Consider the following 230,686-nt stretch of genomic DNA (forward strand, 5'->3'; position numbering starts at 1 on the left):
AGGGCACCTTTCTCTCCTTTTCGTACCCTTATACACGTGTTTCCCTTCCCATAAGGGCACCTTTCTCTCCTTTTCGTACCCTTATACACGTGTTTCCCTTCCCATAAGGGCACCTTTCTCTCCTTTTCGTGCGCTTATACTGGAGTTTCCCTTCTCATAAGGGCACCTTTATGAACTAATCGCACCCACAAGCAGCACTTTCCCGTTATTATTCATTATGAATTCTGCACCAGATGGTCTTTCAATTGGTCCCTCAATGCCCGCTTCAGGAATTTTCCGACGGAGGTTTTCGGGATTTCTTCCATAAACACTACATCATCTGGCAGCCACCACTTGGCGAACTGGGGTGCAATGAATTCTAGCAGCTCATCCTTGTCGACCTGACCTTTGTATTGCTCATTAAGGACGACACAGGCAATCGGGCGTTCCTGCCATTGTTCATGTGGAACGGCTACGACACTTGCTTCGAACACGGCATCATGCGCCATAAGGGCGTTTTCAAGGTCAACGGATGAGATCCATTCGCCCCCGCTCTTGATTAAGTCCTTTGTCCGGTCAACAAGCTTGATGACGCCTTCTTCATCCACTGTGGCGACATCGCCTGTATAAAGCCAGCCATCACGGAATGCATCTGCTGATCGTTCATCTTTATAATATTCGTCCGCAATCCATGGCCCCCGCAGCAGCAGTTCTCCCATTTCTTCTCCATCCCACTTTACTTCACCATTTCCTCCGATGACTTTCATCTCCAGGCCAGGAACGAGCAGCCCCTGCTTTGAACGGATGTCGAGGATTTCATCTTCCTCTAGCCCAACCTGATAGCTCTTCAAACGGGAAACTGTTGCCAGGGGAGTGGTTTCAGTCATGCCATATGCGTGCAGGAACGGGATTTTGTACTTCGTTTCGAATGCTTTGATCATGCCGCGCGGTGCAGCAGAACCTCCGCAAACAATCGATCTGAGCGATGATGTATCATAGCTTCCTTTTTCAAGTTCATTCAGCAGGCCTAGCCAGATTGTCGGTACTCCTGCGGTGAAGGTGACCTTCTCCTGTTCAATCAAATCTGCCAGCAGCTTCGGGGTGAACAGCGGGCCGGGAAGCACCTGGGTCGAACCGAACCATGTCGCGGCGAAAGGCAGACCCCAGGCATTGGCATGAAACATCGGGACAACCGGCAGGACGACATCTGTTTCCGATAATGCAGCAGTATCAGCCAGACCAAACGCGAAACTGTGGAGTACGATACCTCTATGGGAGTAAACAACCCCCTTTGGGTTGCCGGTTGTGGCTGAAGTGTAGCACATTCCCGCCGGATCATTTTCATCTAAATCTTTTAGGAATTCAAACTCTGGACTTGATTCCCGCAATAATTCTTCATATGAATAGACAGGTTCCAATGTTGTTTCCGGCAGCTCGTCTTTGTCGGTCATGATGATATATGCTTCCACCGTTTTAAATTGATCCTTGCTCCGCTCAATCAACGGCACAAGATCCTCATCGACAAGCAAAACCTTGTCCTCAGCATGATTGATAATATATGAGACATGCTCGGGAGATAGTCGGATATTGATCGTATGGAGCACAGCTCCCATCCCAGGTGCAGCAAAATAAACTTCCAGGTGACGATGGTGGTTCCAGGCAAAAGTGCCGACACGGTCACCTTTTTCGATACCAAGCTTTTCAAGCGCGCTGGCAAGTCTGCGGGTCCGCTCGCCAATTTCCTTGTAGGTGAATTGGTGAATACCTGATAGTGTCCTCGACACTACCTGCTTTTTCGGGAAAAACTTTTCTGCTCTTTCCAAAAGAGATCCTACTGTCAATGGAACATTCATCATAACCGTCCATTCCCCTTCCGCTCACTAAGAATTCTTATTTAACCTGATTTCTGCACCTAGCCACTCTTTTATAATTTCTTCTGTCTGTTCTCCTTTTTCAGGAGAGGACGTACTCTCCCGCGCTGGCAAATCGCCATGCATTTTAATTTGGCCTTCTGGCAGGATGAAGCTCTTTTCCTTCCAATATGGATAGTCCGACAACTCGCCTGCCTCAAGGACAGGGGTCAGGCAGCAGTCAACTTCCATGCCGAATCCCGCCCACTCTGACAACGATTTGCTTTTAAACAACTGAACAAGCTCCAGGTAGACAGGATTGGATTCTTCCGGTTTGGAATAATGCGCAGGCTGCCAATCCGGATGGCCAACAGCATGGCAAAAATTACTCCAAAATTTTGGTTCTAGAGCCCCAAGGCTGACATAGCGCCCGTCCTTGGTTTCGTAAATCCCATAGCCGATGACAGTACCGTTCAGGACTGAAACGCCATGCTGGTATCCCGTCTCTTTTTCGATCAGCACATGATTCGCCATCAGGGAAGCCATACTGTCGGCAATCGCGATACAGTGATAGCTTCCCTCTCCAGTTCTCCCCCTTGCTACCAGCGCTGCGAGAATCCGTTCACTCGCAGCCAATCCCCCGATATAGTCGGAAAAAGTATGGGTTGGATGAACCGGCCTTCCTGTACTGTCCTTCAACTGGGCCAAAGCCCCGCTCAAGCTCATGTAATTCAGGTCATGGCTGCCGAGTCCGCTCATTTCTCCACCTGAACCGTAGCCGGTCACCGAGCAATAGATGATGGCCGGGTTGTGCTTTTTTACGTCCCCATAGCCAAGACCCAGCTTTTCCATCACTCCTGGTCTGAAGCTTTCAACTATGACATCCGCCTCCGCAAGCAAATCAAGGGCAAGCATTTTTCCTTCCGTCTGCTTCAAATCGATTACGATGCTTTTTTTACCGCGGTTATGGGCGTTGAAGACATATCCTTGTCCAGTGTTCCTTGCCGGGTCTCCGCCGGGTGCTTCAACCTTGACAATCTCCGCCCCAAGTTCCGCCAGCCTCAGGGTTGCAAAAGGGCCCGGGATATAATTCGTGAAGTCGACGATTTTAATACCATTCAACATGATTGAAAATCCTTTCCACTAAGTCGGCTGTCCTTTTGAAAACAATTCCTCCATTTGCTTGCGCAGCATGAATTTCTGGATTTTCCCGCTCGCATTCCGTGGCAGTGCCTCAACGAACAGATACTTGCGCGGGCGTTTGTAATTTGCCAGGCTGTCACTGTTTTTGCACCATTCATCCAACGCTTCTTCCGTTACCTGCAGATCTTTTTTCACGACAAAGGCTGTTACAGATTCACCCCAGCGGTCATCCGGCTGCCCGACAATCGCCACATCAAGCACACCTTCATGGGCATGGAGAACATCCTCGACCTCGCGAGGATAAATATTTTCACCGCCGCTGATGATCATGTCATCCACCCTGTCCTTCACCCACAGATAACCCTCTTCATCGAGGTAGCCAATATCACCTGAATGGTACCAGCCCTTGTACATCGCTTTTTCTGTTGCTTCTTCACGATTGAAATAGCCTGACATCATGCATGGACCATGGACGATGATTTCACCGCTTTCGCCAGGCGGAAGGACGTCTTCGGGATCGGACGGTCCATCCTCATTCGGGCGGACAATCCGGATTTCGTGGTTCAGGCATGCCTGGCCAGCAGCACCTGCTTTTGTCAGCTGGTCTTCCTCAGAAAGAAAGGTGATGGCCGGTCCCATTTCCGTCATCCCATACGCCTGGACAAGCTTGATGCCAAGCTGATCATGGCAGGCATGGACAAGGGACGGTGCCATCGGGGCGGCTCCATACAATCCCAGCTTCAGGCTTTCGATATTATAGTCTGATAGCTTCTCCTGTAGAAGCATATTCCACATTGTTGGAGCGGCAAAGAACTTCGTGATTTTCTCCGAATCAATCAGCTCGAGTACTTTCTTTGGAGCGAATTGATGGAGGATGACATTGCTGCCGCCGACATGGATTCTAGGCAGGAAGGCGCAATGCAGTTCAGCGCAGTGAAACATTGGCGCAGTCACCAATCCTTTATCATTCGCACCCAGTTTAGTTGAACCGACAACAATCATACTCTGCTCAACCATATTGCGATGCTTGTGCATGACTCCTTTTGGCCTCCCAGTCGTACCGCTTGTGTACATAATTGCGTATAGGTCATTTTCATTCACTTCAACTTGAACCTGCTTCGTATCTGCCGCATTTACTTTTTCATGGTAGCTCTGGGCATAATCAGGCGTATCTTCGTCGATATACCAGAAAGAGATATGCGGGAACCTGTTTTCAATCGAAGCAATGACCGGTTCCACCGCTTTCTCAAAAAGGACAACCTTCGGCGCAGCGTCTCCCAGGATGAACGCAACCTCTTCCCCCAGCAGCCTGAAATTGATAGGATTGAAGACTGCGCCAATCTTAGCACATGCAAAAAACGCTGTGCCCAGCTCCTCAGTATTGAAAGTGAATGTTGATACACGGTCCCCCTTCTTCACTCCTTCAGCAAGAAGCGCATTGGCGAGCCTGTTCACCTCGTCATTCCATTCACTGTACGTAAAGCGGACATTCTTGCGGACATCATAGAGGGCTTCCTTGTTCGGGAACTTCATTACGGTCAGGTCAAAAATCTTGCCGATCGTTGTGCTCATTTGCATTCCTCCTAATAAAATGTCGTTTTATGCTTTTCAGAGTAGCTGTATATGGAAGTTCCATTGGTGACCTATTCTTTCTCTTTTCTGCTGTTTTCAGGCGCCAATGGACCTCATTGGTGACCTGTCTTTCCTTTTTCTGCTGTTTTCGGGCACCAATGGACCTTATTGGTGACCTCTTTTTCCTTTTTCTGCTGTTTTCGGGCGCCAATAGACCTCATTGGTGACCCTTTTCCCTTTTTCCGCTGTTTTCAGGCGCCAATAGACCTTATTGGTGACCTGTTTTTCTATTTTCTGTGAACTTCGAGCATCAATGAGTATTTAGGAATCTATTAATCTAACCGCTCAATTATGGTGGCGTTCGCCATGCCATGTCCTTCGCACATTGTTTGCAGGCCATATCGGCCGCCGGTACGCTCCAGTTCGTGCATCATCGAAATCATCAGGCGGGCGCCGCTTGCTCCAAGAGGGTGACCGAGCGCAATTGCCCCTCCATTCGGATTCAGCTTCGCTGGGTCTGCGCCTGTTTCCTTCAGCCATGCCATCGGGACAGGTGCGAACGCTTCATTGACTTCGAATACATCGATGTCCTCAAGCTTTAGCCCGGCTTTTTTGAGGACCTTTTCTGTGGCAGGAATCGGGCCTGTCAGCATCAGTGTCGGGTCTGAACCTACCACTACCCTGGTGTGGACCTTGAAGCGCGGTTTCAAGCCAAGCTCTTCTGCTTTTTCACGGCTCATCAACAGCAGCGCTCCTGCTCCGTCACTGATCTGGCTCGAGTTCCCTGCATGGATGACACCATCCTCTTTAAACACCGTTTTCAGCCCGGCCAACACTTCAGGTGTCGTTCCTTCACGCGGCCCTGAGTCCTCCGTCATCGAAATCGTTTCACCATTTTCTAGTGTGACCTCCATCGGCATGATTTCTTTTTCAAAATAACCTTCAGCCTGCGCCTTCAAAGCCCGGCGGTGGCTTTCCGCAGAGAATTCATCAAGCTCCCGGCGGGTAAAACCGTATTTCTCCGCAATCCGTTCTGCTGATAGTCCTTGATGGATCATCTCGTATTGTTCTCTTAATTTAGGACTGAAAGGGTTGGCGTCCTGGTAATTCGACCCCATTGGAACACGGGTCATATTTTCAACGCCGCCGGCAATGACGACATCCATGTCCCCCGAAAGAATCGCCTGGGCAGCAAAATGGACTGCCTGCTGACTGGATCCGCATTGGCGGTCAATGGTCGTTCCTGGAACTTCAATCGGGAAACCAGCAGTCAAAGCGGCTACCCTGGCAATATCTCCGGCCTGTTCTCCTGACTGTGTCACACAGCCAAAGATGACATCTTCCACCAGTCCCGCATCAATCCCAGCCCGCTTCACAACCTCTTTCAAAACTCCTGCAGCCAGTTCATCCGGCCTGATATCCTTTAACAACCCTTTTCTCCTGCCGACAGGTGTCCTGACGGCTTCGACGATTACCACTTCACGCATGCTTCATCTTCCTTTCTGATTTTCTGTTAGTCTATAATCCAAGGTTTTTAGCAATGATAGTTTTCATGATTTCGTTTGTCCCGGCATAGATGCTGGCAACTGGAATATCACGGAATCTTCTCGCGATCTCGTATTCTTCCATATATCCATAACCGCCATGCAGCTGCATGCAGTCCGCGGCAATTTTCCTCGCGCTGTCTGTCAGCTTCCACTTCGCCATCGATACCTTTGTGACCACATCCTTGCCCTCGATATGCTCGGCAATCAGCTGGTCAAGGAAAGCTCTGCCCATTTCGATTTCTGTCGCCATCTCAACAATCTTGAATTGCGTGTTTTGAAATTTGCTGACAGGTTTGCCAAAGGCTTCACGGCTTTTGACATACTCTATCGTCTGCTTGAGCATGACCTCAGACGCTGTCTGTGCCGCAATCGCAACCAGAAGGCGTTCCTGCTGAAGCTTTTCCATTAAATAGAGGAATCCCTTACCTTCCTCACCCAACAGATTCTCCTTAGGTACCCGGCAATCCTCGAATATGAGCTCTGCCGTATCCTGGCAGTGAAGCCCAACCTTATTCAGTTTCCTCCCTCGTGAAAAACCTGGTGTGTCACGCTCAACGACAAGCAAGCTGACTCCTTTATGCTTCGGGTTCGCTTTAGGATCGGTTTTACAGGCAACGACAATCAAATCAGATTGGATGCCGTTGGTGATGAAGGTTTTTTGCCCATTTAGAATATAGTGGTCACCATCAAGGATTGCTGTCGTCTGGATATTCGCCAGATCCGAACCGGTACCCGGCTCTGTCATCGCAATCGCGGTAATGATCTCGCCAGTCGTACATTTTGGCAGCCAGCGTTTTTTCTGTTCATCTGTTCCATATGCGGTGATATACGGAACAACAATGTCATTATGCAGCCCTACGCCAACAAGGCCTGAGCCTACCCGCTCGAGCTCTTCATTGATGACAACCGCGAAGCCCCAGTCTACTTCACTGCCGCCGTATTCCTCATCAATATCGGGGCATAGATAGCCCTGTTCGCCCATCTTCTCCCAGAACGAGCGCGGAATCATCCGCTCCTCCTCCCACTGGCCGTAGAAAGGATAGGCTTCCTTCTCTAAAAACTTCCTAAGCGACCTGCGGAAAATTTCATGGTCATTCGTTAAATAAGGGTGTTTCATTTTTTTATCTCCCTCTTTCTATCAAACTATTAAAGTTTCACTTCATTCAGTTTCTGGCGAAGCTGATATTTCAGGATTTTACCTGAAGCATTCCTCGGCAATGCTTCTTCGATGAATATATTTCTCGGAACTTTATAGCCTGCAAGTTTTAGGCGGCAAAAGCTCTTAAGCTCTTGCTCATCAACAATTGCACCCTTCTTAGGCACAATGACCGCACAAACAGCTTCGCCCCAAACTTCATCCGGGAGTCCGATGATTGCTGCCTCAAGTACAGCAGGATGTTCATAAAGGACTTCTTCGACTTCAATTGAATAGACATTTTCCCCGCCGGAAATGATCATGTCTTTTTTCCGGTCAACGAGTGTGATATATCCGTTTTCATCGACTGTTGCCAGATCACCGGTATAAAGCCAGCCGTCTTTGATTGTTTTTGCCGTCTCTTCGGGCTTTTTATAGTATTCTTTCATAATCGATTCGCCTTTGATGATGAACTCACCGACAGCACCAGGCTTGATATCCTTTCCTTCTTCATCCACCACCCTGGCTTCGGTGAGGAAAGCAGCTTTCCCTCCCTTTCCCAGATGGTGTTTATGTCCCTCAGGACCAAGCAGGATGCCGCCAGGACCCGCTTCGGTCAGGCCGCACAAATTGTAAAATTGATCAGTCCTGAATAATTCCATGCTTTTCCGGACGAGTTCCGGGGCCATCGGTGCAGCACCATAGCCGCATCTTTTAATCGATGATAGATCGTAATCCGCAGCATTTGGGACCTGCAGCATAAAGTTGTACATGGCAGGGACCCCAAAGAAGTGGGTGATTTTATGCTGTTGAATCGCCTGCAGGGTTGTGACCGGGTGGAATTCGCGATGGATGATATGGGTTGCTCCCAGTACGACACCTGAAATCAGGAATAAATTAAGCTGTGCCGAGTGGAACAGCGGGGCGATGTGGAGGATACGTTCCTCCTGGTTAATGGCCATGCTGATCATCATTGTCAGGCCAACATTGAATACTCGTTTATGGTCAAACAGTGCTCCTTTTGGCCTGCCGGTCGTCCCTGATGTATACAGGATTTCAAGGTCATCATCATCGCTAACATCAATTTGTGGATCAGTGATAGTTTTTGAAAGGACATTTTCGAATGAATGATGTCCAACTGCTTTTGGGGTTCCAGTCGTGATGACATGGGCTGCATTTGTTCCTTCACCTGCTGAAGTGATGATCTCCTCGAACTCATCATCGCAAATTACCAGCACAGTCCCGGACTGTTCCAGTATGTAATGAACCTCTGAGGCTGTCAGGCGGAAATTCACCGGCACAATGACCGCCCCGATTTTAGCACCTGCAAAAAATGCAAACACAAACTGATCAGAGTTCTTCATCATTAAAGCAATTCTATCGCCTTTGTGAATCCCCAGACTGAGCAGCCCATGGGCAAGCTTGTTCACTTCCTCATTAAACTGCTGGTACGTAAAGCTCCTTCCCTCACACACGATCGCAAGCTTCTCTGGTGTTTTCCTGGCATTTTGCGCTAAATATGACCCAATATCCATATAAAGCTTCCCCCCTGGTTATATTAGAAAACGCATTCATATTTTTATATGCAATAATTATGCCAATTTTCTAAAAATGATAAATACGGTATTTCAAGGCAGGAATCGATATGAATGTAAATCATAGTGTCCGGAAATTGGACACCATGGTTGGACATATAACGAGAAGGTTAATTCGACGGAATATCGCTTATAAAATTCAGCCTGACAACTTATCGAGTAGAAAATCCTGCCTTTTGGCTCATTTAATTATAAGGAGTCAACATAATTGGTGTTAAATCAGTTTTATAATTGATCCGTTATGGATATATTAGCGATTTTTTATTTTTATTGGCGGAGTTCACAACTTTATTGGCGATTTCCAAGATTTATTTGCGAACTGGAAAAAAACACGTGTTTTTTCCAGTTCGCAAATGACATGCTATACGCTCAGCTGGTATTTCTTTATTTTTTCATATAATCCTGAACGGCTGATCCCCAAAAGTTTTGCTGCCTTTGCCTTGTTTCCGTTTGTCTGGGAGAGGGCCTTTCTGATCGCGCCAAGCTCGGCATCTTCTGCAAGGCTGATTTGTTCGATAAGTGGGCTGGATAGTTGCGACAGTAAGTAATCCGGCAGATCCTCTGACTGTATTTTCCCATGCTCGGCAAAGGTCATTGCGCGCTCCAGGACATTCCGCAATTCACGCACATTGCCCGGCCATTCATAGCGAAGGAGTGCTGTTTTTGCCTGTGATGAGATGCCGGTGATGCTCGTACCCAGCATGGAGTTCAATTCTTTCATTAATTCAGTAATCAAATACTCAACATCCTGAACGCGGTCCCTCAGCGGCGGAATATTCAAGGAAATGACATTCAGTCGGTAGTAAAGGTCTTCCCTGAACTCCCCCTGCCTTACCATCTCTTCCAGGTTACGGTTTGTCGCAGCGATAATACGGACATCGACCTTCACGCGCACATTTCCGCCTACCCTGTAAAACTCTCGCTCCTGCAGGACTCTTAGCAGTTTGGCCTGAAGGGACAGAGACATATCGCCTATTTCATCGAGGAAAAGCGTGCCTCCATTGGCAAGGTCGAACTTCCCAATCTTGCCGCGCTGTTTCGCCCCCGTAAAGGCACCTTCTTCATAACCGAAGAACTCGGATTCTAGCAGGTCTTCAGGGATGGCTGCGCAATTGACGACAACGAATTTCCCTTCACTTCGGGCACTGCTGTTATGGATGGCATGTGCGAACAATTCTTTCCCTGTACCACTTTCACCTCTAATCAATACAGTGGATCTGCCTTTCGCTGCTTTGGCTGCACTTTTCTTTAATTTTTCCATGTAAGAATCCTTGCTGAAAATATGGTCCCATGTGAACCTGGCCGACTCGGATTTCTGCAGCTGCTGGTGGTAAAAGCTTGCCTTGTTCTCGGCTTTTTGAAGTCGCTTGAACAACTCGCTGACCTCATTCAACTGGCGGAACATCACTTTGCCAATCGCTCCGATCACCTTGCCATCCTTCTTGATGGGAATTCGATGGACAATATATCGGATACCGTTCAACTCGTTAAAGTCGCTGACTTCCGCCATTTCCGACCGGAACACATTGCCAAGCTTCAGTTGCGGAAGGACTTGCTCGACTGGTTTATATAAAACTTCTGTTTTCTCCAGGTTGAACAGTTCGAGCAATGGCGGGCTGACCATGGTGATGATGTTTTTTTCGTCCGTCATCAGGATTCCATCATATGCATTCTCGAGTGTCGTCTCGATTGTCAGCTTAAGCTTTTTAACCGTCTCGAGTTCTTCTGCCATTTTTTCAAATTCAGAAATATCCTGGAATAACAGGATTTTCCCTTCTTCATGGTTCACTGTTTCATAGGAAGAGATATGAAGAATCGATTTAAATTTTTCATAATGATGAGGAGTGTCATCTCCATTCAGCAACCCAGGAAAAATATCGCCGAGCTTCCTGGATATAATTGAATCAAGAGTCCGTCCGCTGATTTTCGTAAAAGCTTCATTTGCATAAATCATCTGCATCCTGCCGTCAGTCATGAGCACACCGATATTGGAGTGCTGAAGGATTGTTTCAAGTTGGTCCTTGAGGGTATTCGCAGATTTTAGCAAAGCGACCACCATTTCGGTCTTGGTCAGTAAACCGATGACTTTATCCTGTTCATCCAGCACCACGCCGGTACCAACCTTGCTTGTTTTTACAATCTGCTCGATCTCGCGATAAGGAGTGTCGATTCGAATGGATCTAGCTTCCTTCTTTATGTATGGAAGTATTGCCGTTTCAAGGGGACTGCCTTCAAGGATCATTTGATACAAGCCGCTGCGGGTAAAAACTCCCAGAAGGTTCTTTTCAGTATCAGTAACGGGCAGGAGATTCCATTTCTTCTCCCTGAAGATTTCCACTGCCTCCTGCAAAGTTGTTGTCTCTGTGACCAGACAGTCAACAGGGGTGACGATATCCCTGAATTCAAGCATTAACTTCCCCCCTCCAGTTAAAAATTTCTGAATATTATAACTTTAATTATATAACACTGTTGGGGAAAGTACACTTATTAGCCATGAAAAAACCTGCCCCCAGGTGAGGAGCAGGTGATGATTTTTAGCGTGGAATGGTGAGTTTCTGGCCAATATACAGGTATTTTGCCGGATCTAGATTATTTGCTTTCACAACCGCATCGATGGTTGTGCCATATTTAACACTGATTTTCCACAGTGTATCTCCACTTACAACTGTATGGATGACTTGCTGGGCAGCCGGCGGTTCCGGAGCAGTTGTCGATGGTATAGTAAGTTTCTGTCCGATATACAAATACTTGGCCGGATCCAGATTATTCGCTTTCACGATGGCATCAATTGTTGTGCCATATTTTTGGGCAATCTTCCAGAGAGTGTCTCCTGATTGGACCGTATATACCACTGGCTGTGGTGTCGGTTCAGGTGTAGCCGGAGCTGGCACCTTCAGTTTTTGCCCAACATATAAATACTGATTTGGATCAAGATCATTCAGTGTGACGATATCGGAAATGCTGCTGTTGAACTTAGCAGCAATCTTCCATAGTGTGTCGCCGCTCGCCACGGTGTAATCAATCGTGTTAGGAACTGCCGGCGGAGTGGATTCAGCCACAAGCTCCACATCACTTACATTGATCGTACCGGTTACACCTTCTTTGACCAGCACCTCGTACCGGCCATTTTCAACTGTTTCGGACATTAACGGGAAAGTATCGCCTTTTACAGCCGTATATCCCTGACTCATTGGATAGATCGAAAGCTTCGCGGTCTCAGAGGTTACCCTCACTCGCTTTTCAGGCTGAAGGGCCTTGAACTCATAGCCGCCTTCAAACCTGACTGAATCTGTAAAAGAGATATAGCCGGTGTTACTGCCTTCAATTACCATGACTTTTATAAAATAGTTTCCGTTTACGGCTTTTCCGCCATTAAAGTCGGTTCCATCCCATGTGAAAGAATGTGTTCCCGCCGGGAATGACTGACCGGCAACAACATTTTTCATATGCGCGCCAGCAGCGTTCGCAATATAGACGGATACTTTTGCCGGCTCTGCCAATGTGAATTTCCCTGTGACCGTGCCGTTCACACCATCACCGTCCGGGCTGATGATATCAGAGGTGAAGACAGCGTCCGTAACAACTTCTTTCAATCTCCATTGAGGTATATTGTAGTCGCCGTCCTTAATGGAGACCGTTCCTGCTTTTTGTGCTGACTGTTTCGTTGCAGGGTAGTTAAATGCAGTCTCGATGTAGTTAAAGTAGACATCATAGGTTCCGTCCGCAACAACTCGTCCTGCCTTATCCGTTCCGTTCCAGTTTACGGAATTGCTGCCAGGCAAAAGCTTCATTTTGCTGCCAGCGTAAACTTCGGCACCATTTTGCCAGATGCTCAGTTGTACTTCAGCCGGTCGGTTCAAGTTGAAAGGAATTTGCACATTTTCCGCTCCTCCGTATTTCGGAGAAAACATGGAAGGATTAATCGAAACCTGATCGAATAATGGCTTTGGATTCATCTCCGCCACAACGGTCAGTTTTCCGAGCGGATAACCTTGCATCTGGTTATAGCCCTGGTCTGATAAATACGCCTTTAGCTGGTATTCACCCGGAGGCAATGGAGCTTTCTTCGTATCATCCCATGGCACCCAATCTATTCTATGTACTGTTTTAAAATCTGTACTTGATAGGTTGATTTGAGTCTGGACACCATTGCCTACCGCTAAAATATGCCCGCGAGTCGGTTCACTCGTTTTCAGCTCAAACGTAACATATCCAGGTACACTGTTTCCCTGGTACGCAACAGTTCCGGTAGATTGACTGAAAGATATGACCTCAGCCATTGCAGAAGCGAATTGCGGGAAAGAAACTGCCGCTGTTAAGAATAAAAGCATGAAAATTCTAAAAAAATTCGTTGTCACTCTAATTGTCCCCTGCTCTCTGATGAAATGTTATATTACAAAAATATCATATTTGTTTTCTGCATTTTCAACAACGCGAAATTTTTACCATAAGAAAAAGCCCTCTCCTTTGACAGGAAAGGGCTTTTCATCATTTCGGCTGCATCCTGATTGCTCCATCAAGACGGATTGTTTCACCGTTAAGCATTGGATTCATAATAATACTTTCAGCAAGCTGAGCGTATTCCTCCGGGTAACCAAGCCGCTGCGGGAATGGCACCATTTCTCCAAGCGAGTCCCTTGCTTCTGCCGGAAGCGAGTCGAACATTGGCGTATGGAATAGGCCGGGAGCTATCGTCATCACCCTGATGCCGTATGCAGCAAGTTCCCTTGCGATTGGCAGCGTCATGCCGACCACCCCGCCTTTTGAGGCACTGTATGCCGCCTGGCCGATCTGGCCGTCGAACGCGGCAACGGAGGCCGTATTGATGATGATTCCCCTCTCGCCGAGTTCATTGGGATCATTCTGGGACATCTGCTCGGAAGCAAGCCTGATGACATTGAAGGTTCCAATCAAGTTGATGGAAATGACTTTTGAAAACATGTCCAGCGAATGGACACCTTTTCTTGATAGCAGCTTTCCTGCAACCCCAATCCCGGCACAGTTTACCACCGTGTTAATCGAACCGAATGACTCGATTGCTTTATTGATAGCATTTCTTACTTCTTCTTCACTCGTTACGTCTGTTTTTACGAAAACTGCCTGTTCCCCAAGTTCCTTTACAAGAGTTTCACCGCGTTCCACTGATAAATCCAGAATCGCAGCCTTTCCCCCCTGCCCGATGATTTTCCTGACAGTCGCTTCCCCTAACCCGGATGCTCCTCCGGTAACAATCGCTTTTGTCTCGATCATTTTCATTTTCGCCTGACCTCCACTTTTATAAAGTTATATTGTTATAGAAAGCAAGAATCGTGCCAATGCTAGTTCATTGAAAATAAAGATACTTCGAGGAACAGCTGTCCAAAATCAGGACAGTTTTTTCTGAAGAATGGACACTTTTATACTTTTGTTAGAAGGAAATTGAAATTTGAAGGTGTTTTTTTGTTTTACTATGATATTCGGCATTAAACCCGGTTGAAACAAAATATATTCCCGGTTGGGGCAGATTTATTTCCGGTTGGAACAAATGTTGTCTGCAAAACTAGTTATAAATAACAGTACCCCATGCAAAAAAAAGCAGAGCCGAAGCCCTGCCTCCTCAACACTATTAAGCTGCATTTCGTTTCGCTCTGTTCCTGAGCATCAGTTCCTCCAGTGCTCCTGATCCGAATATGACGCCTGAGACGATGAAGATTAGGCCGAGCAAATGGGATGATGTGATTCTTTCCCCAAGGAAGATGGCAGCGAACAGGATGGATAGGAATGTATTCAAGTTCAGGAAGATTGACGCCTCGGCCGGTCCGGTTTGGCCAATGGCATAATTGTAAAGCATATGCCCTACTGCCGTAGCGAAAATCGCTGACGCAAAAAATACTCCCCATATTCCTGCTGAAGCATTTCCAAGGCTCGCCAATCCACCTGGCTCCTTCCATAACCCGATTAGGAACAATAAGAGTGAGCCGAAGACAAGCATATATCCGGTCAATAGACGAGGATCTAGTGTTTTCGCTGCTTTGGAAATTATGATGAAGCTTATCGCCTGCGAAACAATGGAAATAAACACATAGAAATCACCAATTGACATGCCCGAAAGCCCTTTCTCACCTGCCAGCACAGTCAGCGCGACGCCAATACCACCGAAAATAAATCCAAGAGTCCGGACAAATGTCAGCTTTTTTCCCAGGAATAAGATAGCCATTAAAGCGGTTAATAATGGCCCCAGTCCAAGAATTAAGCCACCGTTAACAGCCGAAGTCACTTTTAATCCAATTCCCAGGAATAAATGGTGTCCAGTTACATTCAGGATGCCGCCGCCAATAATATAACTCCACTCTTTCCTTGAAGGCAGCCGGACTTTTTTAAAGAAAAAGAGAATGATAAATACCGAGACTCCCGCAGTGAATACACGAAGTGAGGTAATCGTAATCGGCGGGAAATTCCCCACGATTACTTTAAGTCCCGTTACATTGAGTCCCCACAGAAACATGACACCGGTAAGAATCATATATATTTTTAAATTTTTCATGATGTATCCTTCTTTCATTTAAACGATTAAAGCATAATTTCCATTCTACTCCTTTTTTTAAAAAGGGCAAGAGAAAGTAATGCCAATTATTTACCACCTGAATAATAAGTACCAAAAAGAAAGGAAATTTGAATCATCCCCTCGAGTAGACTGCTAGGTTAAAAGAACGGTTTCTTTTAAAATGCAGCAAAAACCGACAAAAACAGGTTTGAATACCGGAATGGTATTCCTGAGACAGATTTTTGCTTTGAAAGGAGGTGAAAGGATGCACTTCCGACATTTAATCATTACTGGCTTTATTACTGGTATTGCTTTGTTGGTGCCAGACATGGTTTTTGCTGAAAAAGGGCCAAATGCCGGAAAAGGACAACAGCCTGCGGCGGCTGAGCAGGCTTCTGTGCCAGACAAGGCAGAGATTGCCAAGAACTCCGGAAAATCTCCTGCACAACCTGCGGTCAAAAACCAGCCGATTAAGAAAGAAATCGTCCAGAAACCTTTCCAGGCCAAGCCTAAAGAAAATCCGGCCGAGGCAGTGAAAATGAATGGGAATGCTTCATCATTTAAGAAAAATGAGAAAGCAACACAGCCCAAAAACACCAATGCATCGAGGACCGGAAAAACTAATCAGGCGAAACATAAACAAAAGCCCAGCAATAATCAAAACAAAAAAGGTGCGTTAAAATCCATACATAATGAAGATCAGTACGTGAAAGAAACAAAGCGTAAATCACCTGGTTTGGAGGAAAAGCTTGATCCTTCTAAGGAGTCTGCAGAGAAACCGTCCATAGTCAAAGTACCAGTAAAGACGGAAAGCAGAAAAATACCTCATGTGAAAAAGGATGAAAAGGATTCATCCCAAAACGAGAGGTATCCTAAAGGAGACAACCTGCCTAACCCTCCATCACGCACGAAGGCTTCAGGGGGGCCATCCGGCGACAGGACAAGTTATGGAAATTCGAACACCTTTTTAAGCGATAAATGGTTCATTTGGGATGAAACATTCCATTTAAGCCTCTTGCAGCCGTTTACGTCAAGGGTCGCTGTTTTTCAGAGCCAGTGGGTAAATGCCCCACCTTCCCCACCACCGTTAAAAGCTCCTGCTTTTTTACCGTATACCGACGCGATTGTCACGGATAACGTTAATTAAAAGGGAGCGAATAATGAAAATGAATAATTATATTAATGGAACTAAAGTTGTGAAGTCTTTTATGCTAGCTGGAGTATTGTCAATCGGAGTACTGACTGGAGGCCACTTCACTCAGGCTGCCGGACCGGAAAAGGTAAAAGTTGAACAATCTCATAACAAACCAGCAAAGGTTCAGGTTGTTAATAAAAAGGCTAATGTAAAAGCAACTCCTGCTAAGCCTGCAGTTAAGACTCAGCCAAAAGCTGCTACAAACGGCGAAGCGAAGGAAAAAGCATCAAAGTCACAGGCTGGCATTCATGCAAGCGAAACTGCCAAAAAGCATGCGGCTCCAAATGCAGCTGTACACACAACAACTCAACAAGCGCCTGTCGAAGATGTGAAAACTGAGGAAGTTCCAACAGAAGAAGCTGTTACTCAGGAACCTGTAGTGGAAGAAGTTGTAGAACTTGAGCCAATCATTACTGATGAAACAGAAGTTGACTCTGAATCTGAAGAAACTTCAGACACTGATGCAGCTAAAGAAGACGAAGAGGAAATAAAGCCTAAAGCTGACACAGAAATGAAAAAGGAAGATGATGAGGATTCAGATGAAGATTCAGATGAAAATTCTGAAGAAGAGTCTAAAGACATCGACCTTGAGGCAAAAGCTACTGTAAAAACAGAAGATGATGAGGATAATGACTCCGATTCTGAAAATATCGATCTTGATACAGATGCAACTGTAAAGACTGAAGATGAAGATGAAGACGAAAATGACAACGAAGACAAAGATACGGAAGATAAGGTATCTCCATCTGTTGCCAACAAAATGAAGTCTAAGGCTTTCAACGCAAGCGATGTCGCTAAAGAGAAAGCAAACGAAAATTCAGCTGTCGCGTTATCTGTTGAAGTGACTGAAGATGAGGTTACTGAAGAAGTACCTACTGAAGAAGTTGTTACTGAAGATGAAGTGACTGAAGATGAAGTGACTGAAGATGAAGTGACTGAAGATGAAGTGACTGAAGACGAAGTGACTGAAGATGAAGTGACTGAAGATGAAGTGACTGAAGACGAAGTGACTGAAGACGAAGTGACTGAAGACGAAGTGACTGAAGACGAAGTGACTGAAGACGAAGTTACTGAAGATGAAGTTACTGAAGAAGATGCTACTGAAGAAGATGTTACTGATGAAGTTGTTACTGATGAAGTTGTTACTGATGAAGTTGTTACTGATGAAGAAGCTACTGAAGAAGATGCTACTGAAGATGATGCTACTGAAGAAGTAGTTACTGAAGAAGTAGTTACTGAAGAAGTAGTTACTGAAGAAGTAGTTACTGATGAAGAAGCAAAAGTATCTCCTTCTATTGCCAACAAAATGAAGTCTAAGGCTTTCAATGCCAGCGATGTTGCTAAAGAGAACGCTGACGAAAACTCAGCTGTTGCTTTGTCTGTTGAAGTAACTGAAGATGAGGTTGCTGAAGACGAAGCTACTGAAGAAGTTGTTACTGAAGAAGTTGTTACTGAAGAAGCTGTTACTGAAGAAGTTGCTACTGAAGAAGTAGTTACTGATGAAGTTGTTACTGAAGAAGAAGCTGTTGATGAAGAAGCTACTGATGAAGAAGCTACTGATGAAGAAGCTACTGAAGAAGTTGCTACTGAAGAAGTTGCTACTGAAGAAGTAGTTACTGATGAAGTTGTTACTGAAGAAGAAGCTGTTGATGAAGAAGCTACTGATGAAGAAGCTACTGATGAAGAAGCTACTGAAGAAGATGCTACTGAAGAATATGCAAAAGTATCTCCTTCTATTGCCAACAAAATGAAGTCTAAGGCTTTCAACGCTAGCGATGTTGCTAAAGAGAAAGCTAACGAAAATTCAGCTGTTGCTTTGTCCGTTGAAGTAGCTGAAGAAGTTGTTACTGACGAAACTGCTACTGAAGAAGTGACTGAGGAAGCTGTAACTGACGAAACTGCTACTGAAGAGGTAACTGAGGAAGTTGTTACTGATGAAACTGCTACTGAAGAAGTGACTGAGGAAGCTGTAACTGACGAAACTGCTACTGAAGAAGTGACTGAAGAAGTTGTTACTGACGAAACTGCTACTGAAGAGGTAACTGAGGAAGTAACTGAAGAGGCAAAAGTAAACCCATCTGCTGACAAAAAAGCTGAGTCAAAAGCTAGCTTATATGCAAGTGAAATCGCAAAGAAATTTGCTGCAATGCTTTCTGCTGTACTTGCTGTTTTTGAGAAGTAGACTGAAGAGAAAGCTGAAACTGTGACTGAATAAGTCATAGTTGAGTTGAAACCAATAATCATAGAAAGAGACTTCCAGGCAGCTGGAAGTCTCTTTTTCTATTAGTGGATCAGATTCCCCTTCGTTTGCGGGTTGTCCATCAGCCAGTTATTTTCCTCATTGGCGACAATCAGCTCGTTGATATCATATGTATGGTAGTACTTTTCTGTGATGAAGGGGTCTTTTTCTGTTAGTGCGATTGCTTCATCAATATCATCGCAATTCAGGATGATCATGGCGTGATCATTATTTTTGAATGGGCCGGCAATCATCAGTTGTCCTGCCTGGTTTAACTGCCTGAGATGGTCAATATGCCTTCCCAGCAATTTTGAATCCAGTTCTCCATTTCGTTTATCCTTCAGGATCACAACAAATTTACTCATCTAATAAGTACTCCTTTTATAAAATCTTCCAGTCCATTATATCATTTCCAATATATCCCGACAGCTGTAGTGCATTTCTTTGTTAAAACGGAACATAAATGGGTAAATAAAAAATAAAGGATTTGAATAAAAGGAGGCATCATCCATGATCATCGTCTACATCAGCATCGCTGTCATCGTGGCTGCACTTGCTTATCTCGGATATGTTGCTTATAAAACATTTAAAGATGCTAAGCCAACCATTGACAGTCTTCAAGAGACAGCAACCCGTGTCCAGAATAAAACCAATGCGATCAAAGAAGAAACCGATTCACTTAAATTTAAACAGCAAAAGCTGATGACTGATTTTGAAAAGAAAAAGAAAGCTGTCAATACGGTTGTTTTTTCTGTAAAACAGACACCTGTTGAATTCAAGAACGCACTTGTTGCAAAACCTGTCGCCGAACTTGAACAGAAATATAAGGCAAGACAATGGAACCGGAAGCGACGTAATCGGACCATGCAGCCACAATAAAACAGGGCACCCGCCCTGTTTTTTTATTTCGCCTCTTCTTCGTGACTATCTTCCTAGATATTCCTCTCGAATAATTTCCCAACCACTCTAGATTCCTGTAAATTCAAGCGTTAGGACATCTGGACAAACATTTAGGAGTTTTGTACGATTGTCGAAATAATTTTTACTAACTATTATGTATAAATATACAAAGTAATTTTGGAGGAATACATAGATGAAGTATAAAAAAATGATTTCGGGTGTTGTAGCTGCAAGTTTGCTAGCATCCTCCCCATGGACTCCGGCACTAGCTGAGTCTTTGAAGTGGAATTATGTAAATGCATATGAAGAAAGGGACGGAAGCTTATTCAACAGCGAAAACTATGACTTTATGAAATTCTCGGAAATCGGAAATAAACTTGAACAAATCGAGAAGCAATCCAATCGTGTGAAGGTGGAAGTAAAAGGACAATCATCAACCGGACAGCCTCTTTATGTCGTTACGATTGCTGCACCTGATTCCCAGGGCAAGTTTGGCAAGATCCAGGCTTTAAGAAAACAAATGTTCAAAAACCCTGGCAAAGCACAGGACTGGATTGAAAACAATCCAGACTTCAAGGTGCCAGTCATGATCAATGGCTCTATCCATGGTACCGAATTTGTCGGCAGTGACGCGGTCATGCAGCTGATTGAGCGCTTTGCACTTGAAAATGACGAGACAACGACTGAAATCCTCGAAAACAATATTCTGATTTTCAATGTTGTCCAGAATCCCGATGGCCGGGTCGATGCTACCCGCTTCAATGGAGAAGGAATCGATTTGAACCGTGACTTCATCACCCAGTCACAGCCCGAAACCCAGGAAACCGTTTCACTGATCAAAGAATGGAACCCAATGGTCTTCCTTGATACACATGGCTATGTAAAAGGTTACGCGCCAAATAAGCAGGGTCTCATTGAGCCTTGTACCGTTCCGCACAATCCAAATTACGAATATGACCTTTACCAAAAATGGGCAATGGATCAGGCGGAAGCGATGGAAAATGAAATCATGTCCGACAAGGAAAGCTTCACCGGCAGCCTGTATCAATCGATGGTGGGAACCTATATCCCTCAACGTGATGACGCAGAAGGCTGGGATGATTATCCTCCAATCTTTACGCCAATGTATGCGATGTACCATGGTGCATATGGCCACACGCTTGAAGCGCCAACAAATGATCTTGACGGTGTCCGCTGGATGTATGATGCCATCATGGGAGCATTGAAAAATGCCACAGAGAACAAGCAGGAAATGATCAAAGACCAGATTGAAATGTTCAAGCGAGGCATCAATTTTGATCATCCGTTCCATGACGAAGGCTTCTTCCCTACTGCCTATGTTCTGCCTGTTGATCCGGAAGATCCAACTGTAACACATAAGGCTGTTAAGCATCTGCAGAAAAACGACATCGAAGTCGTCCAAGCTTCAAAGACTTTTACGGCAGACGGAAAAGCTTATCCAAAAGGCACATACATTGTCAAAATGGACCAGGCAAAGGCGGGGCTGGCCAATACGATGTTATGGGATGGCGAGGATATCACTGAAGATGTCGACTCCATGTACGATATTTCAGCTTGGAGCCTGCCGGAGCTATGGGGCTTTGAGGCAGTAGCTGTTCAAGATGAACTCGATGTGACCGCAACGAAAGTGAACCAGATCCAGGAACAAGGGTCAGTTACCGGCAAAGGGCCATTCCTGATTCCAAACAGTTCTGTAAAAGCGGTTCAACTTGCCAATACGCTCATGCAACAAGGCGTCTCCGTAAAACGCGATAAAGCAGGCAATTTTTACACAGAAGCTCCCGCGAACACCATTGACTCAGCTGTAAAACAATCCGGACTGCATATCGAATCGGTAAAGGTACCTGCAGACGCAGTAGAAGTTACAAACCTTAAAGTAGCAATCCTTAAGGACGGAGGCATGAATAAGGCCCAATCCCATTCAGGAACAAAACTTGCACTGAAACGCCTGGGTTTTGAGGTTACAGAGGTCACCCCTGCTGAAGTTGCGGAACAGGGATTGAAGGGCTTCGACGTATTCGTATACAGCGGTACCGAAGGTCTGATCGCCAAAACTCAATCACGTGCAGGAAATCAAGAATTTGGCTTCCAGAACCCAGCACAGTATGATCTCTTCAAAACGAATGTCGAAGAATTTTTAAATAATGGCGGAAAGTATATCGCCGTCGGTGCAGGCGCCTCACTGGCGACAAAGACATTAGGCCTCACAGATAACACGGTTGTCGTTGCAGGTTACAACAGCAACGGAATCGCGAAAGTTGATTATAGCGGCGAAGGTATGACCGGCGGATATAGCGAGGATGACCTCGGCTTCGTCTACCGTCCTGTCTGGTATGAAAATACAGGAAATGATGAAGTTGCTGCAACATTTGACGATAACTCAGACTTCTTTGTTGCCGGGCACTGGAAAAACAATCGCGCAGCTCAAGGAAAGGCAGTAATCGTTAAAGAACAGGATAAAGATGTAACGCTGATCGGACTTGAAGCTGGCTTCCGCGATCATACAGACTACCTGTTCCGTCTCCTTTCCAACAGCATTTTTGAAAAATAAGCAGGCAAAAAAAGCATCGGGCGACCGATGCTTTTTAGCTGTTTGTATAGTATTTTTCCAAAAGCAGAAAATCCCTCGTCTTTTGAATTTCAATATGGTTAGCAAGGGCGAAATCTTCAAGCTCAGCAATCAACTGACCGCTGTAAAAGTAGGCAACACCAATATTGAAGCCTCTCCTTACCTTTACCACTGCATTTTTCGTCGTCCAGCCGATCCGGCCGAACTTTACTTTTTTGATTTTCTCAGATGTAAGTATTTTTTTGTATATCATAATATTAGCGATGGTTATTTTATATTCAATCTGATGGGATGATAATGTTAAATGAAATCTCAGCAGACTAATCATAACTAAAGTAATCGGAATCAGAAATTGAAAGAACTTGTTGAAATTTGAAGAAAAAGGCATAACAACTAACAGAGAATACATTATGTATATTGGTGGCCTGCCTGAATAAGTCATCTGACTCCCCCCTTGCACAAAACAATTTTACCAGATAAATCCAAATAGAGATACAGAAAGGGACCACCTTTTCAGGTGATCCACTTTATTAAAGGTATAAACCTGCCAGGAAGATTCCCAGGGCTTCTTCATAAATCTCATCGAACTGAGACAGTGGCAGAGGGTTGATACCGAACCCAAGCTCCACTGTGAAGCCAGGCCGGCGCCAGTCCTGGATGAACCAGTCCTTGTATCCGGCATAGCTTTCAATGGTTTTTACTGGCTGGTAGCCGCTTACCCTGGCGAATTCATTAACCATTGCCTCCGATTCAGGCGGCTCGAGGTTTTCAAAGCCCCAGTAGATGACTTCGCCCTGGGTATGGAAGGCGAGAACCCTTGAGAAATCGCGCTTGCGTGTAAGTTCTGCCATGGCGATTGCTTCCGGCTCCGATAACGGCTTTTCGCCAACATAATCCCTTGGACCAGGCTGGCTTGGATTCCTGGCTTTTTCTTTTTCCCATTCTGCTGGGAATTGATCATTCAGGTCCACTCCTCTTATATTCGCCTTCCAGCCGCTGAAGTCCATGCTGCCTTTATTCCATTCTATTACTCTTTCATTCCATGGCTCCTCTTCAGGTGGTCCGTTGAGTACGAGGTCGACACCATCAGGGTTGACCATAGGGACAATCGACAAAGCCGTCTGGTTGTATAAGTTCAGCATTGACAGCCCTCGTATCGAGGATTGGTTTGTCAGCGCCAGAAGGTAGTCATTTAGAAACGTCATTAGGACGGGAGTAGTGATCCATTCATTCGCATGAAATGCCCCATTGTAATGGACCTTTTTATTGCCATCCCCGACCAAAGCTTCAGGAATCCTTTTTCCTAATACAGAATTTCCGATCGATGGCACTCTCATAAATGGGTATACACTTTCCAATCGTCTTAAATCATTCATCAAAGAGCTATAATCGTAATTTTTTTTACCCTGGACAATCCGCCAGGTAATCCTTGTTGGAACTTTGATCATCTGGCCAATGTACAATCCCTTTGGATTGATATTCCGATTGGCCAGCAGCAGAGCATCCACCTGGATATTTCGGCTCCGGGCGATTTGCCAGAGAGTATCTCCTGCACGGATTCGGTAATCCACAGCGGCATAACCGGGAATCTTCACAGTCCGGCCCACAGTCAGTGCGTTCGGATCCAAATCGCGGTTGGAATCTATGATCAACTGGAGCGGGATGTTGAAAAGGTTGCTGAAATACCAAAATGAATCTCCTCTTCTCACATATATATCCATAGTGCGCCTCCTGTTCTTTCAAAAGTTGCATCTATACATATGTATGTGAGTACCCATTGAAACTATTTCAGAAGATGAAAATTAACCTGATATTTTCATGCCCCGGAGGAAGGTCTTTACTGCAAGCCTATAGCTTTCATCCAGGTCAAGGGGCATTCCAAAGCCGCCTTTCTGTTCGAGAGAAGCGAAACCGTGCATGAGGCTCCTTAAACCGCGCACTGCATGAATGGCTCCCTCGTCTGACAAACTAGAGGGCTGGATTGTGGATATGACAAGCCTGACAATTCTCTCGCCAGCATGATTGACTTTTTCATCTGAATGATCGGGAGCCGACAATGCAAATTCATAAAGGCCGGGATTTTCCCTGGCAAAAGATAAATAGGCATCTGTTATCGCCAAAACTGATTCCTCACCTGGAGACTTTTCCAATGCTTCAGCCTCAAGTCCGTTATACAGTTTTTCAAGTGAAAACAGAGCGAGTTCCCTTTTGATTCCTGGAAGACCATCAAAATGGTTATATAACGATGGTGGTTTGATATTAAGTTTCTTTGCCAGCAATGCAAGCGTTACTTGATCACTTCCCTGCTCATTCGCAAGCTGAGCTGCTGCCATTACAATGGTCTTTTTATCGAGTGCGATTTTCGGTCTTGGTGACATTTCCTAAACTCCTTTGTTCCGTAAAAATTCTTCTGCCTTTTGGATAGCTTTTTCAATGAGAGCCACAGGTCCACGAAGCAATTCCCCATGGCCTACAGCCAGAATTGCTGGTTTTAGCTCGAGAACTTTTTCCGCGCTTTGCAATGCCAGTTTCCTGTTCCATGTAGCCATCGCCGGAAAAGGAAACCATGGTACTGTCACACCAGATACAGCTATTCCCCCTCTTGTCTGGAAGGCGTCACCTGCAATTAGGGAGTTTGTTCTTTTATCCAGGAAAGACATTGATCCAGGTGTGTGTCCTGGTGTTTCAAATGCGATTAATGAGCCGATTTCATCCCCTTCGCTGAGGAATACATCAGGCTTTATGTTAATGTTCTTCGGTACTCCTCCTCGAATCGGTGTCTGAGGTTCAGATGGGTCAAGTGAGGTATCACCGGCAAGAAGGCGTGAATCACGGACAGAGATATAAACTGGGACATCAAGCTTTTCCTTCAATTCAGCAAGTGCTCCAATATGATCGCTGTGAGCATGGGTCAAAACAATCCTTTTGATCGGTTTCCCAATTTGTTCTGCAGCATGCAAAATTGGTTTGGCACTGTTCGGAAGAGCTGCATCAATTAAGGTCAGCCCTTCCTCTTCCTCGATAAAATAACAATTTACCGGGAAAATTCTTGGCATGAATGTTAACTGGTATAGAAAACCCTCTTTGATTACCCTCATTTGAAACCCCTCCAGCGTAAAACTAATATCATTAGTTTTATTTTAACTAATGCTGTTAGTTAAATCAATCTTTATTTGGTAAAATATATAATTAGTAACCTTATGTGGATAGATTAACCTGCAGAAGGGGATCTCCCGGCCTGAATAGTACCCTTATGGGGACGGTTTCGCCTGCATAAGGGTATCTCCCGGTCTGATTGGTACCCTTATGGGGATGCTTTCGCCTGCATAAGGGTATCTACCGACCTGAATGGTACCCTTATGTGGACGGTTTTGACTGCATAAGGGTATCTACCGGCCTGAATAGTGCCCTTATGCGGATGCTTTTGCCTGCATAAGGGTATCTACCGGCCTGAATAGTACCCTTATGGGGAGGGTTTCACCAGCATAAGGGTATCTCCTGGCCTGAATGATACCCTTATGGGGATGCTTTCGCCTGCATAAGGGTATCTACCGACCTGAATGGTACCCTTATGGGGAGGTTTTTGCCTGCATAAGGGTATCTACCGGCCTGAATGGTACCCTTATGGGGACGGTTTTGACTGCATAAGGGTATCTACCGGCCTGAATAGTGCCCTTATGCGGATGCTTTTGCCTGCATAAGGGTATCTACCGGCCTGAATAGTACCCTTATGGGGACGGTTTTGACTGCATAAGGGTATCTACCGGCCTGAATAGTGTCCTTATGCGGATGCTTTTGCCTGCATAAGGGTATCTACCGGCCTGAATAGTACCCTTATGGGGACGGTTTTGACTGCATAAGGGTATCTCCCAATTAGAATGGTACCCTTATGGGGACGGTTTTGACTGCATAAGGGTATCTCCCAATTAGAATGGTACCCTTATGTGGACGGGTTTGCCTGCATAAGGGTATCTCCCGGCCTGAATGGTACCCTTATGTGGACGGTTTTGACTGCATAAGGTTATCTCCCGGCCTGAATGGTACCCTTATGGGGATGCTTTCGCCTGCATAAGGGCATCTACCGGCCTGAATAGTACCCTTATGTGGACGGTTTTGACTGCATAAGGGTATCTCCCGATTTGAATAGTACCCTTCTGTGGATAGAGCAACCTACATAAGGATATCTTCCAAAAGAAAAATACGGTTAAAAACTTTTCGATCATCGCCAAAAAAGAAGCCCACCTTCAAGCGGGCTTCCCTTCCTTCCGTCCTATAAAACCTTACTTAAGAAAGCCTTCGTCCGCTCGTGCTGTGGGTTTTCGAAAATTTCCTGCGGCTGGTTCTCTTCTATGATCAGCCCGCCGTCCATGAAGATGACTCTGTCACCGACTTCTCTGGCGAAGCCCATTTCATGTGTGACAACGACCATGGTCATTCCTTCCCTGGCCAGCTGCTTGATGACTTCGAGCACTTCTCCGACCATTTCCGGATCGAGGGCGGACGTTGGTTCGTCGAACAGCATGATTTTTGGTTCCATTGCGAGGGCGCGGGCGATGGCCACTCGCTGTTTTTGGCCTCCTGACAGTGAGTCCGGATATGCTTCCGCTTTTTCACCAAGTCCTACTTTTTTCAGCAGCTCGATTCCTTTGGAACGTGCCTGCTCTACCGAAACCCCACGCACCTTGAGTGGCGCCAGCATGATATTCTCAAGCACTGTCTTATGAGGAAACAGGTTAAAATGCTGGAACACCATCCCGACTTCCTCGCGCACTTTGTTGATATTGATTCCTTTATCGGTAATGTCCACTCCTTCGATTTTCACATGGCCTGCAGTGATGGTTTCGAGGAGGTTAATACAGCGAAGGAAGGTTGATTTTCCGGAACCCGATGGCCCGATCACCACAACAACCTCCTGCGGCTGGACGACTACGTTTATTCCATTCAACACCTTGTGGCTTCCAAAAGATTTTTCCAAATCAGTCACTGTGATCATTCCGTTTTCAGCCTTCTTTCTAGCAGATTTAATAAAAAGCTTAACGAAAGTGTCAGGATCAGGTAAATCACTGCTGCGGTGAGGTACGGCTCCCAAACCCGATAATATTGCCCGGCCATCGCCCTGCCCCAGTACATGATTTCCGGCGTCGCGACGATAGCCGCCAGTGAAGACTCTTTGATCAGCACGATGAATTCATTTCCAAGCGGCGGAATCATCCGTTTGAATGCCTGGGGAAGAATGACATATCTCATCGCCTGGACGTGTGTCATCCCAAGCGAACGGGCAGCCTCCATCTGGCCGCGGTCGATCGATTGGATGCCGGCACGGAAAATTTCTGCGATATAGGCTGCCGCATTCAGTGACAAGGCAATGATGGTAGCGGCAATCCCGTTTGTTTCTCCAAGAAACATCGGGACTACCCCAAAATGGATTAGCAGGATCTGGACAAATAACGGGGTCCCGCGAAAGAAAGTGATATACCAAACAAATGGCCAGGCCAGCAGCTTCCGGCGCTGCATTTTGCCAAGTCCAATGAACAAACCGAGGATTGTCCCAATTAAAATTCCTGCCAATGAAAGCCCGATGGTCAACAGCGTACCTTTTACCAGATAAGGAGAGTATTCAATAATAATATCAAAACGAAAATCCATAGCTTGCCCCCCAACGCCCCTGGTCCGGAGCGGATTTTTTCATAGGCTGTCCCGCCTGATAAAAAAATGCGTAACGCTGTGTTAAGAGTTACGCATCTTTGCAGTTTCATAGATTTCAGGTTTTACTTTAATACCTTATCTTGATTTCAGGTTTTACTTTGATGCCTTATTTTGTTCTGCCTTCAGCATTTCGATGTTCGGCTTCTGGCCGAACCATTCCTGATAGACTTTCTCATAAGTGCCGTTCTCGACGATTTTCTTGATGGCTTTATCAAAGTCCGCTTTCAGATCGGTTCCTTTTGGAAAAAGGATGCCGTAGTATTCAGCATCGAAACTGCCGCTGTCTTCGATGACCTTTAACTTTTCATCCGGATTGTTCTTCGCATAGACTTCAACAACTCCATTGTCTGCCACGACTGCATCCGCTCCGCCTGAGAGCATTTCCATGATTGCCAGGTTGTTATTATCGAATTTCTTGATGTCCTTATTGTTTTTTCCCAGCAGTTTATCCATTGCTTCCTGCCCGGTGGTCCCGTTCTGAACAGCCACTACCTTGCCTTTCAAATCTGCGGCGCTTTTGATGTCGCTGTCTTCGCGGACAAGGATTTTATTGGTGGACAGGAAATATGGCAATGAAAAATCATAAGTCTGCTTTCGCTCGTCATTGATGGAGATAGACGATACGGCAAGGTCGGCGCGGTTGCTGCCAATCTCAACGAAAATTGGATCCCAGCCGACATTATCGAACTTTAGTTCATAACCTGCTTCCTTCGCTGCGGCCTTCAGAAAATCAACGTCGAAACCAACAATCTTGTCGCCCTCCATATATTCAAATGGTGCGTATGCTGCATCGGTTACGACCCTGAGTTCCTTTTTCCCGGTACCATTCGTTTCGCTTGATTCGCTTGATTCGCTTGAGCCGCATGCTGACACAACAAGCGCTGCAATTGCCATCATGATCATGGCAAAGAATCTTTTTCTCATTCCTAATGCCCCCTCTTGTAAAAAACGTACAAAACTTTACTAATTTATATGAGGGCGATGAGGCTTGTATTACTCTAAAAGAGGATAAGAAAAACTTATCCTTATTTATTGATAACCCGTCATTTCCTTATGCTTCTGACAAGAATAAAATAGGAATAGATAAGGAGGGATTCATATGACTTATAAATTTAAAGCGATTGACCATGTACAGCTTGCAGCCCCGAAAGGCACTGAAGACCAGGCAAGGAAATTTTTCAGTGGGATATTAGGTTTTGAAGAGATCGAAAAGCCTGCTGAATTGAAAAAGCGCGGCGGCGCCTGGTTTCAATTCGGCTCCTGCCAGATCCACGTTGGGGCCGAGGCGGATTTTGTTCCTGCAAAGAAAGCCCACCCGGCGTTTGAAGTGGAGAATATTGAAGAGTTAAAGAAACATCTGTCTGGATCCGGAGTGGATTACCTCGAAGACGACAAATTACCAGGCGCAAACAGGATTTATGTTTCTGACCCGTTTGGCAATAGAATTGAATTGCTTGAGTGGGTAAGCTAATCCGAGAAACCCGCCTTTGCTTGCTGTATTGGTTTTCAATACAGCAAAATTTTGGTATAATATTTAGAAAAGCGAAATATTCGTACTGAGAAAGAAGTGTTGATGGTATGACCCAGCAGCAAAAGGCGAAACGTAACCTGATGATCATGTGGTTCGCCAATTTCTTCATCGCAGGCAGTATGACAATGGTAATGCCTTTCCTCTCCTTATACATTGAGTCGTTTGGAGATTTTTCGGAAACATATGTCCAGAACTGGTCAGGCCTTACATTCAGTATCACATTCGTTACAGCTTTTCTCTTCTCTCCCATCATCGGAAGGCTGGGAGACCGATTCGGACGTAAGAGAATCCTGATTTTCATGGCCTTTGGGATGGGATTATCTGTCTTCCTGCTCGGTTTTGCTTCCTCGGTGTGGCAGCTATTTTTACTTAGAATGTTCATGGGCTTGTTTTCAGGCTTCATTCCGGTATCACAGGCACTCGTTTCAACACAGACGCCAAAGGAACAGGCCGGAAAAGTACTGGGAACCCTGCAAACAGGCAGTATCACAGGATCATTGCTTGGTCCGATGATCGGCGGTGTCCTGGCCGACTCTTTAGGCTATGCGACAACCTTCCAATCAACATCTGCCTTTATCATCCTGTCCGGATTGCTTGTTTTCCTGGTCATGGAATATAGAATTGATATAAAAAAGGGCAGCAAAACAAATTACAGCCGCAAAGAAGTGGTTCAGCATATCTTCAGAAATCCAATCATGGTCAACGTCCTGCTCATGTCCATGCTCGTGCAAATTGCCCATTTCAGCATCCAGCCTATCCTCTCCCTGTATGTCGGTGAGCTCCATGGCCATGAAAACCTGGCATTCTATTCTGGCATTGCCTTTTCGGCAGCTGGTCTCGGCAATCTGCTGATGGCCCGGAAATGGGGACAGATTGCAGACAGAATTGGCTATATAAAAATCCTTGTCCTCCTCCTGTTTTTATCTGCGATCATCTATCTGCCAGGCGGCTTTGTCACGAATATTTGGCAGCTCGTCCTGATTCGGTTCATGCTAGGAATCACAATCGGAGGCATCATCCCTGTAAGGGTTGCCTATATCAGGCAGGAAGCTCCGGTCGCAATGCAGGGCGAAGTGCTTGGCTATAACACAAGTCTCCGCTTCTTCGGGAACATCATCGGCCCTGTGCTCGGCGGCTTCCTTTCGGGTTACCTTGGTTTCACGTCGGTGTTCGTCCTTACGAGCGGTCTTCTGCTTGTAAGCGGACTTGTCCTGTTCGCGTCGATGCAGCGGAATCCGCAGTTCGTAAGGGATACTTTTTAATATGGAAAAGACTGGATCTAACGGATTCAGTCTTTTTTTCATAGTGCACTGTTTTTCACCCGGCAATCAGGGAAGTATTTACATAGGAGAGTAAGTTTGAGGCAGAATACTCTTATTACATACTGATGGCGGGTGGTTTTAATTTGGAGGTACAAGCGCTGCAAGAGGTTGAGAAACTGGCCCTGAAAAAGCATAAGATTTTCAGGCAGAGCAAAATTCGCTATCTCGCAAGGGCGGCTTTGGCGTCGATGTTCATTGGCTTTGGAGTAATTGTTGCGTTCAAGACAGGGAATCCATTTTATATGGAACACTCGCCCTTTGCCTACCCTATAGCTGCCATTACCTTCGGTGCTGCGATCATCCTGATTGCATATGGTGGTGGAGACCTGTTCACAGGGAATACCTTCTATTATACGTTCGCCGCACTGAGGAAAAAGATGGCATGGGTGCAGGTGACAAGGATGTGGATTTTCAGCTATATCGGCAATATCATCGGCGCCGCTGCGTTTGCTTTTTTGATCTACACAACGGGATTGTTTGATGATCATTCAGTGAATGGATTCTTATTGAGCGTCGCTGAAAAAAAGACACTCGCGCCAACCTCAGAGCTATTTTTCAGGGGGATTCTCTGTAACTGGCTCGTCTGCCTGGCCTTCTTTCTGCCAATGTCGATGAAGGGCGACGGCGCAAAAATGTTCGCTATGGTGTTTTTCGTGTACTGCTTCTTCATTTCGGGGTATGAGCACAGCATCGCCAATATGTGTACCTTTGCGATCAGTATGGTTCTCGACGATCCTCAGTCTGTCACCTTTGCGGGTGTGATCCATAATCTGATCCCGGTGACGATTGGCAACCTGATCGGCGGCGGAATCATGATGGGCTGGATGTATTACTATGCGAACTTGCCGTTTTTTGAAGAATGAGTGTTTGAAAAAAGAAAAAGCCGGATTTGGGTCGCTGCCAAATCCGGCTTTTTCACTTGCTGATCAATGCTTCTGCTTATAATACGTGATTCCCAGGGCAAATGCCAGCACGGTTCCCTTCACGATATCCATCGCATAATATGGCACGGACATCATCACAAGGCCATTTTGCAAAATGCCGATCAGCACTGCCCCGATGAAGGTTCCGAATGCGTTCGGCTTGCCGGCCCCGAGGACGGAAAAGCCGATAAAGGCGGCGGCTACGGCATCCATTAAATACGGTGAACCCGCATTGATTTCTGCGGTCATGACGCGGGAAGCCAGAACGATTCCGCCAACTGCCGCAAATAGGGCAGAAAACAGATAGGCAGCTGTTTTATAGCGGTTGACCGGGATGCCTGAAAGTCTTGCCGCTTCCTTGTTCCCACCGATGACATACATATAGCGGCCATGCTTTGTATAGGTCAGAAAAATATGGACGATGATCACGGCAACAGCCATGATCAGAATAATCCACGGAACCTGCCCTATTTTTGCAAAGAACGGGCTAATCGTGCCTGTTGAAAAATTGCCATCAGGCAGAATCATATTTTCTGAGACCGTCGCGCCCTTTGTATACGTCAGCGCCGTTCCCTGGATGATGAACATCATCGCAAGTGTCATCAGCATGTCCGGAATCTTTAGCTTGACGATCATCAGCGAATTAAGTGCACCCACAATCAAGGCTGCCGCGATCGCGGATAAAACAGCAATCAGGGTGTTCTGCGAAAACCAGACGAACATCGAGATGACAACCGCATTGGATAACGAGGCCACAGAACCGACCGATAAATCAAAGCCATCCACCGTAAGGGAAATGGTGATGCCGATCGCGATGATCGTCACGATGGAGATCGACCTTAAGATATTGACGACATTATCACCGTTGATAAAACTTGGGTTCGCAGCCGCGAAGACAGCGATCAGCACAAAGATCGTCAAGATCGTCCCGTATTTGTAAAGGAACTGGAATAGCTCAAATGCCTTTTTCGGCGGCGTTTCCTGCTGCAATGGGAGTTTGGCTTCCATCCTATCTGCCTCCTGTTGAATAAAATAATAGTTCTTCTTCCGTTGTTTCGGCGGTTTCGAGTTCCTTGACCGGTTCACCATCATAGAGTACGTAAACCCGATCCGTGATGCCGACGATCTCTGACAGTTCGGAGGAAGCATAGATGATTCCCTTCCCCTCAGCTGACAGTTTCGCAATCAGCTCGAAAATATCTCTTTTCGCGCCTACATCGACACCCTTGGTCGGCTCGTCAAAAATATACACATCGGCATCGGCAAGCAGCCATCTGCCAATCGCCACCTTCTGCTGGTTCCCGCCAGATAAGTTTTCAACTTTGGACGACTCTGATGGAGTCTTGATGCCGAGTGCTTTTATGTATTCCTGCGCTGTGTTCTTTTCAGACCGCCGGTCGATAAAACCAAATAGTTTGGAGAACTTTTTTAAGCTGACGGCTGTCAGGTTGGAGCTGACCGATTCTGCTACCAGGACACCTTCCTTACGGCGCTCTTCCGGAACCAGCGCCAGTCCGCTTTTTACTGCCGCATGCGGGCTCGTCAGTTTGAGTTCTTTTCCATTAAGCCTCACTGTGCCGCCAACAGTTGGTGACGCGCCAAAAAGCGCTTTGCACAGCTCCGTCTTCCCGGCACCGACCAGGCCGGCAATCCCGACAATCTCCCCTGCTTTTACATGAAGCGAAGTGTTTCTTACTTTATCCCCATCCGATAGGCCTGCCACTTCAAGCAATTGATTTCCGAATATATTGGATCTTGCCGGAAACTGATCTTCCATCCTCCGGCCGAGCATATATTCAATCACTTGCGGTGGATCTACTTCCGCAGTTTCCCTCTTTGCAATGAACTCGCCATTCCTCATGATCGTAAGCTCATCGCATAATTCAAAGATTTCCGGCATCCGGTGGGAAATGAAAATGATCCCTACATTCCTTCTAGCCAAATCGCGGACAATCCGGAACAGTTCCGATGTTTCGATATGGCTGAGCGGAGCGGTTGGTTCGTCAAGGATCAGAAATGAGCAATTGCTTGAAATCGCGCGAGCAATCAAAACAAGCTGTTTTTCCGCGAGCGTCAGTTCCCCGGCAAGCTTTTTAACAGGTAGCTTAAGGTTCATGCCTTTAAGAATGTCTTCTGCCTGCTGAAACAACTGCTTCCAATTCATCCAGTGCCTGTTGTCCAAATTCTGAACCGTTTGATTGAGCATGATATTCTCGCCCACTGTAAGCGACGGGATGATGGCTGTATCGACCTCCTGGTAGACTGTCTGGATTCCGAGCTTTTGCGCATGTGCTGGCTTCCTAATTTCCGCATACTCGCCATCAAACTGGATTTCTCCCGTGTAATGATCATGCGCGCCGGAAAGCACCTTCATCAATGTAGACTTGCCTGCGCCGTTCGCGCCGATCAATGCGTGGATCCTGCCAGTTTCCGTATTGAAATCCACACCGTTCAGCGCCCTTACGCCGGGAAACTCAATACTGATGTTTTTCATTTCAAGTATCATCCGTGTTCCCCCTCCCTTCCATTCTGCAAAGCAGACACTCTCTTTTGTTTGAGAGTGTCTGTCTTGTTTCTCTTAACTGGAAAAAATCGCACAGAATTTCTAGTTCGCTATAAAAATTAGAATCTCGCTATATAATCGATAAAGTCGCTATATAATTGGAAAACTCGCTATATAATCGAAAAAGTCGCTATATAATTGGAAAACTCGCTATATAATCGAAAAAGTCGCTAAAAAAGTCGTTATAAAACTTATCAGACAACCCTTTCAATGGTTATTTCTTATAGTGATCCTTCAATTTTTTCATCCAATCTTCTAAAAATGCATCCGATTTGCCCCATTCGTCGATGATTTCTGCGAGGTTGGCCATGTTAACTGGATTTTTTGACTGCTGAAGCTCTTCCTGTGATATCAGTGTGGCTTCAAGGTCATAAGCTGCAGGTGTTTCTTCGCCAGCCAGCTTTTTCGCCAGCAATCTCATATTCACTTCACCAATCAGCTTCGGATCAACGGCTGCTGTGTATTTCCATGGGCTGCCTTCTCCCTGGATTTCCTGAAGGTCAGCATTGGAAACATCAATTCCGTAAATCTTGATTTCATCGCGGCCAGCTTCCTTAATGGCACGAGCTGCGCCAATCGCAAATGCATCCCATGTCGCGAAAATCGCGTCAATTTCCCCTTTTGGATGTTTGTTTAACATCGCTGCAACTGCATTCTGCGTTTGTACACTTGTATCGGCTGCGGCAACTCCAAATCTCTCAACCTCTTTGATTCCAGGGTTTGCCTTCAGCGTTTCCTGGTAAACTTTATTTCTTCTGACCATCGGCGGGAAGCCATCGACCCAAAGGTAAACGATATTCGCTTCACCATTTTGGTCCTTCACAAGCTGGTCGAGTGCCTGGGTTGCCAGTGCTTCGTCATCCTGGGAAGTAAGTGTGACTCCTTCAACCTGCGCCAGATCGGGATTTGAATCGAATGTCACGACACTTTTGCCCTTATCCGTCAATTTTTTCACATCATTAACCGTTGCGGCATCATCTCCGTGGGAAATGATGAATCCATCATAGTCCTGCTGCAGCCCCTGGTTGATGGCGTCATGGAATTTTGCTGTATCTCCGTTAGCGGTGAAAACGTCCACCTTGAAGCCAAGCGCCTCCCCTTCTGCCTTCGCTCCGGCTAAAAACTGCGCAGTATGATCATCTCCGCCAATCTTGCGGATGACTTTGATTTTGACTTCCTCACCTTTTGCAAAACGCTCCGGAACTCCCTCAACAGGACCGCTTGCCGTCTTCGTTTCTCCACCGCCGCAGCCCGTCAGCAGCAATGCTGAAGCCACCGCCGTTAAAAACACCTTTTTAAATCCAACTCTTTTCATCTGCATTTCCCCCTTAATGTGTCTGCTCAGCTAACCCAAATAAAAAAACCTCTCCAGAAAAGAGAGGTTTCGAACGCAAAATGATGAAAAGGTCAGATTCCTCTCTTATCTTCCAAAACATATCGTTTTGCAGGATTTAGCACCAATTCCTGATGGAACGGTTGCCGGGCGTCATAGGGCCAGTCCCTCTGCCACTCTTGATAAGAGAATTTCGTTATTAAATTAATCTGGCAAATTGATAAACTTTACTTTAAACTCCTGTAATCATATTGTCAATACTATTATGAAAATTAAATTTATATTCCTAGAAAAGCGTCTCAAAAAAAAGAAGACCCCCAAATCCGGGAATCTTCTTTTCAAAATCAACCTCTGCCCGCTGCGGTCATCCATTCAGACTGACGAAGTTTCACTTCATAAAGCGTCAATGGATCGCGGTACAATTCCGGGTTGACTCTCAATTTTTCCAATTCATTTTTACCGTGTTCGATTTCGTTCTTAGCTTCTTCTACAGATTCTTCTAGAACAATGAAAGGCTGTTTGAAGAACAAGTTCACATCGCGTTCAATCGATTTCTCGAAGATCTCGAATTGCTGCAGGAATTTCTTGGCGATGGTTACGCCAATTTCATAATAATCCTCTGTCTCCAGATAGGATTTATACCTGTTATAAAGCATCGTATTGTTTTGCGGCAGCACGCCAAGCAGCTTTCCTGCGCTTTTCAGGAAAAAGGCTTGAGGGGTCGAACGATTCATGATGTTAGCCTTCTCATAGTGTACCCCATTCGTCATTCGATCCCCGTCACGGCGCCAGTCATCGAGTACCCTGAAGTCACAGTCAAGGCTGATCCGTTCTTCTCCGTACATCGAGTTAAATCCCTCTGCCATTTCGTCCAGATAATTCTGGCTCTGGTCAAACTCATCTTTCGAAAATTGGATCCAGTCATTCAAATCGGAATGGAACTTTGGCAATACTGTTTTTTCCAGATATTCTTCGATTCGCTTGTTCATTTCCTGGTCCATTTCCGAATGGATTTTACCAAAATCACTATCCTCCGTCACCAAGTCAGAGCAGCTGCGCAGTAATTCTGGAACCTTCTCGATGATTTCCGCACGCGTTTCATCCTTGATTTTACGGAATGACTTCTGGATAGAGCGTGACTTTTCCTCTTCAATATCGCCTAACTGATTGATGGCACCATTCAGCTTGCTGACCATTTCTTCATTCCAACTGATGGACTCCATATGGTTATTTTCAATTTCAACCCGCTTATCGAGCAAATACGTGATCGCTCGTCTGACAAAGAACTGCAGTTTCGCAGTGCGTTCCTGGTCAAGGTCGACTGCGTTTCTAGTTGTTTTAATAAAATTGGAGAAATCCTTCAGCTGCTGGGCATTATCGTAATTGGATGAGAAGGCGAACATTTTTGCATCCGGATAGTATTGGCTGACCTCTGCCCATGTCTGGTCGAAAACTTCCGTCGCTTCCTGCTGTCCGTATATCACATCAATCTTATTCAACAGGAAGTGAATGTTCAGATCCGGGAAAAACTCTGATATTTTCCCGAGTATATCCCTTTCTTTTTCCGTAAAAGGATCACTCGCATTAAGAACGAACAGCAGACTATCGGCAAATCTCAAGTAATTATAGAGCGGATGCCTATCATAGTTATTTCGGTTGACCCCCGGAGTATCAATCAACGCCAGGTCATGATCGCGCAGGAATGGGAAGTCTGCCTTGAAATCAATGATGGTTTCATTCTTATGATTCTTGCGGCTGACACCTGCTGCCTCCTTGAAGTCCTCAACATCCGTGATCTGTCTTATTTCCGTATCAGTTATTTCATGGGCTGCCGGGTTTTCCTGATCCATGAAACGGATGACCGCTGCAGTCGGAGCAGTAAGCAATTTTTCGCCCACGATCGTGTTGACGAAGGAAGACTTTCCATTGCCTGACACGCCGGCGACCAGCATATTATGGATATTGGACTCGTGTAACTCCTCGACCATCCACTTAATCTTGTTGCCAACCTCAATCCCATGCTCTTCTGCCCATTTGATGATCGACTCGAACAACATCATGCTATCCTTATAGCCATCATGGTACTCATTCGAGTTCAGGACTAATGTCTCTGCATCATGTATCGCCGAAGCCGTAATCGATCCTGGAAATACCTCATTCCAGGCAATGATGGATGACGCTGCGACAAGGCTGTTCACCGGGCTTGTTATTTTCAGCCAGTTGGTCAGCAATTCCGGGATCAGCGGCGATATTTCCTTGATCAGCATGTCTCCATTAATCAATTCGAAATAGCTTTCCTGATAGACCGCTGAAAGCTCTGTCCAGCCATCTCTCCTGTTTCCGTCCATCCCGCTGAATAATTGATTGAATTCCCTTAACCATGCCATGTAGGTGCTTTCGTTCCGGTAGCTTTGCCATAAGGATACAGCGAGCTGTTCAAACCGGCTTCTGTCCACCTGGAATAACACGGATAATGCCTCGTTAAAATAGTCAGGGGCGAACTGGGCGGTGCGTCCCTGTTCAACATACTGGGTCAAGATATCAAACCATTTTGCCGAACCAGTCCGGATTCCCTCATTGACAGCAAGCTCGACCGCATTTCCCCAGTCATTTTGCTCCTCGAAAAACGAACGGGCGATTTCGGTCACACCTGGATAATCCGGATCAAGTGCTACAGCTTTTTTGATGACAGCAACTGCTTGATCGAGCTTTCCCTGCTCTATATAAAGTGATAATAGCTGCAGGCCGCTCTCGATTTTCAGTACATCGCTTTCTGTCTCAATCGAAAGGAACAGCTCTTCCGCCGATGTCAGAAGGCCAAGCTCCAGGAACGCATCCCCCATGTTCTTTTTTGCCCAGGGCTCCAGCTCATTCGTGATGTTTTCCCATTTAAAAATCGCCGCTTCATAGTCTTTATGGTGAAAATAGACCTCCCCCTGCGCAAAACGGATGTTTGCCAAGTCAGGCATATCATTCTTCTGCTCGGCAAGATAGAGCTCTCCAAGTACCTGGACTGGGTGTGTCCTGTTACCTGAATCCATATAGGTTTCAAAATACGACTTATTGATTAATTGCTCTTCAAATGTCATGACTTTCCTCCGACCTCTCGATAATATCAATCCATAAAAAGAGCCCTCAGACTCCTTCAGGCATGAAAAATTGTTTTAGATAACTATTCTTTTTCCCTTTTGCGGCTTGCACTCAAACCTTATCATTGTATTCTATCAAACTATTTTTCATTCCATATTTCAGTAAGCTTTCAGTTGTGCAACAAGACCTGAAAAATATGTAATTTTTTTAATAAAACATCCAGTAATTTGGCAGTTCCTGTCGGATTATAAGGGACTTATATATCTTTCGTACTATAATTTATCTTTCTGGGGATTAAATGAAGTTTGTCACACCGCTCATAGGGCAAAATCATTATAATGAAAGGTACAAGACGACCGAAAAGGAGATTGTTATGCTGACTTTAAAAATAATGGGCACTCCCAGCGACCATATTGCATCAGAACATATAAAAAACCAAACTGTGATCATGAACAATAAAACACTTGCCACCATCAAGGGAACAGGAAATGAAGTGGAATTCCACATCGATCCATATCTGGACCTGGATGAATTCCAATTTTTGCGGGATATCGTCATGGAGTTAAGCTACGGGAATGAAGATGCCATTGATGAAAGAGGCTGCCAGCTCGGCTACCTGGAGAATGGAGAAAAGGCCTTCTTAATTAAAAATTGGGAAGAGTGGAAAGCGTTCCTGATGAAAGCGAAGCTCCGGACGTTAGAAGGCCAAAACGTTCAGGCTTTGAACGAAGCAGGCGAGGAGCTCGGGGCCGGGATTCTGGCCGAGTACGAAGTCGAAGCGAGCCCATTCCGGATTAGGAGCTGTACCTTGATTACCTTGTTTGGTGAAAGGAAATTCGAAGGGGACAATATCCGAATTGTGCCGACTAACCAGTTCGGTTAAACAGAAAGAGCAGCGGTTCACCCGCTGCTCTTCTTAGTTTTCCTTTTGCAGCTCATCGATCAGCTGCTTCGTCCGTTTTGCATTGCCTTCGGCGAAATTCTCCAGACGTTCCTTCAGTTCAGGATCGTCATGGACGCGCTCGGCCGTGATCAGGTAGGTCCTCATCAAATCTTCTTCCATTTGGACCGTGTTTTCCAAAACATCCTCAATGCTTTCCTTTTGGCTGTCTTGATGAAAAGGATTCTTCATCTCAATCCTCCCTTTTAGATTGAAAGAAACTCTCCTTTTATCTTCGCCGGCAGATTACTTTTTATACTCTGCCTTCCTCCACATGAAGAAAGCAGTTGTCGCCAAAATCGTGGAAATCAAAGCGACGATCACCGCGCCGTATACACGCTCATCTTCCTGGCCATAATATCCCTCAATCGCGTTCGAGAGGGCGACGACATTGACTGCAAGGAACAGGAAAATCGAGAAGAATGCTGCTCTTTTTTTATCCATGCCTTACTTCCCTCCCAACTGCAAACACCTTTCCATCCTTGATTTCAAGCAGGATTTTCGGAAGCTCTCGCTGCGGAGGTCCTGCCATCGGCTGGCCGCTGTCTACATTGAAATAGCCTTTGTGGCATGGGCAGAGAAGGACATTTTCCTTATGCTCGTAAAAAACAGGGCATTGCAGGTGTGTACATTTATTGTTGTAAGCGACGAATTTGTCGTCCGGCGTCCTGACAAGAATCGCCGGTTCATTCTTCGTCGGGTAGTTGAAGTTCCTGGATTCGCCGATTGCCAGGTCATTGATATCGGTGATTTCGACACGTTTGACTTCACCGTTTTCATCGCGCAGGAAGGTGAAGATTCCAAATGGAGTCGTCGCCAGTCCGATCGCGACAGTTGCGCCAAAGGAAGCCTTCAGAAACGCCCTTCTGTTTAAGTGGACGTCGTCTTTCCTGTTCAGGTTATCGATCAGTTTGATCATATCTTTATCATCTTCATGATGGTTCTGCTTTTTATCCTCACTCATGGCCATATCCTCCTGTTCCTAGAGCTGAAACTTCGCATCGATTTTTTCTGCCAAGTTCAAGTATTCCTTGAATAGCGCAGTGTTTTCCGCAGCAATCGCAGGCGTCTCACTGTTCTCATCCGCTTCCTGGATCGGCAGCTGCCCCAATAGTTCCGTGCCCAGCTGTGCTGCCAGCTCCTCGCCGCCGCCTTTTCCGAAGATGTAGTATTTTTGGTCGCTGTCTTCAGGCTTGAAGTAAGACATATTCTCGACTACACCGATAACTTCATGCTTGCTCTTGATCGCCATCGATCCTGCGCGTTCCGCTACGAAAGATGCTGCTTTATGAGGCGTCGTCACAACGATTTCCTTGCTCTGTGGAATCATCAGGTGCATATCAAGCGCGACATCTCCGGTGCCAGGAGGCATATCAAGAATGAAATAATCCATTTCACCCCACAGCACATCCTCGGTAAAATGCTGAATCATTTTTCCAAGCATCGGTCCGCGCCAAACGATCGGTTCATTGTCCTTCACCAGGAAACCCATAGACATCACTTTAATTCCGTTCGATTCAACCGGGATGATCTTTCCGTTGAACGTTTTTGGCTTTGTATCTATATTCAGGATTTTCGGTACACTGAATCCATATATATCAAGGTCGATGATCGCCACTGACTTGCCAAGCTTTTGCAATGCAAGCGCAAGATTCACTGATAATGAAGACTTGCCGACTCCGCCTTTTCCGCTTGTCACCGCCAAGACATTTCCTTTTAACATTTGAAAGCACCTCTTTTTTTGGATGGGTTATTATTCCCTACCTTATCTAAAATTGCTTGAAACCCTTTAATGGAAAAAATCGCTGATTATTTCCAGTTCGCCAATAACCATGTGGTTTTCGCCAATAAAATCAAATTCTCGCCAATAAACCTGTGAAAAGCGCCAATAAAATTGGATTATCGCCAATATCGCTAAAATCCGTTCAAAAATAGAGCCGGCCCTAATGAACTTAGCGCTCTTTTCCGGCCGGCTGCATTAAATTAAGATTGTGAATCAGTATAAACACCGAAGAATTCAGGCACGTAATCCCATTTATTGCCCTCTTGAGGCTTTTTGCCTTCTACAAGATTCATCTGGGTGCGTTTTCTGCGCAGCTGCTGCATTTCATCGAAGTCGATGAAGCGGATCGCTTCACTTGGACAAACAGACGCACACATTGGCGCGATATCGTATCGGGTTCTGTCATAGCACATATCGCATTTGTACATTTTGTTCTTCTCGAAGTCGAATTTCGGAATACCGAATGGGCAGCCGAATGTACAATTGCGGCAGCCGATACACTTCTCTTCCATCGCGGAAAGCACGACGCCTTCATCCGTGATCTGGATCGCATTTGCCGGGCAGACGCGAGCACATGCAGGGTCTTTACATTGCATGCACAGCATCGGGAAGGTCTGGCGTGATTCGGTAAAATCAACATATTCTACATAGTTCCGTTCTTTTGCATCATGGTCTCCGCACTCACGGCAGGCTGCCTGGCAGGCACGGCATCCGATACAGCGTTCAAATTCAAGGTACATTATTTTATTCATAATGGCCGTTCCTCCTATTTAGTCAGTTTTTCAAGTTTTACAGCACAGACTTTAAATTCAGGCATCCGTGAGATTGGATCCAATGCCGGGCTGGTCAATTGGTTGACAGCCAGCTTTTTGCCCCAGTGATAAGGGACGAACATCGTATCTTTGCGGATTGCTTTCGTTATTTTTACCGGAGCGATCATGTCGCCGCGCGGAGTGGTAAGCTTCACTCTTTCGCCATTCTCGATCTGGTACTGGCTGGCCAGTTCAGGATGCATCTCTACGAATGGCTCAGGACATTGCTCCTTCAGGAAGTCGACGCGTCTTGTCTGGTTTCCTGAAAGGTAATGGAATACGACACGGCCTGTAGTCAGCCAAAGGGGATATTGTTTTGACTGCACTTCTGCAGGCCCTCTGTAGTCACAAACTGCAAGATTCGCTTTGCCGTCTGGTGTTTCGAATTTTTCTTTGAACATCGAAGGAGTTCCCTGATGATCAAGTGCAGGCGCTGGCCAGAAAACACCGTCTTGTTCATCGATCTTTTCGTATGTGACACCATAGTAATCGGCTTTGCCGCCCTTTGATGCAAGACGAAGTTCATCGAAGATTTCTCTTGGCTCGTTATATTGGAAGTGCTGGCCTTTACCAAGACGTTCAGCAATCAGGCTCATGATCTCCCAGTCTGGTTTGGATTCACCGATCGGATCCACTACTTTGCGGATGTGGATGATCCGGCCTTCGGTATTCGTCGTTGTTCCTTCATCTTCTGCCCATGTTGTTGCAGGAAGGACCACATCTGCCAACTCTGCAGTCTCAGAAAGGAAGAAATCATTTACCACTAAGAAATCAAGGTTTTCAAGCTGTTCTTGCACATAGTTGATATTTGGTGATGATACAACCGGATTTGAGCAAATGACATGAAGTCCGCGAATCGTCTTCGCTTCCATCAGGTGGAACATTTCATAAGCGGATACACCTGGCTGCGGCATATCTTCCGGCTTGATGCCCCAAACTCCTGAAATGTACTCAACTGCTTTAGGATCAGTAAGCTTGCGGTAACCAGGAAGCAAGTCAGCTTTCTGGCCATGTTCACGTCCACCCTGGCCATTTCCCTGTCCTGTAAAAGTGGCAACACCAGAAGCAAATTTGCCGATCTGGCCGCGCAATAATGCCATGGATGTGTAAAGACTTACGTTATCAACACCTGCTGTCTGCTGTTCCGCTCCGCGAGCGAACATCACGACTGAACGAGGTGACTTTCCAAAGATGTGTGCAGCTTTGATGATTTTTTCTGCTGCGACACCAGTAATTTCCGATGTATATTCTGGCGTGAATTTAGCCGTCATTTCTTTCAATTCGTCGAAATTATTGCAGCGCTCCTGGACATATTCGTGATCCACATAATCATGTTTGATCAGCAAGTGCATGATTCCATTTGCTAAAGCAGAGTCTGTTCCAGGAAGAAGATCCAGGTGTACATCAGCAACTCTTGCAGTTGCAGTTTCACGCGGATCGGCAACAATGAGCTTTGCGCCTTTGTCCTTCGCTTTCCAGAACCACTGGATACTAGTAGGGTGACATTCTGCAGTGTTAGAGCCAGCCATGAAGAAGCAGTCGCTATGCTCGAGTTCCGTCCATGGAAGCGATGATCCACGGTCAATTCCAAGTGTCTTATTGAATCCCCCGGCAGCCGAACTCATGCAGTAGCGGCCATTATAATCGATATAACGAGTGCCCAGTCCGACACGTGCGTACTTTCCTACCAGGTAGCATTTTTCATTTGTCATCGACACACCGCCATACACAGCGAGCGCATCCTTGCCGTATGTTCCCTGGATTTCTTTATACTTTCTTTCGATTAAATCAAGCGCTTCTTCCCAAGAGGATTCTACAAATTTGCCATTTTTTTTGATTAAAGGACGCTTGATGCGATCCGGGTGATCAATAGTCTGATAAGCAGTAACCCCTTTAGGACACATCTTCCCTCTGGTCAGCACCCAGTCATAACGCGGCTCCACACCCATGACCTTATTCGTTTTTTCATCAACACGGATGTGCATCCCGCACTGCATTCCGCAGTAGCAGCAATGGGTTGTGACTAATTTTTCGCCTTTCCGAATCTGGTTCTTGACGCCTTCTTTAACGAGAAACTGGCTCATCGATTTTTTCCTCCTTCAAATCCTGGTCGATTCCGTAAAACTCTTCCGAGCGCTTCTTGCTGAAGCCTGATATATGAATTCCGTTATTGGTGCTGACTGGTCCGTATGGATTGCCTTTTGGAGCTTCAAGATTCATTTGCTTCATTGCCCTCATCCTGCGTCGGCAGCCTGTGCAATAATCTGATAGATATGATCCGTCCGCTAACTGAAGATCGAAATTCTGGCTTTTTAAAATCGCCTGGACATCCGCAATCTGGTCGTCATTGCTGTATGGCTGTCCGCAGCTCTTACATGATTTCGTATCCACTTTGATCACCTCTTGATAACTCATTGGTACTGCTGTAGCCAGCGGCCTGATCGGCACGTGGAATAGTTTTCCGAATGGGAAGTACATCAGCATGATGATGACTGTAACCTGGTGGACCAGCGACATGTAATGGTGCATCCAGCCATCAAGGAATGTGTAAAGCACTGTCAGGATTAATCCTGTTACTGTAACTGACAGCAGAATGATCAGTGGTAAAATGTCGAACTCGAAACGTTGTGTAACTTTTACATCGTAGTTGGTGACTCTTCGATAAAGCGCCATCGCTGCACCAATCAAGACCATGATTGCGCCAATATTCAATCCGTTATAGACGATTTCCGCGAAAAGTCCGTGGGCTGCCATTGTAATGGTTGGCATATCGAAGACGATAATCTGGTATGTTTCCGAATCGATCAAGTCGAAGCGCATCCATCCAAACGTCAACCCGAAAGTGATACCGAATGAAATGATGCAGCCCCATGAAATCATCAAGTGCTGGATGCCGCGGTAAAATCCGCGCTGAAAAATGAATTTCTGCAAGATGATGTTATCGATTAATGTTTTGACTAGCGCTTTTGAATTACGTTTCATTCTTTCTTTATTAAAAAGGTTCTCAACACTTCGCTTAGCTACTCTGTTCGTCGCTTTCCGCCACATCCAGAAGCTCATCCTGATTGAAAGCCCGATGGCAAATACTGCTGACGAAATTGCATATCCTAGAAGCGCCATGTCAATATGGACAAACTTCGAGGTCGAATACCACATTGAGAAGAATAATATCATCACAGCGACAAAGGAATACATGCTTGTTTTGGAGTAAAAGGATTTTTCGAATTTGTACAACTTTGCTACCTCCCTGTAAATCGTTTCCGATTTCAAAAATCATCTTATCATGGAAAAACAGTCAAAAAAGGCTTAAATTGTAAACACTTTGTGAATAGTGAAAAATTGATTTAATAATGTTTTTTACAACCCCAATCATCACTGTGAACCGTTTATACCTAAATCTTAAGGGAGCAAGATTAAAAGATATGTGAAGTCCGTCACACCATCATGAGTGGACACAAAATCGTAATAAATTTGTGCGGTAGTTAACAATCTGGCAGTCCCCCCCTCTCTTTAAGTAGACTTTGTAGCCTGTATTTGACGATAATTAATGGTTCCATTGATTTATCCGCACATTATCTCCTTTTATGTGACGATAATTGATGGACACCCTGATTTATCCGCACATTTTCTCCTTTTATGTGACGATAATTGATGGACACCCTGATTTATCCGCACATTTTCTCCTTTTATGTGACGATAATCGGTGGTTCCCTTGATTTATCCGCACATTATTGTTTTATGTCCTACCGAAATTCGAAGTTAAGTTCCGGCCTTGCAACTCCCATCAAAAGAAATTCGTTTCTTTTTAATAGTTGATAAAATGGTTTGTCCCATTAAGTTGAGTTATTAGTAGCCAGGCAAAGTTTTCCTTATACTAGAACTATCAAGCCAAGAAAGGTTGGGAGTTATGGACAATTTCAAAGCTTTTATGGTGAACAAAAATGAACAAAATTTTTCTGCTGAAGTGAAGACGATCCGATTGGAGGATCTGCCTGCAGGAGATGTGCTGATCAAGGTGGCCTACTCCAGTGTCAACTTTAAGGACGGGCTTGCAAGCATCCCGAACGGCAAGATAGTCAGGTCCTATCCTTTCATCCCTGGAATCGACCTTGCCGGGACAGTTGTTCGTTCTGACGACAGCCGCTTCAATGAAGGAGATGAAGTGATTGCGACCAGCTATGAGATAGGGGTTTCCCACTATGGCGGATACAGCGAGTATGCGAGGATTCCGGGGGACTGGATTGTCCCATTGCCTGAAGGTCTTACTTTAAAAGAAGCAATGGTTTTCGGAACAGCCGGATTTACGGCAGCCTTGTCTGTCCACCGACTGGAAGAAAACGGCCTGACTCCGGAAAAAGGCAAGGTGCTTGTGACAGGAGCAAGTGGAGGTGTCGGAAGCGTCGCTGTGGCGATGCTTGCCAAGCGAGGCTATCATGTTGTAGCGAGCACAGGAAAAGAATCAGAACATGAATACCTTCGAAAAATTGGCGCCACAGACATCATCAGCCGTGAAGAGTTAGTCGGGGAAAAGATAAAGCCTCTTGATAAGCAGCTATGGGCAGCTGCCGTCGATCCGGTTGGAGGCAAGACATTATCGGCCATCCTCAGCAAGCTTGAATACAACGGTTCAGTTGCAGTCAGCGGGCTGACTGGCGGAACAGATGTCCCAGCAACGGTGTTCCCGTTCATCCTAAGGGGAATCAATCTCCTTGGCATCGATTCCGTTTACTGCCCAATGGAAACGAGAAAGCTTCTATGGCAGCGGATGGCAACAGATTTGAAGCCCGCAGGAATGCTGGAAACCATTAATAATGAAGTGTCATTAGAAGAATTGCCTGGCGTCCTTACCAGCATCTTAAAAGGCGAAAACCGCGGCCGAACGATTGTGAAGATGTAAAAAAACAGCCCAAATCCGGTCAATAACAGGGTTCGGGCTGTCTTTAATCCATTTAATTTTTCTACTGTGCTGCAAGCTCTTTGAATCTACTTTTCAACTTTGTGCAGCAAGCTCCTGTGAATCTACTTTTGCCAGATGACCACAGTCATTCAGGAACAGCACTGCTTTTCTCCCGTTTTCATTCACCTTCAGCAAATGGATTCCTGTGTCTCCTGTCGGGAAATAGACATCACTGGATACAGGCAGGTTTAAAAATGCTCTCAGGAGATTGGAGATCATACCGCCATGCGAGACAATTGCGATTCGCTTCCTGCCTTCGCTTTCAGCAAGAATCTTTGAAAATACCGTCTGGGCCCGAAAGAGGAATTGAAGCTCAGATTCCCCTTCCTCGATCGGAACATGCGGCTTTCTTCCGCCCTCTGGTTCTGGATAGCGAAGCTTGGCCTCAGCAAATGGAAGACCGGCCAAAACTCCATTATTGAATTCTCTTAATCCATCATCCTCAATCACAGCAATACCGGTTTCCCCGCTGAGGATTTCTGCTGTTTCCCTTGCACGTTTCAATGTGCTCGACCAGATTACTTCCGGCATATATTTTTCCTTTACGACAACAGCCATTTCCTTAGCCTGCCTGCGGCCATGGTCCGTCAGCAACAGATCTGCCCGCCCTTCATGGACCTGCAGAATATCTCCTTCCGATTCGCCATGCCTGATCAATAGAATTTCCATTTGCTCACCCTTTTTCCAATCATTTCAACTATCAATTCTTCATAAACGGCTGAATTCCTTTTTAGGGGAAATAAAAAAGACTCACATCAAATGCGAGTCTCATCAATCACTATTTTACCGGCCCCAGGTTTGACCTTCTGATCACCTGGTTGATCACTTCAGAAAAAACAAGGCCAACCGCAATCGCTCCGGATATCATCGATGCCTTCGCAGCCAAAGAAAGGGCAATGTCATAATCATTCTCCACAAAATGCCTCATCGCATCATACGCCAGCCCACCCGGAACAAGCGGAATAATCCCGGCGACGCTAAATATGATAATTGGCATCCGATATGCCTTCGCGAACATCTGGCTGACAACTGCAATTAAAAATGAGGCCATCAATGTCGCAAAAATGGTACCGAATCCATTTGTATCCAATGCAAAATAAACAATCCAACCGACCATCCCGGAAATTCCGCACTTGACCAGGGATTCCCTCGGTGCGTTAAAAATGATTCCGAACGCTGCCGAGGCAATAAAACTCGTAATTAGCTGCTCTATATAAACCATCGCTTTTTCTCCAGTCTACAAGAAAGATAAAATTGCTGCTATACCTGAGCCGATCGCAAACGCCGTCAACAGCGCTTCTGCTCCTTTTGACAATCCAGAAACCAAGTGGCCAGCCATCAGGTCCCTGACTGCGTTCGTGATAAGCAGGCCGGGCACAAGAGGCATCACTGACCCAATGATGATCTTATCAAGCTCCTGGCCGAGTCCGAATTTCACAAAGAAAAAGGCGATCATCCCGATAAAGAAAGACGACAGGAATTCAGCAAAGAATTTTACCGGAACAATCCTGTGAAAATAAACGACCAGGAAATAGCCGATTCCTCCTGCGGCCATAGAGGGCAGGAAATCGAGCCAGTTGCCGAGGAACATGATGGTGAAACAGCCGCTTGCAATGGCAGCCCCGATGATTTGGACCTTAAACGAGTAGGCTAGATTCGCTTCCTCAATCTCCTCAAGGAGCCTGCATGCTTCCACAAGCCCTACCTCGCCGCTGCTGATTTTTCGTGAAACAGCGTTGACCATGGCCACTTTCCTAAGGTCCGTTGTCCTGTCAGAAATCCTTACAAGCTTCGTCCTCTCGGGGCCGACACCTTCTACGGAAAAAATGATCCCGGTCGGGGTGACATAACTATGTGTCTTGTCGATGCCGAGCGCAGAAGCCATCCTCGACATCGTATCCTCGACGCGATACGTTTCCGCGCCGCTTCGAAGCATGATTTTCCCGGCCAACAAACAGGCCCGCATCACTTCAAATGTTTGATCTTGATTATCCATAATGAACCTCACATACCAATCCGTACGTTGTAAATTTCTTTATCAGTTTAAATCAAAAGAGTGCATATTAGCAACCATAGAAAAAGCCAGCCACGAAAAGGCTGACTAATGTCTCAGGAAACAGCTTCCTTCGGCTGGCAAACTTCCTTTTTAGGTTTGCCTTTGATAATCGTCAGAATCAGGGCGAATACCACAAAACCACTTGAAATCTGGAACAAGGTTCCCAGATCAACATATTGCGCCAGAACCCCGAAAAACAGTCCGCTTAAACCAATCCCAAGGTCAATGGATGAAAAGAACATCCCATTGGCCACTCCACGACGGTTTGGCGGTGTCATCGATAACGTCCATGATTGCAGGGTTGGAATCAATGAACCGAATCCAATCCCAAACAATACGCCGGCAAAAGCAATCATCATATTGGAGTGAGCAAATGAAAGTACCCACATGCCAGCAAACGTAATACTGATCGTTAAAATAACAAGCCCGACAGGTCCTTTTTGGTCAAACCATTTTCCGGCTACCGGACGTGATAATGAAGCAAGAATCGCATTGCACAGATAGAATAAGAAGATTTGATCAATCCCGCGTTCCTCGCCAAATATAACGATGAAGGTAACAATCGTTCCATATCCGAGGTTGATCAGCAATGTCAGCATCGCTGGGAACCATCCTGACTTTTCAACAAGCGAACCAAGATAAGAGAATTTTAAATCTTCCTTGTTCGTGTTCAGAACCTGTTCAGGTGTTTGATAATGAACGGTTCCGAGCAGCACAAGGGCAATGACACCAAGTGCACCAGAAATGTAAATCAGATTGTCAAATGACGTTACTTGAAATAAGAATATCCCAAGGCTCGGCGCAATGATCATCCCGATCGTGATGGATAGGCCGTAATATCCCATCCCTTCTCCAAGCCTGGAGTTCGGAATCACATCTACCGCTGCCGTGCCGTTGACAGTCGTAGACCATCCCCAGGCTAATCCATGCAGCAGCCGGACAGCCAGGAAAATGATCACCACCTGTGACAGTGGATATAGGAATGTAATGAGCAACAGCATGACAGCTCCGATCAAAACGAGCGGCCTTCTGTGTTTATATTCAAGCATGAATCCAATGAACGGCCTGCTCAGCACGGCCCCAATTGAAAATAAGGCGGTAACCAGACCGATTTCCGTTCCATTCGCACCAATCGATTTTATATAAGGCGGCAATGTCGGTATGAGCATCTGGAAGGACATGAATACAAACAGGTTTCCGACCATCAGCTTTATGAATGAAGAGGTCCATAATGGCTCTTTTGTTTGTGACAAATTGTTTCTCCCCTTTACCTATTTCTGTGAACGGAGGCAGGCTAATTATTGAAATGCTTCTCCATTAAAAAAACAAAAAATCTTCCGCACGAGAAGATTTTTCATGTATTTCGCATTTCTAAATAGTAGCACATTCCACTACAATAATGAAGGGGGAAATTTGTTTTACAAAAGCTAAATTTGATTGTTCCTGTACTAACACAAAGTTTATCCGTAATCCTGTTGCCCTAAATGGTCTATTCGTCCAAACCTGATCAGAAAGAGCTTTTACTGAAGATATTTTGGATTGTCCTTGCTATGCGATTCATTCAATTCTTGAAAAATATCCGCCTTTGCAGGTTCCTGGTTGGCTTCCATCTTCATAACCATTGCTGGAAGGTAATCATTCAGGATTTTCCTGAACTCACCAACTGTCAATGGCTTCGCATCATCCGTGAGTTCATATCCAAGTTGGCCGTTCGGTTCAATCGTTGCGAATTTCACATCTTTCATTTTGGCAATCCCTTTATTCCTCAATCTCATCTCCAGTTGGTCGACCGTGAGTCGCATTTTTTTCATCATTTTCGTATTTAACTGGCCATTCTGGATAATGATCTTCGATTTTCCGGTGATGAATTTTTCAAAAGAATTAAACTTAAGCTCCAAATATTCAATAATGATAATAGCCGCAACAAAAATAGCTGCCCCCGCGATTGCCTTCCACATGCTTTTCTCTACTATAGGCTGGACGATGATGGTCCCAAGCGAGATCATCACTACTGTTTGTGCCAGTGTCATTTGCGAGATCGACTTCCTGCCCGCAATTCTTAACAATAAAATGCCTGAAAGGATCAAAAAAGTCGTTTTCCAAATAAAAGTGAAATCCATAAGCGCCTCCTAAAAAGTTGCTACCCTTAATTTTCTCCATAGAAGGCCATATTATGAGCAAAAACGGCACTCCAAGGGAATGCCGTCAGGATCATTATTAAAATGCTTGTTTCACCGGTTTTTCAATGACAATATTTGTTCTTGATACATTCACTGGATTGGCAATCGTATCATCTACAGGGCAGATTTTAGCAATGAAATCTGCAAGTGCCCTGATTTTCTCTTCTGGAGATGGTGATTTTATAAAGTAGGTATAACGAATATTCGAATAGCCGCGGCGTACATCGGATTTATTCATGAAACCATCGGTATCAAGATCACCTTCCAATTCAACGCGGAAGTCCTCGAGTTCCACCCCGAACTTGTGGCTGTATACACGCGCTACGATTGATTGACATGCCCCCAATGCACCAAGTAGCATTTCAACCGGATTCATCCCCTGGTTGGTCCCGCCTAAATTTTCAGGCTCATCGATCGTGATGTGAAAGCCCCTGGCCTGGACATCAACCTTTACCCCTTCCTGCAGTGACGCTGTGGCTTTAAAAATTTCTTTTGGCATGACATTCCCTCCTTTATATTTACATCTCCATTTTCCTCTTTCTTTAGCCGGTTTCCTTCTCAAAACAGCTAAAGACACAAAAGAGTCGAGAAGCTTTGAACAAATTGTGAAAAGGTGAACATTATCAGAATCAAAAAGTTTTCCCAACCTGTTTAAGGTTTCTTGCTAACTTGGGCTGGTTAAATTTAAATGTACGAATTTTCAAAATCAAAGGAGGACCTATGAAGAAGTTTAGTGTCATTGCACTCGCACTCATGTTATTCAGTTTGGTTTTATCCCCCTCATTCTCCAGCCCAAAGGCATCCTTGCTTACAGCAGAACTGGACCCAAAGGTCGAACGCCTGCTGGCCAATCCTTTGAGCAATGAAGAAGTTGAACTCATCATTACTTATAAAGACATGCCAGTACTCTCGGATATCAAGCTTTTGAAATTATTAGGTTTCCAAGTGAATCCCTTCAGCGAACTTCCGATTGTAGCGGTTAAAGGGAAGATTGGTCTTGTCAATGAATTGCTCCTTACAGCAACCAATATTCTCTCAATTTATGCGAATGATGATCTGCAATATTTCCTTCGAGACAGCAGGGCACTCATCGGCACAGAAGCTGTTTGGAATGACCTTGGTTTTACTGGAAAAGGAGTTACTGTAGCGGTAATCGACAGTGGCATTGATGCTACCCATCCAGATTTGCAGTATGGTGAAAAGGTCGTCCAGAATGTAAAATTCGTTGTCGGAGACCTTTTTTGGCAATCAGCCTCTTTACCTTGAGAACCAGCTGAACACAGACACCACCTCTGGCCATGGCACCCATGTTGCTGGAACGATTGCGGGAAGCGGGACCTCTAGCGACGGCCTGTATAAAGGAATTGCACCCGATGCAAAATTAGTCGGTCTTGGTGTTGGCGAAGCCATCAACATCCTTTGGTCACTGGAGGCTTTTGATTATGCCATCAAGAATCAAGAAAAGTACGGAATCGACATCATCAGCAACAGCTGGGGCTCAACCGGGGAATACTCTCCTGACCATCCGATCAATGTCGCTTCCAAAAAAGCGCATGACGCAGGTATGACCGTTGTGTTTGCCGCTGGGAATGAAGGTCCAGAAGATAATACGCTAAACCCATACTCTGCGGCTCCCTGGGTCATCAGTGTGGCGGCTGGAACAAAGGATAAACAACTAGCCGACTTCTCATCACGCGGTGTTGCAGGAGATGAATTCCTGCATCCTGATATCACGGCTCCAGGTGTAGATATCGTGGCAACCCGTTCTTCCACTGGACTTGTCATGAATCTATTAGGTACCGTAACCGATGTTTCATATATTGAAGCGACTCACCTGCCTTTCTATACAACTTCAAGCGGCACAAGCATGGCCGCACCCCACATATCGGGTGTCGTTGCCTTGATGAAGGAAGCAAACCCTGCTCTCGGCCCGGATCAGGCACTTGAACTGATGGTCCAAACAGCTGACCCGATGCCTGATTACCAGCCGCATGAAGCTGGCGCAGGCTATGTGAACGCTTATGAAGCAGTCCAGGCAGCTCTCATCAAGTAAAAGTTACTGCTCTAACAAGTAATGAAAAAAATAAATCCGACTCCTCCTCGATACCGGGGAGGAGTTTTTCATCTGGCGAATTCCAGTTATGCAGGCACCTCTTGTATTTCTGGCCAAGATAGGTTAGGTTTAAGGAAAACCTGAATATTCAGAAAGGGGATGCTTTGGATGCTTGATTGCCAGGATGAGGTTTTATTTTATACAAAACAGCTTGTGAACATCGGGAGCATTGTCAATACAAATGGAGAGAACGAAATTGCCCAGGCACTTTATACGATGATTTCATCGTTTCCTTATTTTATAGTGAATCCAACCCACGTCATCAAACCGCAAACTCAGAATGATGTGCTTGAACGGTATAATGTACTGGCTTTTGTAAAAGGAACAAAGGGCAGCAGCAATCGGACCGTCATTCTGATGGGACATCTGGATACGGTCGGGATTGATGATTTCACACAGCTTGCCGGCCTTGCGTTCAATCCTGATGAACTTCTTGTAGAGCTTAAAAAAGAAAAATTGCCTACTCATGTCAAGGAGCAAGCAGAATCAGGCGATTGGATGTTTGGCCGCGGGGTGCTGGATATGAAAAGCGGGGTTGCCTCCAATCTTTATCTGTTGAAGTATTATTCAGAGCATCCGGATGAACTCGAGGGAAATCTTGTCTTCTTGGCAGAATGTGATGAGGAAGACAGTTCATACGGCATCCTTTCAGCAGTAAAAGACTTGAACGCCTGGAAGGAAGAGCATGACTTTGAGTATATTGCCCTGATTAACAGTGATTTCGTTTCACCAAGGTTTCCCGGTGACAGGAATCGCTATATTTATAAGGGAACGGTCGGGAAGCTTTTGCCTTCATTTTTTATAACGGGGGCCGAAACCCATGTTGGGTCAGCGTTCGAAGGCCTGGATCCAAATCTGATCGCTGCTGAATTGACCAGGCAAATCGACTATAATCCTGAACTCTGCAATGAGGCTTTCGGGGAAACAACCATGCCGCCAGTCTCATTGAAGCAGACGGACCTTAAGCCCAACTACACCGTGCAAACGGCGCTGGCCGCTTATGTATATTACAATTTTTTCATTCATTCCTGGACACCAAAGGATGTTCTTGAAAAATTGAAGGAACAGGCCAGCATTGCTTTTGCAAATGGCTTAGAGCTGTACGAGGAACGCTACAAGCATTTCTGTAAAATGAGCGGCGAGCCTTGCAGGGAACTACAATGGCAGCCGCGGGTGATGACATTTGAAGAGATGGAAAATGAACTGATCAAGATGCATGGTTCTGAATACACAGCCCATATGGTGGAGTTCAAGGAAAACCTGCTACTGGATGCGACACTTGACCTGAGGATGTACGCTGCAAGAGTTGTTGAGGAAGCATGGAAGTGGATGCCAGATCAGAGTCCGGCAATCATCGTCTTCTACTCCTCGCTTTATTCGCCAAGAATTGAAGTCAATGGTAAGACCGAGGATGAACGAAATTTGATTGAAGCCCTGGATGCGGCTGTTAAGATTGTTCAGCCTGAATATGACGAATCCATCGTTGTCCGCAATTTCTTTCCTTATATATCCGATATGAGCTTTGTCGCCTTGAGTGATGATGACGAAGCATTGGATGCTGCATCCCGCAATAACCCAAGCTGGGGAACGAAATTTTTTGTGGACTACCAGGAAATTCGTGAACTGAATGTCCCAGTCGTTAACATCGGGCCATACGGGCTGGATGCCCATAAACGCTATGAACGGATGGAAATAGACTATTCTGTCAGAATCGTCCCTAATCTCACCAATGAGGTCATCAAGAATCTATTGGCAAAATAATTTGCAGGTGCCTTGTTCCGGCACCTTTTTTGTATAAACATAGCCGAACACCTCTTGTTTTTCAGCTTTTTTCTTATTACTATATAGTTCAGTGGAAATATATTATAGTAATCATTAAAATAAACATAAGAGACTGAACAAAGGAAAGGCTGATTTAATTGGAAGAAAACTCGAATTTTATAAAAACGATCATTAAGGAAGATTTGGAGAGCGGCAAGCGTGATACAGTCGTGACCCGATTCCCTCCAGAACCAAACGGATACCTACATATCGGTCATGCAAAATCGATCGTCATCAACTTCGGGCTCGCAGATGAGTTCGGCGGCAAGACAAACCTCCGTTTTGATGACACGAATCCGCTGAAAGAAGATCAGGAGTACGTGGATGCCATCAAGGAAGACGTCGAATGGCTTGGTTATGAATGGGAAGGCTTGTTCTTTGCATCTAACTATTTCGATGAAATGTACGACCGTGCTGTCCTTTTGATCAAAAAAGGATTGGCATATGTCGATGATTTATCGGCAGATGAAATCAGAGAATATCGCGGCACCCTGTCTGAGCCTGGCAAGGAAAGCCCCTACCGCAATCGTTCGGTTGAAGAGAACCTTGAACTGTTCGAACGCATGAAGAATGGCGAATTTGCCAATGGGGAGAAAGTATTGCGCGCAAAGATTGATATGTCTTCACCAAATATCAATCTTCGTGACCCGGTCATCTACCGAATTTCGCATGCTACACACCATAACACTGGTGATAAGTGGTGCATCTATCCGATGTACGCGTTTGCCCATCCGATTGAGGATGCAATCGAAGGCGTTACCCACAGCTTGTGCACAACCGAGTTCGAAGACCAGCGTCCTCTATACGATTGGGTTGTACGTGAAACCGAAATGGAAGCAACTCCGCAGCAAATCGAGTTTGGCCGCCTGAACCTGACAAACACAGTCATGAGCAAGCGCAAACTGAAGCAGCTTGTTGAAGAAAAGTATGTCGATGGCTGGGACGACCCACGCCTGCCAACAATCTCCGGTTTGAGAAGACGCGGCTTCACGCCAGAAGCAATCCGTGAATTCGTAAAAGCAGCTGGCGTTTCAAAAGGATATTCAACCGTTGATGCACAGATGCTTGAGCATTTTGTCCGTGAAGACCTTAAGCTGAAGGCCCCGCGTACGATGGGTGTGCTTCGTCCATTGAAAATTGTCATCACGAACTATCCTGAAGGCGAAGTCGAATGGCTTGATGCAGAAATCAATCCTGAAAACCCGGAAATGGGCACACGCAAAATTCCATTCTCCCGCGAGATTTATGTTGAGCAGGACGACTTCATGGAAAATCCTCCAGCGAAGTACTTCCGTCTCTTCCCTGGCAATGAAGTCCGTTTGAAGCACGCTTACTTCATTAAGTGCAATGACGTAGTTAAAGATGAAAATGGTGAAGTGGTTGAGCTTCACTGCACATATGATGTAGAAACAAAGAGCGGATCTGGCTTTACTGGCCGCAAAGTAAAAGGAACTCTTCACTGGGTTGACGCAACACATGCGCTTCCTGCAGAATTCCGCCTGTATGAGCCGCTGATTCTTGACGATGAAGAAGAAAGCGCAGACGAAGCCGAGAACAAATCCTTCCTGGATCAGGTAAATGAAAAATCCCTGGAAATCCTGAACGGATTTATCGAGCCAAACATGAAGGACGCCCAGCCGCAGGACAAATTCCAGTTCTTCCGCCACGGCTACTTCAACGTCGATCCGAAACACACGACAGAAGACAAGAAAGTCTTCAACCGGATTGTATCGCTTAAGAGCTCGTTTAAGCTTTAAAAATATGTAGATAATGGCCTCCCCGGGTGCGTGTTTGATTCGGGGAGGTTTTTTATGGTTAAAATTGATGGAGGATGGCGACAAGCCGGCCTAGTGGTGGATTTTCTACCGAAGATCTTAGGAAAACGGTTGGATTTTGACAACTTTAACCTGTTTGCCTTCGTACCTGTCAAAATAACGACGGGTTCTTGACAGCTTTTCTCTACTTCACCTCAGACCTGTCAAAATAACGACCGATTCTTGACAGCTTTCTCCTGCTTCTCTTCTAACCTGTCAAAATAACGGCGGGTTCTTGACAGCTTTTCTCTACTTCACCTCAAACCTGTCAAAATTACGGCTGTTTCTTGACAGCTTTACCGTACTTCCCCTCGAACCTGTCAAAATAACGACGGGTTCTTGACAGCTTTTCTCTACTTCACCTCGAACCTGTCAAAATAACGACCGATTCTTGACAGCTTTTCTCTACTTCACCTCAAACCTGTCAAAATTACGGCTGTTTCTTGACAGCTTTACCGTACTTCCCCTCAAACCTGTCAAAATTACGGCTGTTTCTTGACAGCTTTACCGTACTTCCCCTCAAACCTGTCAAAATAACGGCGGGTTCTTGACAGCTTTTCTCTACTTCACCTCAGACCTGTCAAAATAACGACCGATTCTTGACAGCTTTTCTCTACTTCACCTCAGACCTGTCAAAATAACGACTGATTCTTGACAGCTTTCTCCTGCTTCTCTTCTAACCTGTCAAAATAACGACTGATTCTTGACAGCTTTCTCCTGCTTCTCTTCTAACCTGTCAAAATAACGACTGATTCTTGACAGCTTTCATATGTTACACTTCAAACCTGTCAAGATAACAACGGATTCTTGACAGCTTTCTCCTATTACACTTTAAACCTGTCAAAATAACGGAAAATTAATACCAGGTTCTTGCTTCACCCTTCAGAGTTGATCGAGACAGCCTTTCTCTTTTTAAAGGAAATCTGCTTTTAATCTAGAATATAATTAAGCAACCAATTTTTCAGAGGTGGGTATTATGGAAATTCGACGATTAAATGGCGGGGATGCAGAGAGTTATCGAGCCCTTCGTCATGAGGCCTTGCTAAAGAATCCCGAGGCGTTCGGTTCTAGTTATGAAGATGAAAAAGGTAACGAAGCTTCACATTACAGGCAAAGGCTTGATAATAAATTAACTTATACATTTGGCGCTTTTGAGGAAGGTCAGCTGGTTGGGGTCGTTACCCTCGTTCCAGAGGGAAAAGTTAAGCTGAAGCACCGGGCCAATATTTTTGCCATGTATGTGACCTCCTCACAGAGAGGCAGAGGTATTGGCAAGGCACTTGTAAAAACAGCCATTCAACAGGCGCAAGAGTTAAACAGTGTTGAACAGATCCATTTGACAGTTACCTCAAGCAATGAACCGGCAAAAAAACTTTATGCTTTCCTTGGTTTCAAAGCATATGGAGTCGAAAAGAACGCCCTGCGGATTGATGGGACATATTATGATGAAGATTTAATGGTGTTATTTTTATAGAAGGCCAATCTTGGCCTTTTTTTCATGTTTATTTTTCGCTAAAAAAGGAAGTAGGTAAAGGATGAGGTTTTTACTGAAAGGAGAATGCTCATGTTTTTAGATGCTTATGTTAACCAGAAGGTTCAGGTTAAACTGAAAAATTTCCCCGAAAATATGATTGGCGAAATTACCGGAATCTTTCAGCCAGATGAATGGTACCTGGTAAAACTGGTCCATGCCGAGAGTATGGGGATTTGGGTTGAAAACCCTTGCTATAAACGAACGCCAGTCCAGAAGGAAGATGGCACGGTGATTCCTACCGAAGATCAGGTCGAAGAAACCTGCACCACGCATATGTTCCTTCGCTGGGAGTACATTGCATCCATAATTACCTTTCCTGATTCCGATCCCAAGGCTGACAAAAAAGCCAAGCTTATTGGGTTCCAGCCAGATATTGATTAGAAAAAACAAAAACGCTGCCGAAAATCCGGCAGCGTTTCTTCATTTTTACTTAAAGATTAACACTTTACCCACTGTGCCGTCAGCGCTTTGACCTACTACACGGAATTTCAAGCCGTAAGTAGACACGTTGCGGCCAGCGTCAACCATTCCAGGATTGCTGTAATCTGCGCTATCATCAAATAGTGGATTACGCTTCGTATAGTTGTCCTTCATTGTAAACTGACCTGGATAGTTCAAGAACATCTTTTCGGACTTTTCAAGTCCAAATGCAGCATCGTGTACTTGATATCGAGTAGAAGCTACAGCTCCATCACTCCAATAATTAGTATGCTGGTCTGCATCCACAACTCCCAGATAACCGTCTCCAGGGTGTACACCTGTCCAGTTGTTGTCATAAGATTCATCAACATACCATACGACTAAACCTGGATCGTAAGACATAATTGAAGCTCCACGACGAATATTTTTCAAGCCTTCATCGACGCCATTATGTGATCTCCACTCAAGAAGATAATAATGATCAGTGGTATACTTTCCATCATGCTTTTCAAACCCATTTAATGAAAATTCAGCTTCTCCTTCAGCACCATCAGAGAAAACTTCATTTCCATCTGCCGTTACCTTGATGTTATCAGCAAAGAATCCATCTAAATTAGATCCCCAGTCTGTCATGTAACGTAGTTGAAGCTGGATTTCCTGGCCCGCAAACTTACTTAAATCAATTGTTTCGTGTACCCAGCCATCACTTGATCCAGTATAGCCAGGAAGATTTTCTTTAATTGCTGGATATCCATTTGGATCCAATGTAGATGTAGTTCGACCGCTCGATAAAGACTCCCATGTTTCCCCACCATCAGTCGATACTTGAACCATGGCATAATCCCAATCTTTCTCTATATTGTACCAAGCATCAAAATCAAGAGTTGCAGCATTGGCACCAGTTAAATCGATCGTAGCGAACATCTTGTGATCAACTTCATCACCTTTGCCACCATAGTATTCAAATGATCCTTCTGCAGGTTTGTTCAATACGTTCACTTTATCAGGAAGGTTTACTCTTACTGCATCGTTATTAGTTCCCTTAGTAACACCTTCGTCAAGTAAAATATTTGTGCCTGCACTTGTAATATCTTCAGAGTTCAATGTTGTCCCACTTAACCAATTACCACCATGCCATTCCTGAAGTTTTTCCTTTGCATATGGGCTGAATCCTGGAGGCTCTGTCCCACCAATCTTGCCTGCCCAGCTGCCGCTTGCCATAACTGACCAGTAAGCAACAGCCTCACCGGCACCAGTGTACTGAGTATCATATTCATCCGGCAGTCCTAAATCATGGCCGAATTCGTGAATGAAGACGCCAGCTGCTCCATCTTCCGGTTCGATGGTGTAATCATACGCGCCTAATGCACCCCCAAAACGATCACTATTGGAAGATCCGCCTGGAACACCAACTAATCCACCAAGATTCCAACGATGTGACCAGATTGCATCCCCACCAAGTGAGCCGCCACCTGCTTCTTCACCGACACCTGAATGAATGACCATTAAGTGGTCAATGATACCATCTGGTTCGTTGTAAACACCGTCTCCATCATAGTCGTCGCGATCCCATACGTCATATTCACTCAAGTCAACATTAGGATCTTGGCCAGCTTTTTTAAGTGCTTCATAAACTAACGTACGTGGACGGGCATCACTGCCATCTGGAGCCGGGTAATTACCGCCATAATATGCTGCCGGATGATCAGCTGTGTACCACCCAGCCACTTCACCATCAACTGTATAGCTGCCACCTGATTGTTGTTCATAATACTGTTTCATAGAGACGAATTTCTCACCATTTGGACCTTCGTATCCATCTTTACCAAACACCATACTTTGGAAATGATCATCAGAATAATCTTTGTAGTAAAAACCTGTTTCTTCTGGTGTTATAGAATTATGTTTATAGTCTGGAAAGTCGATTTTAAGGATAAGAACCTTATCTGATCGAACTTCACCGTTGTAACCCTCTTTTTCAACACTATCCACAGTATTCTTCTTAGCCTGTCCGAGTTTATTTCCTTTGCCTTTAGTCAGGCTATCGCTATTTGGTTTTTCCGTACCTTTTTTAAGCTGTCCAAGAGATTCAGGCAATTTATCCTTGGTTTTACCAGCGTTAGCTGCCTTTTCTTTCAAATACTTCTGCAATCCCTTTTCCGCCTCAGCAGGAGTTGCATCCTTCGCAATCTTTCCTTCTTTCTTCAACATTTCTATCAATCTCTCATCGTTTGCGATGCCTAAATCGATTGGTGCTCCTCCGTTGGCCTGGTAGCCTGGTTTTTCAACCGCTTTGACTGTAGCTGGTCCAGCAGACGCGAATGACAGAGTGCTTGCAAGCATTGCAGTCATCGTAATGCTTGATAGGACCTTTAGACCTAAATTTTTCTTCAAATTCCTACCCCTCTCCTTAAATGGATTTCAGAATATTTAGTGCAATACTATTTTAGCAAGTAAACTTTCAATTTACAATATTTTAAATTATCAAATCATTCAACTTTTTTCGCGCAAACTTTCCATATAACTACTAAAATCCTCATATAATAGTCCTATAATTCGACATTATAAATTTTAGACTTACGAAACTATTTAATTTTTAAAATAATTTGTATAATGAAGAAAAAGAACTATTATTCTTGGAGGTCTCCCTATGATAAAAGTTGGAATCATTGGCCTTGGTGCAATTGGCCAGCGTTTGATAAAAGGGTTTCAGGAGCACGCTGAAACTGAAATTGCGGTGGTGTGCGACACGTTGGAAGAAAGGGCAAATGAGGTTGCGGCGGAGTTGGGCGATGTACCGGCATTCACGAACCATAAAGAAATGCTTGTAAAGACTGATTTGGACCTGGTGTATGTTGCGGTGCCTCCGAAATTTCACCATGCCGTTGCGTCAGATGTAATTCAAAAAGGGATACATATTTTGTGTGAGAAACCGCTGGCCAATTCGGCAGAGGAAGCTGAGAGTCTATTAAAACAGGCACAGGGTGCGGGTATCGTCCATGCAATGAATTTCCCGCTGAATTACAGTGCCGGCAGCAGGACTTTTGAAAAGTTAATCAAGGAAAACTACGTGGGAAAACTGAGAAGAGTTCAACTGAAGATGCACTTTCCTGAATGGCCGCGCCCGTGGCAGCAGAATGCCTGGGTTGCAAGCAAGGAGCAGGGCGGCTATGTACTTGAGGTGGGCGTCCATTTCATCCAGCAAGTGCAGAAGATTTTTGGCGCAGTCGCAGTAAAGAATGTCCAATTACAATTTCCTGAAGACCCAAAGGCTAGTGAGATTGGAATTTTAGCTATCCTGGAATTAGCTGACGGGACTCCAGTGCTGATTGATGGCATGAGCCAAATCGCCGGCAAGGAGGAAATTACCTTTACGGCTTCCGGCAGTGAAGGAACGTTATCATTGCTGAACTGGGGGCAGCTGGAGGGCGGCAAGCTTGGCGAAGAGATTCTGGCTTTGCAAGCTGATGATTCCCTGACAGATTCATTGATTGATCACCTTATAAAAGCTGTAAAAGGTGATGATGCTACGATCATTGATTTTGCTGCAGGGTATGATACACAGGTCGTATTGGAGCAACTGCGGAAAGGCTGAGAGCGCGATTGCCGCGCTCTCTTTTTTTTTAGGCTCTTTTCTCAAACTTTGTTGCTATTGACTACTAAATTGGATTGAATGACCTAGTTTTCTTTATAAAATTCAGGCTTATTATGAGAAAAGAGCTTGCACACTTAAAAACGAACTGCAAAATTGCTTATAGCACGTTAAAATCGGCTTTAAGATTTTAACAACAATCTTTACGAAAACAGCCTTTTTTTATATTCTCCTTCCCTATACTTTCCTCCATCCCTCATCCCATTGAAACGCCGTCTTCTCACTACCCGTTCCAGTAAAAATACTCTCTGGATAAGGCAGGGCCAATTCCGGCCTATTTTCCGCGCTGAAGTAACGAAGTTCGTCCGTCTCACTGTCGATGGGATTGTGTTCACCGCCTCTTACCTTGCAGTCAAACACAAACACCACATACTCGACTTTGTGGCCGTTAGGGTATTGGTAGCGAAAGTCTTTGCCGCCAAAGACACCCAATATTAATTCAGGGACAACATGGAGACCTGTTTCTTCCCACACTTCTCGGACTACAGCCTCCGCAGGTGCTTCGCCTGGTTCAATTGCTCCTGCCGGAAGGCTCCATTTCTCTCCATTGCCTTTATTCTGGAACAGAATCTCTCCTGCTCCGTTCCTGATGATTCCCGCCACGCTTGGCATGAAGATAAGTTCGCTTCCCACTTTCCTTCTAATCTCTTGATAATACTCTGACATTCCCATTTATATCACCACCTGAATATCCATTCGCCACCGCTCCAATTTTTCCTTCTTCTGATAAAACCTTTCACCCACGGCATTCACCTACATACTTTATAGAGAATTTATTATGAATAAAAATAAGGAGTGTGCCCGTATGAACCCTTATCAGTATTACAACCCAAAGTATTACGACCCGTATACACACTATGATTTTGGTTATCACGCACAGCAACAGAATTTTCACGACTTTGACCGACAGCCTGCCCTTGAACGCCGAGTGAACCAGCTTGAACGGCAGTTCCAGGTTCAGAAGACAGAGCTTGACAGACAAAATAAAGAAATTGCCCGCCAAAACAGGGAGATTGCCAGAATCAATAAGGAAATCAGCCGTATTAACAATGAAATTGCCCGCTTGAATCAAAATGACGAGCGCCATACCCGCCGTCTAAACCGGTTGAACCAAAGGCTCCGTGCGGTTGAGAACCGACTAAATATCCCATTCCAGGCTACGGATGGTGAGTTTTAATAACATATTTTTCCCGCGGAAAGAGAAGCGCCTGGAACGTCAAACAACAGCTTGTTCAATAGCGCCTCAATAATAAAGGGTGCAAAGAAACTGAATCCATATCAGTCCTTTGCAACCCTTTTCCATTTAATAGAAATACTGATATGGAAATAATACTCATTAAAATAGACAAAATTGTGCTACTATAGATGAGTAACCCATTTTGAAATCACGTAAGCTTTTCCGCTTACTTTAGGAGTTAGATATGAAAAAAAAGCAATATGTCCTTATCTTTTTCATTCTGAGCATTGTCTGGATTTTTGGGACAAACTATGTGCTGAGTTTATACGCACCTTCAAACTTTGTTGCGGTGATCGAACACTCGAAGGAAGTCCTTTATGTTTTGCTGGCAGGAGGGTTCTTCTATTATTTCATCTCTAAAATGGAAGAACTGAGTGCTGCAAAAGAAGAAGAAAAGCGACTCTCCACACTGATCAATTCGATGGTGGATTTCGTCAACTTCAAGGATGGAGAAGGCCGGTGGATACAGGCCAATGACTTTGGTTTGAAACTATTTGACATTGAGAACGTTGACTATAGAGGAAAAAAAGATACCGAACTGGCAGAGTATAGCAACTATTTCAGCGATGCGCTGAATTATTGCGAGATTTCTGATGAAGAAGCCTGGAAAGCAGGCGGGATCATTCGTGTCGAGGAAGTTTTGCCCCAGCCTGATGGATCTGTCAAGACATTTGATACAATCAAAGTCCCCCTTTTCAATGATGATGGCAGCCGCCAGGGTCTTGTGATCATTGGCCGGGATATATCGGAAAGAAAAAATGTCGAAAACCTTCTTGAAGAAAGCCGCCAACAATACCGGTCCCTGTTTGAATACAGTCTGGATATTGTTTCAATGCTTGACTTGAATGGGACAATCACCAACCTGAATCCACAATTCGAAAAAATAACTGGATTTAGGCGTGATGAATATATCGGAAAAAATCTTGCTGACTTGATTCCCGAATCCTATAGGCCGAAAGTTTTGGAAAAGGTAGCGAGTGTCGTGGAAAACTGCAGCCCGCAAATGTTCGAGCTGCAGTTAATGCATAAGAACGGGAAACCGCTCATTTTCCAAAGCACCACTTTACCGATTATCGTGAACGAAAAAATTGCGGGCATCATCTGTAATTCCCGTGATGTGACAGAGCTCCGCGAGACAGAGGAGCGCTTGCGCCGAACGGATAAGCTGTCTGTCGTCGGCGAATTATCCGCAAGCGTCGCGCATGAAATCCGGAACCCGCTCACTTCCTTAAAAGGACTCGTCCAATTGCTTCAAATGGAGGATGAGAAGCACCAGCTTTACTATCAGATCATGATCGATGAACTGAACCGGATCAATCATATTGTCAGCGAGCTGCTCTTGTTGGCCAAGCCGCAACAGATCAAATACACGGAAGCAGATTTGCAGATGATCCTGCATGATGTGATTTCCCTGTTAAAGACAGAAGCGAGCCTCCATAATATTCAAATTGAGTTCGAGGTCAAAGATCATCCAGTCATGATTGAATGTGAACCGAACCAGCTCAAGCAGCTGTTCATCAACATTGTCAAAAATGCGATTGAGGCTTCTTCTGGTGGGGATTCCGTCTTCATCACTCTGGAGAGTTTTGATAATAATGCCTCAATCAGAGTCAAGGACGAGGGCATCGGAATCTCAAAAGAATTACTGGAAAGAATCGGGGAACCTTTTTATTCTTCCAAGGAAAAAGGAACCGGACTTGGAATGACCGTCAGCTTCAAAATAGTCCAATCCCATAACGGCACCATCAAGTTCTACAGCGAGCCTGAAATAGGGACAGAGGTCATTGTCCAATTGCCAATCAAACATGAAGAAAAAATGAAAAACCTTGAGAAATCAACCAAGTAAAAACGCGAAAGGACTTGTCCTCTCGCGTTTTTTCAATCTTCATCTTTAATGTCGATGTCCTCAGGCACTGGTTCATTCATGATTTCTTCTACCAGCTTTTTGTACTTCTCAACCTGTTTCAGATGGGTATTGAATTGGTCTTTATAAATCAAATATTGCTCACCATCATGAATGGCCCTGATTTTCCGCTGAAGGACAAGATTCTCGACCTGTGCCGCTGGGATTGACAGATATTCTGCTGCTTCTTTTATTGTCATATACAAAATAGTTCAGTCCTTTTTTTCTTTTTTGGCCGCAAGCTGGTCGACAAGCTTCTCGGCTGTCTTTCTGTAAAAATTGCTGATATTGATCAACGATGCAATCAATAACACTGTTTCCAGTTCTTCAGGCTCATCTGCCTCAAGCGTCTTCACTTCCAGTTTGACATCCTGTTCCGTTTTAAGGACGTCCTCATTAAAAATCTCAATATTCTTCTCGTGGAGTTTTAAATAGCTCTGATAAAACTTATTCAATTGAAATTGACCAGACTCTGTCCTCTCGTTGATGCCTTCCAGAGTCTGCTTGATATCCTGGATCGACAAGCCGCCTTTCAGCTGGTAAATCAAGCTGATCAGGATCAGCTGCTCCTTTGAATACTTTTTATTTTTGACAGGAAAGAATAACTTTCCCTTTGCATAATTGTTGATCATGGTTTTCGTCAGGACTTTTTCATCTTCATTCCTTGTCGAGCTGCCGAAATTTTTTTCAAACAACTGGATTACCTGATCCATATATAAGTCGATTTCAGGAATGTCCTCAAGTGCAATATTATTTTCAAGATTAAGCTCGGCAAGCAAGCTCGCTAAATTTTTCAATATGAATACCTCATGTTTTTTATTTTCATTATAAGGTAAAAAAAGCAAGCCGTAAACATTGACTACCTGATGTAACAGTAATATTATTATAAGTAGTTATTAAAACCACATACAAAGACATGGAGGTTATATCATGAATAGCTACATCCGCGAACCCATTAATGGCCTTACTCATCTGGCTGGTGCTTTATTATCCTTTGCAGGGCTGCTCGCGCTCGTCATCAAGGCTTCAATCACAACCGGTTCACCAATTGTGATCACATCCGTGACCATTTTTGGACTCAGCATGATTTTGCTTTACACGGCATCGGCCACTTACCATATGGTCATCAGCAGGGACAGTATCATCGCCTTCCTTCGAAAAATTGACCATTCGATGATTTTTGTACTGATCGCTGGAACTTATGCTCCTTTTTGCCTGATCAGTCTCAATGGCGCAACAGGCTGGACGCTTTTTGGAATCATCACTTTTGCAGCTGTGTGCGGAATTCTGTTTAAAATGATTTGGTTCAGGAGTCCAAGATGGCTGTCGACTTCCATCTATATCATTATGGGCTGGATGGTGATTTTCGTGGTTTCTCCCCTATCCTCCATATTGAATCCTGGAGGGATCTTCTGGCTTGTTTCCGGTGGTATCCTTTACACAATCGGAGGTGTCATTTACGCATTAAAACCTGATTTCCTCCGCTCCAAGTATCTCGGTTTCCATGAAATATTTCATATCTTCATCATGCTCGGAAGCCTTGCCCATTTTTTCAGTGTTTATTTTTACGTCTTATAATTAAAAATGCGCCTGCTCTTCAACAAAGAAGATCAGGCGCATTTAATTTACCCTGCATTTGAAATGTTCGTTTGATGATCTTTTTTATGGAAACCTTTAGCAAAGTAAAAGCCTGTTAGAAGCGCCAGCCACAGAGGCCCTATGAAAAGTGCGATTCTTGTGTCAGGGCTGAAGGCCATCAGTACGACTACAAAAGCCAGGAACGCCAATGATAAATAGGAAGTGAACGGAAACAATGGCAGCTTATATTTTAGCTTGTCCACTTCATTTTTGCGCAGGCTTTTGCGGTAACGAATCTGTGACAGGAGAATGATCGCCCAGGTCCAGATTGCCCCAAACGTCGCAATACTTGTAACCCAGGCAAATACTTTTGCCGGGACAATGTAATTCAAGGCGACCCCAATCAGCAATGCGCCAGCCGAGGCGAGAATGGCAAATCCCGGAACCCCGTTCTTGGTCAATTTGCTGAATTTCTGTGGCGCTTCTCCATGGTTGGCAAGATTGAACAGCATTCGTCCTGTGCTGAAGATTCCGCTATTGCAGGATGATAGTGCAGCAGTCAATACTACGAAATTGATGATGCCCGCTGCAGCAGGAATTCCTAATTGTTCGAAAGTGATAACAAACGGACTTCCCTTTTCCCCAATCTCATTCCATGGGAAGATAGACATAATAACAAACAATGCCCCGACATAGAAAATCAGGATGCGCCAGAATACTGAATCAATCGCTCTGGAAAGTGATTTCTCAGGATTCTTGACTTCACCAGCAGTAATACCGATCATCTCGATTCCAAGGTAGGCAAACATGACCATTTGCAGCGATAACAGGACGCCTTTAATCCCGTTAGGAAATAAGCCGCCATTCTCCCATAGATTTTGGATCCCTGTTGGAATGCCTCCATTGCCGATTCCCCATATGATCATGCCGGCCCCTGAGACAATCATCGCTAAAATCGTGACAATTTTAATCAACGCAAACCAGAATTCAAGTTCCCCATACGCTTTTACAGCCAGGAAATTGACTGATGCCATAATCACCAGGGCAGCTAGCGCCCATATCCAGCGTGGAGTTTCCGGAAACCAGAATTCCATGTAAATCCCGACGGCAGTGATTTCCGCCATGCCAGTTACAATCCATAAAAACCAATAGTTCCAGCCAGTAATATACCCTGCCAGCGGACCAAGGTAATCCCTGGCATATTTACTGAATGATCCCGCAACCGGCTTTTGGATTGCCATTTCCCCCAGAGCTCTCATAATGAAGAACATGATCATTCCGCTGAAAGCATAACCCAGCAGGATTCCCGGACCTGCCAGCTTTATTGCAGATGCAGATCCCAGGAACAGTCCGACCCCGATTGCTGCCCCTAAAGACATCAGTGTTATGTGCCTCTGCTCCAACCCCCGCTGCAGTTCATTCTCTTGTGTTTTTTTCATGGTGTCTTCCCTCGTTTCTAAATCTCGATTGTAATATTTTGTATAATAATTTCCTCCGTTGCCGCCAACCCCTTCGGTAGTTGAAATCGGCATCTTAACCTACTTGTTATTAACAAATAAAAAGAAACTCAAACCTCTTTTATTTGAAAATTACTATTCTTAAAAAATTTCCTTGTGCCATTTTACCATGAAAAGGCCTCTATAAAAATATGTAAATTTTCTTAAAATGAAAAATGCCTTTTCAACCAGCACATGGTCAAAAAGGCAGATGATCATTATCTTATTTTCAAAAACAACCTAATAAAACATCCGGCGTCTTTGTTTGGCTGCAGGCTGGTACTTCCGCATCGGGCCGTAATCCAGCACTTCTTTTAAATAATAGTCGCCGTTTGGATTTTGCTGCTTCAAAAGTTCAGTCAAATATGTAATATCATCCATCGCCCTGTGGGTCTGGAATTTCGAGATGTTATGCGCCTGCAGCAGCGTCAGCAGTTTGCTGTTCGGAAATCCGTGGTTTTTCCATTGCACATTCTTCATCGTGCAATACCACTGCATCTCATTGACTTCAGGATACATCCTGAAAAGGAAGCTTCTGTCAAAGGAAGCATTATGGGCAAAAATTGCATCAGTGCGATTGAAGTATTCCATGATTTTTTCATCGTAAAATGTTTTGCCGCGTACCATATCATAATGAATTCCATGAATCCGATAGGCCCTGTCATAATTTCTTTGTGCGGTTGTCGACAGGGGTTCCCTTAAATAAGAATCTTCATCAAGAATATCGATTATTTCTCCTGATTCCTCATCAAAGGAAAAAAGCTTCAAAGCCAATTCTATGATTTCATCCGAATCCGGGCCCAGTCCGGTTGTCTCTACGTCCACTACCAATCCAAGCTTGTTCTCTTTGTTCAAAAATGTCACCCTTTTCAGCTGGAGTATATGATTCTATTTAACATCATATAGCAGAACTTCCTCCATTTCCAGCTAAAGGCAGCAGGTTGAAATCATTTCCAGACTAGGTTTTATTGCTCATCTCCAGACTTCCCGCAGCATTCTTCATGAAAATTTTCAGAATCGCGAAACCGATAGCTGCACCTGCAAGTGAACTCGCGAAAAATGCCGGAACCATACCAAACAACGCGGCTTCTTTTCCAAGGAACAATGTGGCAATTGGATAACTGGCAACCGCACCAATGATTCCTGTGCCTACAACTTCACCTGCAAAAGCAAATTCCATTCTCTTCGTCTTTTTATACAGATATGCAGCCAGAAGTGCTCCGATCATGCTGCCAGGAAACGCAAAGACCGATCCGGTGCCCATTAAATTCCTGAGCAAAGAAATGCCAAATGCCTGAGCAACGGCGTAATAGGGTCCCAGCAGCACAGCTGACAAAACATTGATGAAATGCTGCACCGGAAATGCTTTCACGATTCCAAGCGGGATAAACAGCATTTGGCTCGTCAATGTACCAATCGCCATCATCATAGCGGTGAGGGTAAGTTTTTGTGTGTATCTCATATTTTACCTCCTTGAATCTTATCTCTTAACCTTGCTGCAGCTTCCTTGACGTCTTCTGCCTGGCTGATCGCTGTGATCACAGATACACCGTCAGCCCCGGCAGTCATGACAAGCTTTGCATTATCCGCATTGATCCCGCCGATTCCAACAATCGGTACGCCAAAATCTTTTAATTCTTCAATCATGGCTGTTCCCTGGACAGCTCTTGTATCCGTCTTTGTCGCCGTTGGAAAAACCGGACCGACACCGAAATAATCAGCCCCAGCTTGCTTTGCTTTTTCAGCTTCTTCCAGGTTGTGTACAGAAACTCCAAGAATCCTATCGCCAATTTTTCTGCGGACCTGTGCGGCATCCTCATCTTCCTGGCCGATATGGACACCATCTGCATCAAGCTCCAACGCCAATTCAATATCATCATTCACAATGAACGGGATGTCGTTCTCCTTGCAAATCTTTCGCAGTCTTTTGCCAAGCTTCTGCTCTTCCAAATCACAAAGACTTCCTTCTCCTTTTTCACGGTATTGAAAAATCGTGATCCCTCCGCGAATCGCTGCTTCAAGCACAGTAACGGGATCCTGTAAACAATTCGTGCTGCCGGCGATAAAATATACCTTCAGCAAGCTTCTCATCTTTTCAGGACTGATTCTTGACATGAGGAGGCCCCGCTTTCTCTTTTCATATTGTAGGCCCAGTGATTAGTCGGCCCATGTCCATGTCCATTTCCGATCATCAGCGGGTTGGCAATGGCTGCCTGGATGAACTCCTTAGCCACCGAAACCGCTTGATGGACCGAAGAACCTTTTGCAAGCTGTGCTGTGATAGCTGCAGAAAAAGTACAGCCTGTTCCATGGGTGTTATTCGTCTCAATCCTTGAAGTGGAGAAGTAAGCAAATTCCTTTCCGTCAAAGAGGACATCAATAGATTCGTTTGTTTCCTCATCATGGCCGCCTTTTATCACTACATTTTTCGCTCCAAGGGCATGGATTCGTTTGGCCGCTTCCTTTTTTTCATCCGTACCGCGAATCGACATGCCTGTCAGCACTTCGGCTTCGGGGATATTCGGGGTGATGATGTGACAGAGCGGAAGCAAATGTTTTTTCAGGGCCGATACAGCCTCCTGCTGGAGCAATGAGGCTCCTCCCTTCGCAATCATGACAGGATCGACAACAACCTTATCCCAGCCGAACTGCTTTATTTTTTCCGAGACCGCTTGTATGATTTCCGCGTTAAAAAGCATTCCTGTTTTCAGGGCATCCGCTCCAATGTCCTCACCGACTGATTGGATCTGTTCGCCTACCGCCTCAGGGCTCATCGGAAAAACTCCCTGGACACCAAGCGTATTTTGCGCGGTAACAGCAGTCAGGGCAGATGTGCCAAATACCTTCAGTTCCTGGAATGTCTTCAGGTCAGCCTGGATTCCGGCTCCGCCGCCGCTGTCAGATCCTGCGATTGTCAGTGCTTTTTTCATATTCATTACCTCCATTTTTCGAAAGAACTTTTATTGTAGATTTCCTCAGCATCCAAATGGTAGAGCTGGTTCAGGAACTCCACTTGAAAACTCCCTGGTCCCTGCAAGGCACTTTTGTCAGCGGCAACTTCGGCTGCCACTCCGTAAATGCTCAATGCAGCAGTTGCTGCTTTCAAAAAATCCTTTTCCACTGCTGTGAATGCCCCGATTACTGAGGTCAGCAGACATCCAGCACCGGTTACCTTCGTAAGGATTGGGTGTCCATTTCTGACGACAAACGTAGATTTCCCATCTGTAATAACGTCTTCTTTCCCTGTCAGTGCCACAATTGTGTTCAATTTTTGGGCAGCGGATTCTGCCAGCTCGATCACATCCCCATCTGAATCCCCTGCGTCAACACCCCGTATGTTCCAGACTTCCCCTGCTACATTGGCAATTTCCGCGGCATTTCCTCTGATGACCGAAATCTCCAGTTCGTCCATCAGCCTTATTGCAGTTTCCGTGCGATAAGCAGTCGCCCCGGCACCAACCGGATCAAGAATGACTGGAACTCCATGCTCATTTGCCGCTTTACCGGCAATCGACATGGATTCGACGACTTGTGGCCTCAACGTACCAATATTCAGCACAAGGCTGCCCGCTATGCTTGCCATTTCGGCAACTTCCTCTTGTGCATAGGCCATCACTGGAGATGCACCAAGAGCCAGCAGCCCATTGGCCGTAAAATTCGTGACCACAACATTCGTGATGTTATGTACAAGTGGATTCTCTCTGCGGACCTTCTCCAGCAAACCAGCAATCTCTCGTTTTTCCATTCCAATTCCTCCTTCATCCATCCTCAGACCGCCATCTGCGACCTCAATTCCTTCTCCTTAATCCATCACCAGGCCGCCGTCTACGACCATATTTTGTCCGGTAACTGCACGCGCCCATGGTGAGGCGAAGAACAAAATTGAGTCTGCAACTTCTGCGGGATCGGTGACTTTTCTAAGAGGTGTGGACGATTCGATTAGCTGGAATACTTCCTCAGAAGTAGCTGAGCTTGCGTCGGTCATTTTTAGCAGTCCTCCCGAAACCATATTGACGGTAATGCCATACTTTCCAAGATCAATCGCCATATTCCTTGTGAATCCCAGCAGCGCAGCCTTGCTTGTTGTGTAGTCATGGTAGGCGACAACCGGATTCTGGAAGAGGTTCGTGCCAATATTGATGATTCTGCCAAACTTCTTTTCTTTCATATTTGGCAATCCCGCCTGGATGGTATTCAATGAACCGCGGACAGCTCCTTCAAGCTGCTGTTGGTAATCCTCCCAGCCTACTGCAAAAGCATCCTTATTCGCCACAGGATCAAACTTGAAATTGACCAGTGCATTATTGACGATGGTCGTAATCGGTGTCCCAAAATGTTCTTTTGCCAACCTGAACATGCTTTTGACCTGTGCAGGATCACGCACATCCGCCCTGAGAGCAAGGGCATTTTCGCCAATGGTCTCTGTCAGAGCCTTTGCCTTTTCTTCATTCTGAAAATAGTTGATGACAACTTTTGCACCTTCCCTTGCAAAAGCTTTGACCGTTTCTGCACCAAGGCCACGGCTTCCTCCAGTTATTAAAACTACTTGATCTTTTAACTCCATTTGTGTCAACCTCCTTAAAATATAAAAAGCCAGATCCATATATAATGGACCTGGCTTAAAAGCAAAGTAAGAAAATTTCTCTCACACTACTTTCCTACGCTGGTATTACCCAGATCAGGTCCGAAGGGTTAAAAGACTTAGCGTCTTCCTCTCAGCCCGCAGCAGGGCACCCCTAGTAGTAAATCGAATATTCAATTGTCTTTATCCTAGCCTTATCTCCTATATATGTAAAGTAAAAAGTTCATATTCTGCTATTTTTCAGTTCTTCTTTGATTTCTTCCAGTAGACTAAGCTGCTGGTCCTGCTTTTGGATGATACTTGCAGTTAATTTTTGCAGTGTAATCGTTATCGACCAGAGTGACAGCAGCAAAACAATGATGACGCCAAGATCAATCATCTTTCTTTTTCCCTTCGGTTAAATCGTCAAATGGAGTGTAATGATTGCTTGGCAAATTACCGGAGCGGATTATCTTGAAAATCAGATAAAACACGACAAACAGCACTATGAACGTGAAAAAATACCCCATACTGTCCAGCCTCCTTTACTTTCATTATACAATAAACATGATACAAAAAATGGAATTTTCATTCTTTTTAAAATGGTCTTCTTGATCATCTATGCTAATATGAAAATATACATATGAATGGGAGATGAAAGCAATGAAAAACGAGATAATCGAAAGATTCACCTCTTATGTCAAAATCGACACACAGTCCAATGAAAACAGCGAGAAAACTCCATCGACCGAAGGCCAGCTCACCCTTGCCAATATGCTTGTCGAGGAACTAAAATCGATTGGCATGGAGGAAGTCACGATTGATGAAAACGGTTATGTGATGGCAACACTTCCTGCAAATACCGATAAGGAAGTCCCAACGATCGGGTTCCTTGCCCACGTCGATACGGCAACTGATTTTACAGGCAAAAATGTCAACCCGCAGGTTGTCGAAGACTTCGATGGCAATCAGATCATCCTGAATAAGGAGCAGAATATCATCCTGTCGCCAGCGGATTTCCCTGAACTGCCTCAATATAAAGGCCATACATTGATTACGACCGATGGAACGACTCTTCTCGGTGCTGACAACAAAGCAGGGATTGCCGAAATCATGACGGCGATGGCTTATTTGATCAAGCACCCTGAAATCAGGCATGGTAAAATCCGTGTTGCTTTCACCCCGGATGAAGAGATTGGCAGAGGCCCTCATAAGTTTGATGTAAAAGCATTCAATGCAAAATTCGCCTACACCGTTGATGGCGGCCCGCTTGGCGAGCTGGAGTATGAAAGCTTTAACGCAGCCGGCGCCAAGGTGACTTTTAAAGGAAAGAACGTCCACCCCGGAACAGCAAAGGGCAAAATGGTGAACTCCGCCAAAATCGCGATGGAATTTAACAGCAAGCTTCCTGCCGAAGAAGCGCCTGAGCATACAGAAGGATATGAAGGCTTCTTCCACCTGAGCTCGATTAATGGGGATGTCGAGGAGACGACGCTGAGCTACATCATCCGTGATTTTGACCGTGACAGCTTCCAGGCACGCAAGGAATTGATGCAGAAAATCACCAATGAACTAAGGCTTACATACGGCGAAACCCGGGTTGAACTTGAAATGAACGACCAGTACTACAACATGAAGGATAAAATCGAGCCAGTAAAAGAAATTGTCGACATCGCCTATGAAGCAATGGAAAACCTCGGCATCAAGCCAATCGTCAAACCAATCCGCGGCGGCACTGACGGCTCTCAGCTAAGCTATATGGGATTGCCGACACCGAATATTTTTACCGGCGGAGAGAATTTCCACGGAAGATTCGAATATGTCTCTGTGGATAACATGCTTAAATCTGTTGAAACCATCGTAGAAATCGTAAAGCTTTTTGAAGCAAAAGCTTAATCACTAACATCATGAAGCCAGATTCCCAAATCAAAAGGAATCTGGCTTTTTTCATGAACTATCTACACCGAAATCAGTCTCAGGTCCCATCTGGATTTAAATCCGTGGTGCATTGGGAAGAGGAATGATTTACCTTATTCTGAATATAGAAAGAGTTGGAAGGGAGATTTTATAAATGAAGCGGATTTTAGTTATTTTCCTTGTGATTACCGGGGCTTATATCGGGTGGAATTATCTGTTTGACGGGGATGGACTGAACTTTGCCAGAGCAAAAGACTCAGTGAAGGTGAGCAATGGTACGGAAAAGATCTCGATTGATGTTTCCAGTGTCGCGACGAAGATTGTGCCAGAGGACCGTGATGATGTGCACGCTGAACTTGAAGGCAAAGGCTCGGTAAAAGTCAAGCGCCATGGGGATGAAATACAGGTAAGTGTTAAGCGAAGAGGATTCTTCTGGTTCAATTGGTTTGAGATGGACAGGACATCACTCACCGTCTATATCCCGGATCATTTTGACAAGGATATGGACATTGAGCTCGGCTCCGGAAAAATCGATTTCATAGGTAAATCAGCCGACCAGCCTGTGAAACTGAGAAACCTGGCAATCAATATTGGTTCAGGCAGCATGAACCTGGAAAATTTCGTTGTTGGAAATTTGGAGCATCAGAGTTCATCAGGTGAGGTTAACATGAATTCGATTGATGCCAGTAAAAGTTCATTTGATGTCAGTTCCGGAAGCGTCCAGGTCAAAAATTTTACCGGCAAGCTTGACGGGAATGTCTCATCGGGAGAGTTGGAAATCCAGATGAACAAGTTAATCGATGATGTTGACTTGAACGTCAGTTCTGGTTATATCGAATTGGATTTGCCTGATGAAGCAGATTTTACTCTGAATGGAAAAATAAGCAGCGGCAACCTATCAAGCGATTTTCCGCTAAAAAATAAAGAGGCATCCAAAAACCGAATTTACGGGAAATACGGAAGCGGGAAATACCAAATCAACGCCGATGTTTCAAGCGGGAATCTCAAAATAAAGTAACCATTGGCGAACTGGAAAAAAACCTTCAAAATTACCAGTTCGCCAATAAATTTTCATTTTAGCCAATAATTCAGGTGATTTCGCCAATAAAAATATATTTTCGCCAATAAAATTGTGAACTCCGCCAATAAAATAGCTTTTTCGCCAATAAAAATTACCTGCTCTGATAATATCCAGATTGATATTGGTTCCTCCCCCGCGACTTTTCAAGTTTTCCCCTAACTATTTACAAAACTCCCATATGGAACATTTTTTGTAATAAAAGGGGCAATATAATCAAAACTACCTATTTTTCAAGGAGTATCATGGAAACCATTTTAACTACCATATTGAGAACCCTTTTAGGCTTTGGTGTATTATTCCTTCTTACTCGTGTACTTGGCAAAAAGCAGCTCAGCCAAATGACCTTTTTTACTTATATCACCGGAATTGCTCTGGGAAATATAGCTGGTGATATGGTTGTACATAGAGACATTAAACTAATTGATGGTGTTACCGGTTTAGCGCTCTGGGCTTTATTAACGCTTACTATCGAATACATCGCCCTAAAATCCCCTAAGGCAAGAATTTTGCTGGACGGGGAACCGACCATCATTATCAAACAGGGAAAAATAAATGAAAAAGCAATGAAGTCCAATAAGCTAAATATGGATGATCTAACGATGCTGCTAAGAATTAAAAATGTATTTTCAATAAAAGAAGTCGATTATGCAATCCTTGAACCAAATGGACAAATCAGTGTTTTAAAGAAAGTGGAATATGAAAATGTCATAAATAAAGATTCTGGCATCCCCCTTACACCAAGAAAATACCTGCCTTCTGAACTGGTTGTTGATGGCCGTATCGTTAAAAAGAATCTAAAGGAATTAAGCTTGAGTGAAGACTGGCTGACAAATGAATTAAAAAAGAAAGGGTTCAATCGGCTGGAGGAAGTATTTTATGCTGAGCTCGAGAGTGATGGAACAGTCGTTGCAGAACAACGCTCTAAATAACCATCCCATCACGTGATGGGAGTTTTTTTATTTTTACTATGCCTTTGTTCCGCGTAAGCTCATACCCTTTTACTTTACTTCTCTTTCTATTAAAATGAGTTCAGATATCATATTAACTTTTCAAGGAGAGCGGATATGTTTGAATTACTCATCACAATGCTCGAGCGTCTGGGCATCATTGTGACAATTGCCTTCATTTTAACGAGGTTCCGCTTTTTCCGCGGGTTGATTTACCATGATTCGCTGAACCGCCGACAGCAATATTTTGCGATTATCTTCTTTGGGTTTTTCGGGATCATTGGTACATATTCCGGGATGAGCTTTTCTACTGATAACCTGCAGTTCAACCCATGGGCTTCTGATCTTGCTTCAGATGAGGCGATTGCCAATTCGCGTGTCATCGGCATTGTCATCGCCGGACTGCTTGGAGGATACAAGGTTGGGATTGGCGCAGGGCTTATTGCAGGACTGCATCGTTTTACGCTCGGCGGCTTTACTGCTTTTGCCTGCGGACTTGCGGCAATCGTTGCCGGCGTCATTTCCGGACGTTTTCAAAAAAAGAAAAATAATATCAACCTGAGAACAGCCTTTCTTGTCGGGGCAATTGCCGAGACGGTGCAAATGATGATCATCCTCTTGATCGCGAAGCCTTATCATCAGGCGCAAACTCTCGTTGAAATCATCGGTGTCCCCATGATTCTCGCGAACGGCCTTGGCTCTGCACTATTTTTGATGGTCATAAAAAATGTTGTTTCCGAAGAAGAAAAGACTGGAGCGCTGCTTGCCCAGAAAACGCTGCGGATTGCCGATCAGACACTTGCATACTTGCGCAAAGGAATCAACGCGGATTCTGCGCAGGCAGTCTGTCAGATATTACATAATGAAGTCCAGACAAGCGCGGTTGCGATGACGAATAAGAAGGAAATTCTGGCACATATCGGCCTGGCTGATGACCATCACCGTTCAACCAGCCCGATCCAGACACAGATTACCAGGGATGTGCTGAAAACCGGCAAACTGGTCGTCGCCAATGATGAGACAATTCATTGCCGGGACAAGAGCTGCCCGCTCGGCGCCGCGGTGATTGCTCCGTTAAAGCACCGTGATGAAACAATTGGCACCCTTAAGTTCTATTTTAAATCGGAAAAAGAAATCACCAATGTCGTCATTGAATTGATCTCCGGACTGAGCAACTTGCTCAGCAACCAGCTCGAATCCGCCGAAGCCGAAAAAGCTTATCAGCTTGCCAAGGAAGCCGAGGTAAAGGCCCTTCAGGCCCAAATCAGCCCCCACTTCCTTTTCAACTCAATGAATGTCATAACCTCGCTGATCAGGATTGACCCAAATAAAGCGAGGACGCTTCTGGTTTCGCTTTCCCATTTCCTGCGGCAAAACCTGAATGCCACGACAGTGACGACTACCACACTTGAACAGGAATTGCGTCATGTGAAGGCCTATCTTTCAATCGAAGAGGCTCGTTTTGTCGAGAAACTGAAGGTTACTTATGATATTGAGGATGACGCCCTGCTTGTCAAAATTCCGCCGCTGACATTGCAGCCGATCGTCGAAAACGCAGTGAAGCACGGCATCAAGAATATGGACCAGGATTGCCACATCCGTATTTCCATCCAAAAAGAGCAAAATGGCACAATCGTTTCAGTTGAAGATAATGGACAAGGAATGAGCAAAGAACGGATGAATCAACTTGGAAAGCAAATGATTGAATCTGAAACGGGAAGCGGGATTGCCCTTTTCAACGTCAATAGGAGGCTTGCGATGAACTTCGGCGAAGAATCGTGTCTGAAGATTGACAGCGAACCGGGAAAAGGTACAAAGATTTCTTTTATGATTCCACAATCGGAGGAACTATAGATGGACAATAGTATTCGGGTATTGATAGCAGATGATGAAATGTACAGCCGGGATGAACTGAAACATTTATTGAAAGCTTTCTCTTCCATCCAGGTCGTCGGCGAAGCAGAGACCGGTGAGGCCGCAATCGTCAAAGCCCTGCAGCTCCATCCAGATGTGGTTTTCCTCGATGTCGAAATGCCAAAGATGAACGGTATGGAAGCTGCTAAATCACTCATGTCTTTAAAAAAAGCCCCATTGATCGTTTTCGCCACCGCCTATCCGCAATTTGCGGCTGAGGCATTTCGGTATGAAGCGGTTGATTACTTGCTGAAGCCATATGACGAAAATCAGCTGAGCGAAACCATCCTCAGAATTGAAAAGCATTTCCTCCAGCCGTCCGCGCAAGAGGCAGGAAAACCATCTGGCAAGCTTGCAGTTGAAGGAGATGGCGAAATCTTTTATCTCGAGCCAAAAGATATCCTTTATATTTCCCGGGAAGAGAAATTTTCAAAAATCGTAACTGAAGCAAAAGAGTATGAAACAAAAACTCCATTAAAAGAACTTGAAAGCCGGCTCCTTCCTTATTCCTTTTTCCGGATCCATAAAAGCTATCTTGTGAACCTGGAATATGTCACCCGGCTCACTCCATGGTTCAACGGTGCTTATCAGCTTGAAATCAAGGGCCGGGATGAAATGCTGTCAGTGAGCCGCAATTATGTAAAGGCATTAAGGACCCAGCTTGAACTATAATCACACACTGTCCTAAAAGCATCTGATCAGGTGCTTTTTTTGCATTTCAATAGAATCATAATGCATCTAAATCGACAAATTCTGCACTTCAAGCCCACATTCGTGCATCTTGTTCACAAAACCGCCACATGTAATCGTTTTCTTTTATAATAATTGCAAACGCATACATTAAAACTCAAGGAGGTTTCCTATGTATACCTTTCTAGCTGGTATTGCACTTTTAATCGTTGGTTATTTTACTTATGGAAAGTTTGTAGAAAAGGTTTTCGGCGTGAACGAGGGTCGTTCCACTCCGGCTTATACACATAAGGATGACGTTGACTATGTGCCAATGTCGACAAGCAAGAACTCACTGATCCAGCTGCTTAACATCGCTGGTGTCGGCCCGATTTTCGGACCGATCATGGGTGCTTTATATGGACCGGTCGCTTTCCTATGGATCGTTCTTGGCGCTATTTTCGCCGGTGCTGTCCATGACTACCTCACAGGGATGATTTCCATCCGCAACCGAGGTGCCCACCTTCCTGAACTTGCAGGAAAATTCCTTGGTAAGGTCATGAAACACGTTGTCAATGCTTTCGCGGTCCTTCTTTTGCTTTTGGTTGGTACCGTGTTCGTCACTGCTCCGGCTGGTTTGCTTCATACTTTGATGGACGGAAAGGTAACAATGGGTATCATCGTTGCCGCAATTTTTGTTTACTATATTTTAGCGACTTTGCTTCCTGTAGATAAAATCATTGGCCGCTTGTATCCAATCTTCGGTGCATTGCTTTTGATCAGTGCGGTTGGAGTAGGCGCAATGCTGGTGATTACAGGTGCACCGATTCCTGAATTATCATTAACGAATTTCCATCCTGATAATGCAGCGATTTTCCCGCTGTTGTTCTTAACAATCTCTTGCGGAGCGCTGTCAGGTTTCCATGCAACACAAACACCAATCATTTCACGTACTACACAAAATGAAAAACAAGGACGCAAGATTTTCTACGGCATGATGATCGCTGAAGGTGTGATTGCGATGATCTGGGCTGCTGCTGCAATGAGCTTGTTCGATGGCTACAATGGCCTGAACGATATGTTGGCAAACGGCGGACCAGCTGCAATCGTAAGCGAAGCTTCCACATTGATGCTTGGCGCAATCGGCGGAACACTTGCTGTACTAGGTGTAATTGTACTGCCAATCACTTCTGGTGATACTGCATTCCGAAGCGCACGTATGATCATTGCTGACTACTTTAACTTTTCTCAAAAGAAATTCACTAGCCGTCTTTGGATCGCTGTTCCGTTATTCGTTATCTCTTTCGCACTGACAAAAGTAGATTTCACAATTTTATGGAGATACTTCTCCTGGGCAAACCAGTCAACTGCGGTCATCGCGCTGTGGGTTGGTGCCATGTACCTGTTCATCGCCAAGAAGAACTACTGGATCGCAATGATTCCTGGCATGTTCATGACAGCTGCCGTCACATCTTATATCCTTAATGCACAAATCGGTTTCGGTATGTCTCTGACAGTTTCCAATATTGGAGCGCTAATCGTCACAGCTGTCATCACGGTCATGTTCTTCAACGCTGCTAAAAAAGCACGTGCTAAAAACATCCCGCTTGATGAAGACATCTCCAACTACAACAAGGTGGCGTAACGATGAGCGGATGCTGCAGTCCTGGATACCGCAAGACAGTCAATGAGAAGGAAGAACAAGTCAACAAAAAAGGGAAAGAGCAGCTTCCCTTTATTGCCAAAATCATTATTGTCCTTATTACTGCAGGAGGTCTGCTGGCAGCCATTCTTGCAAATTAAGTAAGAAAAGTGCACGCTTAATTCAAGCGTGCACTTTTACATATTTAGGAGGTTAAAAATATGAAAATATTAATCGTTGGTGCCGGTGCGATTGGCGGTTATTTCGGCGGAAGGCTTTTGGAAAAAGGAGCGGATGTAACATTTCTTGTGCGTGAGAAACGGCATAAGCAGCTCAAGGAAAACGGACTGGCTGTTTCCAGCATTCACGGCGATCTGCATTTTCCTGACCCGCAGACAATTGGAGCGGAGTCGCAAGCTGAGCTGTTTGATGTCATTCTCGTTTCCACCAAATCCTATCATTTGGATGGCGCGATTGAAAGCATTCGTCCATTCGTTGGCGACAGTACGATGATTCTCCCTTTGCTGAACGGAATTGCTCATCTTGATGCTTTAACCGAAGCTTTCGGGGCGGAAAAGGTGATTGGCGGGCTATGTTTTATCGAAACGACCCTTGATGAAAGCGGAAAGGTGATCCAAACCAGTCCGATTCAGGATTTGGTATTTGGAGAACTGAACGATAAACGTTCAGAAAGAATCCTAAAACTGCAAGCTGCTTTTGACGATACGAAGGCTAACTTCCGTCTTTCAGAGAAAATTGAACAGGAAATGTGGCAAAAATACTTATTCATCACATCATTAAGCGGCATCACCTCACTTTTCAGATCCCCTATCGGTCCCATTCGGGATCAAACGCAGGGAGCGGAAACGATTAAACGCCTGCTGTATGAGACGGTCGAGATCATGACGGCGATTGGTGCCCCGCTTTCCGAGGGGGCTAAGGATGCGACATGGAACAGGCTGAACGAAATTGGCCACGGCATGAAGTCCTCCCTCCAGCGTGATATGGAAAAATCACTCCCGACAGAAGGAGACCACCTATTTGGCTATTTGCTGAAGAAGGCAGCCGAGCTTAGGATAGACGCACCTACTCTGTCTGCTGTTTATGCGAATGTTGATATTTACGATAGTTTGCTCTCCTCTTGAAAAAAAGCCTGAGTCTATGAGGTTAACTTCATAGACTCAGGCTTTTTTGCTAATATATTTTTGCTTTTTCGTGCCCTGTCAGCACTCTCAAGGCACCCAATGCCAGAGCTTCCATTTCTGCTTCACCAGGGATGACAAATACTTCTCCTATGAAACTCACTTTCTCGCGGATCCAATCTGTGATCATTTCTGATTGAGAGATGCCCCCCGTAAGAATGATGCCGTCTGCCTTTCCATCCAGAACGGTTGCCATTGCCCCGATTTCTTTTCCTATCTGATGAACCATTGCCTTCAATATAAGAGATGCTTCAGGGTCCCCAGTCTGAACACGTTGCTCAACTTCAATGACACTTTTTGTACCCAGATAGGAATAAATCCCGCCCTTCTTTGTCATCCTCTGGAGCAATTCCTTTTCACTGTATTTCCCTGAAAAACAAAGCTGGACAAGCTGCTTTGCCGGCAGTCCGCCTGCCCTCTCTGGAGAGAATGGACCCTCGTTATCGGCATTGTTCACATCGATCATCCTGCCGCCCTTTAACGCCGCAACCGAAATGCCTCCGCCGAGATGCGCGACAACAAAACTTGTTTCAGCTAATTTCTTCCCAGTCTCAGCTGCAATCTTACGGGATACCGCCTTGATGTTGAGCGCATGGGCATGGCTCTTCCTCTCAATATCCGCTAAACCGGAAATCCTCGCTTCATCAATCAATTCATCGATACCGACAGGATCGACGATAAAGGCAGGCAGCTGATATTCTTCGGCTATTTCCACAGCGATGATGGAACCGAGATTGGATGCATGATTGCCATATTTGCCTGAACGGGCGTCTTCCAGCAGGTAATCATCAACAGTATAGGTCCCGCTGGTCATCGGCTTTAGCATTCCTCCCCGGCCAACAATAGCGTCCAGTGAAGAAAGCTTGAAATCCCGTATCCTCATGACCCCCATTATGGCATCAAGCCGATATGGAAGCTGGGCTGTCAAATCCCCCAGCTTCATGAGTTCATCATCATCATGCCGGATTGTCTCTTCAAACAGCAATTTTTCATTTTCGTAAACAGCCAGCTTCGTAGAGGTTGATCCGGGGTTAATCGCTAAAATATTCATTGATCTTCACCTATCCTTCATACGCTGACCGTTGAGTTTGAAGCAGAAACGACAGCAAGGGCAATGGAGGCTAATTTTGCCTCAGCTGAATCTGACCGTGAGTTCAAAATCAATGGCACCCTGGCTCCAAGTACGATTCCCGCCATCGTTCCTCTGGCGAAATATGTTATAGCTTTGCCAAGGAAATTGCCTGCCTCAATGGTTGGGACAATCAGCAAGTCTGCCATCCCGCCAAGTTCGCTGTCAAGCCCTTTGTGTAAAAGCGATTCCCTGCTGATCGCCAGGTCTAATGGAAGCGGACCTTCGATCAACAACGGCTGGCTGGATTCCTTTTTTACCTGGATAGCCAGTTCGTCTGCTTCGACAGTTACAGGCATTTTCTCGCTGACACGTTCATTTGCTGCCAGAATCGCAACCCGCGGCTGGTCCACTCCAATCCCAATGAGAAACTCGACTGCATTCAGAATGATCTGCTTTTTCCCCTGAAAATCCGGTGCTATATTGAGGCCACCATCTGTCATGCAAATAAGCTGCTCACTTCCTGGTATATCGAATACGGAAAGGTGGCTGATCACGCGGCCTGTTTTTAAATAAAGGTCCTTATCCAGCACCCCTTTTAAAAATGGCGTGCTGTTCACAAATCCTTTCATGATTGCCTGAACATGTCCATCACTTGCCAGCTTGGCAGCGATGTGGGCATTCTCCTTCTCTGTATAGGCAGGATAGACAGGAAATCCCTCTATTGAAAAACCCAGTTCATTTGCCAGCTCAAAGATTCTTTGCAGATCCCCGACGAGGCATGGTTCAATGATTCCCAGCTCGAAAGCCGCCTTTACAGCGACGAGCACATCGAGGTCATGGGCAGCCGCGATGCTCATTTTTACCGGCGGCCTTGTCTGTGCTTCTGCAATGACCTCCCTAAAGTTTCGATAGCGCATCTTCTCACCCCCTGTTGCTTTATCATCTGTACTTGCTCTGGATCCTGCTGATTTTTTCAATCTTCTCTTCTACTAATATATTTGCAGCTTTATACGTTGGTATATCGTGATTTTTGGCGATTTTGTAGATTTTTCCGAGGATGTCATAGATCATGTTTGCATTCTTGAATGCCCGTTCCTTGCTGTACTCATGCAATTCATCCGCTACCTGGATCAGCCCGCCTGCATTGGCGACATAGTCAGGTGCGTAAAGGATTCCTTTCTGATGCAGCATGTCGCCGTGGCGTTCTTCTGCCAGAACATTGTTGGCAGCACCGGCCACCGCCAGGCATTTCAGTTTTGGAACCGTGATGTCATTGATTACAGCGCCAAGAGCATTCGGTGAAAAAATATCGCATTCTAAGGTGTATATGTCCAAAGGTTCAACTGTCTCAATATCCGGATATTGTTCTAGAACTTCTTTAACATTTTCCTCAAAAATATCTGTGACGACCAGGTTTGCTCCTTCATCATGAAGATGTCCCACCAGGAAGCGACCAACTTTGCCAAGCCCCTGCACAGCAATTTTGCGCCCCGCCAGTGAATCCGTACCGAATATCTCTTTTGCTGTCGCTTTAATCGCTTTCCACACGCCATAGGCCGTGATGATTGCAGAGTTGCCGCTGCCTCCATATTCTTCCGGCAGCCCGACCAGATAGGAGGTTTGCTTTGCTGCGGACACGAAATCCATGCCGACAGTTCCTACATCTGTCCCTGTGTAAAAGCGCCCTTTCAATGTTTCGATAAAAGAGCCAAAAGCCTGGAAAAGTTCATCCGATTTTTCAGACTTGGGATCGCCGATGATGACAGCCTTACCGCCCCCGTATGTCACTCCTGAAACTCCGCATTTATAGGTCATCCCTTTGGAAAGGCGCAATACATCCCGCAGTGCTTCACCGGTCGACTCATAATCCCACATCCGGCAGCCGCCCAGTGCAGGACCAAGAGTTGTATCGTGGATCGCAACAATCGATTTCAGACCGGTGGCTTTGTCATAATTGAAAATCACCTGTTCATGGCCGTGTTCCTTCATTTCTTCAAAAAGATCGAGCATCATTTTCTGTTCTTCCGTTAGCAACACAAACATCCCCTCCCGTAATCGGACCTGGCAAAGCTCTGCCTATCTGCTGGATGTATCCAGATCATTAAAATGTAAGCCCTTACACTGATACATTATAAAGAGTTTCGCTGCCGCCAACGGTGATATATCTTACACTTTTATGGCAAAGCAACTGAAAAAAATCATTGGAAATTTCCAGTTCGCCAATAAAGTTGTGAACATCGCCAATAAAATGTTTTTTTCGCCAAAATACTTGTTGAAATCGCCAATAAACCTAAATTTTCGCCAATAAAATTGTGAACTCCGCCAATAAAACAAAATTCACTCAAAAAAAGAACCAAAGCACAGCAGCTTTGGTTCTTTTAAGAGCAATTTATTATTGTACACCTGGAAACCAGCCTGGTGTATTGACGATTGCCTGCCATAATGGATCCGGTACGACGAGGCGTGACTGCGCACCTGTATCAAGCTTCGTTTCAATTTCATTTTCACGGCCGGTTTCGACCTTCTCTACCCAATCCGGATCAATGATCAGTTCACGGCCAAGCGCGAGCAGCGGTACTCCTGTTTCGAATGCCTTAATCACATCCTCAGCACTGTATAGTGATCCCACACCAATGACAGGTACTTTATTACCGACTCGTTCGTGAATGATTTCCATCCGTGAACGGTCATCATCCACACCTCTCCTCGGTTTGGACCAGAAATCATTCAATGATACGTGCAGGTAATCGAGATTTTTTGCTGCGAGTGCATCGATCAACTCAAGGGTGTCTGCCATTGTGATACCAGGCTCCTCCGGCTCTTCCGGCGAGAATCTGTATCCGACGATGAACGGTTCCCTGGCATGCTCAGCTGTTACTTTTTTCACCTCATCAATAACCGCCAGCGGAAAGGCCATCCTTTTTTCCAGTGAGCCACCCCATTGATCTTCACGCCTGTTCGAATGGGGAGAGAAGAATTGCTGGATCAAATACCCATTGGCTCCATGGATTTCGACTCCATCAAAGCCTGCCTCGATTGCCCGGCGGGTGGTCTCTCCGAAGGCAGAAATGATCTTCTCAACTTCTTCTCCTGTCAACTCACGCGGTGCTTTCGCGCTGTTCCGCTCTGACTGAACGGCACTTGCGCTGACGATATCTCCATCCGGCACCAGTTCTGGCGGACATTCGCGGCCACCATGGAAAATTTGCAGAACCGCTTTTGCGCCTTCCGCCTTTATGGCTGAAGCCAGCTTGCGCAGACTTGGAATCATCTCATCTGTATCTGCGCCAAACTCACCTTTGAAGCCTTTCCCATCCCTGGTCACGTATGTACATGCCGTCACGACCATGCTGACTCCTTTTGAGCGTCGGGCATAATACTTTACCTCTGCGTCTGTCACGGTTCCATCCTCATTGGATGAGAAATTTGTCATCGGCGCCATGACAAGTCTATTCTTCAAGCTGACTCCATTTGGAAATGAAAACGAATCGAATAACGGTTTATAATTTTCATCCATGTATTATGTACCTCCTTTTTCGATATACGAAAGATTTTACCTAATATGCTAATTGCTAAACATCCTAGTTATTATTTGTATCTTCCCGAAAAAAAACAGCGGAAAATTACTTTTCCGCTGTCATCTATTACCTGCTTGTTTTTTCGATTGCTGCCTTGATGGCCGCCGCCTGCTGGTCCATATCGCCCATTCCCTGAAAATGAAGATACATGATTCTCGGTTTCTCAAAGAGCATATGGTTGTGCAAAGCTGAGATTTCAAGCTTGCCATTTGTCAATTCATCGAGAACCGGGTTTACTTCATCCTGGAGCAAAGCAAGTTCTCCCATCACGGCTGTTTGCCCATCAACATTTTCAAAACTGAAATGGAAGGCAAGTTCCATCATTTCCATAGACAATTTTTTATCCATAAACGTCGCTTTTTTAATATTTTTACGGATGATTTCCACCTTGCAAACGCCATCTACTGTTTCAACGTCTGTATTGAAAACTTTTTTCAGCTTTTCACAATCTGCACTTCCCTGGGCTTGTGCTGCAGCGGGTAAAAATAATGAAAAAACCAACACGGCTGCCATCGTCATTCTATTCACTTCAGGCACTCCTTTTTTCATTAGCATCCCTGTTTAAAGCTTCGTTATTCCTGGCCTTTTATAAAAAGACACACTGCCGCAACAGAAATTCTTGCTGTTCCATTTGAAAAAGCCTGCTTCCATCCTAAAGCGCTATACCCAATACAGTTGAAAGTTCTTGTTTCTTCTCATTCAAATAAAGTTGGTCCAATCCCTTGAGTTCGTCTTTATTGAATTTTTCCATATTGTAAATATAAAGCTCCCAGATGCTTTTCTTCAATGAATCATCAGCTGATCTTCCGATTAACAGATAAGCTTCGATCAGAGCTATTAGAATTGAAAAATCCTCGCTGCCATAATGGATGATTTGATAAAAGGATAAATATAAGATGTCCATCGTCCTTTTTTGTTTGCCAATGATTCTTGGCTGCATCTCTTCGTCATAATAGGCGATATAACGGCCATTCGAACGAATCCGGCAAAGATGGGACAACGCCATTCCCAGATACGAGATACAGACTCTTGCTGTATTAGGGTCATTGACCGCAGGTGATATAGCCCTTAATGCCACCTCGACAATTTTCTGCAGGGCGAATTCCGGGTCCTGAATCGATGAACGTTCCTTCCCAAGCTTCAAGTACTGATTCAGCACTCCATTTATATCCTCATCCAGTTCACCACTATGATGGACCCGGAACGCAATACTGTCATCGGTAAGAAAATCCCCATTCAAAAAATTTGCCTCAACCCCGATCTTATGCTGGGATGCATATTTCAAAAGCCCGTTATAGTCTGTCAGCTGTACATAGCCATATCCCCTGCACTTTACATCCCTGACGCATTCATAGGTGAAATTCGCATCTTTCCTGTCATCAATCACGTTCGTAAACTTGCTTTCTAAAATCTCTTCCTGCCTTTTGATGACCTTCATACTTCCCTCGGTGATTTCACGGATCAGTGTACTTACCTGGATGGACGTAGCCACATTATGAATGAAATAGGCGAAAACACCAAGGCAGATAAATGCGATTACCACTCCAATCGATGCGGAAATTACTTCACTTTCATACCAGTTTTCACTCATGAAGAGCAAAGATAGGACCGAGTACACAAATCCTCCCATGAAGATTCCAAGTACCCGCATTGTCAACGGATCCTCAACGAAATTATTCAGCGTTCGCGGAGAAAATTGTGATGAGTATGTAGTCAATACAACCATGATTGTTGAAAACGTAATCGTCGTCATCGTTAAAAGTGCCCCGGAAAGCGTACCCAAAATCGTTTGGGCAAGGTCGACACTAGTAAGCATGAATGATGGAACAACTTCCTGAGACAGTCCGTTGTGGTCAACATAGATCACAATCAATGCGAGCAGAAATGCGAGCACACTATAAATGACTGGTCTCAGCCACATACTTTCCCTTATCCTTAAAGCCATTTTTCTCAACAAACTCTCCAACTCCTTAGCTGCCGACTTCTTCCTTACTTATTTAGACCAATTAAGTCGTGTTTAATCAATTACCTTTACAGTTAGGTAGTAACATATTTAAAATGCCAGGGCTAGACAAGGCTTGAAATTAAACACACAGTGGCATATTCTTAATTGTATACTTCAAATATTTAAGGGTGGGATTAACCTGCGTATCAATAAATTCATCAGCGAATCAGGAAAAACGTCAAGACGCGGCGCTGACCGCCTCATTGAGGAAGGACGCGTGACAATCAACGGCAAGGTTGCAAAAATCGGCAGCCAGGTTGAGCCTGGCGATGTCATCAAGCTCAATGGCGAAGAAATCAGGATGTCGCAGAACTATGTTTATATTGCCTTGAATAAACCAGTCGGCATCACAAGTACGACGGAAAAACAAGTAAAGGGGAATATCATCGATCTTGTCAATCATCCGCTAAGGATTTTTAACATCGGGCGGCTTGATAAGGATTCAGAAGGCCTGATCCTGCTCACGAACGACGGAGATATCGTCAATGAAATTCTCAGGGCTGAGAACAAGCATGAGAAAGAGTATATCGTATCCGTGGACAAGCCAATCACTCCCGAATTTATCAAGGCGATGTCTGAAGGCGTCAGGATTCTTGGGACGAAAACATTGCCTGCAAAGGTCGTCCAGCTTTCGAAATACGAATTCAATATCATCCTTACACAAGGATTGAACAGGCAGATTCGCCGCATGTGTGAAACTCTTGGCTACGAAGTCCTCAGACTCCAGCGCATCCGGATCATGAATATCCATCTCGGCAGCCTGCAGATCGGGCAATGGCGCGACTTGACCAAAAAGGAGAAACAGCAGCTTTTCAGCGATTTGAATTACGAACCAAAGCAATGGTAAAAGGATGAGCTCATATCGCTCATCCTATTTTTTATCGGCTGTTATTAAATAGATGCTGTACCTGCCTTGTCTTCTTCCCTCAGAAGCTTGAGGAACATTTTTTCACGGTAAAGGTAAAAGACCACTGCAAACAGGCTGAATCCACACACGGCCAGCAGCAGCCATACGGGCAATTTTTCTAGCAGGAACCCAAACAGGATAAATCCTGCAGGAGTCATCGCGCTTGAACCAGTTTCCAGAAGGGCCATGACCCTCCCGCGGTACTCGTCTGGTGTGTTCTTTTGCAGAAGGACGCTTACTGGCGTATTGATGAACATAATCGACGCGGACAGGACAAGGACCATGCTTACAAGATATCCGAAGATCAATGGATTTGACAGTCCCACGAAGCCCGGAACTGCCGGAAGACCAATCAGTATCAATACAGCTGATAAAATAAGCATGCCTCCTATGATGGAGAATTCCTTTTTTCTGATTTCTTTTCGTCCCGACAGGATGAGCGCCATGATCATCATCCCGACTGAAAATGCACCTTCAATGAAGCCAAGTTGGACCGATGACATTCCTCTGACTGTTAAAACCAAATACGGCATGGCCACCGGAAAGATGGCGAACCAAAAATTCAGCCAAACACTCAGGATCACCAGGTGGAGCAGAAACGGCTGGGCTTTAATATAAGAAATCCCCTGTTTCAGGTCTTCTGCCATGCGGGTTGTTTTTTTATCCTGTGTTTTCTTTGAAAATAGATTGTATTCTATGAGGATGCTAGCGAAAGCTGCGATGAGATAGGTAAGTATATTCAATGCCATGAAGAGGTGAATTTGGATGATGCCAAAGAATACTCCGCCAAGGACCGGTCCCAAAATAGCAGAAAGGGAAATGGCTGCCTGGTTCAGAGACATTGCTTTCTGCAGGTGGTCAGGTCCCACCATGTTGTAGATCGAAGAAGTAACGGCTATGGAATAAAAGGTGCTGATGATGCTCAATCCAGTGGTTGCCACATATAAAATCCAAATTTCCTGACTGAAAAACAGGAAGGACATCAATATGATGGCAAGCCAGAAAGAACTCGCAAAGTTCGAGAAAATGATGATTTTCTTTCGGTCCATGCGGTCGCTTAATGTACCCGCAACCGGGGCGAGCAGGATTCGCGGCAGCATGCTGAGCACGAGCGTGACAGCAAAATTGAGGCTGGAACCTGTTTCAGCAAGGATATACAATCCAATGGCAAAAGCATAGATTGATGATCCAAGCACAGAGGTCACCTTCCCGATCAGAAATAGCACAAGATTTTTCTTGATTGCACCTTCCAATTAATTCTCCTCCTCAAGCGTCCTTTTTAAAGAGATATTGATTTCATACGAAATTTTATTCTGCTCACTTTTCTTTGCTGATTTTTTCACGTATTTTAAAAATAATTGATCGATATCAGCCTGAAGCTCCTTCATGTCTTCCTCCGTTAAAGAGATATATGTCCCTTGTCTTACAACCTTTTCAGTTTCCGGCTGGCCTTGATCGTCGTTCAGGTTGAAATGGGTTGCTTTTGACCGGTAGTATTTCTCTATGATCCCTCTGTTTTCTTTCGTCTCTTCCAGTTCTAAAATGCCGCCATTGTATAGCTGCTGGATATGGTAATGTATACTGCCTGCAGTTTTACCAAGTTCATCGGCAACCTGCTTTGCCGTCATTGCCTTCGTCGCAAGCAAATAAATGATTTTAACTCGTAACGGACTCGAGATTAATTTTTGCTGTTCTAAATTCACATCCATCGTTTTCTTAATATAATCCATTCGATTCACCTTCCATAATATTCATATGTTCTAACTTTATTTTACGTTCTAAAATTTTAGAATGCAATAAATAATTAGAATGATGCGTACTGGCGTGGATTCCTTATGTGTGTTGTAATAACTTATATCAACGTTTTATAAGTTAGGAGCTATTTATAGTCATGAATACGACAAACCCGGTAAGCCAGGACGAACTGAAGATTATTTTGCTCGCTGCAAACGAAATTATTATGTACGGAGGGAAAGGCCTGCTGGGCAAGATCCTCGCAGGATCAAAAGATAGAAGGATCTATACAGCAGACCTCCATCTCTCGACTTTTTACGGAGCCTTTGCAGACATAAAACAAAAGCAGATCATGGAAAAGGTAGAATGGGTGATGTCAAACGGCTACCTTTCAGCTGATGAAAAGCTCTCCCTTCTTATTTACACAGACAAAGGCTGGGGCCTTATTAAGGATGAACTTACGGAAGTTCTTTATACGGATCTTGCCCTCGCTGCTGAGTACGGAAAATATGAGTATGTTCAGGTCATCCTCAATCAGGATCCAGAACTGAAGATGGACCTACTCGATCTCATTTTGGAGAGAAAGGACAAGGAATTGATCGAAATTCTGATTGAATGGCTGGAGCTGGAGACCTATAAACCGGTACCTGAAAGAATCCAGGAGGTGATCCAGGGACTGGTTAAAGGAGATGCCAGCAGTCCACAGCCAACAAACGGGACACTCTCTTTTTCAGCCAATAAAAAATGGCTGGCTATCCCTCAGGAAAGCCGGCAGATGCTTGTCAGGAATGTTTTTTGCGGAAATTGCCGGGGTCCTGTTCAAATCGAGAAATATGTGATCAAGGATTTCAACAATACAGTTATACTCGAAGGAAAATGCAAAAACTGCGGCAATGATGTGGCAAGAGTTATTGATTGAATCAAGGCACCTGGCTTAATTGCCAGGTTTTTTTTACACAAATATAGTTTGTATACAAATTATATTTACACAAAATATTTATCGTGCTAAAATGATATAAGGTAATTGAGGAGGTCACGCTCATGAACATGACTTTGGATAAAGCAATCGGCTCAGCTTCGGTTCGGTTAAGCAAGAAGCTGACACGAATCATCAATCATCATCTGAAGGCTTACCATATTACGACTGAACAGTGGAGTGTCCTGCGCACACTGAATGAGTCTGATAAGATTTCACAAAAAGAATTATCGATCAGGTCAGACAAGGACCAGGCAACCCTGACGAAAATCCTTGATCTCCTTGTAAAACAGGAAAATGTTGAAAGGGTCCCTAATCCCCAGGACCGGCGTTCGTTTCTGGTGGAAATCACTCCAAAGGGCACAAAGCTTGTGGAGGAAGTGACTCCTTATATTGAGGAAATCTACGTGAAAATCACCCATGGTATTGATGCAGCCAATCTTGATATTTTCAAGGAAGTTTTATCCGAACTGGAAGACAATATTGCGGGACTTCTGGAGGAAAACAATCAGAAAGAAGGAATATGATGAACACTACATCCAAGTTGTGGACAGCACAGTTTATGGCCATTCTTTTGATGGCTTTTTTATTTTTTATATGCCTGCAGCTTTTGACTGCGGGCTTCCCTGCTTTCATTACCGACATTAAAAACAATCCGGCGCAGGGTGGTTTGATGACAACGGTATTCATGGTCGCCGCCATCGTCACCCGTTTTTTTGTCGCTTCCTTGATGCAGAAGATGGATTATAAGAAGTTGAGCCTTATTTCCCTCGGGCTGACAGCCGTTACTGTTGCCCTGAGCTTCGGCCAGGATTCAGTCGCATTATTGCTTCTTTTAAGAGTTTTCCATGGAGTTGGTTTTGGGATCATTACGACGATCTTTTCGACTATGGCAACCAATATCATCCCTGCCCACCGGCTCGGTGAAGGAATCGGCTATTACGGGATGGCAACAAGTGTAGGGACAAGCCTTGGGCCTATGTTGGCACTTGCCCTTCTCCAGGTATTTTCTTTTAATATGCTGATTGCGATTTCAGTCGGATTGACACTGCTGATCATGTTCTTGAATATCTTTGTAAAAAGCCCTCGAAAACCTGTACCAGCTAAGCCACAGAAAATCAATTTCCGTGAGCATGCCTTTGACAAAGACGCCTTTACGCCGGCGATCCTGACAGCTTTCTTCTCGATTACGCTTGGCGGAGTCGTAAGCTTCCTGCGGGAATTAGGAAAAGAGGCTAACCTCGGGGCAACCATCTCCCTGTTCTTCCTTGTCCTGACGATTGTGATGGTTATCATCAGGCCGGTATCAGGAAGAATGTACGATAAATACGGGCATAAATTCATCATCTTCCCTGCAGTCGCTTCAGGGATCATCGGATTGACACTTTTAGCGGTCACTCAAAATACTTTTACCTTTTTAGTCGCGGCCGTTTTTTACGGTACTGCATACGGGACGGTAGCACCTACACTTCAGGCAATTGCGGTAAGCGCAGTAACAAAGGAGAAACAGGGCACCGCAAATGCGATGTACTTTTCCTCGATGGATCTGGGAATGGCTCTCGGGTCGGCCGGGCTTGGCCTGCTTGCTTCCTACACGAGCTACCACTTCATATACGGATTCTCGGTTATCTTTCTCGTTGGGCTCATGCTTGCCTATACCTTGATTTTCGTTAAGAAAAAGAAACCTAAGGAACAATTTGTTGAAACGACAGAAGAAATTGGAATCTAAAAACACGGTGGATCCTTTCCACCGTGTTTTTGTCTACCTGATTTCCTTTTTGCGGGCTTTGGGCAATCACTTTATTCATGCTGTTTATTCCCTATCCCCATTCCTGACCTCATGCCTGCGGATATAAATCCACATGGAGATATAGGTCAAAAAGAGTAAAAGGAGAAATACCGGTACAGACAATACATTCTGGATCAACAAACTCATCCACCTCTTTTACTTTAGGCTGTCCAGCGGGAACGGAAATAATAAGTAGAAGATCACGGCAATTGGTATGGAAAGAATCCATGCGATTACTGGTTTTCGGTAATGAACCCATATGAAAACAAATAAAATCAGGTTGAGCCAAATATTATGCCAGCTGTTCCAGCCATTGTCGTACACGAACATCCCTTTATGGGCGAATAATGCTTCTATAATGGAGTAAAAGACCACCCAGGTTCCCAAATAGATGAACTGGTTTCTTCTTGTTGACGGAAATCTCTGAAGATAGATCATCAATCCGACCGGACAGATGAAAAACGTGAAAGCCATATTGATAATCGAATGGTTCAGCCACTCAGCGGTGATTCCGCGGAAAGCCCATAAAGTGTGATTATAATAAAGTGTATTGTAGAGCAGATTGATCATCATGAAAAAAAGAATGGTCGAATACTGCTTCTTCCATTGGGACCAATCAATAAATTTATAAGCGAAAAAAATCCAGACTGCTATGACCAATAATAGATACATATTGCTTCTCTCCCCGTGAATCCTGATTTTATCAGTTATTTCCGGTGGAGAATTTTTTTATACTAAAAAAGACCTGCGTCCAAAAGGAGCAAGGTCATGCGATTGGATATTCAATTAGTAAATAAAAACTTAAACAGTCTTTTCTGCTTCTGGTATTCTTTTTGCGCTTCTTCAATCGTGATTTCTTTGAAGCGGATTTTTGTCCTCGGCAATGACTGGGCGAGAAGCGGAATATCAACAGAAATAACAGTGGCAATCCGGGCATAGCCCCCGGTCGTCTGCCGTTCTGATAGAAGGATAATTGGCTGTCCGTTAGACGGCACCTGTATGCCTCCGAGCGGGATGGCATCGGAAATAATATCGGAGCCGGCCATTGTCTCCAGCCTCGCCCCCTCAAGCCGGTATCCCATCCTATTGGATTGGCTTGAAATTGTATACTCGCTGTCTAAAAATTGATTCAGGGTTTTTTGAGGAAATTTATCAAGATGGGGCCCAAGAATCACTCGTATTTCCAGTTGTTTTCGATATGAAGGAATTAAATCTTTATGTAAAAACCGATTTCGCCTGACAAATGGAGTTCCATATAATAGATCTCCTGCTTCCAGGGCGCGGCCTTGAAATCCGCCGAGCCGGCCATTGATAAAAGTTGACTTGCTGCCCAGCACGAGCGGTACATCTATTCCTCCAGCTACACCAATATATGCCCTCGCACCGCTCTTCACATTTCCAAATGTCAACGTTTCTCCTTTTTTAAGAACGAAATTTTTCCACATCGGTACTTCTTTGTTTTCCACCTTAGGCTGCAAGTCACCGCCACAAATGGCGATCGACACATCACCCAGAGCTTCAAGACCGGGACCGAGCATCGTTGCCTCCAGCCCTGCCTCACCTGGCGGGTTCCCGACAAGCAAATTGGCCATTCTTAAAGAGTAAGTGTCCATCGCTCCTGATGGACTGATGCCATATTGTTGATAACCTGTCCTTCCCAGGTCCTGGACTGTTGTCTGCAAACCTGGTTTGATTATTTTAAAAAGAGGTACTGTCATTTTGCATCCCAGCTCCTGCCGACTTCGATGCCTTCGGATAACAATGTTTCTCTCAATTTCACTGCAAAGTCAAGGGCCTGCGGCTCGTCTCCATGGATGCAGATGGTGTCGGCCTGGATGTCAATGTCTGAACCATCAACTGCCGCGACTTTACCTTCCTTCACCATTCGAATGACCCTTTCCATCACCAGCCTAGCGTCATCAATCATGGCATTAGCCTGCGAACGCGGTGTCAACTTCCCATCAGGCTGATATGTACGGTCCGCAAACACCTCTTGGGCCACCTGCAGTCCTGTCTCCTTGCCCGCCTTAACAAGGAAGCTCCCGGCAAGACCGAATAATACCAAATTGGAATCAACATCTGCCACAGCACGGGCAATCGCTTCGGCAGCTGCAAGATCCTTTGCAGCCAGATTGTAAAGGGCTCCATGCGGTTTCACATGGACGATGCTTGTATCGCAAGCCTTTGCAGCGGCTGTGAGCGCGCCAATTTGATAGATGGTCAGATTGTATATTTCCCTGGCGCTCATCTTGATTTCTCTTCGGCCGAACCCATGCAGGTCCGGAAAGCCAGGATGGGCACCGATTTTCACTCCGTGTGCTTTTGCCATTTTTACCGTATCCATCATGACATTATGGTCTCCTGCATGGTAGCCGCAGGCGATGTTCGCCGAAGTGATATGCTTCAGCACTTCGCTGTCATTGCCAATTTTAAATACACCGTAGCTTTCCCCTAAGTCACAATTAAGGTCAACCGATACCACTTTCCTCACCTCTTTTCATACGTCTTGACCCGGTAGCCGTCACCCATTCTTTTTATACTTATAAATTGCTCCACATTAATTGGCACAAATTTTATGTAATGTCCTGAACTCAACAAGAACGGCTCTTTCTTTTTCGGCGAAAATAAATTAACAGGTGTTGTGCCGATAATCCTCCAACCGGAAGGAACGTTTGCAGGGTAAATCCCCGTCTGGTTCCCGCCAATTCCGACAGCTCCCGGTTTCACACTTTGCCTCGGCTTTTCCAGTCTCGGGACAGCCAGGTTTTCCGGAAGCCCTCCAAGATAAGGGAACCCAGGCATGAACCCCATCATATAGATGAGATATTCTCTATTAGCATGAAGATCGATGACTTCCTGCTCCCCTAAACCATGATACTCTGCGACATATCCTAAATCCTCACCATATTCTCCCCCGTAAAAGACCGGTATTTCATAGACCAGCTGCTTGTTTTGCCGGGATGTTCCCGGAATATGATTGAGGGTTTTAAGTTGATTGATTAGAGTCTCGTAGGGAATGACATCGGGTTCATAATAAATCGTTAATGTCGTGTAGGCAGGAACGCATTCAATAATGCCCTTGACCCTCGCCTGTTCCAGCTTGTTTAAAAAAACAGTTATCTCTTTGTTTATCTTTTCATCTATTGTATCTCCAAAAGAAATACGGACCGCCGAGTCACCCAGCGGCGAGATCTCAAAACGCATCTTTTCCTCCTTAAAATTCATGATTTGTTATGATGAAGCACATGTATCGATAATCACCTTCAATGCCTGAGTCATCACTTCCTGGGGCAAGGAGGGCAAAGAAGGATTGCGGGCAGACATTTCTGTCGATGCAGGAAAATGGATAAAACCTGCCTTGATAGCCAGGTTATTTTTACGGATATGGTTCAAAACCGCATACAATGTGTTATTGCAGATGAATGTACCCGCACTGTTTGAAATTGACGCCGGGATATGCAGCTCCTTCAGGTTCTTTTCGATTAAACGGTTAGGCAATGTAGAGAATAAGCCATCCGGCCCTTGCTCATCAATCGCCTCGTCCGTTGGGATATTGCCTCTATTATCCGGATAAGGATCTCCTGAACCGGTATCCTTAATATTGATTCCAATCCGCTCAGGAGTTATTGCCGTCCTGCCTGCAGCCAGTCCGCAGGAAATTACTACATCCGGCTGGATTTCTTCAATTTTATTGATCAGTTCTTCCGCACACTCGTCATAATTGACCGGCAGCAAAATCGTTTCGATTTCCACATTCCCTATCGAAAACTTCTCAGCTTCCGAAAGTAATTTTTCAGTAGGATTGATATTCATCTTTCCAAAAGGCTCAAAGCCCGAGATTAAAATTTTCATGAATGGTCACTACCTTCTTTAGGAATTTTCGATTTTAACAAACACTTTTATATTATTCTACCAGAATATTAAGACTTTAACGGAATCTTAAATATTTATATAAGTGTAGGCTACAATAAATTCACAGTATTTTACAAAAATATATGATAACATTAAAATATTAAGTAAGCGCTTTCTTTATTATATTAAGGAGGATAATGTATGGATAATTTCATTGAACAAATTAAGACTCTATCTAATCGGGTAACAAAATTACAAACCACTGTAGTAACTGAAGAAGCTACTAAAACTTCAATTATCATGCCCTTTTTTCAAATATTAGGGTACGATATCTTTAATCCAGAAGAATTTACGCCTGAGTTCGTTGCGGACGTAGGAATAAAAAAAGGGGAAAAAGTGGATTATGCCATCATGAATGAAGGCAAGCCTGTAATTTTAATAGAAGCCAAGTCGATAAATGAAAAACTCCAAAAACACGATTCTCAATTATTTAGGTATTTCGGTACTACTTCTGCAAAATTTGCTATTTTAACAAATGGAATTATTTATAGATTCTATACAGATTTAGAAGAACAGAATAAAATGGACACTTCCCCATTTTTCGAATTCAATATTTTGGATTTAAAAGATAGTGCACTTATAGAATTAGCTAAATTTAAGAAAAACAGCTTTGACCTAGAAAATATTTTTACAACAGCTTCTGAATTAAAATATCTCAATAAACTTAAAGGTTACTTAAACGACCAAGTAGAAACTCCAACTGAAGAATTTGTTAAATTTATGATCAGTCAAATTTATGAGGGGGTTAAAACCAAAAATACTCTTGAGAAATTTGAACCAATCATTAAAAAGGCATTTAAACAATTTATAAATGAACTTGTTAACGACAAGCTGAATGCAGCATTAAAAACGACTAATTCAGAAGTGGATGCTCAAAAGGAAGCATCAGCGACCTCTGAAACGATAAAAATTAAGGATGAGCCCCAAGTAGCCACTACTGAAGAAGAAATTGAAGGTTTTGCTATTGTAAAGATACTAATTAAAGATACAATAGCTGAAGAAAGGATATCATATAGAGATAATCTGAGCTATTTTAATATTTTACTGGATAACAGTATAAGAAAATGGGTATGTAGGCTGGGATTTAATTCTGCTAACAAATATATTCAATTCAATGATGATGAAAGAACTACTGTTAATATTGATAAAGTTTCTGACATCACAAAATATAAGGATAAGCTTATAGAAATATCAAGCAAATATAATTAAAGCGAACAGCCAATATTCACATTTAAAGTGAATATTGGCTGTTGCACATCTCCTATTCCTATAAAAGATATGTTTAATCCTTCTGCAAATAACGATTGTAAACAAACCTGAGAAAATGTTCCTAAAAATTTTCATAATTCCATTACTCTCTTTAAACAGTCTTGAAATAGGGTCTTAATACTTCTCCGTTAATCTGACATTGTTACATAAAACATGCTGAGGAGATGGAGAAATGAAGAAAACATTAATCGGAACCGGATTTGCCTTAACCCTCATGCTGAGTCCTTTTCAACAGGCCTTTGCTGCGGAACCTACCACAGGAGAGCTCAGACAGTTTGATACTGTCGCCCACCGCGGGGCTGCAGGTTATGCCCCCGAGAATACAATCGCTGCATTTGACAAAGGGCTTGAAATGAAAGCAGATTACATCGAACTTGATGTCCAGCGCAGTAAGGATGGGGAATTGGTCGTGATCCACGACACCACTGTTGATCGGACAACAGATGGTTCTGGGAAAGTTGGTCAACTAACTTTAGAAGAGCTGCGCAGCCTTGATGCAGGAAGCTTCAAAGGCGAGCAATTCGCCGGTGAAAAAATCCCTACCTTTGAAGAAGTGCTTGACCGCTATCATGGGAAAATCGGTATTTTGATAGAGTTGAAGTCACCTGAGCTATATCCGGAAATCGAAGAGGCTGTAGCACAGGAATTGAAGGAAAGAAATTTGGACAAGCCGCAGAATGACAAAATCATTGTCCAATCCTTCAACTTTGAATCAATGAAAAAGATGGACGCACTGCTTCCAAAAGTTCCGATTGGTGTCTTAACCTCTTCAAAACTTCATGCAACTGACGCTGCCCTTGAGGAATTCGCAACTTACGCTGATTTCTTCAATCCAAGCTATGGCCTGGTTTCTAAAGAGCTTGTCGAAAAGGTGCATAGTCTCGGGATGGAAATTCAATCCTGGACGGTACGAAGCCCTGAAGCGGCACAGTTCCTGATTGATATGAAGGTAGATGGCATTATTACTGATTATCCAGATTATATAGATCCGCGAAACTAACCTAAAAAACCTGTCCTACATGGATGGGTTTTTTGTTTTTCTTTAAATTTTTAATTTTTAACTTAAAATATTTAATTATTTTTTAAATAAATATTTACATTTTTAATTTCAATACATAAAATATACTTAAATACCGATGGAAGGAGGCAGTCATGGCATATCCTGTCTTAACAAATTGTCCGGTTTGCAGCCAAACTCTTAAAATTACCAAGCTGCAATGCAATCATTGTGATACGACGATTGAAAATGAATTCGAACTTTCGAAGCTTGCTTCTTTAACAAAGGAACAGCTTCAGTTCATCGAGATCTTCCTTGTATCCCGCGGAAATATTAAAGAAGTGGAAAAAGAACTTGGAATCTCTTATCCGACTGTCCGGGGAAAGCTTAACGATATTATCACTGCCCTTGGACATGACACGCAAAAGAAAAATGAGCTGGATGAAAAGAAAATTGTAGCAATGCTGGAGAAGGGTGAAATTTCACCTGAGGATGCAATCAAACTTTTAAAAGGTGAATAGGGGGAATTTTTGATGAGTGAAGAAATTTCAAAAATTTTAACGATGGTCCAAGATGGAAAAATTGATTCAGAAAAAGGTGCCCAGCTGATTGCCGTACTAAAGGAGAAGGAAACTTCTGTCTTACCTCAGAAACAAAGTAAATACTTAGACAAAACGCTAAAAATCCGTATTGTGTCCAAGGAGAATGACAATGTGAACGTCAATGTACCGATCAAGTTGGTAAAGGCGCTTCTCAAAACCGGGTACAGCATCGCTGCGGGAATCCCTCAATCCCAGCAATACGTGAAAGACCTTGACATCAATATGCTGATCGATGCCATTGAAAATGAACTGGATGGGAACATCGTCGACATCCAATCGGCAAATGGCGATACAGTTAAAGTCGTCATTGAGTAAAACATATGATGAAAATCAAAATCAAAACAGATAAAATCGCATTTTCCCTCCCTGTCCCGTACACAATCTTAAAAGCTGCCAGTTCGATTCTTGCATCTAAAAGATTCCAAAGCCAGATGCATAAATGGGCAAATCAGGATCTTCAACATAACCAAGTTCCCGCCGTACTATTCACTACTTTACTAAACAGACAGCTGATGAATGAACTTATCCGCGAACTGGGCAAGCATAAAGGAACTTTGCTAGTTGATGCAAGGTTGCATGATGGCACTGAGGTCATGGTAAAATTATAAAAAAGAAAGAAACCCAGGCTTCTTTTTTCCCAAGGCAGGGTTTCTATTATTATCAAAACAGCTTTTCAAAACAAACATATAGTTCATGCCCCTCCGGCTTGCCTTCCATCTTGACGGTACCAGTCTGCTTATAGTTTCTTTTATCATAAAATCCGATTGCCCCCTTGTTACCGGAGTACGTATCCAGCCGGAGTGCAGCATATCCATGGTCTCTGGCAAAATCCTCGGCAAATTGGAGCATCCTGCTTCCAAATCCTCCGCCCTGTGCGGCAGGGTCGATACAAAACGAATGTATAACAAGAGGCTTCCCATCTGTATCTGTCCAGTCGGCGTTCTCCCATTCAGGAGCCTGCCACTCGTCGAGCACCATCACTCCAATGGTGGCCTCCCCTTTTTTCATAACGAACAGCTCTTCCCCCTCCATCGCATTCTCAAAATACTCATGGTTTGGGTATTTCTCATCCCATTGCAAAATGCCTCTTGATTCAAGATATTCCTTGCAATCGGCAAACATTTCGCCAATTACATGCAAATCTTCTTCTGTAGCGGTTTCGATCTGTTCTTCTTCCATCTCACTGCTCCTTTTGACTTCTATTCGCTGTCTGGTGTTACGTTAAAGAAGTTGGCACTCTTGTCATTTTTCTTTGCTTCATTTTTCTTTTTTTCCATTTTCCCGTCTGATTCATAGCTTTGTTTGAACTGAACTTCCTTTTTGGTCATGGCGGTACCTCCTAGTTTGATACTAGAACAGCACGATTTGCTGTCCATTCCTAACATAGTTTCTCAGAAGCTAGTTTGTGCCTTTTTTTACCGCTAGATGCATAAAAGCACCGGTTTTTCAATAAACCGGTGCTTTCAGTTCAGTATGCGAAGTTGTGATTGCCAATCTGTTTTGTGACTGTTCTTGTAAAAATCCATTGATCTGTGGCCAAGCTTGGATTGTAGTAATATACAGAGCCATAGGAAGGGTCCCAGCCAAGCAATGCGTCCTTTACGGCATGGTAAGCTATGTAATTCGGCTGAAGCTGATACTGTCCATCATACACTGCGGTAAACGCATTCCTCTGGAAGATGACGTCATAAACTGTATTCGGGAAATCCTTCGATTCCACCCTGTTTAAAATGACTGCTGCAACTGCTACCTGCCCCTGGTAGCTCTCTCCTCTTGACTCACCGTTCACGACATGTGCCATCATATCAATATCATTGATCAATTGGGTTGTCCGCGGTCCCATCCCTCCGGTTGCTTCCAGCCCAAAATCCCTCTGAAACGCCTTGACTGCTTCAGTAGTAATGGGACCAAAATAACCGGTTGTTTGGTCATTAAAATATCCTAGCTTCTTTAAAACGGATTGAACATATGTAACCTCTGATCCTGCCGATCCCATTTTGATTCCAGCAGCCTTTGTTTCAGGCTGTCCGAAAACCAGGACCGCTAAAATGACTGCTGCCGCTGCCAAGCTCTTTATGTACTTCTTCAAATTCTCCACTCCCGTTCTGTATTATAGGCAATATGCCTGCCGATGCAGTTTCCCACTCACCTCCCCATTTTCTATTCCTTATAAAAGTTCCCTATTTCCGGAATGGAAAACTCGTCCAAAAGAATGGAAAACATTAAATGAGGTGGTATAAATTTCTTATTTCCGTATCTTTTTGGTCCAGTCAATCGTTTAAAAGCATATATAAAAATATTTAGCTTTACGAAGTTTTACAAATACCCGATAATTGGGTATATAAAAATTCCTGAGAAACCGAGAGGCACAAAGTATATGTGGAGAAATAAGAATGTTTGGATTTTATTGACTGGTGAGTTTATTGCCGGATTAGGGCTGTGGCTTGGCATTATTGGAAATCTTGAGTTTATGCAGGAAAGGATTCCTTCTGACTTTTTAAAATCGCTGCTGCTGGCAGCCGGTTTGCTTGCAGGCATTGCTGTAGGTCCCCTGGCCGGAAGGTTTACGGATCAATACAGCAAAAAGACAGTCATGCTGATTTCAGGGTTCGTTCGGGTGATCAGCGTCGCTTTCATGCTGATAGCCATTCAAACTGGATCAGTATGGTGGATGCTCGTCTTCCTTGTATTGCTGCAAGTATCCGCTGCATTTTACTTTCCTGCACTCCAGGCGGCGATTCCCCTTGTTGTCGATGAAAAGGACTTACTTCAGTTGAACGGTGTCCATATGAATGTTTCTACATTATCACGCATCATCGGGACTGCAGCGGCTGGAATCCTGCTGGTGGCCATTCCATTGAATGCCGTTTATCTCCTGTCGATGGCTGCCTATCTTGTCCTGTTTGGTCTCACATGGTTTTTACAATTCGAAGAAAAGAAGACAATCATTGCTGCTACAGGTAACCATAAACAGGGATTCAAGGATGTCTTCCCTGTTATCTTAAAATTGCCGATCGTCATGATGACCTTGATCCTTACCTTGATTCCGCTCATATTTCTCGGAGGCTTCAACCTGGTCGTCATCAATATTAGTGAACTTCAGGAGAGCTCGGCAATCAAAGGCTGGATCTATACGGCAGAAGGTCTCGCCTTCATGACCGGAGCATTTCTGATCAAACGGATCAGCCACAAGTTCTCACCTTATAAAATCCTGTTTTCCAGCTCGATGCTGATAGGCTTATCCCAGTTGATGCTGTATTTTGCTTATCAGCCAGTACTGACGATCGTCGCCTTCCTGATGTTTGGTTTTTCCGTTGGCTGCTTCTTCCCGACTGCAGCGACGATCTTCCAGACAAGGGTACCGAAAGATTTCCATGGCCGCTTCTTCTCGTTCCGGAACATGATGGACCGGGTCTTCTTCCAGGTCGTCCTGCTCTTAACAGGATTCCTGCTTGACGCAGTCGGGCTTCAAAAAATGAGCGTGATTTTTGGCATATTAGCCATATTCATGACGGCAGCCTTCTTCATAAGGTCACGTAATTTAAGAGCCGTCGCCGATCATGAACAGAGTATACGCTAGTCAACTTTTATCCAAAGCTGCCTGCAGAAGTCAGGCAGCTTCCTTTTCATTTTGGATTCTTTTAATATATTAGGAAGTTTTAATTTGTCATTTTTATTATGATGGACAATTTTCTCTTCCAAAACCGCATTTCTGTCCATCAGCGGGGTTATGATGGACAATTTTCTCTTCCAAAACCGCATTTCTGTCCGTCATCGGGGTTATGACGGACAATTTTCTCTTTCAAAATCGCATTTCTGTCCGTCATCGAGGGTATGACGGACAATTTTCTCTTTCAGAACCGTGTTTCTGTCCGTCATCGAGCCTATGACGGACAATTTTCACCTCTGACCTCGCTTTTCTGTCCATCATCGGGATGATGATGGACAATTCCCACTTCCAATCTCGTATTTCTGTCCGTCATGACCACAATAAAAAAACAGGCATCAACCGTGCGAGGTTGATGCCTGTTTATGAACTATTATGCCTTCACGAATTTGATAAAAGCTGATCCACGAGCTTAATCGCTTTTCGCAATCTTTTTTCATAGCTCCCTCTGATTGTCTCATAAGCTACCCCACGCTCATCCAGCATCTTTTTCAAAGCTTCGTTATTGGCTTCCCTGACAGCTTGTTCACCGAAGCTTCTGGTTCCATCATCAACCCACTCAACATCAGGTTCGAGGAACAGCCATAAATCATAGTTTTGGATGCTGGCAAGCGTGTCCAATACAGGCTGATGCTCGTTTACATACAGCAGGGAAAAATATTGGGTGACCACGGCTTCTGTATCAATAAATAATACTTTATTCGCACTTTCCAGCTGCTGCTTTTCATGGTATTTATGTTCAATGGCGATTTCGGGAAAATCTGCTGGCTGGGTAATTGTTTCGCAATCTCCAAGTCTTTCGTAGTACGTACGGCCTGTTTCCTCAACAAACGCTGTATTGTACAGGGCAGCAAGATTCCGGACAAGTGTGGATTTTCCACAGCTCTCTGTTCCGACAATGACTACCTTTTTTACAAAGAAAGTCCTGACCGGCTGAGGAAGCAACTCCCAGTGCTTCAGGGCCCCATCCTGTCTGATCGCTGTCGCCGAAACCGGATACTTCTCGCGGGCGGCATCAATCACAATATGCTCTGCTTTTGGATATAGAACATCAAAGTATTCGCTATAACGAGGTTCGGAACTGAAAACAACATCAATTTCTTTTCCAATCGCTTGCTTGATTGCATCCGCTCCTTTTTCCCAATCAGAAAATTGTCCTGTCTGTATTTCTTCAATGGCATGGACATGGACATGCGCCAGGTCCTTCGTCAACTGCTTCCACCATCTGATACGTTGTCTAAAAGGAATATAAGGAATTCTGGCATCCTTAAAAAGGACATTTTTCTCATACTCAGTATCATAGGAAACAATGACATGAAGTTCATCAACCATTGTACTTGCTTTAATCATTGCGTAGACGTGCCCAAGATGTACTGGGACAAATTTGCCCCCATACATCCCTACTTTGCCAATCATCATGCTGCAGCCCTCAAATTCTGATCCTTAGACATTTTCGTCCAGTTAATATAACCATAGATAGAGTTCACCAGGAATGCGGACCACATGACGAGCATTGAAATGTCATTGCCCCCTGTTGATACTAATGCCCCAATCCAGAGGATGATGGACAGGACATTGACGGAAATCCACAGGGCCCACTGCTCAGCAAAACGCTTCAGCATCAAAATTTGTGCGGAGACCGACAGTATATTTGTGGCCGAGTCGATCCAGACGCTCTTGCCTCCAAGGTATTTCAGGAAGAAGCCATAAGCGACTATTGAAACTGCGATGACGGCAATAAGCTTGATCCATCCCTCCTTTGTAAGGCGTTGGACAGGGATATCCTCCCCTTTGACGCTCTCAATGTCTTTGATTTGATTCTTTTTCCACATATAGATTCCAATAAACTGTACCGGGAAATAGAACAGGCCGTTCAGCATTGCCTCTCCATATAGGCCATATGTATAGGAAATATAAGCATATGTAGAAGTCTGGATAATACCGAAATAATAGTTTGTTATCTTCCCTTTCGCCACAAGCACAACGCACAGCATCCCCGTAATCGAAGAAATCAGCCCCAGAAGCGAATCCTTCCAGGCGAAAAACAGATAGATGTTGACCGCTGTAAAGATCAACAGCCAGCTTTTTTCAAATGCTGTCCAATCCTTTAATATCTTCATTTCATACACTCCCCACAAGCTTATGTTTTGTTTTTCCACTTTTAATTCAACAAAACTGATACTTTTTCCTTTTTAATGATATATATGAAACTTGTTATTCATGTAATCCGTAAAATTGTCAAAGAGCTTCATGGGGAGGGATTGGTTTGTTTTTAATAGGGATCCAGCTTTTTTTGATTCTTTTATTCCTTTTTTTCGGCTGGGCGATCGTGAAAAAAGAGTGGTATTGGCTGATATCAAACTTTAATGGCAAGCAGAAGGATGAGCAGCAGCAATTAATCAGCAATGGGTATCCACAAAGAGTCGGCAAGCTTATGCTAATGACTGCCGCTGGAATGACGATGTTGCTTCCTTTGAGTTTTACATCTTTCAACTACTCTATCGATGTTCAGTTCGGTTTCATGCTTATCTTTCTGCTTGGCGGTCTGATTTATCTATCCAGGTATGAAATCCAGGAAAAAAGAAAACGAAGCTATATCATCAGCTCTGCTATTACAGTTGCCACACTCGGTCTTTTGACAGGACTGTTTTATGTTGGATATCAGGATTTCGAGCTGACGGAGCATACCGACTCTTTTGAAATCACAGGGATGTACGGCGGAAAGTGGAACTTCTCTGAAGTACAGAAAGTTGAACTTTTAGATCAAATGCCTGAAGTGACATGGAAACAAAATGGCTTCGGACTGGCGACTTTAGCAAAGGGCCAATTCAAAGTAAAACATTACGGCAGCAGTCTGTTATTTATCCACAAAGATTCACCGCCATATCTATACATTGAAGCAGATGAAGAAAAGATATTCATCAACAGCAAGGATCCGAGGCAAACAAAAGAATGGCACGACCTGGTATTAGAAAGAATGAAATAAGTTATTCGTTATCCGGTCAGTTCAGCTGCTCGATTCACCCAAAAGATCAGTTTTTGATACTCAAATTGAAACAGTATATTTGACGTCTACTCATTCCAGGAGTAATCTATATACTGCTTACAAATAGTAACCTACTACATCTTTGGAGGAATCAATATGAACTCAACCGAGACAAGCCTATCCACGGTAATCCGTGAACGCCGGTCAGTCAGAAAATATGATCCGAATTTTAAAATTTCCCGCGAAGAGTTATTAGACATTTTAAAAGAAGCTGCTCTAGCTCCTTCTTCAAGTAATCTGCAGCCATGGAAGTTCCTCGTAATCCAGGACGAGGCTGTCAAAAAGGAATTAAGGGCAATCGCCAATAATCAGGAACAGGTGGAAACTGCATCGGCAGTCATTGCTGTTCTTGGTGACAGGGAAATGTATCGTAATAGTGAACAAGTGTACCGCAGTTCTTTCGAAGCTGGTTATATGGACGAAGCAACAATGGGCATAATGATTGAGAACTCTAACAAATTATACCCTTCTGTTCCTGTTGACATGAGAGAAAACATCGCATCCTTTGATGCCGGTCTTGTATCAATGCAGCTTATGCTGATTGCAAAAGCCCGTGGATATGATACTGTTCCAATGGGCGGCTTCAACAGGCAGCAATTCATCGAAAAGTTCAACATTGAAGATCGTTATATGCCATCCCTGCTGATCGCCCTGGGCAAGGCAGCAGCACCTGGACATAAGACGACTAGACTGCCAATCGAAGAAATTGTCGAATTTATTTAGGAACAAAAAAGAACTAGCCATCTGAGACTAGTTCTTTTTTGACTATTTCTTTGGAATTTCACAACCATCGTCGTCGCAAATCATTCCATCATCATTGTTCAAGACAGTGATTTCACTCTCAGCAATGACTTTTTTCAATGACTGGACGATGACCTCAGTAGGTTGAGCGCCAGTGATTGCATATTTCTTGTTGATCAGGAAGAATGGCACACCTGTGATTCCATACTGCTGGCCAGTACTTTCATCAGCACGTACTTCTTCGGCCATTTCATTGCTTGCGAGCATTTTCTCTACAGCTTCGCGATTCAGTCCGACCTCCACTGCTAAGTCCGCCAATGTTTCATGGTCACCAATATGCTTAGAATCCGTAAAGTAGGCACGCAACAGCCTTTCCGTCATCTCAGCCATTAATCCATGCTTTTTCGCGAACATCGTCAAACGATGGGCATCGAATGTATTGGTCAAAATCAGTGTATCGATATTATATTCAAGGCCTGATTCTTTGGCCATCTGCACCATATTCTGCGTGCTCGCTTTTGCCTGGGCAATGCTCATTCCATATTTTTTTGCGAGCGCCTCATACATGTTATAATCTATATCCCGCTCCATGTTCGGATCAAGCTCGAAGCAGCGGTACGTTACTTCAATCGGGTGGTCAATCTGTTTAATAGCGTCATCCAGACGCCTTTTGCCAATATAGCAGAATGGTCAAGCAAAGTCAGTCCACATTTCAATTTGCAACCTGAATCCCTCCTGTTGATTATTTCACACTATAGTATAGGTGTTAATCTAGTAAAATACACGAAATACGACTCGGAAAAGCATGTCTTGCTCAACAGCTATTTCTTATTCTATTTCATAAACAAGCCAGTCAGACTGCTTCCCGCCCATTTTATTGTACAGCCCCTGGGCAGCAACGTTATCTTTAGCCGTTTCCCATGTCATATAGGCAAAGTCATTTTCCCTTATAAAGGACAGGCATTTTTTAAAAAGCTGCTCTCCCACTTTCTCTCCTCTGGCAGATCCTTTGATAAACAAGTCATTCAGGATGGCTGCGCGTTTAACTTGCAAAGTGCTGAAGGTAAAATACAAAGTGGCAAACCCCAGCAGCTGCCCTTCTTTTTCAGCCACAAACTGCAAACCAGCTTCAGGATGCTCCAAAAGGTGTTGGATCAGGTTTTTCAGTTCTTTTTCATCGGGAGACGGCTTCTTGTAAAAATCAACTATGTATTGAGTCATAAGGTCGAATAACTCTGGTATATCTCTTTCTTCCACATCACGATAAATAATCTCTGCCATATTCTGTTCCCCCAGTCACACTTTTTCTCCAGGCTACTTTCATTTTCTCTTTTTGATGAGGATAATCCTTCTTATCTGATCAAACAAAAAAAGCTGCTGAGGCAGCTTTTCATTCATTATGCATTCTGTAAGTGCTGGATTTCCTTGAAAGCCTGATGAAGATTTGACTTCACCATGATTCCTTCCAGGTTCAGTCCAAGCGTCACCATTGTATGGGCAACCTCTGGACGAATGCCGGTCATGATGGTTTTTACGCCAACAAGTGAAAGGGCACTGATGACTTTAAACAGCTGATCGGCAACCATGGTGTCTACAATCATGACGCCGGAGACATCAAAGATTAGGTGGGTCAGCTTTAATTTTACTGCCTGATCCAGTGTCTCTTCCATCAATAGCTGAGCTCTTTCTGTATCAACATTACCTACAAGAGGCAGGACACCGACTCCAGGCATTAAAGGAACAACTGGTACTGAAAGCTCAAGCAAAGCCGTTTTGGCATTTTCAAGACTCTGTTGATGTGCTTCAACAAATGTCAGGCTGAAGCTGTAAATCGCATGATCCATCAATGGGTCAATAACATCCAATACATCAAAGAAGACAGAAGCAGGCATATCCTTTGCTTCTTCCCTAATTACTTTCCAAATATGTTCACGATAATAGGTGGTATCTTTTAATGCTTCATCAAGAGAGGCACCTAGCTTATAAATATATTCACCGGTTTCTTTTCCCCAGTTTGTAAGTTTTTCGAACACGATCTTCGGTTCTTCATGCTCAATTAAAGCTTCCCCGAACAGTCCAACAAAATTTGCCCTGACTTCAAGAATTTGCTGTTCAATTTTACCAAAGTCATATTTCTGTGCTTCAGTTAAGACCCTGTCAGAATATCTGTCTTCATGTACAGACTTTGCGATTTGATTCTTCCTGCTAATAATGGCTTCTCCTAAGGCTTGCAGTTCCTTGGTCATAACGATTCCTCCATGTGTTCTATGACAATAATCATCTATATATCCAAATTCAAATATTCCAAATTACACTGTTATAAACCATCATAACGCAGGATAGGAATACAGGACAAGTTTTTGAACCTGGTGCTGTTCTCACTATAGTTATTTTATGTAGTTTTATAAAAAGGATTGCTGCCATTATTAGTTAATAGTTGGAAGCAATCCTTTTTTATAGAAAAATGCAATTAAATCCATTGCTGGTTCAGGCAACTTTTTAGGAAATCGCTCATGGCGATAAAATTTATAAAAGGCCGTCTTTAAGTCCTTCCATTGAGAGCATTCCTTCGTCTGCCGAAATCTTGCCACGTCAATAAGCTTGATGTCATTTTCAGGTGTGATGAGGATGTTCCTCAGATGGATGTCGGACGGGTTGAGACCTTTTCCCCTGGCCAGATTAAGGGCATGATCGACTTCCTCAATATGACCCGGAGAAATCGGTATTCCATTTACCAGACATTGATAGAGCGTCAACCCACGGACAAAGTCGATAACCAGATAATTACTTCCTGATTCATGAAGCTTAGGGAAAAACCTGCTTCCTGCAAGCTGCTGATATACTGCTGCCTCTTCTGCGGCAATCTTGCAAAACTGTGGAAAGAAAACTTTCAAAACCAAATCCGTGCCTTTAATCAGGAACGCGAAAGCACTTCTGCCCTCTCCAATCAGCTTAAGTCTTGGGTCTTTATGAACCAAAACCATTTTTGATCCCCGTACTGAATAAACAACACTTTTTGCCAGATGTTCGTATTGGTTCATGCTCCCTGCCCCTTTCTTAATATACTTAATATACTTAATCCCACTTAATCTCCGCGTCTCAGTTCATTTTTTCACGACCTTAATCATGTCTTCATCCCAGCTTTCTATTCCCTGCTTGAATACAAGCTTTGTTTTAAAGTGATAAGAAATATGCTTGTTGGAGGGGGGAACATCAGTCGGAAGCTGGAAAGTAAATGGAACCACATCATCCCCGTCAGGCTGAATCCTTGTCTCTACATCGATTAAGACCTTATCCAGTGTCTCTTCCTGTTCTGTCTTTAAATCAACCATGACAAGAATACATTCAATTTGCTGCAGTTCCTGTGCAACCGTCCCGCCCTTGATCAAAAACTTCCCATGCACAGAATCTCCTGGGGTCAGAACATCCTTCTTTAAAATAAGGTCGATCTGGGCGGAGCCTACTCCTAGCAGTGACATATACTTTCTTAATAACATGCTGTTCCTCCATAACGTTAACTTTTTTAGATTCATCGTGCGTGGACCCTATTATGGTCAATTCACTTTTATTACCATTCATCTGTATAAGATGTTCACTTCAATAGCGTTACACTCCGATATTTCAATTTATGTTAACAGTTCGCAAATGCTTCTGTGTCGTTTCTAAAAAGGTGCCATTATCAAATATTTTTCCCCTAATTCTTCCTGGGCACTTTTTCAGACACATATTCTCTCTTTATGTGACCCAAATCTTCCTGTGGGCACTTTTCCGGGAACATATTCCCTTTTTATGTGACCCAAATCTTCCTGCCGGCGCTTTTTTGGGCACATATTCCCTTTTTATGTGACCCAAATCTTCCTGTGGGCACTTTTTCGGGCACATATACCCTTTTTATGTGACCCAAATCTTCCTGTGGGCGCTTTTCCGGGAACATATTCCCTTTTTATGTGACCCAAATCTTCCTACCGGCGCTTTTTCGGGCACATATTTCCTTTTTATGTGACCTAAATCCTCACGTTCGCACTTTTCCGGGCACATATTCCCTTTTTATGTGACTCAAATCTTCCTATGGGAGCTTTTTCGGGCTATATACTACGGAACGGCTTTAGCGCAACCGAAAATATAATAAAAAAACCTTCACCTGCCCTGGTGAAGGTAAGAAAACAATAAAAGACCTTCACCATATTTGGCAAAGGTCTTGCTAACAACGATTGTTGCCAACAAAGCCGGGAGTGACCTCCGGAATGACGACTCTGTTGTAAAAGCTACTCCCCTTTAGGAGAACTATTCATTTTGATACTATCATCGTACATAAAAACTTGAATACAGTCAAATATTCTAAGCGGATCGGTTTCCTCTATCGAATAGTACCTGTAAACTTACTTTCCGTTTTTCTTCTCTTTTTCATTGTTTGGATTACCGTGGCTGTCATCATCTTCCTGCTCGTCGTCTTCCACTTCGTCATCTTCTTGCTTTTCTTTATTCTTCTTTGTTTCTTTTACTGCCTCTTTACGCTTCTCTTCAGCTTTTTTCGCTTCTTCTTTACGCTTCTCTTCAGCTTTTTTCATTTCTTCCTTACGCTTCTCTTCAGCTTTTGCTGATTCTTCTTTTTGCTTTTCTTCAGCCTTCTTTTCTGCTTCGCGCTTTTGTTCTTCCGCTTTCTTTTTAGCTTCAGCTTTCTTCTCAGCAGCCTTCACAGCGGCTTCTTCCGCCTTCTTTTCTGCATTTACTTTCTTTTCTTCTACTTTTGAAGCAGTCGTTTTCGATACCGTGCCGGCAACTGTAGCGGCTGCAATATTAACTTGCTGGTCAGCCGATTCAGTCTCCACATTTCCTTCCTCAGTTTCCATTTCTTCTTCAGGCTGTTCTGCTTCTAAGGAGCCTTCATCTTCTGAAATTTCACCACTATCATCTGCATCAGTCTCTTCATCGACTGAAGATTCTTTTTTACCTGCTGCCAGTCCTTTCAACTGTGAAGGATGGACACCCAGCTGCTTGGCTGCCTTTCCAAAACCAACCTTTTCCTCTGTATATAAAACGGCAATCTCTTCCACTGTCTTGCCAGCTGCCTCTGCAAGCCAGAAGATTTGTGCGATTTGTCCATAACCCAACTCCTGCTCACGCAGCTGGGCTACCCTATCCTGATCAAGATCCTTTACCACGTTAGCAACGATCTTTGCTTGTTCTGTTGCTTCTTCAACTTCTTCCTTCAATTCATCTTCGAGTTCTTCGGTAAGCCCTTCCTCAAGATCAGCTGCATTTTCCAACTCTTCTGTCAGCCGGTCTTCTCCATCGGAATCGGTCCCGTCTTCAACAATGACCTCCGTGACCTTCTCTTGCGCTTCCTCAAGCGTTTCTAAATAATCTTTTAACGCCTCTTGTACGAATTCTGTCTTTTCCTCCTCTGACATAGCTGCCGCCTCAGCCAGCCTCTCGTTCGCAAACTCTAAAAGCAGCTCGGCTTCCTTTTCATCATCAAAGGTAATTAAAAGCTTCAATTCTTCAAATAATTGATCAAACGTAAATAAAAACTCGTCTGGTGTCGTTCCGGGATCTGCAGTTTCAATAACTTCCTCTGCGGATACTCCCGTACCAAAAGCAAGCAACCCGATCAAAATTGTTGATGCGAAAAACTTTTTCATTCCAATTTCCCCCACTAATATATTGGAATTAAAATCAAAAAAGTGCTGTCCGAAGAGCAGCACACATAAATCGACTATGTGAACCTTCGGCAACTGGCTGGCATGGTCATGACTTTAGCCCCTGTAGTTTTGCGTCCCCAGGTTTCCCTGGATTTGCCTTTATCGGATTTTAATTCTACTTTTATCATACTTATTCGACACGAAAAAATAAATAAAAATTTTTAAAGTTTGCACCACAGCTACTTCGCTTCCCCGCCAAATTTCCCTTCCTGGTAATCCCGGTATGCCTGGCGGATTTCTTCCATTGAATTCATGACGAATGGACCGTATGCAACGACTTCCTCTTTGATTGGCTGGCCAGAGTAAACCAAAACTCTTGAGCGCTTATTCGCTTTCAAAGATAGGGCGCTTAAGCCTTTGCCAACATCATTGTAAGTTAAAGTTGCTGCTGAAGATTTCTTTAGGTTGGTCTTGCTTTCACCAGCTTCAAGTTCACCTGAAAGTACATAAAGGAACGCATTATGTGTCTCTGGAAGCTCATATGTGAATTCAGCACCTTCTGACAGGCGAATTTCAGATAAAGCAAATGGCACCAATGGTTCCAACGGTCCCTTTACACCCGCGGTTTCTCCTGAGTAGACCTTCAGTGTGCCGCCATCGAATGGGACAACAGGCGCCTCTTCGTTATATACATTCTGATAAGAAGTGGTTGTGCCTTTCAGCTCTCCAGGCAAATTCAGCCATAATTGCAGCGTATGGGCAATGTCGTTTTCCACCGCCTCCTCGGCATGCCTCGCTCCGCTGCCGGCGTTCATGTACTGGATATCCCCTGCCTCCAGGATGCTGTGGCCTCCATGATTATCGATATGTTCCAGTCTGCCGTCAATGACAAACGTAATCGTTTGGAAGCCGCGATGTGGATGGTCGGAAAAGGTTCCGCGCTTGAACCAGTCCTCCGCCATTAGAATGAACGGGTCCAGTTCCCTCCAGTCTTGCGGGTTCAGTACCATTCCTGCCTGCACATGCGGCATGACCCTCTCTTCATATTGAACGGTCCAATGCTTTTTTATATCTCTTTTAAACATTTTTATATCCCCTTTCCAGGTACTTCAATTTTTACAGGTCATTTTACCTTCCCAGTTGCATTAAATTATACCAATCGCAGGTATTATTTTAAATCAAAGATACTTTAAGCTGAGATAAACCCTATCTTAATCAGAGTCCAAGTCCCAAACTGCTATTCTAGAAAAATGCCATTGTGAGAAGGTCTTTCATCCTATATAATATAAATTTGGCTTTTAAATATCGTGGTTCGTAACCATCCCACGTAAAAAAACTAGGAGAGATGAAAATGAATACGAGAATGATTGTCCGAAACGGGATTCTTGCTGCATTGTATATTGCCGTTTCCGCAGTTATCCAGCCATTCGGCTTTACCAATGTACAGTTCCGCGTATCGGAAATGTTCAACCACCTGATTGTTTTTAACAAAAAATTTTTCTTCGGAATTGTATTAGGTGTGTTTTTAACAAACCTGCTCTTTTCCCCGATGATCGCTTATGACCTTGTTTTTGGGGTTGGCCAGTCAGTGATTTCTTTATGGATTACGATTTTCACTGCAAAATATATCAAGAATATCATCGGCCGGATGTTTGTGAATACTCTGGTGTTCACCTTCACGATGTTCCTGATTGCGCTTGAATTGAATCTAGCATTCCAGCTGCCGTTCTGGTTCACATGGCTGACAACAGCCGCAGGTGAATTCATCGTAATGGCTGTCGGCATCCCAGTGATGCTTGCGATCCATAAACGAGTGAATCTTGAGAAGTTGGTATAATTTTAAATAAACGGTTCAGCAGAAAAGTCAGGAAAAGCAAATGTCCATCACCCCTGCTCCACAGGCAGTGAAATAAAAAGAAGGCAAAACGTTTTCACTCGTTTTGCCTTCTTGTATGATGTAACTCTTCCTTGCTCATGCTGTACTCAAACTACTGCAATACTCCGCCAGCCTGGACGTAACGGGCATTGAATTCCTGAAGAAATTGGTTCGTAACTGCTGCATCGTGAATGATCAGCATGTTTTCGTCATTAACATTGTTTCCATTGTTGCTCCAGTTCGTCGATCCGACGATGACAGTAGGGTCACTGTTTGTATCGGCGTCAATCAGCATGGTTTTACTGTGAAGTTTGCGTATTTCTGCATCCGCATAGACTGGTGCGGGATTGTTCCAGCGTGTGTTAGGATTGTTCACACTGGTTTGCGAAGCAGTCCTCCCAGTCATATCCACACTCGCGGACCACCACTGGTTCCAGAAATCCGAATCGAACAAACCTTTCACATCAAATCCAGTCAAGGTTCCTTCCATATCATTATAGGAACCCTCCCACTTATTCTTCAATTCATCCGCTAACGCCTGGTCGCTCCATGCAAAAATCGAGAAGTATGTATTAAAGTCAGCTTCATTCCGAATCACATCAGCCATTTTGCCAACAGCGTTATCCCCAGCTGAAAAATAGATTTCAACCTTCTTACCATTGATATCTAAAACATGTGTGGTGTTATCTGTTTTGCGCGTGCTGAAGTTTGAAGCAACTGGATCTGGATTCAATGCATTGCTTCCCCACATCTCATTGAATTCTGTTTCATAGATGCCGGCAAGCTGTGGCCAGTTAATTTCAACAATCTGGTTTTGGTTGCCGTCAAGGATGCCCTGCTGCATGTTTTCATCAGTACCATAAAGGCCTGTCACGGTAAAATTCCAGGTTCCTGTGAATACCCAGCGATCATCCACTATTGCGAATTTGTTATGCATCTGGTTTCCTGGCCCATAGTAGCTTCCTGCCGATTTTTCCTCTGCTTCAACAAAAAGCCGACCAGTAGTATCACTGTTTCCAACTGTCACAGTTACTTGCTCAATATCTGTAACGCCGGCAGGCAATCCCTTTTCTGTTCTTTTGGCACTGTCTTCAACGGCAAACATAGGTGAGTCTGAAAAAATGACAATATCATCCTCAGTTCCAATGACCGCATCCTGCCCGCGCTTCATTTTTTCAAGATAGAGCCGCATTGTTTCAAATCGTTCTGCGTAATGCGGGTCTGCTGCATCCTTGGAATCCGCAATCACTCGCACATCCACACCCTGTGCCGCCTTCTGGATCAATGTATCAACCACTCGCGGCAGGTTGATTTCATAGGTGGCAAAGTCAATGCTCGTTGTTGCAGAATTTAATCTTTTGATTAAGATATCTTCAAAGTTTACATTATAGTTCGCTTCGTTCCCCGCAGAAGCATATTGCGGAAAAGCACATTTATTAAAATAGACATTCATCGCGCCTTCTGCCTCAGAAACATTATTCAGGCGCTGCGTCCTGTCATCACAAACGCTTGGCGTTTCAGGAGGAGTTGTATTTCCGCCGGCATCACCACCCGAACCGCTGCCATCAGTGGCCGTTGAATTCAGGGCCTTTGGAGTCCCAAGGCCATCGGCATAACTTGCATTGGCTGTCGCCCAGTTTGTCGAATCAAGTCCGGCAACAGCTGGATCAATCCGTTCCATTGTCGCTTTTGCCGTATTATCACCTGCATACCATGAGTCGACCTCATCTATAACAGCACCTGCGGCATTCAATAATTTCAGATATTCAGCTGTATTGCCAAGCGAGCCGCTGTAAATCTGATCAGCCTGGATCCCTGTTACGGATTGGTCATCTGTCTTTTCCAGCAAAAAATAGCCATATGCCGGAATCGTCCCGCTCAGCTTGATTGCCGGGGCACCATCCGTGGCATTGAGCTGCCAGCCATCGAGCACCACATCAGAACCTGAATTGTTGTAAAGCTCAATCCACTCATCGCTATAACTGTTGTTCGTGCCCATCCAGGCGATTTCATTGATGACGACATTCCCAGTCCCTGCTGCTTCCACCTTTGATACAGCGGGCAGGAATGATGGGTAAAGCGTGAAAAAAAATAAAATAATTGCAGGAAAAACAGAAATCAACTTCTTCAACTTTGACTACCTCCTCAAATATAAATCCAAGATAATCATAATGTAAAAAAGTTGTCGAAATATGATGAAAATGTAATTTTTTCAAAAAATGAGTCTTTTTAAGGAGTTTAAATTTGTGTAGAATATCACAACAGAAACGAATGACCCAGGCAGCTTCCAATCCCGTGCCATTTACCGATAAAAAAAACCATTCAGCATGGAATGGGATCAAATTATTTTTCCTTCACTGCCTTTTTGTTTCAAAAACCTTTAGAATCGGAAATAATATCCCTCTAGGTTTGGCTAATGCGACTCTTTCGGACAGTTTTACTACCATTCTCGGAAAATGTGTCCATTAGAACCTCTCTATCGGACACTCTTACAACCTTTCTATGAAAAAGTGTCCGTTAGAACCCCTCTATCGGACAGTTTTACAGCCATTCTCGCGAAAAGTGTCCGTTAGAGATATCTATCACAAAAGCAATACTGAAATAGTTGCGAGTCATCTAAGAGCTGCCATACATTAAGCAACAATCCCCAGCAAAAAAAGCCATGTTATCACTAACATGACTTTTAAAATCAATATGAATCTGTCAGCTTCCACCAGGCAGTCTCTGGAATCTGGTCTTCGCCTAAACAGATGGTTTCTCCGATTCTTGGCGTTGCAATAACGACCCCGGATTCTTTTGCCGCCTGAAGCGCCCTCTCAACTGGATCATGCCAGGCATGAAGCGACAGGGTGAATGCTCCCCAATGGACAGGGATGAGCAGCTTTCCTTTGACATCCTGATGTGCCTGGACCGTTTCTTCTGGAAGCATATGAATCGCTGCCCAGCGTGCGTCATACTGGCCGCATTCCATCAAGGTCAGGTCAAACGGTCCATACTTTTCGCCAATCTCTTTAAAATGCGGACCGTAGCCGCCATCACCACTGAAATATACCTTTGATTCAGGACCAATTATTACCCACGAACACCAAAGCGTTGAGTTACGGTCGGTGAGTCCGCGGCCAGAAAAATGGCGGGCCGGGGTGCACGCCAGCTTAAGACCTTCGAAGGTAAATTCACTCCACCAATCGTGTTCACTGATCTTCCCTTCAGGAATTCCCCATCTTCCCAAATGGCTCCCGACTCCGAGGGGAGTTATGAACTGTTTTACCTTCCCCTTCAACTTCATGATCGAACCATAATCAAGGTGATCATAATGGTCATGAGACAGGACAACAGCATCAATCACAGGCAGCTCATCAATCGCGAAAGGGAGCTTTCCACTGTATCGCTGGTTCCTGACCGGAAAAGGTGTTGGGGCCTTCCCGAACATCGGGTCGAATAAAATCGTTTTCCCTTCTATCTCTAACAGGAAAGCGGAGTGTCCGAACCAGGTGACTTTCACTGAGGAACCTTGATTTATTCCAGGTGTGTAGGCTGCCATCGGAATAGGAATCCTTGGCCTTCTTTCGGAATTGCCTTTTAAAAAGTCCCTCATCATGGAAAGCATCGAACCAAAACTCGTATCCCAGTGGGTTGGGGTCTGGTTGACGAATTCCCCCTTTAGATATTGCGGAGATTGTGCGAATAACTCTTTCTTCTCTTTGGATTGCTTTCCCCCAAAAGCCGGATGAATCTTCAGGACCGCATATCCAAGTACAATAATTCCTGCTATAACCAATATAAGATCGATGATCATGTTAATGTTCAGCACCCTATCTCTTGTATGAGTTCAGAAGGATACACAGTCAGTCCTTTATCATTTTTCTGGGCAACACGATACATTGCAGAAGCCACTGTCCTTCCTTCAATCGCTTTATATTTCCTTAACGGCCCGGTAAAAAGAAAAGGCAGTTTCGAAAAAATGGCCGCTGCCGTCCTTTCGCCAAACCTGAATTCTTCACGTTCCCCCAGCAGGAGAGACGGACGGAAGATGGCAGTTGTTTCAAATGGGATCTGTTTGATTTCCTCTTCGAGCTTCCCTTTCATCCTTGGATAAAAAAAAGCAGATTCAGGGTCCGCGTTCATTGAGCTGACAAGCAAGAACTTCTTTGCTCCCTCCGAACTCGCCAGCGTGGCAATGGAAATTGGATATTCAACGTCTATTTTCCACATCGCTTCCTTCGTTTTAGCCTTTTTGATTGTTGTTCCAAGACAGCAAAACACATCGTCCGCTGTAAATAGCTGTTTTCTTTGTTCGAGCTGATTGAAATCGACGATTCTTTCATCAAGTTTTGGATGATCAATCCCAACCGGCCTTCTTACAATCGCAATGACTTTATCATACTCATTCCCATTCAATAGAAACTGCAGCAGTTCCTTCCCAATCAAACCGGTCGCACCGGCAATCAATGCTGTTTTACCCGCCAAGCAAGCAACCCCCTAATGAAAAGCTTAATACCCTTTATTATTCCACAATTTGTTTGATAAGAAAATTTTAAAAGCAAAACAGCCAGCCCGCGAATGGACTGGCTTTCTATCATTAATCTATCTTTCGTTCTTTTTGCAATTGTGCTCTTCTTGCCGCGATAATCAGGTCTTCAACCGGCGATACGCGCCCAAGTTTATCTTTATGGACAATATGTTTCCGTTCAAATTGTGTGGGACTATCCAACCCGGCAGCCGCTGCCAGATTGTACAGGCCTTCCCGCAGCGAAATGATATAGTTGGCGACACGGTACATCTTCTCATCGACAACCAGGCCATCCTGAAGCTTCTTGTCTGTGGTCGCTACCCCCGCAGGACATGTATTCGTGTGGCATACCTGGGCCATGATGCAGCCAACACTGATCATCATTCCGCGGGCGATATTCACCATATCAGCTCCCATTGCCAGAGCGATGGCGACTTTATCAGGGGTGATCAGTTTACCAGAAGCGATCAGCTTCACACGGTCTCTTATCCCATACTGACGGAGCATTTCATCCACAACCGGCAACGCCGAATGAATAGGGAGCCCCACCGTATCGGCCAGCTCTTGATAGGTTGCGCCTGTCCCGCCTTCACCGCCGTCCACCGTAATGAAATCCGGGCCTTTCCCGCTTTCTTTCATGTAAGAAATCATGTTTTCAAGTGCGTCCATGTCCCCGACGACAATCTTCATACCTACAGGCTTGCCTCCAACCGAGCGCAATTCCTCGATCCAGTCGAACATGGATGGGACATCACTGAATTCATAAAATCTGTTCGGACTGTTAATGGTCTTTCCGACTTCAACCAGACGGATTTTGGCGATCTCCTCGGTAACCTTTGCACCTTCAACATGGCCGCCGCGTGTCTTAGCCCCCTGCGCCAGCTTGATCTCAAATGCTTTTATCTGTGGCATCTCGCTTTTCTTCTTGAATTCTTCCCAGGAAAACTCCCCGTTTGGCTTGCGGACACCAAATAAATCGGGACCGATTTGCATGATGATATCCGGATTCCCTGCGAGGTGGTGGTCGGACAATCCGCCTTCACCTGTATTCATCCACGTTCCGCCTGCAATTCCGAGACCTTTTGACAACGCCTGGATCGCTTTCTCACCAAGTGCTCCATAGCTCATAGCTGACTGGCCTACCTGGCCTTTTACCCTGAATGGATAGCGGCAAGTACTTTCACCAACAACGACAGCGTCTTCATCCTGCAAGTAATAAGGGTCAACCAGCTTTTCCTCGTTGTGTTCCTTCCGTGTGAACAGCCCCTCGCCATCAATCTTGTAAACTCTTGTTTTGACTTTTTCTGCGTTATCGATCTTCATTTCTTCAGCCAACTTCGGAAAAAGCGTATTTCGAATATAAAAGCCTTCTGCATCAAAGTCTTTTAAAGAGCCGAAACCAATCAATCTTTCCTTATACTTCCCTGCCTTAACGACATCCTGGTATTCTTTGCGCGAAAAAGGCTTTCCTTCATTATCAGCATTAAATAAATACTGCCTAAGTTCAGGGCCGATGTGTTCGGTAAAATAACGCACCTTCCCGATGACAGGGAAATTCCTCAAAATCGAATGCTGTTTTTGCTTGTCGTCTTTTAAATATAAATAAATGAATAACAGAATCGGCACGAGTATGATCAAGGCGATGAAAATAAACAAGCCGATCACAAGGTAATCCGTCAAACCCATTTGGATCCTCCTTTCCTATAATGAAGATAATGCTTTTGTTATCATTGTATCCCCGTCTGCTACCTCGAATGTCTTATTAAAAGTTCTCTCCGCCTCAAGCGACTTGACGAGCACCTCAGCCAAGTCCTCGCGTGATATTTCAGCATCATTTTCCTCAAGTGTGACAGCCGCCGATATTTTTCCATCCCCAGGTTTATCTGTAACCGCTCCAGGCTGTATTACAGTATATGTCAGATTTGATTGACGCAGTAATTCATCCGGCATCTCTTTGGCCCCGATGTCACGGCTTTCATCACCTTCCGCTTCATTGGCTGTGATGGCACTCATCATTACAAAGCGCTGAACTCCCTGCTTTTCGGCCTCCTTTACCGTCTCTATGACCGACTCATGGTCCACCATTACTGTTCTGCCCGCTTTGGCTCTTGGATTGATGCCCGTTAGATAAATGGCCGCATCATAGCCCTGGAATAAGCTTGGCAGCAACTTCTCCTCATATATCACCAGTTCATTCGCTCCAAGCTTTTTCAATGTCTCGATTTGATTTTCATTGATGATCACTGCGCATGACGGATATCCGTTTTTCATAAGCTTACTGACAACCAATTCGCCAACACTGCTATGCGCACCGAAGACAATCACCTTCATTTATGTCCCCTCCTTTGGTAAGCTTTTCCGTTTACTTTGTTGCTTCCATAAGCCGGTTTTGTAAAAAAGAGAAACAGATATGATCCGTTTCTCTTTCTTAAATTAAATCATTCGATTCCAGTGGCGGTGTTCTGCTACTGCCTTGATGAATTTCTGGGCTTCACCTGTCACTTCTTTGCTGTTTTCAAAAACGACGACACCTGGGGCTTCTTCATGGCCGATTCCTGCAGCAGCCAGGAGTTCTGCACCTTCTTTTCCTGCACCAACTGCCTTTAAGTGGCTGAACGACTCATCCACAAAATAAACGGCTTCCTTTTTCTGCTTCAGGCTGTCGACACTCTGCTGGCCGCCTGCGATATACAAAGCGTCAAAAAGAACAGAGCTTCCTGTTAAAAGTGTATGCTGGGCTTCAATCTCACTCCCGTCATCGCCCTTGATCATGCCGAGCTGTTTGCTGACAATTTCCGCTGTAATGCCGCTCTTTTTCAAAATCTCCATCACACCGGAAACTTCTGCTCCGTTAAATCCATGATCTGCAAGGATCGCAACCTTTCTGGTATTCGGGAGCTTCGCTGTATTCATTTGGCTTAATGCTGGAGAAGACATAGTCACTTCTGCTGGTTTGCTTTCTGGCTTTTTTGCCCCCAGACTTTCTGCTACCTGCTCAGCCAGTAAGGTATCGATATTGCCGAGCATCTCGACCACCTGCTGCTGTACATCCTTGCTTTTTACCTTACCTAGCTCAAAGCTGAATGCCTGGATCATATGCTCCTTTTCAACATCGGACATGCTGTTCCAGAAAAGGATTGCCTGTGAATAGTGGTCCTTGAAGCTGTCGCTGCGTGCCTGGACTTTTCGGCCATCCACTTTTTCCTGATAATGTTGATATCCACCCTCGCTCGCGGATGAAGTTTTTGGATGATTGCTTTGGAGCGAGTTTTTATGGTAGGCTACCTGGCCGCGGTCAATCGTCATCCTGTGCATTCCATCGCGCTGATTGTTATGGAACGGGCATACGGGCCTGTTTATCGGGATTTCATGGAAGTTCGGACCGCCGAGACGGGAAAGCTGCGTGTCGGTATAGGAGAACAAACGCCCTTGAAGAAGCGGGTCATTTGAAAAATCGATCCCTGGCACGACATGTCCCGGATGGAATGCGACCTGTTCTGTTTCCGCAAAGTAATTGGTCACATTCTGATTCAGCGTCATTTTTCCGATGATCTTGACTGGCACCAGTTCCTCTGGCCAGATTTTAGTCGGGTCCAGAACATCGAAATCAAATTTGAATTCGTCTTCCTCATCAATCATCTGGACGCCAAGCTCGTATTCTGGATAATTCCCCATCTCGATCGCATCAAAAAGATCACGGCGATGGAAATCAGGGTCTTTGCCGGCAAGCTTCTGCGCTTCATCCCAAACCAGTGAATGGACTCCCAACACCGGTTTCCAGTGGAATTTTATAAAACGGGCCTTGCCCTGTTCATTGACAAACCTGAATGTATGGACACCAAAGCCCTCCATCATCCGGAAGCTGCGCGGAATTGCACGGTCTGAAATATGCCACATGATCATGTGTGCGGACTCCGTATTATTCGCGATAAAATCCCAGAACGTGTCGTGCGCTGACTGAGCCTGCGGGATTTCATTATGCGGTTCCGGCTTGACTGCGTGAATCAAATCAGGGAACTTGATCGCATCCTGGATGAAAAATACAGGGATGTTGTTGCCGACAAGGTCGTAATTCCCCTCTTCCGTATAAAATTTAGTCGAAAAACCGCGGACATCACGGACAGTATCGCCTGACCCGCGTGAACCGGCAACCGTCGAGAAGCGCACAAAGACCGGAGTCTTTTTTGACGGATCCTGCAGGAACCCTGCTTTCGTATATTCAGCCATTGGCTCGTACACCTGGAAGTACCCATGAGCCGCAAATCCCCTTGCATGGACAATACGCTCAGGAATGCGCTCATGGTCAAAATGAGTCATTTTCTCACGGAAATGGAAATCCTCCATCAAAGTCGGACCACGCTCGCCCGCCTTCAGGGAATGTTCATCTTCAGAAACACGCAGTCCCTGGTTCGTTGTCAATGCTTCTCCGTCATGACCGGATCTGAACTGTTCCAGCTGCTGATCCTTTGAATTCTCGTTCATAGATTGATGATTCTCATTTCTCTTCACTGATTCATTCCTCCATTTACGATCTGGGAGCATATTATGTAATCGTTCACAAGATGAATGAACAGACCGTTTCACGGTCCTTTCTGTCCATGCCCCTCTATGGACGTATACCACAAGGAAATGCCCGCTAAACGATTAGTTAGCGGGCTGCGTTTTTTATAGATTATTCTTCAAGTATTCTTTTGCATCCTCAGGAGAGGCGAATGCTTTGATAAAAGTGATTTCCTTGCTGTCATTTGCAACCGCAAGGAATCCGTCAGCCACCTGGATGATATCTGCTGATACATTCTTTTGCCCCTCAATCTTTACAGTATCGGAAATGGTCGCCTGGCCCTTATCAACCCATGTCTGAACCTCAACAGCATAAGCATCATAATCCATTCCTTCATAAAACCTCTCTTGCAGATAATCCGTGGTCACCGGATCCTCCTCAGTCTTAACCTCCGTTTCCGGCGGCCCCTCCTGCCCATTCTCACTGTCACCAGCACTACATCCAGCAAGGATCCCAGCAGCTGTTAAAGATATAAGTAGTTTTTTCATAAGGTCCTCCTTGTCGTAAGTTTCTGTTATATAACTCATACCCCATTAAACAAGCGGAATAGTTTTTTTGAAAATTTGGATATAATTGGCAGATGGACTCCGTTTGACGAGGGAGCATGATTCAATCAGTATCAACGGTTATCACAGTCGCTGAACTTGGAACAAATCTGTGCCAACCGGGAATAAAACTTCATAATCGGAATTATAAACAGCTGTCGAAGATAAAGCACAGCTAACCAGATAAAGTTCAACTAACTGGAGATAAATTTCTATCAACTGGAGATAAAACTATGCCAACTGGAGATAAAGCTCAACCAACTGTAGATAAGGCTCAACCAACTGTAGATAAAGCTCAACCAACTGGGGGATTTTAAAGGGCAATTAGTCTTTTCTATATAAAAAAACAGGATTCCGGCTGGGAATCCTGTTTTTTCGTATTTATTTTGACTCTGGTGCTGTGAATGAACGCTGTGCGAGTTCATTTTCAAGCATGAAGAAGGCGTTGCTGTCCTGGTCAATCCGGCGCAGCTTCTGGATGAGGCTGTCGAAGAGTGCCTCTTCTTCGACTTGTTCCTCGATGAACCATTTCAGGAATGTCATCGTTGCGTGCTCACGTTCGTCGAGGGCGATATCTGCCAGATTATAGATGCGGCGGGTTACTTCCTTCTCATGTGCAAGTCCTTTTTCGAACACATCAAGGACAGATTCGAAATCGTTCGATGGAGCATTAAAACCATCGAATGTCACACGTTCACCCATATCATTGATGAAATTGTAAAACTTCATTGCATGGAAGCGTTCTTCCTCTGCTTGTACCATAAAGAAGTTCGCAAAACCATCCAAATTCTCCGCTGAGCAATATGCTGCCATTGCCATGTATGCATGCGCAGAATAAAATTCATAATTCATTTGTTCAACCAATCCATTTACTAGCTTGTCACTGATCATACTAATTCCTCCTCAGTCCATGCAGCTCTGTCTTTTTACGCTAACATAGTTATTTTGCCTTCACAATTGAATTTTACCCTTTTGCGCTGCTTAAAACCATGTTTATCCAACGGGCGGCAAAGAAAAAAGACAGTACGGAAGCAAAAGCTATGCCGCCAGACTGTCTTTCATACATTAAAACAATTCCATCAAAAGCTCCCAGAAGCCTTTCTTTTTCTCAGGCTTTGCTTTTTTCTCTGCTTGCTCTTCTTTTTCGATTGCATTTGTTTTGATGACGAATTGAACGGAGGCCACTTTTTCATTTTTAGCAGAAACAAAGGAAACTGGTTCAAAATCGGATTTGTCGTATTCCTTGATCATCTCTTTGATTTTCTGCTGCATTTGCTCGGGCAGGTTCTTCGTTTCCTCATTCAACTTGCTTGTTCCATCATGCAGTTCGCCGACTCCATTATTCAGTTCACCTGTGCCGGCAGCCAGACCTTCAATTCCTGAATGCAGTTCTTTATAGGAGGTGGCAAGCTTGCTTAATCCCCCAGTATAGCCCACTAATCCTGAATGGAACTGACCGTATTTCGCGGACAATTCGTTGAGCCCTTTTTGCAGCTGTTCCAGGCCGCTCATATCCGTGTCCTTTAAGGAGGCAGAAAGTTCTCCAGCTATCCCATTGAGAGCCGCGCTCATTTCTGACACCGATCCGCTGACCTGCTTCAATGTTGGGTCCACGGCTGCAAAAGCTTTCTGCACCTGTGAATACGTTCCTTTGACTCTCTGGGCAGCTGCATAGGATTCAACCAATTTCTTGACGACATTGGCGTCCGCGCCACTGCTGTATAATGCAGCTATTTCTTCCTCAGAAACCTGTTGTGCCGGAATTCCCTTAATCGCTCCATCCAGGGCACCATAAGCTGCTGCGTAATTTTCCCGCAAAACTGTCAAACCATCGGCTGCCTGGTTCATCCCATCTGCCAATTTAGTCAGTCCTGCTGGCAATTCGCTCAGGCTCCTCATGTCCATTTGAGCAGAATCTCCTGATAGGGATGTACTGATTTTTTTCAGAGCATCGCCAATCGAATTCGATGCACCTACTATTTGTGAGGATGAGCTGTTCAACTCGCTGATGCCATTTTTATATTTTGCCGAACCATCACGGAGACTCGCTGCTCCGTCACTCAATTCCGAAACACCTTGGTTCAATTCGGCAACGCCTTGGTTCAATTCGCTGATTGCATCGGACAATGTGGACATGTCTTCAGTCATGTTCTCCATCTCGGAAGTATCAATCGGCAAGGTTGATGGAACTGCGGCGATACTGATGCCGGTGAATTCAAGATCATCGACTTCTGCCTTGAGGCTGAGATTTTCCTCCTGGCCGGGCATTACCGTAAAAGTGATTTGCTTGTTTTTCCCAGCGTTTGCAACCATCCCGCCATTTGCTTCCAAATTTTGATAACTATTTGAAAGCTGCAGGGAAATTTGCAATAAGTAATTCTCAAAGTAGAGAGAATTTGCTTTTTCATTGGCTGAAGTATGGATCCTGATTTCCAGCTGTCCGTTTTTACCGGCCAGCTCAGATGGGTCAATCTTACGACCATCAAGTAAATAAGAAACATCTATTGACCAGGGCAATTCCGTATTATCAGCCATGTTTCCCTGATAATAAAACTTTCCTTCGGGAGCATCGAATTGGACGGCCTGCCCATCCCGATCCAGTTTAGATAGATTGGTCAGGTTCTTGACGCTGCTATATTCACCATAATCGACAATCTTGCCTGCTTCCGCAACATCCAGCGTATTGACGACATAAATATCATCAAGTTTTCCATTGGCTGTTAACGTGGCATAAACTACCTCATCCTTCGAGGTAATTTTACCTTCCGCTTCTGCCGCAGCTGCAGGATCAAGAAATGAAGGCAAGATCAGCATCAGTGCGAGAGCAGCAGGTAGTAACTTTTTTGTCCTCATCATCATTTCTCCTCATAAAAATTTGCTTTGTAGGTCGTCTTTTTAATGAATCTATCGAATACCAGCAGCATCGCTGGAAGGAGGAACAAGACCATCACGAATGCCAGCAATGCCCCCCTGCCCAACAGCAAGCCGATGGAGCCGACAATTGGGTTTGAAGATGTCATCCATAGAATGAAACCGACGCTCGATAAAATCGCCGCAGAAATCGAAATCGAAAATGTCTTTTCATCCAGGGTTTTTATGATTGCCTTCCTGGCCGACATATCCCGGCGGTTATGCTGGTAAGCTTCCGTCAAAAGGATCGCATAGTCCACGGTTGCCGCCAGCTGGACTGTACTGATGATCAGATATCCGACAAAAACCAGCGAAGAACTGGTGAAATACGGAATCGACAGATTAATCCAGACCGAGGACTGGATCGTGATCAACAGCACGAGTGGTATCGAAATAGACTTAAAGGTCGCCAGCAGAACAATCGCAATCGTTACGACCGTCAACACATTCACGACGAAATTATCCTTGTTGACAACATTCTTGATATCATACAATGTCACGCTTTCCCCCAAACTCAGGGCTTTGTCACCATAATACTTTTCAGCGGCCTTTTCCACCTTCTGGACGATTGAAAAAGGGACATCTCCTTCTGTTCCCTGATTTGTATTGATGATCATCCGGCTGTAATTTTTCGAGTAAAACTCCCTGGTGATCGATTCATCCAAATATTCAGGAGGGATGACCGAACCTACCATATTGACATAGGCAATCACACTTGTGACATAATCAAGGTTCTCCAGTTCCTTGACCAGTTCCGATTCCTTCGCGCGATCCCCTTTTGGAACCAGAAGGACAATCGGCGTGGTTTCGCCAAAGGCTTCCTTAATCTCGGTAAAATCACTGCCCGCTCGTGTCGTTTCCGGCTGCACGCCAAGCCCGTAGGTGAAGGCCGTTTTGCTCTGGGCCAGGAAGCTTGGAACAATGATCGCCAACACCAGCAGCAAGCTTGGGATTTTCAATTTCATGACAAACTTCCCAATACCGGTAAAGCTCGGGACAAAGCTTCTATGCTCTGTTTTATCCATCCATTTATAAAACAGCAGGGTAAGCGCTGGCAAAAACAACATGACACTGATGAAGCTCAGGATGATTCCTTTTACTAGATTGATCCCAAGATCCGAGCCGATTTCGAACTTCATGAAAGTCAGGGCAATGAATCCAAAAAAGGTTGTCGCTGCACTGGCAGTAATTGCCGGGAATGACTTTTTCATCGCCAGCTGCATTGCTTCCTCCGGATTACTCGTTGTCTTCCGGTAATCGGAGAAGCTGTGAAGCAAAAAGACAGCATAATCGAGAGAAACTGCCAGCTGCAGGATTGGTGCGACCGACTGGGTGACGAAGGAAACCTCTCCGATAAAGATGTTCGTTCCCAGGTTGATCACCACCGATACCCCGATGGCTGTCAGAAAAAATAACGGCTCAATCCATGAGTTCGTCGAAATAACGAGAATGAAGATAATGATCGGGACAAGCAGCACCCCGGCATACATCGATTCCTTCCCGGCCATTTTTTGGGATGAAGCCGTATTGATAGCCTCGCCGGCAATTGCACCTTTTTCACCGATCAACTCATAAATTTCATCAGTAATCCTGACTTCATCACCGGAACGGACACTGATTGAGAAGAGCGCATTTCCATCTTTATAATAATTCTCTACCGTTTCTTCATCTGCCATTTCAATTGGGGTTTTCAAATCGACCACATCATCGAGCCAAATCACTTCCCCCACACCATCGATGGCAGACATTTTTTCCTTGTAGGCTATGGCCTCCTGCAAGGTTATATCCTTGATCATGACCCTTGTATCAGGGACATCGGCGGTAAATTCCTGCTCCATGATCTCCATCGCCTTTGTTGACTGGGCATCTTCAGGCAGATAATCTACCATATTATAATTGACTGACACAAAAAATTGCGCCACTGTTGATAACAGCGCAAATAAAGCAAATGCGATGACAACAGCTTTTTTATGCTTAATGATTTTTTCTGCAATGCTGTTCATTTTTAACCTCACTTGAGTCTTTTACATTTTCACCTTATCATTATATAAACACGGTGTTGGCTATTCAACAAACAGTTGCGTACATTACGTACATTACACAACAAATTATCGCTATCTGTTGGAAATAAGAGAAAAAGGACGTTGATTTTTAAAAATGGACAGAAGAAAAAAATACACGAGGATGGTTTTAAAGGAAAGTCTTATGGCATTGCTCAAAGAAAAGCCCATTTCGAGCCTTACGATCAAGGAAATCTGTGAGCTGGCTGATCTCAATCGTTCCACTTTTTATGCCCATTTTTCCAGTCAATATGATCTACTGAACGCAATAGAAGAGGAATTCATTGAAGATATGGTATCAACACTGAACCAATATAATTTTTCCAAAGAAGAAGAGGCTTTAAAAATGACCGACAAGATTCTAGAGTATATTGCCAGGAATAGCGATGTATGCCAAATGCTTCTTGGTGAAAACAGCGATATACACTTCCAGAAAAAAGGGATGAAAATCACCCAGGAATACATCTTCAAAAATTGGATTACCGACAGCCAGTTCGACCGGGAAACATTTGAATATATCAATATCTTTGTTGTCAGCGGCAGTATTTATGTGATAAAAAATTGGGTGGAAAATGGCATGGACAAGACACCAAAGGAAATGGCCGAAATCATTAACAACTTCATCAATCATGGATTGTCAAATATACGATAAAGCGCCAGCCCCAAACCGGGCCGGCGCTTTTATCATTTTAAAACCAGTCTCGTGACACTCTCAATCTGTGAGGTGTGCGGGAACATGTCCACTGGCTGGATATATTCTACTCTGTACTTGTCTCCTAGTGTCTGGATATCCTTTGCGAGCGTAGAAGGATTGCAGGAAACGTAAACAAAGGTTTTCGGCTTGATTTTCAGGACGGTTCTCAGGAATTCCTCGTCACAGCCTGTGCGCGGCGGATCGACGGCAATCACATCCGGGCGCCAGCCTTCCTCCAGCCATTTTGGAAGCAGTTCTTCTGCTTTTCCAACATAGAATTTGGCATGGCTGACATCGTGCTTCAGCGCATTTTTCCTGGCATCTTCAATCGATTCCGGAATGACATCCATCCCGCGAACCTCGCCTGCCTGATTTGCCATCCATAATCCGATTGTGCCGACACCGCAATACGCATCGACGAGTTTTTCCTTCCCTGTTAACATGGCAGCAGCTTTGGCTTCATTGTAAAGCTTTACCGTCTGCTCAGGATTCAACTGGAAGAAGGTCCTTGCTGAAAGTTCGAATTGCAGGTCACCAAGTGTTTCCTGGATAAAATCATTCCCTTCCAAAGTGGCGGTTTCATCGCCGAATATGACAGAAGTCTTTTCGCCATTGATGTTCTGGACAATCGAGTTTACCTCTGGAAGACGCTTCTTGATTTCTGTGATGATCAAGTCTTTTTTCGGAAGTTCTTTTTTTGCCGTGATCAGGACAATTTGCAGTTCGCCAGTCTGGACGCCTGTCCTGGCAACGATTGTCCTTACGAGACCTTTATGTTTTTTCTCATTATAGATTGGTATTTTCAGATCCTGAAGAATGCCTTTTACAATCTCGGTAGCCTTTGTCGTAGCGGGATGCTGGACCGCACACTGCTCGATATTAATCAAATTATGAGAGTTGAGACCGTACAGGCCGGCAAGCACCCTTCCATCCTTTTCGCCAACCTGGAACTGGCTCTTGTTCCGGTAACCCCACGGATTTTCCATGCCGATTGTTTGACGAATATCAAGGTGTTCGATTTTCAGCTTTGTATGGCGCTCCAAAGCCTGGATGACAATATCACGTTTTTCATTCAGCTGCTGATCATAGCGCAAATGCTGCAGCTGGCAGCCGCCGCACTGCTCGTATACCGGACAGAGCGGTTTGATCCGATGCTCGGAGTGTTTACGGATCTTCTTTATTTTAGCCTCAGCAAACTTTGGGTGGACCTTTGTGGCTTCTGCGACGATTTCCTCACCTGGGAGCGCACCGGGCACGAACACGACCTGGCGCTTAAAATAACCGACACCCTCGCCATTGATTCCCAGACGCTTGATGGTCAGCGGGAAGGTCTGCTTCAGCTGCAGCTTTGGTGATTGCTGGTCATTGTTCGATTGCCCTTTTGAAAATTTCCTGGCATGTTGACCATTATTCTTTGGTGATGATTTCTTAAATTGATTCCCTTGCTGCTCTTTTTTCATAAAACTTCACTCCAATTATTCAATGCTTCTCCATAAATAGAGCGAAGCATAGCTTAAATAAGGATTCCACGGCTCCTTGTATTTTTCCATCTGGGCAAGGTCTGGCTTGTCATCCAGCTCGAAGTATTTCTTCAAAGCATTCTGGATGCCGATGTCCCCCATCGGGAATAAATTCGGCCTGCCAAGCGCGAACATCAGGAAGTTTTCCACCGTCCAAGGACCGACACCGCGAATCTTGATTAACTCCTTAGACACTTCGGCATCAGGCATGCTTTTCATTTTTTCAAAATCAAGCTGGCCAGAAGCTGTCAACTCACCGATTCCGATCACATACTCCGCCTTGCGTCCGCTGAATTGAAACTCACGAAGCTGTTCAACCCTCAGCCGGGCGACTTTGTCAGGAGAGGGATAGAACCAGACTCCATCGTCCTCTTCACCGAAAGCTTTCACGAACCGTTCTGTCAGAGTAAAGGCAAACTTCAGATTCACCTGCTGGTGGATAATGCTCTTGATCAAGCTGGAAAACGGATCAAATTCCAGCACAAGCGGGGTTCCAAAATGATCATTGAAAAGATCTTTTAACTCTGTCGTCTGAAAATGCTCATGGACTCGAAGCAATTCCACATCCCACTGAAAAATTTCCGTCAGACGATTTAGCGTTTTTTCTTTTTCATCACTGGCGCGGACAATGAATTCAGGCTTTTCCAGCGTGCCCGTCGCAATGACATCCGCAATGATTTTTTTATCATCAAAAGCAAGCGGCACCCTGACGAGCCGCTGCTCGATATCAACGGCGTTCAATGGATCAAGTGCAAGCCTGCTTAAGGCCAGGTCAAAATTATAAGGCCCGGTAATGGCCAGCTTTTCTTCCCACATATACAAACCGCCCTCATGTATTTTCCCCGTATTATAGCATTTCCGTTCTGTTTTTACGAAAATAGTGCTGATTATCTGGGCGGTATTTGATTTTTATATGTAGGAATTGCCATTTTTATTGCCTTGTGTTCAAATGGCGGAATTGTTTTTTTGAAATTAATCGATTGTCGGCTTTCTGGCTGAATTTTGCGTGGGAATTGCCAACTTATTGTTGAAATCCCCCTTTTATTAAGATGATTCCTGTCTTTCCGGCTGGGTCTAACATCTTTTAGCTGGCCCATTTCTGCTTTATTGGCGGAGTTCACAACTTTATTGGCGATAATCACTGTTTATTGGCGATTTTTTAATTTTATTGGCGAAAATCACAGGTTTATTGGCGAAAATAAATTTTTATTGGCGAACTGGTAAAAATGCGCCTTTTTTCCAATCGAAAATCCCGGCAACTGTAAAATTGCCGGGATCAAACAATCAGTACAGCATCGGATCCTTCATGCCGCCTTTTCTGAGCATCAGCTCATCAAGATTTTTAAAGTGATAACCCTGTTCTTTCAAATCCCTGATTACCTTCCCAAGTGCATCCGCATTGTCTTTCGAAACTGTGTGCAGAAGCAGGACGGCACCTGGGTGGACCTGGGTCATGATTTTATCATAGGCATATTGCGCGCCTTTTTGCTGGTCGGTATTCCAGTCAACAAAAGCGAGCGACCAGAACACATGAGTATAGCCGGCTTCTTTCGCGACCGCCATTGTCCTTTCGCTGAAAATCCCCCTTGGAGGACGCAGATAGTTCATATGCTTCCTGCCTGTGATCCTTTCGGTTTCAGCACGGACCATCTCAAGTTCCTTCTTGATTTTTTCATCGCTGATTTGAGTCATGTCAGGATGATGCCAGGAGTGATTGCCGATAATATGGCCTTCATTTGCCATCCGGACAACAAGCTCGGGAGCACTTTCAAGATAATGGCCCGTAATGAAAAAAGCTGCAGGGACCTGTTCCTCTTTTAATACATCAAGAATTTTTGCAGTATAACCATTTTCATATCCATTATCAAAGGTCAGGTACAAATCCTTGCTGTTTTTGTCCCCTTTATAAACAGCTCCATGGTCTTCAAGAATGACCTCGAACATTCTTCCGGCATCAGCCTGCCTCCCATTCCGGCCTTTTTTGAATCCCCAGTGCAGTGGTGAGTTCGAATTTTCTTCCGCGCCTGTAACAGCCGGCAAAGCAATCAACAGCAGCATCGCGGAAGCAAGCAGTATCTTAACAAACGTTTTCATGATGTTCCTCCATTGATGTTTTTCCTTATTGTTTGCCAGCAGGGAAAAAAAATTCTACAAATGCATCAACGGGAAACTTTTGCAGTGGTGATAAGGTAATGTGCCGTTACCAGCAATCGAATAAAAAAGAAGTCTCGCAGCAAACCCAGCGAGACCCCTTTTAAGTTTTACTTATAAACTCGATCGGCGAATTGCGCCAATTTTTCGAGTGATGATTTTTCAACATCTTCGTGCAGGCTGTTTCCGTGCGAATCCATGGTTACGACTGCGGTAAAGCCTTCGACATTGAGGTGCCACATTGCTTCAGGAATACCGAAGTTCATCAGGTCAACGCCTTCGACAGACTTGATGCAGTCCGCATAATACTGTGCTGCGCCGCCGATGGCATTCAGGTAAACTCCGCCATGCTCTTGCAAAGCAGCAAGCGTCTTCTTACCCATTCCGCCTTTTCCGATGACTGCACGGATGCCGAACTTCTTCATGATATCACCCTGATAGGGCTCCTCACGAATACTTGTTGTCGGGCCTGCAGCCTTCACATGCCAGTTTCCTTCTTCATCCTTCAGCATGACCGGTCCGCAATGGTAAATGACCTGCCCATTCAAGTCGACAGGTGAATCGTGGTCTGACAGGTACTTATGGATCGCGTCACGGCCTGTATACATCATGCCATTGATCTGGACGACATCTCCGACCTTGAGTTCACGGATTTGCTCTTCTGTGATAGGAGCAGTTAATGTGACGACATTCTGTTCTGCCGGTGCTTCGACTGCTGCTGCGATTTCCTGTGCAGCAGGCTGGGCGAAATCAATCTTCTCTCCTTCCTGGTACATCCATTCCTGAATTTCACCAGTTTCAGGGTTTACGGCTACACCAAGGCGGCGATATGCCCAGCAGTTATACGCAACAGATACGTAAAAGCTTGCCGGAATGCGGTTCATGACGCCGATTTTGCAGCCAAGAAGCGTCGTTTCACCGCCAAAGCCCATCGTCCCGATTCCAAGCTTGTTGGCATTTTCCATGACATACTCTTCAAGGTCATGTAGTTCTGGATTTGGATTGACATCATCTACAGTACGGAATAATTGCTCCTTCGCAAGGTCATATCCAGAAGAACGGTCACCGCCAATGCCGACCCCAATGAAGCCTGCGCTGCAGCCTTGTCCCTGGGCCTGATAAACCGAATGCATGATACATTTGCGTATTCCGTCAAGGTCGCGTCCAGCGCGGCCGAGTCCTTCCAATTCAGCAGGAAGGCTGTATTGGATATTTTTATTTTCACAGCCGCCGCCCTTTAAAATCAGACGTGCGTCAATATAGTCTTTTTCCCATTGCTCAAACTTGATGACAGGAGTGCCGCCGCCAAGATTGTCGCCGCTGTTCTCACCTGTCAATGAATCAACAGAGTTCGGGCGCAGCTTGCCATCCTTGGTAGCCTGGGCAATCGCATTGTAAATCGCCTTTTTCATCTCAAGCTGGTTTGCACTTACAGGAGTCTTGATTTTAAAGGTTGGAAGACCAGTATCCTGGCAAATCGGCGAAACATTATCATCCGCCATTTTGATGTTGTTGGTGATCGTATCCAGGCTCATCGCCGAGCGCGTCCCCGCGTTTTCACGCTCTGCCGCCGCTTTGATGGCCCGGCGGACATCCTTAGGAAGGTTCGTGGATGTTTCAACAACTAACTGGTACATGCTTTCCTGGAACTTTTCGATATTCATCTGTCTACCCCTCTCCCCATGTTTGCTGTCTCTTTATATGTGAAAGCTTTATAACAATTTCTCCGATATCATTATACTCCTATCAACCATCTATTTAAAGATGAAAGTGGAATCGGTTACAAACAGAAAAGCGGAAGCGCCTTGGTCAGCCCCGACAAGCGTTGGAGGGCCGACCACTGAAGTCGCTCTTTGACTTCATTGGGCGGACCGAAACGCTCGAGGGGCTAGGTGCTGAAGCTGGACACAGAAAAGCGCAAGCGCCTTGGACAGCCTCGACAAGCATTGGTCGCTGGAGCTGGACAGAGAAAAGCCATGCTCGTTGGTCAGCTCCGAAAAGACGCTAACATAAAAAAGAGACCTCATAAAAAGGTCTCTTACAAATCGCGGTTTTTGAATTCGCGGCATTTGGCATCCATTTCTTCGACGATTTGGATCATGCGGTCGATATCCTCGAGATCCGTTTCTTCCGGATCAATCGCTTCAAGCAATTCAGCGAACATATCCAAACGCTGCTTAAGGAATACAACCTGAGTATTTTTATCATTTATCTGGCTTCCCACTATTCTCGCTCCTTTCACTACCGTTAACATCCTACCGAAAAATGGGCGATTGTGCAATATTTATCAGAATGCATGCTGTCCATTTGGGCTTTTGCAAAACCCTTTTATTATTGGATAGTATTCCCCCCTATCGCAATATGTTTGCGCAGGCTTTTTCAGGAAAAAACATATATGAGGTGATAAAATGATATTTAATTCTTGGGATGCCGTCTGGCGTACCCTTGTTGTCGGTGTCCTTGCTTACGGGGCCCTTGTTTTATTGTTGCGTGTTTCTGGTAAACGTACGCTGTCCAAGATGAATGCTTTCGATTTGATTGTCACGGTCGCACTGGGGTCTACCCTGGCGACAATCCTTTTGAATAAAAAAGTGGCCCTTATTGAGGGAGTTTCAGCATTCTTTATTTTAATTGGTCTGCAATATGTTGTGGCATGGCTGTCGATACGTTCAGACGGTTTCAAAAAGCTGATTAAATCGGATCCCCAATTGTTATTTTACCGCGGGAATTACTTAAAGAAAAAAATCACCAAAGAACGTGTTTTGGATGTGGAAATCCTTCAGGCAGCACGTTCCAGCGGCATCAATTCAATGGACCAGGTGGAAGCTGTCGTCCTTGAAACAGACGGCAGCATTTCTGTAATCAAAAAATCGGATTCAGAAACGGACACGCTTTCCAGTGTGGATAAATAAGAGAAGCAGGCTGAAAAAATTCCAGCCTGCTTTTTGGTTCTTATTCATCCAGTCCGGTTGCTTTCCCTTCCCTGCTGGAATCGGCAGCTCCATAGAGGATACCTTTTTCACGATCGAATTTGATGGCCTGGACATTTCCAAGCGGGAATGGACCATCGGCAAATTCGAAGCCCTTTGATTCCATCTCACCTTTTGCTTCCATGCTGATGCCCGACTCCCAGCCAATCAGCGGGCCGGTACTATTGAAGATTCTCGGCTCCTCGATGGCCTCTTTCAGGTCCATGCCAAAATCAAGAACATTGACAATCGTCTGGAATACGGAGCCTACGATTGTTGGCCCGCCAGGTGATCCCAATGTCAAAACAGGCTCATCTTCCTTGAAGACAATGGTTGGCGTCTTGCAGCTCACAGGCCTCTTTCCTGGCTGGATTTCATTCAGGCCGCCAGGAATAGCATCAAAGTCAGTCATTTCATTGTTTAAAACGAAGCCATGATCCTTGACCATGATTCCAGAACCGAACGGGTGCTCAACGGTAGAAGTGCAGGCAACGATATTGCCCCACTTGTCCGTTACCGTGAAATGAGTCGTTTCGCTTCTTTCTCTTTCAGGCTCGAAAGGCTGGCGGACAATATTAATTTCCTTACCCTCCCCGTAAACCCATGGATTACCAAAATCAATTGCATCGTTCCTGCGTTCCCAATTAATCAATTTTCGCCGCTCAGCAAGGTATTCCTCACTCAGCAACCCTTTTAACGGAATATCACCAAACTCCGGATCACCTGAAAAGGCGATTTTATCGGAAAAAGCAATCCTCATGGCTTCTGTAAATAAGTAATACTTTTCCCATGATTTCACATCATACTTGCTGAGATCAAAACCTTCGAGGATTTTCAAAATCTGCAGCATCGTTGTCCCGCCTGCACTCGGCATATTGGAAGAAGCAATTTTATAATCCCGATAAGTTCCCCAAACAGGTTCATCAATGGAGATTTCATAATCCTTTAAATCTGACATCTCCATGATTCCGCCAAGCTCTTTTAGTGTAGAAATAATGGCTTCTCCAATTTCCCCTTCATAGAACGCTTCGATGCCATCACGCTGAAGGATTCGGAATGTTTTCGCCAGGTGTTCCTTCTGGTAGACATCCCCTTCCTTAAGCGACTTCCCGCCCGGCATAAATAATTCCTTCGCATGATCACCGAGCCGATAGTCGAAAGTATTAAGACTTTCTTCCATAATCCAGTTGACCTCTACTCCTTTTTCTGCAGCCTGGGCAGCTGGTTCGATCAATTCGGCAAGCGGTTTTGTGCCATACTCCTTCCTTGCCGCTTCCATTGCTTTCAATATACCTGGAACCCCGACACCTGTAGCATGCGTAGACCTCTTTTTAAACGGAATGACTTCACCTTTTTCATCTAAAAAAAGTTCTGGGTGTGCGGCTTTCGGTGCTCTTGTATGACCATCAAAAATTTTCGTGGTTTTGCTTTCCGCATGATAAACCATGAAAAATCCGCTGCCGCCAATTCCTGTCATCATCGGTTCTCCGACATTCAGGCCGAATTGGATGGCGATCGCTGCATCGATGGCGTTGCCGCCGTCACGCAGTATTTTTTCCGCTGCATTCGTTGCAATTGGGTGCGCTGAAGCAGCCATTGCAATTTTCCCCGTTGCAGTTTCTCTATCATAATCACACCTGTTAGAGCGTGGTTTAAATTCCTTTTCCATTGACATAGCCTCCTAAATTAACTGACTGTACTAGTTAATACCCTCGTAGCTAAATAAAGAAACAAGCAAATATATGGGATGGTTGACAGCAAAAAACCAGTCCTTGTCCAGGACTGGCTTTAGTATTCGCATTAATTAGCGGTTATTATCATTTTTTTGGTTTTCTGGCGATACTGTGAAGGCATTTGAGGTATTTCCTAGCCCTGTTGTATCAGACGGTTGGCTTTCCATACCAGTAGCATACGCATCAGCAGCATGGCTTGATCCAGTGTTTGAAGAGTCAGATTCAGTAGCAGAATTGACCACCGGGTTGTCCATTGCGGTTGCTCCTGCTTCCTTCACTTTTGATCCAACATCCTTAAGCTCTTCCTTTGCGTTCATGACGGTTTGCACAGCATCAGAGGAATTGGACTTTGCTTCATTCATCTTGCTGAATACATCATCATTCAGGCGCTGGTAAAGGTTTTGAGCATCACTGATCGCTTCTTTTAAAATGCTGGAAGCTTCCCTGAAGCTGCTCATCATCTGCTCCTTCACATCAGAAGGATTGTTCTTCACTTCGCTGATGACATTCATTGATGTGTCTTTTGCATTGACCGCCTTGTCCTTTACCTTTGTGCGCGTATTGGAGTCAAGCATCGCCATTGCTCCGCCGATTGCAGCTCCAATCAGCACACCCTTCATCAGCTTACTGTTCGAAGACTTAGAGCTGCTGGAGTCATCATATGAATAGCTGCTGGAGTAGCCGCCCATTGATGAATTGTTTGAATACGAATTACCGGAATTGGTGCTTGCGTAAGTTGTTGTTCCAGTTGTTGGATCATATGATGCATTCTCCGTTGATGAAGTGTACATGTTGTTGTTCATATTGTAAGAGTTTGAATTGTTGCCCATTGGATTTTGGTTGTTAGAAAGAATATTGTCAGACATAATCTATTTCCTCCTTAATTTTGTTGAGTTAATTTGTTATGTCTATCTAATTCCCGGCATGTACAGGCGTTAAACAGGATATATCTACCTTTTGTCAAGAGGAAAAAATTACTAACAGGCATTAAAAAAAGCCTGGTTTCTTTTCAGAAATACCAGGCTCACTCATTACCTGGTTCGTTTTTGATACCAGGCTTATCTATTATATCGAAGACTTATCTCGGCCGTTCACTGGAAACGAAGCCAAAGCTGACATGGTCCTGAACCGGAATCCATGCTCCAATCCCTTGTGATACAACATTTTTGACAACAATGAATTTCTTGCTGCCTTTTAGCATCAGGTAAACCTCGCCATATGTGACCTTGCCTTTTTCATTGATGGCTGGTGCGTAGGCATAAAGATACCCGAGACGCTTCGGCTGGATATTGTAGATATGGTCTTTTTTCGTACCGGCACCTACAATCGTTTCAAATGCAAGCGGCAGACCTGATTTCTTTGCTGCTTGCAACAGCATCATTTTCTGCACATCTTCCGCATTCTTGATTTTCGCCGTCAAACCGCCCTTCACTACCTTTTGCTGCTCCTGAACATAATGGATTTGATAAATAGCATTCCCGCCGCGATTGTCGAAATAATTGGTATTGATTTTCTGGAATTCCCAGTTCGGTGAGGTTTCTTGCGACTCATAATTCAATGGCCACTCACCAAGGTAAACAATCGCCCGGTAGCCGATGGCGAATGGAGTGCTGTTGATGGATGTTTCATTCAGCATCCGAATCAAATCAGGATTCTCGATCTTCACCTTCGACGTTTTAATCAAATTCTTGGTAAGCTCACTTGGCTGAAGGAAAGGCAAGTCTTCAGTCGGGTTCGGATACGTATTATCCTTCGTGATATTCATTACTGAATTCGGGATCACATACTTCGCATTTTCCGCCTGCTTTGGCTGGGGCGCTTTTTTCGCCTTCCCTTCCTCAGCAAAACCAACTGCTAAAATAGACATCATGAAAACCATCGTCATAACAAGGATAGCTGCTGCTTTTTTCATCGGTGTATACTCCTTTCACTACAGGAAACTTTTAAGTTTGTTCATAGTGTTTTCGGAGTTCCGCCACTTTATCCAAAGTTTGTTGAAAAAAAGAGGTTCTGCCAGATGAGCAGAACCTCAGGAATTAAATTATGAAATAACTATCGAGCCGATGTAAGCAGCTTATTATACAATTTTTCACAGTAAGGGAAGAACAATTGAATCAACGGACCGATAGCAAACGTCACAATCAATGTCCCAATCCCAATCGGTCCCTTGAAGATGAACGCCGCCGACAGAGCAATCACTTCACCAAGCGTCTTCGCTGCCATTAAATTCAGATTAAATCGTTCCCTTAATGCCATCATGAAATTATCGATAGGAATCAAGGGGAATCTCGGCTGCAGATAGACGGCCAGGCCGAAGCTCAACGCCACCATCCCGAGAAGGAATACTCCAAACTGCTTCCCATATCCAGCGACCAACATGTCATCGAACACGCGCAATAACCAGAAATCGATCAGCACCCCTGTGATAAGCAGCGTAATGATTGCAGCAATATCCGGGCGTCTTTTTACCAGGGAGGCATTAAGGAAAATCATGATGATCCCGACAAAGACAACCCAGCTGCCCGGCGTCAGCCCCACCGTTTTCGAAAGGCCCACATTGAGAGCATCCCAGGCGCCTGTCCCCAAATTTGCTTTAATGGTCATCGAAACCCCAAAAGATAGAATCGTTAACCCGATGATAAAAAATAAAGTGCGATAAACAAAAGCCATGATCCCTATTCTCCTTCTGTTGAACCTTCTATTGGACATTTTGACTGCTCATTTTGGTCTGAAATGTCCATTGAATTGTTTTTCTTGGACATTTTGACGGCTCCAACGCTTCGAATTGTCCTTTAAACCGCTTTTCTTGGACATTTTGGCTGTCCCAACGCTTGGAAATGTCCTTTAAACTGCTTTTTTTGGACATTTTGACTGCTTTAACGCTCTGAAATGTCCTTTAAACTGCTTTTTTTGGACATTTTGACTGCCCCAACGCTCGGAAATGTCCTTTAAACCGCTTTTCTTGGACATTTTGGCTGTCCCAACGCTTGGAAATGTCCTTTAAACTGCTTTTCTTGGACATTTTGGCGGCTATAACGCTCTGAAATGTCCTTTAACTATCTCTATGTTGATAAATCGAGATGCGCGAGGTAAAGCATGTTCATTTTTACAGCAAAAAAGAACCCTGTCCTCCCGGAACAGAGTTCATTAATCCTAGTATATTAAAGCAGGTAAAATCCAATTCCCATTATAACATAGGCGCCTAAAAGTGTAAGCCCCTCAAACCAGTTTGTTTCACCGTCGTTTGCAATGCTGATGGAGAGGAGCACGGCAACTGCCATTGAAACCATTTCAGGCATCGAGAATACTAGAGGCATACTCTTTTCAAACAGCAAAGAAACTAACACGAGAACAGGCGCAACAAACATGGCAACCTGCAGGGTCGAGCCTACGGCGATTTCAACAGCGACGTCCATTTTATTTTTATAGGCCATGATGACGGCTGAGGCATGTTCGGCTGCATTGCCGACAATCGCTACTATGATGATCCCTATGAACAATTCGGACCAGCCGAAGGATTCGCCCACTTCCTCAAAAGTATGGACAAGGTTTTCTGCAACATAAGCGACAGCAACTGTTGCCGCCAGGAGGATAGTGATTGCTTTGGCTTTCCCCCATTCCGGTTCTTCTTCATGGTGCCCGGCGCCGCTTTGAACCTTAGGCTGGTAAACACCTCTGTGGGTGACAAGCTTGAAAAACAGTGCAGCAAGATAGAGCGCAATCAGGATAATCGAGATTCCGACACTAAGGCTGAGCGTCCTGCTTTCATTCATATCCATCGCAAATACTTCCGGAATAACGAACGCCACAATCACCGCAAAAATTAAAAGAGCTGAATTATGTCTTGCATCATGAACATTAAAGTGCTGCCGTTTGAACTTCAGTCCTCCTACAAAAAAGGATAACCCAGCTACAAGCAGGAGGTTGCCTAACACGGAACCTGTCAATGAAGCAAGAACAACTCCAATCAACCCCGCTTTTAACGCAAAAATGGAAATGATCAGCTCCACCGCATTGCCGAAGGTCGCATTCAGTAATCCGCCAATCCGCGGCCCTGTTACTATTGCCAGACTTTCTGTTGCCCGGCCCATATAGCTGGCCAGAGCTACGATCGTCAAACAATAGATGATAAATAACATTGTACTCGACCAATGCATCAGCGTTCCGATGACAGACAGCGGAACACCGACGAAAGTTAAAATCATGAAAATCTTGTTTGCCATAGTATGATTCCTCTCTGTTAACTCTTATTGTTTTTTCAATATCTGTACCCCTTAACCAACATTCTTAGTCACTTTATCAGTTCTTCCAAAGGAGATAAAAAAAACAAAATGTTATGAAAGGAAATCATGTATTAGACGATTTCAAATGTCTCTTCGACCTCAATGCTTCCGACCACAGATTGCACCATCGAACAGTTCTTCCTTGTCAGCACCATTGCCTTCTCGATTTTCTTTTCATCGAGATTGCTTCCGGCAATGCGGAAATGGACGATGATTTTGCTGACACGGTTTGCTTCTTCCTCAACTCGTTCAGCATCCGCTTGGATGTGGATATCCTCGATTTCCATCCTCATTTTCTCCAGGACCTTGCGCAGGACTCCGCCGCTGCAGATCGCAACTGAAGAAACGAGCAATTGGTATGGCCTGAATCCATATTCATCGTCCCCAGCAATGTCCAATCTTCCAAAACCTGTTTCTGTATAAAAGCCAACCTCTGGCTTCATTTTAAATTCCATTAGAATCTCTCCTTTTTAACTAGGAATATTTCCCTGACACAAAGAAGATTACACTATTTTACCTGTATTTAAAAATAAAAAAACATTGCACATAAAAATTTATATCGTTAACATCAAAAGAGTATTAATACTCAGGGAGATTATGAATCATGAATATAAACATAAAACTTCGTTTCTGGATCCTCGTCAGTATCGTTGCCATTTCGGGATTTTCCCAGGGAATGCTGCTGCCTTTGATTGCGATCATCTTTGAACAGGATGGCGTGTCATCCTCGATGAATGGATTTCATGCAACAGGATTATATATCGGTATCTTGATAGCTTCGCCATTGATGGAAGCGCCGTTGCGCAGATTTGGCTACAAGCCGATCATTCTTATCGGCGGCTTTCTCGTCGCGGTTTCGCTGGCATTTTTTCCGTTATGGAAATCGTTCTGGTTCTGGTTTATCTTAAGGCTCGCCATCGGAATTGGCGACCATATGCTCCATTTTGCCACCCAGACATGGATTACATCCTTTTCGGCAAAAGATCGGATTGGAAGGAATATTTCAATCTATGGATTATTTTTCGGGCTGGGATTCGCAGCTGGACCGTTGATGATCGGGCTTGTAAAAATAAATACCGCTCTGCCATTCATCCTTTCCTCTGCCATCAGCCTCGCTGCCTGGCTGACGGTATGGCTGCTGAAAAACGAGCGGCCTGAACATGACACTGACAGTACTTCTTTCTTCGGTACGATGAAAAGGTTCGGGAAGGTGTTTAAATATGCCTGGGTCGCCTTCCTGCCTCCCTTTGGCTACGGATTTTTGGAAGCAAGCCTTAACGGGAACTTTCCGGTGTACGCGATGAGATCAGGGATCGGTGTCGATGCAGTCGCACTCCTGCTTCCGGCCTTTGCCATCGGCGGCATTCTCTCACAGCTTCCACTCGGGATCTTAAGCGATAAGCTCGGGCGGCGGAATGTATTGATTGCCGTTACCTTGTCCGGCTTCATCTCTTTTACTGCAGCCGGTTTGCTGGAGAATTCGACTATCGGTCTGCTGATCTGTTTCTTTTTAGCCGGCATGCTTGTAGGATCGACTTTTTCCCTTGGAATCAGCTATATGGCCGACCTGCTGCCAAAGCCGCTTCTTCCGGCAGGCAACCTGATGTGCGGTATTTTCTTCAGTTTCGGCAGCATCAGCGGGCCGTTCATTGGGGGACTGGCCATCCAATGGCTGAAAGGCATCAGCTTCTTTTATGTCATCAGCACGATGCTGCTGTTGATTTTCATCGCACTGGTCGCCGTCCGAAATGACGCGTCTGAGCAGCAGGCAAAATCTGCATAACGAGAAACAGCCTCCCCTATTTGGCAGGGAGGCTGTTTTTTTTACGGGAAGGCCGGTTCACGAGAACGATTCCGGCCACAACCAGGACTAATCCGGCTATGACAAAATAATGGAGCGCTTCACCAAGAAGCAGCGATGATAAAAGGACGCCGAATACCGGCACCAGGAACAGGTACAGCGACACTTTTCCAACCTGATTGTACTTCATGACATTGTTCCATAAAATGAATCCAGTTGCAGAGAGGAAAGCCAGATAGATGAGCATCAGTCCGGACTTGAGGTCAAAATCGAAAGGAACCAGTCCGACAGTGAAGGCACCAATCGCAATCAATCCCAAAGAACCAAGGATCATCTGGTAGGCCGTCAAATAAATGACCTCCATTTTCGCACTTCCCTGTTTTGCCAGGATATTGCCGTACGCACCAGCAAGCATCGCGCCCATGAGCAGGATTTCCCCGATGCCAAAGTGGATTTCATATTCACCATTTGGCCAGTTCGCAAAAATGACCCCAGTAAAGCCAACCATCAGACCGGCGACCTTCAAACGGCTCATCCTGTCGTCAGGATACAGAAAATGAGCCAGCAGGATCTGGAAGAAGGACGTCGTGCCGGCGATGATGGATCCCTGGATGCCCGTTGAGTAGCTAAGTCCGATGTAAAACAGGACATATTGAAGGAATGTCTGAAACAGACCTATTTTTAAAAGAGGCTTGGTCGTCTCCGTCCTGAATTTCATATTCCTTTTTAAAAGGAGGAACAAAATCAGGATCAGAAGCCCCGCAAGCAGAAACCGGTATCCCGCAAACAGCATTTGCTCGCCGATTTCATCCGGCTTGATGTCCAGGCTTGCGTAGCTCAATTTTATAAAAGGGAACGCACTTCCCCAGAGGAAGGTTGCCCCTGCTGCCGACACAACAATGCCAAGCGGGTGGGTAAAAAAGTCTTTAGTTGTCATCTATCTTTCTCCTTAGACTATTGCATTATTCTTTCAAAAGCATATAGTGTATGGTAACATAATAATAAACACAATATGTATCTTTTGCTCTGGCTTTTCGCTGTCACCGTTCCGGTGGCAGCTTTCGTATTTTTTAAGGGTAGTGATGGTGATTATTAGTATCAATTAGAGATGTCAAAGGAGGAGAAAAGGATGGCACAGGGAGCTAATGCAATTGCAAAACCAAACTCGGTTCCAGAAGGGAATCTTTTTGGAAAAATCAAGCCACACGCTGAACTGATTGCCGCCGCCATCAGTGGAATCCTGATAGCGGCAGGCTGGATCTTAAGCAAAGGAGATTCACAAACAGCGTCGGTCATCGCTTTTATCCTGGCTTATGTAATCGGCGGTTTCGCCAAAGCGAAGGAAGGCATTGAAGCGACAATCGAAGAAAAAGAATTGAATGTTGAAATGCTGATGATTTTTGCAGCGATCGGCTCAGCCATTATCGGCTATTGGACAGAAGGCGCAATTTTGATTTTCATTTTTGCGATGAGCGGAGCGCTTGAAACGTACACCATGAATAAAAGCCATAAGGAAATTTCCTCATTGATGGAGCTGCAGCCAGAGGAAGCATTGAGAATCACAAATGGTGTTGAAAGGAAAGTCCATGTATCCGAACTGGAAATCGGCGATTTAATTTTGGTCAAACCGGGCGAAAGGATTCCCTCTGACGGCAAAATAGCCAAGGGCCAGACAACGATAGACCAGGCAGCGATCACCGGGGAATCCATACCAGTATCAAAGGATACCGGAGATGATGTTTTCGCAGGCACTGTAAACCTGACAGGTTCCCTGACAGTTGAAATAACTAAGCCAAACAATGAAACATTGTTCCAGAAGATCATCCAGCTTGTCCAGAATGCACAGAGCGAAAAATCCCCGTCACAGCTGTTCATCGAACGATTTGAAGGGACATATGTAAAAGTCGTGCTCATCGTTGTAGTGCTGATGATGTTCGTTCCCCACTACCTGCTGGGCTGGAGCTGGACAGAAACGTTTTACAGGGCGATGATCCTGCTTGTAGTTGCCTCCCCATGTGCCCTAGTGGCATCAATCATGCCGGCTACGTTGTCAGCGATTTCTAATGGGGCAAAACACGGGATACTGTTCAAAGGCGGCGTCCACCTGGAGAATCTTAGCCATCTTAAAGCCATTGCCTTCGATAAAACGGGTACACTCACAAAGGGTAAACCGGAAGTGACGGATGTGATCGCAGCTGACGGGTTGGACCGTGATGAAGTTTTGCTTAAAGCCGCATCGATCGAGAGCCACTCCAACCACCCACTGGCAAATGCAATCGTGAATTATGCAAAGGATGTTCTCGGCAGGGAGCTTGTGCATCCTGAAAGCATCGAGGATGTTTCCGGGTGGGGCGTTAAAGCTCATTTCGAAAACGAGGATTGGAAAATCGGGAAAGCGGACTTTGTCGGCAGGCCTGTCGCAGAAGCATTCTCTGATGGCGCAGCAGTGGCACTTGCATCCCAAGGCAAGACGATTGTTTTCATCGAACGGAATGGCCAGCTTGCCGGCCTGATCGCCTTAAAGGATGTCGTCCGCGAAGAAACAAAAAAAGCCATCGATCTGTTGAAATCAGAAGGCATCTACACAGTCATGCTGACAGGCGACAGCAAAAATACCGCAAAAGCCATTGCCGCTGAAAGCCATGTTGACAGCTATATCGCAGAATGCCTTCCAGAAACAAAGGTTCAGCAATTGAAGAAGCTCAAAGAGGACCACGGCCAGGTCGCCATGGTCGGCGACGGTATCAATGACGCTCCGGCGCTCGCAACCGCCAATGTCGGGATCGCCATGGGAGAAGGCTCAGATGTCGCCCTTGAAACAGCAGACGTCGTATTGATGAAAAACGACCTGCCAAAGATCGCCGAAGCCATCAACCTGTCACGCCGGATGAACCGTATCGTCAAACAAAATATTGTATTTTCGATTTTAGTGATCATGGTCCTGATCGCATCGAACTTCCTGCAGTTCCTCGACCTGCCATACGGCGTCATCGGGCACGAAGGAAGCACCATCCTTGTCATACTGAATAGCTTAAGATTGTTGAAATAAAGTAGTCTCCCGCCCGGACTTCGGATCCAGCGGGAGTTTTTTATTATGATGAACACTATTCGTGGGATTTCTATGATTTCTGTCCATCATCACCTTCATGACGGACACTTTTTGTTTGGTTTCATCAATTTCTGTCCGTCATCGCCATCATGATGGACAGATTACCTTGCATTTCACAGATTTTTGTCCGTCATCCACCTCATGAAGGACACTTTTTCTTGGATTTCACCGATTTCTGTCCATCATCATCCTTATGATGGACACTTTCCCTTGCATTTCCCCGATTTCTGTCCGTCATCGCCATCATGACGGACACTTTCTCCTGGATTGCCTCAATTTCTGTCCATCCTTTTTCCTCTTAAAGGGCATTATCCCGGCTGCCTTCTGTCATCTTTCACTCAAAAGTAAAGCGCCCTCCGAGTGGGGGCGCTTGTTGTTAGTGATATCCGTTGGATCCGTTTGCTGAGCCTGATGTTTTCTGGCTGTGGTTGCTTTTGCCTTTTTGCTTGGTGCTTCCGTCTTTTTTCGTTTTCTTTGCCATCCTGAATTCCCCCTGTCATAAAAAGTGAGGAGCATTCCTCCCCTTTATCATTTGCTAAAACAGCGTACCTTACAGAGGTAATTTCAGGAGTCAATGACATCAGCAGCCGGCTTTCTTTTCACTGAAATAGGCATTGATTTCCCCGCCAATGATTATAATATACGCTGACAAATAGAGCCAGATCATCAGTACGATAATCGCGCCGATGCTTCCGTACGTTGCGGTGTAGGAAGCAAAGTTGCTGACATAGTAGGAGAATCCGAGTGATACCAGCACCCATCCTCCAGTCGCAAAAACGGATCCAGGCAACCCGCTTATGCAAGTCAGCTTTTTATTTGGTGCGATCCAGTATAACCCGAGAAAAACAATAAAAAGAATCAAGATACTGGTCAGCCAGCGCAGCATGTTCCAGACATAGATGAACTCTTCCCTCAGTCCAAAGTTCGCGAACAGCCAGCTGCCTATTTCTTTGCCGAATACCGGCAAAATCAAAGCGACGAGGAAGACAAATATCATCCCGAACGTTAAAAAAATGGCCATTAACCGGCTTACGATAAACGATCTTGTTTCCTCTACCCGGTAGGCTCGGTTAAATGCCCTTACAATCGCATTGATTCCATTCGAAGCAGACCAAATGGTCGCCAGCAATCCGAAAGACAACAACTTTCCATCTTTTTTCATGATATCCTCCAGGCTGTTTTTGATTAGATCCATCGATTCTCCTGGAGCATAATCATCAAAAAATCCAAGGATATCCATTTCTGAAATTGGCAAATATGGAACCAATGTGACCAGAAAGATCAAAAGCGGAAACAAGGAAAGCAACAAGAAGTATGCAAGCTGGGCAGCAAGTGCCGGAACATCGTCTTCCTGTATCCTGTGCCACATTTGCCTGAAAAATGACATATCAATCATTGATTCACCTCTTTTTTAGCTTCCATGCTCCTGCCAGTGATCAGCCTATCCATCATTCTTGTCCATCTATATGCTGCTTTGTATCTCCTGATGCTGCTAATTTCCTCAATGACTCTTTTGTCCCTTTCACCAATTCGGTAATCTGGGGCGGCACATCTTTGATCTCTTCAACTTTTTCCGTGATGAACGCAACATCCTCTGTTACTTGTTCCACTGTAGTACGGACTTTATTCGCTGTTTCTTTAATGTCATCGATGAATGCATTCGGATTTTTAACAACATACGCAACTCCGCACGATACCTTGCTGAAATCCTCTTTTACCGCCTGGCGCGTCGATTTTTCCAGAAGGCTTACTGCACCCCCGGCCATTGCACCTAAAAACATCCCCATCCAAAACCTTTTTGAACTGCCCATTTTTCTCCTCCTAATATCTTGCTTCTCATTTCGCAGACAAGACTTGCCTGTCACCTACCTAACATTTTCCACGATAGACATCACTTCATGCAAGCGCGCAGAAAAAAATTTCAAATAATCCAGAAAAAGAATAACTTTTTAAACATCGTCAAACGTCTTGGGAACAGTGAATACAGTGGAAATTCAAAGATTTACCTGATTGATATTGCTTGACTCAGAATAATTATCAGAATATTCTTGTTAGAGAACATTTTATGAAGATAATTTTATAAGGGGGGCACACTATGACATTTGAGGAATGGATTGGAAAAATTAGCGGCTGGGTTTGGGGACCCCCTCTCTTGATTTTACTTGTCGGGACTGGAATCTACCTGACCATCCGCATTGGCTTTCTGCAGATTAGGCTGCTGCCTTACTCGCTTAAGCTGGCTTTTTCGAAAAAACAGGATAAACGGTCTGACGGTGATATTTCTCATTTTCAGGCTTTGATGACGGCACTTGCTGCGACAGTTGGCACTGGTAATATCGCCGGCGTGGCGACAGCAATTTTCACTGGGGGACCTGGCGCGGTGTTCTGGATGTGGATTACAGCCTTTTTTGGAATGGCCACGAAATATGCAGAAGCTGTCCTGGCTGTAAAATACCGGGTTGAAGACAAGGATGGCGAGATGTCCGGCGGCCCAATGTATTATCTTGAACGCGGGCTAGGCCAAAAATGGCTTGGGGTCTTATTCGCGCTATTTGGCGCAGTCGCGGCTTTTGGAATCGGCAATCTTGTTCAGTCGAATTCAGTAGCCAGTGTCGTACAGTCGACCTTTTCAGTGCCGGCATGGGTTACAGGTCTAGTCTTGACGATTTTTACTGCTCTTGTCCTAATTGGCGGGATCAAGAGCATCGGGAAGGTGACCGCCCTGTTTGTACCAGTGATGGCCGGATTCTACCTCATCGCGGGTCTTGTCGTCATGATTATGAACTTTGATCTTGTACCAGCCGCTATTGGACTTATTTTTACAGATGCATTCACAGGGGAAGCCGTGGCTGGCGGTGCACTTGGAACTGTCATTCGGATGGGTGTTGCCCGCGGTGTATTCTCGAATGAAGCCGGTCTTGGTTCCGCACCGATCGCTGCTGCTGCAGCCAAGACAGATTTGCCTGGGCGCCAGGCACTTGTATCGATGACCCAGGTGTTCATCGATACAATCGTCATCTGCTCAATCACCGGAATCACCATCGTCATGGGCGGTTTGTATACGGGCGATACGACGGCAGCTGACCTGACCTCAGCGACCTTTGACAAGTTCCTTGGCCAGTCAGGTTCAGTAATTGTGGCGATTGGGCTGTTGTTCTTCGCTTCATCAACGATCATCGGCTGGTCTTATTACGGGGAAAAATGCTTCTCCTATCTCTTCAGCAAAAATGTGATTTTATACTACCGCATCGCATTTGTCGCTGCTGTGTTCGTCGGTGCGATTTCCCAGCTTGAAATCGTTTGGGGTGTCGCCGATGTGATGAATGGCCTGATGGCATTCCCGAACCTGATTGGACTTCTCGGATTGTCCGGCGTTGTTGTAGTGGAAACAAGGAAAATTTTGAACACGATCAAGGAAGAGAAAAAAGAGGAAAAATCGTTAAGTGCATAATGACAAATCCGGCGTCAACTGGCGCCGGATTTGTAATTGACTTTTTTTGACGGACATGGAAAGATGGTTGTACAACCATTGAAAGGATGAACGGCGTGGACTTAACTAAAAATTCCCCTGAAAACGTTGACTACATGATTGAAAAAATCAAGGAAAAATTGAATGTCATGAACCTCGGCGCAATCAAGTCGACACATTTTGACGGCGAGATGTATGAAGAACTCAAGGAAATCTTTGATATGATCATGCGAAAAAACACCTTCAGCCCGAATGAAATGCAGGCAATCGCTGAAGAGCTAGGAAACTTGAGAAAGCAATAATTGGAGCAGGCACTGGCTATGATACGGTGCCTGTTTTTTTATTCTGAGAAAAATGTCAAAACTTTTTTGTTTCCACTACGCATATATTGTTATACGATAGTGTTATTACTTTTCAAGGGGAGTGAGAACCGTGAAAAAGCTGACTATGTCCGCGCTCAGCCTGTTTATCCTGTTTTTACTTGCTCACGGAACCCTTCCAGCACAAAAAAACCTAGCAGTAGACGCCAAATCAAAAGTCATTCTTCCCATGGAACAAGTCCATGAACAACTGCCAGGTCCTGATTTGGATGATAAGAAAATTCTTTTCATCCTGAATGTATTCGTTCTTACTATTTCAACTATCACTTTCACACAAATTAATCACAGGGTAATAAAATTTGGAAGCCAATTTTCATTCTTGACGGCAGTCTTTTTTCAATCGAATTATGTGATTAAGTCTCCTTGATGATCAGAATAAAAAATCAAGGAGGAATGGATATGTGGTTTCGATTCTTAATGATTGGGTTCTTTTCCCTGACAGCGTTCAGCTTTATGTTTTATCAGGGTGTAGAGTTTTATCAAGCGTTCATCGATTTCTTCAAACAGAATAAGTAAATGTTCGATAGAACAAAAAGCGCAAGCGCCTTGTTCAGCCCCGACAAGCGCTGGAGGGCCTGACAGTGAAGTCGTTCTTTGACTTCATTGGCAGGACCGAAGCGTCTCGAGGGGCTAGGCGCTGGAGCTGGATTAAGACTCCCATATGTAGTTATCCACACAAAAATACTTTTATAATTTCTAAACAACAAGGAAACGGTCCCCCACTTGGAGGACTGTTTCTTCATTTTAGGCTGCCTCCATCCAGTCTTCACTCATCACTTCTGCATAAAAGCTGAGAAACTCCTTAAAGAATGGAAGGGTAATTTTCGTTTCTGCATTATCGAGCATCGGCTTCAAGACCGGCTTGATGAACCGGGCCAGCATCTCTGCTTCTATTTCTTCAAGCTGCTTTAGGTAATCCTGATTACCTTCTTGCTCTGCCTTGATTTCCCCCTGTAAAATCGAACTCATGAACGCGGTCATACTGCCGAAGTGATCTGGCAGCCGATCCTGCTCGAGCGGGAAGTAAAAAGCAGTTTTTTCATAAAGGCCGATCAAGCACAGCAGCTCATGCCTGCGGGCTTCTTCATCTTCATTTTTCTTCGAATAGGATGAAAAGTAAGGGGAGACAAAGTGTTCTCCAGGTATGAAAAAGTGATTGTCATACCAGAGCTGCACCTCATCCCGATTATATAAGGAATGAAATGTAAGCTCCCTCCGCATTCCCTCAGGGATTTCGTTCATGAATGCTTCATAGGTGTCCCAGTCCCCAAGCCAGATGCTTGTCATGATATTCGCAATCGCCAGCTTTCCATATCGTTCTTCCATTATTGTCTCCACCTTTACTTTAAAGAAATTTCAGGGCTTCCACCCCAATGATATTAAGCCTTTTCAACATCCACGAATACGTCCTGCTGTGCCGGGCCGCCAATCAGCAAGTCTGCGAGATAGCCTTCAAAGTAGCTGCCATCTCGATCAGACAAGGCGTTAACAGAGAATCCCTGCCCACGAGGCTTAGCATATCCTGATTCCTCATGGAGCGGCTTATTGAATTCATAGCCAGTATGGCCGTATTTGCCGGCTGGCTCGATTGTTTTGCCGTCCACTTTGACTGCTTTTGAGCCATATGCATCATGACCGAAGCTGAAGTTCGCTCCAACGACACCTGGCTTGATTCCCGGTGTCACGAGTGCACGCCCTTTAACTTTTGAGTTATTAGATGAAATGTAGATTTCATCATCAGTCTGGATGCCTTTTTTCTTCGCGTCGATCGGATTGATCCACAGATAGTTTTCCGGCTTCACTTCACGCAGCCATGTATTACCTTCCGTACGGTGCGTTGCCATATTCCTTGATTTCCAGTTAATGAATTGCAGCGGTTTGTTTGGCTTGTAGACTTCGCCATCGTATGTCTTTATTTCCTCAGCTACCGGCACGCCTTCAAAGAATTTGCCTGTGTAAGCACTCTTGAAGCCTGCTGCCTTTTCGTCGTAAAAATAAACCTGTTTAGCCCATTGATACTTAAGTTTGTTTCCGATATATTCATCTCCTGCTGCCTCAAAGCGTCCACCGCGGTTCAGTACGTAGACGACTTTCTTCCATTCTTCCGGTTTGACAGCATTTTTTAGCTTCTGGATGTCAAAATATTTGCCGAGTGCCTTCTGCCTTGCTTTTTCGAAAATCGCCAGCTCTTCCGCATTTGCATCCTTGACAGGTTTCTGGCCGTCAAATGCGATGTTCACAACCCGTTTAAGGTAGTAGTCTTCTGGGTTGTGTATTGCTGAACCATCAGCCAGCGCATTGTCTCCGACACCTGGCAATCCCATTCCTTTTAAAAGATCGATATAGACCTGTTCCGTTGGACGCGCGTCAGGAACCACTCTAGTCACCGGCTGGATGATACCAGCAAATTTATGCTTGAGGATTGGGAAAATGTCTTCCGCATTCCAACTTTCAAGATAAGCAAGATCCGGTAAGATGAAATCTGCATACTTTGAAGTCTCACCAATAATCACATCAGATGCTACAACCAGTTCAACAACCTTAGGATCCCTGATGAATTTAGCCTGCATCTCGGATCTTGGCGCAGCCATTACCGGGGAAGTCCTGTTGATCAGCAAAGCCCTGATTTTATACGGATAGCCTTCCGCAGAGCTTGGGAGCACGTCGTGGATCAGTTTATTGCCAAACGGGTACCATGGACGTTTTGCAGGATAGCCATCCTTTTCGAATAAGGATGTTTTTTCATATGGAATCTTATGCCTTGTTACCGGGATACCCCAGCCTTTGTTAGCATTCGGTACAGACGCAAGATCATAGCGTCCTTCAGTTGCTTTGTATTTGGCGCCGAGAACGGTGTCGCCGCCCTTCCAGTCGTGGTTGCCGACAAGGTGGTTCAGCATATTGATGGCACGGACACTGTAATAGCCATTTGTGTGCATTGCCGGACCGCGGTATGCATGGATTCCAACCTTTTTACCGTGAGATGTGAATTCGCGTGCAATCTGGACAATCTGCTCCACCGGTACATCTGCCTGTTTCGCGTATTCTTCGATTGATTTTTCCATGACCCTGTCTTTAAAAATCCTGAAGACGGATTTCACCTGGATGCCGTTGATCGTTGTATCAATATCCAGGTCGCCATTGCGAGCTTTCGTATGCAGCACAGGTTTGCCATTTTCGATGACAACAAACTCCTCGCCCCCGATGCCCAGATCCTTGGCACGGACGAACGGGCGCTTCTTATCCCCGGCATTGACAAGGAAGGATGCATCACTCCAGGTTGTTTCGCCATCTACATTCGCTGCTTCTTGGTTCGGGTTTCGCAGGTAAATATCGTCATAGCGATTGTTTTCAATGATCCAGCGGCACATCGCCATTGCCAGCGCCCCATCACCGCCCGGTTTTACCGGAACCCATACATGCGCTTTCTCAGCTGTCTTGCTGAAACGCGGATCGATGACAACCATCTTCATGCCGCGATCGATGGCATTAGTGATCTGCGGTGCGAAAGTTGTCGGTCCCCGGTTAGCGACCATCGGATTTGTTCCCCAGACGATGACCATCTCAGCGTTGTCATAATCGGGAATCATCCGTTTCTTTGGCTTTTCGGCATCATGCGAGCGGGCATTGCCCATTACACTGGTGATTCCGCAATATCCGCCGTGATCGTAAAAGTTGGCTGTACCAAGACTGTTGACAGCCAGACGCTCGATGAATTCGCGTCTGTGTCCGGCCATAACGGCAATTTGGTTGGCCTTTGGCCCAAGGTCAGGATGGTTTGTATCAATCAGGATATCTTTGTATTTTTTATCGAATTCAGCTTTGGTCATTTCTCCTGCTTTCAGTTTATCCCAGTCTCCCATGACCGCTTCTTCGGGTGCAAACTTCCACATTTCTTTTAGCCCTGGAGTGCGAAGATCCTTGCTGCCCTCAAGGATTTCCTTATAAGCCTGTTCCCAAGTGACCGTTTTCCAGACACCGCTGCCTCGCTCCCCGACACGCTTGAGCGGCTTTTGGATCCGGAAGGCATCATAGTTGCTCTGGATGCCGGCCTGGCCTTTAAGACAGGTGCGTCCGCCGCGGAGACCGCGTCCCATTTTAGCGACATTGCCGGTTCCTTTTACAGCCTGGGATACTGGAGTATCGTAGTTGATATGGCCGATTTGAACCATGTTGATTGGGCTGTACTGGTTGCCGGCAATCTTGCGGACGATGGATGAGTAAGCTCCGCCTGCCGCCCCGGCTGTAATATAAGTCTTAATCGTACATGTCGCATTACATTGCTGGCATGATGTGAAGATGACATTTTCTGCTGTATAATCCTGATAATCGGTGCCGGTTCCATGTGGTTCATCCGTCCAGACACCGCCCATGACCTGCTTGATTGGCCCGACGAAAGCCGGACCGACAAACGCGACCGCACTCAGCGTACCGAGCGCTTTTAAAAACCCACGCCGTTTCATTGGTTTATTTTCCATTATGGCTCACCTCGTCAGAAGTTTCTTCGATTGGCAGCAGCAGCTCGCCGAATGAATAGATTAAGAGTCCCATTGCCACGACACCGACACTGACCATCCATTCCCGAATCGTTGGTGCGTAATTGCCCCAGGGCAGTTCGTGGAAAACTGGCACGACAAGCGGCGGAACAACAATGTTGAAGCGGACGCCGATGATCCCGATGACGATAAGGACAGCTGCTGCAAGCAGTGCATTGACGTTTTGGCTTGTTTTTTTCCAGAAAACGATTGTAATCGGAATGACTGCTCCAAGGAACATTTGCACGAACCAGAACGACCATGCTTTTTCACTGGCCATCATTGTCGCAAGCGTATCAAGGTGTTCTGCCTCAAGTCCGTACCAGCCAATCAGATATTCATAGAATTGAAGGCCAAGGTCAATGATCAGAAACCCGACCATCAATTTTGCAAGCGATACAACCATGTTTTTATCTATTTCCTGCTTCTGGACTTTTTTCTTGATGATATACATCGCTAAAAGAAGAGCCGTTCCAGAAACCATTGCCGATACGACGAAAATGATCGGGAAAAGTGCTGTATTCCAGGCCGGACGTGCTTTTACAACAGCGAAAATCGTTCCTGTTCCGCCGTGCACCCCAAGGATCGCCAGCGGGATCCCGATTGTACCAAGGATTTTCATCCACATATGGTCACGCTTTTTCGTCGCTGCATTGATAGTCGCATTTTTGAAGGTGATGAATCTTGCGATAAAGCCTTTCAATGAGTTTGTTTTTGCCGCGCGGACGAGATCTTCCCTCATCGCGATATAAAGCTCAACTGTTAACAGCCCAATATACACCAGGTAAAAGTGGACTTCCCAGGCAAGCGGTGATGTGACATTCCAGTAGATGATCGCGTTGAGCATTCGCTCCGGACGGCCAAGGTCCATCAGCACGAAGGTCAGCGCGACGATCATACAGACAATCGCGGTGAAAAGTGCCGCCTTTCCGACCCGTTCGTATTCTTCCATCCCGAAAACGTAGATCAGGGTCGACAGCAGGAATGAACCCGCGCTGAGGCCGACGAAGAAGATGTAAAAAGCGATCCAGGCTCCCCAAGGGGTAATGCTTGATAGATTCGTAGCCGCAAGCCCCGTGAAGAAGCGTTCTATGATGAAATACCCGCCGATCAAAAAGGCTACAGTCAGGGCAGAAATCCATATTTTAAAAGCTTTTGACACAGTGACATTGATTTTCGATTTTGATGTGCTTTTCTCTTTTAAATCAACAGCAAGATTGGCCATCGCCAGTCCCTCCTATCTTAGATAAATGACATTCGGATGTGTTCCAAGCTCTTCCTTCAGGCGGAAAGCTCTTGGACTTGCAGCAAGCTTTGATACCACGCTGTTCGGATCGCTGATGTCTCCGAAGAAGCGGGCATCGCCAATGCACGTTTCCACGCATGCTGGCTCTTCGCCCCTTTGCAGTCGGTGGAAGCAGAAGCTGCATTTACGGACCGTGCCTATTGGTGTCTTGCCTTTTTCGCGGTTGCCGCGCTCGACGCCATATTCAGGGCTTGTTACATCATTTGCGCCTTGCACTTCCTGCTCATAGCTTTCGCCAAAATCGAATGAACGGGCGCCATACGGGCAGGCAACGATGCAATAACGGCAGCCAATGCAGCGGTCATTATCAATCGCGACAATGCCGTTTTCCATTTTATAAGTCGCCCTTGTCGGACAAACCTGGGCACAAGCTGGTTTGTCACATTGCATGCATGGCCTTGGCAGGTTGACTGCCTTGATATTCGGGAACTCACCTTCAAGCGATTCCATGACGACGTTGTAGGAGATGCCCGGCGGCGTCCTGTTCTCTGCCTTGCAGCTGACGGTACACGTATCACAGCCAACGCATTTTTTCAGGTCGATGACCATCGCCCATTTCGGGCCGTCACCCTTCCTAATGTCTGGTCCATCACCAGATGCATAATAGTTGCCAAATTCCTTTGTCAGCGATGAAGAGTAGATTTTATGGAAGTCTTCGATTTTCAGTTTGCCGCTGATGACCTTTCTGGCATCGCGCGCCATGTTCAGGCCAAGCTCTGTGTCATACTGTGATTCATCCATTTCCTTCTGTGCGTCCGGCAGCATCTTGTCGACGATTTTGTCGTAATCTACCTTTTTCTCATTTGAAAAAAGACCCATTTTACGTCACCTCTTTTTATGCGTTTAGATTTCTCTCTTGATTTCCTTGATGTCATCCACAATGTCGTCAGTAATATCACTAGTCAGCTCACGCGTCGATTTCTTGAATTCCTTCAGCGTCTGGCCGAACGCCCTGCCGATTTCAGGCAGCTTTTTCGGGCCGAAGATGATCAACGCTAAAGTAAGGATCAAAATCAAACCAGGAATACCAATATTGGATAGCATGTTGCCACTTCCTTTTTTATTTTTTCTTGCCTATTTATATTGCAAGCTGCGTGCCAACTTTTTTGGCATGGAGTGTTTTCGGATGAATGGGTATTGCGATTCCTTGGGGCAGTAAGGCTCGCGGATTCGTGACACTTCTGTGAACAAGAAAAAGCATCTGAAACCGATTTTAATCGCCTGTTTCAGACGCTGTTTGTGTGCCATTTTGTCATGATGCTGCAATTTTGGCATGTGACATTTTGGCATGGTGTGCAGGAATGACATACGCTTTGGTGAGTTTGATTAATCCCATAAGGGGAAGTTCTTTCCCGGGGTATAGATTCTTCCTTTGGTGGAACCGCTGCTATCTAGGTCTAACGCCGAAAGCAGCCTTTTTGACTGGTGGATGGATGAGATTTGGAGGAAATCGCTGAATTGTCTGCTCGTAATAGCAGGACCAAATATGATGAAGAAATCTCTAAGTGCTTCTATCTGAGCATCTCTTGATAAATGGCCGCATTTTTCACAAATCCAGTTGCCATAAATTTTTTTCATGCCGATCTGCTGGCACTCCGGACATTGGACTCCTTTCTTTACTTGATCCATAGGCAAATTCATTGAAGGAATATCAGGAATATATGGTTCATGGCTTTTCAATAGCAGCTTGGTGATTTTTCTTATTTCCTTTATTGATAAAACCTCATTTTTATATTTGTCATTAAAGGACTGAATCTTATAGGCAACAGCGGGAGTTTTACAAACTCTTACTCTTACATCATGGTGGTTTCCAGGATTCCTGATAATTGCCTGTGAGTTGCTAATAGAAACAAGGAATTCAATAGGAGGTGGGGAAAAATGATTTTTAATTAGGAAGGATTTTAATTGCGCAGCTTGGGTTCTTGTTTGCAGTATGGGATCAGGGTAGACCTTTTCAATTCCATTCAAAGTTTGAAGCAAATAGTTGAATTCCGGATGAAAGTCCAAAGTGCCAGCGAAATTTTTTGAGTCAATGACAAGCATGAAGGTTTCTGATATCAAGAGGGAATCAATCTGGAAGTGGGTATTATTATGGGGAATTCTTAAATCGTGTAAAATATAGAATCTTGTGTGGTCAAATTGCGATAAATGATAGTCTAGTTCTTTTTCACCTTTGTAGCCTGCTGATTTTCTTGATAATTTGCTCTCAAGATCCGTTTGCAGCTGCGGATTTAAGGTAAATCTCCTTAAAATCGCCTTCAAAACAGTAATTTCTCTTGGAAAATCCCGTTTTTTTTCAATCAAGCACATCACTCCCTCTTATTTTTCTTCTATAATAATTCTCTTTTCACATTTTAAATTCCTTTTCTCTGTTCCATAAAATTTTTATAGCGAGTTTTTGGATTATATAGCGAGTTTCTATGTTTTATAGCGAGTTTTCATTTTTTATAGCGACTTTTTCGCTTTTATAGCGAGTTTTCATTTTTTATAGCGACTTTTTCTTTTATATAGCGAACTGGAAATTCCACGCGTTTTTTTCCAGTTCGCCGCCCACATACAAACTACTCTTTCAAATCATATTGGTCAATCTTCCGGTAGAGATTCCGCACACTGATGCCGAGCACATCTGCTGCTTTTGTTTTGTTCCAGTTCATCTGCTTCAAGGCGTTATCGATGTGTATTTTTTCGACTTCTTCAAGTGAGCAGAGTCTTGATTCCCCACCAGCGGGAGCAGCACCAACCGCAGCCTGTTTTGGCAAAAGCAAATCGTCGGTTTTAATCAGGCTGCCCTTCGACAAGAGCACGCCGCGTTCGATCAGGTGGCTGAGCTCGCGGACATTTCCCGGAAAATCATATTGCTCCATCGCAGCAAATGCTTCTGCCGACAACTGCTTCGACGGGTCTTTCGTCCTCACGATAAAATGCTCGATCAGTGCAGGCAAATCGCCTTTCCGTTCGCGCAGCGGCGGGATCGTCAGCTTGACGACATTTAACCGGTAATATAGGTCTTCACGGAATCGCCCCTCGGCAACTTCTTTTTCCATGTCCCGGTTGGTGGCGGCGACGACGCGGACGGTCACATGGCGCTCGCGGACATCGCCGACACGCCGGAATTCACCTGTTTCGAGGAACCGCAGCAATTTTACCTGAAGCGCCAGCGGCATTTCACCCAACTCATCCAAAAACAGTGTTCCGCCTTTTGCCGCTTCGACGAGGCCTTTCTTATCCTGGCTCGCTCCGGTAAAAGCGCCACGGGCGTGGCCGAACAATTCACTCTCCAACAAGTGCTCAGGCAGCGCACCGGAGTTCACGGGCACAAATGGCTCATCAGCGCGGCAGCTCCAGTAATGGAGAGCCTTCGCGAACAGCTCCTTCCCAGTGCCGCTTTCGCCCTCAATCAGGACAGGCACGTCGCTGTCGGCAATCCGTCTCGTCATCTCGATCACTTCTTTAAAATTGGCACTGTCACCAATTATCCTGAATTCATTATGCTGTGCGATGATTTTCTTCATTGAGTCGTTTTTCTCTTTGAGTGCCTTATTTTCAGCAGCCTTCCCTATCGTCAATTCCAACTCTGACAGATTATATGGCTTGGTGATATAATCAAAGGCGCCCATCTTCATCGCTTCAATGGCGGTATCAATCGTCCCGTGCCCGGTCAAGATCAACACTTCGATATCGGGCTGAATCTTCTTCGTTTCTTTTAACAGCTCGATGCCATCCATGCCTGGAAGTCTGATATCATAAACGCCGATGTCGTATTCATTCTTTTTCACAAGCTCGAGTGCATCCTCAGCCGTACCCGCGCTGTCCACATCGAACCCCTTACGCCTCAGCCGCCTTACCAATAGCTCCAGCAAATCCTGTTCATCATCAACGACCAATAATCTTGTTGCTGACATCGTAGCCCACCTCCATTGTTTCTAGTCCAGAATACAGGTTAGCGTCTATTTGCTGTCTGGAAAAACCTCGTCCGCCTTCCTCTGACTGATCTTCGCCTTTTATTCCCGCTCGCAGTTCTGCCGGCAGCTGAATTTCCACCGTTGTTCCTTCCTCTGGTTTGCTGTCAATCGTGATTGTCCCGCCAAATTGCTGGATGATGCCATAGCAGACGGACAGTCCAAGTCCGGTTCCTTTGCCGATTGGCTTCGTTGTGAAGAATGGATCGAACAATTTATCCATCGCTTCGGCCGGGATTCCATGGCCGCTGTCGGTCACTTTGATGGAAACCTGCCCCTCATCATCTGCCGAAGCGGAGACGAGCAGTCTTCCTTCGCTCTCCATCGCATCGACTGCGTTGTTAATCAGGTTGACGATGACTTGCATCAGTTTTAGTCCATCACCGGTAACCATTGGCAGCGAATCAGGGACTCGAAGCTCAAGCTGAATCCGCTGCTTTTTCAGCTGGTGTTCGACAAGGCTGATGCTGCTTTCAATGATTTCCCTGATGTGGATGTGTTCTTGTGTCCAATCGTTTTTCCTTGAAAAATTAAGCAGATTCCCGGTGATCTTTTTGCAGCGCTCAGTGTTCTCCTTGATTTTACGAAGATAGTGCTCCATCTCATCCTCATCCAAATCTTCGTCGCCTGCCTGGATTCGGTCAATCAAGTCCTCCGCATACACATTGATTGTTGCCAGCGGATTGTTAACTTCGTGCGCGAAGCTCGATGCCATGATGCCAAGCGCGCTCAGTTTATCAGTTTGGATCATCGTTTCTTCCATTTGTTTTTGCTCGGTGATATCCTCGAGCACGACGAGGAATTCGCCTTCTTCCTCAATCGCGTGATTCAGCGGGAACACCCTGTGCCTGAATATCCGCTCGCCATTAGGCCCATCCTTGAACTTCATGACTTCATCGGCAATTTTATCAAGGTCTGGACAAGTAATCGGACAGTTCAGGCATGGCGTATTCTCCCCGCCAATCAAGGCATAACAAGGGAGCGTAAGCCGGTCTTCTTTTAACCAGCCTTTTAAAATCGGGTTCATCCAGGTGATCCGGTACTCTTTCGTCACGAGCGCCAGTCCCGCGCCAATCCCGTTCACCACGACATTGAGCCTTTCCTTCTCCTGCTCAAGCAATCTTGATTTTTCGAGCAGCTCCTTGCTCATGTCGTTGAAGGAATCTGCGAGTTTCCCGAGTTCATCGGTGCGCCTCATTTTCACAGGACTGATTTTACGTCCCTGCTTCAAATTGTTCATTTCCCGGTCAATCGAAACGATCGGCCTTGTAAAATAAAGGCCCGCCCATACACTGATCAGGCTCACCGTCAAGATCAGGAGGGCGACAGCACCTATGCCGCTTTGCAATATCCTGTTGATGGGAGCAAACGCAGTCGTTTTCGGCTGCTCCATCACGAGAATCCAGTTCAAGTCTTCAATTTTCGCTGTCACGCCAATTTCATCATGGCCTCCAGAAGGTTGTTTATGCCAGATTTTGCTGTAATCCTGATGGGCGATGACACGGTCTTCATCATCAACCAGATAGATATAGGAAGAATGATCCTGGCGCATTGAAGATATTTTCCCGATGATTTTTTGGAGCTGGACTACTACCCCAATCGCTTTCTTTGTGCCATTTTCATAAAATGGGATTGCCAGTTTCATGACCGGCTGGCCATACTGGTTGAAGTCTACCTGGCCATATACCTTATCGCGGGTCTGCAGCTGGAACCACATATCATCCGTGAACCAGCGCTCCATGCTTCCAGCGATATTGAGATCATATCGGGACACCCGTTGCTCCACAAAACCTTTATCATCCGCGATCACAACCTCCTCGACAGATTCGCTTTGCTGCAAAAGCTCATATAAAGCACTTTGCTTTTTATCTAATAGATTGAGAGATACAAGGACCTGAATCCGCTGAAATGTCTGGCTGAATTCAAATTCAATCTCACGGGACAAATTCTCAAGCACAAGATCCTGTTTTTCCATGATCCGCGTTTCCAAATCCGCTTTTACAAAAGAATAATAAAATAAGCTGATGAGCAGCAGCGGAATGGTCGACATGGCCACTCCAAACACAAGGACCTTATTCCGGATTGTCTGCGATTGCATAAAATCAGTCATTGCTTTCATTGACTTCGGCCTCCTTGCACTTCGGGATGGATCAGCTCTGCCAACTTCAGCAAATCGTCATTATATTTGACGCCAAGTGCGTCCTTTGTCTGCTGGTTGATGACAAAACGGATGCCATCCGGCAGTTCGACCGGAAGTTCTCCCGGCTTGTTTCCCTGAAGGATCAAGCTGACAAATCTTGCCGCCTGGTAGCCTTGTGAATGAAAGCTGGATCCGTAGCTTGCCAGGAGCCCCTTTTCCGCTTCAAAATCATATAATCCCATAGCAGGAATTTTTTTCTCTTCGGTCAGCCTGACAATGTCATCTGTCAGCGACTCGATCCTGAAACTGGGGAGGATCAGGATCGCCTCCTCATCTTTAACCGTTTTCCACAATGTATCCAGGCATTCCTTCGAACTTGCATCACATGGGGATATCTCCACACCAAGTGCCTGGGCAGCAATCCTTGTTTCTTTAAGGCTTAAGTTGCTGACGTCAATCTTGCTGTCATATATGACATGCACCCTTTCAGTTTTCGGAACCAGTGATGTCAGCATTTCAAGTCGTTTTCCAGAAATACTGGCATGATAGTTATTGATTCCGGTAAAAATCCCGCCAGGTGACTTGTAATCCTTTATCAAGCACAATTCCTTCGGTGCAGCAATACCTGCAAAAACAACAGGAATTTTGATTTTCTCCTTATCCAACTTTTCCTTTAGACGCAGGGATTCGATCCCTCCAAGCGTAACAATTAAATCTGGCTCATTTTTTAGTAGATCATCGATTTGCTTATCAAGCAGCTTTTCATCATCATCTGCATTCTTCACTGTAAAATGGATCTCCTTGCCGCTGTAACCGAGATCCTTAAGCCCTTTTTCCAGGCCAGTGAACTTTTCATGGCGATTTTCCCCGATCATCAGGACCCCAATTTCCTCAGGACCATCGCCCTTGAATCCAAGAAAAGCATATATAATAGCCGAAACGGCAACTGTCGTCAGGAAAAAGAAATACCACTTTGTTTTCACGTTTCGCGCCTCCATTTTCCGTATTCACTTTCACTATAACGGAAAAAGCAATGTAGCCATCTTGCAAAATAGGATAATTTTATGAACAACAAAAAAGGTCCCCCTCTATTAGAGGAGAACCTGATTTCAAGCTTTTACTTTTTTTCGACAGCATGTCCGCCGAATTCGTTCCTTAATGCAGCAACAACCTTGCCTGTGAAGGTATCATCTTCAAGTGAACGGTAGCGCATCATCAGTGACAGCGCGATGACTGGAGCTGCTGTTTGCAGGTCTAGTGCGGTTTCGACTGTCCATTTTCCTTCGCCTGATGAATGCATGACGCCTTTTATGCTTTCAAGCTTTGGCTCTTTTGAGAATGCGTTTTCCATCAGTTCCATCAGCCAGCTGCGGATGACAGAGCCGTGGTTCCAGACGCGTGAAACTTCTTTGTAATCGTAATCGAACTGGCTCTTCTCAAGGATTTCGAAGCCCTCTGCGATTGCCTGCATCATTCCGTATTCGATACCATTGTGAACCATCTTCAGGAAGTGGCCGCTTCCAACCTTACCTGTGTAAAGATAACCTTTTTCGATGGAAATGTCCTTGAAGATTGGCTCAACATGGGCAAAAACCTCTGCGTCGCCTCCAATCATTGTGCAAGCTCCATTGCGTGCGCCTTCCATTCCGCCGCTTGTTCCCACGTCCATAAAGTGGATGCCGGCAGCAGAAAGCTTTTCTGCACGTCTTAACGTATCTTTATAGTTGGAGTTTCCGCCATCAATCAGGATGTCACCTTCTTCAAGGTATGGTGTGAACTTCTCGATTACCTGGTCGATCAAATCACCAGCAGGAATCATCAGCCAGATGACGCGCGGCTTTGGCAGCATATCCGCCATTGCCTGATAGTCTGCTGCGATTTCAGCGCCTTCTGCTTTGATTTTCTGCATTGCTTCTTCATTTATATCATTCGCCACAACCTCATGGCCGTTTTCCATCAGATTCAATACCAAGTTATAGCCCATTTTACCAAGGCCAACCATTCCTAGTTTCACTTCGATGCACTCCTTTTTATGTAACTCTTTTCGTGCAGATTCTGCATAAGAAGAGAGCTTGAATATAATATGATAGTATCAAATATTTTTTCATATGTATATAAAATAGAAGAAAATAATTTTCACGCGTTAATATCTTTTAATGGAAATCGCTTCCCTGATTTTCTGCAGATTTCCTAAAGTCTGGTCTTGCCTGCGCACGGATACTGCCACATGGAGCACATCAATCAGGCTCAACTGGACGAGTCTGGATGCCAGTGCTTCAGACCGGAAAAGCGTCTCGCGGGATGTGGTATAGAGAACATAATCCGCTTCCTTTGACAGTGGGGACTTATAATGTCCGGTGATTGCGATGGTCGCTGCCCCATTAGCTTTTGCTATTTTTAACGCTTCTATGACATCTTTATTGCTGCCGCTATGCGAAATGCCGATCGCAGCCTGCCCGGGTCCAAGCAGCGCGGCAGAAATGATTTGCTGGTGTCCATCACTATGGGCATTGCAATGGATGCCTGTCCGCAGGAATTTATGATAGGCATCAAGCGCAATGGCTGATGAACCGCCTGATCCGTAAAAATCAATTTTCGAAGCTTGGACAAGAACATCGATAATCTTCTCAAGAACTTTGGCATCCAAAAGGTTTAGCGTTTCCTTCATGGCCTCGATATGCCCGGCGAACACTTTTTCCGCAAGCGTTACGACCTCATCCTCTTCTTTTATTTCTTCATGGATATTTTTGATCGGTTCCACGAGTTCACTAGCCAGGGCAATCTTGAAGGCTTGATATCCTCTGAACCCAAGCCGTTTGCAAAAGCGGAAAATGGTTGCTTCGGCAACAGAGGCATACTCCGCAAACTCCGTGATCGAGAGGTGGATGATATCCTGGGTGTTCTTCAATATATAATCTGCGACCGCCTTCTCCTTTGATGAAAGCGATGAGTAGATCGCTTTAATTTTAACGATGACATTTTGTCCATTCAGTTCACTGGCCATTTTTTTGCCCCCTTTTTTAACCACTTTATTTTACCAAAAGATTTTCATCATTATTTAAGCAGGATGAAAATTTTTTTCACACTTCGCAAAAAGAAAGGACCGAATTTTGGTTCAGCCCCATACATTTTTTAATCCTGATCCGTTAAGATAATCGGACCCTCCTTTGTGATTGCGATTGTGTGTTCATACTGGGCAGATAGGGTTCCATCAACCGTTCTTGCTGTCCATCCGTTTGAGTCCATTTTCGTCGGCCATTCTCCGACATTGACCATCGGTTCGATGGTGAACACCATGCCTTCCTTGAGTCTTGGCCCCTTGCCTGGGAAGCCATAATGAGGGATTTCCGGCTTTTCGTGAATGACCGAGCCGATCCCGTGGCCGATGAACTCGCGGACAACTGAAAATCCTTCTGCTTCAACATATGATTGGATCACATGGCCAATATCGCCAACCCGATTACCCTGTACGGAAGCAGCAATCCCGCGGTATAAGGCCTCTTTCGTCACATCCAACAGCTTTTGCGACTGTTCACTGATTTCTCCTACAGCATAGCTCCAGGCCGAATCAGCAAGGGCACCGTTCAGGTTGACGACCATGTCGATCGTCACAATGTCGCCCTCTTTCAAAGCCTCTTTCCGCGGAAAACCGTGGCAAACCTCATCATTGATGCTTGCGCATGTTGCATATTGATAATTCCGGTAGCCTTTTTGCTCTGGTGTGGCTCCATGCTTTTTCAGATAATCCTCAACAAATTGGTCAATTTCCCAGGTCGTCACCCCTGGCTTGATGATCTTGCGAAGCTCTTTATGCACAGAAGCAAGCAATTTTCCAGCTTCCTTCATGTTCTCAATCTCTCGAGCCGATTTCAAAACAATCATTCCGTCATCTCCCTGATTCATTTCACCCTCTATATTATCTTATACGTAAAATTTCGCAAAATGAACCAGTTCCTCACAAGGTAAAAGCAAATAGGCTTAGTTTACTTGATTACTATCACAGAAAATCCACTTTTAACGGTTTTAACAAATCTCTGCAATCATTTTTTATAGCGAGAATCTTATTTTATAGCGACTTTCTCGTAAATATAGCGATTTTTTCTTTTATATAGCGAGTTTCACCTTTTTATAGCGACTTTTTCTTTTATATAGCGAGTTTCCTCTTTTTATAGCGACTTTTTCTTTTATATAGCGACTTTTATGTTTCTCCAGTTTGCACACACAATAAAAAAACCCTTCTGCCTCAGCAAAAGGGTTCTCAACATTATTCCAGCACTTTAAGTGCTTCGCGATTGAACGCTGGAATATCCTTCGGTTCTCTGCTTGTCACCAGCTGGTTGCAGCAGACGACGACTTCCTTGTCCTGGTATTTCGCACCGGCGTATTCCATGTCGACACGAATGGATTTATAGCCTGTCGCACTTCTGCCTTCAAGTGTCTTGGCTGTCAATAACAGCTGCGGACCATGACATATTGCGAATACGGGTTTTTTCTCATCCATAAAGTACTTGGCGAATTGGACGAATCGTTCATCCTCGCGCAGCTGGTCTGGAGAAAAGCCGCCCGGTATGAATAATGCATCAAAATCTTCCGGCTTGACGTTGTCAATGCTTTCATCAATCTTGACTTCGGCTTTTCCCTGCTTGCCTTTTACCGTCTTCCCCTTTTCTTTTTCGATCGTCATAACCTCATGTCCGGCTTCTGTAAATGCACGAGAAGGCTCAAGATATTCTGCGTCTTCAAATAAGTCTGTTATTAAACAGGCAATTTTCTTACCCATGGATTCAACATCTCCTTTAATAAATTCTCCACTATTAAATCTTCCCTGTCTGGAGAGGACAAAACATCAATAAACACTTCCACTTTTTACAATAAAATTATGTAAATAGACCTATCTTAAGTTGAAAGCAAAAAAAAGATTTTATATTTGCGTAATTCGTCTATAATTTATTTAGGACATCTTTAGGGAGAGAAGGAGCACCATGAAATTTGGTTATATCAATGTAATGGAGGAAGTGGTTTCGACTCTTGTCAATGTGTTGATGATGAGCCCCGATTACCAGACTTTCTGCAATTGCCAGAAGTGCCGTAATGATATCATCGCCATCAGCCTGAACACTCTTCCAAGCCACTATGTCACTACGGAAGATGGCCGAAAGATGGTTTATGAACAGCTAAACACTCAGGAGAACAGGGCCTGGATCAATAAACGGATCATCAGTGCCATTCATCTAGTCGGAAAATATCCGAAACATTAATAAAAGCTGCCTAATGACAGCCTGGTCGCCCAGGCCTGTCAACGGCAGCTCTTTTTTATATATTCTGTGTATCCATACGTCTGGCGAAATCCACGAACCGGAACTTGTCGGGACGATGCCTTGACTCGGTATACTGGAAAAGTGTCGCATCATCGAAATAAATATAGTTTTTCACGATGACAATCGCATGGAATCCTTCCATATCCAGAAGCTCCCGATCCTCTTCACTCGGTTCCTCAACCGTGAATTCCTTTTTGGCAAAACTGATTTTTTTATCCAGTTCCTGCTCAATATATTCAAAAATCGAATTCTCGCATTTTTGGCGTGACAGGCCTGGCACATGCCTTTCGACGATAAAATCCTTATCGAGGATGACCCGTTCTTCATCAATATGCCTGACTCTCTTCACCTTCCAGACCATCTCATCATTGTCAACATTCAGTTCCCTCGCGATATCCGCTCCTGCCTGTTCGAGATCAAACCCATCCACAGTCGTCTTTGCTTTTCCGCCCATATTTTTCGCGAGTTCTTTAAAACTGATTAGCCCGGAAATCGGAAACTGGTGCCTTTTCAAATCGAGCACGAGTGAGCCTTTGCCGCGGATTTTTTGGATAAAGCCATTTTGTGCGAGAAGATTCAGGGCTTTGCGAATTGTTTCGCGTGATGTCTGATACATTTCGGCAAATTCATTTTCAGATGGCAAAATTGTTTTGGCGTGGTAATGCCCCTCCTGGATTTGTTTGGCGATTTCTTCATAGATCAATAAATACTTTTTCTGCATATCATCACCCGTACCTTGTCTGATTGCTACCATTTTACCTTTTTTTCGAATAAAAGAATATTATAGACTATCCTGTTTACTTTTTATAAAAATTCACCGTTAACCGCCGATAACTATAGAGACTATTTTTTTCCCAACCTTTTATTAAAAAAAACACCACAAAAATTGAGAAGATTGTTTATAATTGTTCTGTAAGGTGTTCTTAATATGGAACTATTTTATCAGATTTGTTATGATATAACTATAAATTGACAAGGTGTGTGGATACTGTGATTGGTGAACGCGTCAAAAAACTTCGACAAGAGAAAAGAATGTCCCTATCCGAGTTGGCTGAGCAAGCTGGCGTCGCAAAGTCCTATTTAAGCTCTTTGGAACGGAATCTGCAAACGAATCCTTCCATTCAATTTCTTGAGAAGATCGCTGGAGTCCTGAATGTCCCGGTTGATCAATTGATCCATGAACAAGTCGATAAAGAAAATATTGATTCTGACTGGGTTAATCTTGTGAAAGAAGCAATGGATTCCGGAATCAGCAAAGACCAGTTCCGTGAATTTCTCGAGTTCAACAAATGGAAACTCAATAATAAATAATCACAAGGGACAGCCATTTCGCTGTCCCTTTTTTGTAAAATAAAAAGCACCTCTGTAAGGAGCTGCCCGAGTATATAACGATTATCTTTATGTATCCTTTACTCCTGCCTATTGGTCATTAAAAATTTCCTGATTTCTTCTTTATTTATTCCCATCTCCAATGCTTCCATGATCAGCTGCATCCATTCTGTATCCAATTCTTCGAAAATTACCTGTTCTTTAATCAAGTTCTTCCCCCCAAAATACAGTTAGTATCCCAGGCGGCCCGGCCATCATAGTACTTTTGCACCTTAGATCCGTGACTTTGCGTCCTGGTTTTTCAACCAGTTTGCCTTTATCTGTACCTTTTTGCTTAATCGTTTACTCCCAATGTCATTGTACCTTGTTCTATATATTTAACATGTAAATATTTGTCGGCGAATTTCTGGAACTATCCTTCTTTTTCTTCCAAACAATTACAAATTTATAGATTAAAACATTATTTTTCTGAAAATTTAAATCTTTTTACTAGTATTTTTTGTCGCATCCTATCCTTAAATGTTGAACTCTTTTTTTACATTCACCCCCATAAATCTGAAGATAAGCCTTTGGACTGTGAAGTTTTTGGATAGGTTTGCCTTTTCCGGCGATGCTTTAGGACTACTTTTTCAAGGTTGATGGCATTGAAAAACGGGTACCTTGTTAAATCATTGCCACACACCGGACATAGCCATTCACCCTGTTCACTGCTGCTAAACGAGGGACGATTGCATCGATCGCAGTTTTTTCTGTACATTGCCATTTGCCTCCTTAACTCGGTACTACTACACTCCATTCGAGTATAGTTCAGAGGAACCATTTTTGAAAAAGTCCATAATAAGGCAAATTTTCTTAAAAAAGAACAATAATCGTTCTTTTTTAAGAAATCCCTTCCATTCTCATACTATTTCGTATTTTTTAAAGAATCCATTTGTTCGTTATAATGAATATAGTTGAATTTTAAGGAGATAACTAGATGAAGGTTGGAGAGAAGATTAAAAGATTAAGATTGGAAAGAAACTATTCTATTACTGAACTTTCTCAAAAAGCGAATGTTTCCAAGTCATACCTCAGTTATATCGAAAGAGGCATTCAAGAAAATCCTTCGCTCCAGGTTTTATCACGACTTGCCCACAATCTGGATACGTCTGTGGAGAACCTGATGGGCCAGCAAACAAAAAGGATTGATTCGATCCCCGTTGATGAGGAATGGATCGGACTTGTTGACGAAGCAATAAAAAATGGGATCAGCAAAGAAGATTTTTCTTATTACCTTGATTTCATGAAATTCAAGAACCGTATTGATAAAGAAAAGTAGCGAGTATTATAAAATACAAATTAAGAATGCATCTTAGACCAAAATACCAAAAAAAAACAGCCTTAATGGCTGATTCTCTGTTTGGAAAGGCTGGCGGCAATCTTCGCTCCCACCCTGGCGTTATTTTTGACAAGCGCGATATTAGCAACAAGGCTCTTTCCCTCGGTCAGTTCTTTAACCTTACCCAGCAGGAATGGGGTCAAATGCTTGCCGTCTATATGCTTTTTCTTCGCTTCTGCCAGTGCTTTTTCGATCACGTCAGCTATGAAACTTTCTTCCATTGCATCACCTTCAGGGATCGGATTGGCAACGACGATTCCACCATTGAGCCCAAGATCCCATTTAGTTTTGATCATATCCGCGACAGCCTCGGGAGTATCGAGGCGGAAGTTTACATTATACGGGCTCGTCCGTGTATAGAACGCTGGCAATGAATCGGTACCATAGCCTACAACAGGTACACCATGGGTTTCAAGATACTCTAGAGTCAATCCCAGGTCCAGAATCGACTTGGCGCCTGCACATACTACTGCTACATTTGTTTTTGCCAGTTCTTGCAGGTCGGCAGAAATATCCATCGTTGTTCCCGCTTCACGATGTACACCGCCAATTCCTCCTGTCACAAATACCTCTAGATTTGCCAGTTCTGCGCAGATCATTGTGGCTGCCACTGTTGTTGCTCCATTTTTACCGGTTGATAACAGATACGCGAGGTCCCGTCTGCTGGTTTTTTCTACATTCTTGCTTTTGCCCAGGTACTTCAGTTCTTCATCCGAGAGCCCGATCTTAATTTTACCATCAAGAATGGCAATGGTTGCAGGAACCGCCCCATTATCACGGATGATCTGCTCTACCTCCCTTGCTGTCTGGACATTCTGTGGATAAGGCATCCCATGTGATATAATCGTAGATTCCAGAGCAACGATCGGTCTGCCCGCGTTCTTCGCTTCTATTACTTCCTGTGAAAAATCAAGCCACTTCTCCAGCATGTTGTACCTCGCTTATTTAAAGTTTTGTTTGAAAGTTTCGAGTAACTGTTTATTATTCAAGATGGGGTTCACTGTTTCGATCGACTGCAAGGTAATAATCGAACAGGCCATCCCGATCTTACAGGCATCCTCAGTCGGGATTCCATTAAGATGGGCATAGATGATCCCGGCGACGAGCGAATCACCCGCTCCAGTCACATCGATGACAGAGATCGCTGGGGGAATCAGGACTCCAGCTTCACCTTTTCTTGTAAAATAGATCAATCCTTTATCTCCGCGGCTGATGACAACCTTTTCGACACCTTTATGTATGATGATCTCTGCAGCCCTGAAAAAGTCGCCTTCGTTTTCAATTGTGATGCCCGAAATCGCTTCCGCTTCCTCCTTATTGGCAATCAGCCAGGTAACCCCCAGCAGGTTGTCAGGCAATTTCCTCGCTTTCGGCGATGAAACAGGTGTGATACAAAGCTCGATGTTTTCCTTGCGGCATCGCTCGATAATCCGCTCCAGCACATCTGCCGGAAAATTGGTGTCCAGCATGATGAAATCCGCTGAAGCAAAATAACCCCATTTGGGATCGATGAATGCTGGAGTGATAGAATCATAGACTGACATCTCGGCTAAAGCGACAGTCATTTCCCCATCATGGTCCAGGACTGCCGTATAGGTCCCAGTAGACTGACCATTGAGGAACTCGGACGGAGTGACATCGACGAACGCCCTTGTGTATTCCATCAGCCAGTGTCCTTCATGGTCATCGCCCACAACTGTCAGCACACTGACATTATTCCCGAGCCTCCCCAGATTCTCCGCAATATTCCTGGCAACCCCGCCGCAAGACTTTGAGCTCTCAGCCGGATTCGAAGTGCCCAGTTCCAGCACACCTTTCGCCCATATCTTTCGGTCTATATTTGCACCGCCTACACATAACACTTGGCGTCTCTCTGGCAACATATAGGCTCTCCCCAAAATTTTCCCTTGCTTTGTTAAGGAGGAGATATAGCCGGCAACTGCATCTTTCGGCACATCCGTCTTAGCGGCAAGATCATTCAGTGAAATGTACGGATCCTCTATTATCAATTTTAAAATAAGAGCCTCTACATCGTTCATGTCGAGCACCTCGCTATTTCCAAAATATAGCTATCATTTAAATCTTATACTTTTGTCCAAATATACTCAAGACTATTAAAATTCAGTTAAATTATCACAAAGACATGAATAGTGATATTCCCGCACTTTTTGAATTCCTGTCATAAAATCGTCAAAAAAAACCGGTGTATCTCACTTTTTCCCCACGTTTTTTTCGCATTTTAATCACAACTCCCTGATAGGATTATATTCGATCAAAGGAGGAGATTGTATGAAGAAATTCCTTGCTGTCATGATGGCAATAATGTTGATGACAATCGTTTCAGCCTGCGGTAATGACTCTGCCAAAAACGAGCCAAAAGATGACCAGGATACCGCAGCTAAAGAAATGAAACATGAAGAGAATGAAGCAGATGATCACGCAGACGGCCCACATGAGCCAGGCGCTGACGATGTCTGTGCTTTCTGCAATATGAAGGTATATCCTGAAAAAGATCCGATGGGCGTTTTCACGGCACAGGCGAAAACCAAAGACGGTGACTATGTGTTCTTTGATGATTCTGGATGTCTGTTGAATACACCCAGACGCGATGAAGTTGAATTCGAGGAAAAATGGGTGCGTGACTACCTGACATCAGAATGGATTGATGCAGATGCCGCCATACCTGTTAAAGCCGAGATTAAAACACCGATGAAATACGGATATGCTTTCTTCAAAGATCAGGGAAGCGCCGAAAAATTCATCGCAGAAAACAGCGATAAAAACGCAATGATGGCTTCATGGGAGCAAATCGACCAGATGGCAAATGAAAGATATATGAAGAAAATGAAGATGAATTCGGGCAGCATGAATAAAGATAATGAAAACGATATGGAAGACATGAATAAAGATAGCGAAAACAATATGGAAGACAGCAGCAAAAAAGAAAGCGGTCATTGATAAGTTTTTTCCGATGCTTCAAAAAGGAATAACAGCTCACGTTTCGAAAAGAAAGCTTTGATAAAACGAAAAAACTCCCGGTACCATTTTACCGGGAGTTTTCTTATTCACCAGTGCCGCTAGTGGAACGGAGGAATGCTAATTGAAAAATACTTTTTCCAATGGAAGGTAGCTGCCGTTCTGATGGATAAGTGAATCGACGGCATCACAGACCTTCATCTTCCCTTCTTCCATGAAGGCAGCCCGGTCAGCCAATTCCTCTACAAGACTGAGAATATGGGTAGTGAAAAAAATCGTTTTTCCCTGCCGCTTCTCTTCCTGAATAATTTCCTTGAAGCGTAACACCCAGAGTGGATCAAGCCCATTAGTCGGTTCGTCGAGAATCCTTAATGGAACATCAGGGAGCAGTGCCTGCGCCAGGGAAAGCCGCTGCTGCATGCCTTTTGAATATTGTTTGATCTGCATATGACGCACTTCAAATAAACCGACCTGCTGAAGTGCTTCATTCACTCTTTCATCACTGATGCCTCTTAATCTCGCAAAAAATGTCAACACTTCAAGAGCAGTCAATTGGCGCGGGAATAACATTTCATCTGGCATATACGAAAACAGTTCTTTAAAATCATGGTTTCGCGGGTCGATTTCACTCCCTTCGAGAAAAACCTTCCCACTGGTCGGCTTCATGATGCCTGTCAGCATTTTAATCAACGTACTTTTTCCCGCACCGTTTCCGCCGCAAAGAGCGAAGATTTCCGGCTTGTTGATAGAAAAACTGATATCTTTAACCTTTTTTGTCTCACTGTAATGCTTGGCCAGTGCTTCAATCCTGATCCATTCCTCATTCATCTGCAACACCCCTTTTCAGCCTGCGCACCGAAAAAACCACCGGCAAAACCATCCAGAGCAAGACAGCAAGAATAAACAGCATTTTTCCCATCATGCCATCCGCCCAGATCGTCAAATCATATAATCGCGGGCCAAATACCGATGCGCCATCAAGCGATAGGATCGACTGGACCCGGATCAGTTCTATCGGGTTCAGGAAAATCGACACTGTCAACATAGGCAGCAGCCATTGCTTCATTAGGAGCATGCTTAAACCCATAATGATAAATTCATAGAACAGGACCAGGAATGCCCAGACAATCAAACTGATGCCAAGCGCCTGGAATCGCGATTTGGCAATGGTCCCAATCACCATCGCCAGTGACAGACAAATCGCCGCAAGCAATATGGAGTAGAGATAAAATAATAACAGCAGTGATATAGAAACACCCGCGCCTAAAAAGAAAATCACCAGCAGCGCTGCTCCATATCCAAATGTCAGCACAGACCAGATGGCGACAAACAAACCTGTATATTTTCCGAGGATCACACTCCAGGGCGAAACAGGATACGTCAGAAGCAGCATCAGCCCCCGATCCTCCTTTTCACCAGACAGGAACAGGCTCCCAATTAAAAGTGAAAGCAGGGGGATCAGCAATAAATTGATATTCAGGAGGCTCGCTGTCATCCGGTTAAATCCATCGAAGCCTGAGCCCCCGGTGTTCCCGAGGAATGCAACCATGACGGCAAGAGATGAGAACAGCAAGCCAAAGCCTGCCAGCCAGTGGCTTCTCATCAACAGGGTCATCTGCTGCCTGGCAATATGCATCATTGCTCCCAGCTCCACTCATGTTTTTTTAACTCTTTATAATTCAGCACTTCTCCCATGCCCTGTTTTTTCACATATTGTTCAGCACTCTCCTTGTCCTTGAAGCTTACCACTCCATTTGCCATCGGTGTCCAGAAATCAGGATGGTAGGCATGGAAAGCGTTTTGCAGTTCCACCCATTCACCTGTATCCACATCACGCACATATTTTTTGGCTGCCTTTTCATCCTGAAGATCTGCTTCCCTCTCAAGGAACTCATCCATACAGCCAATATCATCAAACTTATATACTTCCCCATCAGCGGCAACGACCTCAGTGGCATAGTGCTCATGGGCAAGACCCATATTACAGACTTCGCAAACATCAATCTCCGGGTTGATTTCCTCCGGCCCCATCACATTGTTGCTGCAGCCAGCAGCTGTCGCTGAAAGGAGCAGTAATATACCAAGCTTCTTGATCATCTGAATTTCCTTCCTTTCACAATGACTAATAACGATATCGCAATAAATACCATTCCAATTACTCCGTACCTCCACTGGTCCCCATTCTGCTGTGCAGCAGAGAGTTGGATTTCTGCCGGTTCTATCAGCGGACGCGCATCATAGACCTCTGCCGATCCAAAGCTTGGAAATAAGGATTCCGCCTTTGTCCACAGCTTGACAGACGGGCTTTCGAAAAAGAATTGCCAGTACGGTTGTTTACGAAGAATACGGTCATATAAAGAGCCAGCCTTATAGGCCTCTTCGCCAATGCCATCGCCCGAAAGGTCAAAACTGCTGTAATCATCCCAGTAGTTTCCCTTCAATCCATCATCCAGCCTCATGTCTTCCCCCGAAATCCTGGACTGGACCACATTGCCGATAAAATTGTTTTCAGCCAAAAGATTGTTTTTATTTTTTCCCACGAATTCAAGCCCAACCTGGTTTGCCGCAATCAGGTTCCTGTTGATTGATAGATTCATTCCGTTTTCCAAGGACAATCCTGTGCTGTTCCGTAACATTTCATTGCGCTCAACCAGGACATTCTTCGTTTCATAAATGATTATGCCAAAACCCCGGAAATGAAAGTGATCGGTTACCCTGTTTTCAATGAATATGATGTCTGCCGAATCCATCACCATGAACCCGGTCACATTCTTTTCGATATGGTTCCCCTCTGCAGAAATGTCTTCACTGAACATGAAATGCATTCCATATCGTGAATCACTGACATGATTTCCTGTTACTTTGACATGTTCCGTAAAGTCATAGTAAATACCATCCTGGACAGCAGCGATTTCATTCTCCTTTAGCAAATGGCCGCCGCCCTTGAACATGTGGATCCCGTTTCCCCGCTTCGAAAAATGGGATTCATAACTTGTTATGCTATTTTTCAGCACCCGATTATCCATGCTGTTCGCTATATAAATTCCATTATGGACATCTTTCAATGTATTGTTTTCAATAATATTCCCATCAGCTTTCTTAATGAAAATCCCGCTGTCCTCCTGCCCTGAACCGCTGTTTTGTATCGTCAGTCCTTTAACGGTGACATCAGGTGCGGTGATTTCGATGACATTGCCTTTTCCCCCGCCATCAATTTTTGCCCCTGGTTCTCCTTTCAGTGTCATTCGCTTATTGATCACAATATTTTCCCTATAGGTCCCTGGAAAGATTGTGAGGATGTCTCCTGCTTCCGCCTGGTCAAGCATCCTTTGGATCGATTGGCCTTCCTCCACCTTAAGATCTTCGGCGCTGGCATCAACAGGCACAAGCCAAAGAAGCAAAAGTATGATAAACCAAAATGGCCCTTGCAGCCTGTGCATACTGCCGCCCCCTCCCGGAAAGTTTCTCTTTTAAAACTAGCAAATAAATGTGATGAAATCTTGAAATATTTGTTGGGAAACGTTGAAGTCCATACGGAGTCTTAAGAGAGGATATATAACGCAATTACAGATTCGGACTTTAAGTTTCAGAATAATCAAAAATCAAATGTGTCTATTTTGTGACAAATGCAATATAATGTAAGTAATATGTATATCTAATTAATTCGAGGAGGTAATGGGCATGACGATTGTTCATATACTGAACTTCTCCATTCCGATTGTCATGATGCTAGTGATTGGCGTCGCCGTTGATAAAATGTGCCAGCCTGACCCACCGGGCAAGGAAGCCGAGTAATGAATTGACCGGCTTCTTTTTTTCGCCAGTTTTTTCCAAATCTCTATAAGAATGAAATTCTCGTTATATAAAAATGTTGTTCGCTATATAAATTATTTTCCCACTATATATTTAGGATTTCCGCTAGATAAATTATTTTTTCGCTATATAACATTCTGTTCGGATGATCCCTTTCCTAAAAAAACGCAAAAAGAGCAAGATTCTCGATCGAATCTTGCTCTTTTTGCTAGTTTTCAATAGCAGGGGGTATTTTTTTTACAAAAATTCTGTTGCCCTGGACGAAAAACAGGATACTGCCAAGCACAGCCAGGGATATGAACATAAATAATATGGTTCCGCCTGCTTCCTTCAATAAATATCCGCCCGCAATCGGTCCGAGGAAATGGCCGATTCTCCGAAATTGTGCCGCTCCGAAATAGGTGCCCCTCAGTTCATCCGTTGCAAGCTGATCGACCAGATAACTGCTTGATGGGAAGATGAGTATCTCTCCAATTGTAATAAAAACAATTGCCGTAATGCCTGTGACCCAGCCAGTTACAAAGCTAAACGTCAGCATTCCCAATGACAGGAAGACCGCACCTGCCATCATCACCTGCATCGTTTTGAACCTTTCCGCAAAGTGGCTGATTGGCATTTGCAGCAGGACGACCAGAATTGCATTGATGGACAGCATCACGGAATAGACAAATACCCCGTTTGCAATCGACGATTCAAGATATTGCGGCACAGTGGATTCCATTTGTGAATACCCAAAATTAATGATGATCGTTCCCAATATCAAATATCTCAATGCCTTATCTTTGCTGATGATTTTTAAGGAACTGGCAATCGTTACTTTGCTTGCCCCTCCACCTGCCGGGTTGCCCAGATCATATTTCTTCATCATCAGTGCCAGGATCAAAACATAGACGAAATACATAATCCCCGTCACCATGAAAGCTGATTTGGCAGAAACCACTGCCAGATAGGCACCAAGCAATGGACCGACTGATGCTCCGATATTGATGGCCGTATATCTGAGTGAAAAGGCCCTCATCCGCTTGCTTTTTTCCGTCAAATCGGCAATCAGTGCCTGGCTGGTCGGTTCGAAGAATGATCCGCTCAAGCCATTCAATGCATTTAAAATAATGAACCAGCCCGGTGTCTCAGCGATCATGAAGCCAAAATAGACAAGCGACATCGCGAACAACGAACCGATCATGACTGGCTTACGGCCATATCTGTCTGACAAATGGCCGCCCAGAAAGCCGCCGATCACACCAGACAATGGGCTGATTCCAATCGTCAATCCAATCAATACAGGATGCAAATCCAGATTCCTAGAAAGGTAGATGGCCAGGAACGGCAATGTTGCGAACGCGGATCCCCTCGCAAGGACAGTACCGCTCAGCAGCACCCAGACAATCGGATGGAATTGGCGATAATAGTTTTTTAGTTTATTCATTTCTTTTTACCTCGGAAAGTTAGATTCCTAAATCATAGCAAATATCCAATATTATGAAAATACCCAAATTAAAAAACCGCCGCCATTTCGTCTGGCAGCGGTATTGTCTATTAACTTGGATTATTGCTTGTACGCGGAAGGATTAGGATCTCTACCCGGCGGTTCCTTGCCTTGCCTTCTGCTGTGTCATTCGTTGCGACTGGCTGGAACTCTCCAAATCCTTTTGCGCTGAACCAGCGAGGGTCGAGCTGTTCATTTTTCAAAATGATTTTCATGAATTCAACGGCTCTCATGACGCTCAGTTCCCAGTTCGATTCGTATCTCGCAGTCCTGATTGGCACATTATCTGTATGTCCGCTGATGATGATATTCCGTGGAGGCTCCATGATCAGCAGGTCCGCGATTTCATTTGCGATGTTGATATCTGATGAACGAACTTCTGCCCTGCCCGACTCAAACAGGACATTGTCACGGATTGTCAGCAGCAGTCCTTCATCCGTCAGCTTTGTATTCAGCTTGTCTGTCAGCTTTTTCTCAGCTATATAAGCGTTGACCTTCTCTTGGAGGGCCATAAGCTCCCTCTGGTCTTTGGCGGCATCAGCCTTGTCTTCATCATTCTTTTCGACGTCTTCCTTGCGTTCATCAGGCGATTCCATCTGGCCTTCGGGCATCGGGCTCTGGAATTCAAATACCCCTGTCCCTCCGGAGAAAACATCATTGAACGCTTTCGACATCTGCTGGAACTTGACGGCATCGACCGAACTCATGGCGAACAGGACGATGAACAATGCAAGCAGGAGCGTAAGCAGGTCCGCATACGGGATCAGCCAGGACTCATCCATGTGTTCCTCATGATGCTTCTTTTTCCTTTTCTTACTCATCCTGAGTCACGACGCTTTCTTCAAGTATCAGCTTCCGTTCACCAGCTGGCAGGTAGGAAGCAAGCTTCTGCTCGATTACTCGCGGCGCTTCCCCTTCAAGGATTGAAAGAATGCCTTCAATCATCATGTATTTCACTTGTGCTTCCTGCTTTGATTTGCGCTTCAATTTATTGGCGAATGGGTGCCATAACACATACCCAGTGAAAATCCCCAACAACGTCGCAACGAACGCAGCACTGATTGCCCTGCCAAGCTCATCGGTATTATCCATATGGCTCAGTGCAGCAATCAGACCAACTACTGCTCCAAGAACCCCGAGAGTCGGCGCATAAGTACCTGCCTGGGTGAAAATGGCCGCACCTGACAAATGGCGTTCTTCCATCGCTTCAACCTCTTCCGTTAACACGTCCCTGATGTAATCGGCACTCTGTCCATCCACAGCAAGCGATAAGCCATTTTTCAAAAATTCATCTTCAATCTCACTTGTTTTTGCTTCGAGCGCAAGCAGGCCTTCCTTTCTGGCAAGCTGGGCCCATTCAGAAAACAGGCGGATCAATGACGGTAAATCAGTACTTTCCTGTTCCTTGAAGAGGATTTTAAACAGCTTGGGCACTTTCTTCAGTTCTTTCGCCGGAAAAGCGATTGACACCGCCGCAACAGTACCCACAATTATGATTAAGAACGCCGCCGGATTCACGAGCGCATTGACGCTTACACCCTTCAATACCATCCCGACTCCGACTGCAATGATCGCTAATATGACACCAATGATCGACGACTTATCCATGTACGACTCCCCTGTCTGCTTTACTTCTATTTCTGTCTCTAGCTCTAAACTGTCATAGTATCTCTTTTTATTTCGACACATTTTTATAAATCTTAAGTGATTTAGCGATCAAAAATAATTTTTAGCCAAGCGTTTAAAATTGAAGATTTCTATGCCGATATAACATAAGCAAAGACAATTGATTAGTTGAGGAGGATTTTACGTGGAGGCTATTGAAAATCTCCGCAGGCAGGATACAAGAAAAAAGAACGTTTTGATGCTAAGTACCTATTCGGTATCCTTGATTGCGACTTCTGCCTATACACTGATTGAAAAAGAACCATTCATTAAAACGATGGTTTATGTAAGTGAATTATCATTTTTCATCCTGTTTTTCCTGATTTTGCAGCTATGGCTTAAGAAAGAGGCTCTCTTCCCTTATGCCGCATTTGCGGCTATTTTCACCCACCATTTCATCTATATCGGAATGTTTGGCGGCAATGGGGCATTCTTGCTGGTACTGATATTCCTTGCTGTCTTCTCAGCCATCCATTTCAACCTGAAAATCTTCATTACCGGTTACAGCCTCGGCTTGGTTGCGGTCATCATGAACAATTTGCTGGCCAAAGAAAACCAGGACTTTTTAAGCAGCACCTTCGCCGCCATCGTGCTCTGCTATGTGTTGATGGGTGCAGTATTGTTTGTGCTGATCCGCCTGAACAGGAATTCCTTTCATTCCCTGGAATCCTTCCTGGCTGAATCCGAAAATGAAAAAGTACGGAAAGAGCAGCACAGTGCCTTGCTGCATAGCGAACTGCTCGTCGTGACAGAGAGTCTTGGTAAAATAAATGAACAAATCCAGACCCATCTGTCTTCCCAAACAGAAATGAAAATCGCCGTCAATGAAATTTCTGCCGGAAGCCAGGTTCAGACTGAACAAATCAATCAGATTTCTGAGAATGCAGAGCTGACAAAGCAAAGAATGGATGAAATGTCGGAAATGTCTGTTCTGCTCTCAGATAATACTCTACAGGCTGCCAAAGCGACAGAAAGCGGTTCTGGAAAAATAAGCGAGCTTCAGGGTGATATGAAAGAGCTTGCTGCTTCAATTTCCGAATTGAGCCAGACATTCTCGATGCTGACAAAGAAAATCGAAGAAACGAATGGCTTCATCGTCAACATCCGCAACATCACTGAGCAAACAAATTTGCTTGCCCTGAATGCTTCGATTGAAGCGGCGCGTGCTGGTGAGGCTGGCAAAGGCTTCTCCGTCGTGGCCAATGAAATTCGCAAGCTCGCGGAAATGACGAAGGAAACCGCCATCCAGATTACCGAAAACCTTTCTTCTGTAAATGAAACAAACTCAGCTGCACTGGAAAAAATGAATGACAGCAGTGAAAAACTGGCGGATAGCCGCACCGCTGTAGAGGAGGTTTCTGGTTTCTTTGCAGATGTCAGTTGTACCTTGCAAGTGCTGACAAATCAATTCAGCCAATTCGAATTGATGGTTGGCGATGTCCAGAATCAGACAGGCGATGTCGAAGCTTCAACACGTGAGCTGGCTGCAATCATCGAGCAGGCAACTGCCGGCCTTGAAGAGATGAACGCCACGATCGAAACATTGAACGATGATAACCAGACAATTGCCGTTTACGTCAGCCAGACAGCCGCTGCAGCTGAAAAAATCGAGAAGCTTGGTGCGTAAGATACCTTACGGGCATCTTATCCTGCTGAAAAATTATCTCTAATAATAAGATGGCCAGGTTGGATTTCTCCACCTGGCCATTTCTTTATAATAGTTTCTTTTCAATTTTCCGTTCATAATTTTTAAAAATAGAGGAATTTGTCCTGGCACCCCTGCTGGACATGATTTTATTGTACTTAAGCAACTTGGCGCTGAGTTCCTGGTTCAGCCTGTTTTTCTCTTCGGGATTTTCACAAGTTCGGATCAAGTCCTCGATTGACATCACTTCCTGCCTGAGCCTCTGTTCTTCTAGTGAAAAACCAGCGTTTTTCAGCATCTTGTACGCCATTCTAAGGTGTTCCGGCACAGCTGACAAATCTTCCAGAATCAGCGGTTTTCCGTAGCTTGGCAGATTTTCAAACTCTCCATCTTTATAAGCACGCTTGATACGATCCTCAGAAACCACCATTGAAAAATCCATCCGAACCACTCCAGTCCATTAAATTCATCATAACTACCATTAGTATATAACTTTCATCCATTTTTTTCTAATTTAAATATTCGGAAATAATATTTTATCGCGTTAAAGGTTTAAAGATACAGCAAGCAGGCTATTAAATAGTAAAAAATTACACATCAAGGGGTGTCATTGAATGAATGTTGGGGGAATTGGATTCACTCTGGTTTCGGCTGCCTTTTTCATGGGTCTGGTAGCCTGGTATTCTTATATAAAAACGAAAGGGGAGGTCAGTGATTCCGCAGGTTACTTCCTCGCTGGGCGCGGCCTGACAGGCGGTTTCATTGCCGGTTCCCTGCTGCTTACCAACCTGTCAGCTGAACAACTGGTCGGCTTGAATGGCCAGGCTTACCGCACCAATATGTCAAACATGGCCTGGGAAGTTACAGCTGCCTTCGCGATCATTATCATGGCCACCTACCTTCTGCCGAAATACCTCAGGGGCAACTTCACTACCCTTCCCGAGTTTTTGAGCAAGCGGTTTGATGAAGGCGTAAGACAATACACTGTCCTCCTGTTCATGCTCGGATACATACTCGTGACTGCACCTTCCATGCTTTATTCTGGTGCCATGGCTGTGCTGCAGCTTTTCAACGTTCCTGAACTATTTGGCATTTCTTATGAAGCATCGGTTTGGATTGTCATCTGGATCATTGGCATCATCGGTGCCATCTATGCAATTTTCGGCGGACTCAAAGCAGTCGCAATTTCGGATACTTTAAATGGTATCGGCTTAATCATCATCGGGCTGCTTGTTCCGATCCTTGGTCTGATCGCATTGGGAGACGGCAGTATCGGCGATGGCATTAAGCAAATCGCCACGACCGACACTGAAAAAATGAACTCCATCGGGACAAAGCAGGATTCCGTGCCTTTTGGGACCATTTTTACCGGTATGGTTTTTGCCAATCTATTCTACTGGGCTTCAAACCAGTATGTCATCCAGAGAACCCTTGGCACAAAGAACCTTGCTGAGGGACAGAAAGGTGTATTAATCTCCGGGTTTTATAAGCTGCTTGTGCCACTTACAATGATGATTCCCGGTGTTATCGCTTTCCATATGTATGGAGGCGGCTTGAAATCGGTGGATCTCGCCTATCCGGCATTGATTTCCGATGTCCTTCCGAAATGGATGTCCGGCTTTTTCCTGGCCGTCCTCCTCGGAGCAGTCCTGAGCTCGTTCAACTCGTTACTGAACAGTGCTGCAACAATGTTCGCGCTCGATATCTATAAAGCGCGCTTTAATCGAGAAGCTGATGATGCAAAATTGATTTCCGTAAGCAAAATTTCCGGCACGCTTCTGGCAGTCATTTCATTATGTATTGCACCATTGTTGATGAACGCGCCTGAGGGCTTATGGGACCTGATCAGGAGATTCACAGGCTTTTTCAATATCCCGATCATCGCCATCCTGCTTGTCGGCATATTCTCAAAACGAATACCAGCACTGGCAGCAAAAGTTGTGATCATCTTCCATGTCATCACATACTATATGCTTGTCTGGGGAACCCAGCATCTGTTCGATTATGCAGTGCCAATCCACTTCATTCATATATACGCAATCCTGTTCGTGACTGAAGTCGCCATCATGGTCGGGATTGGAATCTGGAGGCCAAGAGTGACACCATATACCTTCCGATCAGAAGCAGCTGTTGACATGGTTCCGTGGAAATACACATTGCCAGTATCCATAATCTTGCTTGCATTCGTTGCCATCACCTATGTTGTGTTTTCTCCGGTCGGATTAGCCTACGACGGCGGTTATGTATCGACAGCATTTTGGCCAGTCATCGCAGGTATCGTCATAGTCACAGCGATTCTATCCTATGCTGCCATAAAAAAATGGAACAGATCCTACTCCAGATACCTGAAAAAAGAAAATACGGTTATTGAAAGAAATATCAGCACCAATGCAAATTTAAAAAGTACGGTTACGGACTTAACATAGAAATGTGACCTATTAGAGTGAATCTAATAGGTCTTATTTTTGCTGTATTGAACGCTCTGTTCATGTATATTTCATTGGATATTTTGAGGTGAGTCTTTCTCTGAAATATTCAGGAAACCCCTTTTATTAGACATTTTGGAACGGAGCTTTGTTTGAAATGCCTAAGAAACTGCTTTTATTAGACATTTCGGAACGGAACTTGGTCTGAAATGTCCAGGAAACTGCTTTTCTTAGTCATTTTGGAACGGAACTTTGTTTGAACTGTCCAGGAAACTCTTTAACCCGAATGCCCAAAGAATCCCTGCTTAAATCACTCCTTCAAAAAGAAGGCGTCTGGCAACCCAGACGCCTTTTCTTATTGGTATCCTTTCGCATTCTCTTTTAAGATTTTGTCTTTGAACAATGTGTAGCTCCATGATTGGTAGGCAAGGATGATTGGCACGAAGATGATTGCGACAATGAACATGATCGTCAGGTTGAGTTTGCTTCCGGCTGCGTCGAATAGACTGACACTGTAGGTGCTGTTTATTCTTGATGGCAGCATGTTCGGGAACATCCCGATGAATCCGAACGCCATTTTTGCGAATATGGTTAGGCAGACTGAAGTGAACGCATAGCCGATTTTCTTTTTAAAGATAAAGTAAGCTGATGAAAGCATCGCGGCCAAAGCGAGAATTGGTACAATCCAGAGAACTGGATGCTCTGAGTAGTTATCCAGCAATGGAGTCCGGTTCACTGTTGCCAGGAAGAATAGTGACAGCATTGCTGGTGCCACTCCGGCCAACACACGCGAAATCCTATAAGCCAGCACTGCGGTTTGTCCTGATGTTTTTAACTGGATCCATAATGACCCGGATAAAAGGAACAGCGAAACAAACAGGAATCCTCCCAAAATCCCATATCCATTGAGAAGGCTGAACAAATTCCCTTCGTAGCCATTTGCCCCGATCATCAGGCCGCGATACAAATTGGCGAAAGTGACTCCAAACAAGAAGGCGATCAGGAAGCTTCCGGCAAAAAAGCTCCATTTGCAGGCTGCCTGCCAGATTGGGTTGTCATCCTTATGCATGAATTCGAGCCCGACGGCCCTTATGAACAGGGCAATCAAGACGAGAAATAACGGTGTGTATAAAAAGCTGAACATGTCGGCATAGACGGATGGGAATGCGGCGAAGGTCGCACCTCCGGCTGTAATCAGCCAGACCTCGTTCCCGCCCCAGAACGGTCCGACTGCTTCCTGTAGCTGGTTTCTTTCCTGGCGGTTTTTCGCTGTGAAGGGCAATAGCATCCCTGTTCCGAGCGTGTATCCATCAAGGATGAAATAAACGGTCCAGATCAAGCCCCAAAGACCAAACCAAATAATCGCGAGTGTATCATGAGACATGCTTCACGCCTCCTTCAAGACCATATTGGGCCTCTGATTCCGGCCCTTTTTTCGCATACTTTATGATCAAATAGACATCTGCAATCAGGAGAACCGTGTAAAAAATGACGAGCGCTGCCAGTGAGAAGACCACTTGTGATACAGCAATCGGAGACACACCCTCTGTTGTCTTCATCAATCCATAAACCACCCACGGCTGCCGTCCCGCCTCTGCCACCATCCACCCAGCGTTAATTGCAAGGTATGGAAGGAGCACGGAGTAAAGGACGAGTTTCAAATATCGAGGGGAGCTCTCGAGCTTATTTTTCCGGTGCAAATACAATCCATACCATGATACAGCCAGGAAAAAGACGCCGAGCGCGACCATCACCCTGAAGGCGTAAAATACCAATTCAACATTCGGCCGTTCATCCTTCGCTATATCATTCAGGCCCGTTACCTCGCCATCGAAGGAATTCGTGTAAAAAAAGCTGCCAAGTTTAGGAATGCTGATTGCTTCAAACGCATTCCGCTCATTTTCCTGGTCAGGAATCTGTATAAGATGGAAAGGCATGTCCTTCTGGGTTTCCCAGACTGCTTCCATCGCCGCTCCTTTAGCCGGCTGCATCTTTGCCGCGAATACCCCGGATTGGTGGCCGATGAATGGAGTCAGCGTGGCAGAGAACAGTGCCATTGCCAGCCCGTATTTGAAAGACTTTTTATAGAACCCTGTTTCATTTTTCCTCAGTAAATGATAGGCACTGATGGCCATCATGAAAAACGCGCCAACGATATAGGCACTGACGACTGTATGTACGAACATATACCATGCATAAGGATTGGTAACGAGCTCCGTAAAGCTGTTCAGCTCTACACGGCCATTTTTCAGGACATAGCCTACAGGATTTTGCATGAACCCATTGGCAGTTATGATCCATAGTGCAGAGATATTCGTGCCGAGCGCAACCATCCAGATTGAGATAGCCCGCATTTTTGGCGAAAACTTGTCCTTGCCGAACAGCCAGATGCCCATGAAGGTCGATTCAAGAAAAAAAGCGGCCAGTGCTTCAATCGCGAGCGGCGAACCGAAAATGTCCCCCATATACTTCGAATACTCGGACCAGTTCGTCCCAAATTGGAACTCCATTGTAATGCCGGTGATGACTCCAAGAACAAAGTTGATCGCAAACAGCTTTCCCCAGTAATCCGCCATCCGTTTATACGTCTGGTCAAGGGTGCGAGCATACTTGGTCTCCATGATGGCTACAAGAATGACCAGTCCAAGCGTCAGCGGTACAAACAAGAAATGATAAAACACGGTGACAGCAAACTGAATCCGGCTTAATATCAGGACCTCATCCATTTTGATTCCTCCAAAATTCATTAGTTTGTGAAAAGATTAACATAGTCGTAATTCTATTTTAAAAAAACTTTGTGAGTGATATCGAAGATTTTTGTAGATATTTTGTGACATCTTTCCTATATTTTGTGATGCGCGTCACAGACATAAAAAAAAGGCCCTGTATTAAGGACCTGCACTCATTAAATATTTCCGATATTCGAGGGATTTGTACTGACTCCAGGCTGCCCGGGCACCCAGTTCGCCGGTACGCCTTTCCCTGTTTGCTTCGCATATTCCAGTGCCTGGAGAATTCTCAGATGTTCCGGGAGATTCCTCCCCACGTTTCTTGGATAAGTCAACTTGGCTCTGATAATGCCTTCGGGATCGATAAAAACTGAAGTCCTGAAGCAGGCTCCTGTCGTTTCATCCAGCACCCTGTAGGCACGGCTGATGACCTGTGTCCTGTCACTGACCATCGGGAACGTCACATTTTTCAGTGATGGTGAAGTTTCTTTAAAGACGCGATGGCTGTAAACACTGTCCGTGCTGATGGACATCAGTTCTGCACCAATCGACTTTATATATGGATAAATAGCGGCGACCGCCGCCAGCTCTGTCGGTCAGACAAAAGTGAAATCGCTCGGATAGAAAAATAAAATGACCCAATTCCCACGATAATCCTCCAGATTGATTTTCTTGATATCACCATTGATCAAGGCATCTGCCGTAAATAATGGTGCCTGGTCGTCACGGTTTGCACAAAAAACAGTCGGGCATTCCACTAAATCTTTGGCATACACTTTTTCATCCATTCCAGCGCCCTCCTTTCATAAAATTTGTATCTATACAATCATATGCCGTTCATTTTTTATAAGGCTCTTTTCTCAAACTTTATTGCTATTGACTACATAATGGGATTGAATGAGCTAGTTTTCTACACAAAATTAAAGTTTGTTATGAGAAAAGAGCTTGCACACTTAAAAACGAACTGCAAAATGGCTTTATAGCACGTTAAAATCGGCTTTAGGATTTTAACATAAATCTTTACGAAAACAGCCTCTATATTTCAGGTTCCCTCAGGAAAAACTACATGAGACAAGAAAGGAGGGTTCACGAATGGGCAGAGGAAAAGAATTCAACCATAAGAAAAAAGGCCATCCAGGAGACTTGCCTGCAGATGCACTGAAAGCAAAACGTCCTGAAACCGAAGCACAGGAAGACGAGGAATTCCTGGTTGTCCAGGAAGCTTTCAAAAATCGGATTGAGGAAGATGAAGTATAAGTTATTCCTGAACCTGGCCAATAGCCGGGTTCTTTTTGTGAAACTTTTTCCACCGAACATCGTATAGTTATCCATACACAATCTTTTCACAGTCAGCACATAAAATTCGGGGAGGAATAAACATGATCGTAAGCACTACATCGACACTGCAAGGCAAGGAAGTTGAACAATACATGGGGGTTGTTTCTGGAGAAGCGATAATGGGCGCGAATGTCGTGCGCGACTTTTTGGCAAGTGTCACCGATGTGATTGGCGGCAGGAGTTCTGCATATGAGAACAAACTGGCTGAAGGCCGTGAAATCGCGCTTCGCGAAATGGAGGACAAAGCACGCCGCCTGGGAGCAAATGCCGTTATCGGTGTAGACCTTGATTTTGAGACCTTGCGTGAAGGCATGATGATGTGCATCGCAACAGGGACAGCCGTCAGGATTAAGGAATAAGGTTGTTGGGCTTCGTTTTCAAGAACCATTGTTTAAAATAAGGTATAAGGTTTATGTGCATCACTTCAGATAAAGGACCAGGCACACTGCCTGGTCCTTTTTATGATTCTTTTTTAAAATTAGCGATTACCAGTCCGTTTCCGACTACTGAGTCATGTTGGTGCACAAAGCCAAGTTTTTCATAAAGCTTGATGGCAGGCGTATTGGCGGCCCCGGTGGAGACAAGGATTTCTTGGCAGTCCTGGCGCTCAATCTCGGCCAGCAGCTTCCCGGCAATTCCCCTGCGGAAAGAGTCTGGGTGGACCATCATCCGATGAATATCCAGTACCTTCCCTTCCTTCTTAAAGGAAACCGCCCCTGCCAGCACACCTTCAATATAATAACCCATAAATGTTTCACCGCAATTCTGCAGTTGTTCGAATGTTTCTTTTAACGGAGGGATCTCGTCCGTGCCAATCAGATCCGCTTCAATCCTGTACGACTTTTTCTGAAGATCAAGAACTTCAGCAGCTGCCATGACGTCATTTAGTTCTATTTCCCTAATGATTGGCAGGATTCCATAGTCCTTGATTTTGTTTATTATCAATTCCGGCCTCCCCTGGAGTGAAGGCAGATTGTCCAATGCAAAAAAGCGCAGCTCCTTGCTTTCGCCATCGAGCATCTGCAGCTCTCCGCCCCAATCAGTACAGGCATACAAGGCAATCGCATTATAAATTTCATCGCCATTCGGATATTGAAAGTAATATTCCTTACCAGCGATAACATCCAAAAACTTCAATGTATTCAGGCGCAATCCCGTTTCCTCATATAGTTCTCTGCGGGCTGTCACTTCAAAACTCTCGCCAGGTTCCATCGCACCCCCTGGAATCCCCCACCTGCCAGTATCAGCGCGAAGCTGCAGTAATACTTCAAACTCCCTATTAAAAACAAGTACCGCAGAACCAGCCAGGATGAATGGACGGCTGCCGATCAAGGTACGGATTTCTTTAATATAATCGCTCATGGTTCCCTCCATTACAAAAAATCGCTTTTTTCTATTATACTAAGAAAAGCGGATGCGCCTCGCTCAGCCCCGACAAGCGCTGGAGGACCGACCGATGAAGTCGTTCTTTGACTTCATTGGGCGGACCGAAGCGACTCGAGGGGCTAGGCGCTGTAGCTAGACAATTCTCAAAGTTGAAATCATATAAAATGATATTATAAGTAAAGCATAAGCAAAACTGTTTTGTTTTGAAAGGAGCAATCATGAAATCATTAGTCCTTGCAGAAAAACCAAGTGTTGCCCGCGAACTGGCGCGTGTGCTTGGCTGCAATAAAACGCATAAAAGTTATTTTGAAGGAAATCAATACATCGTCACCTGGGCACTTGGCCACTTGATCGAATTGAAGATGCCGGAGAACTATGATCCGAAGTATAAAGTCTGGAAGCTTGAAGAACTCCCAATCATCCCTGAAAAAATGGGGCTGAAGGTCATCAAGCAGACGAGCCACCAATTCAAGGCGATTGAACATCTTGCTGAGCGCAAGGATGTAGGTGAATTCATCATCGCGACCGATGCCGGGCGTGAAGGTGAGCTTGTCGCAAGATGGATCCTTCAGCGCATCAACTGGCGCAAGCCGATCAAGCGTTTGTGGATCTCGTCCCAGACAGACCGCGCCATAAAGGAAGGTTTTAAAAATCTGAAGCCTGGCAAGCAGTATGAAGATCTGTACGAGTCGGCTGTCTGCCGTGCCGAGGCTGACTGGCTAATCGGCTTGAATGTCTCCAGGGCTTTAACAACCAAATATAAGGATCCATTATCTGCAGGGCGGGTCCAGACTCCAACACTCGCAATGGTCCTTGAACGCGAGGATGAAATCAATAAATTCGTTCCGAAGGATTACTGGACCATCCAGGCAAAGGTTGGATCTCTAAATGCTGAGTGGGACCATAAAGGCGAAAAGCGTATTTTTTCACAGGAAAAAGCAGACCAAATTCAAAAGAAGCTATCCAATAAGAAAGCAGCGTTGAAGTCACTCGATCGCAAACAGAAATCCGAACCGCAGCCGCTGCCATATGACCTGACAGAATTGCAGCGTGACGCCAATAAACGCTTCGGCTTCTCGGCAAAGAAAACATCCAATGTGCTTCAGGGTTTGTATGAGCAGCACAAGCTCGTCACCTATCCGCGGACAGACTCGCGCTATTTGACGACCGATATGGAAGCCACGATGCTCGACCGCCTTCAGGGAATCATGTCAGGTTATCGGGATGAAGCGAAACCGGCAGTCGCTCAAAAAGGCAAAGTCGAGGCACGCCGGGTCTTCAATAATGAAAAAGTTACCGACCACCATGCCATCATCCCGACAGAGGAACGGCTTCATCTGGCAGATTTGTCACCTGATGAGCGGAAGCTGTACGACTTGATTGTCCGCCGGTTCCTGGCTTTATTTTATCCAGCTTACCAATACGAGGTTGTCCATGCCAGCTTCGAGGTCGAGGGAGAAACATTATCTGCCCGCGAAACGAACATCCTTGAGATCGGCTTTAAAAAGGTACTTGGAAAAGATGAGGATGACGCCGCTACTCAATCCCTTGGCCATCTGGAAAAAGGTAAAAGCTACAATGTCGGCCAGGTGACTGTGAACAAAAAGAAGACTGAGCCGCCTTTGCGTTTGTCTGAATCAGATATTCTTTCAAAGATGGAGAAATTCGGCCTCGGTACGCCGGCAACAAGGGCAGAAATCATCGAACGCCTGATTTCATCAGAGGTAGTCGAGCGCCAGAACGGCCGCCTCTTCTCAACGCGGAAAGGGAAACAGCTTCTTGATCTTGTCAACGAGGAACTGACCTCCCCTGAACTCACCGCGAAATGGGAGAAAGAACTGGAGGAGATTGCCCGCGGCAAAGGCGATCCAAAGGCATTCAAAAAACGGATACGTGAACAAACCTCCCTCCTTGTTTCCGAGATCAAGAAAAGCGACAAAACCTATCGTGCCCATAACCTGACTGGCTCAAAATGCCCTGAATGCGGAGAATTCATGAAGGAACGCAAGACAAAAGAAGGACGCATCCTTGTCTGCTCAAGCCCTGAATGCAACTTCCGCAAGCATAAGGACCCTAAGCTGTCCCAGCGCCGCTGCCCGCAATGCCACAAGCGGATGGAAATCCATAACGGCAAGGCAGGCGCCTACTTCCAATGCCGACGCTGCAATGTCGTCGAAAAAGCTGAGGATAAGAAAAAAGGCGTAACGAAGCGCGAGGAACGCAAGCTGAAGGAAAAATACGCTCCATCCCAGGAAAACTTCGGCACAAGCCTTGGAGATCTGCTGAAAGCAGCACTTGAGGATAAGGAATAGTCTTTAGAGCAGCACCCCAGATTATCATCTGACGGTGCTGTTTTTATAGAAGTGAAGGGTGTGACTTGTAAAAAATTCCTTCGAAGTAGTATGATATTCGTTGGTTGTCATTAAAATCGAAAAGTGCAAGCTCCTCGAGGGCCAGGCGCTAGGAAAAGCTTATATTTAAAAGGAAACTAAGGAGCACCATCATGAGAATAAGAGATTGGGACCGGAACCTGAAGATTCGCCTGTTTGGCGAAGCGTTGATGAATATAACATTTTGGATGTTTTTTCCGTTTTTAACGATTTATTTTGCCGAAAGCTTTGGGAAGGACAAGGCTGGATTCCTGCTGATTTTTTCCCAGGTGTTCTCAGTGTTCGCCAATTTGCTTGGGGGCTATACGGCAGACAGATTCGGCCGCAAGAGGATGATGGTGATATCAGCATTCGGACAGGGCATCGCGTTCCTTATTTTTGCCTACGCGGTCTCACCATGGTACACCTCACCCATGCTTGGGTTTATCTGTTTCGCGCTTGTCGGCGTATTCGGTTCCATCTACTGGCCGGCGAGCCAGGCGATGGTCGCCGACGTCGTCCCTGAAAAAGACCGCAGCAGTGTGTTCGCGATTTTTTATACACAAATCAATATCGCCGTTGTTGTCGGCCCGATATTGGGGGCGATTTTTTACGTGAAATACCGATTTGAGTTGATGATTGCCGTTGCGATTATCTCGATCCTGCTTTCCCTTGTCCTGGCAAAATGGACGCGTGAAACGGTGCCTTCTTCCGCTAAGCAGGCACGTGCGGAAAATGGGAAATGGTATGATTTCCTTAAAGAACAAATTGCTGACTACAAGGTCATTATTCAGGACAAAGTTTTCCTCATGTTCATCATCGCTGGGATTTTAGCAGCACAGACTTTCATGCAGCTCGATTTGTTATTCCCTGTTTATACAAAGGAAATGGTGAATAATCAAACCGTTTTAGAACTGGGCAGCAAGGTGTTCACCGTAAATGGCGAGCAGGCCTTTGGCTTGATTCTCTCCGAGAACGGATTGCTTGTCGCTCTCTTCACCGTCGCTGTGACAAAGTGGGTAACGCGCTTCCCTGAACGGAATGTATTTGTGTTATCGTCGTTTGTTTATGCCGTCTCCATCCTGATGTTCGGCGCGACACACTGGATCTGGGGGTTGATTTTAGCAATGGCGGTCTTCACACTGGCAGAGCTGATGACGGCCGGTTTGCAGCAAACCTTCATTTCAAATCTGGCACCCGAGAAAATGCGAGGCCAATATTTCGCAGCGGCTTCGTTGCGCTATACCATCGGCCGGACGATTGCACCAATCAGCATCCCGCTCACCGTATGGATCGGTTATGGCTGGACCTTCACCATCCTGAGCATCCTCGCTGTTTTAAGCGCGGTGCTGTTCTGGGTGATGTTCCGGATGTATGAGAACAGGAAGTCAGCAGATGTTTAGGAAGAATAATGTGCTAAAAAACCCATGCAGGGAACCTGGCCTGCATGGGTTGTTTTCATAGTCGGATATTAAAAAGCATCTTAGGCGAGCTCTCCCATTGTCTGCAAAAGTCGAATGTCTTAAGTTTCTTTTTTCCTATGAAATCGTTACAATATAAAAGAAGATTCAGAAAAGGGGCGAAATAAATGAGTGATTTCCAAACGAACTTAGAAAAATATGCGGACCTTGCTGTCAAGGTTGGCGTGAACATCCAGAAAGACCAGACGCTTGTCATCAATACGACGATTGACTCTGCTGATTTTGTCCGTCTTGTTGTGAAAAAGGCATATGATGCAGGTGCTAAAAACGTTGTCGTCAACTGGAATGATGATGTTGTGAACAGGACGAAATACGATCTTGCACCTGATGAAGCATTCAACGAATATCCTGAATGGCGCGCACGTGAAATGGAAGACCTGGCTGAAAATGGTGCAGCATTCATGTCGATCGTGTCTTCAAGTCCTGACCTGTTGAAAGGTGTTAAGTCCGAACGCATCGCAAACTTCCAGAAAGCTGCTGGAACAGCACTTTCAAAATACCGCAAATACATACAATCTGATAAAGTCAGCTGGACAGTTGTTGCTGCTCCTTCTGAAGGATGGGCAAAAATGGTGTTCCCTGAGGATTCTCCTGAAACTGCAGTCCAAAAGCTTTGGGACGCGATTTTCAAGGCAGTCCGCGTTGATACTCCGGATCCGGTGGCTGCATGGAAACAGCACGACTCTTCCCTTCATGAAAAAGTTGACTACCTGAACAGCAAGCGTTACAAGAAACTTCACTACAAAGCACCGGGCACAGACCTGACAGTTGAGCTTCCAGAAAAGCATATCTGGGTCGGCGCTGGCAGTGTGAACGAGCAAGGTCACGAATTCATGGCCAACATGCCGACTGAAGAAGTCTTCTCTGTTCCGTCAAAAACAGGCGTAAACGGTTATGTTTCCAGCACAAAGCCGCTTAGCTACGGCGGAAACATCATCGACAACTTCAAGCTTACTTTTGAAAATGGAAAAATCGTCGGCGTCGAAGCAGAGGAAGGCGAAGAAATCCTCAAGCAGCTAGTTGCGACCGACGAAGGTTCACACTATCTTGGTGAAGTTGCCCTTGTACCATTCAACTCGCCAATCTCTCAATCAAATGTACTGTTCTTCAACACATTATTTGACGAGAACGCATCCAACCACTTCGCAATAGGAAGCGCTTATGCTTTCTGTGTAGAAGGCGGCAAGACGATGTCTTCCGAAGAACTGGCTGAAAACGGCCTGAACGAAAGCATCACCCACGTCGACTTCATGATCGGTTCTGATAAAATGGATATCGACGGCATCACAGCCGATGGTACAGCTGAACCAGTATTCCGCAATGGTGACTGGGCACTGTAAGATTGTGATTAATATTCAAGGTAACAGCCGGACATTTTGTTCGGCTGTTTTTTGTGAGGACTTTCTGGACTTCCGCTCTGCTTCGGAAAGCTTTCCTGCTCTTGCCCTCCAACCTGTCCGAACTTGACTCTGTTTCGGACAGGTTTCCTTCTTTCCTCACCAAACCTGGCAAAATCATGGGCTTTTCTTGACAGCTTTAACCCTCTTCCCATCAAACCTGTCTAAATCACGCTCTTTTCTTGATAGCTTTAATCCTCTTCGCATCAAACCTATCAAAATTACATGCTTTTCTTGACAGCTTTTCCTCTACTCAGTCAAACCTGTCAAAATTACATGCTTTTCTTGACAGCTTTTCCTCTTTTCTCATCAAACCTGGCAAAATCATGGGCTTTTCTTGACAGCTTTAACCCTCTTCCCATCAAACCTGTCAAAATTACATGCTTTTCTTGACAGCTTTTCCTCTACTCAGTCAAACCTGTCAAAATTACATGCTTTTCTTGACAGCTTTTCCTCTTTTCTCATCAAACCTGGCAAAATCATGGGCTTTTCTTGACAGCTTTAACCCTCTTCCCATCAAACCTGTCTAAATCACGCTCTTTTCTTGACAGCTTTAATCCTCCTCTCATCAAACCTGTCAAAATTACATGCTTTTCTTGACACCTTTCCCCCTCTTCCCATCAAACCTGTCTAAATCACAGCCTTTTCTTGACACCTTTCCCCCTCCTCCCAACAAACCTGTCAAAATCACGAGCTTAATATAGTTTCACAAAAAAATCCTGCTAAAATTAAAACTTCCTTTTCCCTTATGCACCCTATATCACTGTGCTATAATGAAGTTATCAAGGAAACTTTACATATAATATTAGATATATTGTTAACCTAATTGTTTATCTGGGGGCGACGTCTTGATTCAATTACAGATTATTGTGTCAGGAGAGGTTCAGGGTGTTGGGTATCGGTACTATACACAAATGAAAGCTATTCAGTTTGGAATTACAGGCTGGGTAAGGAATCTTCGGGAAGGCGGCGTTGAGATTCTTGCTTCAGGTGCTAAAGTTGATCTCGAGAAGTTCATTGATGAGGTGCGAAGGGGCAATCCTTTTTCCACTGTTGACCACATAGAAGTGAACGAAATTGAAAATACCGAAACCTATAAATCTTTCGCAATAAAATATTAAAAGGCAGAGGAATGATCCTCTGCCTTTTCTGTTAGTCAAAATCGATGATTGATTCATCTGGTTCCTTTAGAATGGCTTCTCTCATCTTTTTCAGCTGTTCTTCCTCGCTCGGTTTCAATCCCAGCAGGTTAAGCAGGCCCAATGAATCGAGCAGGCCTTCCGTCAAGCTTTCAAGCTGATCTGTCAAGGTCTTGTCTGTTGGACAAAGTTCATCCAGCATCTTGTTTTCCGCCAGGGCCTTGTCGATCAATTCCAGGGCCAGTTCTTTGGTGATTTCGCCATTCGCAGCTTTAAGCTTTTCACAGGCAGATTTTGCGGTGGCGTCAACTGTCCCTTTCACTGGTTCTGTCACGGGATCAGTCACTTTTTTGACGGTGTCAGTCGTTTCTTTGACAACCTCTTTCACGGGCTCTGTTACTTTGCCCACCGTCTTATCCACAGGTGACACTACCTTGTCTACTGTATCTTTGACCGGTGTGGTTACCTTCTCAACAGTATCTTTCAGCGGATCGGTCGCCTCCTTGAGTGGGTCGGTCACCTTTCCAATTGTGTCATCCAGTGGGTCGGTCACCTTTTCAATCGTATCATCGAGAGGATCGGTCACTTTCCCAATCGCGTCATCGACTGGGTCGGTCACGTCGTCAAGAAGCTCATCGGCTGGATTTGTGATGGATCCGACCGCATCCTCACTTTCCTCCTCTCCCTCGCATGTAAGCGGAAGCTGGCCGCTGGTGATTTTTCCAATCTCCTTCTTCATCTGTTCAAATGGCATCGATCCAAGTTCCTGTAAAATTTGCAAGGTGCCTGGTTTCTGGACTCCGCCATTGCCGCTGACTGTCTGAAGCTGCAGCTGGTCGAGGCTGCTGTTGGCGGCTTTCATGGAATGGGCGACCATCGTCACTCCTTCGAGCGCAGCATTAGGTATGATTTTAGATGCGTGCAAGCATGCTCCCTGGAAAGAAATCGCACTGGCATCGACCTGCATCCCTTTAATATGGACAGGTCCGCTCGCTTTCATTGTGATGCTTACAGTTCCTCCTGGAGTCGCGAATTGTTTAGTCAGTCTCATGCCATAAATCTGTGCGGAATCGTAGGTGATCCGCAGCATCGGCTTTGCCTTCGAGCCGGACGTCTCGCCAGCCACGATCGTTGCCTTCATATTCTCTCCGACGACTCTGTCAGCCTGGATGATGAACCCGTCGCTGTCACTTCCAGCTGCATTCGCTTTTTCAATAAAAGGGAGAAAGGATAATGCAGCCAATTGAATGCACATTCCGATTAAAAACAACCGATGTTTGACAATCTTCATTTTTTCTCCCCTTTACCCCGTTTTGGCTGGCTGCTCTGTAACGTCCGAGCCTGGCGATTTTGATGACTCTTCTGCTGGTACGATTCGCCATGCAGTAAGCAATGCACCGCCAATAATGCCGAATATTGTTCCGAACAGAAAGCCTCCCAAAGCGCCAATGACTGATAGAATGGATAAAAAAATGACGATGATGCCTAATGCTTTAGAGGCACCTGGCAAAAAGAATGACATCAATCCCATCAGCGTGATCAATCCGCCAAACAGCAAGCCGATGACTGCGACCGACCCTGGCAGGAATGTGCTCATATAAAGGTTCAACGGCACCCATAGAATCATCAGCCCGCTTAGTACGGTCAATATCGATCCGAAAAAAGGCCTTGTATGCCTCCATTTTTTAAAAACCATATCTATCACCTCGATTATTTCTTATCGATTTTTTCCACGGTCAATTTCATACCCGCCATATTGATGGTCTCCTGGAATAAATAATGCGTTTTCAATTTTGCATTCTCAAGAGTGATCGTGCTTGAAGTCTGCTCGAATTGCTTTGTCCAGTCCGTACTGTTGTTTTCCTTAAGCGCGAGGTTCTGGAACTTGGCATTTGCTTCAATCAGCCCGGCATCATGCTGGAGACCGGAAATCTGTACTGGCTTTGAAGCCTGGATTTTTACGCGAATCCACTCCCCGCCTACCTGAAAATCCTTATATAACTTCAAATTGTCGATTGTCAGGGTATCGATGATATTGGTTCCTTGCGGTGCAGCGTCTGAGCTGCTCGTCTCGCCGAGTTTTGGGTAAAATTTATAGCCTTTTCCCTCAAGCTTATCGAATTCAACATAAAAATCCCCTACTCCGGCAATCGGTACAGCATACGCTACTCCGGATACCCCGAAGGACACCAGCAGGATTCCAAGCGCTAGCAATCCTGATGCGAGCGCACCCCAAAACACCTTTTTATTCGTCTTGCTTTCCATTACGACAGCTCCATTCAAGGAAGCCACCTCCGTTAAATATTTTTAAAATTCAAAATTAATTCTCCCCATACTATACCCCCGAAAAATGAGGCGAACAACTCCGAAAAAAATCGTTAACAACAAGTTAACCCCGTTAAATGTCGGGGTATAAGAAGATGACGGACAAAAATCTGAATTTTTAAACGAATGATATTTTACCAGAATCTGAGAGTGGGGTTGCCTGATGGAACATAAAATTGAGGATTTAGCCATAAGAGGGTTATTTCTCTTAAAAGAGTACGAGAAACCTTTTCTTAAAGAATGGTCCTTTTTAAAGAAGGATTTAAGGGCCTGGCAAAACGACCTTGTATCAGAGTTTGAGCGGATGATTGTTTATGGCTTCAACAATCTTTCGAAAACTACTTTTGTTTCTACAAATGATTTCATCCAGTTGCTGGTCCTGAAATGGCAAAAGCGGCATCACGAATTTGTCGATGATTTTGATGCTATCTTCCTGATCAGCGCAGTGGAAAATCTATTTCATAAAGCATTAAAAAGAAAGAATGCTGGATTCCTTGATCACCAGGCAATTCAGGTTTTTTTCACGAGGATCATCGATAAGGTCCTGCGCACACAGCGGCTGGAATACCAGGATGACAAATGGCTGAAGACCATCGTCGGGCTGCGGACTGTCCGAAGCAATTGGCTCGCGGTGATCCGTAATGAAAAAAACCGATACAAGGTTAATAAAGTCGTCTGCGCTGAAGCTCAGCCGGCAACCGAACAGCTTGTCACCATGTGTGAGAGCCTTCAAGCAGACCATCTGGCTGATTTGTCGACGGCCCTTAGCAGATTGCTGTCTCCAGGCCAGGAAGCACCTCAGATCATCACAATTCCCTGTTTGACTGAAACCTTGATGATTTGTATAAAGGACCCGGCTGAGACAATCACAGATGGGCAAAAAGAAACTCTGAGAAAAATGTACTTGAAGCAGATGAAACTCAATCATCTGGAAAGCGAGCTTGAGTGGAAGGATGCCACCCTCCTGTTCCAGCAGCGGCTGATTCATTCGCAAAGCGCCTCGGAAGCAGTCAAAATGATCACCCAGGGTCTGGTTGATTACCTTCCATTTTCGCGCTGCGCCCTTTTCATCTATTCACCAGGCGAGCACAGCGGTGTTGGCGTCCACGCACATAATGTCAATACGGGCTCGGTCCAGCATATTAAGGAGAGTATCGCCGAATTTCCGCTTTTGCGTAAATACTTAAAGCATTTCAGCCATTCAAAGCCGATTTTCATCGAAGACGCTGCCGAAATTTTGCCAGGAAAATATGTAAGAGAGTATAGTTTGAAGTCCCTTGTCGTCCTGCCGATTTACGTACCGGCTGAGAATAAACTGATTGGCCTCGCGCTTCTTGACCGCGGAGAAAATAAGTCATTCACCGTCAACAATCAGACTCTGACGGCTCTCATCAAGTTCGGACAATATGGCGGCGAATTATTGAACCAGTATTACGAGGATGCCGTCCAGCTCTTTGGCGTCCAGCATGCCGTCTTGACCATCCGTGAACGAGAAGTACTCAAGCTCATCGCAGAAGGCGCCTCCATCAATGAAGCAGCCGACGCACTTCACCTCAGCGCCTATACGGTACGTGACTATATTTCTGCCATTATCCATAAACTGGACGCCAAGAATCGGACCGATGCTGCGGTAAAAGCTTTGAAAATGAGACTGATTCAATAAAAATAGTTAGGTCTGCTCCCACTAGCGGAACAGGCCTATTGCTTTTTCCCTCCCCTTCTCGCAAAATATAATAGATATTAGTTTTAGGGGGTACATATTGAATGTGGAATGAATTCAAGAAATTCGCCTTCAAAGGCAATGTGCTTGACCTTGCAGTCGGGGTCATCATCGGGGCAGCTTTTGGAAAAATCGTTTCCTCACTTGTAGATGACATTATTATGCCGATTGTAGGTCTGCTTTCATTTGGAGAGGATTTCTCAACACTTACTTACAAAACGATAAAATACGGCGCGTTCGTCCAGTCCATTGTAGACTTTTTCCTCACGGCCTTTGCCATCTTCATTTTCATCAAAATCATCAGCCGCTACCGGAAAAAAGAAGAAGCTAAACCTGTAGCTCCTACACCAGATGTAAAAGAAGAGCTTCTAAAAGAAATCCGAGATCTTCTAAGGGAAAAAAATAGCATTTAAATTTTTTCTCTCTGGATGAAACCAGCGATGCCTGTCACCCGTATACATAATCAAATAATATTATGAGGTGACTTGTTCATGTACGCTTACTCTGATCATTCCATGATGCCATCGGTAATGAGAACTTTCGCTTTTTCCCTGGCAATCGCCTTCATTGGCACAATGGCAGGAGTGTTCGTTCCGCCAGCACTGTTCCTTCCGCTCGTTATCATTGAGCTTGCGATGCTGATTGGGGTGTTCTTTTTACGAAAAAGGAAGGCGATATCTTATGCATTCCTTTATGCGTTTACGTTCATCTCCGGAATGACGATGTATCCGGCCATTGCCCATTACATCGCGGTTTCTGGTGCCAATGTTGTGATCAACGCGCTCGGGGCTACAACAGTTGTTTTCGCTGGTCTTGCAATTTATGCGACAAAAACAAAGCGTGACCTCAGCTTTCTTGGCGGCATGCTGATGGCAGCCTTGCTTGCTTTGATTGCGGTTAGCATTTTTAACTGGATCTGGCCGCTTAGCTCAACGGGTATGATGGCTTATTCCTTCATCGGAATACTTGTCTTCAGTGGGTATGTTTTATTCGATTTCAATAGGATGAAACATTATGGAGTGAGTCCGGAAGAAGTGCCGCTGATGGCTTTGAACCTGTATCTGGATTTCATCAATCTTTTCCTATATATCCTTCGTTTCTTCGGGATCCTATCCAGTAATGACTAAATATGATTCAAAAGGCAGTCCACTGCGGCTGCCTTTTCGCTTGCACCAATATTTGGTTAAATTACCATGTTTTTATCAAGTTTTAAGAGTTTTCTGTGATTTCATCCGGGTATATATATAGTGCAAGGCCAATACAAAAACTAGAAGGGACTGGTTAAAGTGCAAAACTTTACGGCGACTTCGGAATATGTCATTGGCTTAGCACATGGAGGAAGATTTGCGTTGCTATCTCAAGGAACGCTGGTCTTAAATCGATGGACTTAACATCGATTGACACCATTGTTTTTGAATAGCTTGAGCAGGACACTCCTCTAAGTTAGTCCGCAGGATTGGAGCAATGCCAATACTAGTAAGGAAGGGACTGGTTAAGTTGAAAGACTTCACGGCGACTTCGGAATACGTCATTGGCTATGCAAGCGGAGGAAGATTCGCGCTGCTGTCTCAAGGCACGCTGGTCTTAAATCGATATATTTAATATCGATTCACCCCAGAGCGCAAAATTGAATAGCAACAGCTGAGATACTCCTCCCATCGTCCGGATGTCGGACTCAAAAAAGGTGCAGGCCAAGCGGCCAGCACCTTTTTTGATTAAACTCTTTTGGGTTGTATTACACACAGGGCAATTTCGTCACCTTGTTTCTAAGCTCTACTAAAGTTTTAAAAACCACTTCATCACATACCAAAAGAGCTTCTAAGTATTAAACCAATCGGCGTTTAAACACATGAAAAAGAGCGGTCACTATATGCTTCATTAACCTTCCAACCTTGAATGTGCTCCCAAATGTTTACTAGATTCCGGCAACAGGGTATTTAATAACTATCTTTAACGAGGAGGTTTTTACACATGGAAAAAGATCATATGATTCATAAAGATGGCGAAGTGGATACGAGCAAGGTAGAGGAGACTCTTGATCGCATGGATACGCAGCAGGCGGATGAGATCCTTGGTGATTTCAATGAGTTCAGGACCTATTTAAGCAAACGGATCAATCTTGGTAAAACAGCTGGTTTAAATGAGGAGCAGTTGGCAAAGACCGCCGAAAAGGTAGCCGGTTATCTCGCGGAGAACGTAGCACCTCGCAATAAAGAGGAGCAGCTTTTGCAGGAGCTTTGGAAGGTTGGCAATAAAGAACAGCAGCATGCCCTTGCCCATATGCTTGTGAAATTGGCTGAATAGAAAAAATCGCCCTCGGGCGATTTTTTATTTTATCCGTATTAATTCTTACCCAAAGAATCGGTTCTTCTTTTTCACCTTCAGAATATCACCCATCCAGCCTTTTACCTTCAAATAATAATATAGACCTGCTGTTGAGGCGATGATTAATACTCCTGCAAATAAATATCCTAACTTCCACTCCAGTTCCGGCATCACTTTGAAGTTCATTCCCCACACAGCACCCCATGCGGTCACTGGAGTGAATAGAATCGTCATGACTGTCAGGGTCTTCATGATTTCATTGCCGCGGTGGGTGGACACGACTTCTTCGAGATTGATCATCGTATCAATTGCCTGCTGGTATTCGCTTAGCAGCATCCTTATCCGTTCTACCCTCGTCTCTACCCGGTTGAATTCGGAGTTTTCATGGATTCCTTGTCCATACGCTTCCTCAGCGATGAATTTTATCTCCACGATCGGGACAACCAGATTTTTCCAAATGAGGAGTTCATGCCGATTTTCATAGATTCTTTCGAGGATTTTCAGATTGTTCTGTTCCTTCATTTCCCATAGTAGATTATGAAGACGTTCTTCATAGCCATCTATTTTTTGTAAATAGGTCGATAAAATTTCTCCGAGAAGAATAAAAAAGCCTTCTATCCCATTTTCTGCCTGATCCATCTGTTTCTGTACTCCGATTGGACTTGCATCAATAATGGAGAAATCAAAATTAACTGTTATGAAAAAGTCCTTACGGATGTAAAAATGGAAGATATTTTTTTCACCCTTATCCTCGATATCCTGTTGGTAAATCAGTGAGCCCCAAATGTATTCCTCTCCCCTTATTTCGGTGTTAAGGTTGAGCAGGTTGGCTTTCCGGTCTATAATATTTTCAAACCATTCACCACAGTTTGAATTTTGCGAGACCAGCTTCTTGACTTTCTCCTCGTCTCCCTCATCGAAATCAAACCATGTCCATTTTTCCTGATTAAATGTATATTTCATATGGTCTCAGACCTTTCATATGATTATCAACTATTAATCTTCCCCTTATTAGCCTGCTTGAAACGGATAGGCTAATACTTGGCAGGACTTCCATTTTAAAAATGTTTCTGAATTTTATCGACAGGGTAAATACGAATATAGACAAAAGAAAATTGAAACCATTACAGGAGGGAAAAACAATGCAAACCAAAACTAAAAATGCTGTCATGTTAGGTGTTGGAGCTGCAGCCTTGTGGATGGCGATGAAGCCGGAAAATAAAACAAAACTTACCGAGATGGCTACGCAAGTGAAAGAAAAAGTAATGCCATCGAAGACAGATGTCTTACCAGTCCAAAAAGCCGGCAACCCTGATCCTCTGGACGTTGAAGACAATAAAATGGTCAGCGAAGGTGCAATGTACGGAGTGAATTATTACAACGAGAATCTTCAGGAACAACGATAAAATTGTCCGGGGAATTACTTCCCCGGTCTATTTTTGTTTAAATCACACCTCGGCAATCAATACTAAATAGTGCGAGGGGGATGGAGGTAATGGGCATATTATTCATTTTCATATACCTGTTCATCGTTTTTACAGTGATTGAAATTAATGCATCCATTTTTGTGGCAACTGGTTTGGAACGAAAAGTAGCCAGATTCCAGGTCATCTCGATGTTAACCGGAACTGGATTTACAACAGGGGAATCCGAGCTGATTATTGACCATCCTGTCAGGAGACGACTTGGAGCATTTCTGATTTTGTTCGGAGCTTTCTCGCTGGCTGTCATTATCTCGGCCATCAGCAAACTTTTAGAGGATGAATTCTATACAATGGAAATCGGCTATGTTGCCGGAGGACTTTTGGTCCTTTTGTTAATATTGAGAGCGCCAATAGTGCAGCATTTGATGTCTGGGAAATTGAAAAGCGAGTTAAAAGAAAACTATGAGCTGGCTGATTTGCCGATTAGCGATGTCCTTGTAATGGATGAGGACGATGAGGTAAGGGAGATTGCCATTAAAGAAGATTCGAGCTTGGCTGATATGACATTCGATGATATTGTCGATATGGAAGATGACATCATCCTTTTATTCATTAAAAGAGGCGAAATCAATATCCGCAACAAAGCACATGAGACGAAATTGGAGCCTGGCGACAAACTGGTTTTATACGGCAATAACCCTAAAATCGAAGAAAAATTTAAAGATGCCTGACACTTTGCTTGTATGCTGCAAACACAGATCAGGCATCTTTTATTGTTCTTTCAGATTTATTCCACTGAGACCCTTGCGGTATTCTTCTCACGAAGTTGCGCGATCCCTTCCTTGCATACCCCATATTGCAGCCAGGAGCAATTTTTGCAAAGTTCATCAAGGTCATCGGGTTCAACTTTTTCAGCGGTCCAATCTACCAGCTCTGACTTTAAATAGCGCTCGCCGGGCACAAGTCCTAAATGGCGGATGACTTTTCCGTCCATCGATAAAACATGCTCATTGGAACCCTCGCTTGCCTCGCAAATCTCAAGCCCGCGGTGCGGACACGACATGCAGGCATCATCGAAAGCAGCAACCACTTTTATGTAGAAATCCTGACCGGGATCACGGATATCCTTCACGATCCCTTCCATTTTCTTAACAAACTCAACACTATAGCCCATCCCCCTGAAACCATGCACACAGAGGAGATGGTGCCCACGCAATATTTTTCCCACACCATCACTCCTGAAAATATCTTCTATCTATTAATTCTTCGAAAATGTCCAAATACCTTTTACAATCGGGAATCTCTGATCGTGTTCCTGGACAGCCAGGTGATGCCAATCTTTTTGCAAATGGTCATGTAATGCATCAGCAAGATGACCATACTGCCAGTATTCATGCCAATGATAACACCCTCCATCCCCCATTCTGGCCTTGATCCGACCAGATAGATGAGCGCAAAGGTAACGATGGTTGCATAGACGGAATGGATAAAAGCATCCTTTACCAGACCCAGCCCGATTAAATAGGCCTGCATCGGGATGGTAAAATAATGGAACAGGAAATATGGTGCCAGCAGCTGCAAAAAGACAGCCGCTTGTTTTGAATGGAAAAACGTCATCGTCAATGGCTCAGCCAAAAAGTAAAAGGCTGTTACAGAAGGCAAGCCATAAAACAGGGTCAGCAGCATCACCTGCTGAAGCAATTTTTGCAGCTTCACGAATTCTTTTTCCGCATAGGCCTTTGAAACAGTCGGAATCAGTATGATCAGGAAAGAATGAGCAATGAATGCCGGGAAAAACCCAATTGTCATCGCAATCCCCGCCATCATCCCGAATTGTTCCGTTGCCATATCCGGGGTCAGTCCTGCGCTTACGATCGCAAATTTGATCAAGAAGGGCTGCACTGCATGGGTCAGGGAATGGAAAATCCTCAATCCTGTCGTCGGAACCGACACTTCCACCAGATTTTTTCTGACTTCCCGGCCGCTTACATGCTTACCTGGCACCTTCTTGATTTTTTGATAGGACATGATGAAATGGTGCAATAAATACAGGAAGACGACGAGTTCACTCCCGGCAAGCGTGCAAAAAGCCACAAGCAGAGCGGTTTCACTGCCAAACTCGAAATACTGGAAAACAGCCGATAACAGGACAAGCTGGACTGCGCGCCGCAGGAAATGTGAAACCGCGATCCTCCCCATTTCCTGTTTTCCCATGAAAAACCCCCTGGCAATTGCCGTGATCGTCATGACCGGGATGAGCGACATAACCACCCATTTCAGCAATGGATGGTATTCATTGAAAACCGGAATGATTGGAATCACGATAGCAGCCAAAATCAGCAGAACCGTTGTAAACACCACTGCCAGCCTGATGGCATGGCGCATCATGCTCCGATGGTAGGACTCATCATGCTCAGCAATCATCTTGGATATCGACACAGGCAGTTCAAAATTTGCCAGCAGCATGATCAGGAAAATCGTCGGCAAAATCGTCATGTAATGCCCCATCCCGCTTTCACCAAGCTCGCGCGCAAGAATCATATTAACGAGGAATTCCACTATTTCGCCTAGAAAATTAGCGACCACGAGGATGGACATCCCTTTAAAAAAAGTACTCATAGCTTCTCTCCCAATCCTGTCTCATTTACTTTTATAAACATATGAGACAAGTCCGGACAATATTAAAGAAAGTGCAAATTGGCGGTGAGGGAGGCTAAAAAGTCGATTTCAACGGTAAAAGTCTTAGATTTGGAGTGGATTTTTTCAGCAAGAGCATGGGTTTATAGCGGAAATTCTGATTTCATAACGAGTTTTGGTTTTTTTACGGAAGTTTTATAGCAAGTCTTGCTCTTTTAAAGCCTTTTTCAAAATTATATAGCGACTTTTCAATTTATATAGCGAGTTTTCGATTTATATAGCGACTTTCAAATTTATATAGCGACTTTTCGATTTTTATAGCGAGTTTCAAATTTATATAGCGAGTTTCAAATTTATATAGCGAGTTTTAATTTTTTATAGCGACTTTTCGATTTTTATAGCGACCTTCACTTTTTTATAGCGAATTGGAAACCCACTCGTTTTTTTCCAATATAAAAAGAACTGCCGGCTGCCAGCAGTTCTTATCTAATCACTATGAGATTTCCTCCAGTTTTTCATAAAGCTGATTGCATTTACTTTCCAGTTCTTCTTTTTTCGTGTGAAGCTCCTGCAATACAGCTAAGTCTGAGACAAAGGACATTTGGTCTACAATCAAAGCAATTTCCGCTTCCTGTACTTCTATGTTCTCGAGCAGTTCCTCTTCGTTGGGAGCAGCAGTAGTTTTTTTATCAGCCTTTTCCCTTACTATAGGCTCTTTAACGGGACGGATAACCTCTGAATCTCCATCCTCAAGCTGCTTCCGTTTTTCTTCCATCTTAGCCCTCGCCCGGTCGTAGTTGCCGGGTATTTCGGTCAACTCGCCGCTTTCAAGCCAGTATACCTTGTCAAAGAGTTTATTCAGGAAATAACGGTCATGGGAAACAGCCAGCAGCGTTCCCTCGAATCCATCAAGGGCTTCCTCCAGCACCTCCCTGGAGTCGATATCCAGATGGTTGGTCGGTTCATCAAGGATCAGGAAATTGAGATCCTGATGCATCAATTGGGCGAGCCGCAGCCTCATCCGTTCTCCTCCGCTCAGCTGGGAGACTTTCTTGAAAACCGCTGGCCCGTAAAAGAGGAATCCTGCCAGAACATTCCTGGCTTCCCCCTCATTCATGACAACTTCATTCCTGAATGCGTCCAGAACGTTTCCCTCTTTGCTGGAAAGCTCCATATGCTGGGACAGATAGCCAATCTTGACATTGCTGCCAAGCCGGACTTCTCCCTTGTCGGGTGAAATTTCATTCCTGATGAACTTCAGCAGTGTCGTTTTACCGGAACCATTCTCGCCGACAATTGCCGCACGGTCCTGATATTTAAGCTGCAGATGTATGGTGTCAAAAAGCTCCCTGCTGCCAAAGGACTTACTCACATCCTTGAGAACAAGCACATCTTTTCCGCTGCGAGCTCCAGTCTCGAGTTCAAAGCTCATTTTTTTCCTGTTCAAAACCGGCCGGTCGAGCTTTTCAATCCTGGCAAGTGCCCTCTCCATATTCGTCGCCCGCTTATGAAGCGCTGAGCTTGGAGGATTTGACCGGTTCGCCCAGTCTCTCAGCCTCTTGATCGCTTCCTTCATTTTCTTGATTTTTCGCTGCTGCTCTTCGTACGCCTGGAATTCACGCAGCAATTTCGCTTCCTTCTCCTTAACGAATCCTGAGTAATTTGTGTGATAGAGATCGATTTCTCCATCCTCCATATCGAGGATCTTGGTCGCAGTTTCATCTAGAAAATAACGGTCATGAGATATGATGACCACGGTGCCTTCATAGTCTTTCAGAAATTCTGCCAGCCACTCGGCAGCCATGATATCAAGGTGGTTGGTAGGTTCATCTAGAAGCAGCAACTCCGGATTACGCAGCAGGCTCAGTCCCAGGCCCACCTTCGTCTTCTCTCCGCCGCTCAATCTGTTGAAATTGGAATCCAGCAGGCTTGCAATCCTCAAGCCGTTGGCAACTCTGTCAATATTCGCTTCCATTTCATAACCGCCGCCAAGAGCAAACCTCTCCTGGAGAACTCCGTATTTTTCCAGCAGCCTTTCAAGCTTATGCGAGTCCTCGCCAGCCGCTGCCATCTCCATTTCCATGTGCTTCATCTCACCCTGGACATCCAGCAAGTCTTCAAAAGCTGTCGCCAAAACATCTCTCGCAGTCATGCTTGCATCATATTCCGGTATCTGGGCCAGATAGCCGATCTTCAGGCCTTTTTTCCAGTGAATCTTTCCATTGTCCGGCTCTTCCATTCCGGCAACAATACGCAGCAATGTGGTCTTGCCGCATCCATTTGGTCCAACCAGGCCAACTCGGTCTTTTTCATTTATTTCAAACGACATATCTTCGAATATGAGATTGCCGCCGTACATTTTGCTTATTTTGTTCACACTGCATGTAATCATTAAGATTTCCTCCTTAATCGATCCCCCTCTTCACCTGAACCTGTCTATCGGTAAACGCAAAAAAGCCAGGGGCAGATGGCTCTGCTCCTGGCTTTTGAATTCCATGAATACAAAGGAGGACAAATGTGCCCTCCCCATTCACCTAAGCGGGAAAAGAGATGATCGTACCGTTTGTTTTTGATATTGAGCTGTTAAAAAAGGGCATACGAATCCCGTTGACAGCTGCAACAGCAAATTTTGCACGACAAAAATATAGGAACTCATTCCAAAATCCGCGTACAAAAACAGTCTTGATCATCTCTCCTCACCTCCGTTCATTAATAGTTAGTTTCATTCTACAATCTCATTATTATTTTAGCAAGTTTTTCCTGAATTGCATGCAGCCCATTTTCCGCAAATTCCAATAACCAAACGTTTGATTGAATTGTGCAGGAACCCACCAGGGCAGGCTTTTTATCAATTTTTCCCATGCTGATATTCTTGTGGATAAAGTGTTTAAACTGGCTTGGACCGCGGGTAAGGATAACTAACGAAGGAGTGGGTGACAATGCTTAGACACGTGGAACTTTCAGATTACCAGCTCTGGATGTGTAAAAAAATCAAAGAAAAGTTAGCTGAAAAGCATAACTATATAAATTGTGCTTCCCATTATCCAAATGAATTTGAAGAACGGGAAGTCATATCCATTGCGTTAAGCGAAATGCTTATGAAATTAGATGTAATCGAAGGGAAAGCTAATTAGTTTCACCAGGGGCCATTGGCCTCTTTTTGTTTTTCTATGGCTTCTGGTTGTGTCTTTAACGATCCAAATAGCTTTTATCTGATTGATTCTTCCTCAGCTCTTCAAGAATTTCCTTCATCAATGCTTCCTGTCTTTTTGTGCTCGTCACCAGCATGACGAACAGGATGATCATGGCCAGTGGAAGTACAAGTGAAATTAATACTCCCAACAGAGGGAATACACCAAACAATGGTTCCATATCCGGGACCTCCTTATCTTAGGCTGTTTTCGTATGCTTCTCAGCAGAACCCATTTCCGCAATCAGTTTCCATTAAGAGCCCAATTGAAAATCATAACTTTTTCAGCAAAGCTTCATTATTTTACAAGTGAATGCCTGAACGCGTAGATCACTGCCTGGGTGCGGTCTTGAACCTGCAGCTTGCTTAAGATATTGCTGACATGCGTTTTTACGGTTTTCAGGGCAATGAACAGCTCATCGGCGATTTCCTGATTCGTTTTGCCTTCGGCGATCAGCTTCAATACTTCCATCTCGCGCTCGGTCAGCTCTTCATGCAATTCGACGCTGTTCTTCTGTCGCATTTTCATCATCATCTTCCCGGTCACTTCGGGTTCAAGCACAGGCTGGCCGGAATATGTAACCCGCACCGCATTGGCAATTTCGCTAGCCTTAGAGGTTTTCAGCATATAGCTTGTCGCACCGGCTTCAAGTGCAGGATACACTTTTTCATCATCGAGGAAACTGGTCACGATAATGATTTTTGCTTCCGGCCACTGCTCAATGATCTGCCTTGTCGCTTCGATGCCATCCATTTCCTTCATGACCAGGTCCATCAAGATGATATCCGGCCGCAGTTCGAGTGCCATATCGACTCCCGCCTTGCCGTTATCCGCTTCGCCGATTACCTCGATATCCGGCTGGGCTGATAAATACGATGAGACACCGATCCGAACCATTTCATGATCATCTACAAACACTACTTTAATCATTCTTCCTCACCTGCCGCCACTAATATTGGAACTTTGACCTCAAGCCTGGTCCCTTTATTTTCAACACTTACAATCTTCAATGTCCCGCCGATTTCCCCCGCACGTTCGTGCATGTTTTGAAGCCCGTATGATCCCGCTTTCGCTTCTTCAACATTAAAGCCTATTCCGTCATCAACCACTCTCAATATGACTTTACCATCACGATGGATCAGCAGAACTTCCAGCTGATCCGCCTTTGCATGGCGCAGCGTATTCGAGATTGACTCCTGCAAAATCCGGAACAGATGGTCTTCGACGCCCTTATCAAGCGGAAACGGCTCGACCTTCCAGTTGATATTCATAGTAACTTTTTGCCTTAATTCGAGCAGCAGTTCCTCAATCCCTTCCTGCAGGCTCTTCCCTTTCAACGCGACCGGCCGGAGATGCAGAAGCAGCGCCCTCATTTCAAGCTGAGATTGGTGGATCATTTCCTCCACCATCTTCAGCTGCTTCGCTTCCCGTTCCTCCGACGGCCCCTTCGTTTCATTGATCGCCGACATCAGCATCGATGCCGCAAACAACTGCTGGCTCACCGAATCATGCAGTTCCCTTGCAAGCCTGTTCCGCTCCTGGGAAATGATTTCCTGGATCCGTGATTCCTGCTCCTCCGCTTTTTCGGTTGCGAGCCTCTGTGAGAGCATCGCTTTTTCTGAGATTTGTTTATACAGTTTGCTGACACGTTTCGAGATTGATGCGATTTCTGCGTATGCCTGGTTTGCTTCTATTTCAGGCTGCTGCCCTTCCTCAAGCTGGAAGAGCCAGCTGTCCACCGTCTTGAATTGCCTACGCCAGTATATGCCTGAAGCCAGGCCGAACGCGATTCCAAGCACAACGCTGATGCTGAAAGTGAAGATAACAAACGGAATGTCCATTAGCTCACGGTTCCATAGATCGGAAAAGCGAGCTGCCGGGAAAGCCAGCCAATAGGACAGTGTCAGCGCGATAAACGATATGATTCCAAGGGTGAGTCCCCATAAAATCTGGCGCGTGGCAGTTGTCATATGCGTTTCACCTCGATATTCCCGACGATCATCGAGGTGAAGATTTTTACCTTTTGCCCGGCCTCTTCGTAACCAGGGGTCTGCACGTACAGACTTTGGTTCAGCACCCTGCCTTCCTGGTGTCCGAAAACTTCGGCGGAGCCAACAATCGATGAATGGCGGAGAGTGACTTCCACATCATATGGCACGTATACCTTTACATTTCCGATGATATTCCGGATGAAAATCACCGTCTCGCCTTTTGGCAGCACCGTCATGCTCAAGTCGATCACGCTGTCGCCAATTCCGGTCTGGATGTTGACATCATCCCACTCATATACATGTGAAGGTGTTTCCTGATGTCCAAACAAGCGATTTTTAAAAAGCGGTGGTTTCTCAATCACCATTTCCTTGCTGACTTCCTTTTCAGGCTTCTGTAAAACTGGCGTAATCAATTCAGGCTTCTTTTTTGATTGGATATACTGATATACCAGATAGATCAGTACCGCCAACAGGAAAAACCTGAAGGTCATCATGCTGAAAACGCTGCTCAGGAAAAAGAATAATCCCGCCCAGAACAGCACCTTTCCTGATTTTTTCGGCATTAAAGAGCGTCCAAAGTAAATCATCGCTCCACTTGCCAGAAGGGAGAAAATCAGCCCTTCGTTGAAAAAAGAAACTTCCAGCAAAAGGAGGATCACTCCGGTAATCACAATCCAGCTGACATAATCATTTTTCATCTTGTTCAACACGGTGTTTTCCCCCTTCCTTTTTAAATATTTGGGATTAAGTTTACTGTGGAATGAAGTTGAAGTTCAATAGAGGTGATATCCAAAAGGCGCAGCTGCCTGCGCCTTTATAGAATACCATGTTTTGCCTATTAAATAGTATGGGTTTCTTTATTTTTGAACTCTTTTTCGAGCTGGGCAATCCTTGCGTCAATCGTATTACGGTGATAGTTGCTGTTCACCTTTTCTTCTAATTGATCAAGATAGGCTTCCATATCCGTGAACCTAGAATAGGCTTTGTCGGAGCCATCGCTGTGGTCAAGCACCTGGTCCATCCGGTAATTGGCACGAGTAACATTCTCACGGCCCATCAATTCGAGTCGTCGGATGTGCATATCCTTCAATTTATGCTTCATGTCTTCATATTTATGTTCGAGCTCCACCTGCTGCTTGCCTGCATTTTCCATCGCTTCCTTCAGTCGGGCTGAGCGTTCTTCATATTGAACCTGTTCCCTGCTGGCAAACTCCTGAAGTTCCGCTTCCCCCGCTCTCATCGCGATTTCCGTCTGATGTCTCCGTTTGTCTGCCATTTCAATTGCCTGCTGGTATTCCCGGGCAAACTGTTCCTTAAGCTGGCCCTGGCGTTCAAGCAGCTTCGCGACCTTTTCAGTCTCCGCTTCACATTCACGAAGATACTGGTTCAACAGTGCAATCGGGTTCTTTCTTTCCTTCTGGTCAAGTGCCTCATGAAGATCTGCCATTACAGTGTTTTTGATTCTTGTTAATAGATTAGCCATTTACAATCTCTCCTTTTTTTTCGCATATAGTAGTGTTTCAGCCGCCTAGTTGTTTTTCATTTCTGCCCATTGCTTCTCGAAGTTGACAAATGGATCGTTTGCTTCTTTCATTGCTACTTCTTTTTTGTCCCAGTTCTTGTATACAAGGTAAAGGACGTAAGCTGCTGCGATTCCCAGGATTGCTGGCACATTTGAAGCTGCAGCCATCAAGATGATGAACCCGGCTATTCCCCAGCCGATTTTTCCGGCTGTCGAGTGAGCCTTTAAAAATTGCTTTACGACAAAGTAAAGCACCAGCAAGCTCACGCCGAGACCCACAAGCGGACCAAGGTTTGACATCAGTACCATTGCAGCGATGAAGCCGGCAAACAGTAAACCAAATTTTTTCATGTTCAATTCCTCCTTATCTCTTATGTACTCATCTTACCTTTGCCGTAAAAAATCCATAACGTGCCTGAGCTTGATTTTCAGGTAGGTCCTGAGGCTTAGCACCATACCGGACCGGTCGTCACTCTTGCGTTTTCCTCTCATAAAAATACCCCGGTGACAGCTTCACCGGGGTATTTCTTCCGTTCCTTATTTTGTGATGAACATCTGAGTCCAATAGTGTCCATAATCCCCGCCTGCAGCATGCCCGACACCAATGTGGGTGTATGCAGGGCTAAGGATATTTTTGCGATGTCCAGGGCTGTTCATCCATGATTGGACTACTTCGTGGGGGGTCCTCTGCCCCGCTGCTATATTTTCAGCCGCGCTCCTGTGGTTGACTCCAAAATTCCTCATCATGGTGAATGGACTGCCGTATGTAGGGCTTGTATGGGAAAAGTAACTTTTATCTCTCATTTCTGCAGATTTGTAACGCGCAACCCTTGAAAGCTGCCAGTCAGCTGCCACTGGCTTAAGTCCATTCTTCGCCCGCTCGTGGTTCGTCAACTGGATGACCTGGCTTTCAATACTCTTTGCGGCGCTTAAATTAGGGATATTGACTCGCTGGCCAGGATAAATCAATCTAGGATTCTTGAATTGCTGGTTAGCACCGATAAGTTCCGAAAGGCCAACCTTGAACCTGACCGAAATTTTCCATAAAGAGTCCCCATTCTGAACCGTATAGACTTGTTGCGCGAATGATGCGGTCGGAAAAGCCATACTCATTAAAACAAGGGCCAATATTATTTTTTTTACCATCTTCACTCCTCCTCAACTGATAGGATGAGAAGATTTGATAAAAATATACAGTTGAATATTGAACTAACAAGAAAACATCACTTTAACAATGCATATAGTTTTATCAAGGGAGGAATGAGGATTATGGGATATCTATGGGTTATGACGATCGGTTATGTCATTTGTCTCGGCCTGCTTGGCGGTACTTTAATGTTTTTCATTACCTCTGCTTTTGATTTCGATGATGCAAGCCGGATTGATTTACTGGATACTAAAGAGAAAGAATAGCAAAAGCTGGCTGCTAAATTGATGCAGCCAGCTTTTATCGTTTGAACATCCCGGAATCATAAATTGTTATTTTCAGAGACGATAAAAAAAGCTGCCAGTGGCAGCCTTTTCTATCGATTAAAAATCACGTGTGTTGTCAAAACGAGTGTTAGCCGGGTTGTCCGATGTTAGAGGTGCATCAACCGGGTTGGTCGTTCTTGTTCCATCCAAACCAGTGGTTGTTGTACCATCATTCAGGCCGACTCTGTTCTCTTCACGCTCGACGACTACAAGGATTTTGCCTTCTTTTACATAGCCTTCGTAACGTTCTGCTTCATCTTCCGGAATACCCATTCCGATCAATGCTCCGGCCAATCCGCCGGCACCTGCGCCTACTGCAGCACCAGTAAGTGTCGCAGCAATCGGGCCTGCAGCTACGATTGGGCCGATTCCAGGGATCGCTAGGGCTCCGATGCCTGCCAGTAATCCTGTAAGGCCGCCTAATATGCCGCCTGTTGCCGCACCTGCAGCAAGACCTTCCTCAGTCTTTGTACCGGTTGCTTCGTTGACGTGATCAATCTCATCGTCGTTTTTACTAATAACAGAGATATCATCGGTATTGTACCCTTGCCTCTTCAGGTCCTCTACGGCCTGGATTGCGTCTTGCTCGTTATCATATACTCCAACAAGATGTTTTTCATGTTCAAACATATTAAAAGCCTCCTTTAGACGAGTAGTCCTTTTTAAAGATACCCGCATACAGGATGTGTAAACCTGATGTCGAAGGATTATTGGCTGTGTGTATAGACGGATACGGTCTTGTTCAAGACCGAAGAAACTTGTGTCAGGTTCTCAGCCGTCAAGGTCAATTCCCTGACCGTCTCTCCCTGATTCTCAAACCCTGCTGCCATTTCGGCAATCCCGGCTGCATTTGTTTGTAAAATGACATTCGTTTCATTATTCATCGTCAACAATTTATCTGTCTGCTGATTCAAATCTGCAGTGTACTGGCTGATGGTGCCAATTTCCTTCTGGATGGACAGAATCCCATCCCGCATCTCATTATATTGCATTTCAACATTGCCGAATAACTTGCTGCCCTTTTGTACTTCCATGCTTCCGCCAGACATGACATCCACCATCTGTTTAATGTCGCTGCGGACAACCTCGATTGTATCCTGGATTTGCCGGGATGCATGCAGCGATTGCTCTGCCAATAATCGCACTTCACCGGCTACGACTGCAAACCCCTTCCCTTGTTCCCCTGCGCGTGCAGCTTCGATTGCCGCGTTTAATGCCAGCAGATTTGTTTGGTTGGCAATTCCAGAAATGATACTGACGATCTCTTCGATTTTATTCGTCTTTTCAGCCAGTGATTCAGCATCCCTGGCAGCCTGTCTCGTAATCTGATCCATCCGTCCCACCTGTGCGCTCGTTTCACTGATGAACGTCTGGCCTTGTTCACTTTTAACAGCATTGGTCGTGGACATTGTTTCAATCCGATTCGATAGTTCAGCAATCTCGCTGATTCTTTGCACCATATTATCAACAATATCACTCAGCACTGCCGAATGGCCCTGCTGCTGTTCAGCACCTGCAGAGACTTGAAGAATGGAAGCTTTTATTCTCTCGCTTTCATTTTCATGGACCTGTGAATTCTCGAACAGCTTTCTTGCTGAGTCATGCAGTACCTTTGTATTATCCTGACATTGGGCTACGAGCAGCCTTAATTGACTGATCATCGCATCAAAATGGGAGGTCAGCTTCCCAATCTCATCTTTTGAATCACTGGCCAGTTCCACTGCCAGATCACCCTGAACAATTCTCTGTGTCGCTTGGGTGAGGCGATCGATGGGCTTGAATACCCTTTTGAATAAAATAATGATGAAAACAAGGCACCCTATTGAAATAAGTGAACCCGCAATGGCTGTCGAATACATACTCCTGGATACCAGTTCGGCTGGATCAGAGTCTACTTTGAATGAATTCAGCAAGTAAAAATTGTATAACGTCGAAATGGCATAAACAAAGAATAACAAGCCAAAAAAAGCAAACACCTTTGTTTTCAACGAAAGGTCCCGCATACTATCCACTCCTGTAAAATCCCCAGCGCGAACACTGGGGATGAATGATCTTTCTATCATAATATCGGCATTTCCAGAAAATTTTCCATCCTATTCAACAGCTTTAGCCAGCGCAGCTTCAAATTGTGAAACGATATCCTCTCCGTGCTCAATTCCGACCGAAATCCTCACCAGACGATAAGTGATGCCAAGTTCTTCCTGCGCCTCAGGAGGGAGTGCGCGATGGGAGGTTTTCAGCGGATGGGAGACGGTGGTTTCGACGCCCGCAAGTGTCGGAACGATTTTTACCCAGCCAAGCGATTTGAAAAACTGGGCAGGATCCACATGCTCCGCCAGCTCAATTGATACGATAGCCCCAAATCCTTGTTCAGCTTCTGCGAATGGATAGTATACCTTTGCGATATTCTTATTTTCACGAAGACTTTCGGCAAGCAATCTGGCATTCTCCGATTGTGCTTTCATTCTCAAGGCAAGCGTCTTCAAGCCCCTGCAGGTCAGCCACGCTTCAAATGGACTCAGATTCGCCCCAAGGTTGACGATTCTCGCGCGTGCTTCGGCAATCAGTTCTTTCCTGCCAACAATGACGCCTGAAGTGACATCGCTATGCCCGCCAATATATTTTGTCGCACTGTGGACAACCAGATCGGCACCGCCTTCATATGGACGCACATGGAGCGGAGTGGCAAACGTATTATCAACTAATACAACGAGTTTTTTAATCTTTGCCAGCTCGATGACTTCATCCAGCTTTTCAACGCGAAGCAGCGGATTCGTGATCGACTCTGTGTATAGAAGCTTTGTATTATGCTTGATGGCGTTTGTGACATTGCCCAAATCCGAGAACGGCACGAACGTTGTTTCAATCCCGAAGCGCTCAAGCTCTGCTTTTAGCATATGGAAGCTACCTCCATACACATCGTCCGCCGCAACAATATGGTCCCCACTCTTCACAACTGCCAGGACACCTGCCAAAATTGCAGCCAATCCAGATGAAGCCGCCACACCATCCTCTGCATGCTCAAGAGCCGCTACCGCTTGCCCGAGTTCATCCGTATTCGGATTGCCGACCCTGGAGTACAAATAATTGCCCTCACCCTGATAAAAACCCTCCAATTCATCAAGATCATTGAAGGTAAAAGCCGACGTCTGGTAAATCGGTGTTGCCTTGCTTTTAATACCCTGCTGCTTAGTATGTACAGAGTGAAGCACTTCCGTTTCAAATCTGTTGTTCGTCATTTCATCCACCTGCTTTTAAAAAATATAAAAACCTCTCCAAATAAGGAGAGGTTCCAATTGCTAAGCCTCTCTTATCTTCAGAAATCGTTCTTCAGGAATTAGCACCTTTCAATGAAAAAAGAAGGTTGCCGGGCTTCGCAGGGCCTGTCCCTCCGCCGCTCTGGATAAGAGTTATTGATTTAAAATCATTAATATTAGCAGAAGTATATCAATATCGCTGTAAATTCGTCAATGAACGATTTTCTAAAGATTTGTGAAGTCAATCTTCTGGATCACTGTCAAGCAAATCCCATGGTGTGATGACACCGATTGGCTTTCCGTGGCGGTCGCCTGTTTCCGTGATAATGACCGCCTGGAGCTTCTTGCCCCTCGTATGGTAACGCTCGAATAATTCCTCAATATGGTATAAAGATGCTTCCTCATCCACAAACGTCACGAAATAATTTTTCCCCTTGGTCAGCAATTCTTTCACCCGCACATCTTCAAAGTGAACGACACTGTCGGAAAAATGCTTCGCCATCCACTGGATGATCTCTGTTGAAGTCAGCAGTGCAACATATTTATCATCCTTGTCATAGACCGGGAATCTCGTAAAATCAAACTTGTTGATGACCTTAAGCACATCTTTTAGATAAGCATCCTCATAATAATAAAACACAGGACTGGTCGCGATTGATAATGCCGTCTGCGGCTTCTCGAACTCCTTCGCGATTTCCTCAATCCGCTCGACTACCTCGATATGCGGCTCGGCAATATAATAATCCGCATTCACCCGTTCATGGACAATCGCATTCCGCAGCTTGGCAAACTGATGCAGCTCACTTTTATACTTGCGGACCAATGAATGATTCTTATAGCCAGAGTACAGCAGCTCGACAAACGCATCGCTGTCCGTCCCCTTCACCATTTCCTTCAGCGCTTTATGGATCCGGTTAAAAGCCGTTTCAAACTTGCCGGATTGTTCTTTATGCTTTACCTCTTGATTTTCTGAAGACGCCTGAGAAGCAGAAGCTTTTTGCGATTTTTCATTGCCTGTGTTTTGGTTTTTTGCTTCGTCACTGCTTTGATTTGTTCCATTTGTGCTGTTCTGATTCATTGTTTTAGCGTTACTTTTTGTTTTTTTGCTGTTGTTTTGATCCGTTGTTTTACCGTTTTCTTGAGTTGCTGCTTTGCCGTTGTTCTGTTTTGTTGTTTTAGCGTTATCTTGGGTAGTTGCTTTGCCGTTGTTCTGTTTTGTTGTTTTAGTGTTATCTTGAGTCGTTATTTTGCTGTTTCTCTTTTTTGATGGTTTACCATTATTCTGATCGATTACTTTGCTTCTATCCTGCTTTGTTATTTTGCTGGAATCTTTTTTCGGCAGATCGTCAACGTTCTCTTCGGCACGCTTGAGGCGGTTATCGTCAACTGCCGGTCTTGGATTGGTTCGAAGATATGAATTGTTGCCGGTTTTCTTATTCTTGTTTCTATTGTGTTGATTTTTCCTTTTTTTCGACGTTGTCTGTTGCTTATTGGATCTATGTTTAACCTGAATTTCGTTAGCCAAAATGGTCCCTCCGTTGTTTCGAATCACTTCCCTACTCATTACCCCAAAACACGCATTTACTAATCATGGATATATAATGTAGAATTTCCAGATGACTTTTAAGTTTGATACAATAAGTATAGTACATACAATGCAATTAGAAAGTAGATTTTTATAGAAAAGGGTTTGATATTTAGTGGCAGCAACAAAGAAAAAAAGAGTCATAAAAGAGGTCACACAGCTTGTGACAATTACAATCGGGGCGATTATCGCTGCATTCGGGCTTGATATGTTCCTCGTCCCCAACGCCATCCTTGACGGAGGTGTCATCGGCCTTTCGATTATCGCAGCGGAATTGACCAACGTCTCGATGAGTATTTTCCTGATCCTGTTCAATCTGCCTTTCCTTTATATCGGATACAAGAGGATGGGTATGAAATTCACGCTTCGGACGCTGTACGGTGTCATTATTTTATCCGTAACGACAGCGTATTTCCATCACTTCGACCGGGTGACGGATGATTTATTTTTGGCCACCATCATCGGTGCCGTCATCCTCGGAACCGGCGTCGGCCTCGTCATCCGCGCTGGCGGGGCGCTTGACGGCACCGAAATCATCGCAATCCTTGTCAGCAAGAAGCGCACTGTGTCCGTTGGGCAGATCGTCATGATCATGAACTTGTTCATCTTCCTTTTGGCCGCCTTGCTCGTGTTCAGTTGGGAAACAGCCATGTACTCGATCATCACCTATTTTATCGCCTTTAAGATGATTGACGTCGTCGTTGAGGGTATGGAAGAGTTAAAATCGGTCACAATCATTTCCGATGTCCCGGAAGAAATCGCCGAAGCCCTTCTGAAGCAATTAGGACGCGGCATGACCTATATCCAGGGCCAGGGCGTTTTTTCAAGCGAACCAAAGAAAATCATCTATACGATCGTCAGCCGGATTGAATTGTCCACCCTGCGCTCGGTGGTTGATGATATCGATCCGAACGCGCTCGTCGCAATCGAGAATGTAGCCGACGTATCGGGGAGTAATTTTGATAAGGGCAGCGGGCATTAAAAAATGCAGACTTGGTCGAATAATCCATGAATGTGGTCGAATAAATTAAAAATCCGCCAAATTATTTTAAAATGTGGTCGAATTAACTCCAAAAGTGGTCGAATTATTTATTTTTTCGCCAATAAAATTTCTAAAAGAGCTCAATCCTGATATAAAAAATGCCCCTGAGAGGAAATTGCAGGGGCATTTTACTGTTAATCAATCGGATTATTGAATTTTTTCTCTTTCTGGCCGGTTGTAAACTCGACTAGCTCTTCTGGTGTGTTATTGCCTTTTTTCTTATTGTTGTTACGCTGGGCGTTTCCGTTGCCTAGCTTTTGCTTACCCATGCTTCTTCGCTCCTTTTAATGGATTCAAGGTGTAGTATGGATTTTTTCGCTGGCGTTTATTCCAAGTTCGGGTGCACGGCGGACCCTGGTTGCCTGTTCGTAGGCATAGGCAAGCTTGATCAGCAGCGGCTCGCTGAAGGCTGTGCCCGTGAAAGTAATTCCCACCGGTTCTCCTTCTTCCGTGTAATCAGTTGGTACCGTAACCGACGGATAGCCCGCCTTAGAGCCGATCGTCGAGCCGTCCATAGGGAAAAGCACCACATCTGCTCCGTATTCCTTCAGGGCATAGTCAATTCCCTGTTCCCTGGCCATATACAGATTGTACTCGAGTTCTTCGAGGTACTCTGCCTCCGTTAAAGTACCGCTTGTGGCTTCTGATTCCAGCAGCACTTCCTGGCCGTACTTCAACGTTTTCTCACCATGCTCATAATTAAAGGCAATGACATCCGCGAGCGTCTTGATTGGGATATTCAGTCCCTTTAAATAAGCATTCAGATCAGCCTTGAATTCATAGCTTAAAACATTGTGTCCCCACTTCGCTTTTGCTGCTGGGATTGCAGCTTCAATAACCTCAGCGCCAAGTTCCTCCAATTTTTCAAGCGCTTTTTGAAAAATTTGTTCCTGTTCCTTAGTCCATTTACCAATATACTCTTCCCTGGCAACTGCAATCTTTGTGCCTTTTAATGCTTTTTTATCGAAAAGAGAGTCATGGTTGAATTCAACTAAACTTACCATTGTTGCCTGGTCTTGCGGATCCTGCCCGGCAATCGCTTCTAAAAGATACACTGCATCCTTGACGGTTCTCGCCATCGGCCCTGCCGTGTCCTGGGTGTGGGCAATCGGGATGATGCCGCTGCGGCTGACCAGTCCGACTGTTGGCTTGATGCCAACCAGGGAATTCTGTGAGGAGGGGTTTAAAATCGAGCCATCCGTTTCCGTACCAACCGCAGCCGCCGCCAGATTCGCTGCAATCGACGCTCCAGATCCTGCGCTTGAGCCACCGACCTCGAACTTGCCGGGGCCATAAGGATTCAGTACCTGCCCCCCGCGTGAACTGTAGCCGCCTTTCATGCCATTTGCCATGAAATTGGCCCACTCGGTCATATTTGTTTTTCCGAGGATGACTGCGCCGGCTTCCCTGAGCTTGGATGCAACAAACGAATCCTTCAAGGCGATGGAATCCTTCAAGGCCAGCGACCCGGCGCTTGTATGCATTTTATCGCCAGTATCGATATTGTCTTTTACCATGATCGGGATACCGTGCAGCGGACTTCTCGGACCCTTTTGTTTTCGCTCAGCATCCAGTGCAGCCGCGATATGCAGAGCATCTGGATTCAATTCAAGCACCGATTTGATTGTTCTATCAAAAGCAGCGATCCTTGCCTGATACATCAGCACAAGATCATGTGAAGTCAGCTCGCCGCTCTCCATTTTCCCCTGCATGTCATCGATTGTCACTTCCGGGAGCCATTCTTCCATCAATGTATGTAAACGTGGATTTTTCATGTTCAACAGTTCCTTCCAATAATAAACTTCGGAATATATATTCTTTAAATTTCACAAAAATCCCTTTATTTATAGAAAAAAGCTATAGGACCGGCCTATAGCTTTTGAATTCCCTTATTCTGGATCGACAATTTTGCCACCGTAAAATTCCTTCAGCACTGGCTCGATATTAAGCGCCTTGCAGAATTTCTTCAAATCACGTTCTTCTCTTTCATTGACGATCGAGATGACAGTCCCTTCTGCGCCAAAACGGCCAGTACGTCCGGAACGGTGGATATACTTATCCTGTTCTCTTGGAAAATCGAAATGGACGACATGGGTGACACCTTTAATATCAAGCCCGCGAGCCGCGATGTCCGTGACAAGCAGCATCTCACTGTTGCCTTCGCGGAATTTATTCAAGTATTTCTGTCGATCCTGCTTTGTCAGTTCGCTATGCAGCTGTCCAACCGGGATATCCTTGAAATTCAGCTTCTCAGCAGCGATGATCAGGTTAGGGATGTCCTTAATGAATACGAGCGACTTTGTACCGTCAAGACGCGCGATTTTCTCAAGAATTTTGATCTTGTCACGCTGCTCACTCAGGAAGTAAATATGCTCGACCTTCGCTGCATCAATGGTATCATCCTTTTTCACCTTGATGATTTCAGGATCATTCGCCAGCCTGTTGATTGATTTTTCAACAGCCTCTGGCAGTGTTGCTGAAAATAGTAATAGTTGCCTTTGATCAGCAAGAGTCGATTTTACAATACTCTTAACCGTCTCATTATGTTCAGGGGTCAACAGCTGGTCACCTTCATCAAGCACGATGGTGTGCACCTTGTGCATCTTCAGCTTTTTCTGCTTGATCAGTTCATTCGTCCGTCCAGGAGTGCCGACGATGATGTGCGGGCTCTTTTTCAGCTTGTCAATCTGGCGCTTAAGGTTCGCGCCGCCGATCAGGCTTGCCGATTTGATTCCGCTGCCTTCTCCCCATTTTTGGATTTCAGCGAGGATCTGCATGACAAGCTCCTGTGACGAAGCGAGGATGACAGCCTGTGTATTCTGCAGCTTCGCATCGATTTTATTTAAAACAGGAAGCAGGTACGCTAAAGTTTTGCCAGTACCAGTCGGCGATTCAGCGGCAACATCTTTTCCTTCTATTATTAATGGGATCGTTGTCGACTGGACTGAAGTCATTGCCTCGAATCCAGCCTTCTCCCAGGCCTGCTGCAGGAAAGGGTTCAATTGAGCGATTATTTGTTGAGTTTCTGACATGATTTTCTCCTTCACGTAAACATTCTAGTATTGATACTAGCTAAAACCTGCTTATAAGTCCAGTCTTCCCACGCTGAATCGCGATTTTTCATCTAGTTTGTGACTCGGATTTATTTTATTGGCGGAGTTCACAACTTTATTGGCGAAAATATAATTTTATTGGCGACTCACATAGCTTTTCTGGCGAAAATTTTATTATATTGGCGATTTCCAACTTTTATTGGCGAACTGGAAATTCAGCGCGATTTTTTCTAATTCATAATAAAAAACATCGGACGAATAGTCGCCCGATGTCTTGAAGTTTTATTTATGGATCCAAACTGCACCAGCAGAGTTGTCTTTCGCTTCGCCGATTACCTTGAACTTGATCGGGAATTGAGCTGGAACTTTACGTCCCGCGTCTGGAATCAAGTCATTCATGTAAGACTTTGTAGAATCGAATTCTGTTACTCCTGGAAGACCTTTGTAGTCAAAGATTCCGCGAGATGGAGAATCGACATACCACGCAGGTGTCTGATCCATTGAGAATGCAGCATCTGCTACCTGGTAGCGTGTGCTTTGCTTAACAGAAGGCTTGCCGTTAAGAGTACCAACAATCGCTTCTGGATGTGAGTCGACTGGTCCAAGGAAGCCTTCACCCGGGTGGATACCAACCCAGTTATCTGTGAATGAATCATCCGCATACCATACGACCATACCAGTGTTGTACTTCACGCCGCGTCCTTCAAGCAATGCTTTGTCAGAACCAGCGTAGTTCCTCCACTCCAGATAATAGTAGTGGTCTTTAAAGAACGTGCCATTTGTTTGGATGAAACCATCAAGTGTTACGGCTGCGTCGCCTTCAGCACCATCAGCGAAAACTTCTTCGCCGTCAACTGTCAGCTTAAGCTCGTCCATTGCGAAACCTTCTGGAGCAAGGCCGCCGTCCGTTACGTATTCAAACGCAAGTTTTACTTTCTTGCCTGCGAATTGGCTTAAATCGTACTTTACATCAGTCCAGTTGCCTTCAGTAGTATCCATTCCACCGGCAACGTTTGTATCACCGATTTTGTCGATTTCTACTTCTTTGCCATCCACAAGTGCATTTACGTATACATAATCGTAATCGAATTCAACTTCATAATTCGCTTTGTATGAGAATTCAGCACTTGTTGCGTTTGTCAGATCAAATTCAGGTGTAACAAGTGTTGTATGAAGGTCATCGCCTTTTTGGCTGTAGTAGTACTTTTCGCCAAAGTCAGTTTGGATTCCCTTTACTTCTTTACCAGGAAGGTTTACTTTTACAATTCCCGGATTCTTTGATTTTGTAACACTCTGGTCAATGATTGTTGCCAGACCTTTAGAGTCGATGTCTTCGTAATTCACTTCTGTAATGTTAGCCCAGTTGCCGCCCATTGTCTTTTGGAAGAATTCTTTGTTTTGCGGTGAGAAGCTTGGTGCTTCTGTTCCAGCAATTTTCCCGTTCCAGCTTCCGCCAGACATGATGGACCAGGAAGCTACAGGGTCACCTTGTCCAGTGTACTGAGTGTCATACTCATCTGGAAGACCTAAGTCATGCCCAAATTCGTGAGCGAATACACCTACTGCGCCGTCTTCAGGCTCTACAGTGTAATCGAATGCAGCCATTTGCCCGCCCCAGTAAGGAACTGCAGCAGTTGTTCCAGGTACTCGGAAAGGAGCGTTGCCGACTACCCAGCGGTGTGACCAGATTGCATCGTCACCAAGCTTGCCGCCGCCTGCTTCCTGGCCAACGCCAGAGTGAAGCACCATCAAGTGGTCAACAAGGCCATCCGGCTCATTCTGGTTTCCATCGCCATCGAGGTCGTACTGGTCAAAGTGGTCATATTCAGCTAAGTCGATTCCGGATTCAGCTGCTGCTACCAATGCATCCTTAACAAGTCCGCGTGCACCTTTTGCCCCAGGTGCATTATCATGGCCGCCTTCAGGATTGTCGCCGCCATATTCAGCAGCTGTACCAGGCACCTTCAGCCAGTTGGAAACTTCGCCTGTAACTGTGTAGCTTCCGCCTGATTGCTCTTCATAATATTGCTTGAATGTCTTTACCTTTTCCCCATTGAAAAGTGTGAAGTCTTCATCACCGAACAGCATTTTTTGATAGTGTTCGCGATTGAAGTCATCAGCCCACATATAGCCTTCTTCTTGATCGATGTTATTGTGCGGGAAGTCCGCATATTCTACTAAAAGAACAAGTACCTTATCCTCACGAACGTCTCCATTGTAGTTAGCCTGCTTAGCAGAGTCTACCTTTACTGCACCAGTCGGCTTTCCTTTTTTGAAGTTTTCATGACCTTTATCAAGCTGCTTAGCAAGCTTGTCCTTTTGTTTTGAAACAAAATCTTTGGCTTTTTTATCAAATGCCTGCTCTTCTTTTGTCAAAGACTTATCAGACTTTCCAGGCTTTTCACCTTGCTTCTTCTCGATATAAGCAGTGACTGCCTTGTTTACTTCTTCCTGTGAAGCTCCTTTAGAAATCAGCCCGCGCTTCTGCAAAGCTTTTGCCAGCCGATCTTGGTCGACGATATTCAGGTCGATTGGTGCAGATTCCGGTGCAGTGGCAGCAGCCACATCCTTAGTTGCTGCAGGTGTACCTGCAAATGAACCAGCAAATAACGTCGAAGCGAATACTGCGCTTGCCGCAACGCTGGAAAGTACCTTCAACGAACTCTTTTTCTTCAAAAAGATTACCCCCTGCTATTTTCCAAGTTTCGATTATTCATATATTCTGAAGAATCTGATTGAAATTGTAGCAAGGTTTTGAAAAATTGTAAATTTTTATAATTTAATAATATTTACCTATAAAATTTTGTATTTTTTGTCGGAATAACCCAATCTAAAAATTAATTGATTCTTTTATCCTGTTTTAATCTCAACAATAAGTGTAAATGGAACTATTTCCTTAAACTCATTTATTGGGAAAATTTCTTCGCGTCTCTAAATTTGATTCTATTGGACTATTAGGTAAATACTGGTTCCTAATAAAAAGGAGAGCACAATGGTGTGCTCCCCTTCTAAACTATTAATTTAATTTTGTTACACGGCCCTCGATTTGAGGATTTACTTCACCATGTGCCTTAATATAGTTGACCAATGCATCCAAATCTACTACATCGATTGTCTTATCAGTGATTGTTGCCAGTATTGCATAACCATCCCCGCCGCCTGCCATGTAGTTGTTGACGGTGATCGAGTAAGTTTTATCCATTTCAACAGGTGTGCCATCATTCTTCGTGATCGACACAATGCGGTCTCCCGCAGCTCTTGAATCATCATAAGCTACCTTCAGACCGGAAATAGGCATGATACGGACTTTGCTGCCCCATTGCTGCTCAAGCAATGTTTTAATGACTTCACCAGTCACGTTCATTTTCACAAGATCATTTCCGAATGGCTGGACGGTAAAAGCTTCCTTCCATGTGATGTCGCCGGCGTCGATGTCAGCACGGACTCCGCCAGAGTTCATGAAGGCAAAATCAGTGCCTGTCTGCCAGCGCATAGAATCAGCTACCAGGTTGCCCATAGCAGATTCACCAGCAGCACTTGTATCACGGCTAATATAAGAAGGTGTTGTTCCAATTACTTCATTCAGAATCGGTGCGACATCAGCTACATAGCTATCCAGCATCGCTTTGATTTCAGCATCCGGCTGGATTTTGTCACGGTATGTCGTCACGATTTCAGACTTGCCAACCATGACATCCTTTGTAACAGGGTTGATCAGTAAGTCTACATCAGAAAAAGCTGTACCTGAAGAATAAGACTGGACAACAATCTTGCCATCTACTTTAGTGTTCGTGAAAGCATGATTATGCCCGCCCATTAACACATCTACTTCATCATCCACATTTTGAGCGAT

At 44.9% G+C, this 230,686-nt stretch carries 222 protein-coding genes, 1 pseudogene and 6 riboswitches (1 of these 229 only partly in view); of the genes and pseudogenes, 70 read left to right on the forward strand and 153 right to left on the reverse strand.

All coding sequences use genetic code 11. The features are described 5' to 3' along the window. Positions 1 to 215: 215 nt before the first annotated feature. The 10 genes from FS736_RS03830 to FS736_RS03875 all read right to left on the reverse strand — a co-directional run bounded on the left by FS736_RS03830 (position 216) and on the right by FS736_RS03875 (position 15,344). The gene (locus FS736_RS03830) at positions 216 to 1,835 is read right to left on the reverse strand and encodes a long-chain fatty acid--CoA ligase (protein WP_144475054.1); all 1,620 of its coding nucleotides are present in this window, start codon (positions 1,833 to 1,835) and stop codon (positions 216 to 218) included. A gap of 24 nt (positions 1,836 to 1,859) precedes the next feature. Then, entirely contained in the window at positions 1,860 to 2,954 is a 1,095-nt protein-coding gene (locus tag FS736_RS03835; RefSeq protein ID WP_144475055.1) for a CaiB/BaiF CoA transferase family protein, read from the reverse strand. Between the two features lie 18 nt (positions 2,955 to 2,972). Continuing rightward, the gene (locus FS736_RS03840) at positions 2,973 to 4,544 is read right to left on the reverse strand and encodes a fatty acid--CoA ligase (RefSeq protein WP_144475056.1); all 1,572 of its coding nucleotides are present in this window, start codon (positions 4,542 to 4,544) and stop codon (positions 2,973 to 2,975) included. Positions 4,545 to 4,876: 332 nt separating this feature from the next. Further along, entirely contained in the window at positions 4,877 to 6,031 is a 1,155-nt protein-coding gene (locus FS736_RS03845; protein ID WP_144475057.1) for a thiolase family protein, read from the reverse strand. A gap of 31 nt (positions 6,032 to 6,062) precedes the next feature. Further along, positions 6,063 to 7,208 (reverse strand): acyl-CoA dehydrogenase family protein, encoded by a 1,146-nt coding sequence (locus FS736_RS03850; protein WP_144475058.1) that lies wholly within the window; start codon positions 7,206 to 7,208, stop codon positions 6,063 to 6,065. A gap of 29 nt (positions 7,209 to 7,237) precedes the next feature. After that, on the reverse strand, positions 7,238 to 8,761 hold the full coding sequence (locus FS736_RS03855) for a class I adenylate-forming enzyme family protein (protein WP_144475059.1): 1,524 nt from the start codon (positions 8,759 to 8,761) through the stop codon (positions 7,238 to 7,240). A 421-nt stretch (positions 8,762 to 9,182) separates the two neighbouring features. Further along, a complete protein-coding gene (locus FS736_RS03860; protein ID WP_144475060.1) occupies positions 9,183 to 11,231 on the reverse strand; it encodes a sigma-54-dependent Fis family transcriptional regulator in 2,049 nt (682 codons plus the stop codon). Positions 11,232 to 11,355: 124 nt separating this feature from the next. Next, positions 11,356 to 13,179 (reverse strand): LysM peptidoglycan-binding domain-containing protein, encoded by a 1,824-nt coding sequence (locus tag FS736_RS03865; protein WP_144475061.1) that lies wholly within the window; start codon positions 13,177 to 13,179, stop codon positions 11,356 to 11,358. A 130-nt stretch (positions 13,180 to 13,309) separates the two neighbouring features. Beyond that, positions 13,310 to 14,077 carry a 3-hydroxyacyl-CoA dehydrogenase gene (locus FS736_RS03870; protein WP_144475062.1) on the reverse strand — a complete coding sequence of 256 codons (768 nt, stop codon included), beginning with the start codon at positions 14,075 to 14,077 and terminating at the stop codon, positions 13,310 to 13,312. A gap of 349 nt (positions 14,078 to 14,426) precedes the next feature. Beyond that, complete coding sequence (locus FS736_RS03875) at positions 14,427 to 15,344, reverse strand: DMT family transporter (RefSeq protein WP_144475063.1); 918 nt, start codon at positions 15,342 to 15,344, stop codon at positions 14,427 to 14,429. Between the two features lie 265 nt (positions 15,345 to 15,609). On the opposite strand from FS736_RS03875, the gene FS736_RS03880 reads away from it, so the two are divergent. Together FS736_RS03880 and FS736_RS03885 are read left to right on the forward strand one after the other, a co-directional pair. Next, the gene (locus tag FS736_RS03880; protein WP_144475064.1) at positions 15,610 to 16,491 is read left to right on the forward strand and encodes a hypothetical protein; all 882 of its coding nucleotides are present in this window, start codon (positions 15,610 to 15,612) and stop codon (positions 16,489 to 16,491) included. A gap of 13 nt (positions 16,492 to 16,504) precedes the next feature. Then, entirely contained in the window at positions 16,505 to 18,721 is a 2,217-nt protein-coding gene (locus FS736_RS03885) for a hypothetical protein (RefSeq protein WP_144475065.1), read from the forward strand. 101 nt (positions 18,722 to 18,822) lie between these two features. On the opposite strand, the gene FS736_RS03890 is transcribed toward FS736_RS03885, so the two are convergent. Beyond that, positions 18,823 to 19,143 (reverse strand): YciI family protein, encoded by a 321-nt coding sequence (locus FS736_RS03890; RefSeq protein ID WP_144475066.1) that lies wholly within the window; start codon positions 19,141 to 19,143, stop codon positions 18,823 to 18,825. Positions 19,144 to 19,288: 145 nt separating this feature from the next. On the opposite strand from FS736_RS03890, the gene FS736_RS03895 reads away from it, so the two are divergent. Together FS736_RS03895 and FS736_RS03900 are read left to right on the forward strand one after the other, a co-directional pair. Further along, positions 19,289 to 19,657 carry a DUF948 domain-containing protein gene (locus FS736_RS03895; protein ID WP_144475067.1) on the forward strand — a complete coding sequence of 123 codons (369 nt, stop codon included), beginning with the start codon at positions 19,289 to 19,291 and terminating at the stop codon, positions 19,655 to 19,657. Positions 19,658 to 19,871: 214 nt separating this feature from the next. Continuing rightward, complete coding sequence (locus FS736_RS03900; protein ID WP_144475068.1) at positions 19,872 to 22,250, forward strand: M14 family zinc carboxypeptidase; 2,379 nt, start codon at positions 19,872 to 19,874, stop codon at positions 22,248 to 22,250. Between the two features lie 34 nt (positions 22,251 to 22,284). Here the strand turns inward: FS736_RS03900 and FS736_RS03905 are convergent, their stop codons facing one another. The 7 genes from FS736_RS03905 to FS736_RS03935 form a co-directional block, all read right to left on the reverse strand. Then, positions 22,285 to 22,710, reverse strand: a complete 426-nt coding sequence (locus FS736_RS03905) for a hypothetical protein (protein ID WP_144475069.1) — start codon at positions 22,708 to 22,710, stop codon at positions 22,285 to 22,287. Between the two features lie 88 nt (positions 22,711 to 22,798). Continuing rightward, positions 22,799 to 23,989: a M14 family zinc carboxypeptidase gene (locus tag FS736_RS03910; RefSeq protein ID WP_144475070.1), complete on the reverse strand. Its 1,191-nt coding sequence runs from the start codon at positions 23,987 to 23,989 to the stop codon at positions 22,799 to 22,801. Positions 23,990 to 24,070: 81 nt separating this feature from the next. After that, positions 24,071 to 24,646 carry a TetR/AcrR family transcriptional regulator gene (locus FS736_RS03915; protein ID WP_144475071.1) on the reverse strand — a complete coding sequence of 192 codons (576 nt, stop codon included), beginning with the start codon at positions 24,644 to 24,646 and terminating at the stop codon, positions 24,071 to 24,073. Between the two features lie 3 nt (positions 24,647 to 24,649). Beyond that, positions 24,650 to 25,366 carry an MBL fold metallo-hydrolase gene (locus FS736_RS03920; RefSeq protein ID WP_144475072.1) on the reverse strand — a complete coding sequence of 239 codons (717 nt, stop codon included), beginning with the start codon at positions 25,364 to 25,366 and terminating at the stop codon, positions 24,650 to 24,652. Between the two features lie 1,172 nt (positions 25,367 to 26,538). Then, positions 26,539 to 27,261: an amino acid ABC transporter ATP-binding protein gene (locus FS736_RS03925; RefSeq protein WP_144475073.1), complete on the reverse strand. Its 723-nt coding sequence runs from the start codon at positions 27,259 to 27,261 to the stop codon at positions 26,539 to 26,541. Further along, on the reverse strand, positions 27,258 to 27,914 hold the full coding sequence (locus tag FS736_RS03930; RefSeq protein ID WP_144475074.1) for an amino acid ABC transporter permease: 657 nt from the start codon (positions 27,912 to 27,914) through the stop codon (positions 27,258 to 27,260). Before FS736_RS03930 ends, FS736_RS03925 begins: the two co-directional genes overlap by 4 nt. Positions 27,915 to 28,067: 153 nt before the next feature. Further along, positions 28,068 to 28,898 (reverse strand): basic amino acid ABC transporter substrate-binding protein, encoded by an 831-nt coding sequence (locus tag FS736_RS03935; RefSeq protein WP_144475075.1) that lies wholly within the window; start codon positions 28,896 to 28,898, stop codon positions 28,068 to 28,070. Positions 28,899 to 29,073: 175 nt separating this feature from the next. Here FS736_RS03935 and FS736_RS03940 point away from each other — a divergent pair, with 175 nt between their 5' ends. The 3 genes from FS736_RS03940 to FS736_RS03950 all read left to right on the forward strand — a co-directional run bounded on the left by FS736_RS03940 (position 29,074) and on the right by FS736_RS03950 (position 31,690). Continuing rightward, complete coding sequence (locus FS736_RS03940) at positions 29,074 to 29,445, forward strand: VOC family protein (RefSeq protein WP_144475076.1); 372 nt, start codon at positions 29,074 to 29,076, stop codon at positions 29,443 to 29,445. A gap of 107 nt (positions 29,446 to 29,552) precedes the next feature. After that, complete coding sequence (locus FS736_RS03945) at positions 29,553 to 30,767, forward strand: MFS transporter (protein WP_144475077.1); 1,215 nt, start codon at positions 29,553 to 29,555, stop codon at positions 30,765 to 30,767. A 143-nt stretch (positions 30,768 to 30,910) separates the two neighbouring features. Further along, the gene (locus FS736_RS03950) at positions 30,911 to 31,690 is read left to right on the forward strand and encodes a formate/nitrite transporter family protein (protein ID WP_144475078.1); all 780 of its coding nucleotides are present in this window, start codon (positions 30,911 to 30,913) and stop codon (positions 31,688 to 31,690) included. Positions 31,691 to 31,753: 63 nt separating this feature from the next. Here FS736_RS03950 and FS736_RS03955 read toward each other — a convergent pair whose 3' ends face one another. The 4 genes from FS736_RS03955 to FS736_RS03970 form a co-directional block, all read right to left on the reverse strand. After that, a complete protein-coding gene (locus tag FS736_RS03955) occupies positions 31,754 to 32,758 on the reverse strand; it encodes an ABC transporter permease (protein ID WP_144475079.1) in 1,005 nt (334 codons plus the stop codon). A 1-nt stretch (position 32,759) separates the two neighbouring features. Next, positions 32,760 to 34,256 carry a sugar ABC transporter ATP-binding protein gene (locus FS736_RS03960; RefSeq protein WP_260983515.1) on the reverse strand — a complete coding sequence of 499 codons (1,497 nt, stop codon included), beginning with the start codon at positions 34,254 to 34,256 and terminating at the stop codon, positions 32,760 to 32,762. Between the two features lie 271 nt (positions 34,257 to 34,527). Beyond that, positions 34,528 to 35,628, reverse strand: a complete 1,101-nt coding sequence (locus FS736_RS03965) for a sugar ABC transporter substrate-binding protein (RefSeq protein ID WP_144475080.1) — start codon at positions 35,626 to 35,628, stop codon at positions 34,528 to 34,530. A gap of 102 nt (positions 35,629 to 35,730) precedes the next feature. Beyond that, positions 35,731 to 35,835, reverse strand: a riboswitch (SAM riboswitch). A 155-nt stretch (positions 35,836 to 35,990) separates the two neighbouring features. Next, positions 35,991 to 38,735 (reverse strand): dynamin family protein, encoded by a 2,745-nt coding sequence (locus tag FS736_RS03970; RefSeq protein ID WP_144475081.1) that lies wholly within the window; start codon positions 38,733 to 38,735, stop codon positions 35,991 to 35,993. A gap of 299 nt (positions 38,736 to 39,034) precedes the next feature. Between FS736_RS03970 and FS736_RS03975 the strand changes: the two genes are divergently transcribed. Then, entirely contained in the window at positions 39,035 to 39,619 is a 585-nt protein-coding gene (locus FS736_RS03975; protein ID WP_144475082.1) for a hypothetical protein, read from the forward strand. A gap of 33 nt (positions 39,620 to 39,652) precedes the next feature. Here the strand turns inward: FS736_RS03975 and FS736_RS03980 are convergent, their stop codons facing one another. From FS736_RS03980 to FS736_RS04010, 7 genes are all read right to left on the reverse strand, one after another. Next, complete coding sequence (locus tag FS736_RS03980; protein WP_144475083.1) at positions 39,653 to 39,868, reverse strand: hypothetical protein; 216 nt, start codon at positions 39,866 to 39,868, stop codon at positions 39,653 to 39,655. Between the two features lie 54 nt (positions 39,869 to 39,922). Further along, positions 39,923 to 40,120, reverse strand: coding sequence for a hypothetical protein (locus FS736_RS03985; protein ID WP_144475084.1), 198 nt, complete (start codon positions 40,118 to 40,120; stop codon positions 39,923 to 39,925). Then, on the reverse strand, positions 40,113 to 40,640 hold the full coding sequence (locus FS736_RS03990) for a Rieske 2Fe-2S domain-containing protein (protein ID WP_144475085.1): 528 nt from the start codon (positions 40,638 to 40,640) through the stop codon (positions 40,113 to 40,115). Before FS736_RS03990 ends, FS736_RS03985 begins: the two co-directional genes overlap by 8 nt. Before the next feature lie 18 nt (positions 40,641 to 40,658). Further along, on the reverse strand, positions 40,659 to 41,399 hold the full coding sequence (locus tag FS736_RS03995) for an Mrp/NBP35 family ATP-binding protein (protein WP_144475086.1): 741 nt from the start codon (positions 41,397 to 41,399) through the stop codon (positions 40,659 to 40,661). Positions 41,400 to 41,659: 260 nt separating this feature from the next. Then, positions 41,660 to 42,211: a 4Fe-4S dicluster domain-containing protein gene (locus FS736_RS04000; protein WP_144475087.1), complete on the reverse strand. Its 552-nt coding sequence runs from the start codon at positions 42,209 to 42,211 to the stop codon at positions 41,660 to 41,662. A 14-nt stretch (positions 42,212 to 42,225) separates the two neighbouring features. Beyond that, on the reverse strand, positions 42,226 to 44,355 hold the full coding sequence (fdhF, locus tag FS736_RS04005; RefSeq protein WP_144475088.1) for a formate dehydrogenase subunit alpha: 2,130 nt from the start codon (positions 44,353 to 44,355) through the stop codon (positions 42,226 to 42,228). Further along, positions 44,336 to 45,505 carry an MFS transporter gene (locus tag FS736_RS04010; protein WP_260983516.1) on the reverse strand — a complete coding sequence of 390 codons (1,170 nt, stop codon included), beginning with the start codon at positions 45,503 to 45,505 and terminating at the stop codon, positions 44,336 to 44,338. Before FS736_RS04010 ends, fdhF begins: the two co-directional genes overlap by 20 nt. A 673-nt stretch (positions 45,506 to 46,178) precedes the next feature. On the opposite strand from FS736_RS04010, the gene FS736_RS04015 reads away from it, so the two are divergent. Beyond that, entirely contained in the window at positions 46,179 to 47,168 is a 990-nt protein-coding gene (locus FS736_RS04015; protein WP_144475089.1) for an NADPH:quinone oxidoreductase family protein, read from the forward strand. Between the two features lie 93 nt (positions 47,169 to 47,261). Here FS736_RS04015 and FS736_RS04020 read toward each other — a convergent pair whose 3' ends face one another. From FS736_RS04020 to FS736_RS04045, 6 genes are all read right to left on the reverse strand, one after another. Further along, positions 47,262 to 47,897, reverse strand: coding sequence for a histidine phosphatase family protein (locus FS736_RS04020; RefSeq protein ID WP_144475090.1), 636 nt, complete (start codon positions 47,895 to 47,897; stop codon positions 47,262 to 47,264). Positions 47,898 to 48,006: 109 nt separating this feature from the next. Continuing rightward, entirely contained in the window at positions 48,007 to 48,450 is a 444-nt protein-coding gene (locus FS736_RS04025; RefSeq protein WP_144475091.1) for a threonine/serine exporter family protein, read from the reverse strand. 15 nt (positions 48,451 to 48,465) lie between these two features. Beyond that, positions 48,466 to 49,224: a threonine/serine exporter family protein gene (locus tag FS736_RS04030; RefSeq protein WP_144475092.1), complete on the reverse strand. Its 759-nt coding sequence runs from the start codon at positions 49,222 to 49,224 to the stop codon at positions 48,466 to 48,468. A 113-nt stretch (positions 49,225 to 49,337) separates the two neighbouring features. After that, a complete protein-coding gene (locus FS736_RS04035) occupies positions 49,338 to 50,489 on the reverse strand; it encodes an MFS transporter (protein ID WP_144475526.1) in 1,152 nt (383 codons plus the stop codon). Between the two features lie 315 nt (positions 50,490 to 50,804). Then, positions 50,805 to 51,404, reverse strand: coding sequence for a DUF421 domain-containing protein (locus FS736_RS04040; protein WP_144475093.1), 600 nt, complete (start codon positions 51,402 to 51,404; stop codon positions 50,805 to 50,807). Positions 51,405 to 51,501: 97 nt separating this feature from the next. Continuing rightward, positions 51,502 to 51,963, reverse strand: coding sequence for an OsmC family protein (locus FS736_RS04045; RefSeq protein WP_144475094.1), 462 nt, complete (start codon positions 51,961 to 51,963; stop codon positions 51,502 to 51,504). A gap of 221 nt (positions 51,964 to 52,184) precedes the next feature. Between FS736_RS04045 and FS736_RS04050 the strand changes: the two genes are divergently transcribed. From FS736_RS04050 to FS736_RS04075, 7 genes are all read left to right on the forward strand, one after another. Further along, positions 52,185 to 52,730 (forward strand): S8/S53 family peptidase, encoded by a 546-nt coding sequence (locus tag FS736_RS04050; protein ID WP_144475095.1) that lies wholly within the window; start codon positions 52,185 to 52,187, stop codon positions 52,728 to 52,730. Beyond that, positions 52,690 to 53,517 (forward strand): S8 family serine peptidase, encoded by an 828-nt coding sequence (locus tag FS736_RS04055; protein ID WP_144475096.1) that lies wholly within the window; start codon positions 52,690 to 52,692, stop codon positions 53,515 to 53,517. The genes FS736_RS04050 and FS736_RS04055 overlap by 41 nt, the downstream gene beginning before the upstream one ends. A gap of 168 nt (positions 53,518 to 53,685) precedes the next feature. After that, complete coding sequence (locus tag FS736_RS04060) at positions 53,686 to 55,338, forward strand: M20/M25/M40 family metallo-hydrolase (RefSeq protein ID WP_144475097.1); 1,653 nt, start codon at positions 53,686 to 53,688, stop codon at positions 55,336 to 55,338. 158 nt (positions 55,339 to 55,496) lie between these two features. Further along, entirely contained in the window at positions 55,497 to 57,155 is a 1,659-nt protein-coding gene (locus FS736_RS04065) for a glutamine--tRNA ligase/YqeY domain fusion protein (protein WP_144475098.1), read from the forward strand. Positions 57,156 to 57,209: 54 nt separating this feature from the next. Then, positions 57,210 to 57,347, forward strand: a complete 138-nt coding sequence (locus FS736_RS24125; protein WP_186326649.1) for a hypothetical protein — start codon at positions 57,210 to 57,212, stop codon at positions 57,345 to 57,347. An 841-nt stretch (positions 57,348 to 58,188) separates the two neighbouring features. Next, positions 58,189 to 58,686 (forward strand): GNAT family N-acetyltransferase, encoded by a 498-nt coding sequence (locus tag FS736_RS04070; protein ID WP_144475099.1) that lies wholly within the window; start codon positions 58,189 to 58,191, stop codon positions 58,684 to 58,686. A 90-nt stretch (positions 58,687 to 58,776) separates the two neighbouring features. Continuing rightward, entirely contained in the window at positions 58,777 to 59,127 is a 351-nt protein-coding gene (locus FS736_RS04075) for a hypothetical protein (protein WP_144475100.1), read from the forward strand. A 45-nt stretch (positions 59,128 to 59,172) separates the two neighbouring features. Here FS736_RS04075 and FS736_RS04080 read toward each other — a convergent pair whose 3' ends face one another. Next, complete coding sequence (locus tag FS736_RS04080) at positions 59,173 to 61,518, reverse strand: immune inhibitor A domain-containing protein (protein WP_144475527.1); 2,346 nt, start codon at positions 61,516 to 61,518, stop codon at positions 59,173 to 59,175. A gap of 298 nt (positions 61,519 to 61,816) precedes the next feature. Here FS736_RS04080 and FS736_RS04085 point away from each other — a divergent pair, with 298 nt between their 5' ends. Continuing rightward, complete coding sequence (locus FS736_RS04085) at positions 61,817 to 62,761, forward strand: Gfo/Idh/MocA family protein (RefSeq protein ID WP_144475101.1); 945 nt, start codon at positions 61,817 to 61,819, stop codon at positions 62,759 to 62,761. 234 nt (positions 62,762 to 62,995) lie between these two features. Here the strand turns inward: FS736_RS04085 and FS736_RS04090 are convergent, their stop codons facing one another. Continuing rightward, on the reverse strand, positions 62,996 to 63,490 hold the full coding sequence (locus FS736_RS04090; RefSeq protein WP_144475102.1) for an NUDIX domain-containing protein: 495 nt from the start codon (positions 63,488 to 63,490) through the stop codon (positions 62,996 to 62,998). A 133-nt stretch (positions 63,491 to 63,623) separates the two neighbouring features. Here FS736_RS04090 and FS736_RS04095 point away from each other — a divergent pair, with 133 nt between their 5' ends. Together FS736_RS04095 and FS736_RS04100 are read left to right on the forward strand one after the other, a co-directional pair. Then, positions 63,624 to 63,995 (forward strand): hypothetical protein, encoded by a 372-nt coding sequence (locus FS736_RS04095; RefSeq protein WP_144475103.1) that lies wholly within the window; start codon positions 63,624 to 63,626, stop codon positions 63,993 to 63,995. Between the two features lie 244 nt (positions 63,996 to 64,239). After that, entirely contained in the window at positions 64,240 to 65,901 is a 1,662-nt protein-coding gene (locus FS736_RS04100) for a PAS domain S-box protein (RefSeq protein ID WP_144475104.1), read from the forward strand. A gap of 32 nt (positions 65,902 to 65,933) precedes the next feature. Here FS736_RS04100 and FS736_RS04105 read toward each other — a convergent pair whose 3' ends face one another. Both FS736_RS04105 and FS736_RS04110 read right to left on the reverse strand, forming a co-directional pair. Then, positions 65,934 to 66,164 (reverse strand): excisionase family DNA-binding protein, encoded by a 231-nt coding sequence (locus FS736_RS04105; protein WP_144475105.1) that lies wholly within the window; start codon positions 66,162 to 66,164, stop codon positions 65,934 to 65,936. A gap of 6 nt (positions 66,165 to 66,170) precedes the next feature. After that, positions 66,171 to 66,755 (reverse strand): DUF1836 domain-containing protein, encoded by a 585-nt coding sequence (locus FS736_RS04110; protein ID WP_144475106.1) that lies wholly within the window; start codon positions 66,753 to 66,755, stop codon positions 66,171 to 66,173. 133 nt (positions 66,756 to 66,888) lie between these two features. Here FS736_RS04110 and trhA point away from each other — a divergent pair, with 133 nt between their 5' ends. Next, positions 66,889 to 67,536, forward strand: coding sequence for a PAQR family membrane homeostasis protein TrhA (gene trhA / locus FS736_RS04115; RefSeq protein ID WP_144475107.1), 648 nt, complete (start codon positions 66,889 to 66,891; stop codon positions 67,534 to 67,536). Between the two features lie 47 nt (positions 67,537 to 67,583). Here trhA and alaP read toward each other — a convergent pair whose 3' ends face one another. The 9 genes from alaP to FS736_RS24135 form a co-directional block, all read right to left on the reverse strand. Then, complete coding sequence (gene alaP, locus FS736_RS04120; protein ID WP_144475108.1) at positions 67,584 to 68,975, reverse strand: alanine permease AlaP; 1,392 nt, start codon at positions 68,973 to 68,975, stop codon at positions 67,584 to 67,586. Positions 68,976 to 69,272: 297 nt separating this feature from the next. Next, positions 69,273 to 69,887 (reverse strand): exonuclease domain-containing protein, encoded by a 615-nt coding sequence (locus tag FS736_RS04125; RefSeq protein ID WP_144475109.1) that lies wholly within the window; start codon positions 69,885 to 69,887, stop codon positions 69,273 to 69,275. 103 nt (positions 69,888 to 69,990) lie between these two features. After that, positions 69,991 to 70,494 carry an energy coupling factor transporter S component ThiW gene (thiW, locus tag FS736_RS04130; RefSeq protein ID WP_144475110.1) on the reverse strand — a complete coding sequence of 168 codons (504 nt, stop codon included), beginning with the start codon at positions 70,492 to 70,494 and terminating at the stop codon, positions 69,991 to 69,993. Further along, positions 70,491 to 71,147, reverse strand: a complete 657-nt coding sequence (thiE, locus tag FS736_RS04135; RefSeq protein WP_144475111.1) for a thiamine phosphate synthase — start codon at positions 71,145 to 71,147, stop codon at positions 70,491 to 70,493. Before thiE ends, thiW begins: the two co-directional genes overlap by 4 nt. Beyond that, a complete protein-coding gene (gene thiD / locus FS736_RS04140) occupies positions 71,120 to 71,968 on the reverse strand; it encodes a bifunctional hydroxymethylpyrimidine kinase/phosphomethylpyrimidine kinase (protein WP_144475112.1) in 849 nt (282 codons plus the stop codon). Before thiD ends, thiE begins: the two co-directional genes overlap by 28 nt. After that, positions 71,968 to 72,777, reverse strand: a complete 810-nt coding sequence (gene thiM, locus FS736_RS04145) for a hydroxyethylthiazole kinase (protein WP_144475113.1) — start codon at positions 72,775 to 72,777, stop codon at positions 71,968 to 71,970. Before thiM ends, thiD begins: the two co-directional genes overlap by 1 nt. A 57-nt stretch (positions 72,778 to 72,834) precedes the next feature. Next, positions 72,835 to 73,596, reverse strand: a complete 762-nt coding sequence (locus FS736_RS04150) for a 3-oxoacyl-ACP reductase (protein ID WP_144475114.1) — start codon at positions 73,594 to 73,596, stop codon at positions 72,835 to 72,837. Positions 73,597 to 73,670: 74 nt separating this feature from the next. Next, a riboswitch (TPP riboswitch) is annotated at positions 73,671 to 73,780 on the reverse strand. Positions 73,781 to 73,837: 57 nt separating this feature from the next. Then, a complete protein-coding gene (locus FS736_RS24130; RefSeq protein WP_186326650.1) occupies positions 73,838 to 73,993 on the reverse strand; it encodes a hypothetical protein in 156 nt (51 codons plus the stop codon). Beyond that, positions 73,986 to 74,123, reverse strand: a complete 138-nt coding sequence (locus FS736_RS24135) for a hypothetical protein (protein WP_186326651.1) — start codon at positions 74,121 to 74,123, stop codon at positions 73,986 to 73,988. The genes FS736_RS24130 and FS736_RS24135 overlap by 8 nt, the downstream gene beginning before the upstream one ends. 133 nt (positions 74,124 to 74,256) lie before the next feature. Between FS736_RS24135 and pepT the strand changes: the two genes are divergently transcribed. Both pepT and liaG read left to right on the forward strand, forming a co-directional pair. Further along, entirely contained in the window at positions 74,257 to 75,489 is a 1,233-nt protein-coding gene (pepT, locus tag FS736_RS04155; RefSeq protein ID WP_144475115.1) for a peptidase T, read from the forward strand. Between the two features lie 175 nt (positions 75,490 to 75,664). Next, positions 75,665 to 76,528, forward strand: a complete 864-nt coding sequence (gene liaG / locus FS736_RS04160; RefSeq protein WP_144475116.1) for a LiaG family protein — start codon at positions 75,665 to 75,667, stop codon at positions 76,526 to 76,528. On the opposite strand, the gene FS736_RS04165 is transcribed toward liaG, so the two are convergent. Continuing rightward, the gene (locus tag FS736_RS04165; RefSeq protein ID WP_144475117.1) at positions 76,502 to 76,738 is read right to left on the reverse strand and encodes a hypothetical protein; all 237 of its coding nucleotides are present in this window, start codon (positions 76,736 to 76,738) and stop codon (positions 76,502 to 76,504) included. The genes liaG and FS736_RS04165 overlap by 27 nt on opposite strands. Before the next feature lie 95 nt (positions 76,739 to 76,833). Here FS736_RS04165 and FS736_RS04170 point away from each other — a divergent pair, with 95 nt between their 5' ends. The 6 genes from FS736_RS04170 to FS736_RS04190 all read left to right on the forward strand — a co-directional run bounded on the left by FS736_RS04170 (position 76,834) and on the right by FS736_RS04190 (position 82,908). Continuing rightward, complete coding sequence (locus FS736_RS04170; protein ID WP_144475118.1) at positions 76,834 to 77,520, forward strand: YetF domain-containing protein; 687 nt, start codon at positions 76,834 to 76,836, stop codon at positions 77,518 to 77,520. Positions 77,521 to 77,655: 135 nt separating this feature from the next. Beyond that, positions 77,656 to 79,392, forward strand: coding sequence for a sensor histidine kinase (locus FS736_RS04175; protein ID WP_144475119.1), 1,737 nt, complete (start codon positions 77,656 to 77,658; stop codon positions 79,390 to 79,392). Then, positions 79,393 to 80,124, forward strand: coding sequence for a LytR/AlgR family response regulator transcription factor (locus tag FS736_RS04180; protein ID WP_144475120.1), 732 nt, complete (start codon positions 79,393 to 79,395; stop codon positions 80,122 to 80,124). It abuts the gene before it with no gap. Positions 80,125 to 80,314: 190 nt separating this feature from the next. Continuing rightward, a complete protein-coding gene (locus FS736_RS04185; protein ID WP_144475121.1) occupies positions 80,315 to 81,766 on the forward strand; it encodes a carbon starvation CstA family protein in 1,452 nt (483 codons plus the stop codon). A gap of 2 nt (positions 81,767 to 81,768) precedes the next feature. After that, the gene (locus tag FS736_RS24140; RefSeq protein ID WP_186326652.1) at positions 81,769 to 81,924 is read left to right on the forward strand and encodes a hypothetical protein; all 156 of its coding nucleotides are present in this window, start codon (positions 81,769 to 81,771) and stop codon (positions 81,922 to 81,924) included. A 60-nt stretch (positions 81,925 to 81,984) separates the two neighbouring features. After that, the gene (locus FS736_RS04190) at positions 81,985 to 82,908 is read left to right on the forward strand and encodes a ketopantoate reductase family protein (protein ID WP_144475122.1); all 924 of its coding nucleotides are present in this window, start codon (positions 81,985 to 81,987) and stop codon (positions 82,906 to 82,908) included. Between the two features lie 49 nt (positions 82,909 to 82,957). On the opposite strand, the gene buk is transcribed toward FS736_RS04190, so the two are convergent. The 6 genes from buk to FS736_RS04220 all read right to left on the reverse strand — a co-directional run bounded on the left by buk (position 82,958) and on the right by FS736_RS04220 (position 89,572). Then, the gene (gene buk / locus FS736_RS04195) at positions 82,958 to 84,016 is read right to left on the reverse strand and encodes a butyrate kinase (protein WP_144475123.1); all 1,059 of its coding nucleotides are present in this window, start codon (positions 84,014 to 84,016) and stop codon (positions 82,958 to 82,960) included. Between the two features lie 17 nt (positions 84,017 to 84,033). Beyond that, entirely contained in the window at positions 84,034 to 84,954 is a 921-nt protein-coding gene (locus FS736_RS04200) for a phosphate acyltransferase (protein WP_144475124.1), read from the reverse strand. Between the two features lie 22 nt (positions 84,955 to 84,976). Then, positions 84,977 to 86,047 carry a Glu/Leu/Phe/Val family dehydrogenase gene (locus FS736_RS04205; protein WP_222125057.1) on the reverse strand — a complete coding sequence of 357 codons (1,071 nt, stop codon included), beginning with the start codon at positions 86,045 to 86,047 and terminating at the stop codon, positions 84,977 to 84,979. A gap of 382 nt (positions 86,048 to 86,429) precedes the next feature. Continuing rightward, a complete protein-coding gene (locus FS736_RS04210) occupies positions 86,430 to 87,554 on the reverse strand; it encodes an NADH-dependent flavin oxidoreductase (protein WP_144475125.1) in 1,125 nt (374 codons plus the stop codon). A gap of 127 nt (positions 87,555 to 87,681) precedes the next feature. Further along, the gene (locus FS736_RS04215) at positions 87,682 to 88,134 is read right to left on the reverse strand and encodes a DUF1259 domain-containing protein (protein WP_260983540.1); all 453 of its coding nucleotides are present in this window, start codon (positions 88,132 to 88,134) and stop codon (positions 87,682 to 87,684) included. A 133-nt stretch (positions 88,135 to 88,267) separates the two neighbouring features. Then, positions 88,268 to 89,572 carry a DUF2254 domain-containing protein gene (locus FS736_RS04220; RefSeq protein WP_144475127.1) on the reverse strand — a complete coding sequence of 435 codons (1,305 nt, stop codon included), beginning with the start codon at positions 89,570 to 89,572 and terminating at the stop codon, positions 88,268 to 88,270. Between the two features lie 181 nt (positions 89,573 to 89,753). On the opposite strand from FS736_RS04220, the gene rluF reads away from it, so the two are divergent. Beyond that, positions 89,754 to 90,467, forward strand: a complete 714-nt coding sequence (gene rluF, locus FS736_RS04225; RefSeq protein ID WP_251544012.1) for a 23S rRNA pseudouridine(2604) synthase RluF — start codon at positions 89,754 to 89,756, stop codon at positions 90,465 to 90,467. Between the two features lie 44 nt (positions 90,468 to 90,511). Here rluF and FS736_RS04230 read toward each other — a convergent pair whose 3' ends face one another. Together FS736_RS04230 and FS736_RS04235 are read right to left on the reverse strand one after the other, a co-directional pair. Then, positions 90,512 to 91,780, reverse strand: coding sequence for an MFS transporter (locus tag FS736_RS04230; RefSeq protein ID WP_144475128.1), 1,269 nt, complete (start codon positions 91,778 to 91,780; stop codon positions 90,512 to 90,514). Beyond that, the gene (locus FS736_RS04235) at positions 91,781 to 92,257 is read right to left on the reverse strand and encodes an ArsR/SmtB family transcription factor (RefSeq protein ID WP_251543914.1); all 477 of its coding nucleotides are present in this window, start codon (positions 92,255 to 92,257) and stop codon (positions 91,781 to 91,783) included. 161 nt (positions 92,258 to 92,418) lie between these two features. Between FS736_RS04235 and FS736_RS04240 the strand changes: the two genes are divergently transcribed. The 3 genes from FS736_RS04240 to FS736_RS04250 all read left to right on the forward strand — a co-directional run bounded on the left by FS736_RS04240 (position 92,419) and on the right by FS736_RS04250 (position 94,966). Beyond that, complete coding sequence (locus FS736_RS04240; protein ID WP_144475129.1) at positions 92,419 to 93,180, forward strand: RQC-minor-1 family DNA-binding protein; 762 nt, start codon at positions 92,419 to 92,421, stop codon at positions 93,178 to 93,180. Between the two features lie 122 nt (positions 93,181 to 93,302). Beyond that, a complete protein-coding gene (locus FS736_RS04245; protein WP_251543916.1) occupies positions 93,303 to 93,764 on the forward strand; it encodes a MarR family winged helix-turn-helix transcriptional regulator in 462 nt (153 codons plus the stop codon). Beyond that, positions 93,761 to 94,966, forward strand: coding sequence for an MFS transporter (locus FS736_RS04250; RefSeq protein WP_260983517.1), 1,206 nt, complete (start codon positions 93,761 to 93,763; stop codon positions 94,964 to 94,966). The genes FS736_RS04245 and FS736_RS04250 overlap by 4 nt, the downstream gene beginning before the upstream one ends. A 216-nt stretch (positions 94,967 to 95,182) precedes the next feature. Here FS736_RS04250 and FS736_RS04255 read toward each other — a convergent pair whose 3' ends face one another. The 5 genes from FS736_RS04255 to FS736_RS04275 form a co-directional block, all read right to left on the reverse strand. After that, entirely contained in the window at positions 95,183 to 95,698 is a 516-nt protein-coding gene (locus FS736_RS04255) for a CBO0543 family protein (protein ID WP_144475130.1), read from the reverse strand. Positions 95,699 to 95,808: 110 nt separating this feature from the next. Then, entirely contained in the window at positions 95,809 to 96,744 is a 936-nt protein-coding gene (locus tag FS736_RS04260; RefSeq protein WP_144475131.1) for a 5-oxoprolinase subunit C family protein, read from the reverse strand. After that, complete coding sequence (locus FS736_RS04265) at positions 96,741 to 97,508, reverse strand: LamB/YcsF family protein (protein ID WP_144475132.1); 768 nt, start codon at positions 97,506 to 97,508, stop codon at positions 96,741 to 96,743. Before FS736_RS04265 ends, FS736_RS04260 begins: the two co-directional genes overlap by 4 nt. 5 nt (positions 97,509 to 97,513) lie before the next feature. Next, on the reverse strand, positions 97,514 to 98,230 hold the full coding sequence (gene pxpB, locus FS736_RS04270; protein WP_144475133.1) for a 5-oxoprolinase subunit PxpB: 717 nt from the start codon (positions 98,228 to 98,230) through the stop codon (positions 97,514 to 97,516). A gap of 27 nt (positions 98,231 to 98,257) precedes the next feature. Next, positions 98,258 to 98,878, reverse strand: a complete 621-nt coding sequence (locus FS736_RS04275) for a pyroglutamyl-peptidase I (RefSeq protein ID WP_144475134.1) — start codon at positions 98,876 to 98,878, stop codon at positions 98,258 to 98,260. A gap of 201 nt (positions 98,879 to 99,079) precedes the next feature. Here FS736_RS04275 and FS736_RS04280 point away from each other — a divergent pair, with 201 nt between their 5' ends. From FS736_RS04280 to FS736_RS04300, 5 genes are all read left to right on the forward strand, one after another. Next, positions 99,080 to 100,147 carry a type I restriction endonuclease gene (locus FS736_RS04280; protein ID WP_144475135.1) on the forward strand — a complete coding sequence of 356 codons (1,068 nt, stop codon included), beginning with the start codon at positions 99,080 to 99,082 and terminating at the stop codon, positions 100,145 to 100,147. A gap of 232 nt (positions 100,148 to 100,379) precedes the next feature. After that, complete coding sequence (locus FS736_RS04285; RefSeq protein WP_144475136.1) at positions 100,380 to 101,207, forward strand: glycerophosphodiester phosphodiesterase; 828 nt, start codon at positions 100,380 to 100,382, stop codon at positions 101,205 to 101,207. A gap of 152 nt (positions 101,208 to 101,359) precedes the next feature. Continuing rightward, positions 101,360 to 101,725 (forward strand): DUF2089 domain-containing protein, encoded by a 366-nt coding sequence (locus FS736_RS04290; RefSeq protein ID WP_144475137.1) that lies wholly within the window; start codon positions 101,360 to 101,362, stop codon positions 101,723 to 101,725. A 12-nt stretch (positions 101,726 to 101,737) separates the two neighbouring features. Next, positions 101,738 to 102,121 (forward strand): SHOCT-like domain-containing protein, encoded by a 384-nt coding sequence (locus FS736_RS04295; protein WP_144475138.1) that lies wholly within the window; start codon positions 101,738 to 101,740, stop codon positions 102,119 to 102,121. Between the two features lie 5 nt (positions 102,122 to 102,126). Further along, positions 102,127 to 102,414, forward strand: a complete 288-nt coding sequence (locus FS736_RS04300) for a hypothetical protein (protein ID WP_144475139.1) — start codon at positions 102,127 to 102,129, stop codon at positions 102,412 to 102,414. Between the two features lie 52 nt (positions 102,415 to 102,466). Here the strand turns inward: FS736_RS04300 and FS736_RS04305 are convergent, their stop codons facing one another. From FS736_RS04305 to FS736_RS04310, 3 genes are all read right to left on the reverse strand, one after another. Then, a complete protein-coding gene (locus FS736_RS04305) occupies positions 102,467 to 102,985 on the reverse strand; it encodes a GNAT family N-acetyltransferase (RefSeq protein WP_144475140.1) in 519 nt (172 codons plus the stop codon). A gap of 20 nt (positions 102,986 to 103,005) precedes the next feature. Continuing rightward, positions 103,006 to 103,134 (reverse strand): hypothetical protein, encoded by a 129-nt coding sequence (locus FS736_RS25055; protein ID WP_260983518.1) that lies wholly within the window; start codon positions 103,132 to 103,134, stop codon positions 103,006 to 103,008. 140 nt (positions 103,135 to 103,274) lie between these two features. Beyond that, the gene (locus FS736_RS04310) at positions 103,275 to 103,904 is read right to left on the reverse strand and encodes a cell wall hydrolase (RefSeq protein ID WP_395883496.1); all 630 of its coding nucleotides are present in this window, start codon (positions 103,902 to 103,904) and stop codon (positions 103,275 to 103,277) included. Between the two features lie 279 nt (positions 103,905 to 104,183). Between FS736_RS04310 and FS736_RS04315 the strand changes: the two genes are divergently transcribed. Next, positions 104,184 to 105,386 (forward strand): MFS transporter, encoded by a 1,203-nt coding sequence (locus tag FS736_RS04315; RefSeq protein WP_144475141.1) that lies wholly within the window; start codon positions 104,184 to 104,186, stop codon positions 105,384 to 105,386. 468 nt (positions 105,387 to 105,854) lie between these two features. Here FS736_RS04315 and nadR read toward each other — a convergent pair whose 3' ends face one another. Together nadR and pnuC are read right to left on the reverse strand one after the other, a co-directional pair. After that, positions 105,855 to 106,892: a multifunctional transcriptional regulator/nicotinamide-nucleotide adenylyltransferase/ribosylnicotinamide kinase NadR gene (gene nadR / locus FS736_RS04320; RefSeq protein ID WP_313959699.1), complete on the reverse strand. Its 1,038-nt coding sequence runs from the start codon at positions 106,890 to 106,892 to the stop codon at positions 105,855 to 105,857. Continuing rightward, the gene (gene pnuC / locus FS736_RS04325; protein ID WP_144475142.1) at positions 106,889 to 107,593 is read right to left on the reverse strand and encodes a nicotinamide riboside transporter PnuC; all 705 of its coding nucleotides are present in this window, start codon (positions 107,591 to 107,593) and stop codon (positions 106,889 to 106,891) included. Before pnuC ends, nadR begins: the two co-directional genes overlap by 4 nt. A gap of 146 nt (positions 107,594 to 107,739) precedes the next feature. On the opposite strand from pnuC, the gene FS736_RS04330 reads away from it, so the two are divergent. Both FS736_RS04330 and FS736_RS04335 read left to right on the forward strand, forming a co-directional pair. Next, positions 107,740 to 108,459: a DUF3784 domain-containing protein gene (locus FS736_RS04330; protein ID WP_144475143.1), complete on the forward strand. Its 720-nt coding sequence runs from the start codon at positions 107,740 to 107,742 to the stop codon at positions 108,457 to 108,459. 156 nt (positions 108,460 to 108,615) lie between these two features. Next, positions 108,616 to 109,242 carry a nitroreductase family protein gene (locus FS736_RS04335; RefSeq protein ID WP_144475144.1) on the forward strand — a complete coding sequence of 209 codons (627 nt, stop codon included), beginning with the start codon at positions 108,616 to 108,618 and terminating at the stop codon, positions 109,240 to 109,242. 42 nt (positions 109,243 to 109,284) lie between these two features. On the opposite strand, the gene FS736_RS04340 is transcribed toward FS736_RS04335, so the two are convergent. The 7 genes from FS736_RS04340 to FS736_RS04370 all read right to left on the reverse strand — a co-directional run bounded on the left by FS736_RS04340 (position 109,285) and on the right by FS736_RS04370 (position 115,987). Further along, positions 109,285 to 109,938 (reverse strand): DsbA family oxidoreductase, encoded by a 654-nt coding sequence (locus tag FS736_RS04340; protein WP_260983541.1) that lies wholly within the window; start codon positions 109,936 to 109,938, stop codon positions 109,285 to 109,287. Between the two features lie 150 nt (positions 109,939 to 110,088). Continuing rightward, complete coding sequence (locus FS736_RS04345) at positions 110,089 to 110,541, reverse strand: GNAT family N-acetyltransferase (RefSeq protein WP_144475145.1); 453 nt, start codon at positions 110,539 to 110,541, stop codon at positions 110,089 to 110,091. A 116-nt stretch (positions 110,542 to 110,657) separates the two neighbouring features. Next, positions 110,658 to 111,506, reverse strand: coding sequence for an STAS domain-containing protein (locus FS736_RS04350; RefSeq protein ID WP_144475146.1), 849 nt, complete (start codon positions 111,504 to 111,506; stop codon positions 110,658 to 110,660). A 180-nt stretch (positions 111,507 to 111,686) separates the two neighbouring features. Next, the gene (locus FS736_RS04355) at positions 111,687 to 112,301 is read right to left on the reverse strand and encodes a protein kinase family protein (RefSeq protein WP_144475147.1); all 615 of its coding nucleotides are present in this window, start codon (positions 112,299 to 112,301) and stop codon (positions 111,687 to 111,689) included. Between the two features lie 63 nt (positions 112,302 to 112,364). Beyond that, positions 112,365 to 112,757 (reverse strand): sporulation protein, encoded by a 393-nt coding sequence (locus FS736_RS04360; RefSeq protein WP_144475148.1) that lies wholly within the window; start codon positions 112,755 to 112,757, stop codon positions 112,365 to 112,367. An 882-nt stretch (positions 112,758 to 113,639) separates the two neighbouring features. Further along, positions 113,640 to 114,902 carry a DUF5667 domain-containing protein gene (locus tag FS736_RS04365; RefSeq protein WP_144475149.1) on the reverse strand — a complete coding sequence of 421 codons (1,263 nt, stop codon included), beginning with the start codon at positions 114,900 to 114,902 and terminating at the stop codon, positions 113,640 to 113,642. An 85-nt stretch (positions 114,903 to 114,987) separates the two neighbouring features. After that, positions 114,988 to 115,070, reverse strand: a riboswitch (cyclic di-GMP riboswitch). A 71-nt stretch (positions 115,071 to 115,141) separates the two neighbouring features. Beyond that, positions 115,142 to 115,987: a pirin family protein gene (locus tag FS736_RS04370; RefSeq protein ID WP_144475150.1), complete on the reverse strand. Its 846-nt coding sequence runs from the start codon at positions 115,985 to 115,987 to the stop codon at positions 115,142 to 115,144. A 216-nt stretch (positions 115,988 to 116,203) separates the two neighbouring features. After that, positions 116,204 to 116,248, forward strand: a riboswitch (PreQ1 riboswitch). A gap of 5 nt (positions 116,249 to 116,253) precedes the next feature. Between FS736_RS04370 and FS736_RS04375 the strand changes: the two genes are divergently transcribed. Further along, positions 116,254 to 116,739, forward strand: a complete 486-nt coding sequence (locus tag FS736_RS04375) for a QueT transporter family protein (protein WP_144475151.1) — start codon at positions 116,254 to 116,256, stop codon at positions 116,737 to 116,739. A gap of 151 nt (positions 116,740 to 116,890) precedes the next feature. On the opposite strand, the gene FS736_RS04380 is transcribed toward FS736_RS04375, so the two are convergent. From FS736_RS04380 to FS736_RS04425, 10 genes are all read right to left on the reverse strand, one after another. Next, a complete protein-coding gene (locus FS736_RS04380) occupies positions 116,891 to 118,909 on the reverse strand; it encodes a phospholipase D-like domain-containing protein (protein ID WP_144475152.1) in 2,019 nt (672 codons plus the stop codon). A gap of 558 nt (positions 118,910 to 119,467) precedes the next feature. Continuing rightward, positions 119,468 to 120,580 (reverse strand): MBL fold metallo-hydrolase, encoded by a 1,113-nt coding sequence (locus FS736_RS04385; RefSeq protein ID WP_395883500.1) that lies wholly within the window; start codon positions 120,578 to 120,580, stop codon positions 119,468 to 119,470. A 2-nt stretch (positions 120,581 to 120,582) separates the two neighbouring features. Then, on the reverse strand, positions 120,583 to 121,245 hold the full coding sequence (locus FS736_RS04390; RefSeq protein ID WP_144475153.1) for an NAD-dependent epimerase/dehydratase family protein: 663 nt from the start codon (positions 121,243 to 121,245) through the stop codon (positions 120,583 to 120,585). Between the two features lie 112 nt (positions 121,246 to 121,357). Then, positions 121,358 to 122,974, reverse strand: coding sequence for an FMN-binding glutamate synthase family protein (locus FS736_RS04395; RefSeq protein ID WP_144475154.1), 1,617 nt, complete (start codon positions 122,972 to 122,974; stop codon positions 121,358 to 121,360). Positions 122,975 to 122,989: 15 nt separating this feature from the next. Beyond that, entirely contained in the window at positions 122,990 to 123,619 is a 630-nt protein-coding gene (locus tag FS736_RS04400; protein WP_144475155.1) for an NAD(P)H-binding protein, read from the reverse strand. A gap of 102 nt (positions 123,620 to 123,721) precedes the next feature. After that, the gene (locus tag FS736_RS04405) at positions 123,722 to 125,770 is read right to left on the reverse strand and encodes a catalase (RefSeq protein ID WP_395883501.1); all 2,049 of its coding nucleotides are present in this window, start codon (positions 125,768 to 125,770) and stop codon (positions 123,722 to 123,724) included. Positions 125,771 to 125,953: 183 nt separating this feature from the next. Then, entirely contained in the window at positions 125,954 to 126,337 is a 384-nt protein-coding gene (locus tag FS736_RS04410; protein ID WP_144475157.1) for a hypothetical protein, read from the reverse strand. A gap of 438 nt (positions 126,338 to 126,775) precedes the next feature. Continuing rightward, entirely contained in the window at positions 126,776 to 127,285 is a 510-nt protein-coding gene (locus tag FS736_RS04415; protein ID WP_144475158.1) for a ferritin, read from the reverse strand. 174 nt (positions 127,286 to 127,459) lie between these two features. Further along, a complete protein-coding gene (locus FS736_RS04420; protein ID WP_313959700.1) occupies positions 127,460 to 129,247 on the reverse strand; it encodes a YhgE/Pip domain-containing protein in 1,788 nt (595 codons plus the stop codon). 2 nt (positions 129,248 to 129,249) lie between these two features. Beyond that, positions 129,250 to 131,307 (reverse strand): efflux RND transporter permease subunit, encoded by a 2,058-nt coding sequence (locus FS736_RS04425; protein WP_186326655.1) that lies wholly within the window; start codon positions 131,305 to 131,307, stop codon positions 129,250 to 129,252. A gap of 154 nt (positions 131,308 to 131,461) precedes the next feature. Between FS736_RS04425 and FS736_RS04430 the strand changes: the two genes are divergently transcribed. Next, positions 131,462 to 132,016, forward strand: coding sequence for a TetR/AcrR family transcriptional regulator (locus tag FS736_RS04430; RefSeq protein ID WP_144475160.1), 555 nt, complete (start codon positions 131,462 to 131,464; stop codon positions 132,014 to 132,016). A gap of 32 nt (positions 132,017 to 132,048) precedes the next feature. Here FS736_RS04430 and rlmD read toward each other — a convergent pair whose 3' ends face one another. The 5 genes from rlmD to FS736_RS04455 all read right to left on the reverse strand — a co-directional run bounded on the left by rlmD (position 132,049) and on the right by FS736_RS04455 (position 137,953). Then, entirely contained in the window at positions 132,049 to 133,518 is a 1,470-nt protein-coding gene (gene rlmD / locus FS736_RS04435; protein ID WP_144475161.1) for a 23S rRNA (uracil(1939)-C(5))-methyltransferase RlmD, read from the reverse strand. A gap of 15 nt (positions 133,519 to 133,533) precedes the next feature. Further along, the gene (locus FS736_RS04440) at positions 133,534 to 134,394 is read right to left on the reverse strand and encodes a DNA-3-methyladenine glycosylase family protein (RefSeq protein WP_144475162.1); all 861 of its coding nucleotides are present in this window, start codon (positions 134,392 to 134,394) and stop codon (positions 133,534 to 133,536) included. A 468-nt stretch (positions 134,395 to 134,862) separates the two neighbouring features. Continuing rightward, positions 134,863 to 135,672 carry a delta-lactam-biosynthetic de-N-acetylase gene (gene pdaA / locus FS736_RS04445; RefSeq protein ID WP_144475163.1) on the reverse strand — a complete coding sequence of 270 codons (810 nt, stop codon included), beginning with the start codon at positions 135,670 to 135,672 and terminating at the stop codon, positions 134,863 to 134,865. A 167-nt stretch (positions 135,673 to 135,839) separates the two neighbouring features. Beyond that, the gene (locus tag FS736_RS04450; protein ID WP_144475164.1) at positions 135,840 to 137,393 is read right to left on the reverse strand and encodes a fumarate hydratase; all 1,554 of its coding nucleotides are present in this window, start codon (positions 137,391 to 137,393) and stop codon (positions 135,840 to 135,842) included. A 374-nt stretch (positions 137,394 to 137,767) separates the two neighbouring features. Beyond that, positions 137,768 to 137,953, reverse strand: coding sequence for an SE1561 family protein (locus FS736_RS04455; RefSeq protein WP_144475165.1), 186 nt, complete (start codon positions 137,951 to 137,953; stop codon positions 137,768 to 137,770). 184 nt (positions 137,954 to 138,137) lie between these two features. On the opposite strand from FS736_RS04455, the gene FS736_RS04460 reads away from it, so the two are divergent. Further along, a complete protein-coding gene (locus FS736_RS04460; RefSeq protein ID WP_144475166.1) occupies positions 138,138 to 138,641 on the forward strand; it encodes a DUF421 domain-containing protein in 504 nt (167 codons plus the stop codon). Between the two features lie 40 nt (positions 138,642 to 138,681). On the opposite strand, the gene ggt is transcribed toward FS736_RS04460, so the two are convergent. The 6 genes from ggt to FS736_RS04490 all read right to left on the reverse strand — a co-directional run bounded on the left by ggt (position 138,682) and on the right by FS736_RS04490 (position 145,169). Continuing rightward, positions 138,682 to 140,367 (reverse strand): gamma-glutamyltransferase, encoded by a 1,686-nt coding sequence (ggt, locus tag FS736_RS04465; protein ID WP_144475167.1) that lies wholly within the window; start codon positions 140,365 to 140,367, stop codon positions 138,682 to 138,684. A 135-nt stretch (positions 140,368 to 140,502) separates the two neighbouring features. Further along, a complete protein-coding gene (locus tag FS736_RS04470; RefSeq protein WP_144475168.1) occupies positions 140,503 to 141,297 on the reverse strand; it encodes a YtxH domain-containing protein in 795 nt (264 codons plus the stop codon). A gap of 212 nt (positions 141,298 to 141,509) precedes the next feature. Further along, the gene (locus FS736_RS04475) at positions 141,510 to 142,343 is read right to left on the reverse strand and encodes a YfkD famly protein (protein ID WP_144475169.1); all 834 of its coding nucleotides are present in this window, start codon (positions 142,341 to 142,343) and stop codon (positions 141,510 to 141,512) included. A gap of 140 nt (positions 142,344 to 142,483) precedes the next feature. Beyond that, positions 142,484 to 143,101, reverse strand: a complete 618-nt coding sequence (locus FS736_RS04480) for a YczE/YyaS/YitT family protein (protein ID WP_144475170.1) — start codon at positions 143,099 to 143,101, stop codon at positions 142,484 to 142,486. A gap of 491 nt (positions 143,102 to 143,592) precedes the next feature. Continuing rightward, complete coding sequence (gene cax, locus FS736_RS04485; RefSeq protein ID WP_144475171.1) at positions 143,593 to 144,654, reverse strand: calcium/proton exchanger; 1,062 nt, start codon at positions 144,652 to 144,654, stop codon at positions 143,593 to 143,595. Positions 144,655 to 144,785: 131 nt separating this feature from the next. After that, complete coding sequence (locus tag FS736_RS04490; RefSeq protein ID WP_144475172.1) at positions 144,786 to 145,169, reverse strand: OsmC family protein; 384 nt, start codon at positions 145,167 to 145,169, stop codon at positions 144,786 to 144,788. Positions 145,170 to 145,318: 149 nt separating this feature from the next. On the opposite strand from FS736_RS04490, the gene FS736_RS04495 reads away from it, so the two are divergent. Then, complete coding sequence (locus FS736_RS04495; protein WP_144475173.1) at positions 145,319 to 146,497, forward strand: MFS transporter; 1,179 nt, start codon at positions 145,319 to 145,321, stop codon at positions 146,495 to 146,497. A 16-nt stretch (positions 146,498 to 146,513) separates the two neighbouring features. Here the strand turns inward: FS736_RS04495 and FS736_RS04500 are convergent, their stop codons facing one another. Further along, positions 146,514 to 147,452 (reverse strand): DMT family transporter, encoded by a 939-nt coding sequence (locus tag FS736_RS04500; RefSeq protein WP_144475174.1) that lies wholly within the window; start codon positions 147,450 to 147,452, stop codon positions 146,514 to 146,516. A 192-nt stretch (positions 147,453 to 147,644) separates the two neighbouring features. Here FS736_RS04500 and FS736_RS04505 point away from each other — a divergent pair, with 192 nt between their 5' ends. Then, positions 147,645 to 149,564, forward strand: a complete 1,920-nt coding sequence (locus FS736_RS04505; protein WP_144475175.1) for a heavy metal translocating P-type ATPase — start codon at positions 147,645 to 147,647, stop codon at positions 149,562 to 149,564. A gap of 640 nt (positions 149,565 to 150,204) precedes the next feature. On the opposite strand, the gene FS736_RS04510 is transcribed toward FS736_RS04505, so the two are convergent. Continuing rightward, positions 150,205 to 151,020, reverse strand: coding sequence for a YihY/virulence factor BrkB family protein (locus tag FS736_RS04510; protein ID WP_144475176.1), 816 nt, complete (start codon positions 151,018 to 151,020; stop codon positions 150,205 to 150,207). 52 nt (positions 151,021 to 151,072) lie between these two features. Beyond that, a complete protein-coding gene (locus FS736_RS04515) occupies positions 151,073 to 151,435 on the reverse strand; it encodes a YtxH domain-containing protein (RefSeq protein ID WP_144475177.1) in 363 nt (120 codons plus the stop codon). Between the two features lie 284 nt (positions 151,436 to 151,719). Between FS736_RS04515 and FS736_RS04520 the strand changes: the two genes are divergently transcribed. From FS736_RS04520 to FS736_RS04530, 3 genes are all read left to right on the forward strand, one after another. Further along, positions 151,720 to 153,075 carry an alanine/glycine:cation symporter family protein gene (locus FS736_RS04520; protein WP_144475178.1) on the forward strand — a complete coding sequence of 452 codons (1,356 nt, stop codon included), beginning with the start codon at positions 151,720 to 151,722 and terminating at the stop codon, positions 153,073 to 153,075. Positions 153,076 to 153,170: 95 nt separating this feature from the next. Next, positions 153,171 to 153,395 (forward strand): DUF1128 domain-containing protein, encoded by a 225-nt coding sequence (locus FS736_RS04525; protein ID WP_144475179.1) that lies wholly within the window; start codon positions 153,171 to 153,173, stop codon positions 153,393 to 153,395. Between the two features lie 130 nt (positions 153,396 to 153,525). Then, complete coding sequence (locus FS736_RS04530) at positions 153,526 to 153,840, forward strand: hypothetical protein (protein WP_144475180.1); 315 nt, start codon at positions 153,526 to 153,528, stop codon at positions 153,838 to 153,840. Positions 153,841 to 154,217: 377 nt separating this feature from the next. Here the strand turns inward: FS736_RS04530 and FS736_RS04535 are convergent, their stop codons facing one another. The 13 genes from FS736_RS04535 to FS736_RS04595 all read right to left on the reverse strand — a co-directional run bounded on the left by FS736_RS04535 (position 154,218) and on the right by FS736_RS04595 (position 170,193). Beyond that, a complete protein-coding gene (locus tag FS736_RS04535; RefSeq protein ID WP_144475181.1) occupies positions 154,218 to 154,799 on the reverse strand; it encodes a molecular chaperone TorD family protein in 582 nt (193 codons plus the stop codon). 53 nt (positions 154,800 to 154,852) lie between these two features. Then, complete coding sequence (locus tag FS736_RS04540) at positions 154,853 to 157,951, reverse strand: molybdopterin-dependent oxidoreductase (protein ID WP_144475182.1); 3,099 nt, start codon at positions 157,949 to 157,951, stop codon at positions 154,853 to 154,855. Further along, complete coding sequence (nrfD, locus tag FS736_RS04545; RefSeq protein ID WP_144475183.1) at positions 157,941 to 159,233, reverse strand: NrfD/PsrC family molybdoenzyme membrane anchor subunit; 1,293 nt, start codon at positions 159,231 to 159,233, stop codon at positions 157,941 to 157,943. The genes FS736_RS04540 and nrfD overlap by 11 nt, the downstream gene beginning before the upstream one ends. Positions 159,234 to 159,245: 12 nt before the next feature. Then, positions 159,246 to 160,133, reverse strand: a complete 888-nt coding sequence (locus FS736_RS04550; RefSeq protein ID WP_144475184.1) for a 4Fe-4S dicluster domain-containing protein — start codon at positions 160,131 to 160,133, stop codon at positions 159,246 to 159,248. 24 nt (positions 160,134 to 160,157) lie between these two features. Further along, positions 160,158 to 160,358, reverse strand: coding sequence for a twin-arginine translocase TatA/TatE family subunit (gene tatA, locus FS736_RS04555; protein ID WP_144475185.1), 201 nt, complete (start codon positions 160,356 to 160,358; stop codon positions 160,158 to 160,160). Positions 160,359 to 160,640: 282 nt separating this feature from the next. Beyond that, entirely contained in the window at positions 160,641 to 161,618 is a 978-nt protein-coding gene (locus FS736_RS04560) for a nuclease-related domain-containing protein (RefSeq protein WP_186326656.1), read from the reverse strand. Between the two features lie 257 nt (positions 161,619 to 161,875). Then, positions 161,876 to 163,216: a sigma-54-dependent transcriptional regulator gene (locus FS736_RS04565; protein ID WP_144475187.1), complete on the reverse strand. Its 1,341-nt coding sequence runs from the start codon at positions 163,214 to 163,216 to the stop codon at positions 161,876 to 161,878. Further along, positions 163,188 to 165,392 carry an ATP-binding protein gene (locus FS736_RS04570; protein ID WP_144475188.1) on the reverse strand — a complete coding sequence of 735 codons (2,205 nt, stop codon included), beginning with the start codon at positions 165,390 to 165,392 and terminating at the stop codon, positions 163,188 to 163,190. The genes FS736_RS04565 and FS736_RS04570 overlap by 29 nt, the downstream gene beginning before the upstream one ends. After that, positions 165,389 to 166,396 (reverse strand): ABC transporter substrate-binding protein, encoded by a 1,008-nt coding sequence (locus FS736_RS04575; protein WP_144475189.1) that lies wholly within the window; start codon positions 166,394 to 166,396, stop codon positions 165,389 to 165,391. The genes FS736_RS04570 and FS736_RS04575 overlap by 4 nt, the downstream gene beginning before the upstream one ends. A 134-nt stretch (positions 166,397 to 166,530) precedes the next feature. Beyond that, entirely contained in the window at positions 166,531 to 167,427 is an 897-nt protein-coding gene (gnd, locus tag FS736_RS04580) for a phosphogluconate dehydrogenase (NAD(+)-dependent, decarboxylating) (RefSeq protein ID WP_144475190.1), read from the reverse strand. 129 nt (positions 167,428 to 167,556) lie between these two features. Then, a complete protein-coding gene (locus FS736_RS04585) occupies positions 167,557 to 168,417 on the reverse strand; it encodes a MurR/RpiR family transcriptional regulator (protein ID WP_144475191.1) in 861 nt (286 codons plus the stop codon). A 128-nt stretch (positions 168,418 to 168,545) separates the two neighbouring features. Continuing rightward, complete coding sequence (map, locus tag FS736_RS04590; RefSeq protein ID WP_144475192.1) at positions 168,546 to 169,295, reverse strand: type I methionyl aminopeptidase; 750 nt, start codon at positions 169,293 to 169,295, stop codon at positions 168,546 to 168,548. Positions 169,296 to 169,677: 382 nt separating this feature from the next. Next, positions 169,678 to 170,193 carry a type 1 glutamine amidotransferase domain-containing protein gene (locus FS736_RS04595; RefSeq protein WP_144475193.1) on the reverse strand — a complete coding sequence of 172 codons (516 nt, stop codon included), beginning with the start codon at positions 170,191 to 170,193 and terminating at the stop codon, positions 169,678 to 169,680. Between the two features lie 202 nt (positions 170,194 to 170,395). Here FS736_RS04595 and FS736_RS04600 point away from each other — a divergent pair, with 202 nt between their 5' ends. Continuing rightward, the gene (locus tag FS736_RS04600) at positions 170,396 to 170,671 is read left to right on the forward strand and encodes a late competence development ComFB family protein (protein ID WP_251543978.1); all 276 of its coding nucleotides are present in this window, start codon (positions 170,396 to 170,398) and stop codon (positions 170,669 to 170,671) included. 55 nt (positions 170,672 to 170,726) lie between these two features. Here FS736_RS04600 and treR read toward each other — a convergent pair whose 3' ends face one another. Continuing rightward, positions 170,727 to 171,452 carry a trehalose operon repressor gene (treR, locus tag FS736_RS04605; RefSeq protein WP_144475537.1) on the reverse strand — a complete coding sequence of 242 codons (726 nt, stop codon included), beginning with the start codon at positions 171,450 to 171,452 and terminating at the stop codon, positions 170,727 to 170,729. 269 nt (positions 171,453 to 171,721) lie between these two features. Between treR and FS736_RS04610 the strand changes: the two genes are divergently transcribed. Then, the gene (locus tag FS736_RS04610) at positions 171,722 to 172,042 is read left to right on the forward strand and encodes a helix-turn-helix domain-containing protein (RefSeq protein ID WP_144475194.1); all 321 of its coding nucleotides are present in this window, start codon (positions 171,722 to 171,724) and stop codon (positions 172,040 to 172,042) included. 98 nt (positions 172,043 to 172,140) lie between these two features. Here FS736_RS04610 and FS736_RS04615 read toward each other — a convergent pair whose 3' ends face one another. Both FS736_RS04615 and FS736_RS04620 read right to left on the reverse strand, forming a co-directional pair. Then, a complete protein-coding gene (locus FS736_RS04615; protein WP_144475195.1) occupies positions 172,141 to 172,269 on the reverse strand; it encodes an anti-repressor SinI family protein in 129 nt (42 codons plus the stop codon). A 29-nt stretch (positions 172,270 to 172,298) separates the two neighbouring features. Next, positions 172,299 to 172,385, reverse strand: a riboswitch (cyclic di-GMP riboswitch). Positions 172,386 to 172,601: 216 nt separating this feature from the next. Next, a complete protein-coding gene (locus FS736_RS04620; protein ID WP_144475196.1) occupies positions 172,602 to 172,817 on the reverse strand; it encodes a hypothetical protein in 216 nt (71 codons plus the stop codon). A gap of 219 nt (positions 172,818 to 173,036) precedes the next feature. Here FS736_RS04620 and FS736_RS04625 point away from each other — a divergent pair, with 219 nt between their 5' ends. Continuing rightward, entirely contained in the window at positions 173,037 to 173,378 is a 342-nt protein-coding gene (locus tag FS736_RS04625; protein WP_144475197.1) for a helix-turn-helix domain-containing protein, read from the forward strand. 62 nt (positions 173,379 to 173,440) lie between these two features. Here the strand turns inward: FS736_RS04625 and FS736_RS04630 are convergent, their stop codons facing one another. Both FS736_RS04630 and FS736_RS04635 read right to left on the reverse strand, forming a co-directional pair. Continuing rightward, positions 173,441 to 174,364: a pseudouridine-5'-phosphate glycosidase gene (locus tag FS736_RS04630; RefSeq protein WP_283905375.1), complete on the reverse strand. Its 924-nt coding sequence runs from the start codon at positions 174,362 to 174,364 to the stop codon at positions 173,441 to 173,443. A gap of 15 nt (positions 174,365 to 174,379) precedes the next feature. After that, positions 174,380 to 175,477 (reverse strand): carbohydrate kinase, encoded by a 1,098-nt coding sequence (locus tag FS736_RS04635; RefSeq protein WP_144475199.1) that lies wholly within the window; start codon positions 175,475 to 175,477, stop codon positions 174,380 to 174,382. A gap of 250 nt (positions 175,478 to 175,727) precedes the next feature. Between FS736_RS04635 and FS736_RS04640 the strand changes: the two genes are divergently transcribed. Continuing rightward, positions 175,728 to 176,396 (forward strand): nitrous oxide reductase accessory protein NosL, encoded by a 669-nt coding sequence (locus FS736_RS04640; protein ID WP_144475200.1) that lies wholly within the window; start codon positions 175,728 to 175,730, stop codon positions 176,394 to 176,396. A gap of 138 nt (positions 176,397 to 176,534) precedes the next feature. Here FS736_RS04640 and FS736_RS04645 read toward each other — a convergent pair whose 3' ends face one another. The 7 genes from FS736_RS04645 to motA all read right to left on the reverse strand — a co-directional run bounded on the left by FS736_RS04645 (position 176,535) and on the right by motA (position 183,321). After that, complete coding sequence (locus FS736_RS04645) at positions 176,535 to 177,242, reverse strand: ABC transporter ATP-binding protein (protein WP_144475201.1); 708 nt, start codon at positions 177,240 to 177,242, stop codon at positions 176,535 to 176,537. Then, positions 177,235 to 178,053: an ABC transporter permease gene (locus FS736_RS04650; protein ID WP_144475202.1), complete on the reverse strand. Its 819-nt coding sequence runs from the start codon at positions 178,051 to 178,053 to the stop codon at positions 177,235 to 177,237. Before FS736_RS04650 ends, FS736_RS04645 begins: the two co-directional genes overlap by 8 nt. Further along, a complete protein-coding gene (locus FS736_RS04655) occupies positions 178,050 to 178,511 on the reverse strand; it encodes a nitrous oxide reductase accessory protein NosL (RefSeq protein WP_144475203.1) in 462 nt (153 codons plus the stop codon). The genes FS736_RS04650 and FS736_RS04655 overlap by 4 nt, the downstream gene beginning before the upstream one ends. Then, a complete protein-coding gene (gene nosD / locus FS736_RS04660) occupies positions 178,508 to 179,854 on the reverse strand; it encodes a nitrous oxide reductase family maturation protein NosD (protein ID WP_144475204.1) in 1,347 nt (448 codons plus the stop codon). The genes FS736_RS04655 and nosD overlap by 4 nt, the downstream gene beginning before the upstream one ends. Before the next feature lie 581 nt (positions 179,855 to 180,435). After that, positions 180,436 to 181,653 carry an MDR family MFS transporter gene (locus tag FS736_RS04665; protein ID WP_144475205.1) on the reverse strand — a complete coding sequence of 406 codons (1,218 nt, stop codon included), beginning with the start codon at positions 181,651 to 181,653 and terminating at the stop codon, positions 180,436 to 180,438. A gap of 110 nt (positions 181,654 to 181,763) precedes the next feature. Next, on the reverse strand, positions 181,764 to 182,534 hold the full coding sequence (gene motB, locus FS736_RS04670) for a flagellar motor protein MotB (RefSeq protein WP_144475206.1): 771 nt from the start codon (positions 182,532 to 182,534) through the stop codon (positions 181,764 to 181,766). Continuing rightward, a complete protein-coding gene (gene motA / locus FS736_RS04675) occupies positions 182,527 to 183,321 on the reverse strand; it encodes a flagellar motor stator protein MotA (RefSeq protein WP_144475207.1) in 795 nt (264 codons plus the stop codon). The genes motB and motA overlap by 8 nt, the downstream gene beginning before the upstream one ends. Positions 183,322 to 183,523: 202 nt before the next feature. On the opposite strand from motA, the gene FS736_RS04680 reads away from it, so the two are divergent. Next, entirely contained in the window at positions 183,524 to 185,005 is a 1,482-nt protein-coding gene (locus FS736_RS04680) for a methyl-accepting chemotaxis protein (protein WP_144475208.1), read from the forward strand. 85 nt (positions 185,006 to 185,090) lie between these two features. On the opposite strand, the gene FS736_RS04685 is transcribed toward FS736_RS04680, so the two are convergent. Then, on the reverse strand, positions 185,091 to 185,465 hold the full coding sequence (locus FS736_RS04685) for a DnaJ family domain-containing protein (RefSeq protein ID WP_144475209.1): 375 nt from the start codon (positions 185,463 to 185,465) through the stop codon (positions 185,091 to 185,093). A 172-nt stretch (positions 185,466 to 185,637) separates the two neighbouring features. On the opposite strand from FS736_RS04685, the gene FS736_RS04690 reads away from it, so the two are divergent. Further along, positions 185,638 to 187,449: a solute:sodium symporter family transporter gene (locus tag FS736_RS04690; RefSeq protein WP_144475210.1), complete on the forward strand. Its 1,812-nt coding sequence runs from the start codon at positions 185,638 to 185,640 to the stop codon at positions 187,447 to 187,449. A 355-nt stretch (positions 187,450 to 187,804) separates the two neighbouring features. Here the strand turns inward: FS736_RS04690 and cydB are convergent, their stop codons facing one another. From cydB to FS736_RS04705, 3 genes are all read right to left on the reverse strand, one after another. After that, positions 187,805 to 188,833, reverse strand: a complete 1,029-nt coding sequence (gene cydB / locus FS736_RS04695) for a cytochrome d ubiquinol oxidase subunit II (RefSeq protein WP_144475211.1) — start codon at positions 188,831 to 188,833, stop codon at positions 187,805 to 187,807. Continuing rightward, a complete protein-coding gene (locus FS736_RS04700; RefSeq protein WP_144475212.1) occupies positions 188,823 to 190,175 on the reverse strand; it encodes a cytochrome ubiquinol oxidase subunit I in 1,353 nt (450 codons plus the stop codon). Before FS736_RS04700 ends, cydB begins: the two co-directional genes overlap by 11 nt. 179 nt (positions 190,176 to 190,354) lie before the next feature. Continuing rightward, positions 190,355 to 190,966, reverse strand: coding sequence for a peroxiredoxin (locus tag FS736_RS04705; RefSeq protein ID WP_260983520.1), 612 nt, complete (start codon positions 190,964 to 190,966; stop codon positions 190,355 to 190,357). A 304-nt stretch (positions 190,967 to 191,270) separates the two neighbouring features. On the opposite strand from FS736_RS04705, the gene FS736_RS24145 reads away from it, so the two are divergent. Further along, on the forward strand, positions 191,271 to 191,435 hold the full coding sequence (locus FS736_RS24145) for a hypothetical protein (RefSeq protein ID WP_186326657.1): 165 nt from the start codon (positions 191,271 to 191,273) through the stop codon (positions 191,433 to 191,435). Between the two features lie 122 nt (positions 191,436 to 191,557). Next, positions 191,558 to 191,875: a YbjQ family protein gene (locus tag FS736_RS04715; protein ID WP_144475215.1), complete on the forward strand. Its 318-nt coding sequence runs from the start codon at positions 191,558 to 191,560 to the stop codon at positions 191,873 to 191,875. A gap of 100 nt (positions 191,876 to 191,975) precedes the next feature. Here the strand turns inward: FS736_RS04715 and FS736_RS04720 are convergent, their stop codons facing one another. Both FS736_RS04720 and FS736_RS04725 read right to left on the reverse strand, forming a co-directional pair. After that, positions 191,976 to 192,392, reverse strand: a complete 417-nt coding sequence (locus tag FS736_RS04720) for a GNAT family N-acetyltransferase (protein WP_144475538.1) — start codon at positions 192,390 to 192,392, stop codon at positions 191,976 to 191,978. 54 nt (positions 192,393 to 192,446) lie between these two features. Further along, a pseudogene (locus tag FS736_RS04725) lies at positions 192,447 to 192,878 on the reverse strand (NUDIX hydrolase); the annotation flags it as partial. Positions 192,879 to 193,120: 242 nt separating this feature from the next. Between FS736_RS04725 and FS736_RS04730 the strand changes: the two are divergent. The 4 genes from FS736_RS04730 to FS736_RS04745 all read left to right on the forward strand — a co-directional run bounded on the left by FS736_RS04730 (position 193,121) and on the right by FS736_RS04745 (position 199,270). Beyond that, positions 193,121 to 195,214 (forward strand): DNA topoisomerase III, encoded by a 2,094-nt coding sequence (locus tag FS736_RS04730; RefSeq protein ID WP_144475216.1) that lies wholly within the window; start codon positions 193,121 to 193,123, stop codon positions 195,212 to 195,214. Between the two features lie 191 nt (positions 195,215 to 195,405). Next, positions 195,406 to 196,674, forward strand: a complete 1,269-nt coding sequence (locus tag FS736_RS04735; protein WP_144475217.1) for an MDR family MFS transporter — start codon at positions 195,406 to 195,408, stop codon at positions 196,672 to 196,674. Positions 196,675 to 196,859: 185 nt separating this feature from the next. After that, entirely contained in the window at positions 196,860 to 198,092 is a 1,233-nt protein-coding gene (locus FS736_RS04740; protein ID WP_144475218.1) for an aminopeptidase, read from the forward strand. A 905-nt stretch (positions 198,093 to 198,997) separates the two neighbouring features. Continuing rightward, positions 198,998 to 199,270 (forward strand): acylphosphatase, encoded by a 273-nt coding sequence (locus FS736_RS04745; protein ID WP_144475219.1) that lies wholly within the window; start codon positions 198,998 to 199,000, stop codon positions 199,268 to 199,270. Positions 199,271 to 199,301: 31 nt separating this feature from the next. On the opposite strand, the gene FS736_RS04750 is transcribed toward FS736_RS04745, so the two are convergent. Genes FS736_RS04750 through FS736_RS04760 form a run of 3 tightly spaced genes read right to left on the reverse strand, consistent with a single transcriptional unit; the run spans position 199,302 to position 201,571 of the window. Further along, a complete protein-coding gene (locus FS736_RS04750; RefSeq protein WP_144475220.1) occupies positions 199,302 to 200,579 on the reverse strand; it encodes a hypothetical protein in 1,278 nt (425 codons plus the stop codon). Between the two features lie 12 nt (positions 200,580 to 200,591). Continuing rightward, complete coding sequence (locus tag FS736_RS04755) at positions 200,592 to 200,984, reverse strand: DUF6114 domain-containing protein (protein WP_144475221.1); 393 nt, start codon at positions 200,982 to 200,984, stop codon at positions 200,592 to 200,594. A gap of 14 nt (positions 200,985 to 200,998) precedes the next feature. Beyond that, complete coding sequence (locus tag FS736_RS04760; protein WP_144475222.1) at positions 200,999 to 201,571, reverse strand: DUF6230 family protein; 573 nt, start codon at positions 201,569 to 201,571, stop codon at positions 200,999 to 201,001. Positions 201,572 to 201,776: 205 nt separating this feature from the next. On the opposite strand from FS736_RS04760, the gene FS736_RS04765 reads away from it, so the two are divergent. The 5 genes from FS736_RS04765 (at position 201,777) to FS736_RS04780 (ending at position 205,637) form a co-directional block, all read left to right on the forward strand. Beyond that, on the forward strand, positions 201,777 to 203,276 hold the full coding sequence (locus FS736_RS04765; RefSeq protein ID WP_144475223.1) for a response regulator transcription factor: 1,500 nt from the start codon (positions 201,777 to 201,779) through the stop codon (positions 203,274 to 203,276). 101 nt (positions 203,277 to 203,377) lie between these two features. Next, complete coding sequence (gene mscL / locus FS736_RS04770) at positions 203,378 to 203,746, forward strand: large-conductance mechanosensitive channel protein MscL (RefSeq protein WP_144475224.1); 369 nt, start codon at positions 203,378 to 203,380, stop codon at positions 203,744 to 203,746. A 78-nt stretch (positions 203,747 to 203,824) separates the two neighbouring features. Then, entirely contained in the window at positions 203,825 to 204,460 is a 636-nt protein-coding gene (locus tag FS736_RS04775; RefSeq protein ID WP_186326658.1) for a Bax inhibitor-1/YccA family protein, read from the forward strand. A 337-nt stretch (positions 204,461 to 204,797) separates the two neighbouring features. Beyond that, positions 204,798 to 204,935, forward strand: coding sequence for a hypothetical protein (locus FS736_RS24150; RefSeq protein WP_176167229.1), 138 nt, complete (start codon positions 204,798 to 204,800; stop codon positions 204,933 to 204,935). A 369-nt stretch (positions 204,936 to 205,304) separates the two neighbouring features. Beyond that, positions 205,305 to 205,637: a DUF3243 domain-containing protein gene (locus FS736_RS04780; RefSeq protein ID WP_144475226.1), complete on the forward strand. Its 333-nt coding sequence runs from the start codon at positions 205,305 to 205,307 to the stop codon at positions 205,635 to 205,637. A 45-nt stretch (positions 205,638 to 205,682) separates the two neighbouring features. Here FS736_RS04780 and FS736_RS04785 read toward each other — a convergent pair whose 3' ends face one another. Continuing rightward, complete coding sequence (locus FS736_RS04785) at positions 205,683 to 206,621, reverse strand: magnesium transporter CorA family protein (RefSeq protein WP_144475227.1); 939 nt, start codon at positions 206,619 to 206,621, stop codon at positions 205,683 to 205,685. Positions 206,622 to 206,800: 179 nt separating this feature from the next. Between FS736_RS04785 and FS736_RS04790 the strand changes: the two genes are divergently transcribed. Together FS736_RS04790 and FS736_RS04795 are read left to right on the forward strand one after the other, a co-directional pair. Further along, positions 206,801 to 207,064 (forward strand): hypothetical protein, encoded by a 264-nt coding sequence (locus FS736_RS04790; RefSeq protein ID WP_144475228.1) that lies wholly within the window; start codon positions 206,801 to 206,803, stop codon positions 207,062 to 207,064. Between the two features lie 89 nt (positions 207,065 to 207,153). Then, positions 207,154 to 207,813: a TrkA C-terminal domain-containing protein gene (locus FS736_RS04795; protein ID WP_144475229.1), complete on the forward strand. Its 660-nt coding sequence runs from the start codon at positions 207,154 to 207,156 to the stop codon at positions 207,811 to 207,813. A gap of 56 nt (positions 207,814 to 207,869) precedes the next feature. On the opposite strand, the gene FS736_RS04800 is transcribed toward FS736_RS04795, so the two are convergent. The 4 genes from FS736_RS04800 to FS736_RS25385 all read right to left on the reverse strand — a co-directional run bounded on the left by FS736_RS04800 (position 207,870) and on the right by FS736_RS25385 (position 212,409). Then, positions 207,870 to 208,256: a DUF1284 domain-containing protein gene (locus tag FS736_RS04800; RefSeq protein ID WP_395883502.1), complete on the reverse strand. Its 387-nt coding sequence runs from the start codon at positions 208,254 to 208,256 to the stop codon at positions 207,870 to 207,872. 113 nt (positions 208,257 to 208,369) lie between these two features. Next, on the reverse strand, positions 208,370 to 209,701 hold the full coding sequence (locus FS736_RS04805; RefSeq protein ID WP_144475231.1) for a polysaccharide biosynthesis protein: 1,332 nt from the start codon (positions 209,699 to 209,701) through the stop codon (positions 208,370 to 208,372). A gap of 511 nt (positions 209,702 to 210,212) precedes the next feature. Further along, entirely contained in the window at positions 210,213 to 212,111 is a 1,899-nt protein-coding gene (abc-f, locus tag FS736_RS04810) for a ribosomal protection-like ABC-F family protein (RefSeq protein WP_144475232.1), read from the reverse strand. 142 nt (positions 212,112 to 212,253) lie between these two features. Then, positions 212,254 to 212,409, reverse strand: coding sequence for an RAxF-45 family protein (locus FS736_RS25385; RefSeq protein ID WP_283904851.1), 156 nt, complete (start codon positions 212,407 to 212,409; stop codon positions 212,254 to 212,256). 249 nt (positions 212,410 to 212,658) lie between these two features. Here FS736_RS25385 and FS736_RS04815 point away from each other — a divergent pair, with 249 nt between their 5' ends. Beyond that, positions 212,659 to 212,853: a hypothetical protein gene (locus FS736_RS04815; protein ID WP_144475233.1), complete on the forward strand. Its 195-nt coding sequence runs from the start codon at positions 212,659 to 212,661 to the stop codon at positions 212,851 to 212,853. A gap of 55 nt (positions 212,854 to 212,908) precedes the next feature. On the opposite strand, the gene FS736_RS04820 is transcribed toward FS736_RS04815, so the two are convergent. From FS736_RS04820 to safA, 7 genes are all read right to left on the reverse strand, one after another. Then, on the reverse strand, positions 212,909 to 213,091 hold the full coding sequence (locus FS736_RS04820; RefSeq protein ID WP_144475234.1) for a hypothetical protein: 183 nt from the start codon (positions 213,089 to 213,091) through the stop codon (positions 212,909 to 212,911). Positions 213,092 to 213,207: 116 nt separating this feature from the next. Further along, entirely contained in the window at positions 213,208 to 213,840 is a 633-nt protein-coding gene (locus tag FS736_RS04825) for a response regulator transcription factor (protein WP_144475235.1), read from the reverse strand. Then, a complete protein-coding gene (locus FS736_RS04830) occupies positions 213,837 to 214,880 on the reverse strand; it encodes a sensor histidine kinase (RefSeq protein ID WP_144475236.1) in 1,044 nt (347 codons plus the stop codon). The genes FS736_RS04825 and FS736_RS04830 overlap by 4 nt, the downstream gene beginning before the upstream one ends. Then, positions 214,877 to 215,611: a cell wall-active antibiotics response protein LiaF gene (gene liaF, locus FS736_RS04835; protein ID WP_186326659.1), complete on the reverse strand. Its 735-nt coding sequence runs from the start codon at positions 215,609 to 215,611 to the stop codon at positions 214,877 to 214,879. Before liaF ends, FS736_RS04830 begins: the two co-directional genes overlap by 4 nt. Positions 215,612 to 215,739: 128 nt before the next feature. Further along, positions 215,740 to 216,384, reverse strand: coding sequence for a PspA/IM30 family protein (locus tag FS736_RS04840; RefSeq protein ID WP_144475237.1), 645 nt, complete (start codon positions 216,382 to 216,384; stop codon positions 215,740 to 215,742). A gap of 45 nt (positions 216,385 to 216,429) precedes the next feature. Then, on the reverse strand, positions 216,430 to 216,774 hold the full coding sequence (locus tag FS736_RS04845) for a lmo0954 family membrane protein (RefSeq protein ID WP_144475238.1): 345 nt from the start codon (positions 216,772 to 216,774) through the stop codon (positions 216,430 to 216,432). A 186-nt stretch (positions 216,775 to 216,960) separates the two neighbouring features. Continuing rightward, positions 216,961 to 217,569 carry a SafA/ExsA family spore coat assembly protein gene (gene safA, locus FS736_RS04850; protein WP_144475239.1) on the reverse strand — a complete coding sequence of 203 codons (609 nt, stop codon included), beginning with the start codon at positions 217,567 to 217,569 and terminating at the stop codon, positions 216,961 to 216,963. A gap of 123 nt (positions 217,570 to 217,692) precedes the next feature. Between safA and FS736_RS24155 the strand changes: the two genes are divergently transcribed. Beyond that, the gene (locus FS736_RS24155) at positions 217,693 to 217,836 is read left to right on the forward strand and encodes a hypothetical protein (RefSeq protein ID WP_186326696.1); all 144 of its coding nucleotides are present in this window, start codon (positions 217,693 to 217,695) and stop codon (positions 217,834 to 217,836) included. 117 nt (positions 217,837 to 217,953) lie between these two features. Here the strand turns inward: FS736_RS24155 and FS736_RS04855 are convergent, their stop codons facing one another. From FS736_RS04855 to FS736_RS04870, 4 genes are all read right to left on the reverse strand, one after another. Further along, positions 217,954 to 218,526: a YflT domain-containing protein gene (locus FS736_RS04855; protein ID WP_144475240.1), complete on the reverse strand. Its 573-nt coding sequence runs from the start codon at positions 218,524 to 218,526 to the stop codon at positions 217,954 to 217,956. A 77-nt stretch (positions 218,527 to 218,603) separates the two neighbouring features. Further along, positions 218,604 to 219,899 (reverse strand): methyl-accepting chemotaxis protein, encoded by a 1,296-nt coding sequence (locus FS736_RS04860; protein WP_186326660.1) that lies wholly within the window; start codon positions 219,897 to 219,899, stop codon positions 218,604 to 218,606. A gap of 90 nt (positions 219,900 to 219,989) precedes the next feature. Then, the gene (locus tag FS736_RS04865; RefSeq protein WP_144475242.1) at positions 219,990 to 221,135 is read right to left on the reverse strand and encodes a trans-sulfuration enzyme family protein; all 1,146 of its coding nucleotides are present in this window, start codon (positions 221,133 to 221,135) and stop codon (positions 219,990 to 219,992) included. Positions 221,136 to 221,203: 68 nt separating this feature from the next. Next, positions 221,204 to 221,306, reverse strand: a riboswitch (SAM riboswitch). A gap of 88 nt (positions 221,307 to 221,394) precedes the next feature. Then, entirely contained in the window at positions 221,395 to 222,678 is a 1,284-nt protein-coding gene (locus FS736_RS04870) for a CBS domain-containing protein (protein WP_260983521.1), read from the reverse strand. A 175-nt stretch (positions 222,679 to 222,853) separates the two neighbouring features. Here FS736_RS04870 and FS736_RS04875 point away from each other — a divergent pair, with 175 nt between their 5' ends. Continuing rightward, positions 222,854 to 223,720 carry a YitT family protein gene (locus FS736_RS04875; protein WP_144475243.1) on the forward strand — a complete coding sequence of 289 codons (867 nt, stop codon included), beginning with the start codon at positions 222,854 to 222,856 and terminating at the stop codon, positions 223,718 to 223,720. Between the two features lie 194 nt (positions 223,721 to 223,914). Here the strand turns inward: FS736_RS04875 and FS736_RS25060 are convergent, their stop codons facing one another. From FS736_RS25060 to FS736_RS04895, 5 genes are all read right to left on the reverse strand, one after another. Next, positions 223,915 to 224,049: a hypothetical protein gene (locus tag FS736_RS25060; protein ID WP_260983522.1), complete on the reverse strand. Its 135-nt coding sequence runs from the start codon at positions 224,047 to 224,049 to the stop codon at positions 223,915 to 223,917. 24 nt (positions 224,050 to 224,073) lie between these two features. Next, positions 224,074 to 225,555, reverse strand: a complete 1,482-nt coding sequence (locus tag FS736_RS04880; RefSeq protein ID WP_144475244.1) for an amidase family protein — start codon at positions 225,553 to 225,555, stop codon at positions 224,074 to 224,076. Between the two features lie 114 nt (positions 225,556 to 225,669). Next, positions 225,670 to 226,812: a DEAD/DEAH box helicase gene (locus FS736_RS04885; protein ID WP_144475245.1), complete on the reverse strand. Its 1,143-nt coding sequence runs from the start codon at positions 226,810 to 226,812 to the stop codon at positions 225,670 to 225,672. Positions 226,813 to 227,115: 303 nt separating this feature from the next. After that, complete coding sequence (locus FS736_RS04890) at positions 227,116 to 229,509, reverse strand: immune inhibitor A domain-containing protein (protein WP_186326661.1); 2,394 nt, start codon at positions 229,507 to 229,509, stop codon at positions 227,116 to 227,118. A gap of 340 nt (positions 229,510 to 229,849) precedes the next feature. Then, positions 229,850 to 230,686 carry the end of a bifunctional 2',3'-cyclic-nucleotide 2'-phosphodiesterase/3'-nucleotidase gene (locus FS736_RS04895; RefSeq protein WP_251544680.1) on the reverse strand. It continues 2,634 nt past the right edge of the window, so 837 of the gene's 3,471 nt are visible here — the last part of the coding sequence; its start codon lies beyond the right edge, outside the window — the gene reads right to left on this strand; the stop codon is at positions 229,850 to 229,852.

It is taken from the genome of Cytobacillus oceanisediminis 2691 (assembly GCF_007678455.1).
Taxonomy (GTDB): domain Bacteria; phylum Bacillota; class Bacilli; order Bacillales; family Cytobacillaceae; genus Mesobacillus; species Mesobacillus oceanisediminis_A.

Coding starts and splice junctions, on each gene's coding strand:
- FS736_RS03830 (WP_144475054.1), bottom strand. CDS start 1,835: ATGATGAATGTTCCATTGACAGTAGGATCTCTTTTGGAAAGAGCAGAA.
- FS736_RS03835 (WP_144475055.1), bottom strand. CDS start 2,954: ATGTTGAATGGTATTAAAATCGTCGACTTCACGAATTATATCCCGGGC.
- FS736_RS03840 (WP_144475056.1), bottom strand. CDS start 4,544: ATGAGCACAACGATCGGCAAGATTTTTGACCTGACCGTAATGAAGTTC.
- FS736_RS03845 (WP_144475057.1), bottom strand. CDS start 6,031: ATGCGTGAAGTGGTAATCGTCGAAGCCGTCAGGACACCTGTCGGCAGG.
- FS736_RS03850 (WP_144475058.1), bottom strand. CDS start 7,208: ATGAAACACCCTTATTTAACGAATGACCATGAAATTTTCCGCAGGTCG.
- FS736_RS03855 (WP_144475059.1), bottom strand. CDS start 8,761: ATGGATATTGGGTCATATTTAGCGCAAAATGCCAGGAAAACACCAGAG.
- FS736_RS03860 (WP_144475060.1), bottom strand. CDS start 11,231: ATGCTTGAATTCAGGGATATCGTCACCCCTGTTGACTGTCTGGTCACA.
- FS736_RS03870 (WP_144475062.1), bottom strand. CDS start 14,077: ATGAAAATGATCGAGACAAAAGCGATTGTTACCGGAGGAGCATCCGGG.
- FS736_RS03875 (WP_144475063.1), bottom strand. CDS start 15,344: ATGAAAAATTTAAAAATATATATGATTCTTACCGGTGTCATGTTTCTG.
- FS736_RS03880 (WP_144475064.1), top strand. CDS start 15,610: ATGCACTTCCGACATTTAATCATTACTGGCTTTATTACTGGTATTGCT.
- FS736_RS03885 (WP_144475065.1), top strand. CDS start 16,505: ATGAAAATGAATAATTATATTAATGGAACTAAAGTTGTGAAGTCTTTT.
- FS736_RS03890 (WP_144475066.1), bottom strand. CDS start 19,143: ATGAGTAAATTTGTTGTGATCCTGAAGGATAAACGAAATGGAGAACTG.
- FS736_RS03895 (WP_144475067.1), top strand. CDS start 19,289: ATGATCATCGTCTACATCAGCATCGCTGTCATCGTGGCTGCACTTGCT.
- FS736_RS03900 (WP_144475068.1), top strand. CDS start 19,872: ATGAAGTATAAAAAAATGATTTCGGGTGTTGTAGCTGCAAGTTTGCTA.
- FS736_RS03905 (WP_144475069.1), bottom strand. CDS start 22,710: ATGACTTATTCAGGCAGGCCACCAATATACATAATGTATTCTCTGTTA.
- FS736_RS03910 (WP_144475070.1), bottom strand. CDS start 23,989: ATGGATATATATGTGAGAAGAGGAGATTCATTTTGGTATTTCAGCAAC.
- FS736_RS03915 (WP_144475071.1), bottom strand. CDS start 24,646: ATGTCACCAAGACCGAAAATCGCACTCGATAAAAAGACCATTGTAATG.
- FS736_RS03920 (WP_144475072.1), bottom strand. CDS start 25,366: ATGAGGGTAATCAAAGAGGGTTTTCTATACCAGTTAACATTCATGCCA.
- FS736_RS03925 (WP_144475073.1), bottom strand. CDS start 27,261: ATGATCACAGTGACTGATTTGGAAAAATCTTTTGGAAGCCACAAGGTG.
- FS736_RS03930 (WP_144475074.1), bottom strand. CDS start 27,914: ATGGATTTTCGTTTTGATATTATTATTGAATACTCTCCTTATCTGGTA.
- FS736_RS03935 (WP_144475075.1), bottom strand. CDS start 28,898: ATGAGAAAAAGATTCTTTGCCATGATCATGATGGCAATTGCAGCGCTT.
- FS736_RS03940 (WP_144475076.1), top strand. CDS start 29,074: ATGACTTATAAATTTAAAGCGATTGACCATGTACAGCTTGCAGCCCCG.
- FS736_RS03945 (WP_144475077.1), top strand. CDS start 29,553: ATGACCCAGCAGCAAAAGGCGAAACGTAACCTGATGATCATGTGGTTC.
- FS736_RS03955 (WP_144475079.1), bottom strand. CDS start 32,758: ATGGAAGCCAAACTCCCATTGCAGCAGGAAACGCCGCCGAAAAAGGCA.
- FS736_RS03960 (WP_260983515.1), bottom strand. CDS start 34,256: ATGATACTTGAAATGAAAAACATCAGTATTGAGTTTCCCGGCGTAAGG.
- FS736_RS03965 (WP_144475080.1), bottom strand. CDS start 35,628: ATGAAAAGAGTTGGATTTAAAAAGGTGTTTTTAACGGCGGTGGCTTCA.
- FS736_RS03970 (WP_144475081.1), bottom strand. CDS start 38,735: ATGACATTTGAAGAGCAATTAATCAATAAGTCGTATTTTGAAACCTAT.
- FS736_RS03975 (WP_144475082.1), top strand. CDS start 39,035: ATGAAGTTTGTCACACCGCTCATAGGGCAAAATCATTATAATGAAAGG.
- FS736_RS03980 (WP_144475083.1), bottom strand. CDS start 39,868: ATGAAGAATCCTTTTCATCAAGACAGCCAAAAGGAAAGCATTGAGGAT.
- FS736_RS03985 (WP_144475084.1), bottom strand. CDS start 40,120: ATGGATAAAAAAAGAGCAGCATTCTTCTCGATTTTCCTGTTCCTTGCA.
- FS736_RS03990 (WP_144475085.1), bottom strand. CDS start 40,640: ATGAGTGAGGATAAAAAGCAGAACCATCATGAAGATGATAAAGATATG.
- FS736_RS03995 (WP_144475086.1), bottom strand. CDS start 41,399: ATGTTAAAAGGAAATGTCTTGGCGGTGACAAGCGGAAAAGGCGGAGTC.
- FS736_RS04000 (WP_144475087.1), bottom strand. CDS start 42,211: ATGAATAAAATAATGTACCTTGAATTTGAACGCTGTATCGGATGCCGT.
- fdhF (WP_144475088.1), bottom strand. CDS start 44,355: ATGAGCCAGTTTCTCGTTAAAGAAGGCGTCAAGAACCAGATTCGGAAA.
- FS736_RS04015 (WP_144475089.1), top strand. CDS start 46,179: ATGGACAATTTCAAAGCTTTTATGGTGAACAAAAATGAACAAAATTTT.
- FS736_RS04020 (WP_144475090.1), bottom strand. CDS start 47,897: ATGGAAATTCTATTGATCAGGCATGGCGAATCGGAAGGAGATATTCTG.
- FS736_RS04025 (WP_144475091.1), bottom strand. CDS start 48,450: ATGGTTTATATAGAGCAGCTAATTACGAGTTTTATTGCCTCGGCAGCG.
- FS736_RS04030 (WP_144475092.1), bottom strand. CDS start 49,224: ATGGATAATCAAGATCAAACATTTGAAGTGATGCGGGCCTGTTTGTTG.
- FS736_RS04035 (WP_144475526.1), bottom strand. CDS start 50,489: ATGGTCGGAAACCTGTTTGTATTCATGTCCTTCCAGATGCTCATACCG.
- FS736_RS04040 (WP_144475093.1), bottom strand. CDS start 51,404: ATGGATTTCACTTTTATTTGGAAAACGACTTTTTTGATCCTTTCAGGC.
- FS736_RS04045 (WP_144475094.1), bottom strand. CDS start 51,963: ATGCCAAAAGAAATTTTTAAAGCCACAGCGTCACTGCAGGAAGGGGTA.
- FS736_RS04050 (WP_144475095.1), top strand. CDS start 52,185: ATGAAGAAGTTTAGTGTCATTGCACTCGCACTCATGTTATTCAGTTTG.
- FS736_RS04060 (WP_144475097.1), top strand. CDS start 53,686: ATGCTTGATTGCCAGGATGAGGTTTTATTTTATACAAAACAGCTTGTG.
- FS736_RS24125 (WP_186326649.1), top strand. CDS start 57,210: ATGGTTAAAATTGATGGAGGATGGCGACAAGCCGGCCTAGTGGTGGAT.
- FS736_RS04070 (WP_144475099.1), top strand. CDS start 58,189: ATGGAAATTCGACGATTAAATGGCGGGGATGCAGAGAGTTATCGAGCC.
- FS736_RS04075 (WP_144475100.1), top strand. CDS start 58,777: ATGTTTTTAGATGCTTATGTTAACCAGAAGGTTCAGGTTAAACTGAAA.
- FS736_RS04080 (WP_144475527.1), bottom strand. CDS start 61,518: ATGACTGCAATGCTTGCAAGCACTCTGTCATTCGCGTCTGCTGGACCA.
- FS736_RS04085 (WP_144475101.1), top strand. CDS start 61,817: ATGATAAAAGTTGGAATCATTGGCCTTGGTGCAATTGGCCAGCGTTTG.
- FS736_RS04090 (WP_144475102.1), bottom strand. CDS start 63,490: ATGGGAATGTCAGAGTATTATCAAGAGATTAGAAGGAAAGTGGGAAGC.
- FS736_RS04095 (WP_144475103.1), top strand. CDS start 63,624: ATGAACCCTTATCAGTATTACAACCCAAAGTATTACGACCCGTATACA.
- FS736_RS04100 (WP_144475104.1), top strand. CDS start 64,240: ATGAAAAAAAAGCAATATGTCCTTATCTTTTTCATTCTGAGCATTGTC.
- trhA (WP_144475107.1), top strand. CDS start 66,889: ATGAATAGCTACATCCGCGAACCCATTAATGGCCTTACTCATCTGGCT.
- alaP (WP_144475108.1), bottom strand. CDS start 68,975: ATGAAAAAAACACAAGAGAATGAACTGCAGCGGGGGTTGGAGCAGAGG.
- thiW (WP_144475110.1), bottom strand. CDS start 70,494: ATGAGATACACACAAAAACTTACCCTCACCGCTATGATGATGGCGATT.
- thiE (WP_144475111.1), bottom strand. CDS start 71,147: ATGTCAAGAATCAGTCCTGAAAAGATGAGAAGCTTGCTGAAGGTATAT.
- thiD (WP_144475112.1), bottom strand. CDS start 71,968: ATGAATATGAAAAAAGCACTGACAATCGCAGGATCTGACAGCGGCGGC.
- thiM (WP_144475113.1), bottom strand. CDS start 72,777: ATGGAAAAACGAGAGATTGCTGGTTTGCTGGAGAAGGTCCGCAGAGAG.
- FS736_RS04150 (WP_144475114.1), bottom strand. CDS start 73,596: ATGGAGTTAAAAGATCAAGTAGTTTTAATAACTGGAGGAAGCCGTGGC.
- FS736_RS24130 (WP_186326650.1), bottom strand. CDS start 73,993: ATGATTGATCTTGGCGTCATCATTGTTTTGCTGCTGTCACTCTGGTCG.
- FS736_RS24135 (WP_186326651.1), bottom strand. CDS start 74,123: ATGGGGTATTTTTTCACGTTCATAGTGCTGTTTGTCGTGTTTTATCTG.
- pepT (WP_144475115.1), top strand. CDS start 74,257: ATGAAAAACGAGATAATCGAAAGATTCACCTCTTATGTCAAAATCGAC.
- liaG (WP_144475116.1), top strand. CDS start 75,665: ATGAAGCGGATTTTAGTTATTTTCCTTGTGATTACCGGGGCTTATATC.
- FS736_RS04170 (WP_144475118.1), top strand. CDS start 76,834: ATGGAAACCATTTTAACTACCATATTGAGAACCCTTTTAGGCTTTGGT.
- FS736_RS04175 (WP_144475119.1), top strand. CDS start 77,656: ATGTTTGAATTACTCATCACAATGCTCGAGCGTCTGGGCATCATTGTG.
- FS736_RS04180 (WP_144475120.1), top strand. CDS start 79,393: ATGGACAATAGTATTCGGGTATTGATAGCAGATGATGAAATGTACAGC.
- FS736_RS04185 (WP_144475121.1), top strand. CDS start 80,315: ATGTATACCTTTCTAGCTGGTATTGCACTTTTAATCGTTGGTTATTTT.
- FS736_RS24140 (WP_186326652.1), top strand. CDS start 81,769: ATGAGCGGATGCTGCAGTCCTGGATACCGCAAGACAGTCAATGAGAAG.
- FS736_RS04190 (WP_144475122.1), top strand. CDS start 81,985: ATGAAAATATTAATCGTTGGTGCCGGTGCGATTGGCGGTTATTTCGGC.
- buk (WP_144475123.1), bottom strand. CDS start 84,016: ATGAATATTTTAGCGATTAACCCCGGATCAACCTCTACGAAGCTGGCT.
- FS736_RS04200 (WP_144475124.1), bottom strand. CDS start 84,954: ATGCGCTATCGAAACTTTAGGGAGGTCATTGCAGAAGCACAGACAAGG.
- FS736_RS04205 (WP_222125057.1), bottom strand. CDS start 86,047: ATGCTCGATCTTTTTGAAGAAATGAAGGAACACGGCCATGAACAGGTG.
- FS736_RS04210 (WP_144475125.1), bottom strand. CDS start 87,554: ATGGATGAAAATTATAAACCGTTATTCGATTCGTTTTCATTTCCAAAT.
- FS736_RS04215 (WP_260983540.1), bottom strand. CDS start 88,134: ATGACGATGGCAGCCGTGTTGGTTTTTTCATTATTTTTACCCGCTGCA.
- FS736_RS04235 (WP_251543914.1), bottom strand. CDS start 92,257: ATGGATTATATTAAGAAAACGATGGATGTGAATTTAGAACAGCAAAAA.
- FS736_RS04240 (WP_144475129.1), top strand. CDS start 92,419: ATGAATACGACAAACCCGGTAAGCCAGGACGAACTGAAGATTATTTTG.
- FS736_RS04245 (WP_251543916.1), top strand. CDS start 93,303: ATGAACATGACTTTGGATAAAGCAATCGGCTCAGCTTCGGTTCGGTTA.
- FS736_RS04250 (WP_260983517.1), top strand. CDS start 93,761: ATGATGAACACTACATCCAAGTTGTGGACAGCACAGTTTATGGCCATT.
- FS736_RS04255 (WP_144475130.1), bottom strand. CDS start 95,698: ATGTATCTATTATTGGTCATAGCAGTCTGGATTTTTTTCGCTTATAAA.
- FS736_RS04260 (WP_144475131.1), bottom strand. CDS start 96,744: ATGACAGTACCTCTTTTTAAAATAATCAAACCAGGTTTGCAGACAACA.
- pxpB (WP_144475133.1), bottom strand. CDS start 98,230: ATGCGTTTTGAGATCTCGCCGCTGGGTGACTCGGCGGTCCGTATTTCT.
- FS736_RS04275 (WP_144475134.1), bottom strand. CDS start 98,878: ATGAAAATTTTAATCTCGGGCTTTGAGCCTTTTGGAAAGATGAATATC.
- FS736_RS04280 (WP_144475135.1), top strand. CDS start 99,080: ATGGATAATTTCATTGAACAAATTAAGACTCTATCTAATCGGGTAACA.
- FS736_RS04285 (WP_144475136.1), top strand. CDS start 100,380: ATGAAGAAAACATTAATCGGAACCGGATTTGCCTTAACCCTCATGCTG.
- FS736_RS04290 (WP_144475137.1), top strand. CDS start 101,360: ATGGCATATCCTGTCTTAACAAATTGTCCGGTTTGCAGCCAAACTCTT.
- FS736_RS04295 (WP_144475138.1), top strand. CDS start 101,738: ATGAGTGAAGAAATTTCAAAAATTTTAACGATGGTCCAAGATGGAAAA.
- FS736_RS04300 (WP_144475139.1), top strand. CDS start 102,127: ATGATGAAAATCAAAATCAAAACAGATAAAATCGCATTTTCCCTCCCT.
- FS736_RS04305 (WP_144475140.1), bottom strand. CDS start 102,985: ATGGAAGAAGAACAGATCGAAACCGCTACAGAAGAAGATTTGCATGTA.
- FS736_RS25055 (WP_260983518.1), bottom strand. CDS start 103,134: ATGACCAAAAAGGAAGTTCAGTTCAAACAAAGCTATGAATCAGACGGG.
- FS736_RS04315 (WP_144475141.1), top strand. CDS start 104,184: ATGTGGAGAAATAAGAATGTTTGGATTTTATTGACTGGTGAGTTTATT.
- nadR (WP_313959699.1), bottom strand. CDS start 106,892: ATGATGATTGGCAAAGTAGGGATGTATGGGGGCAAATTTGTCCCAGTA.
- pnuC (WP_144475142.1), bottom strand. CDS start 107,593: ATGAAGATATTAAAGGATTGGACAGCATTTGAAAAAAGCTGGCTGTTG.
- FS736_RS04335 (WP_144475144.1), top strand. CDS start 108,616: ATGAACTCAACCGAGACAAGCCTATCCACGGTAATCCGTGAACGCCGG.
- FS736_RS04345 (WP_144475145.1), bottom strand. CDS start 110,541: ATGGCAGAGATTATTTATCGTGATGTGGAAGAAAGAGATATACCAGAG.
- FS736_RS04350 (WP_144475146.1), bottom strand. CDS start 111,506: ATGACCAAGGAACTGCAAGCCTTAGGAGAAGCCATTATTAGCAGGAAG.
- FS736_RS04355 (WP_144475147.1), bottom strand. CDS start 112,301: ATGAACCAATACGAACATCTGGCAAAAAGTGTTGTTTATTCAGTACGG.
- FS736_RS04360 (WP_144475148.1), bottom strand. CDS start 112,757: ATGTTATTAAGAAAGTATATGTCACTGCTAGGAGTAGGCTCCGCCCAG.
- FS736_RS04365 (WP_144475149.1), bottom strand. CDS start 114,902: ATGAAAAAGTTTTTCGCATCAACAATTTTGATCGGGTTGCTTGCTTTT.
- FS736_RS04370 (WP_144475150.1), bottom strand. CDS start 115,987: ATGTTTAAAAGAGATATAAAAAAGCATTGGACCGTTCAATATGAAGAG.
- FS736_RS04375 (WP_144475151.1), top strand. CDS start 116,254: ATGAATACGAGAATGATTGTCCGAAACGGGATTCTTGCTGCATTGTAT.
- FS736_RS04395 (WP_144475154.1), bottom strand. CDS start 122,974: ATGGGTTTGACGGATTACCTTGTGATCGGCTTGTTTATTTTCATCGCC.
- FS736_RS04400 (WP_144475155.1), bottom strand. CDS start 123,619: ATGAAGGTGATTGTCTTCGGTGCGCATAGCAGTGTTGGCGAATTGGTT.
- FS736_RS04405 (WP_395883501.1), bottom strand. CDS start 125,770: ATGAACGAGAATTCAAAGGATCAGCAGCTGGAACAGTTCAGATCCGGT.
- FS736_RS04410 (WP_144475157.1), bottom strand. CDS start 126,337: ATGAAAAAACTACTTATATCTTTAACAGCTGCTGGGATCCTTGCTGGA.
- FS736_RS04415 (WP_144475158.1), bottom strand. CDS start 127,285: ATGATCAGTGACAAGCTAGTAAATGGATTGGTTGAACAAATGAATTAT.
- FS736_RS04420 (WP_313959700.1), bottom strand. CDS start 129,247: ATGAGGACAAAAAAGTTACTACCTGCTGCTCTCGCACTGATGCTGATC.
- FS736_RS04425 (WP_186326655.1), bottom strand. CDS start 131,307: ATGAACAGCATTGCAGAAAAAATCATTAAGCATAAAAAAGCTGTTGTC.
- FS736_RS04430 (WP_144475160.1), top strand. CDS start 131,462: ATGGACAGAAGAAAAAAATACACGAGGATGGTTTTAAAGGAAAGTCTT.
- rlmD (WP_144475161.1), bottom strand. CDS start 133,518: ATGAAAAAAGAGCAGCAAGGGAATCAATTTAAGAAATCATCACCAAAG.
- FS736_RS04440 (WP_144475162.1), bottom strand. CDS start 134,394: ATGTGGGAAGAAAAGCTGGCCATTACCGGGCCTTATAATTTTGACCTG.
- pdaA (WP_144475163.1), bottom strand. CDS start 135,672: ATGAAAACGTTTGTTAAGATACTGCTTGCTTCCGCGATGCTGCTGTTG.
- FS736_RS04450 (WP_144475164.1), bottom strand. CDS start 137,393: ATGAATATCGAAAAGTTCCAGGAAAGCATGTACCAGTTAGTTGTTGAA.
- FS736_RS04460 (WP_144475166.1), top strand. CDS start 138,138: ATGATATTTAATTCTTGGGATGCCGTCTGGCGTACCCTTGTTGTCGGT.
- ggt (WP_144475167.1), bottom strand. CDS start 140,367: ATGGAAAAGGAATTTAAACCACGCTCTAACAGGTGTGATTATGATAGA.
- FS736_RS04470 (WP_144475168.1), bottom strand. CDS start 141,297: ATGTCTGACAATATTCTTTCTAACAACCAAAATCCAATGGGCAACAAT.
- FS736_RS04475 (WP_144475169.1), bottom strand. CDS start 142,343: ATGAAAAAAGCAGCAGCTATCCTTGTTATGACGATGGTTTTCATGATG.
- FS736_RS04480 (WP_144475170.1), bottom strand. CDS start 143,101: ATGGCTTTTGTTTATCGCACTTTATTTTTTATCATCGGGTTAACGATT.
- cax (WP_144475171.1), bottom strand. CDS start 144,654: ATGGCAAACAAGATTTTCATGATTTTAACTTTCGTCGGTGTTCCGCTG.
- FS736_RS04490 (WP_144475172.1), bottom strand. CDS start 145,169: ATGGAATTTAAAATGAAGCCAGAGGTTGGCTTTTATACAGAAACAGGT.
- FS736_RS04495 (WP_144475173.1), top strand. CDS start 145,319: ATGAATATAAACATAAAACTTCGTTTCTGGATCCTCGTCAGTATCGTT.
- FS736_RS04500 (WP_144475174.1), bottom strand. CDS start 147,452: ATGACAACTAAAGACTTTTTTACCCACCCGCTTGGCATTGTTGTGTCG.
- FS736_RS04505 (WP_144475175.1), top strand. CDS start 147,645: ATGGCACAGGGAGCTAATGCAATTGCAAAACCAAACTCGGTTCCAGAA.
- FS736_RS04510 (WP_144475176.1), bottom strand. CDS start 151,020: ATGATTGATATGTCATTTTTCAGGCAAATGTGGCACAGGATACAGGAA.
- FS736_RS04515 (WP_144475177.1), bottom strand. CDS start 151,435: ATGGGCAGTTCAAAAAGGTTTTGGATGGGGATGTTTTTAGGTGCAATG.
- FS736_RS04520 (WP_144475178.1), top strand. CDS start 151,720: ATGACATTTGAGGAATGGATTGGAAAAATTAGCGGCTGGGTTTGGGGA.
- FS736_RS04535 (WP_144475181.1), bottom strand. CDS start 154,799: ATGGAAGAACGATATGGAAAGCTGGCGATTGCGAATATCATGACAAGC.
- FS736_RS04540 (WP_144475182.1), bottom strand. CDS start 157,951: ATGGAAAATAAACCAATGAAACGGCGTGGGTTTTTAAAAGCGCTCGGT.
- nrfD (WP_144475183.1), bottom strand. CDS start 159,233: ATGGCCAATCTTGCTGTTGATTTAAAAGAGAAAAGCACATCAAAATCG.
- FS736_RS04550 (WP_144475184.1), bottom strand. CDS start 160,133: ATGGGTCTTTTTTCAAATGAGAAAAAGGTAGATTACGACAAAATCGTC.
- tatA (WP_144475185.1), bottom strand. CDS start 160,358: ATGCTATCCAATATTGGTATTCCTGGTTTGATTTTGATCCTTACTTTA.
- FS736_RS04565 (WP_144475187.1), bottom strand. CDS start 163,216: ATGTCAGCAACAAGATTATTGGTCGTTGATGATGAACAGGATTTGCTG.
- FS736_RS04570 (WP_144475188.1), bottom strand. CDS start 165,392: ATGAAAGCAATGACTGATTTTATGCAATCGCAGACAATCCGGAATAAG.
- FS736_RS04585 (WP_144475191.1), bottom strand. CDS start 168,417: ATGGCCAGTGAACTGAATGGACAAAATGTCATCGTTAAAATTAAAGCG.
- map (WP_144475192.1), bottom strand. CDS start 169,295: ATGATTGTTTTGAAATCGGCTCGAGAGATTGAGAACATGAAGGAAGCT.
- FS736_RS04595 (WP_144475193.1), bottom strand. CDS start 170,193: ATGGGTAAGAAAATTGCCTGTTTAATAACAGACTTATTTGAAGACGCA.
- FS736_RS04600 (WP_251543978.1), top strand. CDS start 170,396: ATGAAATTTGGTTATATCAATGTAATGGAGGAAGTGGTTTCGACTCTT.
- treR (WP_144475537.1), bottom strand. CDS start 171,452: ATGCAGAAAAAGTATTTATTGATCTATGAAGAAATCGCCAAACAAATC.
- FS736_RS04620 (WP_144475196.1), bottom strand. CDS start 172,817: ATGTACAGAAAAAACTGCGATCGATGCAATCGTCCCTCGTTTAGCAGC.
- FS736_RS04625 (WP_144475197.1), top strand. CDS start 173,037: ATGAAGGTTGGAGAGAAGATTAAAAGATTAAGATTGGAAAGAAACTAT.
- FS736_RS04635 (WP_144475199.1), bottom strand. CDS start 175,477: ATGAACGATGTAGAGGCTCTTATTTTAAAATTGATAATAGAGGATCCG.
- FS736_RS04640 (WP_144475200.1), top strand. CDS start 175,728: ATGAAGAAATTCCTTGCTGTCATGATGGCAATAATGTTGATGACAATC.
- FS736_RS04645 (WP_144475201.1), bottom strand. CDS start 177,242: ATGAATGAGGAATGGATCAGGATTGAAGCACTGGCCAAGCATTACAGT.
- FS736_RS04650 (WP_144475202.1), bottom strand. CDS start 178,053: ATGATGCATATTGCCAGGCAGCAGATGACCCTGTTGATGAGAAGCCAC.
- FS736_RS04655 (WP_144475203.1), bottom strand. CDS start 178,511: ATGATCAAGAAGCTTGGTATATTACTGCTCCTTTCAGCGACAGCTGCT.
- nosD (WP_144475204.1), bottom strand. CDS start 179,854: ATGCACAGGCTGCAAGGGCCATTTTGGTTTATCATACTTTTGCTTCTT.
- FS736_RS04665 (WP_144475205.1), bottom strand. CDS start 181,653: ATGAATAAACTAAAAAACTATTATCGCCAATTCCATCCGATTGTCTGG.
- motB (WP_144475206.1), bottom strand. CDS start 182,534: ATGAGTAAGAAAAGGAAAAAGAAGCATCATGAGGAACACATGGATGAG.
- motA (WP_144475207.1), bottom strand. CDS start 183,321: ATGGATAAGTCGTCGATCATTGGTGTCATATTAGCGATCATTGCAGTC.
- FS736_RS04685 (WP_144475209.1), bottom strand. CDS start 185,465: ATGGATTTTTCAATGGTGGTTTCTGAGGATCGTATCAAGCGTGCTTAT.
- FS736_RS04690 (WP_144475210.1), top strand. CDS start 185,638: ATGAATGTTGGGGGAATTGGATTCACTCTGGTTTCGGCTGCCTTTTTC.
- cydB (WP_144475211.1), bottom strand. CDS start 188,833: ATGTCTCATGATACACTCGCGATTATTTGGTTTGGTCTTTGGGGCTTG.
- FS736_RS04700 (WP_144475212.1), bottom strand. CDS start 190,175: ATGGATGAGGTCCTGATATTAAGCCGGATTCAGTTTGCTGTCACCGTG.
- FS736_RS24145 (WP_186326657.1), top strand. CDS start 191,271: ATGGGCAGAGGAAAAGAATTCAACCATAAGAAAAAAGGCCATCCAGGA.
- FS736_RS04715 (WP_144475215.1), top strand. CDS start 191,558: ATGATCGTAAGCACTACATCGACACTGCAAGGCAAGGAAGTTGAACAA.
- FS736_RS04720 (WP_144475538.1), bottom strand. CDS start 192,392: ATGGCAGCTGCTGAAGTTCTTGATCTTCAGAAAAAGTCGTACAGGATT.
- FS736_RS04730 (WP_144475216.1), top strand. CDS start 193,121: ATGAAATCATTAGTCCTTGCAGAAAAACCAAGTGTTGCCCGCGAACTG.
- FS736_RS04735 (WP_144475217.1), top strand. CDS start 195,406: ATGAGAATAAGAGATTGGGACCGGAACCTGAAGATTCGCCTGTTTGGC.
- FS736_RS04740 (WP_144475218.1), top strand. CDS start 196,860: ATGAGTGATTTCCAAACGAACTTAGAAAAATATGCGGACCTTGCTGTC.
- FS736_RS04750 (WP_144475220.1), bottom strand. CDS start 200,579: ATGAAGATTGTCAAACATCGGTTGTTTTTAATCGGAATGTGCATTCAA.
- FS736_RS04755 (WP_144475221.1), bottom strand. CDS start 200,984: ATGGTTTTTAAAAAATGGAGGCATACAAGGCCTTTTTTCGGATCGATA.
- FS736_RS04765 (WP_144475223.1), top strand. CDS start 201,777: ATGGAACATAAAATTGAGGATTTAGCCATAAGAGGGTTATTTCTCTTA.
- mscL (WP_144475224.1), top strand. CDS start 203,378: ATGTGGAATGAATTCAAGAAATTCGCCTTCAAAGGCAATGTGCTTGAC.
- FS736_RS04775 (WP_186326658.1), top strand. CDS start 203,825: ATGTACGCTTACTCTGATCATTCCATGATGCCATCGGTAATGAGAACT.
- FS736_RS24150 (WP_176167229.1), top strand. CDS start 204,798: ATGCCAATACTAGTAAGGAAGGGACTGGTTAAGTTGAAAGACTTCACG.
- FS736_RS04780 (WP_144475226.1), top strand. CDS start 205,305: ATGGAAAAAGATCATATGATTCATAAAGATGGCGAAGTGGATACGAGC.
- FS736_RS04785 (WP_144475227.1), bottom strand. CDS start 206,621: ATGAAATATACATTTAATCAGGAAAAATGGACATGGTTTGATTTCGAT.
- FS736_RS04790 (WP_144475228.1), top strand. CDS start 206,801: ATGCAAACCAAAACTAAAAATGCTGTCATGTTAGGTGTTGGAGCTGCA.
- FS736_RS04795 (WP_144475229.1), top strand. CDS start 207,154: ATGGGCATATTATTCATTTTCATATACCTGTTCATCGTTTTTACAGTG.
- FS736_RS04800 (WP_395883502.1), bottom strand. CDS start 208,256: ATGGGCTATAGTGTTGAGTTTGTTAAGAAAATGGAAGGGATCGTGAAG.
- FS736_RS04805 (WP_144475231.1), bottom strand. CDS start 209,701: ATGAGTACTTTTTTTAAAGGGATGTCCATCCTCGTGGTCGCTAATTTT.
- abc-f (WP_144475232.1), bottom strand. CDS start 212,111: ATGATTACATGCAGTGTGAACAAAATAAGCAAAATGTACGGCGGCAAT.
- FS736_RS25385 (WP_283904851.1), bottom strand. CDS start 212,409: ATGATCAAGACTGTTTTTGTACGCGGATTTTGGAATGAGTTCCTATAT.
- FS736_RS04815 (WP_144475233.1), top strand. CDS start 212,659: ATGCTTAGACACGTGGAACTTTCAGATTACCAGCTCTGGATGTGTAAA.
- FS736_RS04820 (WP_144475234.1), bottom strand. CDS start 213,091: ATGGAACCATTGTTTGGTGTATTCCCTCTGTTGGGAGTATTAATTTCA.
- FS736_RS04825 (WP_144475235.1), bottom strand. CDS start 213,840: ATGATTAAAGTAGTGTTTGTAGATGATCATGAAATGGTTCGGATCGGT.
- FS736_RS04830 (WP_144475236.1), bottom strand. CDS start 214,880: ATGACAACTGCCACGCGCCAGATTTTATGGGGACTCACCCTTGGAATC.
- FS736_RS04840 (WP_144475237.1), bottom strand. CDS start 216,384: ATGGCTAATCTATTAACAAGAATCAAAAACACTGTAATGGCAGATCTT.
- FS736_RS04845 (WP_144475238.1), bottom strand. CDS start 216,774: ATGAAAAAATTTGGTTTACTGTTTGCCGGCTTCATCGCTGCAATGGTA.
- safA (WP_144475239.1), bottom strand. CDS start 217,569: ATGGTAAAAAAAATAATATTGGCCCTTGTTTTAATGAGTATGGCTTTT.
- FS736_RS24155 (WP_186326696.1), top strand. CDS start 217,693: ATGGGATATCTATGGGTTATGACGATCGGTTATGTCATTTGTCTCGGC.
- FS736_RS04855 (WP_144475240.1), bottom strand. CDS start 218,526: ATGTTTGAACATGAAAAACATCTTGTTGGAGTATATGATAACGAGCAA.
- FS736_RS04860 (WP_186326660.1), bottom strand. CDS start 219,899: ATGCGGGACCTTTCGTTGAAAACAAAGGTGTTTGCTTTTTTTGGCTTG.
- FS736_RS04865 (WP_144475242.1), bottom strand. CDS start 221,135: ATGACGAACAACAGATTTGAAACGGAAGTGCTTCACTCTGTACATACT.
- FS736_RS25060 (WP_260983522.1), bottom strand. CDS start 224,049: ATGGGTAAGCAAAAGCTAGGCAACGGAAACGCCCAGCGTAACAACAAT.
- FS736_RS04880 (WP_144475244.1), bottom strand. CDS start 225,555: ATGAAAAATCCACGTTTACATACATTGATGGAAGAATGGCTCCCGGAA.
- FS736_RS04885 (WP_144475245.1), bottom strand. CDS start 226,812: ATGTCAGAAACTCAACAAATAATCGCTCAATTGAACCCTTTCCTGCAG.